At 64.1% G+C, this 225,635-nt stretch carries 204 protein-coding genes, 2 tRNA genes and 1 riboswitch (2 of these 207 cut by a window edge); of the genes, 99 read left to right on the top strand and 107 right to left on the bottom strand.

The features are described 5' to 3' along the window. From PATSB16_RS02590 to PATSB16_RS02600, 3 genes are all read left to right on the top strand, one after another. Positions 1-462, top strand: partial view of an OmpP1/FadL family transporter gene (locus PATSB16_RS02590; RefSeq protein WP_237170283.1) — the 3' portion only. It extends 681 nt beyond the left edge of the window; only the last 462 of its 1,143 coding nucleotides appear in the window; its start codon lies off the left edge, out of view; the stop codon is at positions 460-462. 162 nt (positions 463-624) lie between these two features. Continuing rightward, a complete protein-coding gene (locus PATSB16_RS02595; protein WP_237170284.1) occupies positions 625-2,073 on the top strand; it encodes an aldehyde dehydrogenase in 1,449 nt (482 codons plus the stop codon). A 4-nt stretch (positions 2,074-2,077) separates the two neighbouring features. Next, positions 2,078-3,694 carry a GMC family oxidoreductase gene (locus PATSB16_RS02600; RefSeq protein ID WP_047212495.1) on the top strand — a complete coding sequence of 539 codons (1,617 nt, stop codon included), beginning with the start codon at positions 2,078-2,080 and terminating at the stop codon, positions 3,692-3,694. Between the two features lie 544 nt (positions 3,695-4,238). Here the strand turns inward: PATSB16_RS02600 and PATSB16_RS02605 are convergent. From PATSB16_RS02605 to PATSB16_RS02615, 3 genes are read right to left on the bottom strand one after another with little or no spacing between them, the layout of a single operon-like run. Next, on the bottom strand, positions 4,239-5,684 hold the full coding sequence (locus PATSB16_RS02605; RefSeq protein WP_047212496.1) for a LutB/LldF family L-lactate oxidation iron-sulfur protein: 1,446 nt from the start codon (positions 5,682-5,684) through the stop codon (positions 4,239-4,241). Next, the gene (locus PATSB16_RS02610) at positions 5,681-6,379 is read right to left on the bottom strand and encodes a LutC/YkgG family protein (protein ID WP_047212497.1); all 699 of its coding nucleotides are present in this window, start codon (positions 6,377-6,379) and stop codon (positions 5,681-5,683) included. Before PATSB16_RS02610 ends, PATSB16_RS02605 begins: the two co-directional genes overlap by 4 nt. Further along, complete coding sequence (locus tag PATSB16_RS02615; protein WP_047216205.1) at positions 6,376-7,179, bottom strand: (Fe-S)-binding protein; 804 nt, start codon at positions 7,177-7,179, stop codon at positions 6,376-6,378. The genes PATSB16_RS02610 and PATSB16_RS02615 overlap by 4 nt, the downstream gene beginning before the upstream one ends. A 320-nt stretch (positions 7,180-7,499) precedes the next feature. Here PATSB16_RS02615 and PATSB16_RS02620 point away from each other — a divergent pair, with 320 nt between their 5' ends. Continuing rightward, on the top strand, positions 7,500-8,177 hold the full coding sequence (locus PATSB16_RS02620) for a FadR/GntR family transcriptional regulator (RefSeq protein ID WP_047212498.1): 678 nt from the start codon (positions 7,500-7,502) through the stop codon (positions 8,175-8,177). Positions 8,178-8,222: 45 nt separating this feature from the next. Here the strand turns inward: PATSB16_RS02620 and PATSB16_RS02625 are convergent, their stop codons facing one another. Further along, on the bottom strand, positions 8,223-9,257 hold the full coding sequence (locus tag PATSB16_RS02625; protein ID WP_047212499.1) for an NAD(P)/FAD-dependent oxidoreductase: 1,035 nt from the start codon (positions 9,255-9,257) through the stop codon (positions 8,223-8,225). A gap of 327 nt (positions 9,258-9,584) precedes the next feature. Here PATSB16_RS02625 and PATSB16_RS02630 point away from each other — a divergent pair, with 327 nt between their 5' ends. Together PATSB16_RS02630 and folE are read left to right on the top strand one after the other, a co-directional pair. Further along, positions 9,585-10,580, top strand: a complete 996-nt coding sequence (locus tag PATSB16_RS02630; RefSeq protein WP_047212500.1) for a MerR family transcriptional regulator — start codon at positions 9,585-9,587, stop codon at positions 10,578-10,580. A gap of 56 nt (positions 10,581-10,636) precedes the next feature. Further along, on the top strand, positions 10,637-11,365 hold the full coding sequence (folE, locus tag PATSB16_RS02635; protein WP_047212501.1) for a GTP cyclohydrolase I: 729 nt from the start codon (positions 10,637-10,639) through the stop codon (positions 11,363-11,365). A gap of 147 nt (positions 11,366-11,512) precedes the next feature. Here the strand turns inward: folE and PATSB16_RS02640 are convergent, their stop codons facing one another. The 4 genes from PATSB16_RS02640 to PATSB16_RS02655 form a co-directional block, all read right to left on the bottom strand. After that, positions 11,513-11,716, bottom strand: coding sequence for a hypothetical protein (locus PATSB16_RS02640; RefSeq protein ID WP_047212502.1), 204 nt, complete (start codon positions 11,714-11,716; stop codon positions 11,513-11,515). A 78-nt stretch (positions 11,717-11,794) separates the two neighbouring features. Continuing rightward, complete coding sequence (locus PATSB16_RS02645) at positions 11,795-12,448, bottom strand: HugZ family pyridoxamine 5'-phosphate oxidase (protein ID WP_047216206.1); 654 nt, start codon at positions 12,446-12,448, stop codon at positions 11,795-11,797. 231 nt (positions 12,449-12,679) lie between these two features. Beyond that, positions 12,680-13,087, bottom strand: coding sequence for a DUF4148 domain-containing protein (locus tag PATSB16_RS02650; protein ID WP_052892545.1), 408 nt, complete (start codon positions 13,085-13,087; stop codon positions 12,680-12,682). 141 nt (positions 13,088-13,228) lie between these two features. Next, complete coding sequence (locus tag PATSB16_RS02655; protein ID WP_052892546.1) at positions 13,229-14,572, bottom strand: EAL and HDOD domain-containing protein; 1,344 nt, start codon at positions 14,570-14,572, stop codon at positions 13,229-13,231. Positions 14,573-15,127: 555 nt separating this feature from the next. Between PATSB16_RS02655 and pdeR the strand changes: the two genes are divergently transcribed. Beyond that, positions 15,128-17,128 carry a cyclic di-GMP phosphodiesterase gene (gene pdeR, locus PATSB16_RS02660; RefSeq protein ID WP_047212503.1) on the top strand — a complete coding sequence of 667 codons (2,001 nt, stop codon included), beginning with the start codon at positions 15,128-15,130 and terminating at the stop codon, positions 17,126-17,128. A gap of 47 nt (positions 17,129-17,175) precedes the next feature. On the opposite strand, the gene PATSB16_RS02665 is transcribed toward pdeR, so the two are convergent. From PATSB16_RS02665 to PATSB16_RS02675, 3 genes are all read right to left on the bottom strand, one after another. Continuing rightward, positions 17,176-18,045 (bottom strand): crotonase/enoyl-CoA hydratase family protein, encoded by an 870-nt coding sequence (locus PATSB16_RS02665; protein ID WP_047212504.1) that lies wholly within the window; start codon positions 18,043-18,045, stop codon positions 17,176-17,178. A gap of 301 nt (positions 18,046-18,346) precedes the next feature. Next, a complete protein-coding gene (locus tag PATSB16_RS02670; RefSeq protein ID WP_047212505.1) occupies positions 18,347-19,849 on the bottom strand; it encodes a sensor domain-containing diguanylate cyclase in 1,503 nt (500 codons plus the stop codon). Positions 19,850-20,023: 174 nt separating this feature from the next. Continuing rightward, positions 20,024-20,236: a hypothetical protein gene (locus tag PATSB16_RS02675; RefSeq protein ID WP_047212506.1), complete on the bottom strand. Its 213-nt coding sequence runs from the start codon at positions 20,234-20,236 to the stop codon at positions 20,024-20,026. Positions 20,237-21,197: 961 nt separating this feature from the next. Between PATSB16_RS02675 and cyoA the strand changes: the two genes are divergently transcribed. Genes cyoA through PATSB16_RS02695 form a run of 4 tightly spaced genes read left to right on the top strand, consistent with a single transcriptional unit; the run spans position 21,198 to position 25,155 of the window. Further along, entirely contained in the window at positions 21,198-22,163 is a 966-nt protein-coding gene (gene cyoA, locus PATSB16_RS02680; protein WP_047212507.1) for a ubiquinol oxidase subunit II, read from the top strand. 3 nt (positions 22,164-22,166) lie between these two features. Beyond that, entirely contained in the window at positions 22,167-24,149 is a 1,983-nt protein-coding gene (gene cyoB, locus PATSB16_RS02685) for a cytochrome o ubiquinol oxidase subunit I (protein ID WP_047212508.1), read from the top strand. A 4-nt stretch (positions 24,150-24,153) separates the two neighbouring features. Further along, positions 24,154-24,786 (top strand): cytochrome o ubiquinol oxidase subunit III, encoded by a 633-nt coding sequence (gene cyoC, locus PATSB16_RS02690; protein WP_047212509.1) that lies wholly within the window; start codon positions 24,154-24,156, stop codon positions 24,784-24,786. Continuing rightward, the gene (locus PATSB16_RS02695) at positions 24,787-25,155 is read left to right on the top strand and encodes a cytochrome o ubiquinol oxidase subunit IV (protein ID WP_047212510.1); all 369 of its coding nucleotides are present in this window, start codon (positions 24,787-24,789) and stop codon (positions 25,153-25,155) included. Between the two features lie 104 nt (positions 25,156-25,259). On the opposite strand, the gene PATSB16_RS02700 is transcribed toward PATSB16_RS02695, so the two are convergent. Next, positions 25,260-26,168 carry a LysR family transcriptional regulator gene (locus PATSB16_RS02700; RefSeq protein WP_047212511.1) on the bottom strand — a complete coding sequence of 303 codons (909 nt, stop codon included), beginning with the start codon at positions 26,166-26,168 and terminating at the stop codon, positions 25,260-25,262. 87 nt (positions 26,169-26,255) lie between these two features. Between PATSB16_RS02700 and PATSB16_RS02705 the strand changes: the two genes are divergently transcribed. From PATSB16_RS02705 to PATSB16_RS02750, 10 genes are all read left to right on the top strand, one after another. Next, positions 26,256-27,875, top strand: coding sequence for an ATP-dependent acyl-CoA ligase (locus tag PATSB16_RS02705; protein ID WP_047212512.1), 1,620 nt, complete (start codon positions 26,256-26,258; stop codon positions 27,873-27,875). A gap of 213 nt (positions 27,876-28,088) precedes the next feature. Continuing rightward, positions 28,089-29,345 (top strand): MFS transporter, encoded by a 1,257-nt coding sequence (locus PATSB16_RS02710; protein WP_237170343.1) that lies wholly within the window; start codon positions 28,089-28,091, stop codon positions 29,343-29,345. 21 nt (positions 29,346-29,366) lie between these two features. Continuing rightward, complete coding sequence (locus PATSB16_RS02715) at positions 29,367-30,524, top strand: thiolase family protein (protein ID WP_047212514.1); 1,158 nt, start codon at positions 29,367-29,369, stop codon at positions 30,522-30,524. 3 nt (positions 30,525-30,527) lie between these two features. After that, positions 30,528-30,839, top strand: coding sequence for a Zn-ribbon domain-containing OB-fold protein (locus PATSB16_RS02720; RefSeq protein ID WP_047212515.1), 312 nt, complete (start codon positions 30,528-30,530; stop codon positions 30,837-30,839). Between the two features lie 25 nt (positions 30,840-30,864). Then, positions 30,865-33,096 (top strand): thiamine pyrophosphate-dependent enzyme, encoded by a 2,232-nt coding sequence (locus PATSB16_RS02725; RefSeq protein ID WP_047212516.1) that lies wholly within the window; start codon positions 30,865-30,867, stop codon positions 33,094-33,096. Beyond that, positions 33,086-34,597, top strand: coding sequence for an indolepyruvate oxidoreductase subunit beta family protein (locus PATSB16_RS02730; RefSeq protein WP_047212517.1), 1,512 nt, complete (start codon positions 33,086-33,088; stop codon positions 34,595-34,597). Before PATSB16_RS02725 ends, PATSB16_RS02730 begins: the two co-directional genes overlap by 11 nt. A gap of 67 nt (positions 34,598-34,664) precedes the next feature. After that, entirely contained in the window at positions 34,665-35,444 is a 780-nt protein-coding gene (locus PATSB16_RS02735; protein ID WP_047212518.1) for a cyclase family protein, read from the top strand. Positions 35,445-35,721: 277 nt separating this feature from the next. Next, complete coding sequence (locus PATSB16_RS02740; protein WP_072628595.1) at positions 35,722-36,468, top strand: GntR family transcriptional regulator; 747 nt, start codon at positions 35,722-35,724, stop codon at positions 36,466-36,468. Further along, positions 36,461-37,849, top strand: coding sequence for an MFS transporter (locus tag PATSB16_RS02745; protein WP_047212519.1), 1,389 nt, complete (start codon positions 36,461-36,463; stop codon positions 37,847-37,849). The genes PATSB16_RS02740 and PATSB16_RS02745 overlap by 8 nt, the downstream gene beginning before the upstream one ends. After that, entirely contained in the window at positions 37,836-38,705 is an 870-nt protein-coding gene (locus PATSB16_RS02750) for an isocitrate lyase/PEP mutase family protein (RefSeq protein ID WP_047212520.1), read from the top strand. Before PATSB16_RS02745 ends, PATSB16_RS02750 begins: the two co-directional genes overlap by 14 nt. 49 nt (positions 38,706-38,754) lie before the next feature. On the opposite strand, the gene PATSB16_RS02755 is transcribed toward PATSB16_RS02750, so the two are convergent. From PATSB16_RS02755 to PATSB16_RS02775, 5 genes are all read right to left on the bottom strand, one after another. After that, positions 38,755-39,447 (bottom strand): GntR family transcriptional regulator, encoded by a 693-nt coding sequence (locus tag PATSB16_RS02755; protein ID WP_047212521.1) that lies wholly within the window; start codon positions 39,445-39,447, stop codon positions 38,755-38,757. Positions 39,448-39,557: 110 nt separating this feature from the next. Next, on the bottom strand, positions 39,558-40,955 hold the full coding sequence (locus PATSB16_RS02760; protein WP_047212522.1) for an amino acid permease: 1,398 nt from the start codon (positions 40,953-40,955) through the stop codon (positions 39,558-39,560). Positions 40,956-40,992: 37 nt separating this feature from the next. Beyond that, on the bottom strand, positions 40,993-42,132 hold the full coding sequence (locus tag PATSB16_RS02765) for an aminotransferase class V-fold PLP-dependent enzyme (RefSeq protein ID WP_047212523.1): 1,140 nt from the start codon (positions 42,130-42,132) through the stop codon (positions 40,993-40,995). A 35-nt stretch (positions 42,133-42,167) separates the two neighbouring features. Continuing rightward, positions 42,168-43,238 (bottom strand): porin, encoded by a 1,071-nt coding sequence (locus PATSB16_RS02770; protein ID WP_047212524.1) that lies wholly within the window; start codon positions 43,236-43,238, stop codon positions 42,168-42,170. Between the two features lie 104 nt (positions 43,239-43,342). Further along, complete coding sequence (locus PATSB16_RS02775; protein ID WP_047212525.1) at positions 43,343-44,515, bottom strand: pyridoxal phosphate-dependent aminotransferase; 1,173 nt, start codon at positions 44,513-44,515, stop codon at positions 43,343-43,345. Between the two features lie 330 nt (positions 44,516-44,845). On the opposite strand from PATSB16_RS02775, the gene PATSB16_RS02780 reads away from it, so the two are divergent. Next, positions 44,846-45,553: an HpcH/HpaI aldolase family protein gene (locus tag PATSB16_RS02780; RefSeq protein ID WP_047216210.1), complete on the top strand. Its 708-nt coding sequence runs from the start codon at positions 44,846-44,848 to the stop codon at positions 45,551-45,553. Positions 45,554-45,579: 26 nt separating this feature from the next. Here PATSB16_RS02780 and PATSB16_RS02785 read toward each other — a convergent pair whose 3' ends face one another. Both PATSB16_RS02785 and PATSB16_RS02790 read right to left on the bottom strand, forming a co-directional pair. Continuing rightward, complete coding sequence (locus PATSB16_RS02785; RefSeq protein WP_047212526.1) at positions 45,580-47,385, bottom strand: peptidoglycan D,D-transpeptidase FtsI family protein; 1,806 nt, start codon at positions 47,383-47,385, stop codon at positions 45,580-45,582. A gap of 212 nt (positions 47,386-47,597) precedes the next feature. Further along, positions 47,598-48,794, bottom strand: a complete 1,197-nt coding sequence (locus tag PATSB16_RS02790) for an amino acid aminotransferase (protein WP_047212527.1) — start codon at positions 48,792-48,794, stop codon at positions 47,598-47,600. 110 nt (positions 48,795-48,904) lie between these two features. On the opposite strand from PATSB16_RS02790, the gene PATSB16_RS02795 reads away from it, so the two are divergent. The 3 genes from PATSB16_RS02795 to PATSB16_RS02805 all read left to right on the top strand — a co-directional run bounded on the left by PATSB16_RS02795 (position 48,905) and on the right by PATSB16_RS02805 (position 50,725). Next, positions 48,905-49,459, top strand: coding sequence for a GNAT family N-acetyltransferase (locus tag PATSB16_RS02795; RefSeq protein ID WP_418303882.1), 555 nt, complete (start codon positions 48,905-48,907; stop codon positions 49,457-49,459). Next, positions 49,456-50,109, top strand: a complete 654-nt coding sequence (locus PATSB16_RS02800; protein ID WP_047212529.1) for an FMN-dependent NADH-azoreductase — start codon at positions 49,456-49,458, stop codon at positions 50,107-50,109. Before PATSB16_RS02795 ends, PATSB16_RS02800 begins: the two co-directional genes overlap by 4 nt. Before the next feature lie 325 nt (positions 50,110-50,434). Further along, complete coding sequence (locus tag PATSB16_RS02805) at positions 50,435-50,725, top strand: H-NS histone family protein (RefSeq protein WP_047212530.1); 291 nt, start codon at positions 50,435-50,437, stop codon at positions 50,723-50,725. Between the two features lie 120 nt (positions 50,726-50,845). On the opposite strand, the gene PATSB16_RS02810 is transcribed toward PATSB16_RS02805, so the two are convergent. Next, on the bottom strand, positions 50,846-52,120 hold the full coding sequence (locus PATSB16_RS02810; protein ID WP_047212531.1) for an ATP-binding protein: 1,275 nt from the start codon (positions 52,118-52,120) through the stop codon (positions 50,846-50,848). Next, on the bottom strand, positions 52,104-52,817 hold the full coding sequence (locus PATSB16_RS02815; RefSeq protein ID WP_156884822.1) for a response regulator: 714 nt from the start codon (positions 52,815-52,817) through the stop codon (positions 52,104-52,106). Before PATSB16_RS02815 ends, PATSB16_RS02810 begins: the two co-directional genes overlap by 17 nt. Positions 52,818-53,235: 418 nt before the next feature. Here PATSB16_RS02815 and PATSB16_RS02820 point away from each other — a divergent pair, with 418 nt between their 5' ends. After that, positions 53,236-53,877: a response regulator gene (locus PATSB16_RS02820; protein WP_047212532.1), complete on the top strand. Its 642-nt coding sequence runs from the start codon at positions 53,236-53,238 to the stop codon at positions 53,875-53,877. 6 nt (positions 53,878-53,883) lie between these two features. On the opposite strand, the gene PATSB16_RS02825 is transcribed toward PATSB16_RS02820, so the two are convergent. Continuing rightward, positions 53,884-56,106 carry an FUSC family protein gene (locus PATSB16_RS02825; RefSeq protein WP_047212533.1) on the bottom strand — a complete coding sequence of 741 codons (2,223 nt, stop codon included), beginning with the start codon at positions 56,104-56,106 and terminating at the stop codon, positions 53,884-53,886. A gap of 182 nt (positions 56,107-56,288) precedes the next feature. Here PATSB16_RS02825 and recC point away from each other — a divergent pair, with 182 nt between their 5' ends. From recC to PATSB16_RS02845, 4 genes are read left to right on the top strand one after another with little or no spacing between them, the layout of a single operon-like run. Continuing rightward, positions 56,289-59,636: an exodeoxyribonuclease V subunit gamma gene (gene recC, locus PATSB16_RS02830; protein WP_047212534.1), complete on the top strand. Its 3,348-nt coding sequence runs from the start codon at positions 56,289-56,291 to the stop codon at positions 59,634-59,636. Further along, positions 59,633-63,340, top strand: coding sequence for an exodeoxyribonuclease V subunit beta (gene recB, locus PATSB16_RS02835; RefSeq protein WP_047212535.1), 3,708 nt, complete (start codon positions 59,633-59,635; stop codon positions 63,338-63,340). The genes recC and recB overlap by 4 nt, the downstream gene beginning before the upstream one ends. Further along, positions 63,337-65,301, top strand: coding sequence for an exodeoxyribonuclease V subunit alpha (gene recD, locus PATSB16_RS02840; protein ID WP_047212536.1), 1,965 nt, complete (start codon positions 63,337-63,339; stop codon positions 65,299-65,301). The genes recB and recD overlap by 4 nt, the downstream gene beginning before the upstream one ends. Before the next feature lie 38 nt (positions 65,302-65,339). Continuing rightward, positions 65,340-65,642, top strand: coding sequence for a YciI-like protein (locus PATSB16_RS02845; protein WP_047212538.1), 303 nt, complete (start codon positions 65,340-65,342; stop codon positions 65,640-65,642). Between the two features lie 66 nt (positions 65,643-65,708). Here PATSB16_RS02845 and infA read toward each other — a convergent pair whose 3' ends face one another. The 3 genes from infA to PATSB16_RS02855 all read right to left on the bottom strand — a co-directional run bounded on the left by infA (position 65,709) and on the right by PATSB16_RS02855 (position 66,639). Beyond that, positions 65,709-65,966: a translation initiation factor IF-1 gene (gene infA, locus PATSB16_RS02850; protein ID WP_047212539.1), complete on the bottom strand. Its 258-nt coding sequence runs from the start codon at positions 65,964-65,966 to the stop codon at positions 65,709-65,711. 154 nt (positions 65,967-66,120) lie between these two features. Continuing rightward, positions 66,121-66,264 carry a hypothetical protein gene (locus tag PATSB16_RS20985; protein WP_169834607.1) on the bottom strand — a complete coding sequence of 48 codons (144 nt, stop codon included), beginning with the start codon at positions 66,262-66,264 and terminating at the stop codon, positions 66,121-66,123. 171 nt (positions 66,265-66,435) lie between these two features. Next, complete coding sequence (locus PATSB16_RS02855; protein WP_047212540.1) at positions 66,436-66,639, bottom strand: cold-shock protein; 204 nt, start codon at positions 66,637-66,639, stop codon at positions 66,436-66,438. Positions 66,640-66,925: 286 nt separating this feature from the next. On the opposite strand from PATSB16_RS02855, the gene PATSB16_RS02860 reads away from it, so the two are divergent. Beyond that, positions 66,926-67,747 carry an NYN domain-containing protein gene (locus tag PATSB16_RS02860; RefSeq protein ID WP_047212541.1) on the top strand — a complete coding sequence of 274 codons (822 nt, stop codon included), beginning with the start codon at positions 66,926-66,928 and terminating at the stop codon, positions 67,745-67,747. Positions 67,748-67,896: 149 nt separating this feature from the next. On the opposite strand, the gene paeA is transcribed toward PATSB16_RS02860, so the two are convergent. The 3 genes from paeA to pdxR form a co-directional block, all read right to left on the bottom strand. Then, positions 67,897-69,192, bottom strand: coding sequence for a polyamine export protein PaeA (paeA, locus tag PATSB16_RS02865; protein WP_047212542.1), 1,296 nt, complete (start codon positions 69,190-69,192; stop codon positions 67,897-67,899). 288 nt (positions 69,193-69,480) lie between these two features. After that, positions 69,481-71,397, bottom strand: coding sequence for a phosphomethylpyrimidine synthase ThiC (thiC, locus tag PATSB16_RS02870; RefSeq protein ID WP_047212543.1), 1,917 nt, complete (start codon positions 71,395-71,397; stop codon positions 69,481-69,483). Positions 71,398-71,582: 185 nt separating this feature from the next. Then, positions 71,583-71,680: riboswitch (TPP riboswitch) on the bottom strand. Between the two features lie 86 nt (positions 71,681-71,766). Next, a complete protein-coding gene (gene pdxR / locus PATSB16_RS02875) occupies positions 71,767-73,233 on the bottom strand; it encodes a MocR-like pyridoxine biosynthesis transcription factor PdxR (RefSeq protein ID WP_083566648.1) in 1,467 nt (488 codons plus the stop codon). Positions 73,234-73,342: 109 nt separating this feature from the next. On the opposite strand from pdxR, the gene PATSB16_RS02880 reads away from it, so the two are divergent. Next, entirely contained in the window at positions 73,343-73,780 is a 438-nt protein-coding gene (locus tag PATSB16_RS02880; RefSeq protein ID WP_047212544.1) for a carboxymuconolactone decarboxylase family protein, read from the top strand. Between the two features lie 6 nt (positions 73,781-73,786). Here PATSB16_RS02880 and PATSB16_RS02885 read toward each other — a convergent pair whose 3' ends face one another. After that, a complete protein-coding gene (locus tag PATSB16_RS02885) occupies positions 73,787-75,406 on the bottom strand; it encodes a methyl-accepting chemotaxis protein (RefSeq protein ID WP_335645852.1) in 1,620 nt (539 codons plus the stop codon). 202 nt (positions 75,407-75,608) lie between these two features. Between PATSB16_RS02885 and PATSB16_RS02890 the strand changes: the two genes are divergently transcribed. From PATSB16_RS02890 to PATSB16_RS02900, 3 genes are all read left to right on the top strand, one after another. Next, complete coding sequence (locus PATSB16_RS02890; RefSeq protein WP_047212545.1) at positions 75,609-76,607, top strand: MBL fold metallo-hydrolase; 999 nt, start codon at positions 75,609-75,611, stop codon at positions 76,605-76,607. Positions 76,608-76,803: 196 nt separating this feature from the next. Then, positions 76,804-77,826 (top strand): bile acid:sodium symporter family protein, encoded by a 1,023-nt coding sequence (locus tag PATSB16_RS02895; RefSeq protein ID WP_047212546.1) that lies wholly within the window; start codon positions 76,804-76,806, stop codon positions 77,824-77,826. A 263-nt stretch (positions 77,827-78,089) separates the two neighbouring features. After that, positions 78,090-79,517 (top strand): DEAD/DEAH box helicase, encoded by a 1,428-nt coding sequence (locus tag PATSB16_RS02900; RefSeq protein ID WP_047212547.1) that lies wholly within the window; start codon positions 78,090-78,092, stop codon positions 79,515-79,517. A 33-nt stretch (positions 79,518-79,550) separates the two neighbouring features. Here PATSB16_RS02900 and gluQRS read toward each other — a convergent pair whose 3' ends face one another. Both gluQRS and PATSB16_RS02910 read right to left on the bottom strand, forming a co-directional pair. Next, positions 79,551-80,465: a tRNA glutamyl-Q(34) synthetase GluQRS gene (gene gluQRS / locus PATSB16_RS02905; protein ID WP_156884572.1), complete on the bottom strand. Its 915-nt coding sequence runs from the start codon at positions 80,463-80,465 to the stop codon at positions 79,551-79,553. Positions 80,466-80,474: 9 nt separating this feature from the next. Continuing rightward, positions 80,475-81,365: a sulfurtransferase gene (locus PATSB16_RS02910; protein WP_047216215.1), complete on the bottom strand. Its 891-nt coding sequence runs from the start codon at positions 81,363-81,365 to the stop codon at positions 80,475-80,477. A 92-nt stretch (positions 81,366-81,457) separates the two neighbouring features. Here PATSB16_RS02910 and dnaE point away from each other — a divergent pair, with 92 nt between their 5' ends. After that, a complete protein-coding gene (gene dnaE / locus PATSB16_RS02915) occupies positions 81,458-84,922 on the top strand; it encodes a DNA polymerase III subunit alpha (RefSeq protein ID WP_047212548.1) in 3,465 nt (1,154 codons plus the stop codon). 51 nt (positions 84,923-84,973) lie between these two features. On the opposite strand, the gene PATSB16_RS02920 is transcribed toward dnaE, so the two are convergent. The 3 genes from PATSB16_RS02920 to recQ all read right to left on the bottom strand — a co-directional run bounded on the left by PATSB16_RS02920 (position 84,974) and on the right by recQ (position 88,648). Further along, entirely contained in the window at positions 84,974-85,777 is an 804-nt protein-coding gene (locus PATSB16_RS02920; RefSeq protein WP_418303883.1) for a glycosyltransferase family 2 protein, read from the bottom strand. Then, positions 85,774-86,619, bottom strand: a complete 846-nt coding sequence (locus PATSB16_RS02925; protein WP_047212549.1) for a glycosyltransferase family 2 protein — start codon at positions 86,617-86,619, stop codon at positions 85,774-85,776. Before PATSB16_RS02925 ends, PATSB16_RS02920 begins: the two co-directional genes overlap by 4 nt. A gap of 166 nt (positions 86,620-86,785) precedes the next feature. Beyond that, positions 86,786-88,648: a DNA helicase RecQ gene (recQ, locus tag PATSB16_RS02930; RefSeq protein ID WP_169834634.1), complete on the bottom strand. Its 1,863-nt coding sequence runs from the start codon at positions 88,646-88,648 to the stop codon at positions 86,786-86,788. Positions 88,649-88,919: 271 nt separating this feature from the next. On the opposite strand from recQ, the gene msbA reads away from it, so the two are divergent. Continuing rightward, positions 88,920-90,662, top strand: a complete 1,743-nt coding sequence (gene msbA / locus PATSB16_RS02935; protein ID WP_047212550.1) for a lipid A export permease/ATP-binding protein MsbA — start codon at positions 88,920-88,922, stop codon at positions 90,660-90,662. A gap of 21 nt (positions 90,663-90,683) precedes the next feature. Further along, positions 90,684-91,271, top strand: a complete 588-nt coding sequence (locus tag PATSB16_RS02940) for a peroxidase-related enzyme (protein ID WP_047212551.1) — start codon at positions 90,684-90,686, stop codon at positions 91,269-91,271. A 22-nt stretch (positions 91,272-91,293) separates the two neighbouring features. On the opposite strand, the gene PATSB16_RS02945 is transcribed toward PATSB16_RS02940, so the two are convergent. The 12 genes from PATSB16_RS02945 to hemF form a co-directional block, all read right to left on the bottom strand. After that, positions 91,294-92,448: a cation diffusion facilitator family transporter gene (locus tag PATSB16_RS02945; protein ID WP_047212552.1), complete on the bottom strand. Its 1,155-nt coding sequence runs from the start codon at positions 92,446-92,448 to the stop codon at positions 91,294-91,296. A gap of 28 nt (positions 92,449-92,476) precedes the next feature. Beyond that, positions 92,477-93,946 (bottom strand): ribonuclease G, encoded by a 1,470-nt coding sequence (rng, locus tag PATSB16_RS02950; RefSeq protein WP_047212553.1) that lies wholly within the window; start codon positions 93,944-93,946, stop codon positions 92,477-92,479. Positions 93,947-94,019: 73 nt separating this feature from the next. Then, complete coding sequence (locus PATSB16_RS02955; RefSeq protein WP_047212554.1) at positions 94,020-94,625, bottom strand: Maf family protein; 606 nt, start codon at positions 94,623-94,625, stop codon at positions 94,020-94,022. Continuing rightward, the gene (gene ugpQ, locus PATSB16_RS02960) at positions 94,622-95,380 is read right to left on the bottom strand and encodes a glycerophosphodiester phosphodiesterase (protein ID WP_047212555.1); all 759 of its coding nucleotides are present in this window, start codon (positions 95,378-95,380) and stop codon (positions 94,622-94,624) included. Before ugpQ ends, PATSB16_RS02955 begins: the two co-directional genes overlap by 4 nt. Continuing rightward, positions 95,377-96,474, bottom strand: a complete 1,098-nt coding sequence (locus PATSB16_RS02965; protein WP_047212557.1) for a sn-glycerol-3-phosphate import ATP-binding protein UgpC — start codon at positions 96,472-96,474, stop codon at positions 95,377-95,379. Before PATSB16_RS02965 ends, ugpQ begins: the two co-directional genes overlap by 4 nt. A gap of 63 nt (positions 96,475-96,537) precedes the next feature. Beyond that, positions 96,538-97,383: a sn-glycerol-3-phosphate ABC transporter permease UgpE gene (ugpE, locus tag PATSB16_RS02970; RefSeq protein WP_047212558.1), complete on the bottom strand. Its 846-nt coding sequence runs from the start codon at positions 97,381-97,383 to the stop codon at positions 96,538-96,540. Continuing rightward, on the bottom strand, positions 97,380-98,276 hold the full coding sequence (gene ugpA, locus PATSB16_RS02975; protein ID WP_047212560.1) for a sn-glycerol-3-phosphate ABC transporter permease UgpA: 897 nt from the start codon (positions 98,274-98,276) through the stop codon (positions 97,380-97,382). Before ugpA ends, ugpE begins: the two co-directional genes overlap by 4 nt. Before the next feature lie 88 nt (positions 98,277-98,364). After that, positions 98,365-99,684, bottom strand: a complete 1,320-nt coding sequence (gene ugpB, locus PATSB16_RS02980; RefSeq protein WP_047212562.1) for a sn-glycerol-3-phosphate ABC transporter substrate-binding protein UgpB — start codon at positions 99,682-99,684, stop codon at positions 98,365-98,367. A gap of 130 nt (positions 99,685-99,814) precedes the next feature. Next, positions 99,815-100,285 (bottom strand): 23S rRNA (pseudouridine(1915)-N(3))-methyltransferase RlmH, encoded by a 471-nt coding sequence (gene rlmH / locus PATSB16_RS02985; RefSeq protein ID WP_047212564.1) that lies wholly within the window; start codon positions 100,283-100,285, stop codon positions 99,815-99,817. Between the two features lie 10 nt (positions 100,286-100,295). Further along, positions 100,296-100,748, bottom strand: coding sequence for a ribosome silencing factor (gene rsfS / locus PATSB16_RS02990; protein WP_047212566.1), 453 nt, complete (start codon positions 100,746-100,748; stop codon positions 100,296-100,298). Positions 100,749-100,760: 12 nt separating this feature from the next. Then, positions 100,761-101,474, bottom strand: a complete 714-nt coding sequence (locus PATSB16_RS02995; protein ID WP_047212567.1) for a nicotinate-nucleotide adenylyltransferase — start codon at positions 101,472-101,474, stop codon at positions 100,761-100,763. A gap of 28 nt (positions 101,475-101,502) precedes the next feature. Continuing rightward, the gene (hemF, locus tag PATSB16_RS03000) at positions 101,503-102,411 is read right to left on the bottom strand and encodes an oxygen-dependent coproporphyrinogen oxidase (RefSeq protein ID WP_047212569.1); all 909 of its coding nucleotides are present in this window, start codon (positions 102,409-102,411) and stop codon (positions 101,503-101,505) included. A gap of 261 nt (positions 102,412-102,672) precedes the next feature. Here hemF and PATSB16_RS03005 point away from each other — a divergent pair, with 261 nt between their 5' ends. The 3 genes from PATSB16_RS03005 to fghA all read left to right on the top strand — a co-directional run bounded on the left by PATSB16_RS03005 (position 102,673) and on the right by fghA (position 107,031). Continuing rightward, positions 102,673-104,880: a M60 family metallopeptidase gene (locus PATSB16_RS03005; RefSeq protein WP_047212571.1), complete on the top strand. Its 2,208-nt coding sequence runs from the start codon at positions 102,673-102,675 to the stop codon at positions 104,878-104,880. 175 nt (positions 104,881-105,055) lie between these two features. Continuing rightward, entirely contained in the window at positions 105,056-106,162 is a 1,107-nt protein-coding gene (locus tag PATSB16_RS03010; protein WP_047212573.1) for an S-(hydroxymethyl)glutathione dehydrogenase/class III alcohol dehydrogenase, read from the top strand. A 14-nt stretch (positions 106,163-106,176) separates the two neighbouring features. Continuing rightward, positions 106,177-107,031, top strand: a complete 855-nt coding sequence (gene fghA, locus PATSB16_RS03015) for an S-formylglutathione hydrolase (protein WP_047216218.1) — start codon at positions 106,177-106,179, stop codon at positions 107,029-107,031. Between the two features lie 102 nt (positions 107,032-107,133). Here the strand turns inward: fghA and purD are convergent, their stop codons facing one another. Next, positions 107,134-108,417 (bottom strand): phosphoribosylamine--glycine ligase, encoded by a 1,284-nt coding sequence (purD, locus tag PATSB16_RS03020; protein ID WP_047212574.1) that lies wholly within the window; start codon positions 108,415-108,417, stop codon positions 107,134-107,136. Between the two features lie 96 nt (positions 108,418-108,513). Then, positions 108,514-109,242, bottom strand: coding sequence for a YebC/PmpR family DNA-binding transcriptional regulator (locus PATSB16_RS03025; RefSeq protein ID WP_047212576.1), 729 nt, complete (start codon positions 109,240-109,242; stop codon positions 108,514-108,516). Between the two features lie 442 nt (positions 109,243-109,684). Here PATSB16_RS03025 and PATSB16_RS03030 point away from each other — a divergent pair, with 442 nt between their 5' ends. Next, the gene (locus PATSB16_RS03030; protein ID WP_047212578.1) at positions 109,685-111,286 is read left to right on the top strand and encodes an L-lactate permease; all 1,602 of its coding nucleotides are present in this window, start codon (positions 109,685-109,687) and stop codon (positions 111,284-111,286) included. Positions 111,287-111,490: 204 nt separating this feature from the next. Then, positions 111,491-112,405, top strand: coding sequence for a DMT family transporter (locus tag PATSB16_RS03035; protein ID WP_156884573.1), 915 nt, complete (start codon positions 111,491-111,493; stop codon positions 112,403-112,405). On the opposite strand, the gene upp is transcribed toward PATSB16_RS03035, so the two are convergent. Next, positions 112,402-113,052, bottom strand: a complete 651-nt coding sequence (upp, locus tag PATSB16_RS03040) for a uracil phosphoribosyltransferase (RefSeq protein ID WP_047212579.1) — start codon at positions 113,050-113,052, stop codon at positions 112,402-112,404. The two genes, PATSB16_RS03035 and upp, sit on opposite strands and share 4 nt — an antisense overlap. A gap of 252 nt (positions 113,053-113,304) precedes the next feature. On the opposite strand from upp, the gene PATSB16_RS03045 reads away from it, so the two are divergent. Both PATSB16_RS03045 and PATSB16_RS03050 read left to right on the top strand, forming a co-directional pair. Further along, positions 113,305-114,084, top strand: coding sequence for an SDR family oxidoreductase (locus tag PATSB16_RS03045; protein ID WP_047212580.1), 780 nt, complete (start codon positions 113,305-113,307; stop codon positions 114,082-114,084). A gap of 60 nt (positions 114,085-114,144) precedes the next feature. Next, positions 114,145-115,119 carry a quinone oxidoreductase family protein gene (locus PATSB16_RS03050; RefSeq protein ID WP_047212582.1) on the top strand — a complete coding sequence of 325 codons (975 nt, stop codon included), beginning with the start codon at positions 114,145-114,147 and terminating at the stop codon, positions 115,117-115,119. A gap of 33 nt (positions 115,120-115,152) precedes the next feature. Here PATSB16_RS03050 and PATSB16_RS03055 read toward each other — a convergent pair whose 3' ends face one another. Next, positions 115,153-115,458 carry a DUF1232 domain-containing protein gene (locus PATSB16_RS03055; RefSeq protein ID WP_237170286.1) on the bottom strand — a complete coding sequence of 102 codons (306 nt, stop codon included), beginning with the start codon at positions 115,456-115,458 and terminating at the stop codon, positions 115,153-115,155. Positions 115,459-115,660: 202 nt separating this feature from the next. Here PATSB16_RS03055 and PATSB16_RS03060 point away from each other — a divergent pair, with 202 nt between their 5' ends. Then, a complete protein-coding gene (locus PATSB16_RS03060) occupies positions 115,661-116,803 on the top strand; it encodes a gamma-glutamyl-gamma-aminobutyrate hydrolase family protein (RefSeq protein ID WP_047212584.1) in 1,143 nt (380 codons plus the stop codon). A 78-nt stretch (positions 116,804-116,881) separates the two neighbouring features. Here PATSB16_RS03060 and PATSB16_RS03065 read toward each other — a convergent pair whose 3' ends face one another. From PATSB16_RS03065 to PATSB16_RS03070, 3 genes are all read right to left on the bottom strand, one after another. Then, the gene (locus tag PATSB16_RS03065; RefSeq protein WP_047212585.1) at positions 116,882-118,030 is read right to left on the bottom strand and encodes a porin; all 1,149 of its coding nucleotides are present in this window, start codon (positions 118,028-118,030) and stop codon (positions 116,882-116,884) included. A gap of 30 nt (positions 118,031-118,060) precedes the next feature. Continuing rightward, positions 118,061-118,402 (bottom strand): hypothetical protein, encoded by a 342-nt coding sequence (locus PATSB16_RS20770; RefSeq protein ID WP_156884575.1) that lies wholly within the window; start codon positions 118,400-118,402, stop codon positions 118,061-118,063. Positions 118,403-118,522: 120 nt separating this feature from the next. Further along, positions 118,523-119,482, bottom strand: coding sequence for a DMT family transporter (locus PATSB16_RS03070; RefSeq protein ID WP_052892548.1), 960 nt, complete (start codon positions 119,480-119,482; stop codon positions 118,523-118,525). A gap of 98 nt (positions 119,483-119,580) precedes the next feature. Between PATSB16_RS03070 and PATSB16_RS03075 the strand changes: the two genes are divergently transcribed. Next, the gene (locus PATSB16_RS03075) at positions 119,581-120,456 is read left to right on the top strand and encodes a LysR substrate-binding domain-containing protein (protein ID WP_052892549.1); all 876 of its coding nucleotides are present in this window, start codon (positions 119,581-119,583) and stop codon (positions 120,454-120,456) included. Positions 120,457-120,485: 29 nt separating this feature from the next. Here PATSB16_RS03075 and PATSB16_RS03080 read toward each other — a convergent pair whose 3' ends face one another. Continuing rightward, positions 120,486-121,619, bottom strand: coding sequence for a sigma-54-dependent Fis family transcriptional regulator (locus tag PATSB16_RS03080; RefSeq protein WP_047212586.1), 1,134 nt, complete (start codon positions 121,617-121,619; stop codon positions 120,486-120,488). 152 nt (positions 121,620-121,771) lie between these two features. Between PATSB16_RS03080 and PATSB16_RS03085 the strand changes: the two genes are divergently transcribed. Next, positions 121,772-122,698, top strand: a complete 927-nt coding sequence (locus tag PATSB16_RS03085) for a LysR family transcriptional regulator (RefSeq protein ID WP_047212587.1) — start codon at positions 121,772-121,774, stop codon at positions 122,696-122,698. Positions 122,699-122,751: 53 nt separating this feature from the next. On the opposite strand, the gene PATSB16_RS03090 is transcribed toward PATSB16_RS03085, so the two are convergent. The 4 genes from PATSB16_RS03090 to PATSB16_RS03105 form a co-directional block, all read right to left on the bottom strand. Then, on the bottom strand, positions 122,752-124,002 hold the full coding sequence (locus PATSB16_RS03090; protein ID WP_047212588.1) for an IS256-like element IS1090 family transposase: 1,251 nt from the start codon (positions 124,000-124,002) through the stop codon (positions 122,752-122,754). Positions 124,003-124,407: 405 nt separating this feature from the next. Continuing rightward, entirely contained in the window at positions 124,408-125,163 is a 756-nt protein-coding gene (locus PATSB16_RS03095; protein WP_047212589.1) for an SDR family NAD(P)-dependent oxidoreductase, read from the bottom strand. Between the two features lie 70 nt (positions 125,164-125,233). After that, the gene (locus tag PATSB16_RS03100; protein ID WP_047216223.1) at positions 125,234-127,096 is read right to left on the bottom strand and encodes a TRAP transporter large permease; all 1,863 of its coding nucleotides are present in this window, start codon (positions 127,094-127,096) and stop codon (positions 125,234-125,236) included. Positions 127,097-127,126: 30 nt separating this feature from the next. After that, a complete protein-coding gene (locus PATSB16_RS03105) occupies positions 127,127-128,146 on the bottom strand; it encodes a TRAP transporter substrate-binding protein (RefSeq protein ID WP_047212590.1) in 1,020 nt (339 codons plus the stop codon). 408 nt (positions 128,147-128,554) lie between these two features. On the opposite strand from PATSB16_RS03105, the gene PATSB16_RS03110 reads away from it, so the two are divergent. The 4 genes from PATSB16_RS03110 to PATSB16_RS03125 are packed head-to-tail and all read left to right on the top strand — an operon-like array spanning position 128,555 to position 132,280. Beyond that, positions 128,555-129,721, top strand: a complete 1,167-nt coding sequence (locus tag PATSB16_RS03110; RefSeq protein ID WP_047212591.1) for an acetyl-CoA acetyltransferase — start codon at positions 128,555-128,557, stop codon at positions 129,719-129,721. Further along, complete coding sequence (locus PATSB16_RS03115; RefSeq protein WP_047212592.1) at positions 129,718-131,337, top strand: acyl-CoA synthetase; 1,620 nt, start codon at positions 129,718-129,720, stop codon at positions 131,335-131,337. Before PATSB16_RS03110 ends, PATSB16_RS03115 begins: the two co-directional genes overlap by 4 nt. Next, positions 131,334-131,870 (top strand): PPC domain-containing DNA-binding protein, encoded by a 537-nt coding sequence (locus tag PATSB16_RS03120; RefSeq protein WP_047212593.1) that lies wholly within the window; start codon positions 131,334-131,336, stop codon positions 131,868-131,870. Before PATSB16_RS03115 ends, PATSB16_RS03120 begins: the two co-directional genes overlap by 4 nt. Continuing rightward, positions 131,867-132,280 (top strand): PCC domain-containing protein, encoded by a 414-nt coding sequence (locus tag PATSB16_RS03125; RefSeq protein WP_047212594.1) that lies wholly within the window; start codon positions 131,867-131,869, stop codon positions 132,278-132,280. Before PATSB16_RS03120 ends, PATSB16_RS03125 begins: the two co-directional genes overlap by 4 nt. 19 nt (positions 132,281-132,299) lie before the next feature. Here PATSB16_RS03125 and alaC read toward each other — a convergent pair whose 3' ends face one another. The 3 genes from alaC to PATSB16_RS03140 form a co-directional block, all read right to left on the bottom strand. Beyond that, positions 132,300-133,514 (bottom strand): alanine transaminase, encoded by a 1,215-nt coding sequence (gene alaC, locus PATSB16_RS03130; protein ID WP_047212596.1) that lies wholly within the window; start codon positions 133,512-133,514, stop codon positions 132,300-132,302. 270 nt (positions 133,515-133,784) lie between these two features. After that, positions 133,785-134,291, bottom strand: a complete 507-nt coding sequence (locus PATSB16_RS03135) for a type II toxin-antitoxin system YhaV family toxin (protein WP_047212598.1) — start codon at positions 134,289-134,291, stop codon at positions 133,785-133,787. Continuing rightward, positions 134,288-134,617, bottom strand: coding sequence for a type II toxin-antitoxin system PrlF family antitoxin (locus PATSB16_RS03140; protein ID WP_047216224.1), 330 nt, complete (start codon positions 134,615-134,617; stop codon positions 134,288-134,290). Before PATSB16_RS03140 ends, PATSB16_RS03135 begins: the two co-directional genes overlap by 4 nt. A gap of 165 nt (positions 134,618-134,782) precedes the next feature. On the opposite strand from PATSB16_RS03140, the gene PATSB16_RS03145 reads away from it, so the two are divergent. Continuing rightward, on the top strand, positions 134,783-135,112 hold the full coding sequence (locus tag PATSB16_RS03145) for a DMT family transporter (RefSeq protein ID WP_047212599.1): 330 nt from the start codon (positions 134,783-134,785) through the stop codon (positions 135,110-135,112). 91 nt (positions 135,113-135,203) lie between these two features. After that, positions 135,204-135,280: transfer RNA gene (locus tag PATSB16_RS03150), tRNA-Arg, on the top strand. 51 nt (positions 135,281-135,331) lie between these two features. On the opposite strand, the gene PATSB16_RS03155 is transcribed toward PATSB16_RS03150, so the two are convergent. Beyond that, positions 135,332-136,852, bottom strand: coding sequence for a UxaA family hydrolase (locus PATSB16_RS03155; RefSeq protein ID WP_047212600.1), 1,521 nt, complete (start codon positions 136,850-136,852; stop codon positions 135,332-135,334). Between the two features lie 138 nt (positions 136,853-136,990). On the opposite strand from PATSB16_RS03155, the gene PATSB16_RS03160 reads away from it, so the two are divergent. After that, entirely contained in the window at positions 136,991-137,710 is a 720-nt protein-coding gene (locus tag PATSB16_RS03160; protein WP_047212601.1) for a FadR/GntR family transcriptional regulator, read from the top strand. Between the two features lie 42 nt (positions 137,711-137,752). On the opposite strand, the gene PATSB16_RS03165 is transcribed toward PATSB16_RS03160, so the two are convergent. Beyond that, on the bottom strand, positions 137,753-138,733 hold the full coding sequence (locus tag PATSB16_RS03165; protein ID WP_047212602.1) for an aldo/keto reductase: 981 nt from the start codon (positions 138,731-138,733) through the stop codon (positions 137,753-137,755). A gap of 152 nt (positions 138,734-138,885) precedes the next feature. On the opposite strand from PATSB16_RS03165, the gene PATSB16_RS03170 reads away from it, so the two are divergent. Beyond that, entirely contained in the window at positions 138,886-139,578 is a 693-nt protein-coding gene (locus tag PATSB16_RS03170) for an aspartate/glutamate racemase family protein (protein ID WP_047216225.1), read from the top strand. Between the two features lie 10 nt (positions 139,579-139,588). On the opposite strand, the gene PATSB16_RS03175 is transcribed toward PATSB16_RS03170, so the two are convergent. The 8 genes from PATSB16_RS03175 to PATSB16_RS20775 all read right to left on the bottom strand — a co-directional run bounded on the left by PATSB16_RS03175 (position 139,589) and on the right by PATSB16_RS20775 (position 148,044). Continuing rightward, on the bottom strand, positions 139,589-140,620 hold the full coding sequence (locus tag PATSB16_RS03175) for a LysR family transcriptional regulator (protein WP_083566651.1): 1,032 nt from the start codon (positions 140,618-140,620) through the stop codon (positions 139,589-139,591). Between the two features lie 57 nt (positions 140,621-140,677). Next, positions 140,678-141,670, bottom strand: coding sequence for an ABC transporter ATP-binding protein (locus PATSB16_RS03180; protein ID WP_156884823.1), 993 nt, complete (start codon positions 141,668-141,670; stop codon positions 140,678-140,680). 28 nt (positions 141,671-141,698) lie between these two features. Continuing rightward, positions 141,699-142,700, bottom strand: coding sequence for an ABC transporter ATP-binding protein (locus PATSB16_RS03185; protein ID WP_047212604.1), 1,002 nt, complete (start codon positions 142,698-142,700; stop codon positions 141,699-141,701). A 7-nt stretch (positions 142,701-142,707) separates the two neighbouring features. Next, positions 142,708-143,658, bottom strand: a complete 951-nt coding sequence (locus PATSB16_RS03190; protein WP_047212605.1) for an ABC transporter permease — start codon at positions 143,656-143,658, stop codon at positions 142,708-142,710. After that, the gene (locus PATSB16_RS03195; protein WP_047212607.1) at positions 143,640-145,238 is read right to left on the bottom strand and encodes an ABC transporter substrate-binding protein; all 1,599 of its coding nucleotides are present in this window, start codon (positions 145,236-145,238) and stop codon (positions 143,640-143,642) included. The genes PATSB16_RS03190 and PATSB16_RS03195 overlap by 19 nt, the downstream gene beginning before the upstream one ends. Positions 145,239-145,288: 50 nt before the next feature. Continuing rightward, positions 145,289-146,497, bottom strand: coding sequence for a M20 aminoacylase family protein (locus tag PATSB16_RS03200; protein ID WP_047212608.1), 1,209 nt, complete (start codon positions 146,495-146,497; stop codon positions 145,289-145,291). Between the two features lie 46 nt (positions 146,498-146,543). After that, the gene (locus PATSB16_RS03205; RefSeq protein WP_047212610.1) at positions 146,544-147,518 is read right to left on the bottom strand and encodes an ABC transporter permease; all 975 of its coding nucleotides are present in this window, start codon (positions 147,516-147,518) and stop codon (positions 146,544-146,546) included. A 136-nt stretch (positions 147,519-147,654) separates the two neighbouring features. After that, complete coding sequence (locus PATSB16_RS20775) at positions 147,655-148,044, bottom strand: hypothetical protein (RefSeq protein WP_156884577.1); 390 nt, start codon at positions 148,042-148,044, stop codon at positions 147,655-147,657. On the opposite strand from PATSB16_RS20775, the gene PATSB16_RS03210 reads away from it, so the two are divergent. The 4 genes from PATSB16_RS03210 to PATSB16_RS03225 all read left to right on the top strand — a co-directional run bounded on the left by PATSB16_RS03210 (position 148,025) and on the right by PATSB16_RS03225 (position 150,834). Further along, complete coding sequence (locus tag PATSB16_RS03210) at positions 148,025-148,975, top strand: helix-turn-helix transcriptional regulator (protein WP_052892550.1); 951 nt, start codon at positions 148,025-148,027, stop codon at positions 148,973-148,975. The genes PATSB16_RS20775 and PATSB16_RS03210 overlap by 20 nt on opposite strands. Before the next feature lie 356 nt (positions 148,976-149,331). Next, the gene (locus tag PATSB16_RS03215; protein WP_047212612.1) at positions 149,332-149,832 is read left to right on the top strand and encodes a BCAM0308 family protein; all 501 of its coding nucleotides are present in this window, start codon (positions 149,332-149,334) and stop codon (positions 149,830-149,832) included. Between the two features lie 23 nt (positions 149,833-149,855). Next, positions 149,856-150,515 (top strand): phosphoribosyltransferase, encoded by a 660-nt coding sequence (locus PATSB16_RS03220; RefSeq protein WP_047212613.1) that lies wholly within the window; start codon positions 149,856-149,858, stop codon positions 150,513-150,515. A gap of 115 nt (positions 150,516-150,630) precedes the next feature. Continuing rightward, entirely contained in the window at positions 150,631-150,834 is a 204-nt protein-coding gene (locus PATSB16_RS03225; RefSeq protein WP_047212614.1) for a dodecin family protein, read from the top strand. Between the two features lie 81 nt (positions 150,835-150,915). On the opposite strand, the gene PATSB16_RS03230 is transcribed toward PATSB16_RS03225, so the two are convergent. Continuing rightward, a complete protein-coding gene (locus PATSB16_RS03230) occupies positions 150,916-151,404 on the bottom strand; it encodes a pyridoxamine 5'-phosphate oxidase family protein (RefSeq protein WP_047212615.1) in 489 nt (162 codons plus the stop codon). 57 nt (positions 151,405-151,461) lie between these two features. Continuing rightward, a complete protein-coding gene (gene ftsH, locus PATSB16_RS03235; protein ID WP_072628597.1) occupies positions 151,462-153,393 on the bottom strand; it encodes an ATP-dependent zinc metalloprotease FtsH in 1,932 nt (643 codons plus the stop codon). 223 nt (positions 153,394-153,616) lie between these two features. Between ftsH and PATSB16_RS03240 the strand changes: the two genes are divergently transcribed. After that, positions 153,617-155,371 (top strand): adenosylcobalamin-dependent ribonucleoside-diphosphate reductase, encoded by a 1,755-nt coding sequence (locus tag PATSB16_RS03240; protein WP_047212616.1) that lies wholly within the window; start codon positions 153,617-153,619, stop codon positions 155,369-155,371. A gap of 48 nt (positions 155,372-155,419) precedes the next feature. Here PATSB16_RS03240 and PATSB16_RS03245 read toward each other — a convergent pair whose 3' ends face one another. Then, on the bottom strand, positions 155,420-155,893 hold the full coding sequence (locus tag PATSB16_RS03245) for a DUF4019 domain-containing protein (protein WP_052892551.1): 474 nt from the start codon (positions 155,891-155,893) through the stop codon (positions 155,420-155,422). Positions 155,894-156,008: 115 nt separating this feature from the next. After that, the gene (locus PATSB16_RS03250) at positions 156,009-157,268 is read right to left on the bottom strand and encodes an MFS transporter (protein WP_047216230.1); all 1,260 of its coding nucleotides are present in this window, start codon (positions 157,266-157,268) and stop codon (positions 156,009-156,011) included. A 211-nt stretch (positions 157,269-157,479) separates the two neighbouring features. Between PATSB16_RS03250 and ada the strand changes: the two genes are divergently transcribed. The 3 genes from ada to kefC all read left to right on the top strand — a co-directional run bounded on the left by ada (position 157,480) and on the right by kefC (position 161,053). Next, entirely contained in the window at positions 157,480-158,598 is a 1,119-nt protein-coding gene (gene ada / locus PATSB16_RS03255) for a bifunctional DNA-binding transcriptional regulator/O6-methylguanine-DNA methyltransferase Ada (RefSeq protein ID WP_156884579.1), read from the top strand. Positions 158,599-158,680: 82 nt separating this feature from the next. Next, on the top strand, positions 158,681-159,247 hold the full coding sequence (kefF, locus tag PATSB16_RS03260) for a glutathione-regulated potassium-efflux system oxidoreductase KefF (RefSeq protein WP_047212617.1): 567 nt from the start codon (positions 158,681-158,683) through the stop codon (positions 159,245-159,247). A 3-nt stretch (positions 159,248-159,250) separates the two neighbouring features. Beyond that, the gene (gene kefC, locus PATSB16_RS03265) at positions 159,251-161,053 is read left to right on the top strand and encodes a glutathione-regulated potassium-efflux system protein KefC (protein WP_047212618.1); all 1,803 of its coding nucleotides are present in this window, start codon (positions 159,251-159,253) and stop codon (positions 161,051-161,053) included. Positions 161,054-161,075: 22 nt separating this feature from the next. On the opposite strand, the gene PATSB16_RS03270 is transcribed toward kefC, so the two are convergent. Then, positions 161,076-162,443 carry an MFS transporter gene (locus PATSB16_RS03270; RefSeq protein ID WP_047212619.1) on the bottom strand — a complete coding sequence of 456 codons (1,368 nt, stop codon included), beginning with the start codon at positions 162,441-162,443 and terminating at the stop codon, positions 161,076-161,078. A 127-nt stretch (positions 162,444-162,570) separates the two neighbouring features. Between PATSB16_RS03270 and PATSB16_RS03275 the strand changes: the two genes are divergently transcribed. Continuing rightward, entirely contained in the window at positions 162,571-163,185 is a 615-nt protein-coding gene (locus PATSB16_RS03275) for a trimeric intracellular cation channel family protein (protein WP_047212620.1), read from the top strand. On the opposite strand, the gene PATSB16_RS03280 is transcribed toward PATSB16_RS03275, so the two are convergent. Both PATSB16_RS03280 and PATSB16_RS03285 read right to left on the bottom strand, forming a co-directional pair. Then, a complete protein-coding gene (locus PATSB16_RS03280; RefSeq protein ID WP_047212621.1) occupies positions 163,167-164,375 on the bottom strand; it encodes an MFS transporter in 1,209 nt (402 codons plus the stop codon). The two genes, PATSB16_RS03275 and PATSB16_RS03280, sit on opposite strands and share 19 nt — an antisense overlap. Further along, positions 164,372-164,941 (bottom strand): GNAT family N-acetyltransferase, encoded by a 570-nt coding sequence (locus PATSB16_RS03285; protein ID WP_047212622.1) that lies wholly within the window; start codon positions 164,939-164,941, stop codon positions 164,372-164,374. The genes PATSB16_RS03280 and PATSB16_RS03285 overlap by 4 nt, the downstream gene beginning before the upstream one ends. A 191-nt stretch (positions 164,942-165,132) precedes the next feature. Here PATSB16_RS03285 and PATSB16_RS03290 point away from each other — a divergent pair, with 191 nt between their 5' ends. From PATSB16_RS03290 to PATSB16_RS03310, 5 genes are all read left to right on the top strand, one after another. Beyond that, positions 165,133-165,894, top strand: a complete 762-nt coding sequence (locus PATSB16_RS03290) for a 2OG-Fe(II) oxygenase (RefSeq protein ID WP_047212623.1) — start codon at positions 165,133-165,135, stop codon at positions 165,892-165,894. A 368-nt stretch (positions 165,895-166,262) separates the two neighbouring features. Next, positions 166,263-167,972 (top strand): 2-isopropylmalate synthase, encoded by a 1,710-nt coding sequence (leuA, locus tag PATSB16_RS03295; protein WP_047212624.1) that lies wholly within the window; start codon positions 166,263-166,265, stop codon positions 167,970-167,972. 111 nt (positions 167,973-168,083) lie between these two features. Beyond that, positions 168,084-168,860, top strand: coding sequence for a GNAT family N-acetyltransferase (locus tag PATSB16_RS03300; protein ID WP_047212625.1), 777 nt, complete (start codon positions 168,084-168,086; stop codon positions 168,858-168,860). A gap of 63 nt (positions 168,861-168,923) precedes the next feature. Beyond that, a complete protein-coding gene (locus PATSB16_RS03305) occupies positions 168,924-169,853 on the top strand; it encodes a bifunctional helix-turn-helix transcriptional regulator/GNAT family N-acetyltransferase (protein WP_047212626.1) in 930 nt (309 codons plus the stop codon). Then, positions 169,850-170,776 carry a DMT family transporter gene (locus PATSB16_RS03310; RefSeq protein WP_237170287.1) on the top strand — a complete coding sequence of 309 codons (927 nt, stop codon included), beginning with the start codon at positions 169,850-169,852 and terminating at the stop codon, positions 170,774-170,776. Before PATSB16_RS03305 ends, PATSB16_RS03310 begins: the two co-directional genes overlap by 4 nt. Positions 170,777-170,827: 51 nt before the next feature. Here the strand turns inward: PATSB16_RS03310 and PATSB16_RS03315 are convergent, their stop codons facing one another. Then, positions 170,828-171,793 carry an NAD-dependent epimerase/dehydratase family protein gene (locus PATSB16_RS03315; RefSeq protein WP_047212627.1) on the bottom strand — a complete coding sequence of 322 codons (966 nt, stop codon included), beginning with the start codon at positions 171,791-171,793 and terminating at the stop codon, positions 170,828-170,830. A 92-nt stretch (positions 171,794-171,885) separates the two neighbouring features. Between PATSB16_RS03315 and PATSB16_RS03320 the strand changes: the two genes are divergently transcribed. Both PATSB16_RS03320 and PATSB16_RS03325 read left to right on the top strand, forming a co-directional pair. Continuing rightward, positions 171,886-172,794, top strand: coding sequence for a LysR family transcriptional regulator (locus PATSB16_RS03320; RefSeq protein WP_047212628.1), 909 nt, complete (start codon positions 171,886-171,888; stop codon positions 172,792-172,794). Positions 172,795-172,890: 96 nt separating this feature from the next. After that, positions 172,891-173,886 (top strand): aldo/keto reductase, encoded by a 996-nt coding sequence (locus PATSB16_RS03325; RefSeq protein ID WP_047212629.1) that lies wholly within the window; start codon positions 172,891-172,893, stop codon positions 173,884-173,886. Here PATSB16_RS03325 and arfB read toward each other — a convergent pair. Both arfB and PATSB16_RS03335 read right to left on the bottom strand, forming a co-directional pair. Then, positions 173,883-174,287 carry an alternative ribosome rescue aminoacyl-tRNA hydrolase ArfB gene (arfB, locus tag PATSB16_RS03330; RefSeq protein ID WP_047212630.1) on the bottom strand — a complete coding sequence of 135 codons (405 nt, stop codon included), beginning with the start codon at positions 174,285-174,287 and terminating at the stop codon, positions 173,883-173,885. The two genes, PATSB16_RS03325 and arfB, sit on opposite strands and share 4 nt — an antisense overlap. A gap of 101 nt (positions 174,288-174,388) precedes the next feature. Further along, on the bottom strand, positions 174,389-175,312 hold the full coding sequence (locus PATSB16_RS03335) for a recombination-associated protein RdgC (protein ID WP_047212631.1): 924 nt from the start codon (positions 175,310-175,312) through the stop codon (positions 174,389-174,391). Positions 175,313-175,606: 294 nt separating this feature from the next. Between PATSB16_RS03335 and PATSB16_RS03340 the strand changes: the two genes are divergently transcribed. Beyond that, the gene (locus tag PATSB16_RS03340) at positions 175,607-176,581 is read left to right on the top strand and encodes a patatin-like phospholipase family protein (RefSeq protein ID WP_047212632.1); all 975 of its coding nucleotides are present in this window, start codon (positions 175,607-175,609) and stop codon (positions 176,579-176,581) included. Between the two features lie 38 nt (positions 176,582-176,619). Next, positions 176,620-178,095, top strand: coding sequence for a CoA transferase (locus PATSB16_RS03345; RefSeq protein WP_237170344.1), 1,476 nt, complete (start codon positions 176,620-176,622; stop codon positions 178,093-178,095). 11 nt (positions 178,096-178,106) lie between these two features. On the opposite strand, the gene PATSB16_RS03350 is transcribed toward PATSB16_RS03345, so the two are convergent. Further along, positions 178,107-178,739 (bottom strand): LysE family translocator, encoded by a 633-nt coding sequence (locus PATSB16_RS03350; protein ID WP_047212634.1) that lies wholly within the window; start codon positions 178,737-178,739, stop codon positions 178,107-178,109. 200 nt (positions 178,740-178,939) lie between these two features. Continuing rightward, positions 178,940-179,908 carry an alcohol dehydrogenase catalytic domain-containing protein gene (locus PATSB16_RS03355; RefSeq protein WP_052892552.1) on the bottom strand — a complete coding sequence of 323 codons (969 nt, stop codon included), beginning with the start codon at positions 179,906-179,908 and terminating at the stop codon, positions 178,940-178,942. Positions 179,909-180,007: 99 nt separating this feature from the next. Between PATSB16_RS03355 and PATSB16_RS03360 the strand changes: the two genes are divergently transcribed. From PATSB16_RS03360 to PATSB16_RS03375, 4 genes are all read left to right on the top strand, one after another. Then, the gene (locus PATSB16_RS03360) at positions 180,008-180,898 is read left to right on the top strand and encodes a LysR family transcriptional regulator (protein WP_047212635.1); all 891 of its coding nucleotides are present in this window, start codon (positions 180,008-180,010) and stop codon (positions 180,896-180,898) included. Between the two features lie 109 nt (positions 180,899-181,007). Further along, a complete protein-coding gene (locus PATSB16_RS03365; protein ID WP_047212636.1) occupies positions 181,008-181,826 on the top strand; it encodes an AraC family transcriptional regulator in 819 nt (272 codons plus the stop codon). A gap of 93 nt (positions 181,827-181,919) precedes the next feature. Then, positions 181,920-182,813 (top strand): DMT family transporter, encoded by an 894-nt coding sequence (locus PATSB16_RS03370; RefSeq protein WP_047212637.1) that lies wholly within the window; start codon positions 181,920-181,922, stop codon positions 182,811-182,813. A 17-nt stretch (positions 182,814-182,830) separates the two neighbouring features. Next, entirely contained in the window at positions 182,831-183,523 is a 693-nt protein-coding gene (locus tag PATSB16_RS03375; protein WP_047212638.1) for a B3/B4 domain-containing protein, read from the top strand. Between the two features lie 37 nt (positions 183,524-183,560). Here the strand turns inward: PATSB16_RS03375 and PATSB16_RS03380 are convergent, their stop codons facing one another. After that, positions 183,561-183,821 (bottom strand): hypothetical protein, encoded by a 261-nt coding sequence (locus PATSB16_RS03380; RefSeq protein ID WP_206093665.1) that lies wholly within the window; start codon positions 183,819-183,821, stop codon positions 183,561-183,563. A gap of 232 nt (positions 183,822-184,053) precedes the next feature. After that, complete coding sequence (locus PATSB16_RS03385; RefSeq protein WP_047212640.1) at positions 184,054-184,254, bottom strand: hypothetical protein; 201 nt, start codon at positions 184,252-184,254, stop codon at positions 184,054-184,056. Positions 184,255-184,463: 209 nt separating this feature from the next. On the opposite strand from PATSB16_RS03385, the gene PATSB16_RS03390 reads away from it, so the two are divergent. After that, entirely contained in the window at positions 184,464-185,780 is a 1,317-nt protein-coding gene (locus tag PATSB16_RS03390; RefSeq protein WP_237170288.1) for an alpha/beta hydrolase family protein, read from the top strand. 73 nt (positions 185,781-185,853) lie between these two features. On the opposite strand, the gene PATSB16_RS03395 is transcribed toward PATSB16_RS03390, so the two are convergent. From PATSB16_RS03395 to PATSB16_RS03405, 3 genes are all read right to left on the bottom strand, one after another. Next, a complete protein-coding gene (locus tag PATSB16_RS03395) occupies positions 185,854-186,387 on the bottom strand; it encodes a MerR family transcriptional regulator (RefSeq protein WP_047212642.1) in 534 nt (177 codons plus the stop codon). Further along, positions 186,384-186,800, bottom strand: a complete 417-nt coding sequence (locus PATSB16_RS03400; protein WP_156884581.1) for a hypothetical protein — start codon at positions 186,798-186,800, stop codon at positions 186,384-186,386. Before PATSB16_RS03400 ends, PATSB16_RS03395 begins: the two co-directional genes overlap by 4 nt. A 177-nt stretch (positions 186,801-186,977) precedes the next feature. After that, entirely contained in the window at positions 186,978-187,589 is a 612-nt protein-coding gene (locus PATSB16_RS03405; protein ID WP_047212643.1) for a ProQ/FINO family protein, read from the bottom strand. Positions 187,590-188,314: 725 nt separating this feature from the next. Between PATSB16_RS03405 and PATSB16_RS03420 the strand changes: the two genes are divergently transcribed. From PATSB16_RS03420 to PATSB16_RS03440, 5 genes are read left to right on the top strand one after another with little or no spacing between them, the layout of a single operon-like run. Then, entirely contained in the window at positions 188,315-189,658 is a 1,344-nt protein-coding gene (locus tag PATSB16_RS03420; protein ID WP_047212645.1) for an MFS transporter, read from the top strand. Positions 189,659-189,686: 28 nt separating this feature from the next. Then, on the top strand, positions 189,687-190,532 hold the full coding sequence (locus tag PATSB16_RS03425) for an HTD2 family dehydratase (protein WP_206093666.1): 846 nt from the start codon (positions 189,687-189,689) through the stop codon (positions 190,530-190,532). 25 nt (positions 190,533-190,557) lie between these two features. Then, on the top strand, positions 190,558-191,742 hold the full coding sequence (locus PATSB16_RS03430) for a CaiB/BaiF CoA transferase family protein (RefSeq protein ID WP_047212647.1): 1,185 nt from the start codon (positions 190,558-190,560) through the stop codon (positions 191,740-191,742). Continuing rightward, the gene (locus tag PATSB16_RS03435; RefSeq protein ID WP_047212648.1) at positions 191,739-192,560 is read left to right on the top strand and encodes an HpcH/HpaI aldolase/citrate lyase family protein; all 822 of its coding nucleotides are present in this window, start codon (positions 191,739-191,741) and stop codon (positions 192,558-192,560) included. The genes PATSB16_RS03430 and PATSB16_RS03435 overlap by 4 nt, the downstream gene beginning before the upstream one ends. 28 nt (positions 192,561-192,588) lie before the next feature. Then, a complete protein-coding gene (locus PATSB16_RS03440) occupies positions 192,589-193,935 on the top strand; it encodes a class-II fumarase/aspartase family protein (RefSeq protein WP_047212649.1) in 1,347 nt (448 codons plus the stop codon). A gap of 51 nt (positions 193,936-193,986) precedes the next feature. Here the strand turns inward: PATSB16_RS03440 and PATSB16_RS03445 are convergent, their stop codons facing one another. Then, the gene (locus PATSB16_RS03445; RefSeq protein ID WP_047216235.1) at positions 193,987-194,907 is read right to left on the bottom strand and encodes a LysR family transcriptional regulator; all 921 of its coding nucleotides are present in this window, start codon (positions 194,905-194,907) and stop codon (positions 193,987-193,989) included. Positions 194,908-195,501: 594 nt separating this feature from the next. Then, positions 195,502-196,548 carry a threonine dehydratase gene (locus PATSB16_RS03450; RefSeq protein WP_237170289.1) on the bottom strand — a complete coding sequence of 349 codons (1,047 nt, stop codon included), beginning with the start codon at positions 196,546-196,548 and terminating at the stop codon, positions 195,502-195,504. A gap of 19 nt (positions 196,549-196,567) precedes the next feature. On the opposite strand from PATSB16_RS03450, the gene PATSB16_RS03455 reads away from it, so the two are divergent. The 5 genes from PATSB16_RS03455 (at position 196,568) to PATSB16_RS03480 (ending at position 199,965) form a co-directional block, all read left to right on the top strand. Continuing rightward, positions 196,568-197,353: a helix-turn-helix transcriptional regulator gene (locus PATSB16_RS03455; RefSeq protein ID WP_047212651.1), complete on the top strand. Its 786-nt coding sequence runs from the start codon at positions 196,568-196,570 to the stop codon at positions 197,351-197,353. 335 nt (positions 197,354-197,688) lie between these two features. Then, on the top strand, positions 197,689-198,003 hold the full coding sequence (locus PATSB16_RS03465; RefSeq protein WP_156884583.1) for a hypothetical protein: 315 nt from the start codon (positions 197,689-197,691) through the stop codon (positions 198,001-198,003). A 70-nt stretch (positions 198,004-198,073) separates the two neighbouring features. After that, the gene (locus PATSB16_RS03470) at positions 198,074-198,955 is read left to right on the top strand and encodes an FmdE family protein (RefSeq protein ID WP_156884585.1); all 882 of its coding nucleotides are present in this window, start codon (positions 198,074-198,076) and stop codon (positions 198,953-198,955) included. Positions 198,956-199,127: 172 nt separating this feature from the next. After that, on the top strand, positions 199,128-199,472 hold the full coding sequence (locus tag PATSB16_RS03475) for an ArsR/SmtB family transcription factor (RefSeq protein ID WP_047212654.1): 345 nt from the start codon (positions 199,128-199,130) through the stop codon (positions 199,470-199,472). Beyond that, entirely contained in the window at positions 199,462-199,965 is a 504-nt protein-coding gene (locus PATSB16_RS03480; protein WP_047212655.1) for an SRPBCC family protein, read from the top strand. The genes PATSB16_RS03475 and PATSB16_RS03480 overlap by 11 nt, the downstream gene beginning before the upstream one ends. Before the next feature lie 190 nt (positions 199,966-200,155). Here the strand turns inward: PATSB16_RS03480 and PATSB16_RS03485 are convergent, their stop codons facing one another. After that, complete coding sequence (locus PATSB16_RS03485; RefSeq protein ID WP_083566652.1) at positions 200,156-202,495, bottom strand: nitric-oxide reductase large subunit; 2,340 nt, start codon at positions 202,493-202,495, stop codon at positions 200,156-200,158. A 13-nt stretch (positions 202,496-202,508) separates the two neighbouring features. Further along, a complete protein-coding gene (locus tag PATSB16_RS20780; RefSeq protein WP_156884587.1) occupies positions 202,509-202,664 on the bottom strand; it encodes a hypothetical protein in 156 nt (51 codons plus the stop codon). Between the two features lie 435 nt (positions 202,665-203,099). On the opposite strand from PATSB16_RS20780, the gene PATSB16_RS03490 reads away from it, so the two are divergent. Further along, positions 203,100-203,594 (top strand): RrF2 family transcriptional regulator, encoded by a 495-nt coding sequence (locus tag PATSB16_RS03490; protein ID WP_047212656.1) that lies wholly within the window; start codon positions 203,100-203,102, stop codon positions 203,592-203,594. 43 nt (positions 203,595-203,637) lie between these two features. On the opposite strand, the gene PATSB16_RS03495 is transcribed toward PATSB16_RS03490, so the two are convergent. From PATSB16_RS03495 to PATSB16_RS03515, 5 genes are all read right to left on the bottom strand, one after another. Next, entirely contained in the window at positions 203,638-203,868 is a 231-nt protein-coding gene (locus PATSB16_RS03495; RefSeq protein ID WP_047212657.1) for a hypothetical protein, read from the bottom strand. Beyond that, positions 203,865-204,203 (bottom strand): metal-sulfur cluster assembly factor, encoded by a 339-nt coding sequence (locus PATSB16_RS03500; RefSeq protein ID WP_047212658.1) that lies wholly within the window; start codon positions 204,201-204,203, stop codon positions 203,865-203,867. Before PATSB16_RS03500 ends, PATSB16_RS03495 begins: the two co-directional genes overlap by 4 nt. Further along, positions 204,200-204,751: a DUF2249 domain-containing protein gene (locus tag PATSB16_RS03505; protein ID WP_047212659.1), complete on the bottom strand. Its 552-nt coding sequence runs from the start codon at positions 204,749-204,751 to the stop codon at positions 204,200-204,202. The genes PATSB16_RS03500 and PATSB16_RS03505 overlap by 4 nt, the downstream gene beginning before the upstream one ends. Positions 204,752-204,764: 13 nt before the next feature. Continuing rightward, complete coding sequence (locus PATSB16_RS03510; protein WP_047212660.1) at positions 204,765-206,120, bottom strand: hypothetical protein; 1,356 nt, start codon at positions 206,118-206,120, stop codon at positions 204,765-204,767. Positions 206,121-206,194: 74 nt separating this feature from the next. After that, entirely contained in the window at positions 206,195-206,476 is a 282-nt protein-coding gene (locus tag PATSB16_RS03515) for a DUF2249 domain-containing protein (RefSeq protein WP_047212661.1), read from the bottom strand. Positions 206,477-206,879: 403 nt separating this feature from the next. Here PATSB16_RS03515 and PATSB16_RS03520 point away from each other — a divergent pair, with 403 nt between their 5' ends. Continuing rightward, the gene (locus PATSB16_RS03520) at positions 206,880-208,124 is read left to right on the top strand and encodes a D-alanyl-D-alanine carboxypeptidase family protein (RefSeq protein WP_052892557.1); all 1,245 of its coding nucleotides are present in this window, start codon (positions 206,880-206,882) and stop codon (positions 208,122-208,124) included. Positions 208,125-208,344: 220 nt separating this feature from the next. On the opposite strand, the gene PATSB16_RS03525 is transcribed toward PATSB16_RS03520, so the two are convergent. The 6 genes from PATSB16_RS03525 to PATSB16_RS03550 all read right to left on the bottom strand — a co-directional run bounded on the left by PATSB16_RS03525 (position 208,345) and on the right by PATSB16_RS03550 (position 213,762). After that, positions 208,345-208,429 (bottom strand) — tRNA-Leu (locus tag PATSB16_RS03525). 132 nt (positions 208,430-208,561) lie between these two features. Beyond that, on the bottom strand, positions 208,562-209,440 hold the full coding sequence (locus PATSB16_RS03530) for an NAD(P)-dependent oxidoreductase (RefSeq protein ID WP_047212662.1): 879 nt from the start codon (positions 209,438-209,440) through the stop codon (positions 208,562-208,564). A 21-nt stretch (positions 209,441-209,461) separates the two neighbouring features. Continuing rightward, positions 209,462-210,622: an ABC transporter substrate-binding protein gene (locus tag PATSB16_RS03535; protein WP_047212663.1), complete on the bottom strand. Its 1,161-nt coding sequence runs from the start codon at positions 210,620-210,622 to the stop codon at positions 209,462-209,464. Positions 210,623-210,711: 89 nt separating this feature from the next. Continuing rightward, a complete protein-coding gene (locus PATSB16_RS03540; protein WP_047212664.1) occupies positions 210,712-210,921 on the bottom strand; it encodes a DUF2783 domain-containing protein in 210 nt (69 codons plus the stop codon). 3 nt (positions 210,922-210,924) lie between these two features. Continuing rightward, on the bottom strand, positions 210,925-212,622 hold the full coding sequence (locus tag PATSB16_RS03545) for an FAD-dependent oxidoreductase (protein ID WP_047212665.1): 1,698 nt from the start codon (positions 212,620-212,622) through the stop codon (positions 210,925-210,927). A gap of 198 nt (positions 212,623-212,820) precedes the next feature. Next, positions 212,821-213,762, bottom strand: a complete 942-nt coding sequence (locus PATSB16_RS03550; RefSeq protein WP_047212666.1) for a CysB family HTH-type transcriptional regulator — start codon at positions 213,760-213,762, stop codon at positions 212,821-212,823. 137 nt (positions 213,763-213,899) lie between these two features. Here PATSB16_RS03550 and PATSB16_RS03555 point away from each other — a divergent pair, with 137 nt between their 5' ends. The 5 genes from PATSB16_RS03555 to cobA are packed head-to-tail and all read left to right on the top strand — an operon-like array spanning position 213,900 to position 218,619. Continuing rightward, positions 213,900-214,676 carry a sulfite exporter TauE/SafE family protein gene (locus PATSB16_RS03555; protein ID WP_047212667.1) on the top strand — a complete coding sequence of 259 codons (777 nt, stop codon included), beginning with the start codon at positions 213,900-213,902 and terminating at the stop codon, positions 214,674-214,676. 25 nt (positions 214,677-214,701) lie between these two features. Further along, positions 214,702-215,451: a phosphoadenylyl-sulfate reductase gene (locus tag PATSB16_RS03560; RefSeq protein WP_072628601.1), complete on the top strand. Its 750-nt coding sequence runs from the start codon at positions 214,702-214,704 to the stop codon at positions 215,449-215,451. A 50-nt stretch (positions 215,452-215,501) separates the two neighbouring features. Further along, a complete protein-coding gene (cysD, locus tag PATSB16_RS03565) occupies positions 215,502-216,461 on the top strand; it encodes a sulfate adenylyltransferase subunit CysD (protein ID WP_047212668.1) in 960 nt (319 codons plus the stop codon). Positions 216,462-216,504: 43 nt separating this feature from the next. Further along, positions 216,505-217,815, top strand: a complete 1,311-nt coding sequence (locus PATSB16_RS03570; RefSeq protein WP_047212669.1) for a sulfate adenylyltransferase subunit 1 — start codon at positions 216,505-216,507, stop codon at positions 217,813-217,815. Between the two features lie 36 nt (positions 217,816-217,851). Beyond that, positions 217,852-218,619: a uroporphyrinogen-III C-methyltransferase gene (cobA, locus tag PATSB16_RS03575; RefSeq protein ID WP_083566653.1), complete on the top strand. Its 768-nt coding sequence runs from the start codon at positions 217,852-217,854 to the stop codon at positions 218,617-218,619. 7 nt (positions 218,620-218,626) lie between these two features. Here cobA and PATSB16_RS03580 read toward each other — a convergent pair whose 3' ends face one another. The 3 genes from PATSB16_RS03580 to lptF are packed head-to-tail and all read right to left on the bottom strand — an operon-like array spanning position 218,627 to position 221,291. Then, a complete protein-coding gene (locus PATSB16_RS03580; RefSeq protein ID WP_047212670.1) occupies positions 218,627-219,025 on the bottom strand; it encodes a sirohydrochlorin chelatase in 399 nt (132 codons plus the stop codon). Further along, positions 219,007-220,167, bottom strand: coding sequence for an LPS export ABC transporter permease LptG (gene lptG / locus PATSB16_RS03585; RefSeq protein ID WP_047212671.1), 1,161 nt, complete (start codon positions 220,165-220,167; stop codon positions 219,007-219,009). The genes PATSB16_RS03580 and lptG overlap by 19 nt, the downstream gene beginning before the upstream one ends. Next, entirely contained in the window at positions 220,164-221,291 is a 1,128-nt protein-coding gene (gene lptF / locus PATSB16_RS03590; protein ID WP_047212672.1) for an LPS export ABC transporter permease LptF, read from the bottom strand. The genes lptG and lptF overlap by 4 nt, the downstream gene beginning before the upstream one ends. Positions 221,292-221,406: 115 nt before the next feature. Between lptF and PATSB16_RS03595 the strand changes: the two genes are divergently transcribed. Genes PATSB16_RS03595 through PATSB16_RS03605 form a run of 3 tightly spaced genes read left to right on the top strand, consistent with a single transcriptional unit; the run spans position 221,407 to position 223,704 of the window. Continuing rightward, positions 221,407-222,921: a leucyl aminopeptidase gene (locus PATSB16_RS03595; RefSeq protein ID WP_047212673.1), complete on the top strand. Its 1,515-nt coding sequence runs from the start codon at positions 221,407-221,409 to the stop codon at positions 222,919-222,921. A gap of 4 nt (positions 222,922-222,925) precedes the next feature. Then, a complete protein-coding gene (locus PATSB16_RS03600) occupies positions 222,926-223,351 on the top strand; it encodes a DNA polymerase III subunit chi (protein WP_047212674.1) in 426 nt (141 codons plus the stop codon). Further along, the gene (locus PATSB16_RS03605; protein WP_052892558.1) at positions 223,348-223,704 is read left to right on the top strand and encodes a DUF2486 family protein; all 357 of its coding nucleotides are present in this window, start codon (positions 223,348-223,350) and stop codon (positions 223,702-223,704) included. Before PATSB16_RS03600 ends, PATSB16_RS03605 begins: the two co-directional genes overlap by 4 nt. Positions 223,705-224,072: 368 nt before the next feature. On the opposite strand, the gene ilvD is transcribed toward PATSB16_RS03605, so the two are convergent. Then, positions 224,073-225,635, bottom strand: the 3' portion of a protein-coding gene (ilvD, locus tag PATSB16_RS03610; RefSeq protein ID WP_047212675.1) for a dihydroxy-acid dehydratase. Its footprint extends 111 nt past the window's final position; the window shows 1,563 of its 1,674 coding nt (coding positions 112-1,674); the start codon falls outside the window, past its right edge; it ends in the stop codon at positions 224,073-224,075.

The raw sequence follows: 225,635 nt of genomic DNA on the forward strand, positions 1-225,635 counted from the left end.
CTCCTGGCGGCGGGCGGCGGCCGGATTGACATCGGCGCACAGTACGGCGTCGGCATCGCGTATCGAATCGTGCCCAGTCTGACGCTGGCGGCAGACTGGTTGCACCTCGAGTTTTCCAACACCGTTGTCGGTTCGGCACAGGGTTTCGGCTGGCAGAATCAGGACATTTTCCGAGTGGGTGCCGCGTGGAACGTCAATTCGCGATGGACGTTGCGCGCCGGATTTTCTCGCGGCAATCATCCGATCGGGCCGTCGGTCGTCGCCCAGAATCTGCTCGCCGCGATGCCGTGCTCGACGTCTGTGTCGGCCGGCGCCACCTGGCGTCTCAATAAGGCCGATGACATCAGCGGTGTCGTTGAATATGACTTTGCGACGAACGTGAAGGGCACCGGCGCAAGCGCCGGATTCGACATGCGGACGAGAGCGGAAATCATCGGCGTGAGCTACGGCCATCGTTTCTAGTGCAGGCAATGTCATCCATCCTGGCCGCAATTCGCAATTCGCAATTCGCGGTTCGCGGTTCGCGGTTCGCGGTTCGGGCAGGTACTTTGAGGAGAACCCATGTCTACCCTTGCTTCCGTTTCGTCGTTTCCATTCGATACGGTATCTGAACTGAGCGCCGACGTGCGCTCCCGTTTTTATATCGACGGCCGCTGGATGGCGCCGGATGCTGCCGGCTCGGTCGATGTTGTCGCGCCGTCGAGTGGACAGTTGTTTGCCACGGCGGCGCTCGCAAGCGCCTCGGACATCGACCGTGCGGTCGACGCGGCAAGGCGCGCGTTCGATACCGGCCCATGGCCAAACATGTCCGGCGCCGAGCGCGCCGCCTGCATGAAGCGAATGTCGGCCGCTCTGGCATCCCGTATGGGCCTACTATCGCGGCTATGGACTGCCGAAGTCGGCGCGCCCGTCTGGTTTTCGAATCAGTTCGCGCCGACTGCGGTGGCAATGCTCGACTACTACGCCGAACTCGCGTCCACGTTCGCGTTTGAGGAGCGTCGGAAGACGCGAGCGGGTCATGCGCGGATCGTCCGTCATCCGGTCGGCGTCGCCGCGCTAATCGCGCCGTGGAACGCGCAGCTTCCGATTCTTTCATACAAACTCGGTGCCGCGCTCGCCGCGGGCTGCACGGTCGTCGTGAAAGCGCCTCCCGAGACACCATTCGATGCGCTCGTCGTTGCCGAATGCGCACATGAGGCCGGTCTGCCTCCGGGCGTACTAAACGTGATCACGGCCGATGCGCAAGGCGGCGCGCACTTGGTTGGGAAGCGCGAAGTCGACAAAGTGAGCTTCACCGGCAGCACGGCAACGGGCAAGCTTATCGCGAAGACCTGTGCGGACCGTCTCACGCGTGTGACGCTCGAACTTGGCGGAAAGTCGGCAGCGGTCGTGCTCGACGATGCCGTGCTGGAACCGACGCTCGCTGCGCTGGCGCCATTCACCATGCCGTTCTCGGGACAGATCTGCTTCGCGCAGACGCGAATCCTGGTACCACGGCAACGCGAGCGGGCCTTCGTCGACGCTTACAGCGCTATAGCTAACGGATTGACGGTGGGCGACCCGTGGGACGTAACCACACAGATCGGGCCGGTGGCGAGCCGGCGGCAGCTCGAACGCGTCCTCGAATACATCGAAACGGGACGCCGCGAGGGCGCGCGCGTGACCGCGGGCGGCGGTCGCCACGACCAACGGGGCGAAGGCTTCTTCGTACAACCCACGGTCTTCGCCGGCGTCACGCCAGACATGACGATCGCCCGTGAGGAGATTTTCGGACCGGTGGTGTCGATCATCGCGTACGACGACGTCGAACAAGCAATAGCGATCGCCAACGATACCGACTTCGGTCTGAGTGGCACTGTGTTCACGGCCGATGCCGAGGTCGGTTACGCCGTGGCACGCCGGATCAAATCCGGGAACGTCTCGGTCAACGGCCTTGAGATGGCGCCGAACGTGCCGTTCGGCGGCTTCAAACAGTCAGGTGTCGGAAGAGAGGGCGGCCCCGAAGGGCTTTGCGCATTCCTCGAGGAGCAGGCGATCTATCTAGCCGTCGATGCCGGCTTGCAGGCGGGGTGACGTGATGGAATACGACTATATTGTGATCGGTGCGGGTAGCGCGGGATGCGTGACTGCGAACCGGCTCGTGCACGACTGCAAGGCGAAGGTGCTGTTACTCGAGGCAGGGCCGCCGGCGCAGGGCTCGTTGATCCGGATGCCGGCCGGTACGTTCAAAATGCTGTTCGGTGGCAGTCCATACGTGAAGCGCTACACGTCCGAGCGCCAACCGTCGTTGGGCGATCGCACCGTGTCGATCCCGCAGGGGAACGTCGTCGGTGGAGGCAGTTCGGTGAATGCGATGGCGTACACCCGTGGCTCGTGCGCCGACTATGCGCGCTGGGTGGCCGCCACCGGCGACACCGGCTGGTCATGGGACGAACTGCTGCCATACTTCCGCCGGCAAGAGGGCAACCAGCGGTTCGACAACGAAGCCCATGGTGCCGAAGGTCCGCTGAAGGTCTCCGACTCTCTCTACACGGTCGACGTTGCCGATCGCTTCGTCCGAGCGATGCAACGGCGCGGCCTGTCATTCGCCACTGACTTCAATGCGGGGGCGCTGAGCGGTGTCGGCTACATGCAAACTACCACCTGGCGCGGGCAGCGGTGCAGCGCCGCGGACGCCTTTCTCGCCCCAATCATGGCAGACCCGAACCTGACGCTGGTGACGAGGGCGACGGTGCTTCGCGTGGTTCTCGAGGGAACGCGTGCCGTCGGCGTCGAGTATATGGTGAGTGGCAACGCGCCGGTTCAGGCACGGGCGTCAGCGCAGGTGATCGTCTGTGCCGGTGCGTTTGCGACGCCGAAGCTGCTAATGCTGTCCGGAATCGGGCCCGCCGCGCATCTGCGCGAGCACGGCGTCGATGTGCGCGTCGACTTGCCCGGCGTCGGCCAGAACCTGCAGGATCACAACGTCGCCGTTGTCTCGATGGCCACGCATGGGCAGCACGGCTACTTTGGCGAGGACCGCGGGCTGCGCGCACTGCGCAACGGCTTGCAATATCTCGCGTTCCGTAGCGGGCCGATCACGTCGAACGGGGCCGAGACGATGGCATTCGTAAATCTGCGCGATCCTGAAGGCGAACCAGATCTGCAACTCTACTGCGTCGGCGTGATGTGGCCCGATCCACAGGCGCCCAAACCGACCTATGGCATGACCCTGATGGCGAACCTCGTGCGCCCCCGCTCGCGCGGCACGGTGCGCTTGCGCTCGGCGAACCCGCTGGACGACGCCTGCGTCAGTCCAAACTGGCTAGCCGATGCCGACGACACGGCACGTCTGGTCGAAGCGATCCGGTATCTCAGGGACGTGGCCGCCAGTGAACCGTTTGCGTCGATTGTTCGTGAAGAGATCGGGCCAGGATCGGCCTTCCAGACAAGCGAGGCGCTCGCCGAATACATCAGGCGCACCACCGAATCGAACTATCACCCGGTGGGGACATGCCGGATGGGGCGTGACGACGATCCGATGGCAGTCTTGACGCCGCACCTCGAGGTCAAGGGTATCGACGGATTGCGCGTGTTCGACGCGTCCATGATGCCGGACATCATCAGCTCGAATACAAACGCCACGGTGATGGCAGTCGCGGATCGCGCAGTCGATATCATGATGGGGCGCAAGCCAGGAGGGCTGGCGCGATAACCAGAAGGGCCTTTTATCGGCGCTATCGCGAGCAGGGGCGGCCACTGTGGCATGAGCGGCCCCGGCTAAACAAGGTCCCTCGACCGCTGCAGCCCAAACAGGTTGTCACCGCGATCAACGAGATCTCCCGCATGGACTTTGCCGCTGCACATTGTTTGACAGCCGGCGCTCATACGCACTGACAAATGGGGATAATCACGTGCGCGAGTGCTTAGCTACAGATGTCGGTGCGACACTACGGGGAAGACGTTGTGACTGCGCTCGAGCGCATCGCTGCAGGCTACTCGTCGCCGCGTTTCATCAAGGCGGATAATGGCTGCGAGCAGAGGCGCGCCATGCCGCGAAAACACTGGCGATCGAGTTTTCGAACAAAAGAGACTATTGACGAACCTTCCATTAGTCTCATTTTCCTTCCACTTTTGACGAGTTGCGGTCCGACGGCTTGGGCCTGCCTTCGCGGAACGGCGGCGCGCGTGCAACCGCATAACTGTGCTGCCGCTCCCGCCTGCGCAAGCGTTTGCCTCGTGCTGTCTGCCAGGCCTCGTTACTCAGCCTGTCCGCGCTCGCGCAACAGATCCGCCAGGCTGCGCTCGGCCGGCTTGAGCGGTGTGCGATTGGCGGTCCAACCCATTTGCCGGGCAGGCGTGAGCGCGCGCATGCGCGTGGCCAACCAGCGGAATGCGCGGTAGGCGCGCGGATGGGCGAACGCGCCGCTCCAGAAGCGCCACGCCAGATCTTGCGTGACCCGGTAATTCGCGCCCTGGCCGCGCAGCGGATGCGCGACGCGCTCATCGGGGCTGCGATTGGCTTCGGTACGCAGCCGGATCAATAGTTGCGGGATCGGAATGCGCACCGGGCAGACTTCGCCGCAGGCGCCGCACAGCGTCGATGCGCTCGGCAGGTCGGCGGTCGCGTCGAGTCCGAGCAGATGCGGCGAGATGATCTTGCCGATCGGCCCCGGATAGGTCGTGCCGTAGGCGTGGCCGCCGATGCGCGTGTAGACCGGGCAGTGGTTCATGCATGCGCCGCAGCGAATGCACTGCAGGGTCGCGCGCAACTGTTCGTCGGCGTAGGCCTGCGTGCGGCCGTTGTCGAGCAGCACGAGGTGCACGTTGCGCGGGCCATCGCGCTCCCCGGCGCGCCGCGGGCCGCTGATCAGATTGAAGTAGGTGGTGATGGCTTGCCCGGTGGCCGAGCGTGTCAGCAGGCTCGATAGCGGTACGATGTGTTCGAGCTTCGCGACCACTTTCTCGATGCCCATGATGGCGATGTGAGTGTCGGGCACGGTGGTCGAAAGGCGTCCGTTGCCTTCGTTCTCGACCAGCCACAGCGTGCCGGTATCGGCTGCCGCGAAATTCACGCCCGACAGGCCGATGTCCGCCTCGACGAACGCGCTGCGCAGCGCGCGCCGGCCGGTCTGGATCAGCTCGTCGACGTCCTCCGTGTAGTGCGTGTCGGGAATGCGCTGCTCGAACAGTTGAGCGATGTCGCCACGCGTCTTGTGGATTGCCGGCATCACGATATGCGAGGGCTTCTCGCCGGCCAACTGGACGATATATTCGCCCATGTCGGACTCGATGCACGCGATATTGTGTTCGGCGAGGTAATGATTGAGTTCGATTTCCTCGCTGGCCATCGACTTGCCTTTGATTATGCGTTGCGCGCTCGCCGCCCGCGCGATACCCAGCACGACCTCGTTGGCTTCGTCGGCGGTTGCGGCCCAGTGCACGTGCACGCCTGCGGCGGTGAGCTTGGCTTCGAGTTGCTCGAGCAGTTCGGGCAGCCGCGCCAGCGCGTGCTGGCGAACCGCCTCGCCCAGATCGCGCAGCCGTTCGAGTTCCTCGCCGTCGGGAAACTGGCTGGCCCGCTTGCCTTGCAGGAAGTCCATGGCGCCGCGAAAGCTGGCGCGCAGCTTCGGGTCGTCGAGCGCGACGCGCGCGCGCTGTTTGAAGTCGCCGGGCGCGACGAAATGTATCGGCTGGGCGCTCATGAGGTGGTTCCTTGCGCGTCGGTGACGATCACGACCCAAAGGCGGCGCGGACCGTGCGCGCCATAGGCGGTGGTTTGCTGAATATCGGACGTTTTCGATGGGCCGGAGACCAGCACCAGATTGCTCGGCATGCCCGCCGGCCATTGCTCGGCGCGCGCAGCCTCGTGCAGATCGGCGTGCAGCGTGTGCGCGTGCACCACGGCGACGTGCAGCGGCGGCACCAGCGATACGGTGCGCGGGGTGCTGGCGTCGGGCGCGATCACGAGCGTGCCGGTGGCCGCAATGCCGGAGCGGGCGACCGTGAAGCCGGCGTCGATGGTGTCGAACAGCTCGCGCTTCCATGCCTCGATCGGCTGCGCGAACGCAACCGCCTCAATGGCGGGCGGCAGCGCTTCGATGAGCGCCGCTGCCTCCGGACGGACGGGATCGAGCAGTAACCGACGCACGCCGGCTGCCGCCAGGCGTTGCGCCAATTGCGCCGGCCATGACGCGGCATCGGCGCACCAGGCCTCGGCGTGCAGCGCGGTCAGTGCGGCCAGCATGGTCTGTGCGGCGGCGAGTGGGTCGGCGTCTGGTGCCGCCCGTCGTCCGTCGTAATGGTGGTCGATTGCCTGGCTGAGTGCCTGCGCGTCGGTCGGGACAGTGCGCGGCGCGGCAGCGCGCAGCCGCGCGAGGATGGCGTCGCGCGCGCTCATTGCGCTGCTCCGAGAGGCGACGTCGCGTCGGCCGTGCGGCGCCAGAGGAATGTCGCGAGATGCTCGACCGGCAGCGGCGCACCCTGTTTGGCTGCCGCATGCCCGATGTTCAGCAGGCATCCGCAATCGGCCGACACGAGCCGGTCGCAGCCGGTGGCGCAGGCCGACGCGACCTTGTCGCGCACCATGGCGCCGGAAATATCGGGGTGCTTCAACGAGAACGTGCCGCCGAAGCCGCAGCATTCCGATTCTCGCTCGTGTTCGATGCGGGTTACGCCAGGCAACCCATCGAGCAGCGCCACTCCGTGCCCGCGCGTACCCATTTCCCGGCGTGCCGCGCACGAGGTGTGCAGCACCACGCGTTCTTCGGGCGAGCCGACATCGTGTGGCAGGGTATCGAACCGGATATGCAGCACGTTGACGAGAAACTCAGCGAGCTCATACACGCGTGAGGCTATCTCGCGCGCCTTCGGGCCATTGACGGGATCGTCGGCGAACAGCGCAGGCCAGTGATGCCGCATCATGCCGGCGCACGAACCCGACGGCACGATCACCGGCCAGGGTTCGGCAAACAGGTCCAGCTGGGCGGCGGCCACGCGCCGCGCCTCGTCCGGATTGCCGCTGCTGTAGGCGGGCTGCCCGCAGCAGCTTTGGCCGCGCGGATAGTGCACCGTCAACTGCTCGCGCTCGAGCAATCGCACAGTGTCCAGGCCTGCCGCAGGGACGAACAGGTCGACCAGGCAAGTCGCGAACAAATAGACGTGTGATGGCACAGCCTTTGGGTAGGCTCTCTCCGACATGTCTGACTCCTCCATAAATTGCGCACGCCCGGCGTGCGAGCCGGCATGTCGGCCCATGATTGCCGGGATCGTTTGCAATTGCAATTTGGTTGGACCAAATTCACGAAGCCCGACCTGCTGCCAGGGCGGTCGTCGCCGGATGGTTGTGCCGTGGGCAGGCGGCACCAAATAAAAGTGCAGAGCCATCGCTGTGCGGGGTGGGTGGTATGCTGCAAGATGTGGCTAAACAGCAAGATTGGTTGGACCAATTGACGCAAAATGCATTTGAGAGGAGGGCGACAGTGACTGGTGTGAGGCGTGTTAACCGGACCGAGTCCGTGATGCGCCGGATCGAGACGGCGCTGCTCGACGGCTCATGGCCGGCCGGCGCGCGCCTGCCGGCGGAGCGCGAACTGGCTCAGCAGTATGGGGTCGCGCGCAACACGATTCGCGAGGCGATTCAGCGGCTCGCCGCTCGAGGCCTGCTGCAGAGCCGGCGGGGCGCGGGGGTGTTCGTGTCGGACGGCCTGCGCACCGGCATTGCCTCGCCGTGGGGGCAGTTGGTGGCCGATCATCCGGTACTGTGCGGCGATATTCTCGAATTCCGCCGCGTGCTAGAGGGGGCGACCGCTTATTTCGCGGCGTTGCGAGCCGATGCCGGTGACCGCGAGCGAATTCTGGCGCAAATGCATGCGCTCGAGTCGGCGCGCACCGCAGGCGACGTGACGGCCGAGGCGGTGGCTGATGCCAGATTTCACGATGCCATCGCGCTTGCCTCCCACAACGCGATGTTTCTGCATCTGCATACCAGCGTCATCGGCCTGCTGCGCGAGCACATCACAACCAACGGCATGGGCGTGCGAGAGGAAGATGTCGGCGCGCCGGATCTGTTGCTGCAACAGCATCGCACCATTTGCGACGAGATCTGCGAGCGGCGCCCGGAAGAGGCCCGGACCGCGATGCAGGCGCATATCGACTTCGTGCGAGGGCATGTGCGGCAGCAGGGCGATCGAGACTGAACCCGGTCACGCGCGGAGCTTGAGCGGGCCTGCTCCCCCGTGTGCTCAAAGCCCACTTGAGGCGCTTGCGGCAGCGGCGCCACGCCTTGCCCGGGGCGAAGCCGCGATGGCGCGCCCAAGCGCGCGGCCGCTCAGCCAGGCTCCTTCCACCTTGCCGCCGTGCAACCAGTCGCCACAAATGCCCAGGCCGAGGTCGGCCTGCCACAACATGCCCGGAGCGGGAGCGGTTTCGATGGCGGGCAGGTTCGCATAACGCCAGCGGTGAACGCGCGCGACAATCGGCGGGGGCGCGCCCAATTCGGTGAAGGCCTGCAGTAATGCGCGCAGCACAGTGTCGGGCGGGTCTTCCTCATGGGCAGCGCTCCATTCGGCAGAGGCGTGCAATACCCAGCAGTGATTGGCGTCGCGGCCGGCCTTGCTGGCATTGCGCGCGACCCAGCGCAACGGGCCGTGATTGACGAAAGCGGCATCGAATGGCAAGGGCGGAGCGCTTTCGTACTGCAGCATGGCGGCCCAGCAGGGCGTCATGGCGAATGCGCCGGCCTCGGCGGCAAGCCCGGGTGCCGCGGCCCGCAGCAGCGCGGCGGCTTGCGGGGCTGGCATGGCAAGCGCCACACCGGCAAATCTCTCCTCGTGCCAGCCACGTTCGGTGCTGTGAATCTGCCACCCTTGGCCGTCGCGCCGTATCGCATCGATGGTTCGCAGGCACTCGAGCGGCAAACGTGTCGCCAGATGACGGGCCGGCGCTGTCATGGCGGGCACGCCGACATAGCGTCGCGGGTGTGACGACGATGCGGCGGGGCGCGGCGGGATGATTGCCAATTGCGGCTGCCATTGCGCCAGTACGCCGGCGGCGAGCCAGCTTTCGATCTGCTGCGTGAATTCGGGGGTGCTGGCCGTGAAATATTGCGCGCCATGATCCCATTGGCCGGAGCCCTCGCGCCGTGTGCTCATGCGCCCGCCGGCGCCGCGGCTTTTGTCGAAAATCCGCACGCCCAGACCCGCAGCATGCAGTTCCGAGGCGCAACTCAGGCCGGCCATGCCGGCGCCGATCACGGCGAAAATAGGTGTCGAAGTCATAAAACCGGAGAGTGTACCGGGTCAAAGGGAAGCGCGAGTCGGGTGACTGCTCTCAATGCGATGCAAGTGTATCGCAAAATGATGAAATCGGATTCATGAATCCGAAAAATGCGAGTCATCCAGTGAAATTCCTTTGGGCTGACTGGCGAGGGATCGCCGGTGATTTGAAATAAATTATATTTATCTTGGGGATAGCTTCTTTTAATCGACTTGAAGTGTGAGTCAAATAATTCGCGTGTACACATTTTGTATCGAATTATCGTTGACATGATGAAACGAAATTGATAGTCTGCGGCCACTCGAGGATTCACAGAATCGGCAATTGCGATGGAACGAACGAAAACGTCGGTGACAGGAAAGACGCACGGTTATCGAAGCGGCAAGGCGGCGCGTCTGGCTGGCATGCCGGTGACGACCCTGCGCATCTGGGAGCGGCGCTATGGCATTGTTGCGCCGCCGACCACAGCGTCGGGCCAGCGCCTGTACTCGGAAGACGATGTCCGGCGTTTGGTGCGGATCAAGGCGCTGGTCGATCGAGGCTATGCGATTGGATCGATCGCCAGGCTCGACGAGCAACAGTTGGCGGAGCTCGAGGCGTCCAACGGCCAGCGCGCCATGCGAGCCCGTGCGGACGACGAGCCGGTGGTGCTCGGCCTGGCGGTGGTGGGTGACGTGTTGCCCGAGCGCCTGGCGGAGTATGCCGGTGAGCTCGGTTTGCAAGGCTTGCAGGTGCGGGCCAGCTATCCATCCATTGGAGATTTCGAGGCGGCTCGTGCCCGAGGTGTGAAGGTCGACGCCCAGATACTGCTGGTCGAGGTGCCCGGCCTGTGGGACGAGACGGTCGAGCAGGTATTGCGGATGACGCACGGCGGCGGATTTCGCGCGGCGGCGGTGATTTACCCGTTCGGCTCGAACGGCGCGGCCGCCTCGCTGCATCTTGCCGGCGTGCGCGTCTATCGTCGCCCTGGTAATCGGACCGAACTGCGGCAATTGCTGAGTGACATGCGCCGCGAGTGCGAACGCGAACGGGCGGTGTCGCTGGGCGGCGAGCGCGTGCGCCGCCGTTTCGACGATCGCCACCTGGTGTCGCTGTCTGGTAGCGCTGCGCCGATTGCGTGCGAGTGCCCGCGCCATATCGTCGATTTGATCCTGCAACTGGATGCTTTCGAGACGTACAGCGACAGCTGTGCGAACGACTCGCCCGCCGATCGGGTTTTGCATCGATTGCTGGGCGACATAGCGAATCACGCGCGGCACGCGTTCGAGAGTGCCTTGGAACAAATCGCCGCCGGACACGGCAAGCCCGTGCCCGGCGGCGCATGAATCAGCGCGGTGCGCGATTTTCGCGCGCCGTGCTCAACCCACCCAGGAGCCCGGTCATGGATCTGATGGTGCAACCCCCTTCCGTCACGGGCGAAGCCTGCGACGGCATACCCTTGTCGCAGCGCATACGTCAGCGGCTGATGAGCGCGGGAACGCGTTTTCATGCCAACGACAACATCGCGGCCTATCTGCGCGAAGGCGAGCTCGACGCGCTGCAACAGGAGGTCGCGGACAAGCTGCAAGGCGTATTGCGCTCGCTGGTCATCGATGTCGAGAACGATCACAACTCGCGAGACACGGCGCGCCGGGTCGCCAAGATGTTCGTGCGGGAAGTGTTCGCCGGCCGCTATGAAGCTGCGCCCGCCGTCACGGAGTTTCCCAATGTCGAGCGTTTGAACGAGCTGATGATCATCGGCCCGATCAGCGTGCGTAGCGCCTGCTCGCATCATCTGTGCCCGATCATGGGGCGCGTATGGATCGGCGTGTTGCCGGATGAAAACTCGAACCTGATCGGCCTGTCGAAATACGCGCGCCTGGTCAATTGGGTCATGGCACGGCCGCAGATCCAGGAAGAGGCGATTGCGCAGCTGGCCGACCTGCTCGAGACGCGGCTGGCGCCCGACGGGCTGGCAATCGTGCTCGAAGCAGACCATTTCTGCATGCACTGGCGCGGTGTCAAGGACGACAACGCGAAGATGGTCAATAGTGTGATGCGCGGCGCGTTCCAGCGCGATCCGGCGCTGCGCCGGGAATTTCTTTCTCTGCTGCCAAGGCGCGATCAGTAAGGGCAAGCGGGCCACGCATCCGAGCGTGGCCGCCGCGCGACGGCGCAAGTGTCGGTGCCATTGTGCGGGCACATGTCGCAATGCGGGGAAACGGCGGGGACACCTCTCGGCCTGCGGGATGGACGCGCCGCTGCACGTCATCCGCTATCAATGGTGCCAGTCGCCCCGATGGTGCCAGCCGCCGCCGAAACCGACGCCGAAAGTTACGGTCGGCGGGCCGTAATAGTAGTTATCGTAATAGTTGTAACCATACCCATAGGCGGGCCCCGGTGCGTAGTAACCGTAAGGCGGTGCAACCACGCAACCGGCAAGCAGCGCCGTCAAAGCCAAAGCCGTCAGCAATTTGATCATGATTACGCTCCAATTCGACGGTTGGACACGCCGTTCAGGTCTTGGTTGCGCACTCTGTGTGGACCCCGCGCCGGCGCATCAGATGCCGAACGTGGGGGCGACCCGGTCGACCGCTTCGGCGAGCGCGTCGGCGTGCAGCGGTCCGTCGGCAAACCGGTGGCGGGTGCGTTGGCCATGAACCATCAAGTCCATCCCGTAGCAGTCGATGCCAAGCAGCCGCACGTCGGGTCGCATATGCTGGACCGCGAGATTGACCAGGGCGGTTTCTTCACTGTGCGGCACCACCGGCAATGCTGCCCAGTCCTCACGTGATAACCAGCCCATGCGGCCGATGCCTTCGATCACTCGGGTCTGGAGCGGGTTGAGCCGCAGGAAAATGAAGTCCAGCACAAGCAGTTCCCGCGCACCCGGCTGATAGCGCAGATAGCGCTCCAGAAAATCGAGCGGCGGCTCGAAAGGCTCCACCTCGCCGGTGAGCGTCAGCCGCGGGGCCGCCTGAATGTCGGCTGTGCCCGGATGCGCAACGAACAGACTGGCACGTGGGTCGGCCAGCAAGTTCTTGGTGTGTTCGGCCAGCCTGCTGATGCACAGCACCGGACGATGATGCGCATCTGTCACGTAGGGCACGCCGGTGGCATACGGATAACCGGACAATGTGGCCGAATAGGTGGCCAGGGTGCCGTGGGGTGCTTCGTGCAATAAGGCAACGGCGTCTTCGATAGCGATGTTCACGGGAGTAGGGGCCGCTTGCTGCGGCGATTCTGCCGGAAATGACATATCACCACGGAATAACTCGCCGTGCAATCGTGCAATAGTGCATTTATGAGAGGGTGCGTCGGGTGCGGACGCGCACAACAAAAAGCCCCCACCGCTGGGGGTGGGGGCATCTCGTGCCGCGCTGGTGTCGCGTCAGGACCGGTCCAGGCCTGACGGGTTGTCGCGAATTCGCGGCAGGGGGGGGCATCAAGGTTGCGGGGAGATGCTGCCGGGTTCGATGCTGGCAACCGTCAGCGCGCCGTTTTGAGCAAGCGCGGCGGGTTGCGCTACTGCCATGGCGCGCGGATACACGATGTCGTTCTGCTCGAGCACGCCGGCCGCGCGGGCTTGCGCGAGTTCGGTCTTGACGGCTGCACGGGATTTGCCCGGGCCTTGTTCGATCGAGTGCGGGTACGCTGCGTCGCTCGACACCAGCAGGCCCTGGGTCCGCGCCTGTGCCAGTTCAGCCTTGACCTGGGCGCGGCTGAGCACCGAGGCCGCGGGGATGCCGGCCAGTTGCGAACCATCGGGGTAAGCGTCGCTGGCCATCGCCGAGCCGGCGGCACCGGCGAGCACAGTGGACAGCAAGGCGGCGGCCAAAAGATTGCGTTTCATGATCATTCTCCTGTCTATTCAAAAGGGGGCGATGTGTTTTCATCGTCGACAGGATCAGTCTATTGCGCCGCTCAGTGAGGAAAAACAGCCTCCGGCTCAATGGATCATTTCGTTTTTGGCAATAATGAGGCGGGGAGAGACTCAGGTGCTGGTATTTCCCGCGTCCTTGCGGGGTGGAGAGACCGAGTAGTTGTACCAGGCTCCGGCCGCCAGGCCGATCGCGGCCAGGTCGTCGGCCTCGAGTGCGGGCAGCGGCTCGCAGGCGGCGGCCATGCTGTCGTAATCGCCGGACTCAGTGGCCTCGGCGGCGTCGAGCAGCAGGCCCAGCTCGCCTTCGCGGTTGAGCACGGCGCGCCGTATGTTGGCGTCGATCGGCAGGCGCTGCACGACGTCGCTGGTGGCTTCGCCGTACAGCACATAGATCAGCGAGAGCACACCGGTGATGAAGGCGGTGTCGCTGAAGCGGCCATCGTTCGGCCGGATGCGGTTGGCGGCCAGTTCCATGAACCGCGCCCGCGTGCCGCACAGCTCGGCCAACGGATCGGCGCGCAGATTGAGTTGATTGCCTTCGACAAACAGCAGCATTTGCGCCCAGCGCGCGACCTGACGGGTGCCAATAACCAGAATCGCGGTGTGCAGCGATGAAATCGTTCGCGTCAGGCCAACGGCGCTCGAGTTGAGCAGGCGCAGCAGCTTGACGACCAGGTCCGGATGCGCCTTGAGTTCGGTTTCGATTTCGGCGATGCTCGGTTCGCCGCTGAGCAGCACCAGCAGCCGCAACAGGGCCGTGCGCGAGGCGTTGGTCTTGCGCGAGGACAGTACTTGGGGTTTGGCGAAGTAATAGCCCTGGAACATCTCGAAACCCATGCGCATGGCGATTTCATGGTCTTCCAGGGTTTCGATCTTTTCTGCCAGCAGCACCTTGCCGTGTTGCTTGACTACCTTGACGAGCGCCTCGATCTCGTCGCGAGGGCATTGCAGGAAGTCGATTTTGACGATGTCGATATACGGCAGAATTTCCTCGAAGCGTGGCGACAGGCGTGAAACATCGTCGAGGGCGCAACGAAAACCGAGCTTGCGCAACGCCTGGCAACGCTCGAGCAGCACCTGATCGAGTTCCACCGTTTCGAGGATTTCCAGCACGAAGCGCTCGGGCGGCAGCAGTTCGATGATGTCGGACATCAGCATCGTCCGGTCGACATTCACGTAGCCGGTGTGTCCGCCCAGCGCCGCATGGATGCCGACGTCGCCGAAGATGCGAGAAATCACATGCGCAGTCGCCTCGGCGTCATTCGTGACGACAGCAAAATTGGCCAGGCTGGAACGAAACAGCAACTCGAACGCGGTCAGTGCGCCACGGCAGTCCAGAATAGGCTGGCGCCCGAGGTAGACCTGCTCCTCGGGCACTCCGGTGTCATCGTCGGATATGGACGCGGCGGTGGCAGTGTTCGCCTTGGCGCGGCCCGATGAGCTAAAACGTTGCATCTGTCTATTAGGAAAAACCTTGCTATTGATAACTATGGCATGCCTGCAACGGCGCCAATGCGTCGGTCGGCCGTTCAAGCGCCGAGCCTCGCATCATAAGCCTATCGACCGCACGAGCATAATCCATTTTCATGGTAACGGGCGAAAAGCCGCATATGGTAAGCCTTTCGGACCGGCCAAGGGCGGCAAATCGTGCCGCTCGGAACGCACCGGCACTGGTTTTACGCCCGTTGGCCCTTGGCTTGACGCATAAAAACCCGAACATAACAGCGATATACCGGCCATGCAAATTTGCTAACATGCGTGGCAAAAAGCGCGGTTGTCACCGATTTTTACAATTCCCTGCTAAGCTTAGGAAATATGGGCATTTGCCCGTGCCGCAGGGTATGAAAAGCGAGTCTTTGATTGCCGCCGAAAAAGAGGGTGCCGCCACAGGCTGCATCGGCGCCTTGCGGTCAATATTTGAATTGCTGCGCTCAACGAGAATAGTAGTTGTCCACGAACTTACAAACTAGCGTAACCGGCGAGGCAGGAAATCCTGCGCGGGGCTCATCCATGGATAACGATCTAGATTACTCAATACTGTACGAATATTTCGGTACCAGTAGCCCGTATTGGCGCCTGGCCGGCGACAGTAACGCGCTGTCGCTCGAAGCACAGCGCGGCTCGACCAATCTGAGCATCGCGCTGAGCGCGGCGCAAGCGGGCGAGGTTCGGGGCATGACGGGCGTGACGTCTCACCGGGTGCTGGATGTCAGTATCGTCGGCGAGCCGTTGCGACTTCACCTGGTCGGCAGGAAGGTCAATCCCACCCAATGGGCGGGCACTGCCTCAGCTTACGACGACACGGTTTCGGTCGCGCGCGATTTGGTCCACGGGCTGTCTTTCGCCGAGCAGGTGGTCTCGGAGGTCAACTCGCTGGTGGTGATTCTGGATCGGCACGGTCGGGTGCAGCGCTTTAACCGGTTGTGCGAGGAAGTCACCGGCATGCGCGAGGAAGACGTGATCGGCAAGAGTGCCTTCGAACTGTTCATGTCGGCGGAGCAGGGACAGGCCTCGAGTCGCAATATCTCCAGCTTTTACAATTCTGGCGAGCCATACGAAGTCGAGCGGTATATCAATACCGTCAATGGCCCCAGGCTCTTTTTATTCCGCAACAAATTCGTCCAGAGCGGCAGCGGCGTCGACGAGCAGTTCCTGATTTGCTCGGGTACCGATATTACCGAGGAGCGCAACGCGCAGAGGCGCCTGTCGGAACTGGCCAATACCGATGGCCTGACGGGCCTGCCGAACCGCAACGCCATCCATGAAAAGATCAAGACGGCAATCGCCGCCCAGGCCGGCGAGAGCAACCGCGTTGGCATCCTGTTCCTCGACCTGGACAATTTCAAGAAGGTCAACGATCACTACGGCCATGTCGTCGGCGACCGTTTGATTCGCGACGTCGCAAGCCTGATCCAGAGCTGCCTCGGGGAAGGCGATACGCTGGCGCGCCTGGGCGGTGACGAGTTCGTGGTGGTGATCGAAAAATCCACGATCGAACTGCTCGAGGCGACAGCCCAACGCATTCTGGATCGTCTGCGCACGCCGTTCCACCTCGGGTTGATGGAAATCTACACCGGCTGCTCGATCGGCATCGCGCTCTACCCGGATCATGGCGACGGTCTCGAAAGCCTGATTCGCAGCGCCGACACGGCGATGTATGTCGCCAAGGATGCCGGCAAGCGCACCTATCGGGTGTTCTCGCCCGATATGAACAAAAAGGTGGCCGAGTACATGTGGCTCGACACCAACCTGCGCAAGGCGCTCGACGAGCAGCAGTTGGTGCTGTATTACCAGCCCGCGGTATCGCTTGCCACTGGCGTGGTGCATGGCGTCGAGGCCCTGATTCGCTGGAAGTCCCCCGAGCGCGGCCTGATTCCGCCGACCGAATTCATCCGCTACGCGGAAGAATCGGGCTTGATCGGACCGCTCGGGCGCTGGGTGATGCAAGCGGCGGCGAACCAGGCCATGCGCTGGAAGGCCAAGGGGCTCAATATCCGGATTTCGATCAACGTCTCGGCCCGCCAGTTGTGCGACACGGATATCGTGAATCACTTCAGCCATGCCCTCGATGTCGCCGGCCTGCAGCCTTGTCTGCTCGACCTCGAATTGACCGAGAGCTGCTTCATCGAAGACGAAGCCACGGCGATCGGGCTGATCAAGCGATTCCGCCAACTCGGCGCCAAGGTGCATCTGGACGACTTCGGCACCGGTTACTCGTCGCTGTCGCAACTGGCGCGCATTCCGCTGGACGTGATCAAGCTGGATCGCAGTTTCGTCTCCGGAATCGACACCAACACCAAATCTCAGGCGCTGGTGCGCTCGATGGCGGCGATTGCCCAGGAGTTGCGTTTCGCGGTGATTGCAGAGGGAGTCGAGACTCGCGCTGAAGCCGATTTTCTCAAGCAGGTCGGGGTCGATTATGCGCAGGGGTTCCTATACGGAAAACCGATGACAGCAGAGGAGTTCGAAGTTTGGCTGTCGGAGCAACGACGGCTCCGCTTGATCGCCTGAAGGGTCGCGCCTGTGCGCAGGGGCGCCGCCGCGACGGTCTGGGGCGCCTAGCGGCGCTGTTGGCTGAGTTTTGACACGCGCCGGTTCTGCAGCATGACCAGGCGCTCCATGAAGGCCAGGTCCTTTTCCTCGATCGTGAAGGCGGCCCTGACCCAGTCCTCGGTAATATCCATCAACTCGGCCCGCGAGAGCGGCAGCACGCGCTGCCGCGCGCGGATCATCGCCCGAATGCCGTTGAGCTTGGGGCGCATCACATCGATAAAGGTGCGCGTGGCCAGGAATGCTTCACCGGGCTCGAAGGTCTGATCGACCAGTCCCTTCTCCGCGTACCACTCCGCGGTATGGGATTCGCCGGTACTGATCAACTCCTCGGCCAACCGCATGTGGGACTTGCGTGCCACCAGCGAATACCCGCCCATGCCGGGAAACAGGTTGAATGCAATCTCCGGAAAGCCCAGCTTCACGTCTTTTTGTGCCAGCACATAGTGATGCGCCAGCGCCGCCTCGAAGCCCCCGCCCAGCGCGCTGCCCTCGACCATTGCTATCGAAACGGCCCCGGTCCCGAAGCCGGTGAAGATTTCGTACACGCCGTCGATGCACGAGCGGGCGTAAGCCATCAGCGGGTCGCGCTGCCCGGCGCGGATGGTTTCGACGAAAAAATCGAGATCACCCCCGACATTGAAAATTTCCGGCACCACCGAGCCGGTGACCCAGAAATCGAACTGCAATCCCGATTCTCGTGCGACCCGCGCCAAATGAATGATGTCGCTGACCAGCGCCTGATTGAAGCACGGGCGTGGTTGCGAGCGCAGCATCATCCACATGATGTTGCGCCCTTCCTCGTAATACGCCGAAAGTTGGGAAAGTTCGCCCGCCTCGACAAACGGACGACACGCGGGGTGATTGATGAGGTTCATTGACCTTTCCAGTGCTTGTTTGTGGATTGGATTGGGTAGAGCCTAACAGGCTGAAGCAGGAAATAGTGTGATGACCATCCGGCTCGAGCACCTCGCGCGACGCCCGACTCATGCGTCGATAACGCCCGCTGAGGCGGCGCGCCGGCAGCCAGGCGGCGCTCATTATGCCGCGTTTATGGCGGATCGGATGTTGCATGGATAGCGACACAAATATCTTTGCGCACAGCGCGGCGCAATTCGCCACGAAGGTGGAGTCGTTCGAGAGTGTCAATGTCAAGCCGCTCAGGGTCGACCGGCTGGTTCAGGCGACATCCGCACGCGGGCGCCGATCGGCCTCGGGTGACGCGTAGTAGGCGCGCTTTTCTTCGTACATCAGCTGATCCGCTCGTTGCACGGCTGCTTCGAGCCGCTCGCCGGCGCGGCACGTGGCCGCGCCCAGCGACAGGCTTAGCGGGGCGCCCGGGTAGAACTGGTTATTGATGTCGATCAACTGGCGTATGCTTTCGATGACGGCGACGCCCCCGCGCTCGTCGGTCGAGGGCAGCAACAGCGCAAATTCATCGCCGCCGATGCGTGCCGCGTGAAACGACGCATCGGCGGCCTTGGCGAGAACCTCGCCGGCGCGCCGCAGCAGCGCATCGCCCGCCGCGTGGCCGAGTTGATCGTTGGTGCTCTTGAGCCCGTTCAGGTCGGCCATGATGACGGTCACCGGGAATGGCCCCTTGCGCTCGAGCCGGTTGAGCTCGTCGACATAGAACGAACGATTGTGCAGCTTGGTCAGCTCGTCGTGCTTGCCCAGGAATTCCAGATAGGCTTCCGCCTTTTTTCTGGCGGTAATGTCGGTGAGCGCGACCAGCACCAGGTCCCAATTTTTCTCGTGACCGGGAAATATCGAGAACTGCAGGTGAATATTGATCTCCTGCTCGTCGAGCGAGTAATTGAGTACCTCGCGCTGCTGGTGATACTTGTGATCCCACAGGTCGATCAACTGTTCGCGAAAATGAACGCGCATATCGTCGCGGAACACTTCCGGCAAACGGCGCAGAAGCGTCTTTTTGTCGGGCGCGCCGAACATTTCGAGGGTCTTCTGATTGACATCGAGTACATGGATTTCGCGCATGCAGCGCTCGACGAACTCGGGATGGACGTCGGTGAACACGCGAAAGTCGACGATGCCGCGGGCACGCAGATCGTCCAGCAGCCGTTTGATTGCGCTGAAGTCCTCGACCCACAGCGAAACCGGCGAGTGCTCGAAAATGCCGCGCGCGTAGGCCTCGCTCAGCGCCAGGCGCCGCCGCGCGCCTTCCAGTTCGGTGATGTCTTCGACTGACACCAGCACGCGATCCCAGGTCTGTTCGTGACCTGGCAGCACGGCGCCCTTGAGCAGTACGTCGAGGCGCCGACTGCCCAGCGTGTAATTGACGGTTCGGCTGAGAAACTCGGTCTGGCCCGCCCAGAGTTGGGACAGTTCTTCGATGTGGGTCGCGAGCATATCGTCGCGAAACACGCTACCCAGATTTGCTGTCAGTTCTTCGAGCGTTGCCGCCTCGAACATCGACAGGGTCTTGTGATTGACCGCCAGCACGCGAATGCGCGACGAGCACGCCGCGACACGCGTGGGGTCGTCCAGGAAGTGCGCGCGCACATCGGTGACGCCTTCGGCCCGCCATTGCTCGAAGAGCGCGCGAACCTCGCTGAAATCCTCCAGCCACAGCGAAACCGGCGCCAGCGCGAACATCTCCGCTTCGTCGCTCAGCACTGCTTTCTCTTGTTGCGTACTCCCCGTGTAGACGCTTTTCTGCATGGCGCACCCAAATTCGACCAATTATTGTTTTGCCTGCGGCAGCGTGTATCAGCTGCCGGAAATTTCTTATGCGGTCATCATATAGCAGAAGCGGCCCCGGCCAATAGCGCTGTGGCATCGGCGGAACAATTCAGTGCATTGCGCGTTGGGGCGACGCGCCATGGCGCGGATCGATCAGGCTGGGTTCAGTTTCTTCAGGATTGCCTCGCCTTGCGCGGTCAGGCGCGGCAAAAGCACGTCGGGTGCGTCGGGCGCGACCGACGTGATCTCCACCAGGCTGTCTTGCTGCAGCGCGTTGAGGTCGGGATCCGTGAGAGAAATTTGGGTGGGCGCCAACAAGACCAGAAGCAAGGTGGCTAATTCATGAGGTGTCAAAAATTTCTTCATCTTGAATCTCGTGTTAACCAGTTGCATTTGCTGGCGGGTAGGTGCCGGGGGCATTTCGTGCATCAGCCGAGCGGCCATGAGCCGGTCGGGTGTTATGAAACGAAAGTGAGTGCTCGCATCGTTTTTTGCCGGAGAACGCAAAACTCCCCGACAGCGTAAGGCGCGAAGCTTAAAGGCGGCTTAAGCGCCGGACGCGTGTGCCGGGGCCCCGTCGTTTGCTTGAGCGGGCGGGAGCAGCCTTTGGCGCCGACGGCAACCCGTCATGCGAAATGGGTGCGATGCCGACAATCGCCGAAAAGAATGATCGATTACGCCGCAGTGCGACACAAAAGTGTGCGGCCAATTGTCGCACCCGCGGCGACGCGGCTGTGAGTTTAAAACACCTTTATCGTGCGTTAATTTTCAATATATTCAGATAATTCCGCCGGGAATTGCGGCGCTTTCGGGTTGCGCACCTTCTGCGCGAGGCTCTTGCCGACCACTCTTACATAAGAGTTTTCGGCATAATTGCGCAGTGAATCAATTTTCCGATACGGCGTAGTCCGGAAAATGAGGCTCGAATAGGTGGTAAGTCGTAGTTTGCCAGACCTCAATCTGGCGCGGCTTGATCTCGAACATGTAAACCAAGGACGGTTTTCTCAGCGGTCCCGCGTCGCAGGCGCCGACACTCGGTGCGTAGTGGCGATTCGGTGCAACCGACTCAATCCGACACCGGCTGGTTCGTGACACCCGACGGGTTGCACCCCAAAAGTGCGCCCCCAAGGAGACCGCTCGCCCCTGGCCGAGCCCAGTTGGATCGCACCCGAAAGGGCGATCGCCATGCGCCAGTGTTGTATTCGGCCAATCGGCGCTTTGCCTTTTTGCAGAAGTTGTTCAGGCGGGTCTGCCCCGGGCGGGTTGGTTGCGGTTGCCCGGAGTTCTGTACAGATTTTGCAATTGCCCACACTTTAGAAGTCGTGAGATGAAAAACGATATAACCAGGAAGCTTTTGACGGCACTGTCCGCATGCGCCGCGTTGTTGCTCGGCGGGTGCGACAACTTGACCCTGCTCAACCCGAAAGGACAGATCGGCGTCGATGAGAAATCGATCATCATCACGGCTACCGTGCTGATGCTGCTCGTGGTGGTGCCAGTGATCATCATGACGTTCGCGTTTGCATGGAAATATCGTGCCTCGAACAAGCAGGCCAAATTCGACCCCAAATGGTCGCATTCCACCAAGATCGAAATGGTCGTGTGGCTGGTGCCGTGCGCGATCATTGCCGTCCTGGCCGTTATCACGTGGAACACGTCTCACTCGCTGGACCCGTATCGCCCGCTGGATTCCGACGTCAAGCCGGTGCGCATCGAAGCCGTCGCGATGGACTGGAAATGGCTGTTCATCTACCCGGACCTGCACATTGCCACCGTCAATCAGATCGCGGTTCCGGTCGATACGCCGATCAATTTCCAGATCACCTCGGATTCGGTGATGAACTCCTTCTTCATTCCGCAACTAGGTAGCCAGGTCTACGCCATGGCCGGGATGGAAACCAAGCTGCACCTGATTGCGAACCACGTCGGCACGTACGATGGGATCTCCGCGAACTTCAGTGGCGACGGCTTCTCCGACATGAAGTTCACTACGCTGGCGAAGTCCGGCAGCGATTTCGAAGCGTGGGTCAAGCAGGTCAAGGCCGCACCGGCGCAGCTGGACACCGCCGCCTATAAAGCGTTGGCCAAGCCCAGCCACAGCAATCCGGTGACGTTCTATTCGTCGGTCGATCCGCAGCTCTATCACGACATCCTCACTCAGTATCGCGATGGCGGCGCGGGTGCCGACACGGCGATGAAGATGAAGGCCCCGGATACAGAAAAGCAAGCGCAGTCGGGCGCGCACATGGCCATGAACATGAACGTGGCCATGCGTTCCAGTACCAAGGAGTAAACCATGTTAGGTAAATTGAGTCTTGCGGCTATCCCGTACAATGTGCCGATCGTCATGGGGGCGGTGGGCTTCATGGTATTGGCCGGCCTGACGTTGCTCGGCACCGTCACCTATTTCGGCAAATGGAAGATGCTGTGGACCGAGTGGCTGACCACCGTCGACCACAAAAGAATCGGCGTCATGTACATTCTGGTGGCGCTGGTCATGCTGTTGCGCGGTTTTTCCGACGCGATCATGATGCGCACCCAACTGGCCGTGGCCACGGGCGGATCGCTCGGCTACCTGCCGCCTGAGCATTACGACCAGATCTTCACCGCGCACGGCGTCATCATGATCTTCTTCATGGCCATGCCGTTCATGGTGGGTCTGATGAACGTCGTCGTGCCGTTGCAGATCGGCGCGCGCGACGTGGCGTTCCCGTTCCTGAATTCGCTGAGCTTCTGGCTGTTCGTGGCCGGCGCGGTACTGGTCAACCTGTCCCTGGCGGTCGGCAATTTCGCGCGCACCGGCTGGCTGGCTTATCCGCCGCTGTCGGAGCTTCACTACAGTCCCGGGGTCGGCGTCGATTACTACATCTGGGCGCTGCAGATATCGGGGCTGGGGACATTGCTCTCCGGGGTCAATTTCGTGGCCACGATCCTGAAGATGCGCGCTCCGGGCATGAAGCTGATGCGCATGCCGGTGTTTACCTGGACCGCGCTGTGCGCCAACATCCTGATCGTCGCCGCGTTCCCGGTGCTGACCGTCTCGTTGGCCCTGTTGTCGCTCGACCGCTACCTCGGGATGCATTTCTTCACCAATTCGTTTGGTGGCAACCCGATGATGTACATCAACCTGATCTGGACCTGGGGTCACCCCGAGGTGTACATCCTGATTCTGCCGGCGTTCGGGATTTTCTCCGAAGTCATCTCGACTTTCTCGAAGAAGCCGCTGTTCGGCTACACCTCGATGGTGTACGCGACCTGCTGCATTACCATCCTGTCGTTCGTCGTGTGGCTGCACCACTTCTTCACGATGGGTTCGGGCGCCGACGTCAACGCGTTCTTCGGCATCGCCACCATGATCATCTCGATCCCGACCGGGGTGAAGATTTTCAACTGGCTGTTCACGATGTATCGCGGCCGGGTGGAAATGACCACGCCGGTGATGTGGACGCTCGGTTTCATGGTGACGTTCGTGATCGGCGGCATGACCGGCGTGCTGATGGCCGTGCCGGCGGCCGACTTCGTGCTGCATAACAGCCTGTTCCTGATTGCCCACTTCCACAACGTCATCATCGGCGGCGTGTTGTTCGGGTATCTGGCGGGCATGACCTACTGGTTCCCGAAAGCGTTCGGCTTCAAGCTCAACGAAAAGCTCGGCAAGCGCGCCTTCTGGTGCTGGATCATCGGGTTCTACCTGGCCTTCATGCCGCTGTACGTGCTGGGCCTGATGGGCATGACGCGCCGTCTGAACCATACCGACAACCCGCTGTGGACGCCGTACCTGCACATTGCCGTGGTCGGCGCCGCGGTCATCATGCTGGGTATCTTCTTCCAGCTCGCGCAGTTGTACGTCAGCTTCCGCGATCGCAAGCAGAACGTCGACGTGACGGGCGACCCGTGGGGCGGCCGCACGCTGGAATGGACCACCGCTTCGCCGCCGCCGTTCTACAACTTTGCTCATACGCCGGTGATCCACGCGCGTGACGAGCTGGCTTATCGCAGGGAGCATGGCTTGCCCGTGCGCGACGAAGCGCCCGGCGGCTACCAGCAGATTCACATGCCCAGGAACACCTCGGCCGGCGTCATCATCGGCGGCCTGAGCGTGGCGTTCGGCTTCGCGTTGATCTGGCACATCTGGTGGCTGGCGATCGTCGGATTCGTCGGCATGATCGCAGCGGTCATTTTCCGCAGCAATGACGACGAGATCGATTACTACGTACCGGCCAAGCAAGTCGAACAGACCGAAGCTCAATCTTTTCAACGCATAGCGCCGCAGGCTTAAAACCATGTCGACCAATGTTCTAGAGCAATACCCCGTTCATGCGCATGCCGACGCGCATGCGCATGAACACGCGCACCACGATACCGCCGACAAGACCGTCTTCGGTTTCTGGGTTTACCTGATGAGCGACTGCATTCTGTTCGCGTGCGTTTTCGCGACCTATGCAGTGCTGAGCAACGCCACGGCGGGCGGCCCCACCGGCAAGGAACTGTTCGACCTGCACTATGTGCTGATCGAAACCTTCTGCCTGCTGATCAGCAGCTTGACCTACGGCATGGCCATGCTGGCGCTCAACCGCGCCGACAAGGCCCAGGTGCAACTGTGGCTGGGCATCACCTTCCTGCTGGGGTTGAGCTTCGTCGGCATGGAAGTGCATGAATTCCGCCACATGATTCTCGAAGGCGCCGGCCCGGGGCGCAGCGCGTTCCTGTCGTCGTTCTTCACGCTGGTCGGCACCCACGGCTTGCACGTGAGCAGCGGTCTGCTGTGGATGCTGGTGCTGATGCTGCAGATCGGCAAGAAGGGCTTGACGGCAACCAACAGCCGACGCCTGATGTGCCTGAGCCTTTTCTGGCACTTTCTGGATATCGTCTGGATCGGCGTGTTCACCGTCGTCTATCTGATGGGAGTCATGTAAATGGAAAACGTCAATACGAGTCATGGCCACGGGCATCACGACGACACCGCCGCCGCTCACGCCGGGGCGAGCCACGGCAGCGTCAAATCGTACCTGATCGGCTTCGTGCTGGCCGTCGTGCTGACGGTCGTCCCGTTCGTCATGGTGATGAATGGCTCCGCCGCGGCGCCCACGCTGCTGGCGACGATGCTCGGCTGCGCAGTGGTGCAGATCGTCGTGCACCTGGTGTACTTCCTCCACCTCGACGGATCCTCGGCACAACGCTGGAATCTGATGGCTTTCCTCTTTACCTTGGTGATTCTGTTCATCGTGGTGGGCGGATCGCTCTGGATCATGTACTACCTGAACCACAACATGATGGTGATGTAAGCGCAGGCGCCGCTGGCGCCGTGCCATGGCCCGCCCGCGGGCCGGACGCTGGCTCGACGAGCAGCGCTCCGGTCACCGGGCGGGTTTTCTTTTGCCTGATTGAGTCAGGTATCTCGCAGCGTGTCGATGATCTGCTCGCGCAACCAGCGATTGCCGTCGTCGTTGTCAAAACTTTCGTGCCAGTGCACCGTGACCTCGACCTCGGGAATCGCCACCGGCAGCGGATAGACCGCGAATTGCCGGTGCTCATTGAAATGGCGTGCCACGCGCCGCGGTAGGGTCACCATCCAGTCGGTGCGTTGCAGAATCTGCGGAATCACCGTGAAATGCGGCACACGCAGCGCAATCCGGCGATGCAGGCCGGCCGCGCGCAGTGAGTCGTCGATCGTGCGATGACTGCTTTCGCTCGAGCTGACGGCGATATGCGAGAGCTCGAGAAAGCGCTGGGCCGACAGACTTCGTTGCGGCAACCCGGCGCGCTTGCGAGTCATGCACACATAGGCCTCGTGAAACAGCAATGCATAGCGCGTGACGGATTTGAGCGCGGGCAGATTGCCTACGGCGAAATCGAGTTGTCCCAGCCTGAGCGCCTCTTCGACCTTCGTCACCGGAATCTGTTCGGCCTCGAGCTGCAAAAATGGCGCGACCTGCTGCAGCTTCTCGCACAGCGGCGGCAAAAAGACCTGCTCACCGATATCGGACATCGACAGGCGAAAAGTGCGCGTGCTGCTTCCCGCATCGAAATGCTCGGCGTGACGCAGGGCTTCGCGCACCGCGGCCAATGCACGTCCCACCGGTTGCGCGAGCTGTTCGGCGGTCGGGGTCGGCGCCATGCCGTTCGGTATCCTGACAAATAGTGGATCGTCGAACAGTGTCCGCAGGCGTCCGAGCGCATAACTGATGGCCGGCTGAGATAGCCCCAGACGATAGCCCGCGTGCGTCAGGCTGCGCTCCTCGAGGATCGCCTGAAAAACGCGCAGCAGATTCAAATCGATTTTATTGAAATCAGCCATATTTATGACGATGATAAAGTGTATGAATTTGACATATATAATACGCTAACCTAGACTCGGCCCCATCACTAGGAGGAGATGGGGCGCATGGAGACAGTTGTCGAATCTCGGGCTCAGCCTGAGCATCGTCGCGCGACGAAATTAACGATGCCTGCGCTGCTGGCGCAGCGGGCGGCCCGCAGCGGCACGGCGCCGCTATTCTCCGACCGCACGATCCGCTGGAGCAGCCAGACGGCGCTCGACATCGCCCGGCGCCGTGCCGGTGCGCTGGCGGCGCATGGGGTCGGGCAAGGCGACCGGGTTGCGCTGCTGTGCTCAAACCGCGCCGAATTCATGGAAGTCGTACTTGGCTGCGGCTGGCTTGGCGCGGTCGTGGTGCCGATCAATACGGCCTCGCGCGGCATGCAGTTGTCGCATATCCTGCGCAACTCGGGCGCGCGGCTGCTGGTTGCCGAAGCGCATCTGCTCGAGGCGGTGGCCGCTCTCGATGGCACAGATCTGTCGCTCGAGAATACCTGGGTGATCGGCGAGCTGCCCGACGGCGGGCCAACGGCCATGCCGGCGGGAGGCATGGTGCCGATGCCGCCGCTGGGCGAAGCGTTGGCGGCCGCCGAACTCGCCGACGGCGATCCGTTTGCGATTCTATACACGTCCGGCACCTCGGGCCTGTCGAAAGGGGTGATCTGTCCGCACGCGCAGTTCTATTGGTGGGGGCATTACACGGGCGGCAATCTCGGCGTGGTTGCCGGCGACGTCCTCTACACGTGCCTGCCGCTGTTTCACACCAATGCGCTCAATAGCTTTTTCCAGGCGCTGATTTTCGATGCCGAACTGGTGGTCGATCGCCGCTTTTCCGCCAGCGGGTTCTTCAATGCCCTGGTCGAGACAGAGGCCACCGTCACGTATGTGCTCGGTGCAATGGTGCCGATCCTGCTCGGCCGTCCCATCGAGCAGGCCGAGCGTGCCCACCGCGTGCGCATCGCACTGGCGCCTGGCGTGCCGGGGCAGTTCCAGCATGAATTCACCGAGCGTTGCGGCATTCATCTACTCGACGGCTACGGCTCGACCGAGACCAACTTCGCGATTGGGGGCGGTATCGAAGCGCAGCGCCCCGGCTACATGGGGCAATTGGCCGCCGGCTTCGACGCGCGTGTAGTCGACCAGGATGACCGGGAAGTGCCCGACGGCGAAGCCGGCGAACTGATCCTGCGCGCAGACCAGCCGTTCGCGTTTGCCAGCGGCTATTTCGGCATGCCCGAAAAGACCGTCGAGGCATGGCGCAATCTCTGGTTCCACACCGGTGATCGGGTGGTGCGCGATGCCGACGGTTATTACCGCTTCATCGACCGGCTCAAGGACGCGATCCGCAGACGTGGCGAAAACATTTCGTCGTATGAAGTCGAGCAGGCGATTCTGAGTCATCCGGCGGTCGAGACCGTGGCGGTATTCGCGGTAAGTTCATCGCTTGCCGAAGACGAGGTGATGGCGGCCGTGGTGCCGTGCGCGGGCGCGACGATCGATCCGCTTGAGCTGATTCTGTACTGCGAACCTCGCCTGCCGTATTTCGCGGTTCCGCGCTACCTCGACATCGTCGACGATTTGCCGAAGACGGAAAACGGAAAGATTCAGAAATACAAGCTGCGCGAGCGCGGCGTCAGTGACCTGACCTGGGACCTGGAGGCTTCGGGTTACCGGCTCAAGCGCTAGGCGCGCGCCGCCACGATAACAATCGCGACAACGATCGCGATAAACCATAGCGACACTGCCGCGCTAACGCGGCGCAAGATGGGAGGGCCGGGCCGCATCATGCGCGGCGTCGGCGAAATGACCAAGGAGACTCGTATGGCAGACATCCCCGCAGCGCATCATGCCGTGTCAAACGGTACGGCCGATTCGGCGACGGCGTTCGACGACAAGGCGATGCGGCGCATCGTCATCGCCTCGGTCGCCGGCAACGCGCTGGAATGGTACGACTTCTTTTTATACGGTACGGCGGCCGCACTGGTGTTCGGCGAACTTTTCTTCCCGAAAGGCACCGATCCCCTGATCGGCACCATGGTCGCCTTCGCCGGGTTTGCGATCGGCTTTGCCGCCCGTCCGTTCGGCGGCATTCTGTTCGGACACATCGGCGATCGCTACGGTCGCCGCGGGGCGCTGGTCTGGACCCTGTCGATCATGGGGGCGGCCACCTTCCTGATCGGCCTGCTGCCGACCTACGCGCAAATCGGCCTGTGGGCGCCGGCGCTGATGGTGGTCCTGCGCCTGCTGCAAGGCATCGCCTCGGGCGGCGAATGGGGCGGCGGGGTGCTGATGATCAGCGAGAGCGCACCGCCGCACAAGCGCGGCTTCTATGCGTCGTGGAGCCAGATCGGCGTGGGCGCCGGTTTCGTGCTGTCGGCGGCGGTGTTCTTTGCGGTGCAAGCGCTGCCCAGGGCGCAATTCATGTCGTGGGGCTGGCGTATTCCGTTTCTTGCCAGCGTGCTGATTTTCGGTGTCGGCGTCTACATCCGGTCGACGCTGCCCGAGAGCAAGGAGTTTGCCAAGGCCGCCGCGGCCGGGCGCCGCGCGCACATGCCCGTGCTGGAAGTAATCCGCCGTCATCCGAAGGAAATCCTCATGGCCATGGGGCTGCGCGTCGCGGAGAACGGCGGCTCGTATATCTTCCTGGCATTCTCGCTGGTCTACGGGAAATTCATCGGCATTCCCAGCCAGGTCATGCTCGCCGGCGTCATGGTGTCGATGTGTGTCGAACTGTGCGCGATGCTGCTGTGGGGGCGGTTGTCCGACCGCATCGGCCGCAAGCCGGTCTATATGATCGGTGCGCTCGGTCTGGTGGTCATTGCGTTTCCCTTCTTTTGGCTGCTCGACACCAAGGCGCCGGTGCTGATCTGGCTGGCGTTGCTGTTGGCCAACCCGATTTGCCACGGCGCGATGATCGGCACCCAGCCGAGCCTGATGGGCGAGCTGTTCAGCACTGAAGTGCGCTATTCGGGCATGGCGCTGGGCCACGAAATTGCCTCGGTATTCGCCGGCGGCCTGTCGCCGCTGATCGCCACCGCTTTGCTCGAACACTATCGCGCGGCCTGGCCGGTGGCGCTGCTGCTCATGGCGCTGGGGATGATCACCGTGATCTCCCTGCTGTTTACGCATGAAACGGCGCGCCGCCGCGCGCTGTAACACGAACGAGGTAAGACCGTGATGTCGAATGATCTCGCAGGGGCGGTGCTGGCCGCGGGCGTCGAGGTGCCGTACCGGCGCCAGGCGCCGCAGCACAGTACCGGCGATTTGCTGGCGCAGGCATTCCAGCGCGCGCTCGCGCAGGCGGGTTTCGCGCCGCGCGAGGTCGACGGACTTGGCGTGGCGTCGTTTACGCTGGCGCCCGACCACGCGATCGATCTCGCCTGGCGGCTCGGCATCAGCCCGCGCTGGTGCATGGACGATTGCCATGGCGGGGCCAGCGCGATCAATATGCTGCAGCATGCGATCCGTGCCGTGCAGCACGGTGACGCGTCGGTCATCGTGCTGGTCAGCGGCGATCGCTTCGAGCCCGCCGATTTCAAGCGACTCGTCGAGCATTACAACCTCACCACGCGCACTTATTTGCGGCCGCTGGAAAACGGCGGGCCGAACAGCCTGTTCGCGATGCTCACGCAGCGGCATGCGCTCAAGCACGGTCTGACGCGGCGCGACTACGGCGCCCTGTGTGTCGCGCAACGCGCCTGGGCCGCCCACAACCCTGGTGCCGTATATCGCACGCCGATGACGCTGGACGACTACCTGGGCGCGCCGATGGTGGCCGACCCGTTGGGCCGCTTCGATTGCGTGCCGGTCGTATGCGGCGCGAATGCGGTGGTCGTGGCGCGTGCCGATCTGGCGCGCGAGCGCTCGCCGACGGTGCGGGTGCGCGCATTGCAATGCTGCTACAACCCCGATCATCAGGCTGGCGATGGACTGCAGACCGGCCTGGCGGCAGTGGCCGATACGCTGTGGCGGCAGGCCGGTGCCGGCCCGCAAGCCATGGACGTGGTATCCGTCTATGACGATTATCCGGTCATGGCGCTGGTGCAACTGGCCGACCTGGGCTTTGCCCCCGACGGCGACCTGCGCGGCCTGCTCGGGCGCATCGCCGCGCGCGCGCTGCCGGTCAACACCTCGGGCGGGCAGCTCTCGGCGGGGCAGGCGGGCGCTGCCGGCGGCATGCACGGACTGGTCGAGGCGATCACGCAATTGCGTGGCGAGGCGGGTGCGCGCCAGGTCGCCGGCGCCCGCATGGCCGTGGTCAGCGGGTACGGAATGGTCGAATACCGCCACGGTATGTGCGCGAACGCGGTGGTACTCGGAACCGAGGCGGAGTGAGTCATGGAACTGACGGTTTTTCGGTGCACGCAATGCGGCACGACACTATTTCCGGCGCGCTATCTATGCCCGCATTGCGGCGCTGACCAATGGGCGGCGACGCCGGCTGGGCCCGGCACCGTCGAGGAAACCACGGTGGTGCGTCATCGCGTGGGTGCCCAGGGCGCGGGCGATGCGCATCTGGCAAGCGTCAGGACTGCGGCGGGGCCGGTCGTGGTGGCCCGTCTCGATCAGGCGCTGCAGCCGGGCGACATCGTCACGCTCGCGCTCGACGATGCGATGCGCGTGCTCGCGCACCCGCACGCGGGTGCGTAATGCATTCAAGTCAAGGAGGTTGAGGGTGGCGGAAAAATCATTCAAGAAGGAAGTGCAGAAGTTGCGCATGGGATCCGGCGAGGAATTTCGCGGCGAGGGGATTCTGGCGGTGACCAAGGCGCTGCTGCAGTCGGGGGTGTCTTATGTGGCAGGCTACCAGGGCGCGCCGATTTCGCATCTGATGGATGTGCTGTCGGACGCCAATGACATCCTCGAGGAACTCGGCGTGCATTTCGAGAGCAGCGCCAGCGAAGCGACGGCGGCGGCCACCTTGGCCGCCTCGGTGAATTATCCGTTGCGCGGCGCGGTGACCTTCAAGGCCACGGTGGGCACCAACGTGGCCTCCGACGCGTTGGCCAACCTGGCTTCGGGCGGCGTCACCGGGGGTGCGCTGGTCATCGTGGGCGAAGACTACGGCGAAGGCTCGAGCATCATGCAGGAGCGCTCGCACGCGTTCGCGATGAAATCGCAAATGTGGCTGCTCGATCCACGCCCGAATCTGCCCTCGATCGTGAACGCCGTCGAGAAAGGGTTCGAACTGTCCGAGGCAAGCAATACGCCGGTCATGCTGCAATTGCGGATTCGCGCCTGCCACGTGCATGGCCGCTTCATGACGCGCGACAACGTGCGGCCGGGCTTCACGCTCAAGGACGCGATAGAGCATCCCGTGCGCGATGTCGGCCGCATCGTGTTGCCGCCGGCCAGCTTTGTGCATGAGCAGGAGAAAATCGAAAAGCGCTGGCCCGCGGCGATCGATTTCATTCGCCGCGAAAAGCTCAACGAGTTCCTGGGCGATGAAGCGCGCGATATCGGCCTAATCGTGCAAGGCGGCATGTACAACACGCTGATGCGCGCGCTGACGCTGCTCGATCTGGCCGACGTGCACGGCCATACCGATTTGCCGATCTATGTGATGAACGTGGCCTACCCGGTGATCGACGACGAGGTGCGGCAGTTTTGCGCCGGCAAGCGCGCCGTGCTGATGATCGAGGAAGGCCAGCCCGAATTCATCGAGCAGGCGATCAACACCATTTTGCGGCAGGGCGATCTGCAGGCCCGAGTGCATGGCAAGGACATGCTGCCCAAGGCGGGTGAATACACCCCGACGGTGATGCTCAAGGGGCTGCTGAAATTCCTGCAACGCTATGAGCCTGGCCTGGCCGACGAAGCGCGCCTGCCTGCCGGCGTGCGCGCCACGATCGCCACGCAACGCGCGGTCGGCGTGCCGGTGGTAGCCGGCACGCAGGCCTCGGTCGCGCAAGCCGCATCGGCCGACTCGCCCGCACTGCCCAAGACGCCCGAACCCGAAGTGCATCCGCGGCCGCCCTCGTTCTGCACCGGCTGCCCCGAGCGGCCGATCTTCACCGCGATGAAACTGGTCGAGCGCGAACTCGGGCCGCATCATGTCAGTTGCGATATCGGCTGTCATTTGTTCTCGATTTTGCCGCCGTTCAATATCGGCGCGACGACCATGGGCTACGGATTGGGCTGGGCGGGCTCGGCTGCCTTCAACACCAAGGAGACCGAGCGCCGCACGATCAGCATGATGGGCGACGGCGGCTTCTGGCATAACGGCCTGACCAGCGGCGTGGGCAATGCCGTGTTCAATCGCAACGATAACGTGCTGGTGATTGTCGATAACGGTTATTCGGCCGCTACCGGCGGGCAGGATATTTTGTCGTCCAAGGCTGACAATGCGATTCGCTCCACCAAGAACCCGATCGAGACGGCGGTGCGCGGCGTGGGCGTGAAGTGGGTCAAGACCATTACCCGCACCTACAGCGTGGCGCAGATGCGCGACACGCTGCGCGAGGCGCTGACGACCCGGGAGCGTGGACCGAAAGTCATCGTGGCGCAGTCCGAATGCATGCTCAACAAGCAGCGTCGCATCAAGCCGTTGATGAAACGCCTGCTCAAGGAGGGCAAGCGCGTGGTGCGCGAGCGCTTCGGCGTCGATTCCGATACCTGCACGGGCGACCATTCATGCATTCGCCTGTCGGGGTGCCCATCGCTGTCGATCAAGGAGAACCCCGATCCGCTGCGCCAGGACCCGGTAGCCAGCGTGCTCGACAGTTGCGTCGGCTGCGGCCTGTGCGGAGAAGTCTCGCACGCGGCGGTCCTGTGCCCCTCGTTTTACCGCGCCGAGCTGGTGAGCAACCCGGGTTGGTGGGAGCGGCTATCGAAGCGCTTGGCGGACAGGGTGATCGACGCGCTGCAGCGGCGCATCAAAGCCCGGGAGGTGCGCTATGTCGCATGAGAAAACGGTCAAGCCGATCGGCATTGCGATTCTGGCCATGGGCGGCGAGGGCGGCGGCGTGCTGGCCGACTGGATCGTCGATATGGCCGAACACGCCGGCTTCATGGCGCAGTCGACCTCGGTGCCGGGCGTGGCGCAGCGTACCGGCGCGACGATCTATTACGTCGAATTCCATCCGGTCGTGACCGGGCCGAACGATCCCGAACCCGTGCTGGCGCTGGTGCCGGTGGCGGGCGATGTGGAGGTGGTGCTGGCCTCGGAGCTGATGGAAGCGGGCCGCGCCGTGCAGCGTGGCCTGGTGAGCGCCGATCGCACCACGCTCATCGCGTCCACGCATCGGGTCTATTCGATGACCGAGAAGACCGCGATGGGCGATGGGCGAGTCGATTCGCAGCGTTTTATCGAAGCAGGCAGGCAAGCCGCGCGGCGTTTCATCGCCAGCGATTTCGCGGTGCTTGCCGAGCGCAGCGGCAGCGTGATCAGCGCCGTATTGTTCGGGGCGCTGGCCGGTGCCGGCGCGCTGCCATTCAAGCGGGCCGATTTCGAAGCGGCGATCGAGCGCGGCGGGGTCGGGGTGCAAAGCAGTCTTAAGGCGTTCGACGCCGGCTATGCCGCGGCGGCGCTCGAGGCCACGCCGGCGGGACCCGCCGAGGTGTCCGCGGCGCTGCCGCCGGACGCCCGACTGGCGGCGCTCGAGGCGCGCATTCGTGCCGAGTTTCCTGTCGAAGTTCACGAAACGCTGCGCTTGGCGGTGCGCCGTCTGGTCGATTACCAGGACGTCGCCTATGGCGGCGAATATCTCGATCGCCTGACGGCGATTCGCGATGGCGATAGTGCGCCGGCCAAGCTGCTGCTCACCGAGACGGCGCGTCACCTGGCCTTGTGGATGTCATATGAAGACACCGTGCGTGTGGCCGATCTGAAAATTCGCAGCGGCCGGTTTCAGCGCGTGCGCGAGGAGGTCAAGGCGAGTCGCGACCAACTGCTGCATATCAATGAGTTTCTTCACCCGCGCGTGGACGAAATCGCCGATACGCTGCCTGCCGGCCTGGGCCGCTGGCTGATGAAGCCCGGCTGGGCCAGGCGGCTGGTGGAGCGCATGACGCGCGAGGGACGCGTGGTGCGCACTTCATCCCTGCGAGGCTTTCTGCAGCTGTACCTGGTGGCATCGATGCGTAGTCTGCGCCGCCGTTCGTTGCGGCATGCGCGTGAAATGGCGGCGTGCGAAAGATGGCTGGCGTCGATCGCCGAACTGGCGCCGCAGGATTACGCGCTGGCCGTCGAGGTGGCGCAATGCCAGCGGCTTGTCAAAGGTTATGGCGATACCCATGCCCGCGGCATGCGCAGCTTCACCGCGATCGAGGCGGCCTTGCCGGTCCTGCGCGGCCATGGCGAGGCGGCGCAACGCGTGCGCGCGCTGCGGGAGGCGGCGCTGGCCGACGACAGCGGCAAACGCCTGGTCGATCTATTGGGGCAATGGCAATTGCCGGCCATCGGGTAACACATGGACAGGCTCCGGTGGCGAGCGCCGCCGGCCTGGAAACTTTGGGAAGAGGAGATAGCGAGAAATGAGCAAGATACTGCAAGAGTTGGCGCAAGCGCTGCAAAGCCAGGCGATCCGCATCGTCGATTTGAGTCAGACGCTGCATCAGCGGACCCCGATCATTCCATTGCCGCCGCAATACGGCCAGAGCGCGCCATTTCGGCTGGAGGAGATATCGAATTTCGACGAGCGCGGCCCGGCCTGGTACTGGAACAACATCTCGTGCGGTGAGCACACCGGCACGCACTTCGATGCGCCGATCCATTGGATCACCGGCAAGGACTATCCGAACAACGCAACCGATACGATCGACGTGCAGAAATTCATCGCGCCGGCCTGTGTCATCGACGTGTCGGCGGAAACCCGCGAGAACCCCGACTACCTGCTCACCGTCGAGCGTGTCGAACAGTGGGAGTCGCAACACGGCCGCATTCCCGCCGGCGCCTGGGTGCTGATGCGCACCGACTGGTCTCTGCGCACCGACCCCGAGGCGTTTCTGAATATCAAGGAAGACGGTGGCCATACGCCGGGCGGCCACCCCGACCTGCCGAATTTCCTGGCCAGGGAACGCAACGTGATCGGTTGGGGCACCGAAGGGGTGGGTACCGATGCGGGGCAAGCCTATGCGTTCGCGCAGCCGTTTCCCTGCCATTCCAACATGCACGGCAACAATAAATTCGGCTTGGCCAGCCTGGTCAATCTGGACAAGTTGCCGCCGACCGGTGCGCTGCTCGTCACACCGCCGTTGAAAATCAAGCGCGGTTCGGGCAGCCCGTGCCGCGTGCTGGCATTGGTCGAAGGGTAAGGCCGCCTCAACGCCTTGCGCCATCAGACCATGGCCCTCGCGCCCGATAGCGGCGTGAGGTCGCCATGGCCGACACTCAGTTCTCCTTTTTGCGCTGACCGGCCCGGTGCCGGCTCGGCGCAACTTTTCATCGAATCCGCTCAGCGAACCATCGTTCCCGTCAGGCAGGCCTTGCATGCCAGGGGAAACCCCAGGTCACACCAAAAATCATCTTGCATACAATGTTTAAGAATTTTTTAAAAATTGCTGTGAAAAATCGGAAATTTTATATTATTGTATGCAACAAGCTATCGCAGATATCCCCCCCGGCGCCACGTTGAAGTCCGTCGATCACGCTTATGCCGAGATCAAGCGGGCGATCGTCGATATGCGCTACCTGCCTGGCGAAAGCATGCGGGAAGAGGAACTGGCGCGCAGTCTGGGCGTGAGCCGAACGCCGGTCCGCGAGGCATTCCGCCGGCTGGGCGCGGAGGGGTGGCTTGAAATTCGCCCCAACCACGGCGCGCGGGTCAGGGTCTGGTCGGTGCGCGACGTCGAAGAGATTTTCGAGGCGCGCGCGCTGATCGAGCCCTACCTGGTAGGGTGCGCGGTGGCCCGCATCAGCCCGGAAGACGTCGAGATCCTGCATGGTCTGGCTACTGAAATGCGTGTTATTTCTCACGCGATTGACGAGGATGGTGCTTTGGAAAAATGGTTTGTCGCGAATCGAGCCTTTCACGAGATCCTGACATCGGCTTCGGGCAACGCCCGGCTCAACCAGACCTTGAATCTGATGAAAGAGATCCCGCTCATCAAATGGACGTTCCGCAATTACACGGAAGAGGATCGCGAGCGCAGCGTGCAGCAGCACTGCGAAATCGTCGAGGCGATCAAAAGCGGCGATCGCGAGTGGGCCGAGTCCACCATGAAATCCCACATTCTTGCGGCACGCCAATCGGTGCTGCAGAAATTGAAGGCCAATCAAGGCGCAGTGCCAGTCGAACAGAAAACAAGGACCGACAAGAGGAGACAACCCCATGCTTAATTCCGTGAACGCGGGTGCCCGGCTGGACCGGCTGCCGACGTCCGCATTCCATCGCCGGATTCTGTGGCTGATCGGCGGCGGCATGTTTCTCGATTCGTTCGATATCTATCTGGCCGGCGGCGTGCTCGGCGCTTTGGCGCGCAGCGGCTGGTCGAGTATGCAGCTGAACGCGGCGTTCCTGTCGTCGACCTTTATCGGCATGCTGATCGGCGCACTGGTCGCCGGCGTGCTGGGCGACATGAAGGGCCGCAAGTTCACCTATCAATTCAACCTGGCGATTTTCGGCCTTGCCTCGCTCGCTGGCGCGGCCGCGCCGAGCATGACCTGGTTGATCGTCTGCCGCTTTTTCATGGGGCTGGGGCTGGGCGCCGAGATCGTCGTCGGATACGGTTCGATCGGTGAATTCATTCCCCCGAAGGTGCGCGGCCGCTGGTCGGCCTATTTATCGCTGATCACCAATTCGGCGTTGTTCTTCTCGACGCTGCTCGGTTACCTGATCATTCCGAGCATTGGCTGGCGCGCCATGTTCGCGATCGTCGGCGTCGGTGCGCTGGTGATTTGGGTGGTGCGCAAAAAAATGCCGGAATCGCCGCGCTGGCTCGAATCCAAAGGGCGTTTCGACGAAGCGGAGCAGATTCTGGCAGGTATCGAAGCGGAAACGCCCGCCGGGCGCGCTTTGCCGCCGCTTGCGCCGCAAGCGGCCGTCGACCAGCATCGGACCACGATGCTTTCTCTGTTCAAGCCGCCGTTGCTGCGCAAGACCTTGATAGCGATTTGCGTGCAGGTCGTGATCAACGTCGTGATTTACGGTTTCATCGTCTGGGTGCCGACGTTCCTCGTCAAACAGGGGCTGAGCGTGTCGTCGTCGCTGGGCTACGCCACGCTCATGTCGTTCGGCGGTCCGGCCGGCGCGTTTCTCGGCGTGCTGCTGGCCGACCGCATGGGGCGCAAGAATGGCCTGATCGCCGTGGCGCTGACCGCTGCCGTGGTGGGCTGGCTGTACGGCCACTCATCATCGGTGGGCGTAGCGACGCTGCTGGGCTTCCTGCTGTTTACGTTGACGTACCTGATGGTCGCGCTGGGCATCGCCACCTATTTGCCGGAGCTTTTCCCGACCGAGAACCGGATGCGCGGCAACGGCATCGCGGGGGCCGCCGGGCGCGTCGCCGGTATTCTGGCGCCGCAAATCGTGGTGATCATGTACGCGATGGGCGGCGTTGGCGACGTGCTCGGAGTAATTACTGGCGCGTTGCTGGTGATGGTGGTGGTCTTGACCCTGTTCGGCGTCGAAACCAATCAGCTATCGCTCGAAGAGATCGCCGTCCAGGACAATCAACTCAGCAACTCCAACAAGAACCTTCAATACCATGACTCAAACTAATGCGTTGACGCTCAAGCAGAAACTCGCCGGCGGCGAGATCCTGGTCGCTCCCGGTGTGTTCGATATGATCTCCGTGCGCCTGGCCGACCAGATGGGCTTCGACTGCCTGTACATGACCGGCTTTGGCACGGTCGCCTCCTACCTGGGCGAACCGGATGCCGGACTGGCGACCTATACCGACATGCTCAATCGCGTCAGTGCGTTTTGCGGCGGGAGCCGCACGCCGATGATTTGCGACGGTGACACCGGCTACGGCGGCCTGCTCAACGTTGCTCATACCGTGCGCGGCTACGAGCGCGCGGGCGCCGCCGGGATTCAGCTCGAAGACCAGGAGTTTCCCAAGAAGTGCGGCCACACGCCGGGGCGCCGCGTGATCGCCGCGCAAGACATGGTGAACAAGATCAAGGTCGCGAGGGAGGCACGCGCGAGCGACGAGTTCCTGATCGTGGCCCGCACCGATGCGCGCACGAGCCTGGGCCTGGACGAGGCATTGCGCCGTGCCGAGCAATATGCCAACGCGGGTGCGGATGTCTTGTTCATCGAATCGCCGGAGAGCGAAAAAGAACTGGAGATTATTGGCAAGACCTTCGATATGCCGTTGCTGGTCAATATCGTGGAGGGCGGGCGCACGCCGCAACTGACGCCGGCCGAATTGCAACGGCTTGGGTTCTCCATTGCGATCTATCCCGCCTCGGGTTTCCTGGCCGTGGCCCAGGCGCTGGAAAAAGTGTATGGCGACATCAAGGCGCTCAGGGGGACTCGCGACACGGAAAAGTCGCTCTACTCATTTGCGAAGATGTGCCAGTTGCTGGGGTTCGAAGCGGTGTGGGAGTTCGACCGGCAACACGCCGAATAGCGGTGCCGGCCGGGCATCGGGCTGCGCCTGTCCGCGCGGCGGCGTCGCGCTAGTCTTGCCCGTTGAGCAGCGCGAAATATCGCTGCTCCGCGCTCAGGATGAATTCGAGCATGGCGCTCTTGATCTGCTTTGCGTCGCGCTCGGTGAAACCTTCGAGCAAGGCGCGCAGGCCGTCGACGGCGATTTTCTGCGTGGCGGGGTTGCTGAGTGTGCCGAGCCGGACCTGCTGGGCGTGGTCGGCAAAGCGCTGGATGGTTGCCTTCAGCCGCGCATTCTGCACCGCGCCGAGCCAGACGTCGCGAAATTCGATATTCGCCTCGATCATCAGTGCGCTGTCGCTCTTGTCATACGCCTTGCGCGCCTTTTGATAAGCGCGCTTGAGGGCGGCCTCCTGTTTGTCGGTCAGGGCCGCGGCGGCACCTGCTGCCGCACTTGGTTCGAGCAGACGCCGCACCTCGAAGATTTCATGCACATCGTCGGTGGTCAGTGTGGGCATGACGAAGCCGCGCGTGGTGCCGACCAGATAACCTTCATTGACCAGGCGCAGCAGCGCCTGGCGCACCGGCATGCGCGTGCAATCGAATTCGTCGGCGATCTCGTAGTCGAGCAACCGGTCTTTCGGCCCGACCTCGCCGCGCTGCAGGCGCGCGCGAATTTCAACGAAGATCGTCTCGGTCAGCGTGGTCTGTTTAAGCGCGGTGCGGCGCGGTAGCTTGACGACTTTGGTTTCGGCGTTAGCCATGGCGTGTGGTCCGTGATAATTTGCATTCTGAATTCATGCTAAAAGGCGCGACTGGCTTCGTCAAGCATGCAAGACGGGAACGGACGGCTGTGGCGGCCGCCCGTGGCGCCTCATGCCGAGGCGCTGCCGATCGCTGCCTGGGACAGGCGTTTGCGGTAAAGAAAATAGACCGCCGAGACTGCCAGCAGCCAGGGTACGCCGACGATCCATGAGATGTCCCAGAACTCGGTGTCCAGGCCCATGGTGATCAGGATCGCCGCCAGCAAGGCAATACCGGTGATCTGCGCGACGGGAAAGAACGGCATGCGCACCGGCAGCTTGCGGTCTTGCCACGCCTGGCGAAAACGCAGGTGCGTCACGAGAATCATGATCCACACGAAGATGCCGCCGAACAGCGCGATGCCGAACAGATAGTTGTAGGCCAACGGGCTGAAGAACGAGATCGACGCGGCGATCAGAATCCCGACGCCGGAAATCAGCGTGGCCACCAGCGGCGTGCCATTGCTCGACAGGCGTCCTAGCCAGCTCGGTGCATAGCCGCCGCGTGCCAGCGAGAACAGCGTGCGCGATGAAAGATACAGGTTGGTGTTCATGCTCGACAGGGCCGCGGTGATCACCACGAAGTTCATGATGCCGGCGGCATGAGCGATCCCGGCGTGCGCGAACAGCTTCACGAACGGGCTCTGCTGGACGACCTTGGCACCGGCCTCGGTCCAGGGCAGGTAAGCCACCATGATGCCCAGCGCCAGCAGGTAGAACAGTGTCAGGCGCAACACCATCGAGCGCAGCGCGTGAGGAATGGCGCGCGACGGATCCTTTGCCTCGCCCGAGGTGACCGCCACGATCTCCACGCCATAGAACGAAAAGATCGCCATCAGCACGCCCATCCAGACGCCGTGGAAGCCGTGCGGCATGAAGCCGCCGGGCAGGCCCGTCAGGTTGTGCAGCCCGACCGGCGCGCCTGTGCCCAGACCGAACACGTGGATCAGGCCCACCAGGATAAACGCGACGATGGCCACCACCTTGATCAGCGCGAACCAATATTCGAATGAACCGAAGTTGGTCACCGAGCGGCAGTTGACGTACACGAGCACCACGCCGAAGGCGAGCGACCACAGCCAGACGGGCACGCCGGGATACCAGAAGCCCATGTATAGGCCCACCGCGATCGCTTCGCCGCCGACCGCGACGACTTCGATGATCCAGTACGTGTATCGCACCACGAACCCGGCCCACCGGTTCAGATACATTTCCGCGTAAGTGCCGAACGAGCCGGCGGTGGGGTGGGCCACGGCCATCTCCGCCAGGCTGAAGACCATGATCACGGCGACCACCGCGGCGATCAGATAACTTATCAATACGGCCGGCCCGGCATAGCCGATGGCGATGCCGCTGCCCATGAACAGGCCGGTGCCAATCGCGCCGCCAATGCCGATCATCGCGATTTGCCGCTGCGTCAGTGCTTTTTCCAACCCCCCTTCACGCGAGGTTATGTTGGGCGACTCCATGCTGTTCTCCTGAGGATTTAGAAAATCACTACGGTGGTTATGCATCGGGCAGCAGCGCCGCCAGGCGGTCGAGCGCGGCTGAAGTGGTGAGCACGCCGGGCGAGAAGCGAATGGTCGCGCCGCGCGTGTCCGCCAGAATGCCCTCGAGCGCGAGCGAGACTTCCAGTGCACGCGGGTCGACGTGAGCCGGCAGCTCGGCCATCACGCTGCCGCCGCGCCGCGCATCCTCGCGCGGCGAGCGCAGCCGGTAGCCCTTGGCGTCGCACATGGCCATCAGGCGATGCGCGAGCTGCAGGTTGTGGGCGCGCAGCGCGCTGGCGTCGGCCGCCAGGCGCCAGGCAAGTCCGGGGCCGGAGGCGACATAGGGCAGGAATGACGGCGTGCCATTGTCGAAGCGACGCGCGTCGGGCGCCAGCGAAAACCGCGCGAGATCCCAGTTGAATGGATCGGGTTGGCTGAACCAGCCCTGCACGAGCGGCGCCAGCGCAGCGTCGAGCAGCGCCGGGTTGACGTAACCCAGGCCGGTGCCAGGCGCGCCGCACAGCCACTTGAGCGTGGTGGTGGCGACGAAATCGACGGCCGGGCAGGCGACGTCGAACTCGAGAATGCCGGCGCCCTGTGTGATGTCGACCGCAATCAGGCTGCCTTGCGCGCGACCGTGCGCCGCCAGGCGTGTGAGATCCGCGCGCTTGGAAGCGGTGGACGTAACCCAGGTTACGATTGCCAAGGCCACGCCGTCGTCCCACCGGGCGATGAACTCGTCGTCGCTGACAAAGGCGGCATGCTCGGCCAGCGGCACCGTGTCGAGCGTGAATCCGAGCACCGGCGCCATGCCCATGAGCATGAAGTGCAGGCTTGGAAAGCAGTCGGCGGCGATCAGCACGCGGCGCCCGGCCAACCGCTCCCGGCCCAGTGCACCAACGAACTTGGCGAAGGCTTCGGTAACGTTCTCCGCGGCAAACACCGAGCCGGCCGGCGCGCCGACCAGGCGAGCCCAGTCATCCAGGGCGCGCTGTCTGATCTGCAGCCCGTAATCCCAGCGGCCGAGATCGGGGCGGCACCACTGCGAGGCGAACGTATCGAGCGCAGCACGCACGGCGTCTTCCTGCCCGGGGAACATACCGACCGAGTGGTACAACAGCCAGCCGTCGCGATGCGATCCGGCACGGTGAGTCATGAGTTGGTTTGCTTGCATCGATTTACCGTCGTGTTCTAGAAAATGTGGCGAATGCCCACGGCTACACCGGTCTGGTTACTCTTGCCCGGCAGTTCCGTGTACGCGCCGCCATCGACTTTGTTGTAGTCGAGCGTGGCGTAGAGCTGGGTGCGTCGCGACAGCGCATAGTCGGCCCACAGCGCGCCGGTGTAGCGCTTGCCGCTGTTGCCGGAAATGCCATTGACGTTCTTGATGTCGTCGTAATAGGCGGCACCGGTGAGCGACAGGGCGGGCGTGGCCTGGTAGGTGATGCCGGTGAAGAACGTCGAGTCCTTGCGCGGATTGGCAACGAACGAGCCGGTACTCACCGTGCGGCTCGGATCGTTGAGCGAGGCGTCCACGATGCCGGTGGCGTCATGCCCGCCCATATAGCCGAAGAACAGCTTGGCGGGTCCGGTGGTGTAGCGCGCGGCCAGGCCCCACATGCGTTGCGCGTTATTGGCGAGGTCGTGCAATTCCTGATAGACGGCGCCGAAGCTCAACGGGCCAAGGTCATACGAGGCGCGCGCTCCCCAGTAAGCGTTCTTGCTGAGGCTGCCTGGTTGTTGCCCGAAGCCGTAGGTCGCGCCCAGATGAAGGTGCTCGAAGGTGGCGTCATAGCTGAGCGCGTTGTCGATGCGCGCGTCGGTCATGTAAAACGCCCATGAGTTTGCCGTGTAGTTACCCACGGTCAGCGGATCGTAATCGCCGTAAAGGTTGAATGCCTCGGTGCCCTGTCGGCCCAGCTTGATGGTGCCCAGGGGGCCGGACAACCCGACGTACGCGTCGCGGCCGAACATCCGGCCGCCCTGATTCAGGTAGCCGGTTTGCGGATCGAAGCCGCTTTCGAGATCGAAGATCGCCTTGAGCCCGTTGCCCAGCGCTTCCTCGCCTTTGAAGCCGAAACGGCTGTTGGTGATCGCGCCGTTGGTCAATTGCACACTGCTGTTGTTCGCGGCGTCCGCGTTGGTCGTGTAGCGTACGCTCTGGTCGACGATGCCATACAGCGTGACCGAACTTTGCGCCAACGCAGTACCGGCGAAGGTGGCGCCCAGGGCCAGTACGACGGCGTGACTTTTATGTTTCATACATCTCCTCTTTCTCTTGTGTATTGCCCCCGGGACGGAGGCGTTGGTCGCTACCGCTGCCGGCCGTCGGAGACGGCCGAATGCTTGGAGAGAAACGCTTGCCGTCAGGCAGCGTCGGGCCCGAGCCTTGAGATAAAGGGCTCCAGCCGGTCCATGGCCTCGCTCAAACTGGCGTCGCTGCGCGCATAGCACAGGCGGATCTGATGCGCCGATTCGTCACCGAACGCCACGCCTGGCGCCAGACCCACGCCGGCTTCTTGCACCGCGCGCTTGCAGAAGGCGAGCGTGTCGCGCACACCGTCGATTTCGAACATCAGGTAGAACGACGCGGTATTGGGGACGACGCGCACGCGCGGCATGGCGCGCAAGCGATCGAGCACGAGACGCTGGCCGTTGCGGCACCGCTCGACGAACGAGCGTACGAACGGCTCGCCATCGTTGAGCGCGGCCGCCGCCCCAGCCTGCAGGAAAGCCGGCGCGCCGCTGGTGTTGAATTGAATCAATTTCTCGAAAGTCGCAAGCATCGGGCGCGGGTAGATCATCCAGCCCATGCGCCAGCCGGTCATGGCCCACGCCTTCGAGAAGCTGTTGACCACGAACACTGGATCGTCCGGCGCGGCCAGTTCCGCCATCGACGGCGCATAGGACCGGTCATAGACGATGCGCTGATAGACCTCGTCGGCGATGACGGCGATGCCGCGCCGCCGGGCGAAATCCAGCAGGCGGCGCTGCTGTTCGGCAGACATCATCCAGCCGGTCGGGTTGCCCGGCGAGGCGTAGTAGATCGCGCGCGTGCGCTCGTCGCATGCATCGAACAGGCGTTGCAGATCGAGGCTCCATCCGTGCTCCCCATAGCCGAGCGGTACTGCGCGCGTGTGGCCGCCGGCGATATGAATCGCCCGCAGGATGTTCGGCCACGACGGCGTGATGCAGACCACGTTGTCGCCGGGTTCGACGATGGCTTGCGAAACAAGCATCACGGCGTTCATGCCCGAACTGGTGGCCGCGACGCGCTCATCCTCGATCGAGATGCCGCACAACCGTGTGTAATAGGCGCGAATCGCCTCGCGCAGCGCGAGGATGCCGCGGTTGGGCGAATAGAAGGTATGTCCCGCGGCCAGCGCGCGATTGGCCGCTTCGCAGAACGGTTGGGGCGTCGGTAGATCGCTCTCGCCGGCCCATAGGCCGATGACCTCAGGACGGCCGATGCCCAGACGCCACACGTCGATGATTGGCGAATCGGGCATGGACAAGATCGATTCCCTGGTAAGTCTCATGATTTCCCTCGCGTTATGCAGGCAGGCGCCGCAATTCAATTTTGATGAATTCTGAATTCAGATTATTCTAAGATAATTTAAGCATCAAGCAAGTGGATTTGCGTAATTTACGTGTAAACCATGACGTTTATGGCTTCGTGGTGTTGCGAACGGTGATTGGTCTTGCTGCGTTTGACACGTCATTCGTTTTTCAATATTCTGAATTCAGTTTATCGGTGCGACGCAAAATGCCGTCGTACGACCCCAGAGGGCGGTCGCGCAGACGCTCTTCCTCGAAACACCCCATGTATCCGGAGCTTTTTAATAATGTTTAAGCCGCTCAAATCCAAGATGTCCCTTGAGCAATCGATCGATTTGATCTGGCTGTCCCTGGGCAGCGTCGCGCTGGTTGAATTTGCCGCACACGCCGCTCCGGGGGCGATCGTGCTGGATCTGCAGCACGGTCTGTGGGAGCGCGGCACTCTCGAGGCGGCGATCGCCGCTGCCGGATCGGACGTGCCGGTGATTGCGCGCTGCGCCGAGAATTCGCCGCATGCGATTGCGCAACCGCTGGACGCGGGCGCCGCGTCGGTGCTGGTGCCGCTGGTGGAGACTGAGGCCGATGCCAGGCAAGCCGTGGCGGCGGGACGCTATCCGCCTCTGGGCAGGCGCTCGGCGGGCGGTGTGCGCCCTCTTCTGGCGGGAGTCGAAGCGATGCTGGAGGCCGACCGCCAGGTCGCCGTGGGCGTTCTGATCGAAACCGTCCGGGGGGTGGAGAATGCCGCGGCGATTGCCGCTGTGCCCGGCGTCGACTATCTGTTTGTCGGCACCGGCGATCTCGCGCTCTCACGCGGCACTGGCGACCCCGAGGTGATCGCCCGCGATTGCGCCCATGTGTTGCGCGCGGCGCGGGAAGCCGGGTTGCCATGCGGCGTGTTCACCCAGGATGCAGCCGCCGCGCGCACGGCGCTGGCCAACGGATACCGCCTGGCGGTGGCCGCTAACGACATCGACGTGGCGAAGCAGGGGTTTTTGGCGGCGCGCCGCGCGCTGGCCTGACTGCACACGGCGCCAGGCGCGGGCTCTCAACCGTGGCGTCCTGGTGCGCTCTGGGGAGGCGCCTTTGATGGCGCGGCCGCCTGCACCGCCGATGCGCCGCCTGGCATCACGGTCGGCTTGACGGCGTTGTCGGGTCGGATGTTGAGCATCGGCAGCGCCTGGCTGGCGATCTGCACGAATGCGGGCGCCGCAGCCTGCCCGCCGAAGTGCTCGGCCGCGCGCGGCTGGTCGATCGACACGGCGATCACCAGGCGCGGGTTGGACAGCGGTGCGATGCCGACGAACGAGGCGCGGTAAAGGCTGTGGTCATAGGTGTGGCCACGCAGCTTGTAGGCCGTGCCGGTTTTGCCGCCGACCCGGTACCCCGGCACTTGCGCCGTCGGCGCGGTGCCGCCCGGCTGCACCACGGTCTCCAGCATGTCGAGAATTTCCTGGGCAGTGTGTGCGCTGATGATTCGCACGCCGGCCGGCGGGGTCGGTTCAGTGTTTTTGAAGATACTGAACGGCACCATCACGCCGTGGTTGGCGAATACGGAATAGGCGCGCGCCAATTGGAACAGCGACGTCGAAATGCCGTAACCGTATGCCATGGTCGCCTGCTCGATCGGACGCCACGAGCGATACGGCCGTACCCGTCCAGCCGAGGCACCGGGGAAGCCGAGCTTGGGCGCCTGGCCCAGCCCCATGTCGGTAAACATGTCCCACATTTCCTCGGGCTTGAGCAGCGTCGAGATCTTGGTCATGCCGATGTTGCTCGATTTGGTGATGATCTGCGTGGTGGTAATCACATGGTTGGCGCTGTCGTCACTGATGACCGCGCCATGAAATTCGAGGCGGCCATTGCCGGTATCGAAGGTCGTGGTCGGCGTCACCCGATGCAGCTGCAGCGCCAACGCCATGGTCACCGGCTTGAGGATCGAGCCCGGTTCGAACGAATCCGTCAGAACGCGGTTGCGCAACTGGTCTCCGGTCAGATCCTCGCGATTGTTCGGGTTGTACGAAGGATAATTGGCCAGGGCCAGGACCTGCCCATACTTCGCATCCAGCACCACGGCCGCGCCTGCCTTGGCGCCGGTGCGCTTGACGGCGTCCTTGACCGCCAGATAAGTGGCCAGCTGAATGCGGGTGTCGAGCGAGAGCTCGACATTTTTCCCGTCGCGCGGCTCAACGTCGTCGCCGAGATCCTGGATGATTCGCCCCAGCCGATCTTCGATCACCAGGTGGCTGCCACCGGTACCCTTGAGCAGGCTCTGCTCACCCAGTTCGACGCCTTCCTGGCCCTGATCCTCGACGTTGGTAAAGCCAACCACGTGTGCGGCAATTTCGCCCTCCGGATAGAACCGTTTGTAAGCACGCGTCTCGTGCACGCCCGGCATTTTCAGCGCCAGGACTTCCTTGCCCACGGTCGGCGTGACCAGTCGTTTCAGGTAGATGAACTTGCGGCCATCGGTCAGTTTGGTGCGCAGTGTGGCCGGGTTTTCACCGAGCAATTTGGCGAGCTCGGGCAGCTCGGTCAGCGGTTTGTCTTTCGGCACTTCCACCGGATTGGCCCAGACGTCGTCGGCCGGCAGGCTGACCGCCAGGATTCGCCCATCGCGATCGAGAATGCGGCCGCGCACCGCCGGCAATGGAATCTGGTGCTCGTAGCGCATCTCGCCTTGCTTGATATAAAAGGCGTTGCCCGGCCCCTGAATCCAGAATGCGCGCACGGCCAGGGCGATGAAAGCCAGGGTAATGAATGCGACGACCAGTCTTGAGCGCCAGGCGAAGGTGCCGCGATTGAGAATTGGCGTGGAGTTGAGGGGAATATTGCGTTGGGGGGCGCTCTTCATGTCCGGTGTCGTGCCTGCCGCGTGATTTCTGCGATGATAGTGCATTCCCGGTGGCCCGGGGAGGCATTTCAATGCAGCGGCTCCGGCGGTTTCTCGCCCGCGATGTGGTGCTGGCATTTTCGCGGCAATGAATTTTTTACACGTGCGCGCGTACGCTCGCAGGCTGCCGACCGAGACTGGCTACCTTGGAGCCAGTCTCGGTCGGCCTCGACTCACTGCTGCATGACTGCGGCAAACGCCTGTGCCGTGTAAGCCACGTTTTTCGCATTCAGGCCGGCCACGCACATGCGCCCGGACCCGACCAGGTACACAGCGAATTCGTCCCGCAGGCGCTCGACCTGCTCGCGGGACAACCCGGTATAGCTGAACATGCCGCGCTGCTTGACGATGTAGCTGAAGTCGACCCCAGGGCACTGCTTGACGAGCGCGTCATGCAGCTGTGTGCGCATGGCCTTGATGCGCACGCGCATCTGGGCGACTTCGTCTTCCCACTCCTTGCGCAATGCCGGATCGGTCAGCACCGTGACGGCGATCTGCTCGCCGTAAGTCGGCGGATTGGAGTAGTTGCGGCGCACGGTTGCCTTCAGTTGGCCCAGCACGCGAGCGGCCTCCTCGGCATCGCGGCAAACGACCGACAGGCCGCCGCAGCGCTCGCCATAGAACGACAGGTTCTTCGAGAACGAATTGCTGACAAAGAAGCTGACGCCGGCATCGGTCATCGCGCGGATCGCATAAGCATCTTCATCGAGTCCGTCGCCGAAGCCCTGGTAGGCGATATCCATGAACGGGATCAGCTGGCGCTCCTTGGCCACCCGGACGACTTCCTGCCATTGGGTGCGGTCCAGATCGACGCCGGTCGGATTGTGGCAGCAGGGGTGCAGCAGCACGATCGACTGAGCCGGCAGTTGCGCAAGGCTCGCGAGCATCGCCTCGAATTGCACGCCGCCAGTGCTCTTGTCGTAGTAGGGATAGTCGTTGACGGTGAAGCCCGCGCCCTCGAATATCGCGCGATGGTTTTCCCAGGTGGGCGAGCTGACCCAGACCTGGCTGGCGGGGAAGTAGCGCTTGAGCAGATCGGCGCCGACCTTGAGCGCGCCCGAGCCGCCGATACTCTGGATCGTGGCGATGCGGCCGGCCTTGACGGCTTCATGGCCGGCGCCGAACAGCAGTTGCTGTACTGCCGCGCGGTAAGCCGCGTCGCCTTCCATCGGCAGATAGGGGCGCGGCGAGAGCTTGGCGGCGTGGCGGGCCTCGGCTTGCTGCACCGACTTCAGCAATGGCAGCCGACCCTCTTCGTCGTAATACAGGCCGACGCTCAGGTTGACCTTGTTGGCGCGGGGATCTTTCTGAAAGGCCTCGCCCAGGCTGAGAATAGGATCGCCGGCGTAGGCTTCGACATGCTCGAACATATGACAGACTCTTGTGAAAAAAGGGGGGGATGGTCATGTTGCGCCGCCGGTCGGGCGGCGTAGCGCTCCCATATTTACCAGAAGTCGGCCGTTATCGCTATCGATGGCCCATGCAAATCGAAGAAACTTGGCTCTTAATCATGAGCCATCGCCGCGCTACATTGGGGGCTCGATCCGACCTGGAGAAATTCATCATGTCCTCAGACTCGACCGCCGTGGCGACGGTATTGCGACATCCCGTCAACAATGAAGAAATTGCCGCCTGCTACCCCGCAATGCGCGAATTACGGCCTCACCTGAGCTCGCAGCAGGAATTCATGACGAGAGTGTCTCGTCAGTTCGAGCAGGGTTACCGCCTGTTGGCGGCCTGGCGCGGCAGCCACGCCGTGGCTTTGGCGGGCTACCGGTTGCAGGAAAACCTGGTGTACGGGCGCTTCCTCTATGTCGATGATCTCGTCGCCCTCGAGACCGAGCGCCGGGGCCGGCTCGGCCAGCGGCTGCTCGAAGCATTGGCTGACGAGGCGCGCGCGCAGGGCTGCGCGAAACTGGTGCTGGACACTGCGCTCTCGAACGCCTTGGCGCAGCGGTTTTATTATCGGCAGGGGATGTTGGCCACTGCCATGCGATTTAATCTGGCACTGAATAAAGAGGTCCGCCCCGCATGAAAAACATTCTGTACGTTGAATGCAGCCCGCGCGGTGAGGCGTCGCAAAGCGCGCGAGTCGCGCGCGCCTTGCTCGAGCAATTGCAGCGGGCGGCACCGCACGCTCGCTTGGTCGAGCGCAATCTGAGCGTCGATCCGCCGCCATTTGTCGGCCATGCCTATGCCGAGGCAGTTCTGGCACGTTCTGCGATGAGCAATCCCGAAGAAGTTGCGGCGTTTGACTATTCGGAAATGTTGATCTCCGAATTGGAGCAGACCGATTGCCTGGTGATTGGCACACCAATGCACAACTACACAGTACCGGCGGCACTCAAGGCGTGGATTGATCAAGTGGTGCGCATAGGCCGCACATTTCGCGGCACGCCGGCCGGCAAAGTCGGCTTATTGCCGGATCGGCCCGCATACGTCGTGGTGGCTGCCGGCGGCGATTACACTGGCGAGGCGGCTCGCCAACCGGATTTTCTGACTCCGTATTTACGTAGTATTCTGGCGACCATCGGCATAAGCCGGGTCGAGTTCATCGCGCTTGAGGGGCTGGCACGCCGGCCGCTGACGGAGGCCGAAGTGGAGCATCGGGCATGGTCGCTCCTGAATGGAGCGAGTGGCGATGGCGCCGAAACTCGATTGTCGGCAATGAACGCTGTCAGGTGAGCATGGGCCGGCGCAATTTTTTAAAGTACCCGATTTAATCGATTTGTCTTCAATTGGAAATGGATTCCAACTTGATTCATCCATTTTTCAAATGGAAATAGAAAAATTCTTACATACTGATGAGTCGAATTTAACGTTTTGAAACGAAATATCCAATTCGTTGCGACGCAAATGATGTCGGAAATATGAGAAAGGCAAGAATGATCTTATTGAATTCGACATTAAATTGAATAGTTACTCAAGAGCTGTGCAGTTTGCCCCAATTTTTTTCTGATTAAAATTCTGCTATTTTATAAGCTCGTATAAATAATCAAGGAAATAAGGCATGCCCAGCTATAAGGAACTTATTGCTCAACGTGAGAAAATAGAAAAGCAGATCGAGGAAGCGCGCGCCAAAGAAGTGGCTGCGGTCATCGCCGATATCAAGCAAAAAATCGAAGAATACGAGTTGACTGCCAAAGATCTGGGCTTATCGGTCGAGCGCAAGCAACGCAGGGCCAGCAAGGGACCGGTGGTCGCCAAGTATATGAATCCGGCAACCGGTGAAACCTGGTCGGGGCGAGGCAGAGCGCCCAAATGGATCGGACGGAATCGAGAAAAATTTCTGATCGAATAGCGCATCGCTCGCGCTTGGTCGACGTGCTTCAATCGGCGAGCGCCAGGGGCGACAGGAATCGGCCGCTAATGCGAGCTCCCCTGTTGTGTGAAACGATAGTTGTAACGCCACTTGCAGCGTTCAGGCTGCGCCATCCCGCAAAGGGAAAATCACCGCGGCTCTCAATCCCCCCGCCGCACGATTGCTGAGGACAAGCTTGGCGCCCAGTTGCTGGGCCAGCTTATCGACGATCGCCAGGCCCAGGCCGCAATGCGCATTGCCGCTGCGTGCCGGATCGAGGCGCACGAACGGGCGTACGATACGCGCCAGATCTTCATCGGGGATGCCAGGGCCGTTGTCTTCGATCGCCAGTTCCCAGCCATCGGCCGTGCGTGCCGTGCAAATCGTCAGCGGCGCCCGGCCGTAGCTGACGGCATTGTCGAGCAGGTTATTGACGATGCGCTCGAGATGGGTCGTCTTGAGTTGAAAGTGGGGGCCTGCGTGCAGCGCCGTATCGATCGCATACCCCTGGTCGGCGAAAACCTGCAGCAGATAGGGCAGCCGGCTGTCGACCGGCACCGGTGGTCCGAGCGGCTCGGCACCGCGCGCGAACAGCAGGAACTGGTCGACGATGCGCGCCATCGATTCGACGTCGCGCACAATGCCGCGTGTTACCGCGGGATCGTCGACGATTTCTGCGCGCAGGCGCAGGCGCGACAGCGGCGTCTTGAGGTCGTGAGCGATGCCGGCAAGCATCGTATTGCGCTCGCGCTCCGCTTGTGCGATGTCGGTGATCATTCGATTGAAGCGTTCCGTCAACTGCCGCAGCTCCCGCGGGCCGCGTTCCTTGAGTGGCTCGACCTCCCCGCCGGTAGCCAGCTTTTCGGCGGCCTCGGCCATGTCTCGCACCGGCCGCTGCAGCAGCCAGGCAGTCAGCACCGAGAAAATCACCGTGATCAGCAACACCGTCAACACGCCAGGCAGGATCGCATTGAGCGCACTCGGCGGTGTATGGACCATCACGATCGGGGTTGAAATCCATTGCTTTGCGCCGGGTAATTTCGCCCACATCCGCGGCGGCACGCTTTGCTCGATGCGCAGGTCGGTGCCCGGCGGCAGGCGCTGCGCAAGCTGCTGAGTGAGATGTTCGGATTGGCCGGTCGGTGTAAATGTGTTCCGGCCGTCGAACAGCGTCTTTTCGAAATGGACCGAATCCGGCAGCGGAATTCGGGAATCGCCGTCCATGACAGCTTGCGCGCTGCGGAAAATAAACGCCATCTGATCAGCGGAATATTCGAATAGCCGTTCGCGGCGGTCGTTGCGCAAAATGGTCAGCCAGGAGAAATGGCTGATGATCAGCACTGCGATGAGCAGCAGCGTGAGGCGGCCGAACAGCGTGTCAAAGCGGCGCTTCATGTTGATCGTCCGGTACGAAGATGTAGCCGCGCCCTCGCACGGTCTGGATGAAACGCGGGTTTTGGGGATCTTCGTTCAGGAGCTTGCGCAGGCGCCAGATTTGCACGTCGATGCCGCGATCGCTGACTTCGCTGTGCGCGCCGTAGAGCAGGTCGATGATGCGCTCCCTGCTCAGAACCTGCATCGCGTGGTTGACCAGCAGCTTGAGCAGACCGTACTCACCGTCGCTCATCGGAATTATCTGGTTATCGCGGGCGAGAGTGCGGGCGTGGAAGTTCAGCCGAAACGCCCCGAATGCATAGTCCTCGCGCTGCTCGGGTGCTGCCGCGTTGGTGACCCGATGGCGTCGCATCACCGCATTGATGCGGGCCAGCAGCTCGCGTGGATTGAACGGTTTGCCGAGGTAGTCGTCGGCGCCGATCTCCAGCCCGACGATGCGATCGATCTCGTCGCTTCGAGCGGTCAGCAAAATGACCGGCACGTCGTCGTTGCGCGAGCGCAGGTCGCGCAGCGCGCTCAGGCCGTCGACCTTGGGCATCATCAGATCGAGCACGATCAGGGCGGGCCGCTCGCGCTCGAGACGCGCGGCCAAGCCCTCGCCGTCGTGCATGACGGCTACGGCAAAGCCATGCCGCGTCAAATATTCGCGCAGCAGGTCGCGCAAGTCAGGATCGTCGTCGACAACAAGGATTTTCATGGGAGCAGCGTGCGTTCGATTCATCATCATAGTGGCCTTGGCGGCCATTTGAATTTCGATATGTTTCGATTCATTACGATAGCCGTCGTTTGTAACGCATCGTAATAATTGCCATGTTACCGGTGTCATACGCAGGCATGCTCGTCACCGCCCGCCGCATGCGTTCTTGCTTTCCGATCCTGTCTCATCCGTTATTTGCCTGCGCTCCAGGCCGCAGCTCGAGTCAGGCCCGTGTGGCCGCCCGACCATTTAGGATGAATCCCATTAAAGTGGCTCGGAAGGTTTGACAGAATACCCCGGGCTCCAACAAACCTCGGATGAATCCGATTGCTTGTGCGCCCAACCAGGTGCGGCGACCCGTGCGCCGGCCGTCGCTACCCTCAGGGTTTCCAATCGATTCAACAATGTGAGAAGCAACATGACCATCAAAGTCATCATCGCGGATGATCATCCGATCGTGCGGCTCGGTATTCGCCTGATGCTGAAAGACCGGCTCAACGTGGAGATCGTGGGGGAGGCCTCCGACTCGTCGGAGTTGATCGCGCAACTCGGAAAAATGCCATGCGACGTCATCATTACCGACTATTCCATGCCGGGCGGATCCTACAAGGATGGGCTGTATCTCATCAGCTATATTCGTCGCTACTATCCGGACGTCAAAGTGGTGGTTTTGACCATGCTGGAGAATCTCGCGATCCTGCGCAGCATGCTCAAACTGGGTGTGCACTCGATTCTGTCCAAATCCGACGACCAGGAGCGGATCGCCGAGGCGGTTACCGTGGTGGCCGACGGCAGCCACTATGTGCCGGCGACGTTGGCGGCCCGCCTCAATCAGGCCTCATCCGACGAGAGCTGGGGCGGCGAGGCGCCGCTGCTCAGCGCTCGTGAAGTCGAAGTGGTCCGGCTGTTCGTCTCAGGCATGACCATCACCGAAATTGCGGCGCGCCTGAATCGCAGCATCAAGACCGTCAGCTCGCAAAAGAACAACGCGATGCGCAAGCTCGGTATCGGCCGCGATGTCGATCTCTACAAATATGCCACGCGCAGCGGCATCGGTTGACCGGAGTCAGCCGGCGGGCAGGCGCATCGTGCGCATGTCCTTGTAAATCAAGTCTCCCACACGCAGCATCTGTTTGATCTGGTGCGCGATCAGCTTCAATTCCTGAATGTCGTCGGCACTCGCGCCGGGTTGCTGTTCCTGGCGCACCACCAGCGCGTCCAACCGCCGGGTGAAATCCCTGAGGGTCTCCGTCAGATCGACGTCGTTGCTGCGAGGCCCAGCGGTGGGCGCGTCAGCGGCCCGCTGAAGGATATCGAGAATCGCCTGTGCGGCGGCGTCGAGTTCGCCGCTCGAGTCGCGCAGCAAGTGTCGCGCGAGTATTTCCGAGATGCTGGTGATGTGCGAGGCGAGCACGTGAGTCTGCACCAGAAGCCCATTGAGTTCCGCCACCGAGACCTGCTTGGATTTCGGCTCGAGCATCATTCGCTTGAACGCCGCACCGAAGTTGGCGAAGGCAATATGCATATTCTTGCGCGCCATCCGGTAGGCAAATTCATCGACGACGCCGTCGCGGCCGAGGCATGACTGCAGGTAATCCCGGGTCGAGAGCACGGAGTTGCGCACCAGCGGACTCATCAGGCGGTATTCCCAATAAGGGAAGAAGTAGCTGCAGACGAGCGCGACCAGCGAACCGATGGCCGTATCCAGAGCCCGCTCGCCGACCACCACGATCGAGCCGGGCACCAGCAAATGAAACAACAGCAGCACGTAAGCGGACGTAAATACCACAGCTAGCCCATAGTTGAAGAGCACCAGGCTGTTGCCCATCACCATGAAGAAGAACATCAGTCCCAGCAGGGCCCATGGCTTGTGCACGACGAACAGGATCGCCAGCACCAGCAGGCAGCCGATGAGCGTGCCCGACAGGCGCTGAAAATTCTTTTGCTTGGTCAGGCTGAAGCCAGGCTTCAGAATCACGATCGTGGTCAGCAGGATCCAGTAGCTGTGCGACTGGCCCTTGAGCAGCGGCAGGAAGTGGGCGAGCGCCAGGCCGCCCAGGATCGCGATGCTCACGCGCAGCGCGTGGCGAAAGCTCGGCGAGGAGAATGTCAGGTTGTGCCAGAGCAGCTTCGGGCTGAAGCTCTGGCGTGAAACGAAGCGGTTCAACGCCTGATCCAGGCGGGTTTCCATATTGGGCATGTCGCCGTCGCGCCGGATGTTCCGATACAGCTTCTCGATCTGCCGAGAGGTGCTCCACACGCGCCGGAAAGTTGCTACCAGGGCATCGTATGCGTCCGGCATCGACTGCTGAAAGCGCTTTGCCTTGAGCAGTTCGATTTCGTATTCGATGGCACGGAATTCCGCTTTCCAGCTGCTGCGCGAGCGCGCCGGCTGGTCGCTGGCGATTGCAAAGCCGACGCTGTCGACGTCGGCGGCCGCCTTGCGGATCAGGTCGCGGAAAAAAATCAGGATGTCGTCGTGCTCGAAGGTCTTGCGCAGCAGCGGGTAATCGGTATGCACCGAGACGACCACCTCATGCAGATCGACCACGTTGATGAACAGATTGAGCAGCATCGCGCGGCGCTTGTCGAGTTGGCCGCGGCGCAGGCGGGGCAGGTCGCGCAGAATCATTTCGCGGGCGGCCTGCTGCTTCTCCACCACGTTGACCTGCGTGGCGATCAGACGCCGATAGCATTCGCCCAGGTCCTGCTCGACGTCGTAGAACGCTCCTTTTGCCTCCAGGTACTGCGCGGTGGCGAAAAAGCATTCGGCCAGCGTTTGCTGCTCCAGGCGAAACCACAGCGCGCGGCATACCGCCAGACTGAAGTAGGTGTACCACAAGCCGCCGGCGAGCACGGCGCCGGCGTTCAGAAGAGCTTCGCTGGGCGAGACCACGGTCTCGACGTTGAGCACCATGATCAGCAGGCAGGCGAAGCTTATCAGCGAGGCCCGGTAACCGTAGACCACCAGCAGCGAAAGAAAAAAGCTCAGGCCGCCCACGCACAGCCACAACGTGACCGGGTGACCCGACGACAGGCCGGTCAGCGCGACGGTCACGGCGCCCAGTACCGAGCAGGCCAGCAACTCGATGTGCTTGTGGCGCAGCGGGCCGTTGACGTCGGCCACGCTCGCGCATAACGCTCCGGAGGCGACGGCCAGTCCCAGCAGATGTTGGCCCAGGCCCCAGAAAATCACCAGGGCCGGCAGGGTGACGCCGACCGCCTGGCGTGCGCCGCTAAAAAAATAGTGGCTGTAGAGGAATTTCTTGATTTGTCTTGGGTAATCCATCGTCGGCAAGCGGGCCTCGTCACAGCGAAGTCTAGCGTATCTCGCCGCGCCATCGCCCAATTTTGCGGACATACGCTCATTTCGCGCGGCGCTTTGTTATGCTACCTGTCACGCACGAGGTCGCCCCTCGCCTCACGCTGTCGCGCTCCACTTCGTGCGCCCCCTCGAACCCGGCTCCTGGCATGCTTTCACTGTTTTTTTCGAATCGCTATGAAAACCTCGCGGCAGCCTTGCTGCGCGACATAGCCGCGCCGCCGGCCGACCCGCTGGCCCGCGAAGTCATCGTGGTGCCCAGCGCGGCCGTGCGTCGGCGTCTCGAACTCGATTACGCACAGTGCTTCGGCGTGTGTGCCAATGTGCAATTCGCTTATCTGGCGCAATGGCTGTGGGAGCAACTCGGGCGTGCATTGCCGGTGCCGCAGGCCTCGCCTTTTGCCCCGGATCGGTTGGTGTGGCCGATATACCGGTGCCTTATCGATGACGGCTGGACTGGCGATTTCCCTCGCCTGAACGCCTACCTGAGACAAGCCGATCCGGTCATGCGCTATGAGTTGGCCGATCGCCTGGCGAGCCTGTTCGATCAATACCTGACCTACCGGCTGCCCTGGCTCTCACAATGGCAGCGCGGCGCCTCGATCGCCCCGGCGTCGCCCGCGTCGTCGGAGCATTGGGGGCCTTCGCAGTTCGAGGACGAACGTTGGCAGGCCGAGCTATGGCGGCAACTGCTCACGCGGCTGGAGATCGCGGGCGAACATCCGGCGCAGCGCTTTATCGAGATCCTGCGCACGCTGCCGGCGGGTCGGGTGCCGCCCGGCTGGCCGGCGCGTGTCGCCGTGTTCGCGTTGCCCGCGATGCCGCCGCTGTCGATGCAACTGCTCAAGGAGTTGTCACGCCTTATCGATGTACGCATCTATGCCCTCAATCCATGCCAGGAATACTGGTTCGAGATCGTCCCGGCTGCGCGCCTGAGCTATCTTCAGGCGCGCGGGGCATCCGGTTATCATGAAACCGGCCATCCGCTGCTGGCCGAGTGGGGCCGGCAGACCCAGTCGCACATCGACCTCCTGTATGCCGAAATGGCCGAGGGCGCGCTGCGCGACGACGCGGTATTCACGCCGAATCCAGCCTCGACCTTGCTGGCGGCGCTGCAAAACGGCATCCTTGCGCTCGCGCCGCAGCCGGAGGCCGACAGGCCAAACGCGGGCGACGGCAGTCTCGCCGTACACGCCTGTCACAGTCTGGCGCGCCAGCTCGAAGTCACGCACGATCAGTTGCTCGACTGGTTCGAGGCCGACTCCAGCCTGCGACCGGATGACATACTGATCGCCGTGCCCGATCTGAGTCAGGCCGCCCCGCTGATCGACGCGGTATTCGGCACTGCGTCGCCCCGCATCCCCTATCTGATTACCGGCCTGCCGGTCAGCCGCACCAACACGGTCGCGCGCGCCATTCGTCAGTTGTTGGGGCTGCCGCAGCGCCGTATCGGTGCCGCCGACATCATCGAGTTTATTCGCACGGAAGCGGTGGCCCACCAGTTCCAGTTCGACGAGGCCGCGCTCGAGCAGATACAGCAGTGGCTGCGGGCAGCCGGCGCGCGCCGCGGCTGGGCCAGCGAACCGCTGATGCGGCTGGCGCGCGCGGGTGCATCTTCTGGCGCTGCCCGGACGGAGCAACACCACACGCTGGGCGATGCCTTAATGCGTCTGCTGCTGGGGTACGCTCAGCCCGACGACGCCATGCCGAGTGCCGACTGGCTGCCGATCGGCGGCATCGAGGGCGGGCGCGCACAGGCGCTGGGCAGTCTGGCCGGCGTGGTCGATGCGCTGGAGGCGAGCGCCCGGGTGCTCGACCAGGTCCGTACCCCGCTGGCCTGGCGGGACGTTCTGCTCAGACTGCTTGAAACGTTTTTCTCCGCTGACGCGGCCTTTGCCGACGACGTTGCCGAGGTGCGTCACGCGATCGATCAGCTGTGCGCGACGATGCATGACGGTGCGCCCGATACCGACTTGCCGGTCGGTGTCATCGATGCCGCGCTCGCCAGCTGGCTCGACGATCCGGCGCGCGGCGGGGTGCCGTCGGGCCGCGTGACCTTCGCGGCACTGCCCAGCCTGCGGGCGCTGCCCTATCGTGTCGTTTGCCTGCTGGGTATGGACGACGGCGTGCTGCCTGGCTTGCGGCGCGGTGACGAATTCGATCTGATGCATGCATTGCCGCAGCGGGGCGACCGGCAGCGGCGCGACGACGAACGCAACCTGTTCCTGGATTTGCTGCTCGCCGCGCGCGAGCGTGTACTGATCGCCTACAACGGACGCAGCATCCGAGACAACGCCATGCTGCCGCCGTCGGCGGTGGTCGCTGAACTGCTCGATCACCTGGCCGAAGTGCTGGCCGGGCCAGGCGCCGACGAGCACGGTTTGGCGCACCGCCGGGCGAGCCTGGTCACCGAGCATCCGCTGCAGCCGTTCGCGCCGGCTTATTTCGACGGGGCCTCGCCGCGGCTGTTCAGCTACGACGCAATGCAGGCCGAAACCGCCCGCGTGATAATCGGCGCCGGTGCCGCGCCGCGTGACGAAGCGGCCTTCTATCAAACGCCGTTGCCGCCCCCGCAGGCGCACCCCGACACGCTGGAACTCGATGATCTGCTGCGTTTCTGGCGCCACCCGACCCGTGTCTGGATGCGCGAGCGCCTGGGCGTGGCGCTGCGCGAGGCCGAGGCCGAGCTGGACGACGACGAGCCCTTCGAAGTCGATGCCGAGGGCCGCCGTGCGTTTGCCGAGCGTGTGCTGCCTCGCCTACTGGCCGGCGAGCCGGCGCCGCGTGTGGCGCGCATCGCCGCGGCCAGCCACGAACTGCCCGCCGGCGCGACCGGCGCTTTGTGGCGCGCGCGGGAGATGAGCGGGCTGCAACTGCTGGCCGTCGCGGTGCGTGACGCGCTGGGCGCCGGCAGTAGCGCGCATGCGTTCAGCCTGCCGCTCACGCTGCGGGTCGCCGCCGAGTGGCCGCATGAGTGGCAATGGCCGCATGGCCTGGCATGTCGCCTGCAAGGCCGGTTGGCCCCCCTGACGCCGCACGGTCTGGTGCTGTACCGGTACGGTCGGGCACGCGCGAGCGACTATCTCGACGCCTGGCTTCGGCATCTCGTCTTGGGGGTGCTCGTCGCAGGCGGTGAATTGCCTGGCGTGGCGCCGCGCACGCACTGGTTCGGTAACGGCGAGCGCTTTACCCTGCGACCAGTAGAGAATCCGGCCAGCCAGCTCTCGCAACTGGTCGCGCTGCAACACATCGGTATGACCCGGCCGCTGCCATTTTTCCCGCGCAGCGCGTGGGAACTGGTGAGCACCGGGCAACTGGCCAACGCCGAAAAGACCTGGCTGGGCTCGCAGTTCTCCTTTGGCGAGGGGGACCAAGCGTATTACCGGCTGGCGTGGCGCGGCATCGACACGCCGCTGGCCGATCCGTTCGAGAGCATCGCACGCGCCGTGTGCGAGCCGTTGGCCGAGCATCTCGTTGCGGGGGAGGACCCGGTATGAAGCGCTTTCCCGAACTCGATGTGTTCGGTTGCCCGCTGGAGGGCGTGCAGCTGATCGAAGCATCGGCAGGCACCGGCAAGACGTGGAATATCTGCGCGCTGGTGGTGCGCCTGCTGTTGGAACGGAACTGCACGATAGAGCAGATCCTGGTGGTGACCTTCACCAACGCTGCCACTGCCGAGCTGCGCGAGCGGATCCGCGCGCGGCTGGCCGGACTGGCGCGAGCGCTGGCGTTGCTGACCGATGAGGCGCCCGCGGAAGATGATGCGCACGACGCCGGCCCGCTGGAGGACCCGATGGTGTCGGCCCTGGTCGAGCGGCTGATCCTGAGCGGGCAGGTCAGTGCCGAGCAGGCCCTGTTGCGCCTGCGCCTGGCGCTCAATTCATTCGATCAGGCGGCAGTCCACACGATTCATGGCTTTTGTCAGCGCGCGCTGGCCGAGACCCCTTTTGCCGCAGGGCTGCCGCTGGCGTTTGAGCTGATGCCCGATGACGAAGCCATCCGTCACGATCTGGCAGTCGAGTTCTGGCGGCGCGAGGTCGATCCGGCCGCGGCGACCCACGAAGGTTTCGCCGCCTGGCTGGTCGACAACGAGGTGACCCCGGATGCGCTCGTCGACGAATTGGCGCGACGCTTGAAAAAGCCGCAGGCCGAACTGCGCTGGCCGGCGATGCCCGCCGGCGACGACGAGCCCGCCTTATCCTCGCTGTACGCGGCGGCGCGCCAGGCGTGGCAGTCGAGTGCGATGTCGCCGGCACGGCTGGTGCAGGATGCGCTGCCGAATCTCAAGGCAAATATTTACTCCGCCGACGGCGTCGAGCGCGCGCGACAGGCATGGCAGCGTTACTTCGACGCGGGCGATGCCGAGGCGCCGCTCGATGCCAAGGCGCTCCTGCTGGGCGCGGCCAAGTTGGGGCAGGGTGCGAAGAAGAATACCGCGCCTCCGGACGCCCCGTTTTTCGCGCTCGCCGATGCGCTGCTGTCGGCCCGCAATGCCCAGACCGATCGTCACGTGCTGCGTTGGCTGGAATTGCTGCGCAACTGGCTGATGTGGGCACCGGATGCGCTACGCGAAAATAAGCGCGAAGCGCGCACCGTTTCATTCGACGATCTGCTGAGCAATTTGCACCATGCGCTGCTGGCTCACTCCTGGCTGGGCGGCGTGTTGCGCGAGCGCTACCCGTGCGCGCTGATCGACGAATTCCAGGACACCGATCCGCTGCAGTTCGAGATCTTCAGTCGCATCTACGGTGCCGGCTCCGGGCCGGGTTCAGGGGGGCCGCTGTTCATGGTGGGTGACCCCAAGCAGGCAATCTACAGTTTTCGCGCCGCCGATCTGCATACGTATCTCGCTGCGCGCGACACCGCCGACGCCGCTTATACGCTGGCCGTCAATCAGCGCTCGACGGCCGAGGTGATCGACGCCGGCAACGCGCTGTTCGGCCGCAATGCGCGTGCTTTCGTGCTCGAGGGGCTGGATTATCCGCCGGTGCGTGCCGGCACGCGCGAGCGCGCGCCGCTGCACGATGCGGAGCCGGCCGCCGGGCTGAATGTATGGCTGCTGCCGGGGGGCGACGCCGCGCTTGCCAAGGCCGACGCGCAGGCGCGAGCGGCGGCCGCCACCGCCGCCGAGATCGCGCGGTTGCTGACCGGCGCCGCTGCCGGCACGGTGCGCCTCGGCGACGCGCCGCTCACACCCGGCGACATCGCCGTCATCGTGCAGACCCACGTGCAGGGCAGCCGGATCAAACAGGCTCTGGCGCAATACGGCATCGGCAGCGTCGAGCTGACGCAGGACTCGGTGTTCGCCAGCGAGGAGGCTGAGATGATCGAGCGCGTGCTGCTGGCCGTCGAGTCGCCTGGCGATTTGCGCGTGCTGCGCGCCGCACTGGCCACACCGTTGTTCGGACTCGACGCAATGGCGATTTTCCGCCTGCAGGAGACCGAGGCGACCGATATGCCGGAGACCGGCGCGATCGCCTGGATCGAGCGCCTGCAGCGCTATCGCCAGCTTTGGCTCGAACGCGGTTTCATCGCCATGTGGCGCACCTTGATGCGCGAACTCGAAGTGGCGCCGCGGCTGGTCGCGGGCACAGGCGGCGAGCGCCGCCTGACCAATCTGTCGCATCTGGCCGAGCTGTTGCAGGCGCGCTGGGTCGAGCAGCCGGGCATGACGGCTCTGCTGCGCTGGCTCGCGGCGCGGCGGCGGCACGGCGGCGGTGGCGACGAGGCGCAACTGCGGCTGGAGTCGGACCGTCATCTGGTGCAGATCGTCACCGTGCACAAGTCCAAGGGGTTGGAATATGCGATCGCGTTCTGCCCGTTCCTGTGGGACGGCCACGTGCGCGAGGCCGGCAAGCGGTTCGCTATCGAATATCACGATGGCGGCGCGGCGGTGATCGATTATGGGCGCGATGAGCATATCCGCGCGCAGGCGAGCGCCGCACTGCGTCGCGAACAGGCCGCCGAGCAGGCGCGCCTGCTCTACGTGGCACTCACGCGGGCGGTGTACCGTTGTTATCTGGTAGCCGGTATTTACACAGCCAAGCGTAATACCAAGGAAGCCTGCGCGAGCATGCTCAACTGGCTGGTCGCGGGGCAGGACGTGAGTTTCGAGGCGTGGTCAGATAGCGCGCTCGCCGCGGAGCGGATCATTGCCGCATGGCACGGCCTGGACGGTCCGGCCTTACGCGTGAGTGCGCTGCCCGAGCCGGGCGCAGCCAAGCTGTTGACGGCGCGCGAGGCGCCGGCGCCGCTCGAGTCTCGCCGGGCACGCCGCGCGCTGCGCGAGAGCTGGCGCATCGCCAGCTTCAGCGCGTTGCTCAGCCAGGCCGGGCATGCGCGCGGCGAGCGGACGCGCCCGGACCACGATGCACTCGCATCGCTGCGCGAACTCGCACCGCCACCCGCCGCGAATGTTCCCGCCGGGCTGGCGGCCGACGATATCCTGCATTTCCCGCGCGGCCCGGCCGCCGGCGAGTGCCTGCACCGGTTGCTGGAATTGGCCGATTTCACGCGCCCCGACAGTTGGCCCGACGCTGCTGCGCAAGCCCTGCGCGAGCGGCCGCCCGCACCGGCCGGCGCGGCCTCGGCCGCACACTGGTCCGCGATGATGCAACGCCTGATGTGCGAACTGGTGGCGTGCGAACTGCAGCCGGGGCTGCGGCTTGCCGAGATCGCTCCGGCCCAGCGCCTGACCGAACTTGAATTTACCTATCCGCTGGGAGCGGTCCCGCTCGAGGCGCTGCGGACATTGCTGCGCACCCATGGCTATGCGGAGCTCGCGCTCGATGCCGCGACCTTGCGCGGCTACATGAAAGGGTTCATCGACCTGGTTTTCGTGCATGGGGGGCGCTGGTGGATTGCCGACTGGAAATCCAATCATCTCGGCTACGATGCGGCTGCTTATGCGCGTCCGGCGCTCGCGCTGGCGATGGCCGAGCACGGTTACCACTTGCAATATCTGCTTTACACGGTGGCGTTGCACCGCTATTTGCGAAATCGCTTGCCGGACTATGACTACGAGCGCGATGTCGGCGGCTGCCTGTGGTTATTCATTCGGGGCGCGAGAGATGCATGGCGCAGCGCGCACGGAGCATCGGGCGAGGTGCCTGGCGTGTTCGTCGAACGCGTGCCGCTGGCCCTGGTCGAGGCGCTCGATCGCCTGATGCGGGCAGCCGATCCGCAGGAGGCCGCAGCATGACGCCGATGCTCCAGGCAGGATCGCCCGCGCAAGCCCTGGCGCAAGCCTTTGCGCGGCGCATGGAGATGCTCGCCCGTCACCATGGCAGCCCGGAGGCGGTATGCCAGCGCGTCCGGCGCGCGGCGTTTGCGGTCAGTATGGCCACCGCCGACGGTCATGTCTGCGTGCCGTTGAGCGATCTGCAGGACGAACCCGGCACGCACGAGTTGTTTCCCGACGATGCGCCGGCCCTGGCCGTGTGGCGCGATGCGCTGCTCGGCAGCGGCGTTTGCGCGCCGCAGGCGGGCGCTGACGGTGACATGCCGCTGGTGCTCGACGCCAAAGACCGGCTATATCTGGCGCGCTATTTCGACTACGAGCGCCGTCTGGCGAGTGCGCTGGCCGCGCATCGTGCGCCCGACGCTGGCGGCACGGCCGGGGTCGCGCCACCCGAACATGAAAACAGCGTGCTTCTGGCGCGCTATTTCGGGGCCGGCGAGATCCACGCCGACACACCCGGCGCAGCGCCAGAGGCAAACTGGCAGATGGCGGCGGCCGCGCTGGCGATGCGCCAGCGCATCGTGATTCTCAGCGGCGGGCCCGGCACGGGCAAGACGACCACGGTAGTCGGCTTACTGGCCTGCCTGCTCGAACGTCAGCCGGAATTGCGCGTTGCGCTTGCCGCGCCCACCGGCAAGGCGGCGCAGCGTATGCAGGAAGCTCTCGCCGCACGCGCCGGGCACTTGCCGCCCGCAGTGCGCAATGCCTTGCCGGCGGCGGCGTTGACGCTGCACCGCCTGCTCGGTGTGGTGCCCGAGAGCGCGCGGCAATCCGGCCGGCGTTTTCGTCATCATGCCGACAATCCGCTGCCCTACGACCTGGTGGTGATCGACGAAGCATCGATGATCGACCTGTCGCTCGCCACGCATTTGCTCGAGGCCGTGCCGGTCGGTGCTCGCCTGATCATGCTGGGCGACAAGGATCAGCTCGCCGCGGTCGAGGCGGGCGCGGTATTTGGCGAATTGAGTGCCGGCGCGGCGCTCTCGCCGGCGTGTCGGGAGGCGCTGGCGCGCGACATGACGATTCCCGCGGCGTTGCTGCAACCGCCGCCGGCGCCCGCGACGCCGGCCCCCCTGCGCGATAGCGTGATCTGGCTCGAACGCAACTACCGGTTCGGTGGCGCCTCGGCGATCGGTCGCGTGGCCGAGGGCATCAAGTACGGGCGCGTCGGCGAGGTACGGCAGGCATTGACTGGCGGCGATCCGCCGCAGGCCGGGCAGAGCGTGGTGCTGTACGAGACCACGCGTGCGCCGCTCGACGGCGAGCACCTTGCGCAGCTGGCCGACGGCTATGCCGAGTATGGCGACAGGGTGGCGGCGTTGCGCGCAGCGCCAGCCGAGGGTGTCGCGGCCGAGCTCTTTGCGGCATTCAACCGGTTTCGCGTGCTGTGCGCCACGCGTGGCGGGCGGCGTGGCGTCCAGACGCTCAACGGACAACTGGCGAGTGCCTTCGTGCAGCGCACCGGGGTGGGCACCACGACGTTGCTGTCGGCCGACGCGTGGTATGCCGGGCGGCCGGTCATCGTCACCCGCAACGACTACGCGCTGGGGCTATTCAACGGCGATATCGGGATCGCTCTGCCGACGGGCGGCGATGGGGCGTTGCGCGTGGCCTTTCCCGGCGAGCATGGTGCTTTCCGATTGTTTTCGCCGGCCAGCCTGCCGCTGCACGAAACCGCGTTTGCCATGACGGTGCACAAATCGCAGGGTTCGGAGTTCGAGCGGGTTGCCGTGGTGCTGCCGGAGCAGGGCAGCCGCGTGCTGACCCGGGAGCTGATTTACACTGCGGTGACGCGCGCGCGCACGAGTGTCGCGGTCTATGCGCCGTGGCCGGTGGTTGCCGCGGCGGTGGCGACACCCAGCCGCCGTGCGTCCGGCCTGACGGATCGACTGCTCGAAGCGCTGGACGAGCCGATGCCGTGAGATAACCCGCTGGCCGTGGCGGCCAAGGAGCGAACAACATGCACTACGTCCTGTTCTACGATCTTTGCGACGATTATCTGGAGCGTCGCGCACAGTTTCGCGACGCGCATCTGGCGCTGGCTTGGCAGGCGGCGCGCCGCGGCGAGTTGCTGCTGGGCGGCGCGCTCGCCGAACCGGCGGACGCCGCCATGCTGCTTTTCCAGGGCGATTCGCCGGCCGTCGCCGAAGCGTTCGTCGGCGCCGATCCCTACGTGCGCGAGGGGTTGGTCAAGGCGTGGCGCGTGCGCGCCTGGAACACGGTCGTCGGCGACGCCGCGGCCAATCCGGTGCGCGTCGACTGAGCGGCGCGCAGCCGGGCGGCGGAGGGCGGCACTGCCGCCACCTGCGCCGACTCGGCAGACCGCCGTTCAGTAGCGGCGGCGTGCCGGGGTGAAGGGGCCGCGTCCTTCGATGTGACGGAAAGTCACGCGGCCATTGTTCAGGTCGTAAGGCGACAGCTCGAGCGACACCTTGTCGCCGGCGAGCACGCGGATGTGGCTTTTGCGCATCTTGCCCGAGGTGTAGGCAATCAGGCTGTGGCCGTTCTCGAGCGTGACGCGCAGGCGTGAGTCCGGCAGCACTTCGTCGACCATGCCGTTCATTGCGATAAGTTCTTCTTTTGCCATTGCAGTTTCCTTGTCGGTTGAATGCCAAGCGGGCGGCCGGTAGGACGACCGCGGGGATGGCAAGAGCGCATCGGCCTCGTTCGGGGCCATACGCATGGGCGGCCGCCCGGCCCGAAGGCCGGCGGCATTGCACCAGCAGCGCGGTAGCGGCTGGTTATTTTTTCTTGTGGCGATCCGGCACGACAGTGACGGTGGAGGTTGTGCGAAGCACTGCATCGGGCGAAATGGGCTTGCCCGGCAGCTTGTTTTGCTTCGGCTTCTTCGCTTCCTTGTTGCCGCGTAGTTGTCCTTTGGCCATGGTAGCGTTCTCCTTGAATCTCGCCAGCCTCTGAAGATTCGACCGAGGCGGGTGGCTGCGCCGGATCTCGTGCGATGGGGCGCCAAGGTGCGTGCGCCGGCAACATTCCGATCAAAACAAAACGGCGCACCCTCTCGGATGCGCCGGCATTGCGATTAGTGCGCTGCAGACTTAGGCCGGGCGAATGCGCGAGGCCTGCAATCCTTTCGGACCCTTGGTAATCTCAAAAGAGACTTTCTGGTTTTCCTGCAGCGACTTGAAGCCGTCGCCTTCGATCGCGGAAAAATGCGCGAAAAGATCGTCGCCACCGTCATCCGGCGTAATAAAGCCGAAACCCTTGGCATCGTTGAACCACTTGACTGTACCTGAACTCATGATATTCCTGACAAAACTGGATAATGGCGAATGCGAAATGCGACGCCACGGGAAAGACAAACAAGGAAAATTGAGAACGGAAGCGCTGAGTGCGAACAACTGCAGAGAGAACCGGCGATCAACTGACTTTCATCTTGACTTGCCTAGCTCTCGTTTATACGCTGTTTTTTCCGAATAAGCAAACAATCATTAAAAAATCTTGCGCAGCGCCGGCAAACGCCTGCCCGTGTTAGGCTGGCGTTCAACCGCCCGGCGCTACGGCGAGACTCTTACCAGGAAGAACCCGATGGCTGGTCAAATCGAAATCACCAACATGGCCCTGTTTTGCGACTTCGAGAACGTCGCATTGGGCGTTCGCGACGCGAAGTATGCCCAGTTCGACATCAAGAAGGTGCTTGAGCGCCTGTTGCTCAAGGGCAGCATTGTCGTCAAGAAAGCCTATTGCGACTGGGAGCGCTACAAGGAGTTCAAGGGGCCGATGCATGAGGCGGCGTTCGAGCTGATCGAAATTCCGCATGTACGGCAATCCGGCAAGAACTCCGCCGACATCCGCATGGTCGTCGACGCGCTCGATTTGTGCTACACGAAGGCCCATGTCGACACGTTCGTGATTCTCAGCGGCGACTCCGATTTCTCGCCGCTGGTGTCGAAGCTGCGGGAGAACAACAAGCACGTGATCGGCGTCGGCGTCAAAAACTCGACTTCCGATCTATTGACGGCCAATTGCGACGAATTCATTTTCTACGACGATCTGGTGCGGGCCCAGGAAGCCAAGAAAAAGCGCGCGCCCCGCAAGACCGGCGCGCGCGGTGGCGCGGCCAAGTCGGCCGCCGGCGCCTCGGCCGAGAACGAGCGCCAGCAGGAAGCCTTCGACCTGCTGGTGGAAACCGTCGAAGCACTGATCGCCGAGCGCGATTCGGACGAAAAAATCTGGGGCTCGATGGTCAAGCAGACCCTCAAGCGTCGCGCGCCGGGATTCAACGAAACCTATTACGGCTATCGCTCGTTCAAGGAACTCGTCGAGGACGCCGAAAGGCACGACCTGGTGCGGGTGCTGCACGACGAAAAATCGGGGCAGTACACCGTGCGCCTGCCGGCCGGACGCTAGCAAAGCGTCGAGAAACGACTGCGCGTGCCTGGCTGGCGGCGGGCGGTGCCCGGCATCCCCACCGACACCGCATAGGCTGCGGTTGGTGCGCGCTGGCCTGAGCGGATTCAATCCGCTCGCTGCGTTTTGCAGCAGCCTGCGAGGGCTGCTCAGGACAGGCGGGAGATCAGCAACTGGTCGATTTTGTAGTTATCGATATCCACGACTTCGAAGCGAAAGCCGGCGGCCTCGACCGCTTCGGATTTCTTGGGAATGCGCTTGAGCGCGTTGATCATGAAGCCGGCGATGGTTTCATAGTCGCCCTCGCCGGGCAATTCCTCGATCTGCAGCGCCTTTTTCACGTCGTCGATCGGCGTGACGCCGTCGACCAGCCACGAGTGGTCGTCGCGCTTGACGATCTGCTCGTCGTCGCTCGGGTAGATCACGCTGCCCATCAGCGCGGTGACGATGTCGTTGAGCGTGGCCACGCCGACCACCAGCCCGTACTCGTTGATGATCACGGCGAAGTTCTCGCGCGCTTCCTTGAATCGGGCCAGCGCCTCGGACAGATTCAGCGTATCGGGAATGACCAGCAGCTTCTTGTTGTAGAACTTTTCGATATTGCGTATCACGCTGCTGAAGTCATCGTTGGCCACGCGTTGCAGCAAGTCCTTGGAGTCGATGAAACCGAGCACGTTGTCGATATCGTCGCGGCACACCAGATATTTGGCATGCGGCCGCGCGGTGATCTTCTCGCGTATGCCCTTTTCGTCGCCGGCAATCGTGAAGTAGACCACGTCGTCGCGATAGGTCATGACGGAGGTAATGTTCTTCGATTCCAGCTCGAAAATGTTTTCGATCAGATGCAGTTCCTGCTTGCGCAGTACGCCCGCTTCTGCGCCCGCGTCCATGATCGCGCTGATGTCCTCCGAGGTGACGTGCTCGATCGATCGGGTGGGCAATTTGCACAGACGCAGCAGCAGATTGGCCAGACCGTTGAAGACCATCACCAGCGGCTTGAGCAGGCGGATGCACATCAGCATCGGTTCGATGATGCGCAATGCCACCTGCTCCGGATTGATCATCGCCAGCCGCTTGGGAATCAGGTCGGCGAATTGGATGAACAGCACGGTGATGATCAGAAACGAACCGATGCTGCCCACACGCTCGGCCGCCGCCGGGGCGACGAACGGCAGGACCGCGTCGCGCAGATATCCGTTCAGGGCGCCTTCACTGAGCACGCCGCCGAGGATCGCCACCGCGTTGACGCCGATCTGCACCACGGTAAAGAAATTGCCGGGCTGCTCCTTGAGCAGCATGATTTTCAGCGCGCGTTGCTCGCCCTTTTCGGACAGCACTTGCAGCTTGGTTCGCTTGGAGGCGGTGAGGGCGATCTCGGAGATCGAAAAGAAGGCGCTGATCAGTATCAGCAGGACGAGCGTTAGGAAGAAGGCATACGCACTCATGACGGCACCCGGGGATTGACGGTTGTTACCAAAGGGTTTCTGGTTGTGTGAATGTGAAAACTTCGGTTTGCGAATCGGTAAACAAGGGTCTGGGGCAGGGCAAGCTTCGACAGCATGCCACAAAACCGGACGTTGGCGAGATGCGCCGCACACCAGCCGGCAGGACCGCTTCGGAAGATTGTCCCGTCGCATCGCGCGGTTAACGAAAAATCCCCGGCGCACGAAGCGTGCGCCGGGGATTGCACAGGGCAGCAGCGCCGCTCGGCGTGCTGCGGTTCGAGGACTGCCTCAGGTGCGCTGGTAGATTTGCGCGCCGCTCTTGACGAACTCGACCGCCTTGACTTCCATGCCCTGCTTGAGTGCGTCCTGCTCCGACAGACCCTGCTTGGCGGCGTATTCGCGCACGTCCTGCGTGATCTTCATCGAGCAGAAGTGCGGGCCGCACATCGAGCAGAAGTGCGCTACCTTGGCCGAGTCCTTGGGCAGCGTCTCGTCGTGGAATTCACGCGCCTTGTCCGGGTCCAGGCCCAGGTTGAACTGGTCTTCCCAGCGGAACTCGAAGCGCGCCTTGGACAGCGCATTGTCGCGAATCTGCGCGCCCGGATGGCCCTTGGCCAGATCGGCGGCGTGCGCGGCGAGCTTGTAGGTGATGATGCCTTCCTTCACGTCGTCCTTGTTGGGCAGGCCCAGATGCTCCTTGGGCGTGACGTAGCACAGCATTGCGGTACCGTACCAGCCGATGGTCGCCGCGCCGATGCCCGAGGTGATGTGATCGTAGCCAGGTGCGATGTCGGTGGTCAGCGGCCCGAGCGTGTAGAACGGCGCTTCGTCGCAGTACTCGAGCTGCAGATCCATGTTCTCCTTGATCAGGTGCATCGGCACGTGGCCAGGGCCTTCGATCATCACTTGCACGTCGTGCTTCCAGGCGATTTGCGTCAATTCGCCCAGGGTCTTGAGCTCGGCCAGTTGGGCCTCGTCGTTGGCATCGTAGATCGAGCCGGGGCGCAAGCCGTCACCCAGCGAGAACGCCACGTCATAGGCCTTCATGATCTCGCAAATGTCTTCGAAGTGCGTGTACAGGAAGCTTTCCTCGTGATGCGCCAAGCACCATTTGGCCATGATCGAGCCGCCGCGGCTGACGATGCCGGTCATGCGGCTGGCCGTCATCGGCACGAACGGCAGACGCACGCCGGCGTGAATCGTGAAATAGTCGACGCCTTGCTCGGCTTGCTCGATCAGCGTGTCGCGGAAGATTTCCCAGGTCAGGTCCTCGGCTTTGCCATTGACCTTTTCCAGCGCCTGATAAATCGGCACCGTGCCGATCGGTACGGGGCTGTTGCGAATGATCCACTCGCGCGTTTCATGAATGTGCTTGCCGGTCGACAGATCCATCACCGTGTCGCCGCCCCAGCGGATCGCCCAGGTCATCTTGTCGACTTCCTCGCCGATTGAAGAAGTGACCGCCGAGTTACCGATGTTCGCGTTGATCTTCACCAGGAAGTTGCGGCCGATGATCATCGGCTCGCTTTCCGGGTGGTTGATGTTGTTGGGGATGATGGCGCGCCCGCGAGCGACTTCGTCGCGCACGAATTCCGGCGTGATCTGGGCCGGAATCGCGGCGCCGAAATGCTGGCCGGGATGCTGGCGGGTCATCAGGTTCGCCAGCTTTTCGCCCTGCGGCCCGGACTGCCGAAGGCTTTGCACGTATTCCTCGCGGCGCAGGTTTTCGCGAATGGCAATGTATTCCATTTCCGGCGTGATGATGCCTTGCCGCGCGTAATGCATCTGCGTGACGTTCTTGCCCGCCTTGGCACGGCGCGGCGTGCGGTGCAGGCCGGGAAAGCGCAATTCGTCGAGTTGCGGGTCGGCCGCGCGCTCGCGGCCGTAGGCGCTGGTCAGCCCCGGCAGCACCTCGGTGTCGCCGCGGTCCTCGATCCAGGCCGCGCGCAACGCGGGCAGGCCGGAGCGGATGTCGATTTTCGCATCCGGGTCGCTGTAGGGGCCGGACGTGTCGTACACGAACACCGGCGGGTTGGTCTCGCCGCCGAAGCTGGTCGGGGTGTCGGCCTGCGAAATCTCGCGCATCGGCACGCGAATATCCGGGCGCGAGCCTGTCACATAGATTTTGCGCGAATTGGGCAGCGGTTGAATCGCCGCGTCATCGACGTGGGCGGTGGCTGAGAGAAACTTGGGGTTGGCGTTCATGCAATTGTCTCCTGGCTGGCACGGGGGACTGGATCAAAAGAATTCTGCCGCAGTGCCGTCGTGCCGCGCATGCTGCCTGCGTCGGCATCGAGACTGCGAAACTGCTCTGCTTCCTTTGGATTCAGCCCCAACATACAAAAGTGACCGGTTGATGCCCGGTCGGCGGCACAGGGGACAATTCACACGAGGGGAGGTGTCACGCTCCCTGCGCTGGCATTATCCAGATCAGGTTCTAAGGGTATGTCTCACCCGCAACGTGGTTGCAGGACCCCTGCGCTAAGCTGAGGGCAACGATACACCGAGTCGGCAGGGAATACAAGTTGCGCCGCGTCCCGAAAAGCGCACCGCTTCGTGCCTCGGAGCCGTGTCTCAGAGGCCTGCAACGCGCGCCAGGCGGCGTACCGTTTGCGCGGCGTGCTCGACGGGCAGGTTGGTGAAATTGAGCAACAGCGCCGGGCGCATGCGCACCTCGGTGCACCATGGCGTGAGCGCGGCGGGCGCCAGGCGATGATTGCGGGCGTCCCGCGCGCACGCCTCGTCGCTGGCGTCGGGCCGCAGCCAGCCGAGCAAATGCATGCCGCCGGCTGGCGGCACGGCATCGATATACCCGCCCAGATGGTGCTGCAGCGCCTCGACCAGGGCCATGCGTCGCGCCGCATAAAGCTGCCGCATTTGCCGAACGTGCCGGCTGAAATGTCCCTGCTCCATGAAATCCGCGACGGTGGCCTGTTCCAGCCAGCCATGCGCCGACCACCATAGCGTGCTGGCCGTGGTGAAACGCTCGATCAGCGCGTCCGGCAGCACCAGATAACCGAGCCGAAGGCCAGGGAACAGAACCTTGCTGAACGAGCCGGCGTAGAGCACTCGGCCCTGCTGATCGAGGCTCTTGAGCGCGGGCAGCGGCGCGCCGCTGTAGCGCAGCTCGCTGTCGTAGTCGTCTTCGACGATCCAGGCGCCGTGCTCGGCCGCCCACTGCAGCAGCGCCAGCCGGCGAGGCAGCGACAGCGCCACGCCGAGCGGCGCCTGATGCGAGGGCGTGACGACCGCCATACGCGCCGCGGGCGCGCGGCGCAGGCCGGCGGCAACGTCCATGCCCTGCGCGTCGACGGGCACCGGGACGATGGTGGTCCGTGCCAAAAGCAATGCATCGCGCGTGAAGAAGTAACCAGGGTCTTCGTGCCAGACTTCGTCGCCCGGTTGCAGCAGCAGCTTGGCGGCGAGCGCCAGCGCGCCCTGATAGCCGGCGGTGATCATGATCTGTTCGGGGGCGCACTGGACCCCGCGCGCGATCGCCAGATAGTTGGCCAGGGCGGCGCGCAAAGGCCACCAACCCGCGGGGTCCTGATAGGGCAGCGCGGCGCTGGGGAAATTTCGCGCCTGGCGCGCCGACAGGCGGGCCCATAGCTTGCGGGGAAAAGCATCGAGCGCTGGCGTGCCGTTTTGCAGCGGCAATGGCCCGCCGGCCTGGCGTCCGGCCGACGGCGCGACGCTGGCGGCGGTGTCGCGCCGCACGGGACGGGTGCCGGCCAATTGCGGGTTGACCACACTGCCAGCGGCACCGCGTCCAACCACGAAACCCTCGGCGACCAGCAACTCATAGGCGGCCTCGACCGTGCCGCGGGCTACCGACAGCGTGCTGGCCAACGCGCGCGTCGACGGTAGTCGGCTGCCGGCGCTCAATTGGCCGGCCAGAATGGCCTCGCGAATCCGTTGGTAGAGCACCCGATACGCCGGGGCCGGCGCCGCGTCAGCGGCGGCGGCCAGATCCAGGCGGGCAAAATCGAAGCCGCGGGTTGGGGAGGGTGCGTCGCAGGCGCGTGTGGAGTGGGGTGGCATGGCCCACTGATTTTAGCGTTTTTTGGATCTGTCTACTGTGGCATGCCACAGGTAAGCTTTCTGCCGTGATATGCAGTTATCTTCTCTCGACTTTTATCAGGAGCCCGTCATGGAACCCCGCTTGAATTACACGAAGCTGTCGACCCCGCCCTATCAGAGCATGCTCAGCATTGGCGCGTATCTGAGGGAATGCGGTCTTGAGGTCGGTTTGCTGCATCTGGTGTGGCTGCGCGCCTCGCAAATGAACGGCTGCGCTTTCTGCTGCGACATGCACGCGCGCGAGGCGCTGCGCGACGGCGAGGACCAGCGCCGCCTGCATGTGCTGGCAGCCTGGCGCGAAGCGGCCTTTTTCAGCGAGCGCGAGCGTGCCGCGCTGGCCTGGACCGAGGCGGTGACGCGCATTGCCGAGACTCGCGCGCCGGACGATGCGTTCGCCGCCCTCAAAGATCACTTCTCCGACAAGGAGATCGCCGACCTGACATTCGCAATCGCCAATATCAATGCCTGGAATCGCCTGGCGATCAGCTTTCGCACCGTGGTCAAATAACCGGTCTCAAGCGCGTCGTGCGGTGGCCAGCCGCAACGGCCTGATCTCCTGCGCCGGCGGCGCCGCCAACGGGGCGTCGCTCGGCACGCTGGCGGATGCTTGGTCGGGCGCCTGCGCCGTGTCGATGGCAAGGGGGGACGCCGCGCCCTGATCGATACGAAACAGCGCGACCGCCGCGTGCAATTGTCCGGCTTGTGCCTCGAGCGCTTGCGCCGCAGCGCGAGTATCCTCGACCAGATTGGCGTTCTGGCGGGTCGTCATGTCGATTTGCATGACCGCCTGATTGACTTGCTCGATCCCATGACTCTGCTCGACGGTGGCCGCGGCAATCTCGTCCATCAGGCTGCTCACGCGCTGCACCGCCGTGACGATCTCCTGCATCGTGCCGCCGGCTTGCGCCGCCAGCCGGGTGCCGGCGTCGACCTTGCCGGAGGCTTGCGCGATCAGTTCCTTGATGTCCTTGGCCGCTGCCGCCGAGCGTTGTGCCAGCGCGCGCACTTCTGCGGCGACCACCGCAAAGCCTCGCCCATGTTCGCCGGCGCGGGCGGCTTCGACCGCGGCGTTGAGCGCCAGAATATTGGTCTGAAACGCGATGCTTTCGATCAATCCGGTAATTTCGCCGATTTTCTTTGAACTGCTGGCAATTTCGTTGATCGTCTCGACTACATCGCCGACCGCCTTGCCGCCGCGCGAGGCCGTGGCCGACGCACCGGCCGAGAACTGGCTGGCCTGCGTGGCGTGCTCGGCGTTCTGCCGCACGCTGGCGGTCAGTTGTTCGAGGCTCGCGGCCGTCTCTTCGAGCGACGCGGCCTGTTCTTCGGTGCGCGTGGCCAGAGCGGCATTGCCCTGGCTGATATCGCCGGCAGCATGCGTAATCGCTGCGCTGGCGGTCTGGATACGGGCCACGATGCCCACCAGATTTTGCTGCATGCGGCGCATCGCATAGAGCATGCTGCGCCGGTCGTCGCTCCTCGTCTCGACGGGTTGGCGCAAGTCCCCGTCTGCGATGCGCTCGGCCGCGCCCGCCGCGTAGGTCGGCTCTCCGCCGAGGCTGCGCTTGACGTTGCGGATGATAACCAGCATCACCGCCGTGACTGCCAGCCCGACAGCCAGGGCGAGTCCGGCGGCGCGCAGCAGGGCCAAACGCGAGGCCGCGGCGACGTCATCCAGATAGACACCGGTGCTCAGGTACCAGCCCCACGGTTTGAAGTACCGAACGTAAGTAAGCTTTTCGATCGGCTTGCCGCCACTTGGCTTGGGCCAGAAGTACTCGACGAAGCCGCCGCCCTTTTGGTCGCCTGCCTTGGCGATTGCGCTGAACACGGCGGTACCGCGCTTGTCTTTGACTTTGGCGGCCGGCTTGCCCTCCAGGCTTGCGTCGACGGAATCCATCAGCACCACGGGCCGCGCGTCGCTCACGGTGATATAGCCGTCCTTGCCATAGCGGATCGAGCGCAACTGGGCCAGCGCCTCGCGTTTGGCGTCGTCGGGCGTCATCGCATAGCTGGTGGAAAACTCCTCGTAGGTGGCGACAATGCTATTGGCCGCCTGAATCATGCTTTTGAGCGTATTGCGCTGCTCGTCGAGCATGGTGCTGCGGGCCGTCATGACACCCCAAGCGATCATCACGATCAAACCGCACCAAACGACTGCCAAGGCGAGCCATAGTTTTTTGTTTAGACTCAGGTGTTGCATATTTTCCCCGTAAAAATGCCCCGCTTCGCACTATGGGATGTCTTTGTGACAACGGCTTTAATGGCGCCGTGTTTTTTGTCGGCCACTGTTGTCTGAGTACACTGATACGACTTTTTCGCCTGAGGCATAAATCATGAATTCCGCAGAGTTACCACCGCGCACCGGCGCGCCGCGCGATGCCCGGGACGGGCGTTTCCGCAACCGGCAGCGGATTGCGCGCTCGGGAAGTTTCTGGCGCTGGCAATGGGACCGCTGGCGTGCGCGGCAAGGCAGCGCCGGCGGGCGCGCCATCCCGGACTTGCCGGTGGCCGAGGCGTTGCCGCAGGTGTGGCGCCCGGGCCCCGAGCCGCTGGTGACCTGGGTCGGGCATGCCACGGTGCTGGTGCAAGCCGGCGGGTTGAACCTACTGACCGATCCGATTTTCAGCGAGCGCGCCTCGCCATTGCCGTTTCTGGGCCCGCGTCGGCTGGTGCCCGCTACGCCGGGGCTCGACCGGCTGCCGCGCATCGATGCGGTGTTGCTTTCGCACAACCATTACGATCATCTCGATTTGCCGACGTTGCGCGCGCTGGCCCGCCAGGCCGGCGGCGCGCCGACCTTTTTCGCCCCTCTGGGATTGCACGACTGGCTCTTGCGGCGAGGCATCGGCCCGGTCATCGGGCTCGACTGGTGGCAGCATGCGACGCTGGGCACCGCGCGCATGCACCTGGTGCCGGCCCAGCACTGGAGCCGCCGCAGTCTGCGCGACATCAACCGCACGCTATGGGGCGGCTGGGTCGCGGAATGGACGGATTTTCGCTTCCTGTTCACCGGCGACACCGCCTATTGCGACGAATTCAAGGCGATCGGCGCGCACTTCGGCGGCATCGACCTGGCGGCCATCCCGATCGGCGCCTACGAGCCGCGCTGGTTCATGCGCGCACAGCACGTCAATCCGGACGAAGCGGTCAGGATTTTGCAAGATACACGCACCCGTCAGGGTCTGGCGATTCACTGGGGCACCTTCCACCTGACCGACGAGCCGCTCGACGAGCCGCCGCGCAAGCTGCTCGAAGCGCTGCATGCGCAGCAACTGCCGCCGTCGCGTTTCTGGATTCTGCAGCACGGCGAAACAAGGGAGGTTCGCCCCTAGGCTGCTGGCTTGCCCAAGGGGCGGTGCGTCGCACGTTTAATGCAAAAAACGTATAAATCGACGTTTTAAATGCATTTGCATTTCAAACGCCTTTGCGCTGTAATGCGGCCCGTACCCCCATTCGCGCTGCTCGAAGGGGACATTTTGCTTGCATGACGCCGCGCATCGCGGCGTGAGTCCGTAATTCGAGATTGTGATGGCCCGCCCCCGTTTTCTCCCAGATAACTTCACCCTGATGCTGGTCGCCACCGTGGCGATCGCAAGCGTCTTGCCCTGCCGGGGCGAGCTCGGCAAGGTGTTCGAAGTCTTGACCAGCTTCGCCATCGCGGCGCTGTTTTTCCTGCATGGCGCGAAATTGTCGCGCGAGGCCGTGCTGGCCGGGGCTACGCACTGGCGACTGCACTTGCTGGTGTTTCTCAGCACTTTCGCGGTCTTTCCGCTGGTGGGGCTGCTGCTCAAGCCGCTGTTTCTGCTGCTGATAACGCCGACCCTATACATCGGACTGCTGTTCCTGTGCACCTTGCCGGCTACCGTGCAATCGGCCATTGCGTTCACGTCGATCGCGCGCGGCAATGTGCCGGCGGCGATCTGCAGCGCGTCCGGGTCGAGCCTGTTCGGAATCTTCATCACCCCGCTGCTGGTCAGCCTGGTGGTGCTGCACCATGGCGGCCCGGGCAGCGAGCTTCATTCGATCGGCAAGATCGTGCTGCAGCTGCTGCTGCCTTTCGTGGCGGGGCAGGTGCTGCGCCGCTGGATCGGCGGGTGGGTCGATCGGCACAAGATCGTCCTCAAGGTGGTTGACCAAGGCTCGATTCTGCTGGTGGTTTATACGGCTTTCAGCGCCGCGGTGATCGGCGGGCTATGGCATCAAATACCGCTGCTGGCGCTTGGCGGCCTGCTGCTCGCATGCGCGATTCTGCTCGGGCTGATGCTGACGTTCACGACCTTTTCGAGCCGCTATCTCGGTTTCAATCGCGAAGATGAGATCACCATCATCTTCTGCGGCTCGAAAAAGAGTCTGGCCAGCGGTATCCCGATGGCCAACGTGCTGTTTGCCGGCAGCACGGTCGGCGTCATCGTGTTGCCGCTGATGCTGTTTCACCAGTTGCAATTGATGGTGTGCGCAGTGCTGGCGCGCCGTTTCGCAGTCGATCAGGCCAGGCGGCAGGCGACGGTCGGACCGAAGCCGCACCGCGGGGAACAGACGTCCGCTCGATAGCGTGGCGGGGCCGGCGGGAAAGCGATATTGGCCGGCTACCATACGATGTTTCTCCCAAAGTGCTAGAATCTGCCTGATTTTTATCTTTCCGAGGGCTGCCGCCACCGCAATGGCGAGGTCCTCGCTGCATGAATGTGCTGCTTGCATCGCGCTCGTTCCAGTGATCCTGGGCGCCTTCTGCGCCAGCCAGACTATCTTCGTGACAATGCTTTGCGCGGCGTGACCGTGCTACCACTTCGTTCTTTTGCCAGAGAAATTCGCCCATGTCTGATGTGAATGCTGTTCCCACCGCCGGCTTCGACAGCTTCGGGCTGCATTCCGATATCCTGCGTGCGGTGGCCGACCAGGGCTACACGCAACCCACCCCGATCCAGGCGCAGGCCATTCCTATCGTGCTGGCCGGGCGCGACGTGATGGGCGCGGCACAGACCGGCACCGGCAAGACCGCCAGTTTTTCGCTGCCGATCATTCAGCGCCTGCTGGCGCACGCCAGCACCAGCACCTCGCCGGCGCGGCACCCGGTGCGAGCGTTGATTCTGACGCCGACCCGGGAGCTGGCCGATCAGGTGGCCGACAACGTGCGCGGTTATGCGCAGCACACGGCATTGCGCAGCACGGTTGTGTTCGGCGGCGTCGACATGCGCGCCCAGGAGGCAGAATTGCGACGCGGCGTGGAGATCCTGATCGCCACGCCGGGGCGGCTGCTGGATCATGTACAGCAACGCACTGTCGATCTTGGCCAGGTGCAGATCCTGGTGCTCGACGAGGCCGACCGGATGCTCGACATGGGCTTTCTGCCCGACTTGCAGCGCATCCTCAACCTGCTGCCCAAATCGCGCCAGACCCTGCTGTTTTCCGCGACCTTCTCCGGCGAAATCAAAAAACTGGCCGCCAGTTATTTGCGCGACCCCGTCACGATCGAGGTGGCGCGGCGCAACGCGACGGCCGAGAACGTGCAGCAAGTGGTGTACGAAGTGGCCGAAGACGACAAGCGCGCGGCCGTTGTACAACTCCTGCGGGAGCGCGATCTCAAACAGGTGATCGTATTCGTCAACAGCAAGATCGGCGCGAGCCGCCTGGCGCGCCAACTGGAGCGCGATGGCGTGGTCACGGCGGCGATTCACGGCGATAAATCGCAAGCCGAACGAATGCAGGCGCTCGAGGCTTTCAAGCAGGGCGGTATCGCCGCGCTGGTGGCCACCGACGTGGCCGCGCGTGGCCTGGACATCGCCGAGTTGCCCGGCGTGATCAATTACGACTTGCCCTACAACCCGGAAGACTACGTGCACCGGATCGGCCGCACTGGCCGCGCCGGCGCCTCGGGCGAAGCGATCTCGCTGTGCGCGCCGGACGAGCGCAAGCATCTGGTCGAAATCGAGAAGCTGATCAAACGGGACATCCCGCGCGGGCAGCTGCAACTCACGCGTACTTCGGCTTATCACGAGCGCGATGGGGAGGAGCGGCGCAATGGGCGCTCGGGCAGCTTCGAGCGCCGCCCGCCGCGCTCGACGCGGCCGCGGCATGTCGCCCCCGAGGACGAGATTTTTTACAAGCCGTATGAGCCCGCGCCGGCCAAAGAGGATGAGGCCGCTGACGTCAAGGCAACCTCCGAACCGGCATCGCCCAAGCCGCCCAAGCGCCAGCTGGCCGCGCTGCTGGGCGGCGTACCGCTCAAGACGCCGCGCGACTGAAGCATCGCGCAGCCATCGGCGCCGCGATGCGAATCACGCCGGCGAGCATGTCACCCAGCGCTGACCCCACGCGGCGATCGCGCATTCATAAAAGCGTTCCAGGGTAGCAGCGCTATCACTTGTCATCGGCAGCCCGAGAAAACGAGCTGCCCACGCCAACTCCGACAGCAGTGCGCTGCGATCGAGCGGCTGGGCGCCGTTTTGCTTGCTGAGTTTTTCGCCATCCTGCGCCAATACCAGCGGCACGTGCATATAGCCTGGTACGGGCATCTTCAGACATTGCTGCAAATAGATCTGACGCGCGGTCGAATCGAGTAGATCGGCGCCTCGCACGACGTCGGTAATGCCGGCCTCGGCGTCGTCGACCACCACCGCCAATTGATATGCCCAGGGCCCGTCGGCGCGCTTGAGCACGAAATCTCCAACCTCGGTAGCAAGGTTTTGCCGCTGCTGGCCGAGCCAGCGATCGGTAAATGAAATAATCGCGGCGTCGCCGTCCGGCACGCGCAACCGCCACGCCCGAGGGGCTTTGCCTTGCAGGCCGTTGCGGCAGGTGCCGGGATAGGCCAGCGTCGTGTGACGCGCGCGGGTGTTGGCCAGCGAGTCGGCGATTTCGCGGCGCGTGCAACCGCAGGGGTAAATCAGTCCCTGGGCATCGAGTGCATCGAACGCTGCCTGATAATGGGCGACGCGCCGGTGCTGCCAGCTCACAGGCTCATCCGGGCGCATGCCCACCGCAGCCAGCGTGTCGAGAATATCTTCGGCCATGCCCGGCAGGCAGCGCGGCTCGTCCAGGTCTTCGATGCGGATCAGCCATTTGCCGCCGTGTGCGCGGGCATCCAGATAACTGGCCAGCGCGGTGACGAGCGAGCCGCGATGCAGCGGCCCGGTGGGCGACGGAGCGAAGCGCCCCCGGTAACGGGACGTCAGGGGCCGTGCGCTGGCCATGTGTGCCGCTCAGGCCGGATCGGCCTGTGTCTGCCGCGCCGCCCGGCCAGTGCGCTGCTCGCCGCTGGCGGGTTGGCCGGCGCAATGCGGGCAGCGCTCGCCCGGCACGTAATCCGGCGATTGCTGCTGCTCGGCGGTGACCACCGCGCGACAGGCGAAGCACTGCACGGCCGGCGCGGGCGCGAGACTCGGCGTGAGCGCCGTGCGATAGTCGAACACGAAGCAGTCCCCCCGGTAATGCGCGCCGCCGACCTCCTCGAAATATTTCAGGATGCCGCCCTCGAGCTGGTAGGTGTGGTCCATGCCGATGTTCTCCATGTGCAGCACGGCCTTCTCGCAGCGGATGCCGCCGGTGCAGAACGACACGACGGTCTTGCCGGCGAAATCGGCGCGGCGCGCGGCGATTACCTCGGGGAACTCGGAGAATTTGTGCAGGCGGTAGTCGATCGCACCCTCGAAGGTGCCCACGTCGACCTCGAAGGCGTTGCGCGTGTCGAGCAGCATGACCTCGCGTCCGGCGTCGTCGTGCCCCTGGTCGAGCCAGCGTTTGAGCGTGGCGGCATCGACCACCGGCGCGCGCCGCTCGGCCGGCCGAATCACCGGCATGCGCATGGTGATGATTTCTTTTTTCAGCTTGACCAGCATGCGCCGGAACGGCTGCTCGGGCGACAGGCTCTCCTTGACCGGCATGTCGGCGAAGCGCTCGTCGGCACGCAGATGCGCGAGGAACGCACCGATGCTCTGGCCGGCGCCGGCCAAAAAGAGGTTGATGCCCTCCGGCGAGAGCAGGATCGTGCCCCTGAGTTCGAGCGATTCGCATAGCGTGAGCAGCGGCTCGCGCATGGCGGCGGGGTTCTCGAGCGCGATGAATTTATACGCCGCGATATTGACGATGGACATGGTGAATGAAGCGTTCGCGAATGATTCGCTATTATCGCTCAAAGCGCGTTCCGGCTGACCTCGGCGCAAGGGGGGCAGAGTACAATAGCCGGATGTCCGAACCACGCTATCTCCACCTTCGCCTCCACTCCGAATACTCGATCGCCGACGGTATCGCGCGCGTCGACGCCGCCGTCGAGGCGGCGGCCGCCGACGGGCAGGGCGCGCTCGCGCTGACCGATCTGGCCAATCTGTTCGGGGCCATTCGTTTTTACAAGGAGGCCCGCGGCCGGGGTGTCAAGCCGATCATCGGCTGCGATGCCTGGATCACCAACCACGCCGAGCGCGACAAACCGTCGCGCCTGCTGTTGCTGGTGAAAAATCGCGCCGGCTATCTCAACCTGTGCCAATTGCTCACCAGGGCGTGGCTGACCAACCAGTCGCGCGGCAAAGCCGAGATCGACCCGGCATGGTTCGAGCAGGGCGGCATGGCCGACGGTTTGCTGGCCTTGTCCGGCGCTCAGTTGGGCGATATCGGGCAAGCCATCGCGGCCGGCAACGCCGATGCCGCGAGGCGCCATGCCGAGCATTGGGCGCGCGTTTTTCCCGGTGCGTTCTATATCGAACTGCAGCGAGCCGGCCTGCCCGGCACCGAGCAATATATCCAGCAGGCGGTGATGCTGGCATCGACGCTGCGGTTGCCGGTGGTTGCCACGCACCCGATCCAGTTCATGACGCCGGACGACTTCACCGCGCACGAGGCGCGCGTGTGTATCTCCGAGGGCGAGATGCTGGCGAACCCGCGCCGCGTCAAGCGGTTTACCGCCGAGCAATACTTCCGCACGCAGGATGACATGTGCGCGTTGTTCGCCGATATTCCGTCGGCGCTGGCCAACACCGTCGAAATTGCCAAGCGCTGCAATCTGACGCTCGAATTGGGCAAGCCCAAGCTGCCGCTGTTTCCGACACCCGACGGCATGTCGCTCGACGACTATCTGGTGCAGCAGGCCAAGGATGGGCTGGAAGTACGTCTCGCGCAACTCTATCCCGACCCGGCTGAGCGCGAGGCGCAGCGAGCTGCGTATGAGCAGCGACTGACGTTCGAGACCGGCACGATCATCAAGATGGGATTCCCGGGCTACTTCCTGATCGTCGCCGACTTCATCAACTGGGCCAAGAACAACGGCGTGCCGGTCGGGCCGGGGCGGGGCTCCGGGGCCGGTTCGCTGGTGGCCTACGCGCTGGGCATTACCGACCTCGATCCGCTGCGCTACAACCTGCTGTTCGAACGCTTCCTGAATCCGGAGCGGGTCTCGATGCCCGACTTCGATATCGACTTCTGCCAGGACGGGCGCGACCGCGTCATTCAATACGTCAAGGAAAAGTACGGCGCCGATGCGGTCTCGCAGATCGCCACGTTCGGCTCGATGGCGGCCAAGGCCGCGGTGCGCGACGTCGGCCGCGTGCTCGACCTCGGCTACAACTTTGTCGACGGTGTGGCCAAGCTCATTCCGTTCAAGCCGGGCAAGCACGTCACGCTCGACGATGCGATGAAGGAGGAGCCGCTGCTGGCCGAGCGCTTCGCCGCCGAAGACGAAGTACGCCAGTTGATGGAATTGGCGCAGCGCGTCGAGGGCCTCACCCGCAACGTCGGCATGCACGCCGGGGGCGTGCTGATCGCCCCGGGCAAGCTGACGGACTTCTGCCCGCTGTACACGCAGGGCGAGGACGGCGGGGTTGTCAGCCAATACGACAAGGACGACGTGGAGGCCGTCGGCCTGGTGAAGTTCGACTTTTTGGGCTTGACCACGCTGACCATCCTGAACTGGGCCGAACGCTATATCAAGCGGCTGCACCCCGAGATGGCCGACTGGTCGCTCGCCCAGGTGCCGCTGGATGATCCGCAAGCATTCGGCATGCTCAAAAAGGCCAACACGGTGGCCGTGTTCCAGCTGGAAAGCCGAGGCATGCAGGGCATGCTCAAGGACGCCCAGCCCGATCGCTTCGAGGACATCATCGCGCTGGTAGCGCTGTATCGTCCCGGCCCGATGGATCTGATTCCGAGCTTCTGTGCCCGCAAGCATGGCCGCGAGCGCACCGAGTATCCCGATCCGCGCGTCGAGCCGGTGCTCAAGGAGACCTACGGCATCATGGTCTACCAGGAGCAGGTGATGCAGATGGCGCAGATCATCGGCGGCTACTCGCTGGGCGGCGCCGACTTGCTGCGCCGCGCGATGGGCAAGAAAAAGGCCGAGGAAATGGCCAAGCATCGCGAATTGTTTCGCGATGGGGCCGCCAAGAATGGCCTCTCCGCCGAAAAGGCCGACGAAATTTTCGACTTGATGGAAAAATTCGCCGGCTACGGTTTCAACAAGTCGCACGCGGCCGCCTATGCGTTGCTGGCGTACTACACAGCCTGGCTCAAGGCGCACCATCCGGCCGAATTCATGGCGGCCAATATGAGCCTGGCGATGGACGACACCGACAAGGTCAAGATTCTCTACGAGGATTGCCTGGCCAACGGTCTCGCGGTGCTGCCGCCCGACGTCAACGTGTCGGCCTACCGGTTCGAGCCGGCCGATGCGAAAACCGTGCGCTACGGCCTGGGCGCCATCAAGGGCAGCGGCCAGAGCGCGATCGAAGACATTCTGCGCGCGCGCGCGGACAAACCCTTTACCGATCTGTTCGACTTCTGCGCACGTATCGACCGCCGTGTGGTCAACCGGCGCACCGTCGAGGCGTTGATTCGCGCCGGGGCCTTCGACCTGCTCAATCCGAATCGCGCGCAATTGATGGCCTCGGTCGGCCTGGCGATGGAAGCGGCCGAGCAGGCCAGCGCCTCGGCCAATCAGGTCAGCCTGTTCGATCTGGCCGACGGCGAAAACCTGCATGCGCCGATCGAACTGGTCGACGAGCCGGCCTGGCCCGACAAGAAAAAGCTGCAGGAAGAGAAGACCGCGCTGGGTTTTTATCTCTCCGGCCATTTGTTCGATGCCTATCGCGACGAGGTGCGCCGCTTTGTACGCATCAAGTTGGGCGATCTGAGCGAGGGCCGCGACAAGCTGATCGCCGGCGTCATCACCAGCATGCGCACGCAGATGACGCAACGGGGCAAGATGCTGATCGCCCTGCTCGACGACGGCACGGGCCAGATCGAAGTCACCGTGTTCAACGAGCAATACGAGGCGCATCGCCATTGTTTCAAGGAAGACGAACTGCTGATCGTGCAGGGCAACGCCCGGCACGACAGCTTCACCGGCGGTCTGCGCTTTACCACCGAATCGGTCATGGATCTCGGCGCGGCGCGGGCGCGTTATGCCCGCGCACTGCGCCTGTCTTTCAATGGCAATGCCGACCCGCTGCGCCTGCGCGCGGTATTGCAGCCGCATTGCGCGATCTACCGCATGGGTGCCAATGGCGCCGGCGCCAGCGGCTTACCGGTGCACATTCGCTATGCGCGGGCCGACGCGGAGTGCGAATCGAGGCTGGGCGACGACTGGAAGGTCCAGCCTGGTGACGAACTGCTTGCGGAATTGACTTCGTGGCTGAGTCCGGCGGCCGTGGAACTGGTGTATTGACGCCTGGCGCGCCGCCGCCCGCACGGTTACTCGAGCGGGAGGCGGCAACGATCAGGGCTGCCGGCGCAGCGCCCGGAGCTGCTGGTATTTCGAATACGTGGTATGCGCGTGAGAGCGGCTGATCGCGAACCCCGCCCAGCCGTCCATGAAGCCGCGCTGCAGCACGAAAGCGCGCACGAATGCCCAGCCGCTCTTGTACCAGGGCGTCAGCGGTGAAACCTTGACGCCTCGCCGGAACAGCTCCTCCGCACCCGCCTTCGCGTAACGCGCGCTCTTCTCCTGGACTTGGGCCATGGTGGTGTAGCTGTAGTGAAGCAATTGCTCGTGCAAGCGGCCGAGAGTTCCATCGACCAGCACCCGCTCGTGAACCAGGTGATCACTGAAGCGGCCGGCGCCGCGCTTGAACAGGCGCAGCACGTAGTCCGGATACCAGCCGGAATGCCTAACCCAGTGGCCGCAAAACTGCGACAGGCGGGGTATTTCATAGCCGGCATGACGCGCCTGGCTCACCGCGTCGGCGATTTCGCCGGCCAGCGCCGGGCTCAGGCGTTCGTCGGCGTCGATCGACAGGATCCACGGTTGCGTGGCCAGAGCAAGTGCCCGATTTTTCTGCGGGCCGAAGCCCGGCCAGTCGGGCGTGACGTGCACCGTGGCGCCTGCCTCGCGGGCGAGCTCCACGGTGCCATCGGTGCTGCCGCAATCGACCACGATCATCTCGGCGGCGATCGGCTCGACCGATGCCAGGCATGCCGTGATGTTGGTGCGTTCGTTGAGCGTCGTGACGATCACGCTCAATGGCAGCTTCGTCGCAGGTGCGCGGCTCGGCGCGCTGGCGTTCTGGGGGCCGTTGTTCATGATCGATGGGTATCCTGAAGATCCGCGCCGGGCCGCATGCCATGCTCGACGAGATACTGTCCGCTGCGCAGCCGCGCCTGCACGGTTTCATAGTTGCCGCGCTCGCGTTCGCGCGGTGCTTCGCGGTGCCACAAATGAAAGACCTCCGTGGCGAAATATCCGCGGGTGCGGCGCACTCCGTAGTTGTAGAGCCGGGCAACCAGGTCGGCGTCCTCGTGTCCCCAGCCTACGAAGGTTTCGTCGAAGCCGTTGATGGCCTCGAGATCGTCGCGCCACACACCCAGGTTGCAGGTCTTGATGCCGCGCAGGCTGGTCGGTTTCCAGCGTCGCAGCGGCATGGCCTCAAAACCCAGCAGCGGGAGCGCCTTATTGATGTGCCGCTCGCGCCGCTGAGCGAACCAAAAAGACAGTGGCAAACGCTGGATCGCGGCGCCTTCGTCGAGCAGCCGCCGCGTGAGCGGCTCATCGAGCAGAATCCGGCTGCCGGTCACGATACGCCCCGCTTCTGCCAAGCGGCGATGCGTGGCGACGAAGGTGCGCTGTGGCACGCAGTCGCCGTCGAGAAACACCACGTAGTCGCCCTGGGCCGCCAGAATGCCTTTGTTGCGAATGGCCGCCGCGCGAAACCCCTCGTCCGGCTGCCAGACGTGAGCCACGCGCACTGGCGCCGCGGCGCGAATGGCTTCGACGAGCGCGGCGGTGTCCTCGGTGGATCCGTCGTCGGCCACGATCAACTCGCAGTTTTGATCGGTCTGGTCCAGGCAGGCGCGCAACACCGCCGCCAGCGCATCCGGGCGGTTGTACGTCGTGATGACCAGTGAGATGCGTCCTGGGCGGGTCATTGGGTTCGAAAACTTGGGTTGCCGCGGTGCGCGCCGGCTGGCGAAATGGTGGTGTATGGCATCGTCTCGAAATCGGCTCGGGTCGAACAAGCGCAGGGCGTGCGGGGCAAATCACGCAGGCGAGCCGAGTATACTGCAACCGCCTCGCAACCCGCCGCGCCCCGGGCTAGGTCTCGGCGAGCACCTTGAGCAACGCCTCGCCATAACGCTCGATCTTCGCCACGCCCAGGCCCGATATCTCGGACAGAGCGTCCTGGCCGGCCGGGCGACGCTGGGCCAGCTCGCGCAGGGTGCGGTCGTGCAGGATCACATAGGCCGGCACCTGCTGGGTGCGGGCGGTTTCCTGCCGCCATTGCCGCAAGCGCTCGAAGACTTGCTGATCGGCGATGTCGAGTTCTTCATGCGCGCTACTCTCGCCATAGCCGGCCAGCCGGCCGCGTCTGGCTGCCGCTTTGCCGGCCGGCGTGCGCTGGCGGCGAAAATCCAGCCGCCGCTCGCCCTTGAGCACCGGCCGCGCGGCCGGGTTCAGAATCAATGCGCCATAGCGCGTGGCATCGGCTTCGATAATGGTATGCGCCAGCAATTGACGAAACACCGCGCGCCAGCCGGTGTCGTCCAGCTCCGCGCCGACGCCGAAGGTGGGCAGGGCTTCATGGCCGAACTGGCGGATTTTGTCGGTGGCACGGCCGCGCAGCAGATCGATCAGGTGGCCGGCACCGAAGCGCTGGCCGGTGCGCAAAATCGCCGACAGCGCTTTTTGCGCGGCCACCGTGCCGTCCCATACCTCTGGCGGATTCAGGCAGACGTCGCAATTGCCGCACGGCGCGCTGGTCTCGCCGAAGTAGTCGAGCAGCACGGCGCGGCGACAGCGGGCCGCCTCGCAATAGGCCAGCATGGCATCGAGTTTTTGCCGCTCGATCCGTTTTTGCGTCTCCGGTGCGGCCGACTCGTCGATGCGGCCGCGATGCACCACCACGTCGTTCAGGCCGTAGGTCATCCAGGCCTCGGCCGGTTCGCCGTCGCGCCCGGCTCGGCCGGTCTCCTGATAATAGGCCTCGAGGCTCTTGGGTAAATCCAGATGCGCCACGAAGCGCACGTCGGGCTTGTCGATGCCCATGCCGAAGGCGACCGTGGCCACCATTACCAGCCCCTCGTCGCGCAGAAAGCGCTGCTGATGGGTGCGCCGGAGTTCGGCGTCCAAGCCCGCGTGATAGGGCAATGCCGCGATCCCCTGGGCTTGCAGCCAGTCGGCGGTTTCCTCGACCTTCTTGCGCGACAGGCAGTAGACGATGCCGGCTTCGCCGCGATGGCGAGCGAGAAACGTCAGCAATTGACGGCGGGGATTGTCGCGGTCGACGACTTCGTAACGGATATTGGGCCGATCGAAGCTGGCGACGAAAACGCGCGCGTTTTCCAGCCCCAGCCGCACGCGGATTTCGTCGCGCGTGGCCGTGTCGGCGGTTGCCGTCAGGGCGATGCGGGGTACTGCCGGATAACGCTCGTGCAGCGCCGAGAGTTGAATGTATTCGGGGCGGAAGTCATGCCCCCATTGCGACACGCAGTGCGCCTCGTCGATCGCGAACAGGGCAATGCGATTCTGTTGGTCGAGGCGGTCGAGCTGGCCGAGGAAGCGGTCGGTCAACAGGCGCTCAGGCGCCACATAAAGCAGATCGAGCTCGCCGCGCATCAGACGCCTCTCGACGTCGGCGGCTGCATCGCCCGCCAGGCTCGAGTTCAGATAGGCGGCGCGCACGCCGGCTTGCAGCAGCGCGTCCACCTGGTCCTGCATCAGCGCGATCAGCGGCGACACCACGATGCCGGTGCCCGCGCGCAGCAGCGCTGGAATCTGGTAGCACAGCGACTTGCCGCCGCCGGTGGGCATCAGCACCAGCGCATCGCCGCCTTGCGCGAGGTGCTCGACGATATCGGCCTGATCGCCGCGAAATGCGTTGTAGCCAAAAACGGTGCGGAGAAGATCGAGTGCGGTTGCCATGGCCCGCAGTATACCGGCCGGCGCCTTGGCGAACATGGTCGGCATACACTGAATTTATGTTTGGCGAGACTTCAAATGCCGCATTGCCGACGTCGCGACCGTACCGGATGCGACAGCCATGCGCCTGCGCCGGGCGCGTCGGCCTGGCGAGCCCGCCAGTTGTCGGTGCGCCGGAAGTTATGCACAGGGCTGTCCACAAAATCTGTGGACAACGGCCGGCGACGCCGTGCTTTGCCGATCGCGTGGGGATATACGGTGCTCGCGAGTGGCTGGTTTAGAATACCGGTTTGCCATTGTCCGGATATACATGAACGCTCCCCCGCCCGCAAGCAAGGTACTGAGGCGCTTATATGGTTACTTGCGTCCCTACTGGGGAATGGGCCTGCTTGCGATTTTTGCGATGGCGCTGGTGGCGGCATCCGAGGCTGCGATTCCCGCGGTGCTCAAGCCGGTGCTCGACAAGGGGTTCGGCACCAAGCATCCCAGCGCATTGTGGTTCGTGCCAACCGCGATCGTCGGCCTGGCGGTGTTGCGCGGGCTGGCTCAGTACAGTTCCAATTATCTGCTTTCGTGGGTCTCTAACCACGTGTTGCTGGATCTGCGCGTGCGCATGTTCGAGCGCATGCTGCATGCGCCGGCCGCGTTCTTCCAGCGCCAGACGACCAGCACACTGATCAACTCGATCGTCTTCGAAGTCAATCAGGTGCTGTCGGTACTCACCGGCGTGCTGATCACGATGGTGCGCGATTTCCTCACCGTGGTCGGGTTGCTCGGCTATCTCTTTTACCTGAATTGGCGCCTGACGCTGGTGGTCGCCGCGATCATGCCGATCATCGGTTTCCTGGTCAGCAAGATCAATCGTCGCCTGCGCCGCCTGAACCGCGAAAACCAGAATCTGACGAATGCGTTGTCCTACGTGGTCGAAGAGGCTGCGGGCGGCTACAAGGTGGTCAAGATTCACAACGGCGAGGCGTATGAGACGCGCCGGTTCGATGCGATGACCGCGACGCTGCGCGGCTACGCGATGCGCATGACCATCGCGGGCGGGCTGGCGCAGCCGCTCACGCAGATGCTTGCCTCGATCGCCCTGGCGATCGTCATCACCTTCGCGATGATCCAGTCGGCCAGCAATCAGACCACGGTGGGCGGGTTCGTTGCGTTTGTCACGGCAATGCTGCTGGTGGTCTCGCCGCTCAAGCGGCTGATCGACGTCAACCAGCCGCTGCAACGCGGCGTGATAGCCGCCGAGATGATCTTCCGGCTGATGGACGAGCCGATCGAATCAGCCGGTGGCCCGCACCCGCTGGAACACGCGCGCGGGCAACTGGCGTTCGAACACGTGGACTTCCGGTACGGGCTCGATACGGTCGCGCTGCGCGACGTCAGCTTCGAAGTGTCGCCTGGCGAGATGATCGCCCTGGTGGGGCCTTCGGGCAGCGGCAAGACCACGCTGGTCAATCTGCTGCCGCGCTTTTTCGATCCGACGGCCGGCGAGATTCGCCTGGACGATGTGCCGATCCAGGAATTCCGTCTGGCCGACCTGCGCCGCCAGATCGCCTTCGTCAGCCAGGACGTCGTGCTGTTCAACGACACTATCGCCGCCAATGTCGCTTATGGGCAGGAGATCGATGCGGCCCGCGTCGATGCCGCGCTGGCGGCGGCGAACCTGCGCGACGTCGTGCAGGCGATGCCCGACGGGGTAAGGACGATGATCGGCGACAACGGCATGCGCCTGTCGGGCGGCCAGCGCCAGCGTCTGGCGATTGCCCGCGCGATCTACAAGGATGCGCCAATCCTGATTCTCGACGAAGCCACCTCCGCGCTCGACTCCGAATCCGAGCGCCATGTGCAGGCGGCGCTCGAAGTGCTGATGCGGGGCCGCACCACGCTGGTGATCGCGCATCGCCTGTCCACCGTCGAGCGCGCCGACCGCATTCTCGTGCTCGAGCATGGCAAAATCGTCGAGCAGGGAACGCACCAGCAACTGCTGGCCCGTAACGGAATCTACGCGCATTTGCACGGCATTCAGTTTGCGCGCCGCGATGCGTAGGCCACCCCAGGAGACAACTCGATGACCCGTGCCGCACCGATCAGCCGCTACCCCGTACCCGACGTCAATACCCTGCCGGAAGACATCCGCGCTCGCATTCTGGAGGTTCAGGAGAAGGCGGGCTTCGTGCCCAATGTGTTCCTGACGCTGGCGCACCGGCCCGACGAGTTCCGCGCATTCTTTGCCTATCACGATGCGCTGATGCTCAAGGACGGCGGGCTGAGCAAGGGCGAGCGCGAGATGATCGTGGTCGCGACCAGCGGTGCCAACGATTGCCTGTATTGCGTGGTCGCCCATGGCGCGATCCTGCGCATCTACGAAAAGGCGCCGCTATTGGCGGACCAGCTTGCGGTAAATTATCTGAAGGCGGACATCACGCCGCGCCAGCGCGCCATGCTGGCTTTCGCGATGAAGGTCTGCCAGCAGTCGGGCGCCGTCGACGAAGCTGATTTCGACGCGCTGCGCGCTCATGGCTTTAGCGACGAAGACATCTGGGACATCGCGGCAATCACCGCGTTCTTCGGCATGTCGAACCGCATCGCCAACGTGATTTCGATGCGCCCGAACGACGAATTCTTCCTGATGGGGCGCGTTCCCAAACAGAAATGACGCAGCGCGGGCGGCCTGCAGTTCAGCCCGGCGAGACCTGCGTCGGTGCTTGGCCCTCGACCCGCGCGAACACGCGCACGCCGCGCAATCCGAAGCGTTCCTGCAGCGCCTCGCTGATAGCGCTGCATACTGCCGGAGATGGGAACCGGGCACTCGCGCCGAGATAGATGTCGAGTTCGGCCGCACCCTCCAGGTAGTGTGGATTGATTCCTGAAACCGACAGGCGATGCGCGGCGCACAACGACTGCACGGCGGCGAGCAGCTCGGCGTGAGAGGGCAGCGCGACCTCCCCGGTGCCCTGTGCATCGCTCTCGGGGTCGACGTGCACCAACACGTCGAGCACCAGCGGGTCCTGCATCACGTTGGCGCGCGCCTGCTCGGCGATGTAGTGCCCCTCGGATACCGAAATTCGCGAGTCGACCAGGATATGCACGTCGACGACTGCCGAGTCGCCCATCTTGCGAGTGCGCAGCGCGTCGATGCCATGCACCCCCGCGGTGCCCAGCAGACGGTTGCGGATACCCTCGATCGCTTCCTCGCTCAAACCGCGGTCGATCAGGTCCTGCAGCGAGTCCCACGTGAAGCGCCAGCCCATGTGACCGACGATGATGCCGACCACGCCGGCGGCGATCGGATCCAGCATGCGCCAGCCCGCCAAATTGCCGGCGATGCCGATGGCCACCACCAGCGATGACGCCGCATCCGAGCGCGCATGCCAGGCGTTGGCCACCAGCATTGCCGAGCGAACCCGCTGCGCTTCGCGCAGCATGTAGCGAAACAGGGTCTCCTTGGCGACCAGCACCGCCATCGCAACGATCAGCGCGGACACGTGCACCGCGGGGATCTGCGAGGTGTCGAGCAGGCGCTCGCCGCCACGCCACAGCATGCCTGCGCCGACCACCAGCAGAATCACGCCGAGAAACAGCGAGGCGACGTTTTCATAGCGGTTATGCCCGTACGGGTGCTCATCGTCGGGCCCGCGACCGCTACCGTGGTTGGCGGCCAGCACTACCCCGTCCGACACCAGGTCCGACAGCGAATGCACGCCGTCGGCGATCAAGGCCTGGGAGCGCGCCAGCGTGCCGACCACCAGTTGCAGCAGTGTGAGCCCGATGTTGACCCAGATGCTGACCCAGGTGATGCGGCTGGCAACGGCTTGTTTGTCGCTGTAAGTCATGTCGAAAGGTTGGGGGGCTGCGGCAAGACTACATCAGAATGATGTCGTATTGCTCCTGGCTGAAGGTCGTTTCGACCAGCAGTGACACGGGCTTGCCGATGAAGTCGCACAGCATCGCCAGATGCTGCGATTCCTCTTCCAGAAAGAGGTCGACCACGCTTTGCGCGGCCACCAGGCGAAACTCGCGCGGATTGAACTGGCGCGATTCGCGCAGGATTTCGCGCAGGATGTCATAGCACACCGTGCGCGGGGTTTTCAGCTGGCCCTTGCCGGCGCACACCGGGCAAGGCTCGCACAGCACGTGTGCGAGCGACTCGCGGGTGCGCTTGCGGGTCATCTCGACCAGTCCCAACTGTGAGAAACCATTGACGGTGATGCGCGTGCGATCGCGCGCCAGGGCTTTTTTTAGCTCGGCCAATACGGATTCGCGATGCTCGACATTGACCATGTCGATGAAGTCGAGAATGATGATGCCGCCCAGGTTGCGCAGTCGCAATTGGCGCGCGATCATCTGCGCCGCCTCGAGATTGGTCTTGAAGATCGTGTCGTCGAAATTGCGCGCGCCGACATAGCCGCCGGTGTTGACGTCGATGGTCGTCATCGCTTCGGTCTGGTCGATCATCAGGTAGCCGCCCGATTTCAGATCGACACGGCGCGACAGCGCGCGCTCGATTTCGGTCTCGACGCTATAGAGATCGAACAGCGGCCGCTCGCCGGTATAGTGACAGAGCTTGCTCAGCACCGCCGGCGTGTAGACCGCGGCGAACTCGGTCAATTTTTGGAAAGTCTCGCGCGAGTCGACCAGGATCTTGCCGGTCTCTTCATGCACGAAATCGCGCAGCACGCGCTGGGCCAGGTTCAGGTCCTGATGCAGCAGGGCCGGCGCCGGCACGCGCGTGGCTTGCCATTGAATCGTTTCCCAGGTCTTGCGCAGATAATCGATGTCGTTCGACAACTCGCTGTCGGCCGCGTCCTCGGCGATGGTGCGCACGATGAAGCCGCCTTTCTCGTCGGGCGGCACCAGGCTCTGCACCTTGCTGCGCAGCGCTTCGCGCTCGGCCTCGCTCTCGATGCGCTGAGAGATGCCGATATGCGGTTCCTGCGGCAGATACACCAGCGTTCGGCCGGCGATGCTGATTTGCGTGGCAAGGCGCGCACCCTTGGTGCCGATGGGGTCCTTGATGACCTGCACCATCAGAGTCTGGCCCTCGAAGACCATTTTCTCGATCGGCGGCTGGGGTGGGCTGCCCGCGCCGTCATGGTCGTTGCGCGGATGCCAGATATCGGCCACGTGCAGAAAGGCCGCGCGCTCCAGGCCAATGTCGATGAAGGCCGATTGCATGCCTGGCAGCACGCGCGCGACCTTGCCCAGATAAATGTTGCCCACCAGGCCGCGCGACAGCGTGCGCTCGATGTGCAGTTCCTGGACCGCGCCCAACTGCATGAGGGCCACCCGCGTCTCCTGCGGGGTAATGTTGACCAGAATATCTTCGTTCATAAGGGGGTGGGCGCTGAATGGGCTTTATTTTTTCCGCGGCCTGTCGGTGCGTCCAGGGGCTGCCTGGGGTCGTTCAGAAGTCGACGCCGACCTGGCGCAGCAACGCGGCGGTTTCATATAACGGTAAGCCCATGATACCGGAATAGCTTCCGTCGATGCGCATGATGAACTCGGCCGCCTTGCCCTGAATGCCATACGCGCCGGCTTTGCCCATCGGCTCGCCGCTGGCCACGTAGCGCTCGATTTCGTCCTGGCGCAGCGGACGAAACCAGACATGCGAGATGCTCAACGCGTGGAACGTGCGTGCGTCGGTGGTGATGGCCACGGCGGTCAGCACGCGGTGCCGCGTGCCGGACAGGCGCGCCAGCACCGCGCGGGCGTCGGCGTCGTCGAAGGGCTTGCCCAGAATCGTGCCGTCCAGGCATACCGTAGTGTCGGCTGTCAGAATCGGCGCCGGCGGTAGTTGCCGCCGGCTGGCCCGTGCGATCGCGGCCTGCGCCTTGAGCAGGCATACCCGCTGCACGTAATTGTCCGGCGGCTCGCCGGGCAGGACCGTTTCCAGGCTCTCGGCGTTTTCGTCATTGGCGGGCAGCAGCAATTCGTAGCTGACGCCAAACTGCCGCAGCAATTCCTGGCGGCGTGGGCTTTGCGAGGCAACGTAAATCGATGGCACGGTCATGAGACGAGAAAATCGGCGCCGATCAGGTCGATGCGATCAGTGCAGATCGCATCGACGCCCCAGCGGGCAAGTTCCCGGGCGCGGTCGGGTTCGTTGACAGTATAGGCCAGCAGATACAAACCGGCAGCCTTGATCTGCCCGACCAGCTCGGCGCTGAGGTGGCGATGACTGGCATGCAGCGAGACGCAGGCCAGACTCCGGCATTGCTCGCGCCAGTCGGGCGGTACCGCTTCGAACAGCAATCCGCGTGGCAGGTCGGGCGCGGCGCTGGCTGCCGCGGCCAGTGCCGCGTAGGAAAACGACGACAGCAGCGGCGCCGTTTGATCCCGCCAAAGCACGGCGGCCTGGGTTGCGACGATGCGGCCGGTCTCGGTGTCGCGGCCAGGACAGGGCTTGATCTCGATATTGATGGCCATGCGCAGTTCGGCACAGCGCCGGGCCACCGCCTCGAGCGTGGGCATCGTCGCGCCGGCAAAGGCTGCCGAAAACCAGGCGCCGGCATCGAGTGCGGCAATTGCCCGATAGGGCATTGCGGCGGCCGCGCCATGGCCATTGCTGGTGCGGTCCACCGTGTCGTCATGCAACAGGAAGACCACATCGTCGGACGACAGCTTGGCGTCGCATTCGGCCATGCGCAGGCCCAGGCGTGCACCGGTATCGAACCCCGCCAGGGTATTTTCCGGCGCCAGCGTGCCGCCGCCGCGATGCGCGACGATGCGCGGATAAGGCCAAGCGGTGGGCGCGGGGCGGTTCATGCTTCGATCCTTTTGCCGCTGTCGGCATCGAAAATATGCAGGTTGCCAGCCGGCAGGGCCAGCGGCAGCACTTCACCGGCACCCGGCCGCAGTTCGTGGGGCAAGCGCACGATCACGTCCTGGTCGCCCCATCGGCCGTGCGCGAGATTGTCCGCTCCCAGCAGCTCGCAGGTGTCCACCGGCAGCTCGATCGGCGCGACGCCGCTCTGGCCGGCCTGGGTTGTTCTGGCGGGCAGCAGGTGCTCGGGCCGCACGCCCAGCACCAGTTCGTGCCCGGCCAGCGCCGGCATCGATTGCGGCAGCGGCAAGGCCGGGCCGCCGCCAGCCACGGCGAAGCATTTGCCCTGGTCGTCGATGCGCCCGCGCAGCAGATTCATCGCCGGCGAGCCGATGAAGCTGGCGACGAACAGCGTGGCGGGGCGCTCATAGACCTCCACGGGCGTGCCGATCTGTTCGGCGTGCCCCTGGTTCATCACGATCACCCGACTGGCCAGCGTCATGGCCTCGACCTGATCGTGCGTGACGTACAGGCTGGTGGTCGCGAGCCGTGCGTGCAACCGCTTGATTTCCAGGCGCATCTGCACACGCAGTTTGGCGTCGAGGTTCGAGAGCGGCTCGTCGAACAGGAAAACCGCCGGTTCGCGCACGATGGCGCGCCCCATCGCCACCCGCTGGCGCTGGCCCCCCGAGAGCTCGCGAGGCTTGCGCCCGAGCAGCGGTTCGAGCTCCAGGATGCGCGCGGCACTCTCGACCCGCTGCCGAATGGTGGCCTGATCCATGCGCCGGATCTTCAGGCCATAAGCCATGTTGGCGAACACGTCCATGTGCGGATACAGCGCGTAGTTCTGAAATACCATGGCGATGTCCCGATCCTTGGGCTCGAGCGTGTTGACACGCTTCTCGCCAATGTGAATGTCGCCGGCGGTGACGCTCTCGAGACCGGCCACCATGCGCAGCAGCGTCGATTTGCCGCAACCGGACGGGCCGACGATTACGACGAATTCGCCGTCGTCGATGGCGATGTCAATGCCGTGCAGAACGAAATGCTTGCCATCGTAGGATTTCTTGACATCGCTGAGCGTGAGTTTTGCCATGGCGCTGAAATTACCGGGAGTCGGGCGAGAAAGAGTGGTGCGGGAGCAGGGCAGGGGCGGCGGTCATTTTTCGGTATCCACCAGGCCTTTGACGAACCACCGTTGCATCACGATGACCACCAGCAGCGGCGGCAGCATCGCCAGCAGCGTGGCGCTCATCACCAATTGCCACTGGGTTGCCGTATCGCCGCCGCCGATCATGCTCTTGATGCCGATCACGGCGGTCGTCATATTGGGTGCGTTGGTTACCAGAATCGGCCACAGGTACTGATTCCAGCCGTAGATGAAGGTGATCACGAACAGCGCCGCGATGTTCGTCTTGGACAGCGGCAGCACGACGTCGAAGAAGAAGCGCATCGGACCGGCCCCGTCGATGCGGGCGGCTTCGATCAGTTCGTCCGGCAACGTCATGAAAAATTGCCGGAACAGAAAGGTGGCGGTGGCCGAGGCGATCAGGGGTACGGTCAGGCCGGCGTACGTGTTGATCATGTGCAGATCGGAAATGACCTGCACGGTCGGGAAGATGCGCACCTCGACCGGCAGCATCAGCGTGATGAAAATCAGCCAGAAAAACAGGTTGCGCAGCGGGAATCGAAAATAGACGATCGCATAGGCCGACAGGATCGATACTGATATCTTGCCGAAGGTGATCGCCAGCGCCATGATCAGGCTGTTGCCCAGCATCATGCCGAACGGGGTTGCCGCATCGCCCGCGCCCTGCCGCCAGACCGTCGCGATGTTGTGCAGCAGGTGGGTGCTTGGAATCAACGACAGCGGCACGTTGAAGATCTGCGTCTCGTTCATGGTGGCCGCGACGAACGCGACATACAGTGGAAACACCACCATCAGCACGCCGGCGATGAGCATGGCGTGACAGAACAGATCGAGTCCCTTGCGATTTTCGATCATGCGTATTGCACCTTGCGTTCGACGAAACGGAACTGGATCACCGTCAGGACGATGACGATACTCATCAGGATCACCGACTGGGCGGCCGAACTGCCGAGGTCGAGCCCCTGAAAACCTTCGGAATAGATCTTGTAGATCAGCGTATCGGTCGACTGCCCGGGCCCGCCGCCGGTGGCCGCATCGATCACCGGAAAGGTGTCGAAGAACGAGTAGACCAGATTCACAACCAGCAGAAAGAACGTGGTCGGCGAGAGCAGCGGCAGCGCGATGGCGAAGAAGCGGCGCACCGGGCCTGCGCCGTCGATCGCGGCGGCTTCGATCAGCGAGCGCGGGATCGCCTGCAGGCCGGCGTAGAAAAACAGGAAGTTATAGCTGATCTGCTTCCACACCGAGGCCAGCACCACCAGGAACATCGCTTGTCCGCCGTTGAGCGCGTGATTCCAGACGATGCCCAGCTTGCCCAGCGCGTAGGCCACGATGCCGATGCTGGGGTTGAACAGAAATGCCCACATGACCGCGGCAATCGCCGGGGCCACCGCATAGGGCCAGATCAGCAGCGTCTGGTACAGGCGCGCGCCGCGGGTGACGCGGTCGGCCATCGCCGCGAGCAGCAGCGAGATGGTCAGGCCGAAAAAGGTCACCATGCCGCTGAACAGCATGGTGGTCTTGAATGAGGCGAGATAAAGCGGATCGTGGATCAGCGCGGTGAAATTGCTCAGACCGACAAACCGCGTGGAGAGGCCGAACGCGTCCTGCGATGAGGTCGATTGCCACAGCGCCTCGCCGGCCGGCCACAGGAAAAAGATCACGGTAATCAGCATCTGTGGCGCCACCAGGGCGTAGGGCAGCCAGCCGGTGCCAAAGCGCGGGCGCTCGCGGGAGGTTTGCGTCATGGTCTTCGATCTTGGTGGGCGCGACGGCGGGGCCGCCGGCCCCGCCGCTGGGTCGATCGCGATTCGTCGAATCGCGATCTGGCAGTGCTTAGCCGCCGGACTGCTGGAATCGCCGCAGCAGCACGTTGCCGCGGCTGACCGCGGAGTCGAGCGCCTGCTTGGCGGTCTTCTTGCCGCTCCAGACGGCTTCGAGTTCTTCGTCGACCACCGTGCGGATCTGCGGCATGTTACCCAGGCGCAGGCCACGCGTATATGGCAGCGGCGGTTTGAAGAGCATCTGCTTGATGGCCACGTCGGCGCCCGGGTGCTTGGCGTAAAAACCCTGTTTCTCGGTCAGCTCGTAGGCGGCCTTGGTCACCGGCAGGTAGCCGGTATCCTGGTGCCATTTGGCCGCGACCGCGGGCGAAGTCAGGAACTGCAGGAACTCGGCCACGCCCTTGTAGACGTTGGCCGACTTGCCGCCCATCACCCACAGGCTGGCGCCGCCGATGATGGCATTTTGCGGCGCGCCCTTCACGTCGGCGTCATACGGCATCATGCCGACGCCATATTTGAATTTGGCGTATTTCTCGATGTTGGCCAACGCGCCGGAGCTGGTGGTCATGATGCCGCAATCGCCGCTATAGAATTTCGACGTGGCCTCGTCCTTGCGGCCCACATAGGTGAAGGTGCCCTGCTTGACCATATTCGCCAGGAACGCGATGTGCTTGACCTGCTGCGGGCCGTTGAATTCGAGCACGGCGTCGGCGCCGTCGAAGCCGTTGTTTTTGGTGGCGATCGGCAGGCCGTGCCAGGCGCTGTAATTCTCGATCTGCACCCAACCCTGCCAGCCGGTGGTAAAGCCGCACGACATGCCCGAGGCCTTGAGCTTGGCGGCATCGGCGGCCACGTCGGCCCAGGTGCGCGGCGGCTTGTTGGGGTCCAGGCCTGCCTTCTTGAATGCGTCCTTGTTGTAGTACAGCACCGGCGTGGAGCTGTTGAACGGCATCGAAATCAAATGATTGTGGCTGTCGCTGTAATAGCTGGCCACGGTCGGCACGAAGGCGCTTTCGTTGAACGGCACGCCGGCATCCTTCATGACCTGCCAGACCGGCTTGATCGCCTTGCCGGCGCGCATCATGGTTGCGGTGCCGACTTCATAGACCTGCAGGATGGCCGGCGGATCGCCAGCGCGATAGGCGGCAATGCCCGCGGCCATGCTCTGCTCGTAGTTGCCCTTGTAGACCGGGATGATCTTGTATTGGGTCTGCGAAGCGTTGAACTCCTTGGCGATATCGTTGACTCGCTCGCCCAGCGCCGACTCCATCGAATGCCAGAACTGAATGTCGGTGACGGCGCTTGCCGTGCGGCAAAGTCCCAAAGCCAGAACGGCGCCCAGGCATGCCAGGCGCAGTGAATTTTTCTTCATCCCAATCTCCTCAGATTGAACGGAAAACCTTGTCCGCCCCAGCGGACGTTGGCGCGCGTAGCCTACCATGTTTATATGGCATTTCAATAGCGCGGCGGGCGTACCGGCAGGGTCGGCCCGACATGTCGGTTCAGGCGCGGTGATAGGGATGGTTGGCCGTGATGCTCCAGGCGCGATACAACTGCTCGGCGAGCAATACCCGCACCATGCCGTGCGGCAGCGTCAGGCTCGACAGCCGCAGCAGCGTATCGGCGCCGGCCTTGAGCGCCGGGTCCAGGCCGTCGGCGCCGCCGATCACGAAGGCGACGTCGCGGCCGTCCTGCTGCCATTGCCCGAGCCGCTGCGAGAGCGCCACGGTGGTCAGGTCGCGCCCGTGTTCGTCGAGCGCTATCAGCCGGCAGGCACGCGGCAAGGCCGCTTCGATGCGCTGCCGCTCGAGCGCCATCACGGTCTGCGCGGTTTTGGCCGACGAGCGCTGCTCCGGGCGAATTTCCTTGAGTTCGATGCGCAGCTCCGGCGGCATGCGCTTGGCGTATTCGCCGAAACCCGCTTCGATCCAGTCGGGCATCTTGTGCCCGACCGCCACGATCATCAGCCGCATCGACGCCGGCTCAGGCCTTGCGGGCGGCGGAGCGATCCACACGCGCCTTGACCGGGGCCGCGGCGGCGGCCTCGTCCTGTTCATCGTCATCGGCGCCGGCCATCGCCGGCCCGCCCTTGGCGGCCATGCGCAGCCGTACCGGCTTGCCGCCCCAGATTTCCTCGAGGTTGTAATACTGGCGCAGGGTCGGCTGCATGATGTGGACGACTGCGTCGCCGCAGTCGACCAGCACCCATTCTCCGACGTCCTCACCCTCGATGGCGATGATTTCGCCGCCGGCTTCCTTGACCTTGTCGCGCACGCTCGCGGCCAGCGCCTTGGTTTGGCGATTGGACGTGCCGCTGGCAATGATCACGCGATCGAACAGGGAGGTCAGGTGTTCGGTGTTGAATACGACGATGTCCTGGGCTTTGACGTCTTCGAGCGCGTCCACGATGGTGCGCTGCAGTTTGCGGATATCCATGGCAATGATTGGTCAGGTGCGATAAAGGTGATGCGCCTGGATGTAATCCAGGATGGGCGCCAACAGATCGGCGGCGGCGCCTGCTGGCTGGCGCGAATTGTTCATTCTGGCGAGTTCGGCGCGCAGATCGGTGGCCGATATGTCGATGGCCAGCGAGTCGTCCAGCAAAATGTGGCCGCAAGGGCTCGATTGTACAGTGTCGGCGTCGGCGCCGCGTGCGGCGATGGCCGCGTGTACCGCCGGCGGCGCGCTGCGCCAGTCGAAACCCGGGCGCGCGGCAACGCCGATATGAGCGGCCTCGAACAGCCGTTGCCATTCGTGCCAGGTGTCCAGCCGCAGCAGCTGGTCGGATCCGATCAGCAAGGTCAGCGATGCGTCCGGGCCGAGTTGCCGGCGCAACTCGCGCAAGGTATCGACGGTGTAGCTCGGGCCACCGCGCTCGATTTCCATGGTGCTCACACGCAGGCTCGTGGCCAGACCGGCATGCCGCAGGCGCTCGGCCAGCTCCGCCGCGGCCAATCGGGTCATCGCCAGGCGATGCTGCGCAGGCGTGCTGTCGTGTTTTTGCGGTTGCTGCCCGGCCGGCATCAGGATCAGCTCGTCGAGCGCCAGCGTCGCGGCGAACAATTCACCCAGCGCCAGGTGGCCGGCATGGATCGGATCGAACGTACCGCCGAGCAGGCCGACGCGGCGAATCGGCGAGGAAGGGGGATGCTGCAATGGCATGGCCGTGATGAAATGCTGGGAGCGGCGTTTATACCCACTCGCGGTGGATCAGGTAATCGGTGTACAGCTTGGCTTCGAGCGAACCGGGAAGCGGCTGCCAGTCATAACGCCATTTTACGACGGGCGGCATCGACACCAGGATCGATTCGGTGCGCCCGCCCGACTGCAGGCCGAACAGCGTGCCGCGATCGTAGACCAGATTGAATTCGACGTAGCGGCCGCGCCGGAATGCCTGGAAGTCACGCTCGCGCTCGCCATATGCCATCGCCTTGCGGCGCTCGATGATCGGCAGATACGCTTGCAAAAAGGCATTGCCGACGCTTTGCACCATGGCAAAGCTCTGCGCGAAATCGGGCGTGCAGTAGTCGTCGAAGAAAATGCCGCCAATGCCACGCGGCTCATTGCGGTGCTTGAGAAAGAAGTATTCGTCGCACCACTGCTTGAAGCGCGGATAGAGCTCCGTGCCGAACGGGTCGAGCGCCACCTTGCAGGTCAAGTGAAAATGGTGGCAATCCTCTTCGAACGGATAGTACGGCGTCAGGTCCATGCCGCCGCCGAACCAGAAAACCGGTGCCTGGCCGGCCTGCGTGGCGATCAGCATGCGCACATTCATGTGCACGGTCGGGCAATACGGGTTGTGCGGGTGCAGCACGAGCGATACGCCCAGCGCCTCGAAGCCGCGTCCGGCCAGCTCGGGCCGAGCTGCGGTGGCCGAGGGCGGCAGGCGATCGCCCTGCACATGGGAGAAATTCACGCCGGCCCGCTCGAACAGCTTGCCGTTCTCCAGCACTCGGGTCTTGCCATCACCGCGCAACGCGCCGTCGGCTGGGCGCTGCCAGTCATCCTGTACGAACGGCGTGCCGTCCAGGCGGGAAAGGGTGGAGACGATCTGCTCCTGCAAACCCAATAAATAGTTGCGCACTTCGAGGGCATTCATCGTCGGATCCTCACAGGGCTTGGATTCCCCGATTGTACCGGCCCGGCGCCCCCAACGCACCCCACGTCGACCACTCGAGTCCGTCGCCGGGCTAGAAAATTCCGCGGTCGCGGCGAGGTTTCCCGTGCGCCGCCCGATGCTTTCGGTCGCGCACCTGCCGGTTGTCGTCTGGGGATTTTGTGTTGGAGAGCGAAAAATTCCGGGTGAGTTGCGGCCGATAGGGCGGCCGTAATTTATCTCTCACAAGGAAACCTGACGGTTATGAAAGAAAATCAAGTTTGTCGCGCACATTGGGCGCGTCTCGGTGTCGCCGCATTAGCGGCGGCGACCTTGCTCGGAGCGGCGCCAGCCTCGGCGGCCGGACAACCCGCCACCGGACAGACCGGCGCATTCGGCAGCTTGCCTGTGCAGGCCGGCAGCATCGCGCCCGCCCGTCAAATCGAAATCCAGCAATACGAGGCCGACGGCGCCATGCGCCAGGCGGACCTGACTCGCCACGCGCGCAACCCGTTTCAAACCACCGGTTACTGGGTCAAGGCGGGCGACAACCTGGTGATCGACTTTGACGACGCCGGCGTGGCACCGGGTGTACCTGTCGAGGTGTGGATCCTGCATCCGACCGACAACACCCAGCGCTATCACTACGCGCAAAAAGCCAAGCTGGTCAAGGGCGAAAATCGCATCGCCGTGGAAAAGGACGGCATCGTCAATATCGCTTACGAACACACGCCGACCGGGCATCCGCTGACGGTGACCCTGCGCGAGGGCGGCCGCGCGCTGCCGCATTTCGTACTGGGCAAGCATACCAACGCGCAGTGGCAGGAAATGCTGGCAACCTATGCGGATTCGGCCTACGTGGAACTGGTGAGCCAGCACGCGGAAATTACCGTGCGCGCATCGCACGCCAAGCATCTGAAGGATCCGAGCGAGCTGCTGCGCACTTGGGATCGAATGGTGCCCGCAGTCCAGGCACTGTATGGCGTGGGGGTGGACAAGAACGCGCCTCACCGGCTCGATCCGCGGCCGGTGCGTATCGTCGACGCGTACAACGGCACCAGGCAAAGCAGCGACGTCATCGTGATGGAAGGGATCCGCTTCTACACCGACGCCGCGGCAGCGCGCATGATCGCCGCCGACGCGCTCACCCGCAATGCATGGACCATCTGGGGCGCGTTGGGGCAACAATACCTGCCGGCACCGATGATGTGGCGCGGCTCGACCTATGGCAGCGACGATCTGGGCGCGCTCTATCTGCAGCAATGGCTCGGCCAGCAGTCCCGCTATGAAACGCAAGGAACCTGGGACAGCCTGAAGCGCTACTTCGGCGGTGAGAAGCGCGACTTCAACCGTCTGGCGCATCACACGCAAACAGCCATGGCATGGCAATTGCACTTGACGTTCGGCAAGCAACTGTTGGCCGACATCGGCACGGCCTATCGCCAAATGGCCGCCGGCGGCACGCACTTGCCGCAAGACCCCTTCAACAAAGTGGGCGAAATGCAGCAGCTGTTCATGCAGCAAGCCAGCCTGCAATCCGGTTATAACCTGCTGCCGTTCTTCGAGAAATGGGGCGTGTCGATCGATCCGCAAACGCGTCACGCGATCGAGTCGCTGCAGCTGACGCCGCTGGTCGAGCCGATCTGGGAAAACCGCGATAGCGATATTCGTTACGATCTGTCCAAGAAGTGCGATATCGCCGGCATCAAGGCGCAAATGGAGCCGCTGCCGGCCATGGACGGCGGTTATCGTCGTGACGTGCAGATCCCGTTGCAGGCCAAGCCGGTTCAATGCGGCACCGCGAAGTATCTTTGGGAGCAAATCGACGGCCCGAAAACGCTGACGATCGCTGACGCGCGCAGCGCACGCACCACCGTTACGGTGCCCGGCGGTCTGCAGGACGGCGCTTTCAAGTTCAAGCTGACCGTGTCCGACCAGCGCACCGGGGCGACCGAATCCGCAGTCGATACTTTCCGTGTCGTCAAACGATTGGCAGCCGTGCGCGGACCGGCCAAGGTCAAGGCGGGCGACACTGTCACGCTCGATGGACGCGTGCGGGACGTCATGGGATTTGCGCTGACGTTCAAATGGCGCGTGCTCGATGCGGCGGGCAACGAGGCGCACAGCGGGACTGGTTCGCGCGGCAAACCCTGGCAGTTCGTGGCCAAAGCACCGGGTCAATACAAGGTGTTCATGACTGCGGTAGCGACCAAGGAAGGCTGGGATAACAGCATCGAGGTGCACGCCGAGCATCAACTGAGCGTCGAGCCGGGCGCGAACCCCGAGCGGCAATATCCCGACTATCGGGAAGGGACTTCCTACCAGGCTGGCGACGTGGTGCGCGGCCGCGACAACCGCTTCTACCAGTGCCGGTCATGGCCGCGCACTGCCTGGTGCGGCAGCGCGGCACGTGCTTATGAACCCGGTAAGGGGTGGGCGTGGCGCGAGGCGTGGAATCTGTTCAAACGCTGATTGACCGCTGAATGATCCGAGGGGCCGTGCCGGTGGCGCGGCCCCTCGGCTTTTTTGTTTTTCCATCCGACGAAAATCGTTCTGTGCGCGCCATGCCTGGCACGGCGCGCGCCGTTTGCCGACTATCTGGTGTATGGTTGGATTTTTTTACCATGGATGTCGAGGACGCAGACCGATGAAAACACGCGCCGCCATAGCCTGGGAAGCGGGCAAGCCGTTGACGATCGAGGAAGTCGATCTGGAGGGCCCGCGCGCGGGCGAAGTGCTGATCGAAGTGAAAGCCACCGGGATTTGCCACACCGACTACTACACGCTGTCGGGGGCGGACCCGGAAGGGTTGTTCCCGGCCATTCTGGGCCATGAGGGCGCGGGCGTGGTGGTGGACCTGGGCGCGGGGGTGACCAGCCTCAAAAAGGGCGATCACGTGATCCCGCTGTACACGCCCGAATGCCGCCAGTGCAAATTCTGCCTGTCGCGCAAGACCAACCTGTGCCAGGCGATCCGCGCCACCCAGGGGCGCGGCCTGATGCCCGACGCCACCTCGCGCTTCTCGCTGGGGGGCAAGCCGATCCTGCACTACATGGGCACCTCCACCTTCTCCAACTACATCGTCGTGCCGGAGATCGCGGTAGCCAAAATCCGCGAAGACGCGCCGTTCGACAAAGTGTGCTACATCGGCTGCGGGGTCACCACTGGGGTGGGCGCGGTGGTCTACTCGGCCAAGGTCGAGGCGGGCGCCAACGTGGTGGTGTTCGGCCTGGGCGGGATCGGGCTCAACGTGATCCAGGGCGCGAAGATGGTGGGCGCCGACAAGATCATCGGCGTCGACATCAACCCGCGGCGGGTCGAGCTCGCGCGCAAATTCGGCATGACCGACTTCATCAACCCCACGGAAGTCGAGAACGTGGTCGATCGCATCGTGCAGCTCACCGACGGCGGGGCCGACTACAGCTTCGAGTGCATCGGCAACGTCACCACCATGCGCCAGGCGCTGGAGTGCTGCCACAAGGGCTGGGGCCAATCGTTCATCATCGGGGTGGCGGCGGCCGGGCAGGAAATCAGCACGCGGCCGTTCCAGCTGGTGACCGGGCGCGAGTGGAAGGGCTCGGCCTTCGGCGGGGCGCGCGGGCGCACCGACGTGCCGAAGATCGTCGACTGGTACATGGAAGGCAAGCTCAACATCGACGACCTCATCACCCATACGCTCAGGCTCGAGCAGATCAACGACGGCTTCGACCTGATGAAGCGCGGCGAGTCGATCCGCTCGGTCGTACTGTATTGAGCGGGGCCGGCGCGATGCTCGAACTGCTCAGCGAACACGCCTGCTTCGGCGGCGTGCAGCGCTTCTACCGGCACGCCTCGGCAACCATCGGGCTGCCGATGCGCTTCTCGGTCTACCTGCCGCCGGGGCAGGGGCGTGGCGCGGGACCCATCCCGGCGCTGGTGTATCTGGCGGGGCTGACCTGCACCGAAGAGACCTTCATGATCAAGGCCGGCGCGCAGCGGCTGGCGGCCGAACACGGCATCGCGCTGCTCGCGCCGGACACCAGCCCGCGCGGGGCGAACCTGCCGGGCGAGGCCGACAGTTGGGACTTCGGTGTCGGGGCGGGCTTCTATCTGGATGCCACCGAGGCGCCGTGGTCCAGGCACTACCGGATGGAGAGCTACGTGACGGGCGAGCTGGTGCCGCTGGCGCAGGCCGAGTTCGGGCTCGATGCGGCGCGCACCGGCATCTTCGGCCACTCGATGGGCGGGCACGGCGCGCTGGTGCTGGCGCTGCGCCACCCGGGGCTGTTCGCTTCGGTATCGGCGTTCGCGCCGATCGCCGCGCCCACGCAGTGCCCGTGGGGCGTCAAGGCATTCACCGGGTACCTCGGGGCGAATCGGCAGCGCTGGCAAAGCCACGACGCCAGCGCGCTGATGGCGGGCATGAAGAAGCCGTATGCCGACGGCATTCTGATCGATCAGGGGCTGGCCGACCGATTCCTGGCCGAGCAACTGCACCCCGAGCAGTTCGAGGCGGCCTGCGCCCGGGCCGGCCAGCCGCTCACGCTGCGGCGCCACCCCGGCTACGACCACGGCTATTACTTCATCTCGACCTTTATGGCCGATCATATGGCGCATCACGCCGGCATTTTGCGTCGGTCCTGAGCGAAGCAGCCACCGCCGTGACAAAGACAAAGGGCGATTGCACCGGTTGGTGCAATCGCCCTGTTTGTTCGCGTCGGCGTGAGTTGCGGCGTGAGTGGCGGCTCAGTGCCCCGGCTTGCGGCTCAACGCCTTGTTGCCGATATCGCGACGGTACTGCATACCGTCGAAATGGATCTGATTGACCGCTTCATAAGCGGCGCTTTGCGCGCCCCGCACCGAATCGGCCAGGCCGACCACGCACAGCACGCGCCCGCCGCTGCTGCGCAGTTGTCCGTCGTCGCTCTTCTGGGTGCCCGCGTGGAACGTCACGCATTCGTCCGTCTCGGCCGGAATGCCCGTGATCAGGTCACCCTTGCGTGGATCGTCGGGGTAGCCGTGCGCGGCCAGCACCACGCCCAGCGCCGTGCGGCGATCCCAGTCGAGGGTGACGGCATCGAGCGTGCCGGCAATCGCGTGTTCGACCACCTTGGAGAAGTCGCCCTTCAGGCGCGCCATGATCGGCTGCGTCTCCGGGTCGCCCATGCGGCAGTTGAATTCGAGCGTCTTGGGGTTGCCCTGCGCGTCGATCATCAGGCCCGCGTACAGGAAGCCGGTATAGCGAATGCCGTCGCTTTCCATGCCGCGCACGGTCGGCAGAATGATCTCGCGCATGACGCGCGCATGAATTTGCGGCGTGACGATCGGCGCTGGCGAGTAGGCTCCCATGCCGCCGGTGTTGGGGCCGGCATCGCCGTCGAGCAGGCGCTTGTGATCCTGGCTGGAGGCCAGCGGCAGCACGTTCTTGCCGTCCACCATGACGATGAAACTGGCTTCCTCGCCGTGCAGGAATTCCTCGATCACCACCCGCGCGCCGGCGTCGCCCAATTTGTTGTCGGCCAGCATCATGTCGATCGCGTCGTGCGCCTGCTCGACGGTCATCGCCACCACCACGCCCTTGCCGGCGGCCAGGCCGTCGGCCTTGACGACGATCGGCGCGCCCTTTGCATCGATATAGGCGTGAGCGGCCGCGGCGTCGGCGAAGGTTTGATATTCGGCGGTCGGAATGCCGTGACGCTGCATGAAAGCCTTGGCGAAATCCTTGGAACTCTCGAGCTGCGCGGCCTCTTTGGTCGGGCCGAAGATTTTCAGGCCGCGCGAGCGGAACAGATTGACGATGCCGGCGGCCAGCGGTGCCTCAGGGCCCACCACCGTCAGGTGGATGTTCTCGCGCACGGCGAATTCGACCAGAACCTTGGGGTCGGTGATGGGTACGTTGAGCAGGCGATCGTCGCTGGCCGTGCCGCCGTTGCCCGGCGCCACATAGATGCGTTGAATGCGCGGCGACTGCGCGAGTTTCCAGGCCAGCGCGTGCTCGCGCCCACCGGAGCCGACAACAAGAATCTTCATGAATTTCCCGCGAATCAATGCGACGCCCGAAGACGGGGCGCCGCGGCTTATCGATCGTTGTTTGCGCGCGTGAGCGACGCGTGGCCGGTTCTTCGGTCAGGCCTCGTCGATCACTGCGTTGGTGTATACGTCCTGCACGTCGTCGAGATTTTCCAGCGCATCGAGCAGCTTTTGCATCTTGACCGCGTCGTCGCCGGTGAACGCGACTTCGCTCTGTGGCTTCATCGTGACTTCAGCGATCTCGGCCTTGAAGCCGGCGCCCTCGAGCGCGGCCTTGACGGCCGAAAAGTCGTGCGGTGCGCAAATGACTTCGAAACTGCCGTCCTCATTGCTGGTGACATCTTCGGCCCCGGCTTCGAGCGCGGCTTCCATCAGCGCGTCCTCGGGTGTGCCCGGGGCGAACAGGAACTGGCCGCAGTGCTTGAACATGAAGGCCACCGAGCCTTCCTGGCCGAGGTTGCCGCCGTGCTTGGAGAAGGCGTGCCGCACCTCGGCAACGGTACGAATGCGATTGTCGGTCATGCAGTCGACAATGACCGCCGCGCCGTTCAGGCCGTAGCCCTCGTAGCGGATTTCCTCGTAATTGACGCCGTCCAGGCCGCCGACGCCGCGCTGGATGGCGCGCTGGATGTTGTCCTTGGGCATATTGGCGTCGGTCGCCTTGTCCATCGCCAGGCGCAGGCGCGGGTTGGCGTCCGGGTCGCCGCCGCCGAGCCTGGCCGCGACGGTGATTTCCTTGATCAGACGGGTCCAGATCTTGCCTCTTTTGGCGTCTGTCGCTGCCTTTTTATGCTTGATATTGGCCCATTTCGAATGCCCAGCCATGTCGTATTCCCCAAAAATCAGTCGAGCCGGACGGCGCCGAAGGGCGGGGCCGCCCTGTCGCTCATCCGCAAAAGCCGTATTTTACCGGGGATAGCCGTGCCCGGCGCCTTTTTTGCTCGCCGATGCCAGAATCGCCCGGCTTGCAGCCGGTTGCCGGGGCGGCGCGCCCCCGGTGTTGTATCCGGCAGGCCGGACGTTGCCGGCCCAGCCGAGACGTCTAAGACAAGCGTCACGGTTTTGCTATTTAATGATGCGATTAACTTATAAATAAGGGTTTTTGCCCATGTCTTTACATGGCCGACATCCTTACGATCTAGCTCCTGTGGTAGACCGGTCAACCGGAAGTCCAAAAAAGGCAAAACAGGACCCCAAAAGCGCTTGTGCCGGCGAACCGACTACTACACTGAGACCGTTGGGCGCGAAAATTTTGGAGACGAAATAGATGTTTCACCAAATAGTTACTCCAGTGGCCAATGCACTGCTGCCGTCGTTTTTGGTAGCGGTCATTCCCATTGCAATCGTACTTGTCATGCTGGGGGTGTTGCGTCGCCCGGCCTGGCAAGCGTCCATGGTGGGCTTGATCGCTGGCTTGATCATTGCCGTCGCCGTGTGGAAGATGCCGGTTGGTCTGGCATTCAATGCCGTGGCTTTCGGCGTGGTTTTCGCGCTCCTGCCCGTTATGTGGATCGTGTATGGCGCGCTGGTGCTGTACAACGTGTCCGTAAAGTCGGGACGCTTCGATGCGTTCCGGCAGTGGATGCTCGATCACATGCCGAATGACCGTCGGCTGGTGCTGCTGGTCGTCGCCTTCTCCTTCGGCTGTCTGCTCGAGGGGATCGCTGGTTTCGGCACGCCGGTGGCGATTACCAGCGCATTGCTGATCGCCCTCGGGTTCCCGGCGCTGGAAGCCTTGACCTACACCCTGATCTTCAACACCGCGCCGGTCGCGTTCGGTGCCTTGGGTGTGCCCATCACGGTGCTCGGCGCGGTCACCAGCATGCCGCCCGGTCCGCTGGGCGCGATGGTCGGTCGGCAATTGCCGCTGTTCGCCTTCCTGCTGCCGTTTTACGTGATCGGTCTGTATGGCGGGTTCCGCTCGATTCGCAAACTGTGGCCGGCCCTGACGGTGGCGGGCGGCAGCTTCGCGCTGGCGCAGTTCGTTTCGTCCAACTTCATCAGCTACCAATTGACCGACGTGCTGGCCTCGATGACCTCGCTGATCATCACCATCGCGTTCCTCAAGGTATGGTCGCCGGAGCCTGATCCCCAATACCATATCGATCGTCCCGCGCGCGCCGCTGGCACGCCGAAGATCGGTTATGGCGGCTGGCTGCCCTGGGTGGTCATTACGGTCGTCGTGATTTTCTGGGTCTACGCCAAGATTTCCGGGATCGGTGAAGCCAAACTGCCGTGGCCGGGGCTCAACCAGCAAGTATTCATTACGCTGTACAACAAGCCTTATGGCGCCGTCTGGGGCTTCCAGCCGCTTGGCACGGGAACCGCGATTCTGCTGGCTGCGGTGATCACTTCCTTCCTGGTGAAGCTCTCCGTCAAGGACTTCCTGGCGTCGCTGTGGGATGCCTGGGTGCAGATCCGCATCGCCGTGCTGACGGTGTGCATGATCGTCGGCCTGGCATTCCTGCTCAACTACTCGGGCATCAGCTATACGCTGGGTATGGGGGTCGCATCGGTCGGAGCGCTCTTCCCGCTGGTTTCGGCGTTCCTCGGCTGGGTGGCGGTTTTCCTGTCGGGCAGCGACACCTCGGGCAACGCACTGTTCGGCAACCTGCAGGTCGTGGCTGCCAAGCAACTGGGCTTCGATCCGGTCTTGATGGCGGCGACCAACTCGTCGGGCGGTGTGATGGGCAAGATGATTTCCCCGCAGAACATCGCAACGGGCGTGTCCACCACCGGCTTGCGCGGTCACGAAGGTGTGGTGTTCGCCCGTACCTTCAAGCACAGCGTTTTCCTGACCTTGTTGCTCGGGGTTGTGGTCTACTTGCAGCAACACGTGCTGAGTTGGATGATTCCGCATCTGCATTGATGCGAGCGCCGGGATAGGAATAGACGCTTAACCCGGGTGTTGCAGATTGGCGGATGGCTGCCTGGCGGCCATCCGCCAAAGCTGTTTTTAGCGACGCAAAAAGGCATCGCCGCTTGTCCCGATGCGCGTGGCATACTTGGCCAACCCACTTGAAATGACCGCGACACGCCGCCGTACGCAGGGCGTCGCGGTTTCCTCTGGACGATGAGCAAAACCGGTCAGTCTTCTTCCATCTCTTCGCCCGGCGCCCTGCATGGCGTCAAACCGCTCTGGCTGAAGTCGGCGCCGTTCATATTCCTGCTGCTGTGGTCCGCCGGCTTCACCATCGCCAAGATCGGTCTGGCCTATGTGAACCCGCTGACCTTTTTGGTGCTGCGCTATGCGCTGGTGCTGCTGGTGCTGCTGCCGTTGCTGGTGGTGTTGCGCCCGCCCTGGCCGAAGACCGCGGCAGCGTGGCGACATCTGGCGGTAGTGGGCCTGCTGATTCAGGCGGGCTATTTCAGTCTGTTCAATCTGGCGCTGCGCTTTGGCGCATCGGTCGGTGGCGTCGCCCTGATCGTTTCGCTGCAGCCGATTCTGGTGGCGTTACTGGTGCCCTACATGAGCAACGAACGAATCAGCAAGACGCGCTGGTTCGGTCTCGGATTGGGCCTCGTAGGCGCCGCGCTGGTGATCCTCGCGCGCTCGGCCATCGAGGCGACATCAGTGGCCGGCATTCTGTGCGCGTTGCTGGCGCTGGCCTGCATCACGGCCGGCACGCTCTATGAAAAGCGCTTTGGCTCACCGCATCATCCGGTGGTCGCCAACGCCGTGCAATATGCGGTCGGCCTGCTGGTGGTGTTGCCGCTGGCCTGGGCCTTCGAGCCGATGCAGGTGCGCTGGAGCGGCCCGTTGATTCTGTCGCTGGCTTACCTGGTGCTCGCCAATTCGTTGATCGCCATCAGCCTGCTGCTGGTCATGATCCGGCATGGCGAGGCGTCGCGCGTGTCGGCATTGTTCTTCCTGGTGCCGCCCGCGGCCGCGTTGATCGCGTGGCTGATGATCGGCGAGCACATGCCGCCGCTGGCGTGGATCGGCATGGGCGTGGCCGGGCTTGGCGTGGCACTGACGCGGCGCTAGTTCTTGGTGCCGAACAGGCGATCCCCCGCATCTCCCAGTCCGGGCACGATGTAGGCATGCTCATCGAGCCGTTCGTCGAGCGACGCCACGTAGAGTTTGACGCGCGGATGCGCGGCGTGAAACACCGTGACGCCTTCCGGTGCGGCCACCAGGGCCAGGAACAGAATGGCTTCGTCGCTGACGCCGCGCTTCTTGAGCACATCCACCGCATGCACGGCGGAATTGCCGGTGGCCACCATCGGATCGCACAGGATGAAAACGCGCTCGGCCAGATCGGGCAGCCGCACCAGATACTCGACCGGCCGGTGGTTGTCGTCGCGATATACGCCGATATGACCGACCCGCGCCGACGGCACCAGATCGAGCAGGCCGTCGCTCATGCCGATGCCGGCGCGCAGCACCGGCACGATCGCCAGCTTCTTGCCGGCAATGACCGGCGCATCCATCGGCACCAGCGGTGTCTCGATGCGCTCCGTGGTCAGCGGCAGATCGCGCGTGATTTCATAGCCCATGAGCAGCGTGATTTCGCGCAGCAGGTCGCGGAAGGTGCGTGTCGAGGTTTCCTTGTCCCGCATATGCGACAGCTTGTGCTGGATCAGCGGATGGTCGCAGATAAAGAGGTTCGGAAAGCGGGAGTCTTGTTTCATGGCGAGGGGCACGCAAAAAAGGGCACAGGGGCAAGGTGGCGAACCGGTTCGTCGCCGTGGGCCGATTTTAGCCCAACCCCGGCGGGCCGCCCAGCGTGCGCTCGGCGCGTTTGCCGGGATTCCCTTAGAATTTGCCGGGCAGGCACGCGAGTCCACGGGTTGTCGGCAGTCGCCGGGTCGCTGGTCGATCCGACGGGGCGCCCGAAGAGCGCGCTTACGAGACATTTTCGCAAAGGGCAAAGGGTTAGACCGATGAAACTCGATATCGAAGGCAAGCGCGCATTGGTGTGCGGCGCCAGCAAAGGCCTGGGGCGCGGCTGCGCAGAGGCGCTCGCAGCCGAAGGCGTGCAGGTCACGATCGTCGCGCGCACTGCCGCCACGCTAGAGGCGGCGGCCGCCGAGATACGGGCGCGCCATGGCGTGCCGGTCACCGCCGTGGCGTGCGATATCACCACGCCCGAGGGGCGCGCTGCGGCGCTGGCGGCGTGTGGCGAGCCGGACATCGTGGTGACCAACGCGGGCGGGCCGCCCCCGGGCGACTTTCGCGACTGGACGCGCGACGATTGGATTCGTGCGCTGGACGCCAATATGCTGAGCCCGATCGAATTGATCAAGGCGACCGTCGACGGCATGATCTCGCGCCGCTTCGGGCGCATCGTCAATATCACCAGTTCCTCGGTCAAGGCGCCGATCGAGATTCTCGGGCTGTCCAATGGCGCCCGCTCGGGGCTGACCGGCTTCGTCGCCGGGCTCGCCCGCAAGACCGTGGCGCACAACGTGACGATCAACAACCTGCTGCCCGGACAATTCGACACCGATCGCCTGGCGGCCACGCTCGCCGCGCGGGCCCGGCGCGAGGGCATTGCCCCGGACGAAATTCGTGCGCACAGCGCGAGCCGCATTCCCGCACAGCGCTTCGGCACGCCCGAGGAATTCGGCGCAATGTGCGCGTTTCTGTGCAGCGCGCATGCCGGGTATTTCACCGGGCAGAACGTGCTGCTCGACGGCGGCGCTTATCCCGGTACGTTCTAGCGGCCGGCGCCATGAATTTTCGATTCCCACATTTACCCATGCAAACAGCGAGGAGCGAATATGAGCAAAGCCATTCGAATCCATGAGACCGGCGGGCCCGAAGTCATGCAATATGTCGACGTCGAGGTCGGCGAGCCGGGGCCGGGCGAGGCCCGCGTGCGGCATCATGCGGTCGGACTGAACTACATCGACGTTTATTTCCGGACCGGCCTGTATCCGCAACCGCTGCCCGCCGGCCTGGGCATGGAAGGCGCGGGCGTGGTCGAGGCGGTCGGCGAGGGCGTGAGCCACGTCAAGGTGGGCGATCGCGTCGCCTACGCCGGCCGGCCGCCGGGCGCCTATGCGCAAGTGCGGGTGATGCCCGCCGCGTTCCTGGTGGTACTGCCCGACGCCCTGTCGTTCGAGCAGGGCGCGGCCATGATGCTGCAGGGCATGACGGCGCAGTACCTGTTGCGCCGTACCTATCCGGTCAAGGCGGGCGACACGATCCTGATTCACGCGGCCGCGGGCGGCGTGGGCCTGATCGCTTGCCAATGGGCCAAGGCGCTGGGTGCGACCGTGATCGGCACGGTTGGCTCGGACGCCAAGGCCGAACTGGCGAAGGCCAATGGCTGCGATCATCCCATCGTGTACACGCGCGAGAACTTCGTCGAGCGCGTCAAGGAAATCACCCGTGGCGAGGGCGTGCCGGTGGTCTATGACTCGATTGGCAAGGATACTTATATCGGTTCGCTGGATTGCCTGCGCCCGCTCGGCATGATGGTGAGTTTCGGCAGCGCCTCCGGCCCGCTCGATCCCATCAACGTGCCGGATCTGGTGTCGAGGGGATCGTTGTTTTTCACGCGACCGACGCTGTTTTCGTACATCGCCAAGCGCGCCGATCTGGAGAGGACCGCGCAGGATCTGTTCGACGTGGTGGTCGACGGCAAAGTGAAAATCGAAATCAACCAGCGCTATGCGTTGGCCGACGCTGCGCAGGCGCACCGGGATCTGGAGGGCCGCAAGACCACTGGGTCGACGATCCTGCTGCCTTGAGTCCGCCGCGAACCCTGCGGCGCCGCGCTTGCTTCAGGCGCGCGGCGCGATGCCTGCCTGTTGCTGCGCGGCGCGCAGCACATGGCGTGGCAGCAGTTTGAGCAGCCAGTGCACGGCCAAGGCGATGACGATGACGTCGTCCACCACGCCGATCACTGGCATCAGCACCGAGATGGGATCGAACGGCCACACCGCATACAGTGCCAGTGCAGCCATCGCGGGCCACAGCCAGCGTGGCCGGTCAGGGTGCCGCAAGGCATGCCAAAGCACGCGAAAATCCGTTCTGGCCAGACGCCAGAGCCGCGAAATCCGCGAGAGCCGCAACATCGGAATACGCATCGTTGTTCCTCGCTCGCGTGGTTGGGCGCACGTTGGTGCGCCGTACGTGATACTTCCGCTAGATATACCAGACCTGCCCGCGCTCGTGTGTGTTGGCGCCACACCGGGCCGCAGCCCTGCGAATTGCCCTGCCGCCCCGCTCGGAGGATAATTCCCGCAGCCCCGCGGTCTATCCCGATGCCCTGGACTCCCGATATTCGCCATGACAGACTCCCAAGACCCCAAGCAGCCCCAAACGCCTTCCCAACCCGCGCCGCCGTCGGCCACGCCATCCGAGGTCGATCCGGCAAGCGCGCATATCGCCAGCGATCATCCGGTGCCTCCGCCGATCCAGGGGGCCGAGTCCAATGAGCCGCCATCGCGCGTGGCGCACCCCGCCGGCGCAGAGCCGCCTTCAGAGCCGCCCCCTGCGCAGCCGTCTAACCCCGCCGAGGCCCCGGGCGGCAGCGGCGGCAATACCGGCATGCCGTCGTATCTGTCTTCGGCCGACACGCCGCTGGGGGTGCTGCGCCGCATCGTGACGGCGCGCTTTCGCGCCTGGTATGACCGGGCTGGACAGCGCATCACACAGCGCACGCTCAAGATCGGCATCTCGGCGCGCATCTTCCACCCCGAGCCAGGTTCAAAGGGGTTGCGCAGCAAGACGCTGCAATATCTCGAAGAGTCGATCGCGCACTGGGTCATGTCGCGCGACGTGCTCGTGTTCATGATCCCGACGGTCGACACGCAAGGGTTGCTGCATCCGAGCCATATAAGGCTGCGCGATTATGCCAAGCATCTCGATGGGTTGGTCTTGCAGGGCGGCGCCGATGTCTCGCCGCAGAGTTACTCGGAAGTGGCCACGCGCCACGAGTGGCAAGGCGATCGCATGCGCGATATGTACGAACTGGAACTGCTGCACGAATTCATCGATGCGGGCAAGCCGGTCCTCGGCGTGTGCCGCGGCTGTCAATTGATCAACGTCGCGTTCGGCGGCACGCTCTATCAGGACATTCAAACCGAATTGCCCGACGCGATCCCGCACGTCAACGAGCAGTACGACGCCAATCGTCACACGCTGTCGTTCCCGGAGGGTTCGTCGCTCAAGGCGATGCTCGCGGCGCAGGGCACACCGATCGTCAACTCGATCCACCATCAGTCGGTCAGGACGCTGGGGCGCGATCTGTCGGTCGAGGCGATCAGCGCCGAAGACGGTGTGATCGAGGCGATTCGTCACCGCAAGTCGCCGTTCGTGGTGGGATTGCAATGGCATCCGGAGTTTCACCGGGCCGGCGGGCCCGAACTGCTCGATTGCACTCCGGTACTCGATACGTTTTTGCGCGCGGCCCGCGAGACGCGATTCTAGTTCTCCGCCGGTTTTTTCGCAGGCCAAAGAAAAAGGCACCGTTTTGCGGTGCCTTTTTCACATCAGCCTGCCGAGCGCTTAGAAGCGGTGGCGAATGCCGGTGCCGACCATCACCTGCGAGTCTGTCGAGGAGACGCCGCCTGCGCCGTTGATCGCGGCGTTCAGGCCAGTGCCATCGTTATCGGCGACCTTCTGGTAGGTGCCTTCCAGGTACACATCGGTACGTTTGGACAAGTGGTAGTCGGCCTGCAGCGTTACGGTATGCCATTTCGGCTTCTTGCCGGTGGCATCGAGCTTGCCGTCGGTGAACGTGTAGGCGCCGGCCAGCGATACTGCCGGAGTCAGCGCATACTTGGCGTTGATTTCATAGTTGTCGAACCGCACGCCCTGACCGTTGAAGCCGCTGATCGCGGTGCTGTTGAAGTTCGCCGACGCGACGTTATCCAACTGCGTGTGAGTCCACACCAGACCGACGGTGGCCGGGCCGAAGGCATAGCTGCCGCCGACGCCGAACACGCGCTGACGCGAGGCGAGGAAAATCGCGTCGCCCGAGCTGGTCGACGAATCGAGTGCGCCGCCGGCGAGATTGCCGTTGCCGCGATTGATCTGCAAATACGCCGCAGCCAGGCTCAACGGGCCGTTGTTGTAGGAAGTGCCAAAGCTGTAGGCGCGATTGTCGGAGAAGCCGCCGGCTTTGTTGGAGAAGCCGTACAGGGCGCCGAAGCTCAGGCCGTTGTAATTGACGCTCGAGTACTTGACCGAGTTGTTGATGCGGAACGAATTGTTGGTGTTGTCGTTGTCATACGGGTGCGAAGCCATGACACCGCCGTACCCGCTGCCGTTGAGCGTCAGGGGTGCGAGATAGTCGACCACGGAGTCGTACTGACGACCGATCGTGAGCGTGCCGAACTGTGCGCTGCTCAGGCCGACATAAGCCTGACGGCCGAACTCGCGGCCGCCCTGGCCCAGTTTGCCATTCGCGATATTGAAGCCGTTTTCCAATTTGAAGACGGCTTTCAGGCCATTGCCCAGATCTTCGGAGCCTTCCAGGCCCCAACGGCTGCCATTGACCATGCCGCTGGCGGCGGCCCAGTTGCTGTTGCCGCCCGAGTTGTTCACATAGGCCACGCCGGCATCGATCAAGCCATACAACGCCACGCTGCTTTGCGCTTGTGCAGCAGCGGAGAACGCACCGAGGGCCGCGAGCGCGAAGAGGGTTTTTTTCATGTGTTTGCTCCAGTGAAGTATTGCAGATGTTCAAACTTTTACGAATACATAATCACGCGGAACAGGACGCGTGGCCGGGGCTGTTGTCGATTGCACCGGCACGGCGGCCTGCGACAGCACCGCCCTGTTCAGTTGACAGCCACGAGTGTAGGGGCGGGGGTCTTTTGCATATATCGCGGTTCTCGCAATAATTTGTTGCTGAAAATGAAAGAATTTTTTCTTGCCGTCTAACCTGTTGTGGCAAAAGAAATTTTTTGAGATGAAAAATATGAGTAGGATGGCGAAGCAAATATTTGTTGCGAACCAGCCACACGGAAACCCGCGCCGCAGAAAGGGGCGGCATGCTTTATTGCGCCAACCGGAATAATGCATTGCAGCGAATGCTGATAATGAAATCGGGCAGCCGCCCTATACTACGTTCCGCGAGAGGTTGACTTTTGCATTGAGTGAAAAGTCTCCAAACCTTGGCGCGGCCCTTGGGCCGCGCCTTTTTTATTTGCGTGTTCTTATGTGGCTCGCCTCGCGCGCGAAGGTCATCAGAAGTATGCCGGCCGCGATCGGCAGCCCGCCGAGCAGGTCGCTCGCGTTGACCGGTTCGCCCAACACGGCGAACGCGATCAGCGTGCCGAACAGCGGATTAAGAAAATGAAACGCACTGGCGTTGCTCGCCACCCCGTTGCCGAGCAGCCAGAGCCACATCAGCGCCGCGCCGATCGATACGCCGCCGGCCAAATACAGCAGGGCGCCGACGAGCGATGCCTGCCAGTGGATCGCGTGAAACTCACCGGTTGCCCCGGCCAGCACCGTCAGCGACACAGCGCCTGCAATGGTTTGCAGCGCCGTGACCAGCAGGAAATCCTGGTGCGCGGCCGTGCGTTTGAGCAGGATCGTCCCGCACGCCAACGCCAGGACTCCCAGCAGTAACAATCCGATGCCCAACGGTGCCAAGCCCGCGGTGCTCACATGGTGATGCACGACCATCGTCACGCCCGCGGCGCCCAACGCCAAACCGGTGAACTTGGGCCAGGTCGCGCGTTCACGCAGCAGCGGGATCGCCAACGCGCTGGTGAGCAACGGATAGACGCTCGTGAGCAGAGCAGCGAACCCCGCAGGCACCGTTTGCAGGGCGATCCAGCCCAACCCGAGATAGACCGTGTTGTTGAGTATGCCGGCCAGCACCAGGATGCCCGCATGCTCCAGCCGCAGCGGTACGCGCCGCCGCCGGTGTCTGGCGGCCAGCAGCGCGATCAGGCACAGCGAGGCCAGGCCAAAGCGCATCGCCAGCAAGGCGAACGGCGGGGCCGATTGCAAGCCTATCTTGCCGGCGACGAAGGCTGAACTCCACAGCAGGCTGAACAGGGTGCCGACCGCGGCAACCTTGCCGAGGCGGGCCGATACGGGCTTTGCCGGCATCGCGGCGGGTTCGGTGAGTGCGAGCAACTTTTGCGACATGATGGACCTCCGCTGTTTCAGTTCGACTGGAAATCAGCTTACGCGCGCTTCCATAATTTGATAAATTGATAATTGAGCTATCAAAATGAGATTCTCAAATGAGAAACTTCGATACCGACGTCTTGCGTGCTTTGGTGGCGATTGCCGATACGACGAGCTTTTCGTTAGCCGCCGCTCGGCTTGGGCGGTCCCAGTCGGCCATCAGCCTGCAGATCAAGCGGCTCGAGGAGCAGGTCGGCAAGGCGTTGCTCACGCGCACCCAGGGACGCGTGAGCGGCCCGACCGCCGAAGGCAGGCTGCTGATCGACTACGCGCGGCAAATTCTGCGGCTAAACGATGAGGTTGCCGAAGTGCTGTTCGAGCCTTCGCTGGGAGGGCGGCTGCGTGTAGGGGTGCCGGAGGAGCTGATGGAAAGCGCGTTCACCGGCGTGCTCGATGAATTCAGCCGTGCTTACCCGCGCGTGACGCTGAGCTTGAACTGCGACTTGTCGGTGCAATTGGCGAGTTTGCTCGAGGCCGGCGAACTCGATGTTGCCCTGCTCAAGTCGGTGGATGCCGATCCGCGCGCCAAGGATACGCTATGGCACGAACCGCTGGTCTGGATGCGAGGTATCGCGCACCCGGTACCGCAAGCGCGGCCATTGCCCATCGCGGTGTTCCAGGAGGGATGCGTGTTTCGCGTTGCCGCGCTCGAACGACTGGCGCGCCATGATATCGCCTGGCGCATTGCCTTCACGGGTCACAGCTATGCCGGTCTGCGGCATGCGGTGGCCAGCGGCCTGGCGGTCTCGCCGCTGCCGCTGAGTCTGTTGAGCGACGGTCTGGAAATTGTCGGCGAAGGATTGCCGCGCCTGCCTCAGGCGCGGCTGTTGGCGCGTTTCGCGTCCGGCCAGCAGATGCCCGCCGCGCGGCGCCTGGTAGCGATGTTCCGCGAGCACCTATGGAGCGGCCGCCGCCGTGAGCGCTTGGCCTGAAGTGCGGCAAGCGCGCGGCGCGCGGCGCGCTACGCGTTCGCGCCGTGCAGCACGACCAATTCGCTCGCGCAATCGCGCATGTGCGGAATGCGCAACTGCTTGAGCTTGCGGTAGAGCGAGGCCCGGCACACGCCGAGCGTTCTGGCCGCAGCGGAAATATTCCAGCGACTGGCTGTCAATGCATGCAGCACACGCTCGCGCTCCGAGAGGGGGGGGCCGTCCTGGGCGCAATCCGAGCGCGCCGCATGCAGCGGCATCGCCCTCGGCGATTGGCTCGGCAGCTGAGCCGGGCTGCATTCGACGATACCTCCCGCCAGCAATTCGGCCGGCAAATCGCGCAGTTCGACGCGTGGGCCGCTCATCACCGCGCATGCGTAGCGGACCGCGGTCTTCAACTGGCGCAGATTGCCGGGCCAGCGATGCCGCGCCAGTACCTCGAGCGCATCCGGGGCAATCAGCCGTGCCGTGTCGACGGCGTCGCCAAGCTCGTCCGATTCGCCTGGCTCCTGCAGTTCGTCGGCCAACATGCGCGCCAGCACCGTCGTGAAATCGGTTCGCTCGCGCAGTGGCGGCAAGCGCAGCACGCCCACTGCGATTCGATAGTAGAGATCCTCGCGAAAGCGGCCCTGGGCAACCAGCTCGGGTAAATCCTGGTGGGTCGCGCAGATCAATTGCACGTCGACAGGCACTGGGGCACTGCTGCCCAGCGGCGTGACTTCGCGCTCCGACAGTACGCGCAGCAGGCGCGTTTGCAGCGCCAGCGGCATATCGCCGATTTCGTCGAGAAACAGTGTGCCGCCGTCGGCTTGCTGAATGCGTCCTTTCATGCCGCCGGGCAGGGCGCCGGAGAAGGCGCCGCGCGCATAGCCGAACAATTCGCTTTCGATCAGATGCTCGGGAATCGAGGCGCAATTGATCGCTACCATCGCGCGCGCCCGGCGCTGGCTATAGCTGTGCAGCGCGCGGGCCAGATATTCCTTGCCTGTGCCGGTTTCCCCGAGGATGAGCACCGGCAGGCCGCGATCGATGAAGCGCTTGCCGCGAGCAATCAGATGTTGCATCGCGGCATCGACGCCGCACAACAAATCGATCGGCAAATAAGGGGAAGCGGATGGGGTGGCGCTAGGCGAGCGTGAGGCAGCTACGGCGAGATGAGCTGGCATGTTTGTCTCCTTGTCTGCAGCTTGCCTGAGAAGGCTTTTGGCCGGGCAAGCCTGACGCGATGCATGCGTGGCATCGCCAGACAAGATTACTGCGCCAAATTAATAACATCCAATACAATATGAATGCCTGATTAATACCTTGAAGGTATCAAATGATCGAATTGCGCCATTTGCATTATTTCGTGGTGCTGGCCGAGACGCTTCACTATGGCCGGGCCGCGCAGCAACTGCACATTTCCCAGCCGCCGCTGAGCCGGCAGATCGCCTTGATGGAAGCAGCGCTCGGCGTCGAATTATTCGAGCGGACCCGCCGCAGCGTCCGACTCACCCGCGCCGGCGAACGGTTCTATCGCGACGCGTGCGAGATCCTCACGGCAGTCGAACAGGCCAAGCGCAACGCGGTCAGTGCCAGCCGGGGCGAGGACGGCATGATTTCGGTCGGCTTCATGATGTCTTCAGCGTACAACGTGTTGCCGGCGCTGACGCGCACCTACGCGGCAACGTACCCGCAGGTCGACATGAAACTGACCGAATGGCTGCCGAATTTGCTGGTGGAGTCAGTGCGTGCGGGGCGCACCGATGTTGGGGTCATGTACCGGCCCGAGGACTGCAGCGGTCTCGAAAGCTGCACGGTATACCGCGAGGAACTGGTGGCGGTACTGCCGCAGCACCATCGGCTTGCCGGCGCCAGCATGATTGCCGCCGGCGAACTGGCAGATGAATCATTCGTAACGTTCCCGCGCGAAGTCGCGCCGCTGGTGTACGACCTGATCGGCAACTATTTTCGTCAAGCCGGTTTTGCACCGCGTATCCGTCTGGAAACCAATTTGCAGCAGACGATTGTCACGCTGATCGCCGAAGGGCTTGGGGTGGCATTGGTGCCGAGTTCGATGCGCGCCATACAATTGGCTAACGTGGTCTTCAAGCCGCTGCGGAACCCGCCGGTAGTGGAGGTGGCCCTATTATGGAGTGAAAACAATCATAATCCCTGCGTGCAGACTTTCGTGAGCAACGCGGGCAGTGTGTGGCGCGATTTGCAGAGTAAGGGCGGAGCCCAGGTGGTGCGTGACGAGACTTGAATGCCCCGTCACGCGGGGGTGTCAGAATTTCCGTGTTCAAGGCGGGTTGAGAATCACACGGATGGTCGAACGAATCGATCCTGGTAGAGGATAGCAAATTGGTTCATTGCGTCCTTCCAATCTTTTGCGGCACGACCCCAGTCAGAGGTGATATTGCGTAGCGCCAGCCAGATAAGCTTAGTCGCTGCCTCGTCGCTCGGGAAGTGGCCTCGGGTCTTGATGATCTTGCGTAGCTGCGAATTGATATTTTCTATGGCATTTGTCGTGTAGATCACCCTGCGCACCGCCGGCGGAAATGCGAAGAACGGGATCACGCGGTCCCAGGCGTTACGCCATGAAGCGCTGACCGTCGGGAATTTCTGCCCCCATGGGCCCGCGGCAAACGTATTGAGCTCAGCTTCGGCGGCTTCCGCACTCGGCGCGGTGTAGATCGGCCGGATCGCGGCGGCTAGCGCTTTGCGATCTTTCCAGCTAGCGTAATTCAGGCTGTTGCGGATCAGATGGACGATGCAGGTTTGCAGCGTGGTCGCCGGGAATACTGCGCTCAGCGCCTCCGGCATGCCCTTGAGGCCGTCGGTCACTGCGATCAGAATGTCGTTGACGCCGCGCGTCTTGAGATCGTTGAAAACCTTCATCCAGAACTTGGCGCCTTCGGTGTTCTCGATCCACAGCCCCAGAATCTCGCGCGTGCCGTCGGGCAGAACGCCCAGCGCCAGATAGACCGCCTTGTTGCGTACGACGGCATCCTCACGGATCTTCACTCGCAGTGCGTCGAAGAACACGACCGGATACATCTGCTCAAGCGGCCTGGCTTGCCAGGCGGTGACTTCGGCCATGACCTCGTCGGTAACCGAACTGATGAAATCGGGCGAGACCTCGGTGCCGTATTGCTCGTGCAGGAAGCCCTGAATCTCGCGCACGGTCATGCCCCGAGCGTACATGGCGACGATCTTGTCATCGAAGCCCGTGAAGCGCCGTTCGTGCTTTGGAATCAGCAACGGCTCGAAGCTGCCGTCACGGTCGCGAGGCACCTCGATTCGGATTGGGCCATCTTCGGTCAGAACCGTCTTCGCACCTTTACCGTTGCGCTGGTTGGTGACGGCGGCTGGTTTGGCTGCGCCCGGTGAATAGCCGAGATGATGATTCATCTCGCCGCCCAGGGCTCGCTCGATCAGCGCTTTCTTGAGTGCCAGGGTCGCGGCATGGATGGCTTCGGCCGTCATCGGGCTATTGCCGAACTGCTCAAGCAGCTCGGCGGGGATCGCCGGCAGCTCTGCCAGCGGGGCTTTCGGTTTGCGAGGCATACATTCTCCTTGGGAGCATGTTATGCCTTAAACACGAAATCTCCGACAGTCCCCGTCACGCCGCCCAATCACGATCCGGGAGCGCTAACACAGGCCGAAATGCACACAAGATCGCCCGGTGCACAAAGATTGAGGCACTCCTGACTCTGAGCCAGCGCACTTAACGACGTCATCGATAGCCACGCCAAAGCGGTTGCTATAGCAAATTTCTCCATGGCACGTTCTCCTCAACATATCCAATACATTCAGCGGCGCGCCAAGCCGCCGGATGTATTTAAAAAATAGGACATATTGTTAGTACGTCAATATTATTTTTTAAAAATGAGGGAGTCGTGCCGTCCTTATTTTTTGCTGAGCATTACTAAGATCCGTAGGAAATCGATATTCGTCGTCGCTCTTTGGTGGCTATATTTCCAGAATGCCAGCCGCCATGAATCCCCCATCGACCGGCAGGATATGGCCGGTGACGTAAGAGGCATCGTCGGAGGCGAGAAAGCTGATCGCACCGGCGATTTCCTCCGGTACACCGTAGCGCCCGGCAGGCGTCGCCCGCAGATAGTTTTGTCGTGAGACATCCGAGTGCAGTTCGCGCGTGAGCGGCGTGTCGATCGGGCCCGGGGCGATGCCGTTGACGGTAATGCCGTGCGGGGCGAGTTCGATCGCCATTTGCCGGGTCAGTCCCACGACGGCCGCTTTCGACGTGCCGTAGGCGGTGCGGCCCGCACTGGCGCGCAATCCGGCAACCGACGAAAGATTGATGATGCGCCCCCAGCCGTGCGGCAGCATCATGCGCGCCGCATGCTGGCCGCATAGCATCGAGCCGGTGACGTTGACGGCCATCACCTGATGCCAGTGATCGAGCGGATAGTCGACGAATTCAAAGGTTTTGGCGATGCCCGCATTGTTGACCAGAATGTCGCAGCGGCCGTACCGTTGGGCCACCGCTTCGAAACCCGCCGCGATCGAGCCGGCATCGCCCACGTTCATGGTCAGCGCCAGCGCTTCCCGTCCCTCGCCCTGCAGCTTCTGCGCTGTGTCCTGCGCCGCTTGCGTGTTCAGGTCGGCAATCACCACTGCACAGCCGTCGCGCGCCAGGCGCGCGGCGATGGCCGCGCCGATACCCATGCCCGCGCCAGTCACTAAAGCAACCTTGCTGCTCATTATTTGTACTCCTAAATAGTAGAATAGGAAAACCGGTCTGAACGGCCCGCTTCAGGCGGGCCGCGCAACGTTACTTAATGAAACCGAGCGATATCCACGGCACCAGCGCCACGATCAGCAGCGCCACGGTCAGTGCGGCCAGATAAAGCCACATGCGGCTCATGACCTTGTCGGGTGAAATCTTGCCGATCGCGCACGCGGCATAGAACCCCACCCCCACCGGCGGTGCGAACAGGCCGATGCCCATCGACAGGATCACCACCATCGCATAATGCACGTCGGGGATGCCCATCGAGCGAGCCACCGGGAACAACAGCGGCCCGAACAGCACGATCGCCGGGATGCCTTCGAGCACGCTGCCCAGCACGATAAACACCACCATCGAGATCAGCAGGAAGCCGGTGGCGCCGCCCGGCATGCCGTGCATCAGCCCGACCAGGCTGGCCGAGAAGCCGGACTGCGTGAGGGCCCAGGCCATTGCGGTGGCCATGCCGATGATCAGCAGAATGGCGCCTGAGAGCGCGGCGGTCTCGATCAGCATCGGATACAGCCGCTTGAAATCCAGATGCCGCAGCACCGCATGCATCGCCAGTCCGACCACGATGGTGTAGGCGATGCCCACAGTCGCCACTTCGGTGGCGGTGGCGGCGCCTTCGATGACTGCCGTGCGAATCAGAATCGGCAAGGCCAGCGCCGGCAGCGCAATCACGAAATTGCGGCCGATCACGCGCCATGGGGCGCGCTGCGCGCGTGCCGGCGTCTCCTTGCGGGTGTTGACATAGCAGACGATGACGATCGCCAGGGTGGCGATCACCGCCGGCAGCAGTCCGCCGATAAACAGCGCCGAAATCGATACGCTGCACACCGCGCCGATGGTGATCAGCACCAGGCTCGGCGGAATCGTCTCGGTCATCGCGCCGGTGGCCGAGAGCAACGCCACCAGATCTTCCGGCTTGGAGCCGCGTCGCTTCATCTCCGGAAACAGGGCGGGCGCGACCGCCGCCATGTCGGCGGCTTTCGACCCGGAGATCCCCGAGACCAGGAACATCGCGCCCAGCAGCACGTATTGCAGGCCGCCGCGCACATGGCCCAGCAGCGCGGCCATGAAATCGATCAGGCTGCGCGCCATGCCGCTCATCTCGATCAGCGCGCCGAGCAGTACGAACAGCGGCACGGCCAGCAGGATCAAGCTAGACATGCCTTCGTCCATGCGGCTGACCACGATCTGCAACGGCGCCTGCGTGGCCAGCGCGAGATAGGCCAGCGTAGCCGTGCCGAAGGCAAAGGCGATCGGGATGCCGCCGGCCACGCACAATCCGACCAGCACCACGAAGAAGATGATCAGGTTGTAATTGCCCATGGCCAGCAGCAGCGGCCGTCCGAACCACAGACCGGCCCCGATGGCCGCGATCACCGCCAGGCCCAGCCAGAATTGCTTGAGCGTCGCATGCCGTGCCATGCGGGCCACGGCTGCCAGCAACATCAGCGCGGTGCCCACCGGCAGCGCGGCGGCACGCCAGCCATCGGGCAGGCCAAGCGCCGGCGTGGTGATCGGCATTTGCTCCTTCGCGTGCTGATAGGCCGGCACGATAATCATGGCGACGAACACGCAAACCACCAGCGCCGCCATCGTCTCGAACCAGCCGCGCCACTTGTCCGGCATGCGGTTGACGATTGCCGACAGGCGCATGTGCTCGCCCCGATCCAGCGCCACCACCGCCCCCAGCATCGAGAGCCAGATGAACAGGATCGATGCGAGTTCGTCGGACCAGATCAAGGGGTTGTCGAGCACGTAACGAAAGATCACGCCGGTAAACAAAATGACCGTCTCGGCGATCACCAGCAAAACCGCCACCGCTTCCGTGACTCGCATCACGGCGCGGTTGGCGGTATCGAACCAGCGAGCAATCGCACGCGTGGGTTCTGCCTGCATCGGCTCGGCTCGCATGGACGTCGCCTTCATTTACGCAAGTTTCCCGGTGTATTTTTCCAGCAGCGTCCAGGCCTGGTCGCCGAACTTCTTGTGCCAGTCGGCATAGAACCCGGCGCTGCGCAGCGTGTCGCGGAAGCTGTCGGCGTCGACATTGTTGAATTGCAGGCCCTTGGCCTTGAGGTTTGCCTCCAGCGTGTCGTTGAGCTTTTTGACGTCGACGCGCTGTTTCAAGCCGGCCGCGTTGACGTTGGTGCGCACGATTTCCTGCAGATCCTTCGGCAGCTTGGCGAACGAAGCTTTATTGCCCAGGAACCAGAAGCCATCCCACATGTGGTTGGTCATCGAGCAATATTTCTGAACTTCGTAAAGCTTGGCCGTGGAGATGATCGCCAGCGGATTTTCCTGACCCTCGACGATATGCGTTTGCAGCGCCGAATACACTTCCGCGAAGTTGATGCTCGCCGGCGCCGAGCCGAATGCGCGGAACATCGAAGTCCACAGCGGGCTCGGCGGGACGCGAATCTTCATTCCTTTGAAATCGGCCGGCGTTTTGATCGGATGGGTGCTGCTGGTGGTTTGCCGGTAGCCGTTGTCCCAGATCTTATCGAAGGCGAACACCGAGGTCTTGGCGATTTCGCCGCGCACGTGAGCGCCGAGATCGCCGTCCATGGCGGCCCAGACCTGGCTGTAATCCTTGAACGCGAAGCCAATGCCGCTGATCTGCGCGGCCGGCACCAGCGTGCCAAGAATCAACGGCGACAGCGTGAAGTAATCGATCGCGCCGGAGCGGATTTGCGACAGCATGTCGCTGTCCGAACCGAGTTGATTGTTCGGGAATATCTGCAGATCGATACGGCCCTTCGACTGCTCGGCGATATTTTTGGCCATTTCCCGCGCGCGGATATTCATCGGGTGCGTGACGGGCAGGTTGTTAGCGTATTTGAGCGTGAATTCCGCTGCGTAGGAGTTGCTCTGATACAGGCCCGTGGCGGCGGCGGCCGACGTGGCGGCCATGATCTTCATGAAATTGCGACGATCCATCTGGCTCATGCTGGGTGTCTCCTGATTTTTTGCGTTGTTGGTGACGCGATCGGTGCCGCGCCGGGTCGAGCGACTGTTACCGCACGGTCATCTTACGCAAATTGGGTGCCAGTCAGGAATAGCTGGAGGGAAAACCCTTACATTGTTAAGTAATATTGGATGACAACCAGGGTATATCGTGACGTTTGCGCCGACGCGGGCGCGGCACACGGTGCCTGTCGCATCCCGCCGATCCGCGCCGGGATGCGACAGGTGTCGCAAACCAGGCGACAGGTGTGTCGGACATGAGACACATGTCCGCCGGCGCGTGACATGTACGGGCCGGCCGCGGCGCCGGATGTCGGCCCGTCGTTCCCGCTCGAGCGGCCTGGCATCGAACTTGCATCGAGTAGCGCCACATCCCATAAGGAGACTCGCATGACCACTGCCTGCCTAACCGGCTGGAGCCACTCCCAGTTCGGCAAACTCGACAACCTGCCGGCCGAAACGCTATTGGGCGATGTTGCCGCGGCGGCGTTGCAGGACGCCGGACTCGACCCCGAACAGATCGACGCGATTTTCGTCGGCACCTTCAACGGCGGCTTCCTTTACCAGGACTTTCCTTCTTCGCTGGTATTCAACCGGTTGCCCGCGCTGCGCTTCAAGCCCGCCGTGCGCTGCGAGAATGCCTGCGCGACCGGGTCGGCGGCGCTTTATGCCGCGCTCGACGCGATCGACAGCGGGCGCGCGCGCCACGCGCTGGTCATCGGCTTCGAAAAAATGACCGAGCTGCCCACGCGCGAAGTCGGCGACATTTTGCTCAAATGCTCCTATGCAAGCGAGGAAGCCGGCACGCCGGGCGGCTTTGCCGGGGTTTTCGGGCAGATCGCTCAAACCTATTTCGACCGCTACGGCGATCAGTCCGACGCGCTGGCGCGCATTGCCGCCAAAAATCATCGCAACGGCACGCACAACCCCTATGCGCATTTGCGCAAGGACTTCGGCTACGACTTCTGCCGCAACGTCTCCGAGAGGAACCCGGTGGTGGCCGGCCCGCTCAAGCGCACCGACTGCTCGCTGGTGTCGGATGGCGCTGCCGCGGTGGTGGTCAGCGCCGGCGAGGCTGCGCGCGGCATGCGTCACGCGGTGCGCTTTCGCGCCGCCCAGCAGGTCAACGACTATCTCCCGCTGAGCCGGCGCGACCCGCTGGCCTTCGAGGGCGGCGAGCGAGCCTGGCGCGGTGCGTTGGCGCAAGCCGGCGTATCCCTGAAGGACCTGTCGCTGGTCGAAACGCATGACTGTTTCACGATTGCCGAGTTGATCGAATACGAGGCGATGGGACTGGCGCCACGCGGTCAGGGCGCGCGCGTCGTCGCCGAGGGGCTGACTGAAAAGGATGGACTGCTGCCGGTCAACGCCTCGGGCGGGCTCAAAGCCAAGGGGCATCCGATCGGCGCGACCGGGGTATCGATGCACGTCATGGCGGCCATGCAGCTTACCCACAGCGCTGGCGAGATGCAGATCCCCGGGGCGCGCCTGGCGGGCGTGTTCAATATGGGCGGCGCAGCGGTGGCCAACTACGTCAGTATTCTCGAGGCGGTTTGACCGTATCCAGGACCAGGAAAGAAAAGAAAGCGAATCAAATGCTCAAGAAAGTCATGAATCTGGGGCGGTTGCTGTCCGACGTGGCGCGCCGTTATCCCGACGAACCCGGCCTGATCATCGGCGAGCGTCAATGGAACTGGGGTGAAATCGATGCGCGCGTCAACGCCGCGGTGGCGGCGCTGCGCGAGCTCGGCGTGCGCCAGGGCGACAAAATCCTGGTGCACTCGCGCAACAACCTGCCGATTTTCGAGAGCGCCTGGACCGCGTTCAAGCTCGGCGCCGTCTGGGTGCCGACGAACTTCCGCATCACACCGGCCGAGGCTGCCTATCTCGGGCAATCGAGCGGCGCCAGCGTCATGCTCTACGACCAGGGTTTCGAGGCGCACGTCGACGCAGTGCGCGCCGCCGCGCCGGGGCTCGAGCACGTCATCGCGATCGGCGCGCCGCGTCCCGGCGAGCACCATTACGAAGACCTGCTGGCGCGCCATGCGGGCGCCGCTGCCGCCGAGGCGGAAGTCGAGCATGAAGATCCGCTCTGGTTTTTCTACACGTCCGGCACCACCGGCCACCCCAAGGCCGGCATGCTCTCGCATGGGCAGATGGCGTTCGTGGTGACCAATCACCTGGCCGACCTGATGCCGGGGTTGACCCATCGCTGCCGCTCCATCGTGGTGGCCCCGCTCTCGCACGGCGCGGGCATTCACGCCATCGTCAATACCGCGCGCGGCGCGGCCAGCATTCTGATGCCTTCGGAAAAACTCGAACCCGAAGCGCTCTGGCAGGCCGTCGAGCGGTACCGGGTCGACAATATGTTCACGGTACCGACCATCGTCAAAATGCTGGTCGAGCACGAGTCGGTCGACCGCTACGATCACAGCTCGCTGCGTCACGTCATCTATGCCGGCGCACCGATGTACCGGGCCGACCAGAAGATCGCGCTGCGCAAGCTCGGCAAGGTGCTGGTGCAGTACTACGGACTGGGCGAAGTCACGGGCAACATCACCGTGCTGCCGCCGTGGCTGCATACCGACGACGATCAATCGCCCGATGCCCGCCTGGGCACCTGCGGGCAGCCGCGCACCGGCATGGAAATCGCCATTCTCGACGAGCAGGGCAAGCGCCTTGCCCCGTTCGAGACCGGCGAGATCTGCGTGCGCGGGCCGGCCGTGTTCATGGGCTATCACAACAACCCGGAAGCCAACGCCAAGGCCTTCAAGCATGACTGGTTCCATACCGGCGACATTGGTCACGTCGATGCGCAGGGCTTCCTGTACATCACCGGGCGTGCCTCCGATATGTACATCTCGGGCGGATCGAACGTCTATCCGCGGGAGATCGAAGAAGCCCTGCTGACCCATCCGGCGGTATCGGAAGTGGCCGTGCTGGGCGTGCCCGATCCCAAGTGGGGTGAATCGGGGCTGGCGGTGGTCGTGCCCAAGGCCGGCATGAATGCGCAAGCCACCGACCTGCTGGGCCATCTCGAGGCGCGCATCGCCAAGTACAAATGGCCGCGCCGCTTCGTTTTCTGGGACACCATGCCGAAGTCGGGCTACGGCAAGATCGTCAAAAAGCAGATCAAGGCGTTGCTGGAAGAGCGCGGAGACTTTCGCCTATGACGCCCCGGCAGCCTTCTCCATTTGCACATAACGGTCCGCCGTTGCTGCCGCGCATCGTCGATTGCGTGCTCGAAGGGCGGCACGAACTGCGTGTATCGGTGCCCAGCGGCGCCAACCTCGGGCAGGCCTTGCGCCAGGCCCTGGCGCGGTATGCGCACGGCGGCGGAGTCGGGCGCCTGTGCGCGGGCACCGCGCGCGGCCTGCGCTATCACATGATGGTGCATACCGGCGAGCCGACACGGCCGTTCGCTTACGGCGCGCCGGTCGACGTTGCCGAAGAGGTTGACCTGGTCAGCGGCGCGCTGACCATCGGCCGCGCGCCCGACGGCACACCCCTGTTGCATTGTCACGCCGGCTTCAGCGACTCCGCCGGGGAATTGCACGGCGGTCACCTGATCCTCGATCACACCTGGGCCGGCAGCGAACCGGTGGTGGCGCGCCTGTGCCTGTTTACCGAGGGCGGCTACGTCACGCGGGAAGACCTGGAGACCCATTTCAATCTGCTTTACCCCATTCGCGGAGTGGCTTCATGAACGAGTTGGCCCCGGCCGATGTGGCCATCGAACCCGGCGCGCTCGGGCGTCTGGTCGTCGCCCGGCTCAAGCCCGACCAGGACTTGACCGAGAGCCTTGAGGCGTTGTGCGCCGAGCACGGCATCAGTCGCGCGGTCGTGCGCGGCGCGGTCGGCAGCCTGGTCGACGCGCGTCTGGCTTACCGCGTTGGCGATGGCTGGCAGGAGCGGGTGGTCACCGGCCCTGGCGTCGAAATCCTCAACGTGTTCGGCGAGGCGGGCGCCGCATCCGGCGGGCGTGCCCCGGTGCTGCACGGCGTGGTGGCCGACACCGACGGCCGCATGTATGCGGGCCGCTTCGTGCGCGGCGCCAACCGGTGTTTCATTACCATCGAGGTGACCTTGCAGGAGTGGCTGCCGGGCGGCGCCTGAGCGCGCCGCCCATGCTCGCTCAGGCGCCGGCGGCGACCAGTCCGTCTTCGCGAAACATCGCCTTGATGCCGCGCACCGCCTGGCGGATGCGGGCTTCGTTTTCGATCAGGGCGAAGCGCACGTATTCATCGCCATATTCGCCGAAGCCGATACCGGGCGAGACGCACACCTTGGCCTGCGCCAGCAGGCGCTTGGCGAATTCGAGCGAGCCCAGCGCCCGGTAGGGTTCCGGGATGCGCGCCCAGATATACATCGAGGCCTTCGGCAGATCGACCGGCCAGCCCGCTTCGTGCAGCCCCTTGTAGAGCACGTCGCGGCGCCGCTGATACTGCGCGCGAATCTCGGCCACGCATTGCTGGTCGCCTTCGAGCGCAGCAATCGCCGCGACCTGCAGCGGCGTGAAAGTGCCATAGTCGTGATAGCTCTTGATGCGTGCCAGCGCGGCGACCAGATCGCGGTTGCCCACCATGAAGCCGATCCGCCAGCCCGCCATGTTGTAGCTCTTGGACAGCGTGAAAAATTCGACGGCGATGTCTTTCGCCCCCGGCACCTGCATGATCGACGGCGCGCGCCAGCCGTCGAAGACGATATCGGCATAGGCTAGGTCGTGCACCACCAGGATGTCGTGCTGCTTGGCCAGTGCCACCACGCGCTCGAAAAAGTCCAGCTCGACGCACTGTGCGGTCGGGTTCGACGGAAAACCCAGAATGATCATGCGCGGCTTCGGATAGCTCTCGCGAATCGCACGCTCCAACTCGGCGAAGAAGTCCACCCCGGGCAGAATCGGCACCGAACGCACGTCGGCCCCGGCAATCACCGCGCCGTAAATGTGAATCGGGTAGCTCGGGTTGGGCACCAGCACCGTATCGCCGCGATCGAGCGTGGCCAGCATCAGATGCGCCAGGCCTTCCTTCGAGCCGATCGTGGCGATCGCTTCGGTATCGGGGTCGATCGCCACGCCGTAGCGGTCGCGGTACCAGTGCGAAATCGCGCGGCGCAGGCGCGGAATGCCCTTGGAGGCGGAGTAACCATGCGTATCGGGCCGTTGTGCGACCTCCACCAGCTTGGCGACGATATGCGGCGGCGTCGGGCCGTCGGGGTTGCCCATGCTCAGATCGATGATGTCCTCGCCGCGCCGGCGGGCCGCCATCTTGAGCTCGGCGGTGATATTGAAAACGTAAGGGGGAAGACGATTGATACGCGCAAAGCTGCGCGAGCCTTGAGAGCCTGACATGATTTTCCTGAACGTAAGCGCCCGGACCGTCCGAGCGACGTACGGCACGAACGCGCCGTGCAGGCAGTGTAGCAGCAGGCGGCGTGTTTGGACACTGCTGGTGGGCGGATGTCGGATCAAAGCCGCAACGTCACCTTCGGCTCGCTGAGGGACATGGCCGAGGCTCGGACGCCGGTTCCGCCTGAGCCGTGCTCTTTATGCGGGTGGGGTCAACGGTTCGATCCGCCCGGATGCCACGTTGGCACCGCTATTCGCCGCCGCAGCCACACCCTATGACCCGATGCCCGAGGCGAGCTGCTGCAGGCGTCGCCCCTCGGCGCACGCCTCGGCCAGCAATTGGTCCCAATCATCCGGCGGATGCCCGCTTGCCAGCATTCTGCGAAACACCCGGTATGCGTCGTCGGCGCTCTCGTATGCACGCTTGCTGCCTTCGTCATTGACCCATGCGAATACGATCACTCTGCTTGACGCGTGATAGCGGAAAAACAGCCGGTATTGCTGAAAGAACTTGGCCCTGAACCAGTGCCTGTGTTCGTCGCCGAGCGTGTTGCCTTGCCGGTACTCCGGTCGCGTCGGGTCCTGTGCAATGATGTCGAACGCCAGTTTGTTTATCGCCGCAAGCCGTTTGGTGACGTTTTTTTTCATGTATCCGGCCCGATCCCGGCGCTTGAGTGCTTCGACCTGTTGAGCCAGCGCTTCGAGCTGAGCCAGGAACAGCGGGTGAGCGAAAATGGTCCAGCCGTGAATGACCAGGGGTATGGGGTTGCCGGCGCTCATTCATCGTCCGCCGACAACGGAGCATCAAGATCGACCTCGATATCGCCGGTCAGCGACTGCAAACGTTTCACGAAGCGAGCGTCGATGGCCCGCAGGCGTTCCGGATGGCTGGCGATGTCACGAGCCAGGAAGTCCAGGAAGGGCGCGAGCGCAGGATCGTCGTCCTCGGGGGACTCGGCGCGAGTCAGCACGACCTCGCCGTTGGGGCGGATCGTGTAATGGATCTTGTCGCGCTTGCCCAGGCGAAGGGCGCGCCGCACGGTTTCCGGCACCGTGGTCTGGTATCGGTCGGTCAGCGTGGATTCGACTTCAAGGGTGGCGGACATGACATTCTCCAGGCCGGTGGGGATGCCATGGTAATGCGATTGCATTTAAAAGTCAATGCAACTGCATTGTCAAGCGGATCGAGCATTGGCATGTCTTTGGGATGGGGCGTGTCCGCACGCATGGTAAAGTCGGCGGCGTTTCCCATCGCTCCACACGAAATTGCCATGGCTTATGCCTACCTGCTGATCGCTATCGTCGCCGAGGTGATCGCCACTTCCTCGCTCAAGGCGGCCGACGGCTTCACACGCATCGGGCCGTCGCTGCTGGTTGTCGCCGGCTATGGCGTGGCGTTCTATTGCCTGTCGCTGACGCTGCGGACAATCCCGATCGGCATCACTTATGCAATCTGGTCGGGGCTGGGTATCGTGCTGGTGTCGCTGGTCGGCTGGCTCGTTTATCACCAACGGCTCGACGCGCCGGCCATCGTCGGCATGGCGCTGATCGTCAGCGGCGTACTGGTGCTCAACCTGTTTTCAAAGGCCGGCGCGCACTGAGCGCGGCGCGCGCCGCGCATTTCCGGATGGCGCATGCCGGCGAGTAAGTTATAATTTCGCCCCGGCACGCGCTTGCTCGCGCGCCGCACGGCTGCCCATAGCTCAGCTGGATAGAGCATCAGCCTTCTAAGCTGAGGGTCGGGGGTTCGAGTCCCTCTGGGCAGGCCAATCGGCGTACCGGCCCGCCGTCGGCAAGCCGGCACGTCATCGCCGCGGCGCCTACATCTGCGCGCCGATCATCCACGGCACGAATTCCTCGTCGCCGACACCCAACGCCTCGCTCTTGCTTTGCTCGCCCGAGGCCACGCGCAGGATGGCGTGAAAAATCTCCTCGCCTTTTTGCATGACGGTCGCGCCGCCGTCCATGATGTCGCCGCAATTGACGTCCATGTCGTCGCGCATCCGATTGAACATCGGCGTGTTGGTCGCCACCTTGATCGAGGGCGCGGGCTTGGCGCCGAAGCACGAGCCGCGGCCGGTGGTAAACACCACCAGGTTTGCGCCGCTGGCGATCTGGCCGGTTGCGCCCATCGGATCGTAGCCCGGGGCATCCATGAACACCAGCCCGTGCGTGTCGATCGGTTCGGCATAACGGTACACGCCGGTGAGCGGCGTCGAGCCGCTCTTGGCCACCGCGCCGAGCGATTTCTCAAGAATCGTGGTCAGGCCGCCGGCCTTGTTGCCCGGCGTGGGGTTGTTGTCGATACTGCCTTTTTCGCGCTGCGCGTAATCTTCCCACCAGTGAATTCGTTCGACGATTTTTTCACCCACCTCGCGCGAGATCGCGCGGCGCGTCAAAAGGTGCTCCGCGCCGTAGATCTCCGGGGTCTCCGAGAGAATCGCCGTGCCGCCGTGCTGCACCAGCAGGTCGACTGCCGCGCCCAGCGCCGGATTCGCGGTAATGCCCGAATAGCCGTCGGACCCCCCGCATTGCAGCGCGATGTTCAGGTGCGAGACCGGCAGCGGCTCGCGCTTGACCTGGTTGGCCGCCGGCAGCATGGCGTCGATTGCCGCAATAGCGGCATCGACCGTTTTCTGCGTCCCGCCCAATTCCTGCATGACCAGCGGCACTACTGTCGGCCCGGCGTTGACGCCCTCGGCCAGGAACAGCGCGCCCATCTGATTGGCTTCGCAGCCGAGGCCGATCACCAGCACGGCAGCGAAGTTCGGATGCTTCACGAAGCCGCCCAGCGTGCGGCGCAACTGCTGGATGCCTTCGCCGTTGTGGTCGATGCAGCAGCCAAAGCTGTGGGTGATGGGCACGACGCCATCCACGTTCGGGTAAGCGTCGAGTTTGCCGGGTGCGGCAAAATGCCGGGCCACCAGCTTGCTGACCGTCGCCGAGCAGTTGACCGTGCTGACTACGCCGATGTAGTTGCGCGTCGCAACCCGCCCGTCGGCCCGGCGAATACCCAGGAACGTCGCCGGCTCAGGGGCCGGGACCACCGCCTTGACGTCGCTGCCGAAGGCATAGTCGCGGTCGAACGTGCCCATCGACAGATTGTGCACGTGAACGTGCTCGCCCGGCTCGATGGCACGCGTGGCGAAGCCGATGATCTGCCCGTAGCGGCGCACCGGCGCGCCCTCGGCAATCGCGCGCACCGCAATTTTGTGCGCCGCGGGAATGGCGTCGCGCGCGACGATGCCGTCCAGCTCGGCCAGGGCCGTGCCGGCGGCCAGTGCGTTGCGCGCAATCGCCACATCGTCCTGCGGCTTGATCAGCAAAACCAGCGTCTCCATGTTTTCTCCTCTGCGGTGGTTGGGTTGCCGCGACGCGATCGGAAAAGTTGGGGCAGCGCGCCGGGCCTGAGGGCAATTGTGGAATAATGCGAACCGGTCGGGCAAATTGGTCTGACCACATTTGATCGACATTTCGCCATGACCACCCCCACCGTTGCTCGAGGCCTGCTCGGGCGCGTCGTCAAGGACCTGGAAAACCGGATTCTCGAAGGCAGTTGGCGCGAGCGCACGCGCCTGCCGTCCGAACGCGCGCTGGCCGAGTCACATGGCGTCTCGCGCGCCACCGTGCGCGAGGCGATCCAACGGCTCGTCGCGCGCGGCCTGCTCGAGACCCGGCGCGGCAGTGGCGTGTTCGTGGTCGGCGCGCAGCCGGCGCGGGCGAGCGCGCCCTGGCTGCAACTGATCGCGCAGAGCGCGCCGATGCGCTCCGATACGCTCGAATTTCGCCTCATCTTCGAATGCGCGTCGGCGCGTTTTGCCGCCGAGCGGGCGAGCGCCGATGAGTTGGCGGAGATGGCCGATATTCTGGAACGCATGAAAAAAGCCGTCCACGCACGCAAGGTGGACGAGGAGGCGGCGACCGACGCGGCGTTCCATGCGGCACTGGCGCGCGCGTCGCACAACATCATGCTCGATCACTTCCACGCGAGCGTGATCACATTGCTGCGCGAGCACATCATCAGCAATACCTATGACGCCGCGCGCGACAGTGCCAATGCGCGCCAGCGGGCGCTGGCCCGGCTGGCGCAGCATCAGCGCGTGTTCGATGCGGTGCGCGCGCGCCAGCCGCAAGCCGCCTTCGAAGCGATGCGCGAACACCTGGATTTCGTCGGCCGTCAGTTTCCCGGCGACGGCTGACGCGGCGCGCGCGGAGTCCGGCGTTTCCTGTTTCCTGGCCGCTTACGCGAAGCCGACCACGCGGTGCGGCACGTAAGGCGCTTCGAGCAGCGCGATTTCTTCGTCGGTAAGCGTGAGCGACAAGGCCGCGACGGCGTCGTCGATGTGCTGCGGCTTCGATGCGCCGATAATCGGCGCGGACACGACCGATTTGCTCAAGACCCACGCCAGTGCCACTTGCGCACGCGGCACGCCGCGCCGCTCGGCGACTTGCGCCACCGCCTCGATAACGGCCCGGTCGGCGTCGGCGCTCGCCCCGTAAAGCGACTTGCCGTAGGCATCGGACGCGATGCGCTCGGTGCTCGCGTCCCACGCGCGCGTGAGACGACCGCGCGCGAGCGGACTCCAGGGCACTACGCCGACTTTCTCGTCCGCGCACAGCGGATGCATCTCCCGCTCTTCTTCGCGGTACAGCAGGTTGTAGTGATCCTGCATGGTGACGAAGCGCGTCCAGCCGTGCCGGTCGGACACATGCAGCGCCTTGGCGAATTGCCACGCATACATCGACGAGGCGCCGATGTAGCGCGCCTTGCCGGCTTTGACAACGTCATGCAGCGCCTCGAGCGTTTCCTCGATCGGCGTGTGATAGTCCCAGCGATGAATCTGGTAGAGGTCGACGTAGTCCATGCCGAGCCGTTTCAGGCTGGCATCGATGGACTGCATGATGGCCTTGCGCGAGAGCCCGCCGCCATTGGGCGCCTTCGACATCGGAAAGTACACCTTGGTGGCCACCACCAGTTCGTCGCGCGCGGCATAGTCGCGCAACGCCCGGCCGACGATCTCCTCGCTGGTGCCATCCGAATAACTGTTGGCGGTATCGAAAAAATTGATGCCGGCGTCCAGCGCGTGCTTGATGAGCGCGCGACTGGGCGCTTCCGGCAAGGTCCATGGGTGATTGCCGCGTTCGGGCACGCCGTAGGTCATGCAGCCGAGGCAGATGCGCGAAATGTCGACGCCGGTCGAGCCGAGTTTGACGGTTTTCATGAGCAGTCCGATCGAGATGAGGTGAGGAAGAGGAGAAGCGAGTTTCCGATTGTAGGGCGATTCGCCCAAGGCTGCAGGCGCTCGCGCAGTTGCCGCTGGGCGCGGGCGGTGCGATGATGTGCCTGTTCGCCGGACTCTCATCGCACATCGTCATGTCTGAACACATCGGTATCGTCGCTTGCTCGGCCGAGGGCGCCGCGCTGTGCTATCGCACCATCTGCAGCGAAGGCGCCCAATGGTTCGGGCCGCACGGCCATCCTGAAATTTCGATGCATACGCCGTCGCTCGCCGAGTATGTCGAATGTCTCGAGCGCAACGACTGGCAGGGCGTGTGCGAGTTGATGCTGGCTTCGGCCAACAAGCTCGCGAGCATCGGCGCCGATTTCCTGATCTGCCCCGACAACACCATTCACCAGGCGCTGCCGCTGATCGCCTCGAGGTCGCCGCTGCCCTGGCTGCATATTGCCGAAGTGGTGGCCGGCGAAGCCGCCGCGCGCGGCTGCCGGCGCGTTGGCCTGACCGGAACGCGCTGGCTGGTCGACAGCGACACCTATCCGGAAAAACTCGCCGAGCGGGGCATCGACTACGTGCGTCCGAGCGATGCCGAGCGCGACGAAATCAATCGCATCATCATGGACGAATTGGTCAACGGCGTTTTCACGCCCGAGGCGGTCGCTGCCTTCCAGCGCGTGATCGGCCGCATGAAGCAAGCCGGCTGTGATGCCGTGATACTCGGCTGCACCGAAATTCCGCTGATCATCAGCGATGCCAATTCACCGCTGCCGACCTTCGACTCGACACGCCTGCTGGCCAAGGCGGCGCTGCGCCGCGCGGCATACGCATGACGCCGCCCGCTCAGCCGCCGGGCTTGCGCCCCAGCAGATGGTCGATGAACAGACGCGCCGGCACCGCCAGCGTTTTGTAGTCGCGCACGCACATGTCCAGCGAAAGTTCGGCCCAGGGTTCGTCCAGCCGGATCATTTTGACGCCCAGGCTCTTGCTGTAGCCGGCCGCGATTTCACCAGGCACGATCGAGATGCCGAGCTTGGCGCGCACCATGTGGCACGCGGCGTCATAGCTGCCGACCCGCACGCGGGTGCGAACGATCTGGTTGTAGGCGTTGGCGGCCTGCGTGACGAGCCGGTCCCAGCCGCCGCCGTTGGTCAGGCTGACGAACTCGTGTTCGAGCGCCTCGAAGAACTTGATCGATTTGCGCTTGGCCAGCGGGTGCACGGCCGGCGTCACCAGTACCAGGCGAGTGGCGCGGTAATGCCAGAACTGCAGCGCATCCGGGTACTCGACCACCGGCGAGACGATACCGATATCGGCCAGCCCGCTGGTGACCGACTCCAGCGTGTCGGAGGTCGACTGCTCCTGCAGATCGACCCGAACATCCGGGTGCGACTCGCGGAATTTGGCGAGATCGTCCGGCAGAAACTGAATGACCGCGGCCAGGCTGGCGAACACGCGGATCTGCCCGCGCACGCCCTGCGCGTATTCGGAGAGCTCGGCATTCAATTGCCGCAACCCCCCCAGCGTGCTCTGCGCGTGCCGATACAGCACGTAGCCGGCGGGCGTCGGCTCCACGCCGCGCGCCAGGCGATACAGCAACTGCGTGCTGAACATCTCCTCCAGATCGGAAATGCGCTTGCTGGCCGCCGAGGCAGCGAGGTAATTGCGCTCGGCGGCCTTGGTCATATTGCGCAGCTCGACCACGTCGGCGAACAGCTTGAGCGAAAAGAAGTCGAGCCGCGTGATCGGCGGCACCGCCGCGCGCGAGGCCGATGCGGGCGCCGTTGGCAAGCCGTCGAGCAATGCGTCGTAGTCGCCAGTGTCTTCCGGCGGAAGTGTCTTTTGCATGATCGCACCTCTCTTGGTGGCAGCCATGTCAGTCTCCTGGCGCGGCGGCAGTGCCGCGGTATAGGGGGCGTGCGCTGTGCGCCGTCATAGTCGCGCCTCCTGTACCGCGTGGCATGCGACAGTGGTCGCGCCATGCAGCAGCGGCGCCGGCGCCTCGCGGCGGCAGCGCTCGTTGGCGTGCGGGCAGCGCGGATGAAAGGTGCAGCCCGGCGGCGGGTTCAGCGGATTGGGAACTTCCCCGGCCACGGGGGTCCTGGCCTTGCCGGTCATGTTCAGGTCCGGGATCGCGTCGAGCAGCATGCGCGTGTACGGATGGCGCGGATGCGCGAACAACTCTCGCTTGGGCGCGATTTCGACCATGCGGCCCAGATACATCACGCCGACGCGATCGGCGATATGGTGCACCACGGCCAGATTGTGCGAGATGAACAGATAGGTCAGCCCCATGCGCTGCTGCAGATCCTTCATCAAATTAAGCACCTGCGCCTGCACCGACACGTCCAGCGCCGAGGTCGGTTCGTCGCACACCAGGAACTCGGGCTGGGTGGCCAGCGCGCGGGCAATCGAGATGCGCTGGCGCTGGCCGCCGGAGAATTGGTGCGGATACTTCACTTTGTCGGCGGCATTCAGCCCCACCAGACCCAGCAATTCGTCGACCCGCTGCTCCATCTCGGCGCGGCTCATGTCCGGGCAATGCGCCTGCAGCGGTTCGGCGATGATGCGTCCGACCCGCCAGCGCGGATCCAGGCTGGCGTATGGGTCCTGAAAGATCATCTGCAGGCGCTGGCGCAGATGGCGGCCCTCGCGCGTGGCCAACGCCGCGATCGGCTGGCCCTCGAAATGAATCGCACCGCGCGTGAGTCCATACAGGCCCACCAGCAGTCGCGCGATGGTCGACTTGCCGCAGCCGGATTCGCCGACCAGGGCCAGGGTCTCGCCTCGCGCGATGTCGAACGACACGCCGTCGACCGCCCGCAGCGTGCTGCGCTGCTTGCCCTGCAGCAGCCGGTCGAGCCACGAAGCGGAAACGTCGAAATAGCGCGCCGCGTCGTCGACCTTGACCAGCGGTTCATGCACGGATGCCGTTTGCATGCCTGGGTTCCTTTCAGCAAGAGGGGGCCGGCTCGACCGCCCGCGGCTCGTGCAGCCAGCATGCTGCCTGGCTGTCGCCCGCCGGGAACAGCTCGGGACGCCGCACGGCGCACGGCGCGAAGCGCTCGCGGCAACGTGGGTTGAAGGCACAGCCCGGCGGTATGGCGTTCAGGAGCGGCATGGCGCCGTCGATCTGCGGCAGCCGCTCGACTTCACGCGCGATCGACGGGATCGACGCCATCAGCCCGGCCGTGTAGGGGTGGCGCGGCCGATGGATGACCTCGGCCACGCGGCCGATTTCGGCGACGCGCCCGGCATACATCACCGCCACGCGGTCGGCTGTCTCGGCGATCACGCCCATGTCGTGCGTAATCAGCATCACGGCGGTGCCATGTTCGCGGCACAGCGTCTTGAGCAGCGTGATGATTTGCGCCTGTACCGACACGTCGAGCGCGGTGGTCGGCTCGTCGGCAATGATCAGCTTGGGTTCGGCGGCCAGCGCCAGCGCAATCACCACGCGCTGCCGCATGCCGCCGGAGAACTGGTGAGGATAATGCTCGATGCGTTCCTTGGCCGCCGAAATGCCGGTCGACTCGAGCAATTCGATGGCGCGTTTTTTCGCTGCGCCGCGGCTCAGGTCGAGATGGGTCTGGATCGTCTCGATCAATTGGCGCCCGACCGTGTACAGCGGGTTGAGCGACGTCAGCGGATCCTGAAAGATCGCGCCGATCTCGCGTCCGCGGATGCGCCGCATCTGCTCGTACGGCAAATTGTCGATGCGCCGCCCGTTCAGGCGGATCTCGCCGCCGGCGATGCGGCCCGGCGCCTCGAGCAGGCCGATGATGGCCGCGCCGGTAAGCGACTTGCCCGCGCCCGACTCGCCGACCACACCGAGCACTTCGCCCGGTGCGATCGATAGCGAGACCTGGTCGATGGCTGTGAGCACGCCGTGGCGAGTCGGGAATTCGACACGCAGCTCGCGCACTTCGAGAAGCGGTGTTGCTTGGGTTGACACGTCTACCTCACTGCAGTTTGGGGTTGAGCGCGTCGCGCAGCCAGTCCCCGAGCAGGTTGACCGACAGCACCAGCAGGACCAGCGCGAGCCCGGGGAAAATCGTGATCCACCATTCGCCGGAGAACAGATAGTCGTTGCCGGTGCGGATCAGCGTGCCCAGCGAAGGCGACGTCGGCGATACGCCGACCCCGAGGAACGACAGTGTCGCCTCGGTGATGATGGCGGTGGCCACATGCACGGTCGCCAGCACCAGCACCGGCCCCAGAACATTGGGCAGCACGTGGCGAAACATGATGCGCGGCGACGAAATGCCCATCACGCGGGCGGCCTGCACGTACTCCTTGTGCTTCTCGACCAGGGTCGAGCCGCGCACCGTGCGCGCGTATTGCGGCCAGCCCGCCAGCGAGATCGACAGGATCAGCACCGGAAACGCGATCAGGTCGTGCAATTCGTGCGGAAAGATCGCCCGCGCGATGCCGTCGACGAGCAGCGCGATAAGGATCGACGGGAACGACAACTGCACGTCGGCCACGCGCATGATGACGGCATCGAGCGCGCCGCCGGAAAAACCCGAGAGCAATCCCAGGCCGACGCCGAACACCAGCGAGAGCAGCACCGCCACCACGCCGATGAACAGCGAAATGCGCGAGCCGTAAATGATGGCCGAGAGCACGTCGCGCCCCTGATCGTCGGTGCCCAGGAAAAACGTCCATTGACCATGCGAGACCCAGGCCGGGGGCAGCAGGGCGTTATTCAGGTTCAGCGTGCTCAGGTCGAACGGATGGTGCGGTGCGACCCAGGGCGCGAAAACCGCGGCGACGATCATCACGCATGCGATCAGCGCCGCGACCATCGCCAGCGGCGAACGCACGAAGCTATGGAAGAGATCGCTGTCCCGGCAGCGGGACAGGAGGCTCTTGCCGGCGGCAACGCTCACGCTCACTTGACCGAGACCCATTTGAGGAAGAAGTTGTCATCGGGCACTTGCACCACGTGGACATCCTTCTTCACGCCCCACGCCAGCGCCTGCTGGTGCAGCGGCAGGTAGGCGATGTCGTCGGAGGTGAGCTTGAGTGCTTCGGCGATCAACTGATTGCGCTTGGCCGGGTCGCTTTCCGAGGCGATCTCATGCGTGAGTTGATCGACCTTCGGGTTGCTGTAGCCGCCGATGTTGAACTGGCCCTGGCCGACTTTCGGATCGGGCGTGGCCACCAGCGCGTTGAGCACGTTCTGCGCGTCATAGCTGCTCGGCGACCAGCCCAGCATGTAGAACGACGTGTTGTGCGACAGGATGCGCGGGAAGTAGGTCGCCTTGGGCTCGACCGTCAGATCGACCTTGACGCCAACGTGCGCGAGCATTTGCGCGACCGCCTGGCAGATCTGCGCGTCGTTGACATAACGGTTGTTCGGGCAGTTCATGCCGACTTCGAAGCCATTCGGATACCCCGCTTCGGCCAGCAGCTTCTTCGAGGCGGCCGGGTCGTACGGCAGGCGCTTGTTGAGTGCCGGCGAGAAGCCATTGATGCCCGGGCCGAGCAGCAAATTGGTCGGCGTCGCCGCGCCGCGCATGACCACGCGCTTGATCAGGTCGATGTTGATCGCCTGGTAGAACGCCTGACGCACACGCTTGTCCTTGAAGGGGTTCTTGCCTTTGACGTTCGAGTAGAGCAGTTCGTCACGCTTCTGGTCCATGCCCAGGAAAATCGTGCGCAACTCCGGGCCATGAAGCATTTTCAGATCCGGATTGGCCTTGATGCGCGGCACGTCCTGCAACGGCACCGGCTCGATCAGGTCGACCTGGCCCGAGAGCAGCGCGGCGACGCGGGTCGCGCCATTGGAGATCGGCGTGAAGACGGCCTTGTCGACGTTGCCCTCGATCTTGCCCCAGTAATGCGGGTTGCGCTCGAATACGGTGCGCACGCCCGGCTCGCGCGAGGCAATCTCGTAAGGGCCCGTGCCGTCGGCCTTGAAAGACGCGGCGTTCTCGACCTTTTTCGCCTTGTCGGCCGGATGCACGGCGTTGTTCGCCTCGCACCACTTCTGGCTCATGATGTACCACTGCGTGATCATTTGCGGCAGGATCGGGAACGGCTGCTTGGTGATCACGTCGATCGTGTGGTCATCGATCTTTTTGATCTCGGCGATCTGCTGCACGAAGGTCTTGACGTCGGAGCCGGTATCCTGCGCGCGCTTGAGCGAGAAGATCACGTCGTCGGCGGTAAATGGCGTGCCGTCCTGGAATGTCACGTTCTTGCGCAGATCGAAGCGCCACACGGTCGGAGCCGTCTGCTTCCAGTCGGTGGCCAGCACGGGCACCAGTTCGAGCTTCTTGCCCCGTCCGACCAGCGGCTCGAACACGTTGCCCAACAGCGAGAGTTGCTGCGTCTCGTCGAGCGAATAGGGGTCGAGCGACAGCGCATCGCCCTGATTGGCGAATTTGAGCGTGGCGGCGTGTGCCGCGGTACCCAGCGCCAGGCCCAGGCTGGCTGCCAGCGCCAGAGCGCGGCAGTGATACCGAAAATGATGGCTGAACTTCATGGATATCTCCTTTTGTCTTGTCTTCGTTGTGTTACGTGCTGTGTTCCAACTCAGGGTGCCGTGAGGGGCATCGAGCGTTCGGCCAACGCGGCGAACAGTGCGCTGCCCAGCGGCAGAATGTCGTCGTTGAAGTCATAGCGGGTATTGTGCAGGACGCACCCGCCCTCGAGGCCGCCCTGGCCGATGCGTACATAGGCGCCCGGTTTGCGCTGCAACATGAAAGCAAAATCTTCGGAACCCATCGACGGCGGCAGATCGCGAATCACATTGTCCGCGCCAACCAGTGTTTGCGCCACATCGGCGACGAACTGCGCGAGGTGGGGGGTATTGATGGTGGCCGGATTCATGCGGACATACTCGACCGTGGCCGTGGCGCCGAACGCCATCGCGACTTGCGTGCACAACGTTCGCAGGCGCGCCTCGACCATGTCCTGCGTGAGCGGATTGAAAGTGCGCACGGTGCCGATCAGGGTGGCAGTGTGCGGTATCACGTTGAAGGCCTTGGCGTTGCCGGCTTCGACCGCGCACAGGCTGACCACGGCCGAGTCGAAGGGATTGACGTTGCGCGCGACGATGGTCTGGGAGGCCGCGATGATGTGCCCGGCCGCCACGATCGGGTCGACCGCCATATAGGGATGCGCGCCATGCCCGCCACGCCCTTCGATGCGAATCTCGACCCGGTCGCAGGCCGACATCATCGGCCCGGGATTGATGCCGATCTTGCCCGGCGGCAGGCTTGGCCAATTGTGCATGCCGTACACTTCGTCGCAGGGAAATCGTTCGAACAGGCCGTCCTCGAGCATCGCCGAGGCGCCGCCGCAGCCTTCCTCGCCCGGCTGGAAGATGAGCGCGACGGTGCCGTCGAAGTTGCGCGTCTGCGCCAGATAGCGCGCCGCACCCAGCAGCATCGTGGTGTGGCCGTCGTGGCCGCAGCCGTGCATCAGGCCGTGCCTGGTCGAGCGATGGCCGAATTCGTTCTCCTCGACGATCGGCAGCGCGTCCATGTCGGCGCGCAGCCCGATCATGCGGCCGCTGCCGGTCGCGCGTCCGGGGATCACGCCGACCACGCCGGTCCTGCCGATGCCGCGATGCACTTCGATGCCGAACCGCTCCAGGGTCTCGGCCACGATGCGGGCGGTGCGCAGTTCTTCAAAGCCCAACTCGGGATGGGCGTGCAAGTCATGCCGAATGGCGATCAGGTCGCCGTGAAACTGGTTGATGGCCGTCATCGGCGACGGCTGGGAAAGACGCTTGTCCATTGATCTGAAGTTCTGGTCTGAATGTAATGGGAACGACGAATGCCTGTCAGTGAGCGCGTCCCACGCGCAAGCGCGGATCCACGGCGAAATACAGCAGATCGACGACCAGGTTGATCACCACGAAGATCAACGCGATCAAATACAAATAAGCGGCCATCACCGGAATGTCGGCCGACTCCACGGACTGGATGAACAGCAGGCCCATGCCGGGCCACTGGAACACCGTCTCGGTCACCACCGCGAAGGCGATGATGCCGCCCAACTGCAGGCCGGTGATGGTGATGACCGGCACCAGCGTGTTCTTGAGCGTGTGGCCGAAGTGAATTGCGCGTTGGGTCAGGCCCCGCGCTCGGGCGAACTTGATGTAGTCGGTGCGCAACACTTCGAGCATCTCGGCACGCACCAGGCGGATCAGCAGGGCCAACTGAAACAGCGATAGCGTGATCGACGGCAGAATCAAATGCCGCCAGCCATCGACGGTGGCGAAGCCGGTGGTCCACGGGCCCAGCGCGACGACATGGCCCCGTCCATAGGATGGCAGCCAGTGCAGCACTACGGAAAAAACGAAGATCAGCAGAATGCCGATCAGAAAGGTCGGCAGCGAAATGCCCAGCAGCGATACCGTCAGCAAGGTCTGCGCGCCGAGCGAGCCGCGCCGCAGCGCCGTGTAGACGCCCAGCGGCAAGCCGATGGCGATCGCCAGTACCGATGCGCACAGCGACAGTTCGAGCGTGGCCGGCATGCGCTCCTCGATCAGTGAAGATACTTTACGTCCTTCCTGATAAGAGACCCCGAATTCACCGCGCGCGCTGTTGGCGACAAAGGCACCGAACTGCACCAACAGCGGCTTGTTCAGACCCAGTTCGGTGCGCAACTGGGCACGCTCCTGGGGCGTTGCATCCTGCCCGACCATGAAGGTCACCGGGTCGCCGACGTAGCGAAACATCAGAAACGCGATGAGCGCGACCGTCAACATGACGAGTAGGGCCTGAATCAGGCGGCGGACAACGAATGCGAGCATGGCGTCGGTGTGCGGTTCGAAGCGCTAATGAACATTTCTGCTGCAGCCGCATGGCAAAACCGCTGCGCGTTGTCCTGGTAGCGTTTCCTGGTCTGCCTCGAGTCGAGGGGTACCGGATGTTAGCGACAATTTTGTGTCATGCACAACTACGAATACCTGTAACCGTCGACGTAGCATAACACTGCCGCAGATGCTCGAAAACCTTTGCCCAGTCTGGCGATCCGAGCGTTCGAAAACGACGAAGGCTGCTGTTCCAAATGGATGCTTGTTGACCGCTGGCTGGCGGCCGAAACTGAGAATCGGATGCTTGGCTATGAGTCACGCCGGCGCGCAGACGACGGAACGCGGCGGCGCTTTTCCCCAGCGCCAGATTGGAGCGGGCCCGGAAGGTGTCGAGATCCAGTCGCCCGGCACAGGCATTCTCGCGTAAGGCAGTTTTCAGAAACTGGCCGCGCCGCATCCCCCGCAGGGAATGCCGCGGCATATGTACGTGGGAAATAATAACGATGAATTTGACGAGTTCCATCAAGGAGAACGGGCCCTCGGGCGCGATAGTGGCGCCCCCGCCACTGGCTGTGGCGAAGCGATCGCTGGGCGAGGAATTCATTTGCTTCGACGAAACCCAACTCAAGGTGACCGACACCGGCCGTGAGCGCCCCGGCGGGGTGCCGAGCCTGGTCAGGGATTTGCGCGCGGCGGCAAGCGCCGCCGACCGTCAGCGCCTGGTGCGCGGCACGCTCTACACGATCGGCTTCGAATGGCTCGGTTACTGCACCATGCTGCCGTCGCCCGAGGGTTTTGCGCCGCGCACCATTTTCACCAGTTACGCCAACCCTGAATGGATCGATCGCTATTTCGCCGAGCGGCACTATTTGATCGATCCGCGTCTGAAGGAGAGCGCGCACACCTGCTTGCCGCTGGCGTGGGATGTGGAGGACCTCGAGCGCAACCTGAGCAGGGCCGGCTGGACCGACGACGGCCGGCGTTTCATCGAGGACATGATGGCGTGCGGCATCCGCAGCGGCATCTGCCTGGCGCTGGGCTCGCCTGCCAATGCCAGTGAGCTGACCTTCATCAGCCTGCTCTCGCGTGCGCAGAGCAGGCAATGGATCGTCGACGGCATTTTCGGGCAGGCCGTCACCCTCGGCCTGTGCGTGCATGAGTTCATCACGCAGTACGCCCGCATTACCACGCCGGCACAGCCGTCCGAGCGGCGTGCCCTGTCGCCGCTGCAGCAGGAGATTCTGCAGTGCCTGAGCCGGGGGCTGTCGGACAAGCAAATTGCCTACTGTCTCAATTTGTCTTCATATAACGTCGACTACCACCTGCGCCAGATGCGGCGCCGCTTTGCCGTGCGCAATCGCGTGCAACTGGTCAATGCGGCGATGACGGCGCTGCCGCAGGGGGCGAGCCCGTCACGCTCGCCGAACACTCCTCTGGAGGGCCTGTTGGTGTGACAAGCCGACGATCGCGCGGGCCGCTACCTCGCGCGATCGCTTCGCTCACACCTTGTGGTCCCGTCATTGCCGCGCGCGACCCGACCGCGCACGAACGCTGTTGCGCTGAATGATCCACGACTCCTGCGACGCCGTTTGACCTTTTACGCCATCGGGCCGTTTTGTCGTCGCCCTTGACGCATATCAATCCTGCCGGCCGCATCGCTGTCATCATCAATAAAAACCGATGCGAATCGCCGGCCTTCGCATACCGCTTCGGACGTGGTGCGGATGCCTTGTGGCGTTCGTCGAGTCCGGCGGCCTCGCGCCGGCCCATGTAAAAAGCCGGCGGCGTGCCGCCGGCGCAAGGAGCAGCCATGAAGTCACGCCAACGTTCGGAAACGGTGCGTCCCGCCCGCTGGGACAAGCTCGATGACAATCCGATCCACGATAGCTACCGGCCAACCGTCAAGTTTCATGAGCCCACCGCGTGCGAGGTTTGCGGCGCGGTGTACATGAATGGCCGCTGGCGCTGGGCGGCGGCGCCGGACAATGCCGATTTGGTGACGTGCCCTGCCTGTCGCAGAATCCACGATCAGGTGCCGGCCGGGCAGGTCGAGTTGAGCGGCACGTTCTTGCGCGAGCACCAGGACGAAATCATGGCGCTGATCCGCCATCACGAAGAAAAAATGAAAAGCGAACACCCGTTGGAGCGCATCATGGCCGTGACCACGCATGAGGACGGCGTGACGGTCACCACCACCGGGTCGCACCTGGCGCGCGATATCGGCGAGGCGCTCAAGCGAGCGTTCCAGGGCCATATGGAAATGGGCAGCGCGACAGCCGAAAGCATGTTGCGCGTGATCTGGTCGCGATAACCTGGGGCGGGAAGGAGGGCGTCATGGCACTGTTCAAGGACCGGGAAGACGCTGCGCTGAAGCTGGCTCAGGCGCTGCGCGCGTGGCGCGGCAGGCGGGCGCTGGTACTCGGGGTGCCGCGCGGCGGCATGGTGCTGGCGGCGGTCATTGCGCGCGAGCTCGAAGGCGAACTCGATGCCGTACTGGTACGCAAGCTGCGCGCGCCGCGCAACCCCGAGCTGGCCGTGGGCGCAGTCGACGAGGAAGGCATCGTGTCGATCGAGCCGTTCGCCGAAGCCGCCGGCGCGAACCAGGAGTACCTGCATCGCGAGATCCAGCGGCAACTCCAGGTGCTGCACGAGCGCGGGCTGCGTTATCGCGCGCGCGCGGGCGCGGTGGATCCGGTGGGGCGGGTCGTGATCGTGGTCGACGACGGCATGGCGACCGGCGCCTCGATGGCCGCGGCGCTCGAGGCCGTGCGTCGGCGCCAGCCCGCCGAGTTGATCTGCGCGGTACCGGTGGCGGCCAGCAGCGCACTGGCGCGGGCCCGCACTTTTGCCGACCAGATCTGCTGCCTGCACGAGATTATCGATTTCGGCGGCGTGGGGCAGTACTACGAGAACTTCGACCAGGTGGAGGATGCGCGTGTCGAAGCGCTCCTGCAGGCCGCGCCCGGTGCCGAGCGCGACTCGCAGGATCGATGAAACGCGCGGTACGGGCAGCCTTGATTTAGGTCATCACGCCAGGCACGCGCACGCTCATGCTTGGGGCGACATGCCGCCGATCGCGTGCATGCACACTCACTCCCTGGAGGTTGCTATGTCGCAAATCGTCAAGGTCGTGGAAATCATGACCGAATCGCCCAAGAGCTGGGAAGACGCCGCACAGAAAGCTGTCGACAAGGCGTCGAAGTCGCTGCGGGGAATCAGCTCGCTCTACATTCAGGACATGTCGGCCGAAGTCGAGAAGGGCAAGATCGTCAACTATCGAATCAATGCCAAAGTGACGTTCAAGCTTGAATGAGGCACGGCGCCGCCGGAGCCCATGCCGCCGGACGGGCTCAGGCGGCGCCAGGCCGCAGCGGTCTGGCGGCGATCCGCGCGCTCACGCATTGCTGTCCGGTGCTTCGTCGGAATCAAGGCGAATCAGCATCTGATGGCCGAAGCCCTGGCTGTAATCGAGCACTTTGACCAGCCATGGCGTTACCTTGATATAAACCGTTTGCCCGGTGGGATCTTGCGGCATGACATCCCAGGGCGTCGAGAATTTTTGCTTAAGCAGCGCCTGCGCTCGCATGCTCTCGGCGGCATCGTCGGCCAGCACCTGCGCGGTGGCCGCGACCGATAGCGCCTTGAGGTCGCTCCAGGTGTTGTAGGGCAGGTTGATCGTCAGAGACACTTTGGCGCACTGCTGGATATTGACGACCTTGCCGCTATTGCGTGCGGTTGCGAAATACAGCCGCAAGCCGTCGTTGGCGTAGCTGATCAGATTGGCCTGAGGGTAGCCGTCGCGTCTGAGCGTGGCGAGCGACATATCCCTGCCCGACTCGATGATGTTCAAAATGGTGCGCTTTGCTGCGGGATCGATTGACATCGTGAACCTCGATGACTGCCTTCATGAATGTGCGCCGGGGTTGTTTCGCTTCCGGTTTCAGGCGCCCGTCTGCGTGCGTGGCAGGCCGGCGGCGGGCGGCTCGATCAGCGGACCCGACGGTGCAGCGGCCGGCAGGGCCGTGTCCTGCAGGAACGGCTTCAATGCCTCCTGGTCGAGCATCTCGCGCTGCAGCAGCGCCTGTGCCAGCCGTTCGAGCTGAGTGCGCCGGCTGGTGAGCGTTTTGATCGCCCGCTCGTGAGCCTCGGCCAGCATGCGCTCGATTTCTTCTTCGATGCGTGCCGCGGTGCGCTCGCTGATCGCGCTGCGCCCGAGCATCGCTGCGGCGTCGCCGCCGGGCTGCTCGCCGTCGCCGCCAAACCATGCCAGGCCCAGGGCCGTGCTCATGCCGCAGCGCGCCACCATCTGCCGCGCCAGTTCGGTGGCCTGGCGCAGGTCGCTCTCCGCGCCGCTCGATATATCGCCGAACACGATTTCCTCGGCCGCGCGGCCGCCCAACAGCACGTCGAGGCGATCGGCCACTTCGCTGGCGCGCAGCAAGTAGCGGTCGGCGGTGGGCATTTGCTGGGTGTAACCCAACGCCATCACGCCGCGCGGGATGATCGAGATCTTGGTGACCGGATCGGCGTGGGGGCGGCCGGCCGCGACCAGCGCATGGCCGGCTTCGTGAAAGGCGATGATGGAGCGCTCCTCGAGGGTCATCACCCGGCTCTTGCGCTGGATGCCGCCGATGGCGCGGTCGATGGCTTCGTCGAAATCGCGCATGTCGATCTGCGGCTTGTCCTGGAGCGCGGCATGCAGCGCCGCCTCATTGACGATATTGGCCAGGTCGGCACCGGCGAAGCCCGGCGTGCGCGCGGCGATGGTGGCCAGATCGACGTCGGGCGCCAGCTGCACGTGACGCGCATGCACGCGCAGGATCTGCTCGCGGCCGTTGACGTCGGGTCGATCGATTGTAATGTGGCGGTCGAAGCGGCCTGGCCGCAGCAGGGCGGCGTCGAGCATTTCCGGGCGGTTGGTCGCCGCCACCAGGATGACGCCCGAATTGGTGTCGAAACCGTCAAGCTCGACCAGCAGCTGGTTGAGCGTTTGCTCGCGTTCCTCGTTGCCGCCCAGATAGGTGCCGCTGCGGCGCTTGCCCAGCGCGTCGAGTTCATCGATAAAGACGATGCACGGGGCCTGCTGCTTGGCTTCCTCGAACAGATCGCGCACGCGCGCCGCGCCGACGCCGACGAACATCTCGACGAACGCCGAGCCGCTGATCGAAAAGAACGGCACGCCCGCCTCGCCGGCCACAGCCTTGGCCAGCAGCGTCTTGCCGGTGCCGGGCGCGCCGGTGATCAGCACCCCTTTGGGTATCTTGCCGCCGAGCCGGCGATAGCGCTCGGGCCGCTTGAGGAAATCGACGATCTGCATCAGCTCGCCCTTGGCCTCGTCGATGCCGGCGATGTCGTCGAAAGTGACCTGCGTGGTGCGCTGATGGTAAAGCTTGGCGGTGTTCTTGCCGATGCCGAACATCGAACGGGAGCGCCCGGCAGAGCCTTGCATCATGTTCCACAACACCAGAAACAGCACCAGCGGCATCGCCCACGACAGCGCGACGCTCCACCAACTGCTGGCCGGCGCGCCGGTAAAGCGGATCTGGGCCTTGTTGAGCGCGTCGAGCAGCTGCGGGTCGGCGACGCGCTCGGTGGAAAACGCATAGGGCGGCTTGCCGAGCGTTTTGAGCGCGGTGATCTTGTCGGCGGGCAGCTCGCCCTGCAGATCGGTGCTGGTGATCGTGCCGGTGATCTGCTCGGCGCCGATCGTCAGGTCGTTGACCTTGTGCGCGGCCAGCAGCGTCTGGAACTCGCTGTACAACAATGGCGTGCTGCGCGGCGCGGTCGCGTAGATCAGATACAGCATCAGCCCGGCCGCGATCAGCAGCCAGATCGAAAAAACGGGCTTGTCGCCCAGGATGGGTTTTGGCATCGGTGGCGCTCTTGGTTGGAGACCGCGTGGCGGCGCCTTCGGGGCCGCGGCGCGCGAAGTCGCCCTGTTTATGTTGCTTATAGACCCGGCCGCCGCCGGGCTTCATGACATATGTCAAGCGACGCGGCAACGCGCGCCTGGCGCTTGACCCTCGTCAAGGCGTCCAGCGCCGGCACGCGCAGTATCAAAGCAATTCCGGCGCGCAAGGAGCCCGCGAAATCCCATGATGCACAGGCAGATCGAAGCACGCGCGGCGCGCTACCAGCTGTCCCCCGTGTCGCGGCACGTGTGGGCCACGAAATATCGTTGGCAGCCGCCTGGCGGGGCGCCCGAGTGCGATATCGCGCAAACCTGGTGGCGGGTGGCGCGCGCGCTGGCGGGGGCGGAGCCTGCCGCACGCGGTCTGTGGGCGCGCCGTTTCTACCGTGCGCTGGCAGGTTTTCGCTTCGTACCGGGCGGACGCATTCTGGCAGGCGCCGGCACCCGTGGCGATGCCTGTCTGCTCAACTGTTTCGTCATGCCCGACGTGGCCGATGCGGCCGACGCGCGCTTCAGGGCGCTGCGCGAAAGCGCCTTGACGTTGCAGGCCGGCGGGGGTATTGGACTGGATTTTTCCGCGTTGCACCCGCGTGGCGAGTCGGCCAGCGGCAGCGGTGCCTTCGCTGCGGGGCCGATCGCCTGGATGCACGTGTGGGATAAACTCTGCGCGACAGTGGAAACGCGAGGGCAGCGGCGCGGCGCGATGATGGCGGTGCTGGCGTGTGACCATCCCGACATCGAGGCGTTCGTGCGGGCCAAGCGAGAGCCCGGCGCGCTGAGTCATTTCAATCTGTCGGTGCTCGTCGGCGACGCGTTTTTGGCGGCGGTCGCCGCGCGCGCGCCCTGGCCGCTGCGCTTTCCGGCGCGCGGGGAAGCGGGTGGCCAAGTGGTGCGCACGATACCGGCGGTGACATTATGGGATGCGATCCTGCGCAACGCCTATGAAACGGCCGAGCCCGGCGTGCTGTTCATCGATCGGATCAACCGCTGCAATAACCTGGCCTACTGCGAGCGGCTGCATGCGACCAACCCATGCGGCGAAATTCCGTTGCCGCCTTACGGCGCCTGCGATCTGGGCTCGTTCAATCTGACGGCGTTCGTTTGCGCGCCGTTCACCGCGCAGGCGTCTTTCGACTGGCCGGCCTTGCGCCGGCTGGTGCCGCTGGCCGTGCGCATGCTCGACAACGTCTACGAGATATCGGCGTTTCCGTTGCCGGCGCAGCAGGCCGTCGGGCAGGGGGCGCGCAGGCTCGGCCTGGGGCTGATGGGGTTGGGCGACGCGCTGGTGATGCTTGGCCTGCGCTACGACAGCGCGGCGGGACGGCATTTCGCGGCGCGCGTCATGGGTGAGATATGTCACGGCGCTTATCGCGCGTCGGTGGCGCTGGCCACCGAAAAGGGTCCCTGCGCGGCATTTTCGGCCAAACCGTACCTGCAGGCGCCTTTCATTGCGGCGCTGCCGCAGGACATCCGCGACGGTATCGCCGCGTTCGGGATTCGCAACAGCCACCTGACGGCGATTGCGCCGACCGGCTCGATCAGCCTGCTGGCCAACAATGTGTCGAGCGGTCTCGAGCCGATTTTCGCGCCATCCTACGATCGCCGCCTGCGGGGCGGCGAGACCGACCGCGTGATGACGCTGCACAGCCACTCGGTGCTGGCGTATCGCCGGTTGAGCGGCGACGTGACGGGAGTGCCGCCGGCATTCCGGGCGAGCTCGGAGGTGTCGGCCATCGCGCAATTGCAGATGCAGGCAGCGTTGCAGAGGTATGTCGACAACGCTATCGCCAAAACCGTGAATCTGCCGGCCGCGATCGATTTCGAGGCGTTTCGCGCAACCTATGAACGGGCCGCCCGGCTCGGCCTCAAGGGCTGTACGACCTACCGGCCGACAGCCTTGCGCCAGGGCATTCTGTGCGTCAGACCGCCCCATGCCTGAAATCGCGTCAAAGCCGCGAGCTGCCTTGCCTTGAGCGATCCCGCCGCGTTATTGCGCGGGCACCACGCTATATGACTTCGTCAGCCAGGTTTTGCCGTTGTCGCTGGCCATGCAGACCGTCTCGTCGGCCGTGCCATGGACGAAGGCGGTGTGATAGCGCAAGCACAGCGTATCGAACGGCTCGCCTTCGCGATGGCGGCGGGTGAGCACGCCGTCGCCGCGTGCGGTTTTCGCGCCGTAGGGCGCGCGTACGGTCTGCATTTGCGCGACCCAATCGGTCTGGCTGATGCCGGCCTGCAGCGCCGGCGACGCTGCTTTCCAACCGGCTTCATAGTTGCCGCTGTCGAGAATCGCCAGCCAGCGCTGCGCGGCCGCCGCCGCCAGCTCGGGCGAGGCATCGGCCTGCGTCGCCGCCGGCGATTTGCCGCCCCACAATTTGTGCCAGTCCTGGCTCATCGACGAGCAGCCGCCAAGAAGCGTTGCGAGCATCGCCAACATACCGATTCGTTTCAACACGTGCATCGAAGATGTCCTTTGTGCGCGGGATTCCGTTAAGCGGGCAAGGTAGCACCGATAACGCGAGTTGAACAGACCGCCTGGCGGCCTGGTCGTTCCCGGCCGTCGAACAAGGCGCGAGTCAGGTGGTCGGGGCCGGCAGGCGCTCGAGCCTGGCGACGGTCGAGCCCAGGATGATAGCGGCTTGCACGAGAAAGCCGCCGGCGGCCAGAAAAATCGCGCAGCGCGGCCCGTAGGTGGCGCCGATCACCCCGCCCAATGCGGCGCCGAGCGGCCGTGCGCCGGTGTTGGCGGTCAGGAAGAAGGCGGACACGCGCCCCAGCAGGGCGTCGGGCGTCACGCTCTGGCGCAGCGTGGTCTGGTTGATGCTCCAGATGATCGGGCCCGCGCCGAACAGGAAAAACGCCCCGGCGGCGACCGCCATCGAGTGCACCCAGCCGGTGGCGGCCATCAGCGCGGCGGCGGCCACCGACAGCACAGGGCCGATCAGAATTGCCGCACCGAAGCTCAAATGGCGCGCCACGCGCGGCGCCAGCAGCGCACCAAGCACCATGCCGGCCCCTGACATCGCCAGGGTCGTGCCGATGCCCACCGCGTTCAAGCCCAGCACATGAACCGCATAGGGCACGTAGGCCGCCTGCAGCACGAACCATGACAGATTCCAGAACACCGCAGTGAGCAGGATCGGGCGCAGCAGCGGATGAAACCAGGCGAAGCCGGCACCTTCCTTGAGATCGGCCCAAAAGTGGCGTCGCGGCTGGGCCGGCCGGACCGGCTCGGCAATGCCGCGCAGCAACAGCACCGCGCCGCTCGAGAGCACGGCTGCCAGCACGAACGCCTGGGATACACCGGCCCAGCCGATCAGGGCGCCGGCCAGCGCGGGCCCGAGCGCAAATGCGGTGCTGCGCGCCAGTTCGAGCCGGCCGTTGGCGGCCGACCAGGCCTCGCGCGGCACCAGCGCGGGCACCAGAGCCGGCGCCGCAACGCTGAACGCGACGGTGCCGGTGGCGCCCGCAAAGCCGAGCAGGCCGAGCAGGGCGATATTGAGCGAACCCAGCAGCATCAAGGCAGGCAGCGCCAGCAGGGCGATCACTCGGCACATCTCCGCCAGCGTCATGAGCCGGCGGCGCGAAAACCGGTCGACCAGCACGCCGGCGGGGAATGACAGCAACAGGAAGGGCAGACTCTGCAGCGCCGTGAGAAAGCCGGTTGCGCCGGGCCCGGCGCCGAGCGAGAGCACGGCCACCATCGGCGCGGCGGCCAGGCCGATTTGCTCGGCTGACTGCGCCAGCAGATTCGACCATGCCAGGCGATGGAATGGCGTGCCCAGGCCGGGCGTCGATGGCGGGGTGGCGCAAGCGCCGGAGAAGTCTTGTGGCATGATGAACCGCAGGGGAGTGAAGGAGTGCGCAGCATGCGGCATGCGGCCGTCGCGCGCGCTCCGCTTCTTGCGCCCACACTCGGGCCCGGGCGCGGAATTCGACCGCAAGCGGCGGAGTGCTTGCGCCCGGACGCGTACCTATACTCGGGGTACAGTCGTGTCGTGGAGCAGCAGTCGCCACCGGCAAGCGACGTTTCCGGAGTTTGATTTCATGAACGCAATGACCGATGCCGCAGTAAAAGCCGTCTCCGATGTCAAGGCGCCATACGCCAGCGATGAGGCCAAGTGGGAGGCCGTGCTGCAACGCGATCCGGCGGCCGACGGCGTGTTCTATTACTCGGTGCGTACCACCGGCGTGTATTGCCGTCCGTCGTGTGCGTCGCGCCGGGCGCGCCGCGAGAACATCCAGTTCCACGCCAGCGCGCAAGCCGCCGAGCAGGCGGGATTTCGGCCCTGCAAGCGTTGCCGGCCCGACCAGCAAGGCCCCGCCGCGCGGCAGGCGGCGCTGATCGCCGCTGCCTGCCGCACCATCGAGCAGGCACCCGAGATGCCCAGCCTGGAAGACCTGGCGCGTGCCGCGCAGATGAGCCGGTTCCATTTCCATCGCTTGTTCCGGGCCCAGACCGGCGTGACGCCCAAGGCCTACGGCGATGCGCACCGCGCTCGCCGCGTGCGCGATGCGCTGGGCCGCAGCGCGACCGTGACCGAGGCGATTTACGACGCAGGCTTCAATTCCAATGGCCGCTTCTACGAGACTTCGCCCGATGTGCTGGGCATGACGCCGACGGCTTTTCGCGCGGGCGGCCGCGGCGTCTCGATCCGCTTTGCGGTGGGTGAATGCTGGCTCGGCCCGATCCTGGTGGCCGCTACCGGCAAGGGCGTGTGCGCGATTTTGCTGGGCGACGATCCCGATGCGCTGGTGCGTGACCTGCAGGACCGTTTCCCGAATGCGCAACTGGTCGGCGCCGACGCCGAGTTCGAACAATGGATTGCGTGCGTGGTGGGCTTTATCGATCGTCCCGCGCGCGGCCTGGATTTGCCGCTGGACGTGCTCGGCACTGCGTTTCAACAGCGCGTGTGGCAGGCGTTGCGCGAGATTCCGCCGGGCTCTACCGCGAGCTATGCCGAGATTGCCCGGCGTATCGGTCAGCCCCGGGCGGTGCGGGCGGTGGCTCAGGCGTGCGCGTCGAACTGGCTGGCCGTGGCCATCCCGTGCCACCGCGTAGTGCGCACCGACGGCGCGCTGTCCGGTTACCGTTGGGGGGTCGAGCGCAAGCGCGCGTTGCTCGACAAGGAGGCGGTGCAAGCCGGCGGCGGCACGCCTGCCTGACGCAGCGAGCCCGATGGCGCGTGCAAGGCGCGCCGGTTTGGGCATAATCACGGCTCCATCATGAACAGTGCGAGGAGCCGAGATGCCCGAATCCCGGGTGGTGGTGATTTATGCGCATGCGGCGCCCCGCCTGTCGCGCGTCAACGAACCGTTGCGCCATGCGCTCGAGCAGCTCGATGGCGTACGGGTGCGCAACCTGTACGTGCGCTATCCCGATTTCGACATCGACGTCGCCGCCGAGCAGGCTGCACTCGCCTCGGCCGAGCTGGTGGTCTGGCAATACCCGGTGCACTGGTATGCGATGCCCTCGCTGATGAAGGAATGGCTCGACACGGTGTTCACGCACGGCTGGGCTTTCGGCGAGGGCGGCACGGCCCTGCGCGGCAAGGCGCTGCTGGTGCTGCTCACCGCCGGCAGCGCGCAGCAGGCCTATCGGCCCGGGGCGTTGCACGGCTTTCATTTCGACGCTTTTCTGCCCCCCCTGCAGCAGACCGCGGCGCTATGCCGGATGCGCTGGCTGCCGCCGCAGGTGTTCCACGACGCGCGCGGCGCTTCGCCCGAGGCCGTGAGCGCGCATATCGATGCGGTGTGCGCCGCCTTGCGGCAGTTCGTTGCCACCGGCCGCCTGCCGTTTGTCGAGGGAGCCTGAGCGATGGAACAACACACTGTTCTGACCAACGTCCTGATCTATTTTGGCGCGGCCGTCGCGGCGGTGGCGGTGGCGCGCGCGGTGGGCCTGGGCTCGGTGCTCGGCTATCTGATCGCCGGCGTCGCGATCGGACCGTGGGCATTGGGTTTGGTGCGCAACGTGCAGACCATCCTGCATTTTTCCGAGTTCGGCGTGGTGATGATGATGTTCCTGATCGGGCTCGAGCTCGAGCCGCGCCGCTTGTGGTCGTTGCGGCGCGGCATTTTCGGCTATGGCGGACTGCAGATGGCGGCCTGCGCGCTGGCGATCTACCTGCTCGGCATGATGCTGGGCGCCTCCTGGCGGGTTGCGCTGGTCGCCGCGCTGGGCCTGTCGCTGTCGTCCACCGCGATCGCACTGGCGATCCTGGGCGAGCGCAATCTGCGCAATTCGCCGGCCGGCACGGTCAGCTTTGGCATCCTGCTGTTTCAGGACATCGCGGCCATTCCATTGATTGCGCTACTGCCGCTGCTGGGCGGCATCGGCACGCCGGGCGGCGGGCACTGGCCGGCGATCGCCAGGGCGGTGGCGGTGATCGCGGCGGTGGTGCTGGGCGGGCGCTTTCTGCTGCGTCCGGCCCTGCGCAAGATCGCCGCGCTGGACGCCCGCGAAATCTTCACGGCCTTCGCGCTGTTTCTGGTCGCGGGGCTGGCTTATTTGATGCAGAGCGTGGGCGTGTCGATGGCGCTGGGCACCTTCCTCGGCGGCGTGCTATTGGCCGATTCCGAATACAAGCACGCGCTCGAAGCCGATATCGAGCCGTTCAAGGGCCTGCTGCTCGGGCTGTTTTTCATGGCCGTGGGCATGTCGATCGATTTCGGCATTTTCGTTGCGCATCCATGGCAGGTGATCGGGCTGGTGCTGCTGCTGTGCGCGGTCAAGACGGTGGTGTTGACGCTCGTCAGCCGCGCGATGGCGGTCGCCCGGCCGCAGCGCCTGCTGTTTGCCTTCGTGCTGTCGCAGGGCGGCGAGTTCGCTTTCGTGGTGTTTGCCGCCGCGGCTGCCGGACGCATTATCCCGGCCGCGACCGCCTCGCTGCTGACGCTGGTGGTGGCGTTGTCGATGGTCATGACGCCGTTGCTGATGGTGCTGCACGACCGCCTGATCGCGCCGCGTGCGAACCGGCGCGATGCGCGCCCCGACGATACCATCGCCTCGCAGCATAACCCGGTGCTGATCGCCGGCTTTGGCCGCTTCGGGCAGATTGTCGGCCGCCTGCTCTACAGCCAGGGGATCGGCGTGACAGTGCTCGATCACGACCCGGACCAGATCGATATGCTGCGCGAGTTCGGGCTCAAGGTGTTTTATGGCGATGCCGGGCGCATGGACCTGTTGGACTCGGCCGGGGCGGCCGAGGCGAAGATCCTGGTGGTAGCCATCGATGGCGTCGACGAGAGCCTGGCGTTGATCGATCGTGTGCGCGAGCGCTTTCCACACCTGCGGATCTATTGCCGCGCGCGCAACGTGTCGCATATCTACCAATTGATGGATCGGCAGGTTCACGTGATCGAGCGGGAGACCTTTGAATCGTCGCTGCGCCTGGGCCGCGCAGTGCTAGAGGGGCTGGGACACGACCCGTTCGAGGCGCGCTCGATCGCACTGAAATTCCGGCGCCACAACATCGACTCGATCGGACGGGTTTATCCCTTTTATAAAAATCGCAAGGCGCTGGTGTCGAGCGCCCGGGAGGGGCGGGAGGAACTGGAGGAAATGTTCCGGCGCGACCGCGAACGACGCCAGGCCGCTCACGGCGAGGCCTGGTTTTAGTCCGGCCACGCCACGCGCGTGCTCACCCGGCCGGGCGCGGCAAGCGCATGCGCAGGGCGCTCGTGCTGGCGGCGAGCAGCGCGAAGCCGGCGGCCACGACCAGCGTGACGGTGGTGCCGCGCACCGGGGCCAAATTGAACACCAGCGCCACCAGTGCGGCGCCGGTGGTCTGTCCGACCAGCCGCGCGGTGCCCAGCATGCCGCTCGCGCCGCCGCTGCGGTGCCTGGGGGCCGAGGTAATGATCGCGTAGTTGTTCGGCGACTGAAACAGCCCGAAGCCGACGCCGCACAGCGCCATGCGCCAGACGATGTCGAGCGACGACGGATGCACCGACAGCATCGCCAGCAGACTCAGGCCGCTGCAGAAAACCAGCAGCCCGATGGCACCCAGCAAGCCGGGGTGGTAGCGCTCCACCAGCCGTCCAGCGACCGGCGCGACCACCACGATGGCCAACGGCCACGGCGTCATCAGCAAACCGGTGGCGACGTAACTGCGCCCGAGCGTGTCCTGCAGGAAGAACGGCAATGATACGAAGGCCAGCATCTGTGCGGCGAACGAACAGACCGACGTACTCATCGAGAGGGCGAACATCGGGATGCGCAGTAAATCGATCGGCAACAACGGCGACGGCAGGATCAATTGACGACGCACCAGCAGCACGCCGATGGCCAGCGACGAAAATAGCTCCAGTGCGACCATGCTGAGTCGCTGGCCATGACCGAAGCTGTCGATGGCGGAAATCAGCAGTCCGAATGTCAGGGCGTTGTAGAGCGCGCTTTGCCAGTCGAATGCGTGAGGCGAGCGCTGGCTCTCGGGCAGGGCACGCATGGCGACCACGAAGGCGGCTATGCCGATCGGCACGTTCACGGCGAACAGCCATTGCCAGTGCGCGATGGCCAGAATGCCGGCGGCGACCGTCGGGCCGGCCGCGGCGGCGCCGGCCACTACCAGCGCGTTGATGCCGATGCCCCGCCCGAGCAGGCGTTGCGGATAAATCACACGTACCAGCGCGGTGTTGACGCTCATGATGCCGGCCGCGCCAAAACCCTGCAGCACCCGCGCCAGGGTCAATGTCAGCAGCGAATCGGATAGCGCGCAAGCCAGCGAGGCGACCGTGAAAATTGCCAGGCCGATGCGATAAATGCGCCGGTAACCGACGATGTCACCCAGCGAAGCCAGCGGCAGCAGCGAAATCGTGATCGCCAACTGATAGGCGTTGACGATCCATATCGAGGCGGCCGGCCGCGCATGCAGATCGCTGGCGATGGTCGGCAGCGCGACATTGGCGATCGCGCCGTCGAGCACAGCCAGCGTGAGGCCCAGGATGATCGTCAGGATTGCCCAGTAGCGTTGCGGCAGCGGCAGACCGTCGGTCGGTTTATCGGACATGGTCGGATGCGAGGGGACGGCGCGCGCTTCGCGCAGCGCGCAGGGTTGAGATTTTGCCAAACAATCCGGGTTGGCCCAAGCGCCATGCCGCAGCGTAAAATACCGCGACGCGATTCGAGGGCCGCTTATGCTGCTTTATGCCATTTTTCTGGTGGCGATCGTCGCCGAGGCGATGACCGGCGCGATGGCCGCCGGCCGGCGCGACATGGATCTGTTCGGCGTGTGTTTCGTCGCCTGCGTGACCGCGCTGGGCGGCGGCTCGGTGCGCGACGTGCTGCTCGGGCATTACCCGCTGAGCTGGGTAGGACACCCGGAATACATCTGGTTCACGGCGGGTGCGGCATTGGCCGCGGCGCTGCTCGCCGGGGTGCTGCGCTATTTGCGCGTGGTGTTCCTGCTGATCGATGCGCTGGGGTTGGTGGCGTTCACGCTGATCGGCTGCAATGTCGCGCTGGAGGCAGGGCATGCCGCCACCGTGGTGATCATCAGCGGCCTGATCACCGGGTGCTTCGGCGGTATCATGCGCGACCTTTTCTGCGGCGACGTGCCGCTCGTATTTCGTCATGAAATGTATGCCAGCATCTCGCTGCTGGTGGGTTTGGCCTATGTCGTGCTGCGGCACTTCGCGGTACCCGAGGGCGCGGCCGTGGTCGGCTGCCTGATTGGCGGGTTCTGTCTGCGCGCGCTGGCGATTCGTTATGACTGGCATATTCCGAAGTTCGTCTACCGTGACAAGCCCTGAGACGGCGGCGTTGCCGTCGCCGCCGGGTCAAAGCGCCATTTCAGGATGGCCGCGGCCAGCACGATGACGCTGGCCAGCACGATCGACAGGTCCAGCGCAGCCCGCTCGCCGAAATGCGCGATCACGAATGCATAGGCCAGCGGCGAGACCGCCGAGAGCAGGAAGCTGGGCACCAGCAACTGCCCGACGAAGCTGCCATAGGTGCGATGGTCGAACAGCACCAGCGGCAAAGTGCCGCGCGTGATCGTCACCAGTCCATTGCTGGCCCCGTACAGAAATGCGAACACGATGGCTGCGGCGAGGAAGTGACCGCTGAACACACCGGCGAGAAAACACAGCGGCAGGCCCGCGGTGGCGAGCAAATTGAGCTGCAGCGGGTGCAGGCGCTTGCCGAATGCCACTTCGCACAGGCGTGACGACGATTGGCCGATGCCGCGCAGCGTCGAGATCCAGACCGCGAGGCCGGCACCCAGGCCGAGACCCGACAGGATGTCGATCATGTGCGCCGACATGCCCGAGTTGAGGAAATTCGCCAGCGTGACGATGACCACATACAGCCCGCCGGCGAGCAGCCGCTGCGACCCGGTCGCCGCCAGTGCCGGCGGCGCGGCGTGCCTGGCGCCCGGCGATGCGCGGTATCTGCCGGCCGGAATGGCCAAATGCAGCGGCAGCGTCAGCAGCGCGAAGCCGGCGTAGGCCAGCAGCGCCCCGCGCCAACCGAAGGCGAGCGCGAGCCGGTGGCCGAGCGGCCAGAATACCGTCGAGGACAAGCCCCCGAGCAGCGTGATCTGGGCCATTGGCTGGCGTGCTTCAGGGCCGCCAAGACGCGCCAGCGCGGCGAACGCGGCGTCATAAAGCGTCAGCCGCATGGCCAGACCCAGGCATAGCCAGGCCGCGTAATAAATCAGCACGTTATGCGACAGCGCGAGGCCGGCGCAGCCGATTGCGCTGCACAGCGAACCGGCGGCCATCACCGGGCGCCCGCCGAAGCGGTCGATCAGGCGTCCGGTCACGGGCGAGACCAGGCCCATCACCAGCAGCGCGGCCGAGAACCCGCCGTAGACGAGCGTCGGCGGCCAACCCAGGTCGGCAACGATCGATGCCCCGAAGCCGCCGATCAGATAGTAGGTGATGCCCCAGCAGATCAACTGCGACAGGCCCAGCAGCACCACGGTGCGGCGCGCGATCATCGGGCGCCTTGCCCGGCGGTGAAGCCCGTGGGCGGCGAATCCATGCCGTCGCCCAGGGCGCGTTGCATCAGCACCGTGTTGACCCACTGGCCATGCTTGAAGCCAACGCCTTCGAAGGTGCCGACCAGCCGAAAGCCCAGCGCCCGGTGCAGGCCGACCGACCCGGCGTTGCCGCTATTGCCGATGACGGCGATCATCTGGCGCCAGGGACCGCTCTCGCAGCGTGCAATCAACGCGCTCAGCAAGGCCCGGCCGATGCCTCGGCCGGCCAGTTCCGGGGCGATGTAGATCGAATCCTCGATGGTATGGCGATAGGCCGGGCGGGTTCGGTAGGGCGTCGCGTAGCAATAGCCGACCACGGTGCCGTCCTGCTCCGCGCTCAGATAGGGCAGGCCGTGACCCAGCACGGCAGCGCGTCGCGCGCGCAACTCGGCCAGATCAGGCGGCACTTCCTCGAAGCTGGCCAGGCTATGCCGCACGTGATGGGCGTAGATCTGCTGGATCGCAGGCAGGTCGGCTTCGGTAGCGTTCCGAACGATCAGGCCGGGCGGAGTGAGGCTGGGCATGCGACATCCTGTGGCGGGTCGCCGGCGGGGCGCCGGACGCGAAAGCCATGATTTTACTTGCGATGTGAAGGAAATGCTTGGCGAGCCGATCGACCCGGGCTGCGGGTCGCACCGCAAGATTCGGAGTGCGGCACAACCAGCCTCGACGCTAGGATGGGAGATCGAATTCACCATGTGAGGAAAATTGCCCGATGCACGCTTCCGTATTTGATCGCGTTCAGGTCGCCCAGGCCGCTCCGTCCACGCTCGACTGGGCCGCCCGCGTCGACGCGCAGCCCTGGGCAGACTTGGGCGTCGCGCTCGACGAGCGCGGCTGGGCGGTCGTACCTGGCCTGCTCGGCGCGGATGAGTGCGCTCGGTTGGCTGTCGGCTACGCCGACGATGAGCGCTTTCGCAGCCGCGTGGTGATGAGCCGGCACGGTTTCGGGCGCGGTGAATACCGCTACTACGCATACCCGTTGCCGCAGCCGGTTCATGCCCTGCGCACTGCGTTGTACCCGCATCTTTGCGAGATCGCCAATCGCTGGCAACGGGCGCTCGGTCTCGCGGACCGATTCGAGCGCAATCATGCAGCGTTCCTGCGGCGCTGCCAAGACGCCGGCCAGCGCCGTCCGACCCCGCTGCTGCTCCAATACGGCCCCGGCGACTATAACTGCCTGCATCAGGATTTGTACGGTGAGCACGTATTTCCGCTGCAAGTGGCAATTCTGCTGTCGGCACCGGCGCGCGACTTCACCGGCGGCGAATTCGTGCTGACCGAACAGCGCCCGCGCATGCAGTCGCGCCCGCACGTGGTACCGCTGAAGCAGGGCGACGCGGTGATCTTCGCCGTGCACCACCGGCCAGTACAGGGCGCGCGCGGCATCTACCGGGTCAATCTGCGCCACGGCGTGAGCGAGGTCCGCTCGGGGCGGCGACACACGCTGGGCCTCATTTTTCACGATGCCCAGTAGGCGGGGCTGACGGTTCCGCGAGGCAACGCCAGACGTCCGTGCCGCAAAAAATGCTGGACGGCACGCTCGAGGGCCGCTATTCTAAAAAACATCCGATTTTTGACCTGCGCGATTTTTCGCGCAAAATCAGCAGTCCGCCACCGGATTGCCTCCCGCAAACGCGCCATGACGAATTTTCGTTTTGCCAACTCGAGTCAGGACACAGCCGCCGCGCTGTTGCTGCCTGCTCGCGTGCGCGTGTCGGGCCGTATCCTCTCGCTATCCCTCCTACTAGACCTACCGATCGGCTGCCGGGCCTAGTGTCGCGTGGCAGTCCGCCAGCCGGTCGCCACACACACATTTCCTGAGTCTAGTTGTCGGAGGTTTCCATGTTGCAAGACCCCTCAAGCAAGTATCGCCCTTTCATTCCGTTCGCCCGCGATTTCACCGAGCGCACCTGGCCGAGCCGCCGCATCGAGGCGCCGCCGATCTGGATGAGCACCGATTTGCGCGACGGTAATCAGTCGCTGATCGAACCGATGAACGCCGAGCGCAAGCTGCGGTTTTTCGAGCAACTGGTGGCGGTCGGCCTCAAGGAAATCGAGGTTGCGTTTCCGTCGGCCTCGCAAACCGACTTCGATTTCGTACGCAAACTGATCACGGAAAACCGGATTCCCGAGGACGTTACGATCGAGGTGCTCACGCAGTCGCGCGAGGAACTGATTCGCCGCACCGTCGACTCGCTGGCCGGTGCACGGCGCGCCATCGTCCATCTGTACAACGCGATTTCGCCGGCCTGGCGCGAGGTCGTGTTCGGCATGACGCGCGCCGAGGTGATCGAGATTGCGGTAGCGGGCACGCGACTGATCAAGCAGTTGACCGAGGCGCGGCCGGAGACCGAATGGGTGTTTCAGTACTCGCCGGAGACATTCAGCACGGCCGAGCTCGATTTCGCGCTGGAGATCTGCAATGCCGTCTCGGAAGTGTGGGGCCCCACGCCCGAGCGCAAAATGATCTTCAACCTGCCGAGCACCGTCGAGTGCAGCACGCCCAATGTCTATGCCGACCAGATCGAATGGATGCATCGTCACTTGGCGCGCCGCGATGCGGTGATTCTCAGCGTTCACCCGCATAACGATCGCGGCACCGGCGTGGCCGCGGCCGAGCTGGCCGTGATGGCCGGCGCCGATCGCGTCGAAGGCTGTTTGTTCGGTAACGGCGAGCGCACCGGCAACGTGGATCTGGTGACGCTGGCGCTCAACCTCTACACGCAGGGTATCTCGCCCGGACTCGATTTCTCCGATATCGACGAGGTGCGTCGCTGCGTCGAGTATTGCAATCAATTGCCGGTCCATCCACGCCATCCGTACGGCGGCGACCTGGTCTTCACGGCCTTCTCCGGCTCGCATCAGGATGCCATCAAGAAGGGTTTCGCCGCGCAGCGTCCCGACGCCGTGTGGGCCGTGCCGTATTTGCCGATCGACCCGGCCGATCTGGGGCGCAGCTACGACGCGGTGATTCGCGTCAACAGCCAGTCGGGCAAGGGCGGCGTGGCCTACCTGCTCGAACAGGAGCACGGCCTGGCGCTGCCGCGCCGCCTGCAGATCGAATTCAGCCGTACCGTGCAGCGTGTCACCGACGAGACCGGCGAGGAAGTCACGGCTGCGGACGTCTATCGCCTGTTCTCCGACGAGTATCTGGAACAGCAGTCGCCATGGCACTTGCGGCGGCATCGCACCGGCCACGCGCCCGGCTCCGAGCGCACGCTGGTCGAGGCGGAACTGTCGTATCAAGGCCAGCCGCGCCAGTGCGACGGACATGCCGACGGCACGCTGGCCGCGTTTGTCGCCGCGCTGCAGTTGCCGATTCGCGTGATGGACTACCACGAGCATGCGATCGGCAGCGGCGCGGATTCGGCTGCGGCCTGCTACGTCGAACTGCGCCTGGGTGACTCGGCCACCGGCTTCGGCGTCGGGGTCGATCGCGACATTGTCACGGCATCGTTCAAAGCCGTGCTCAGCGCGGTCAACCGCCACATTCGGGCCGGTCAGCCCGGCGCGCCGACGTCGGCCGCCGAAGTGGAAAAAGCGGCGAGCTGAGGCCGGGCAAAGTGCTGTAGCGTTGTCATGCCAGTGTCGTCGGAGTTGACACTGGCCGACTCGAGCGGAGAAGATCGGCGACCCGGTTCACGATAGGAATGAACAGGCTCCATGAGCGATTTGTACGATGCCAAGCAAAGCACGCGGGGCGATCCAGCTCTCATCCGCTTGCTGGAGGAGTGCGCCTTCAATGCCTGGCCGGCCCGGCAGACGGTATTTTTCGACGGCTGGCTACTGCGGCTTGGCGCCGGCTACACCAAGCGCGCCAATTCGGCCAATGCCTGGTGTACGACCGGCTCCATGGCTGACGTCATCGGTGCGGCCGAGACGTTCTACGAGCGGCATGCGTTGCCGCCGGTTTTTCGTCTGTCGCCGCTGGCCGGCGAGGAGGCCGACGCCGCGCTGGCCGCCGCCGGCTATCGCCAGATCGACCCGACGCTGGTGATGACGGCACCGCTGGCGCACGACACCCGATCCGACCCCACCGTGACGCTACAGCCCGAAGCGGATGCCGCCTGGTGCGCCGGTTTTGCGCGGGCCAATGCGATAGCGCCCGCGATGCGGGCTACCCATGACGAGATGCTGGCGGCGATTGCCATGCCGAAAGTGTTCGCCGCGCTGTGGCAGGATGGCGCTCCGATTGCCTACGGGCTGGCCGTGGCCGAGCGTGGCTGGGTGGGGCTGTTCGACATCCTGGTCGTGCCCGAAGCGCGCGGCCGCGGCGTCGGGCGCCGGATCGCCGCCGCCTTGCTGGATTGGGGGCGGCGCCAGGGCGCCAGGCAGGCCTATCTGCAGGTGGTCGCCGCCAACACGCCGGCATTCAAGCTCTATCAGCGGCTCGGGTTTCATCACGCATACGATTATCACTATCGCGTAAGGGCAACATAAGGGGCTTGATTTAGTTGCTTTTGGCAAATAAACTTTTGCTTAAGGCAACTTAAGGAGGCGCCCATGTCTGTGTCATCCGACGATCGACTCAAGGAGCGGGCCGAAACCGTCCGCCATTTCAATCGTTTCTACACGCGCCAGATCGGTGTTCTCCACGAGCATTTGCTCGAGAGTGAGTTCTCGCTCACCGAGGTGCGTATCTTGTACGAGCTGGCCCATCGGCCGGGGCTGACCAGCGCCGACCTGTGCCGTGAGCTCGGTCTGAACGCCGGCTATCTGAGCCGGGTCATCAGCGGCTTCGAGAAGCGCGGTCTGCTCGAGAAGACACGTTCGGAGGCCGACGCTCGCGTTGCGCAATTGCAACTCACCGATGCCGGGCGGTCCACCTTCGAGCCGCTGAATCTGGCCTCGCGCCATGAGGTGATGACCATGCTCGGGCGCCTGTCGCTGCCGGAGCAACAGCAACTGATCGACGCGATGCGGCAAATCGAGACCTTGCTCGGCGAACGCGAGCCGAGCTACATATTGCGCGATCCGCGCCCCGGCGACATGGGCTGGATCGTTCACCGGCACGGTGCTCTGTACGCGCAGGAATATGGCTGGAATGCGGAGTTCGAGGCGCTGGTGGCGGAGATCGTCGCGCAATTCGTGCGCGAGTTCGACGCGCGCGCCGAGCACTGCTGGGTCGCCGAGAAGGATGGCCAGGTGGTCGGCTCGGTGTTCGTGGTCCGGCAGGACGAGCACACCGCCAAGTTGCGCCTGCTCTACGTTGAACCGAGCGCTCGCGGGCTGGGCATCGGCAAGCGGCTGGTGGAACAATGCCTGGATTTTGCCAGGCTTGCCGGTTATCGCAAGATGGTGCTGTGGACCAACAGCGTGCTCAGCGAAGCGCGCCATATCTACGAAAAGGCCGGTTTCGCCATGGTCGAAGCGCAGCCGCATCATAGTTTCGGCAAGGATCTGGTTGGCGAAATCTGGGCGCGCGAGCTGTGAACGACACCTCTTCGGCCACCGCAGCGGCCGCTCTCACGGGGATGCTGGTGGGGGCGGCGATGGTCGCCACGCGCACCGTGGCGCACGATGTCGCGCCGGTCACACTGGCGTTTCTGCGGTATCTGATCGGGCTGGGCATACTGGCGTTGCCGGTGCTTCATGCGAGCCGATCGCGGCGCAGAGTTCAGTTTGCTGCGAAAGATATCGGGGCGATTGCCGGACTCGGCGTGCTGCAGTTCGCCCTGCTGATCGTACTGCTCAACTATGCGCTGCAGACCTTGCCCGCCGCCACGTGCGCGTTGATCTTCTCGACCATGCCGCTGGTGACGATGTGCTTGGCGATCGCGCTGGGCCACGAGATTTTCAGCCTGGGGCGGGCGATCGGCTTGCTGTTGGCGATGTCGGGGGTGGCACTGCTGCTCGGTTTCCCCGCGCCGCATTTCGGTGCTGACAGCCCTGGCAGCGCGAGCCATTGGGTCGCGCTTGCCGCCCTGGTGGGAGCCACCGTGACGGGCGCGGCCTGCAGCCTGCTTTACCGGCCGTACCTGCAACGCTACGCGGCCTTGCCGACCAGTGCATTGGCGATGCTCGCCGCCGTGCTGTTCCTGCTGGCTTTATGTGTGGCCACAGGACAATCGCTATTGCCGCCGCTCACGGCTTTTCAATGGGGCAACGTCGGTTTCATCGGCCTGTCGAGCGGTATTGGCTACTTTTGCTGGCTGTGGGCGCTGGGCAAGCTCGATGCCAGCCGCGTGGTCGCATTTCAGGCGCTGGGGCCCGTTACTGCCGCGGCTATCCAGCTCGTGCTGGCCCGCCAGTGGCCATCATGGTCGTTGTGCCTGTCGATCGCGCTGGTGGCGACCGGCCTGAACATTGCCCTGCGCGAGCGGCGCGCGCGCCGCGCGGCGCCGGGCCTGGGGTAGGCATCGCACGTTGGCGATGCGCTCAAAACGAAGCCGGGCCAGCTATCTCGATCAGGCCTGCTGCAGGCAATGCAGGGATTTCAGTGTGCTGGACACGGCGTCGTCCCAATCGGTATGCGGCTCTTCGCCCAGCATTTGCACGAGCGCCGCATTGTCCATGCGCAGTGGCTGTTGCCACAGGTAGCGCATCTCGCGTACTTCGCGCAGCAGCGTCGAGAATGGCGCCAGCAGCGGTAACAGCCACCATGCAAAGGCGCGCACCCTTAGATCGGCCCGGCCGGATGCGCGGCGCACCGCGTCGATCATGGTCTTGCCGTCGGCGTCCCAGTGGCCGCGCATGTGATAGACCGCGAAAGCGGGCAGGCGCGCGTCCTGCTCGATCAGCCGGAGCATGGTTTCGGCCACGTCCGGCACATAGGCCCATTGGTGACCGATGCCCGCCTGGCCGGGGTAGGTCACGGCGCGCAGCGGCTTGCCGGGCTTGACGAGGCCGCCGGCAAACCAGTTGCTGGCCGCGCCCGGACCGAAAAAATCGCCGGCGCGTACCACCAGGGCCCGCACGCCGTCGGCCGCGGCGACGCGCAGGCGCTGCTCGAGTTCGGCGCGGATCGCCCCCTTGCGGGTGCGCGGTCGCTGCGGCGAGGTCTCCGACAGAATGGGAAAAGCGTCCGGGCCGAAGTTGTAGACGGTGCCCGGCAGCACGATGCGCGCTCCGCTGGCGCGGGCCGCGGCGATGCTGTTGTCGATCATCGGCAGGACCAGCTTGTCCCAATCGCGGTAGCCGGGCGGATTGACCGCATGCACGATCAGCGCCGCGCCCTCGGCGGCGGCCAAGACGTCGGCGCGCCGCATGGCGTCGCCTTGCCGCCACTCGAAGCGCGCATCACGCCGCGCCAGCGCATCGGGCCGGCGGTGCAGGGCCCGCACCTGCCAGCCCCGCGCCGCCAGCGCGCGAGCCACCTCGCCGCCGATGCCGCCGGTGGCGCCCAGTACCAATGCGATTCGTTGCTGCGTCATGAGGATCTCCTGAAGTTCCATGCCGAGCATTCTTGCGCGAATTCTGATTAAATGAAATTATCTATACCGATAGATAAGCTATACATATTTGTATGACAGAAAATGAACCGAACTGGACCTTTTACCGCACGCTGCTCGGGGTTTTCCGCGCCGGATCGCTTTCCGGCGCGGCCCGCTCGCTGGGCTTGACGCAGCCCACCGTCGGGCGCCATCTGGATGCGCTCGAGCAGGCGCTGGGCTTTGCGCTATTCGTGCGTACCCAGCAGGGCTTAAGTCCGACCGAGGCGGCGCTCGCGCTGCGGCCCTATGCCGAGGCGCTCGAATCGACCAGTGCCGCGTTGTTGCGCGCCGCCTCCGGCCAGGGCGAGGGCGGCGGCGTGCGCGGCACGGTGCGCATTACGGCCAGCGAGGTGATCAGTGCCGAGGTGCTGCCGTCGATCCTGACGGCGTTGCACGACCGGCATTCCGATCTGTCGATCGAGCTGGCGCCGTCGAACCGTCTCGAGGACCTGCTGCGACGCGAGGCCGATATCGCAGTGCGGATGCAGCGGCCAAGCCAGGAAGCATTGGTGGCCCGGCACATCGGGCCGATCGAGCTGGGTTTGTATGGGCATCGACGCTATCTGGCGCGGCACGGCACGCCCACCGGTGTCGCGGCGCTGGGCGCGCATGCATTGATTGGCTACGATAAAGAGACGCCGTTCCTGCGCGGGATGAGGGCACGCTTGCCGGCCCTCAAGGATGTCCGTTTCGCGCTGCGCACCGACAGTGACCTGAGCGCGCTGGCGGCGTTGCGCGCCGGTTTTGGTCTCGGCTTTTGCCAGGTCGGGCTGGCACGCGGCAATGCCGACCTGATCCGCCTGTTCCCGAAACAGATCGCGCCGCGGCTCGACGTCTGGCTGGCGATGCACGAGGATCTGCGCGACAGTCCGGGCTGCCGCGCCACGTTCGCGGCGCTCGCCGAGGGCCTCACGAGCTACGTGACGAGCGGCCGGGGCTGAACCGGGCGGGGCCTGCACGCTCGGGCATCCGACGGTATCATGGCGACGGGCCATGAATCCTCTCTTGCTGTTACCCCCTCGCTCAAGGAACCGATCATGCAATATCGTAAATTCGGCGGCACCGGTCTGACCGTGTCGCGCCTGTGCCTCGGCACGATGACATTTGGTCTGCAGACCGAAGAAGCCGCTTCGCACGCGATTCTCGACAAGGCCGCCGATGCCGGCGTCAATTTCATCGACACCGCCGACGTCTATCCGCTCGGCGGCACCGAGCAGCTCGCCGGGCGCACCGAGGAAATCGTCGGCAAATGGCTCAAGGGCAAGCGCGAGCGCTTCATTCTCGCGACCAAGGCGGTCGGCAAGGTCGGCCCCTCGCTGTGGGACCAAGGGGCCTCGCGCAAGCACCTGCTCGATGCGATCGATGTTTCGCTGCGCCGGCTCGGCACCGACTATGTCGATCTGTATCAACTGCATGCCGACGATGCGCAGACGCCGCTCGACGAGACGCTCGAAGCGCTCGACACGATCGTGCGGCAAGGCAAGGCGCGCTATATCGGCGTATCGAATTTTCTCGCCTATCGGCTGGCGCGCGCGCTGGGCCGCGCCGACGTATTGCGCGTGGCGCGCTTCGTATCCGTGCAGCCGCGCTACAACCTGCTGTTTCGCCAGATCGAGCGCGAACTGCTGCCGCTCGCGCAGGAGGAGCAGCTTGCCGTGATTCCGTACAACCCGCTCGCTGGCGGTCTTCTCACCGGCAAGCACCGGCACGACGTGACGCCGACCGAAGGGCGCTTCACGGCGACCGTCGGCAAGGCCGGCGAAATGTACACGCAGCGCTACTGGCACGAACGCGAGTTCCACACTATCGAAAAGCTCAAGGAGATTGCCGCGCAAACGGGCAAGCCGCTGACTCAGACCGCGCTGGCCTGGGTGCTGGCCAACCCGACGGTTACCTCGGCGATCATCGGCGCGAGCCGCGCCGAACAATTGACCGACACGCTGGGCGCGGCGGACCTGACGCTCGACGCCGATCTGAAGGCGAAGCTCGATGAAGTATCGATGGAATATCGCTGGGGCGACGCGGCGCGCTAGTCGGCTATTTTCCCGCGCAGCGCTTTGACCTGGCCGCGCTGGCGCTTGCCCTCGAGCCGGCGGATTTTCGAGCCGAGCGTGGGGCGTGTAGGTCGGCGCCGGCGCGGCGGCGTCGCCACTTCCTGCACCAGCTCGTGCAGGCGCCGCACCGCGTCCTGGCGGTTCAACTCCTGGCTGCGATGCTGTTGCGCCTTGATGATCACCACGCCGTCGCGGGTAATGCGCTGGTCCGAGAGCCGCAGGAGCCGATCCTTGATCGGCTCGGGCAGCGACGAGGCGCGAATATCGAAGCGCAGGTGCACGGCGCTCGAGACCTTGTTCACATTTTGGCCCCCCGCGCCTTGCGCGCGGATTGCGGTGATCTCGATTTCGTGGGCGGGAATCGTAATGGGTGTCAACATGGCCCTAGCATAGCAATTTTGCCGGGCGCCGTTGCGCTTGGCGCGCCTTCGCGCGGCGTCGCGCCGGGGAAAACCCATGATCCCCGGTTGCGGCCGCCGCCTCAGGCGGCCAGCGCCTGGGGCGCCGCGCCCTGCTGCTCGCCGCCGAGCACGTCGAGCAGCTCTGCCAACAGGCGATCGAGTTCGCCCGTCATGAGCGCGACGTCGGCATCGAAACGCTCGTCGTCGTTTTGCGCGGTCGGGTCCTCGGCTTCCTTGATCACGTCGAGCGGCGCGACGCGTTTGATGGTCAGCGACGGCGTCAGCACGAACGAGATGCGGTCGGCCCAGGTCAGTGCCAGCCGCACGCACTGCTTGCCCGCCTCGATATGCCGCCGCACTTCGGCATCGTCGAGCGTTTGACCCACATAGCGCACTGTCGCGTTGCCGTCGCCGCTGGCGCGCAGCTCGGCATCCTGGTCGATGGTGAAATTGCCCGGTACCTCGCCGCCCAGCAGCCAGTTGGTCATGGCCGCGACCGGCGACTGCGCCACGCTCACGTTGGCCAGCGGCAGTTGATCGACTGACTTGATCAGCAGGCTGCGCACGTCATCGGCCACCGCTTGCGAGGCGGCATCGATGACCAGCCAGCCGTTGGCCGTGTCGATCCAGACGCGCGTGTCGCGCCGGATGCTGAAGGCGCGCGGCAGCAGTTCATCCGTGACCTGCTCCTTGAGTTCGCGCATTTGCTTGCGCCCGGGCTTGAAGCCCTGCTGCTCTTCGAGCTCCTGCGCGCGCGCCTTGGTCACCTGGTTGATGACGGAGGCCGGCAAAAGCTTCTTTTCCGCACGAAAGGTCAGCAGCATCTGCCGGTTGCGGGCGTACACGAGTTCGCCGTTATCGCGCGGCGAGGCCCAGCCCTGGCTTTGCATCGCGACACTGCCGCCGGGCTCGAAGGCATGCGGTGCCAGCCACTGTTCCAACTGCTCGGACGTGACGCTCCACGGGGCTGGCAAACGATGAATCTGGAGATTTTTGAACCACATAGGAAAGAGATAAGGGCGAGGGCAAAGCGATGCATTCTATACGATGGCGTGTCGCGCGGGTCGGTCATGGGTCGCGGGCATTTTCCCCGTCGTGCGATATTTGGGCGAACCGACGACTGACGAGCGTGTCTGCTCAGAGGTAAGATTGGCCACATAACGCAGTCGAGAAATCCGACAGCGCGTTTGCCACAGCGCGACGCGATCATCCCCCCGGAGAGTGACAATGCATACAGACGCTGCACGACCTTGGCTCGAACCAGACGAGGTGCGCCGCCCCGTTGCGAGGACGCGGCGATGATCCGGCCCCCGCGTCATACCCGCATCGGCCTGGCGCTGGGCGGCGGCGCCGCTCGCGGCTGGGCCCATATCGGTGCGATCCGCGCCCTGCACGATGCGGGCGTGAAACCCGACGTAGTGTGCGGCACGTCGATCGGCGCGCTGATCGGTGCGGTGTATGCCAATGGCGATCTGGACTGGCTCGAGCAATGGGCCTCGCGCCTGACATGGCAGACGGTGGTGCGGCTGCTCGATTTGCGTATTTCGGGCGGGTTTCTCGGCGGCAAGAAAGTCATTCGGCTGTTCGAAGACCAATTCGAGGGCCGCACCATCGACCAATTGAACATGCCCTATGCAGCCGTGGCTACCGAACTCGATTCGGGCCGCGAGATCTGGCTGCAGGAGGGCAGCATCGTCGACGCGGTGCGCGCGTCGATCGCGATTCCAGGCATTTTCACGCCGGTCTGGCACGACGGCATTTGGCTGGTCGACGGCAGCCTGTCGAACCCGGTACCGGTTTCGACTGTTCGTGCGATGCACGCCGACTGCATCATCGCGGTCGATCTCAACAATGACATCCTCAACGGCCGGGACTTCGGCGGCGCGGTGCCCGACAGCCTCAATCCCGATGGCGAGCCCCACGCTGGCGCGCGCGTGCTGGCGCTGCCGACGGCGATGCGGCGCAATGGCAAGCCCTGGCCGAGCTGGCTCGCGCCGGATCGCAGCCGCGTGAGCGACGACGTGCATACCCCGCCGGCGCCGAGCGCGCGCATGCCATCGATGTTCAGTTCGATCGCGCAAAGCATCGACATCATGCAGGTACGCATCACGCGCAGCCGCCTGGCGGGCGAGCCGGCCGACATCCTGATCCAGCCTCGCCTGGGCGGCCTGGGGATCTTCGATTTTCACCGCGCCGAGCCGACCATCGCCGAGGGTTACGCTGCGGTCGAGCGCATGATGCCGGCGATCCGTGCCCGTCTGGGATTGACCTGAGCACGCCGGACGTCGGGCAAGGCAGCAGGAAATTTCACATCGCCGCCACGAGCGGATATGACTGCCGCGGCTCTGTCTTTCGTCACGTCGGGAGTGAGAGACTCATGGATGCAAACGCTGCACTGACGTCGCTTTGGTCAATGGCAGGCGGCGCGCCCGATGCGCTCGATATGCTCCATATGACCGATCTCGCCCGGCCGTTGCCGTCGGTGTTCCCGGTGGATGTGATCGCCGCGGCCAGCATCGCGGCGCAGGCGCTGGCTGCCGCGCAACTCTGGCGCGAGCGCACCGGCCGGCGCCAGCGGGTCGAAGTCAGTGGCCGGCGCGCGCTGGCGATGTTTCGCAGCGAGCGCTACCTGCGCGTCGACGGAAGATCGCCGGCCGAGTTGCGCTCGCCGATCACCGGCTACTTTCGGGCAGGCGATGAACGTTGGATTCAGCTGCACGCCAATTTCCCGCACCATCTTGCCGGGATTCTGCGCGTACTGCAGTGCGACGGCGAGCGCGCCTCGGTCGCTCGCGCGATCGCGCGCTGGCAGGCCGGCGAGCTCGACCGGCGCCTGGCCGATGCAGGACTGTGCGCGGCGCTGGTTCGCACGCCCGACGAGTGGCGGGCGCACCCGCAGGCGGCAGCGATTGCTTCATTGCCGCTGTTTGAAATCATCCGCATCGGCGACGCCCCACCCGAGCCGATCGGGCGAGGCGTGGCCGCACGACGGCCCCTGAGCGGCGTGCGCATGCTCGACCTGTCGCGCGTCATTGCCGCGCCGGTAGCCGGGCGCACCTTCGCCCAGCACGGCGCGCAGGTGCTGGCGGTCGGCGCTGCACACCTGCCGAATCTGCTGCCGCTGGTGATCGACAACGGGCGGGGCAAGCGCAGCGCACAGCTCGATTTGCGGGCGCCGCGCGAACGCGACCTCTTGCTGGATTTGGTTAGGGATGCCGATGTTTTTCTGCAGGCCTACCGGCCAGGTGCGCTGGCCGCGTTTGGCCTGTCGCCGGAGGCGCTGTGTGCGCTTCGCCCCGGACTGGTGCAGGTGACGCTGTCGGCCTATGGTCATCTCGGGCCGTGGGCGCGACGGCGCGGCTTCGACAGCCTGGTGCAGTCGGCCACGGGGATCGCATGGCAGGAGGGGCAGGCGGCTGGCCTGGCCCAGCCCGGCAGATTGCCCTGTCAGGCGCTCGATCATGCGACGGGCTTCCTGGCGGCGTTCGGCGCGATGATGGCCTTGCGGCGGCGCGAGCGGGAGGGCGGCAGTTGGCTGGTGCGCGTGTCGCTAGCGCAGACGGGGCGCTGGCTGCAATCGCTCGGCCTGGTGCAGAACGGGCTTGCCGCTCCGGAGCTTGGCGACGACGAGGTGGCGCCATGGCTGCAGACGGTCGACTCGCCGTTTGGGTTGGTGCGCGCAGTGGCGCCGGTCGAGCGGATGTCGCTGACGCCGCCCCGCTTCGACACGCCGCCGGTGCCGCTGGGCACGCACGCGCCGGCGTGGCTCGACGCGAGCGAGCGTTGAGCGCTTGAGCGCTAGCGACGCGCTTCGGTCATGATGCGGATGGCCAGGCCCGCCAATACCGTGCCCATCAGCCAGCGCTGCGCGACCAGCCAGAGCGGGCGACCAGCCAGAAATACGGCGATCGAGCCGGCCATCACCGACGCGATGGCATTGACCGTGACGCTGCACAGGATTTGCGTGAAGCCCAGTGCCAGCGACTGCACCAGCACGCTGCCGTGGCTGGGGTCGATGAATTGCGGCAGCAACGACAGATACAGGATCGCGATTTTCGGGTTGAACAGGCTGGTGACGAAACCCATCATGAACAGTTTGCGCGGGCGATCCTGCGGCAGGTCGCGCACCTGGAAAGGCGATTTGCCGCCGGGCTTGAGCGCCTGCCAGGCAAGATAGAGCAGATAGAGCGCACCGCCGTAGCGCAGCACGTCGTAAGCAAAGGGCACTGCCATGAGCAGCGCGGTGATGCCGAACGCCGCGCACAGCAAATAGATCACGAAGCCGAGCGCGACGCCGGCGAGCGACACCAGGCCGGCCTTCGGCCCCTGGCAGATCGAGCGCGAGATGAGATAAATCATGTTTGGCCCTGGCGTCAGGGCCATGCCCAGGGCCACGAGCCCGAAAGCGATCAGGTGGGACAATGTCGGCATCGTGCATCTCCAGGGCGTGTCGGTCTCGGGGAGCTTTCAAGCGCATGATTCAATGGGCGTCGCATTCTCGGCGAGGAATGAGCCTCGCCGAACCGCGCCAATCAAGTGAAGTGCCGATTATTTCACGGTGTGCCTGAAGGCTCCCGGAACAGTTGCGAACAAAGTCCCGGGCCAGTTGCAGTGCAAATGCCGGGCCAGCTTCACACCAGCAGCACCTTGCCTTCTCCCTGGCTGGCACGTGCCTGCCGCAGCGCGGCCTTGTACTCCGCGAGCGGATACTGGCCGGTCACCGGCAGCAAGTCGGGGCGCCGGGCCAACATCTCCCAGCAGTCGCGGCGGGCCTGTGCGAGCGCGGCGGCATCCGTCTGATCGAGCCACCCGGCGATGCCGAAGCCTTGCCACGTCAAGTTGCGATACAGCACCGTTGCGGCGCGAATTTCGAACGGGCGATCATCGAGCACACCGTAGGACACCAGCTTGCCGCCCGGCGCCATTGCATCGATCAGCGCCACGGTACCGGGGCCGCCCACTGCATCGAGCACGGCCTGATAGGGGGCGGCCCCGGCGAGTGTTTGCGACGGATCGTCGCCCAGCGCCAGCGTGCGCTGACCCGAAGCGTCCAGCAGGCGATACGCGCCGTTGTCGCGCACCAGTCGCTCGACCTCGATGCCGCGTGCGTCGCCCAGGTAGCCAAGCAGGCCGGCGATGGCCGAGCGGCCCGCGGTGGCCAGCAGGCGGGACCCGCGCGGCAGATCGACCATTTGCAACAGGCCCCAGGCCGTCAGCGGATTCAGCGCGAACTGGCTGACCATCGTGTCGTCCAGCCGCGATGCCAGGTCGTCCGGCACCGGATAGACACGCGCTGCCGGGACCACGGCGAATTCGGCCCATGCGCCGGGGTGGCGAAAGGCGACCCGTTGGCCGGCGGCGAGCCCGCTCACACCGGCACCGACCGCACTGACCACTCCCGCGCCATCGAAGCCGGCGATCTGCGGAAACACCGGTTTGACCCGATATCGCCCGCCGATGAACAAGCTGTCGGCCGGCTGGATCGAGCGGGCGGTGACTTGAATCAACACCTCGCCGGGGCCGGCTTGCGGCACCGGCACGTCGGCCAGGGCGAGTACTTCCAGAGGCTCGCCAGTTTGTTCGAAGATCAGCGCCTGCATGTCGTTTTACCTCTTGATAGGGATGTCGATGCCCCTATACTGGGCTTCGATTATGATGCTGTCCAAGACTTATTTTTAAAAACTTGATACCTGGGACGCATGACTATGGAGCTGCGGCATTTGCATTATTTCGTGGCTGTGGCGGAGTGCGAGCACGTCACTCGCGCAGCCGAGCGCCTGCATGTATCGCAACCGCCGGTGAGCCGGGCGATTCGCGAGCTGGAAGCAATGCTTGGACTGGCTTTGTTTACCCGCACCAAGCAGCGATTGAAGCTCACGCCCGCCGGGCGCTGGCTGCTCGACGACGCCCGCGCGGCGCTGGCCGGCGCGCAGGAGTTCACGCAGCGTGCCAGGGCGTTGGCGCTGGGTGAGGCCGGGCAATTGCAGATCGGCTATGTGGACGGAGCGATGCACAGTGGCGTGCTCGGCCAGCATTTGCGCAAGTTCCGCGCCGAGCGGCCCGAGGTCAGCGTGGAGTTGCGGGCGCTGCGCTCCGGCGAGCAGATCGACGCATTGCGCAGCGGTGCGATCGACGTGGGTATGCTCTACACGCCGAATCTGGAAGACGCCGGTATCGCCACACGCAAGTTGCTCTCGGATAAGCTGGTCCTGGTGATGTCGCTCGACGACCCCCTGGCGATGCGGCGCCGGATTGCGCCGGGCGACCTCGATGGCCGGCCATGGGTGGCTTTGCCGCGCAGTTTCAACCCTCAGTGGCGCGAGCGGTTGCTGCGCTGGTGCGCCGAGGCCGGTTTCCAGCCCGATGTGCGCTATGAAACGGCGCAACTCGCGACAGTGCTCGGGCTGGTGGAGGCAGGTGTCGGGCTGGCCTTCGTGCAGGCCAGCGCCGCCCGCGTGGCCCATCCCGGCCTGTGTTTCCGTCCACTGCCGTGGTGGCACCATACGGTCGACATTTGGTTGGCGTGGCGCACACCGAATCCGTCGCCGCTGCTCGCGCGCTTTCTGGCGGTCAATGGTTTGAAGGCATGAGCCGGCGATTCACTCAACGAACCGCCTTGGCCGCCGATGCTTGGCTTTGCCTGGCGTCCGATCTACACTGCCGCTATTACGCCCATGACGGGCATGCTCGCGCATATCGATGAGCCAAGTTCAGTTCCAACTCCACCGCTGTCGTCTGGCCGGCGTGCAAGCCGTCGAAGCGCGCACGCGTCACACGTTCGCGCGGCACACGCACGACCAGTTCGGCATTGGCCTGATTTGCCACGGCGCGCAGAGATCCCTGAGCGGGCGCGGCGTGGTGGAGGCCGGCCCCGGTCATGCGATCACCGTCAACCCCGGCGAGGTCCACGATGGCGCGCCGGTCGGCGATGCGGGGCGGGCCTGGCGCATGCTCTACTTCGACCCCGGTGTGATCGCCGAGGCCGTCGGCGACATCAGCGAAGGTAAAACGACGGCGTATGAATTTACCCAACCGGTCATTCGGGACGCCGCGATCGCCCTGCGCGTGCGGCAGTTGTATGCGGCAGCGACAGCGATGCCGGCAGGTGCGTCCGGAGCGGCGCCCGCGGCCGATGAGGTGCTGCTGATGCTGTTGAGCGAGGTCATGCACACGCCGCACGCGAGCGGCCATATCACAGGGGCAGTGCCGGCCATCGCGCATGCGCAGGCCTTGATCGACGCCGACCCGGCTGCTCCGGTCACTCTGGCGGAGCTCGCCGGCGCCTGTGGCTTGAGCCGCTTCCAGCTGGTGCGCGCGTTCGCACGGGACACTGGCCTGACACCCCATGCCTATCTGGTTCAGCGCCGCGCCCAACTCGCCAGACGCCTGATCGCCCGGCGCATGCCGCTGGCCGAAGCCGCCAGCGCCAGCGGCTTCGCCGATCAAAGCCACATGACGCGCGTGTTCGTGCGTCACTACGGATTCGCACCTGGCGCTTATGCCGCCGCGCTGAGCTGAGCCTGCGCTTTCCCATCCGCTGCAATTTCGTTCAAGATGCCGGGCGCCGCGCCGGCTAAGCTGACTTCTTCGTCATGATCGAGGAGGGACGCGATGCCGGAACGCATGCAAGGCTATGTTTATTTGGCGCTCGCGATGGCGCTGGTAGGCAGCACGGTTGTCGCCAGCAAGCTGATCGCGGCGGGGCTGCCGCCGTTCGCTGCTACTGCGCTGCGGTTCACGCTGGCATTTCCGATTTTCATGGCGCTGATGCGCGTCACCGGCACCGCATGGCCGAGATTGTCGCGGCGCGACTGGGGCCTCGTGCTGGCGCAGGCGATCGCCGGCAGTGTCGGCTACACGACGTTGTTGATCTGCGGATTAAGGCTGACCTCGGCTGCCGACGCTGGCGTGATCGTCGGTACGCTGCCGGTGGTGTCGGCCGCTTTTGCGCTCTTCGTGCTGGGCGAGCGGCCGCACCGGTTCCTGTTGCTGGCCGTCGCGCTGGCGGCCGCGGGCGTTCTCTCGATTGCCTTGCGCCCGCAAGCCGGCGACGGACATTCGCTGGCCGGCAATGGACTGATTGCCGGCGCCGTGATCTGTGAGAGTCTTTTCATTTTGCTCAACAAGCGGCTCGATGCGCGCGTGCCGCCGCTCGCGCTCTCGGCGCTGATGAGCGGCATCGGCGGGGTGGCGGCGCTGCCGCTGGCGCTACTCGAGGCGCCGTGGGCGATGCCGTTCGATGCGACTGCGCTGTGGGCCGTTGCCTATTACGCGCTGGTGCCCACCGTGGTCGGTTTTGTCCTGTGGTACGCCGGTGCGGAGAAGGTCAGCGGCACCGAGGCGGCGTTGTTCAACGCGCTCGCGCCAGTCTCGGCCGTGCTGCTGGCCGCCGGATGGCTGGGCGAGCCGGTCGGCGTAAATCAGATGGTCGGCGTCGGCTGCGTGCTGGCGGCCGTGGCCAGCCTCGGTATGGTGGGCCGGTCGCGCCGCCTGCAAAATATGTGAAAACAGGAGATCCACCCATGCAGTTCTCTCATGCGAATGCGATCTGGTACGACTATCCGGCGCTGACCCCAGGCGTGTTGTTTGCCGAGGGCGTCCCGGGTGACGGCCGCGCGGTGTCCGGGCTCGCGCATTTTTATGCGCTGGCCGGAGCACGTCTGGCAGCCGGCACCGAAGCCGACTTGCCGGAAATCCAGGCATGGCGTCGTGCATTTTCGTCGATGGGCCTGAAGCCGACCCAATACCGCTGTGCGTCCGAATCGTTGCTGCGGCGGTTCAGGAAAGAGGGGGCGCTTGCGACGATTCATCCGCTGATCGACCTGTGCAACGCTGTCTCGATTGCTTTTGCCACGCCGATCGCCGTGTTCGACACGGGTCGAATCGCCGGCGGCCTGACGGTGCGCTACGCCGAGGGCAACGAACCTTATTTGGCATTCTCGGGAGAGCAGGAATACCCCGAGCCGGGTGAAGTGATCTTCGCCGATGGCGAGGGTCTCGCGCACGCCCGTCGCTGGACTCATCGGCAAAGTGTCCGATCGGCCGTGCGTGCCGACACCACGGCGGTTTTGATCGTCGCCGAAGGTCTGCACGCCAGCGCAGGCATCGACGTGCTGCAAATAATCACCGCCGTGCGCGAAGGTTTGGATGGGCTCGGTTGGCAAACGCGCAAAAGCGCGGTCCTGAGCCAAGTGCGGCCGACGTTCGAATTTTGAGAAAAGGGCAGGGGGCCGCCAAGCCCCCTGGAAAGCGTTACTGTGCGATGCCGAGTTTGAGGCGGGCCATCGTATTGACCGGATCGCTGTCGGCGAGCACGAAACCCTTGTCGACCAGCATGCGCGTCATGTATTGCTTGTTGTAGAGAAACGCCATGACCACTTGCCAGATCAGGAACGTGAAAATCGTAAAGAAAAAGTGAATGGCAGCAATGCCCACTTCGCCGCGAAACAACGGCACCCACCAGCCAAAGAACAGGTAAGTCCAGCTGAAACCAAAATATCCTTTTTTAACCATCCCCGATTGCGGATGCTTGATCATCACCGCGGTTGCCATCTGATCCCCTGAGCGTAAAAGAATTGTCGGTAAAACTGCCCGATGCACTATAAGCATGCGTGAGGCATGCGTCAATCGGAGCCGCCCGCAACTCAGCCGGTGCGGCCCGGCGAATTGCCGTTGCACAATTGCGGTGGAAGAGGCACGGAGGCCGTTGTGGCAGTCATGGCGCGCCGGTCCGTGCGATGCAAAGTCAGTTGATCTTGGCAGGTTGGGGCGCGTGATGTTGCGTCAGCCGATCGACCGCCAGCACGACTCCGGCGGCCACACCGCACAGCACGAGCACAATGAACAGCCGCTTGAGCCAGGATTTGCGCCGCCTGCGCCGGGCCCGGTCATGCGCATCGTGAAACTCGCCCAAGCCGCCGGCGCGCAATTTGTCCCAATCCATCATTCTCTTGATTCCTGGAAATACGCCATGATCAAGATATTAGCCGCATCGCTTGTCGGAATAAAGCTTACGTAACAAATCCGTTTCGGCTGACATGTTTTGGCCGACAAGATATTCGATAAATGTCGCGTATCATCACCCCGGCATCGTTTGTGAAAAGCGATTGATTTTGCTTTGACGACGCTTGTCTTTCCGGGGAATTCCAATAAATCATGACCGACACATACACGCCTGAACACGACGGGGTGGGACACGGGTGCTCGACACCCATCCTTGCCAACGCCCGCCTTGCCAAAAACATAATGACGCTTTTGACGTCAGCCATGGCCGCGATAGCCATTTACTGGGGGTTGGCATGTGGTGCGTTATCCGCGCAGGCAGCCGGCCCGGCACCCATTTCAATCGCGTCGGGCGTGCAATACCAGTTCCTGGCGCATTGGGATGCGGCCAGGCTAAATGAGATCCTGCAAGTCGAAGCGCCCAAATTCTCCGGCATCGCCGTTAAACACACGGCGGCGGTCAATGGAGTCAATCTGTACCGCGTGACTTACGCCTCGGTGATCCCGGAGCTGAATAACAAACCGACCATGGCCAGCGGCCTGATTGCCATCCCGGACACTGGCGCGAAGGTATTCCCGATGGTGTCTTATCAGCATGGCACCGTTTACGGAAAACAGGAGGTACCGTCCTATCCCGAGCAGTCGCCGGAGACCGCGCTGATGATCGCGCAATTTGCCGGGCAGGGCTACGTGGTGATCGGCGCCGACTATTTCGGCCTGGGCGACTCAACCGAGCCGGAAGGCTATATGGTCAAGGCAAGTCACCAGCAGGCCTGCTATGACATGCTGATGGCCAGCCGGGCCGTGCTGAGCAGCATGCGCCTCGACACTGGCAAGCTGTTCCTTGCCGGCTGGTCGCAAGGGGGCTTCGTGACGATGGCCTTCCTGGAGAAGCTCGAAGCCGCGCATATTAAAGTCGCTGCCGCGGCGACTGCCAGCGCGCCCGTCGATGTATTCGTGGCGCTGAACGGTTTTCTCAGCTTCCCTCGCAAGAACGACGCATCGTGGGTGAACAGTCTTTTCATCCTCTCCGCGTTTTCCTTTGAAAACTATTACCGCGTGCCTGGGCTCGCGCGCTCGATAATCGCCGACAAATACTACGACGTCGCACTCAAGGCATACGAGCGCAAGCCGTTCGATCCAGCGCAAATCCCGACGAACCTGCATCTGCTCATCAAGCCCGCATACTTCGATCCGCAATTTTTCGCCGAATCCGCCTACGGCCGTCTGGTGGCCCGAACCGAAGCGTACCGCTGGGTGTTCAAGTCGCCGGTGCGCAACTACTACGGTGAAGCGGATGAAGCGATCAGCACCGGCCTGGGCAAGTTGGCGATGCGGTATCAACGTGCGATGGGCCAAGGCAACCCGAAAGTCGAAGCGATTTCCACCGGCGCCACCACGCATCGGGGGACCTTCGCCGAGGCGGTGCCGCGGTGGAAAACCTGGTTTGATTCCTTGTCGACGGAATGAACCCCGTGGGGCGGCGGTGTCTTGCCGTACCCGAAGAGCGTGCCCGTGGATGCGGCCACGCTCTCTCGTACGATTACGCGGCGCCGCTTGCGCGCCGTCGGATCGCCTGTATCTCGCTTTGCGTCAATCCAAGCGAATGCAGAAACGCCGCATGCGCATCCGGATTTTCGGCCTCGAACTCGGCGTGCCACCGGTCCATTGCCGCTTCGTCGAAACCGGCACGGCGCAGTAAATCAACCCATGCGTGCTTGCCGCGCGGGCGCTGATGCCGCAGAAACGCCGGTTGCGCGAGCAGCGTGGCGATCGCTTTCTGGTGGTGTCTGAGGCGCGCGATTTCGTCGTTGAGTGTCATCAGATGCGCCTCGAGAATCCGGGCGGCGGTGTCTGCCTGATTGGCGAGCAGCTCTCGTATCAACTCCAGCGAGAGCCCCGCGGCCCGATACGCGCGGATCGAACGCAAGCGCTCCCTCTGCGCTTCGTCGTATAGGCGATAGCCGCCCACGCTACGGCCGATCGGGGTCAGCAAGCCGAGCGATTCATAGTGAAGCAGCGAGGCGCGCGAGAGCCCCGCTTCACGCGCCAATCGTCCAAGAGTCAGGTGTGTCATGACGGCAAGGGTAGTCGGTCCGGCGAGAGAAAGTCGTAGCGCGCATCGGGTCGCGCCAGCAGCTCCGGTGAGTAATGTTCGGCGATCATGATCCGGCAGTCACCGAGAAAGGCGGGCGCTTGCGCGAGAAAGCCTTCGAACGCCAGCGATCGGTCCGCGCCGCCCGCATGCGCCATCAGGCGCACGAGCGCTTCGGTCAACGTGCGATGGTAGCGATGCGATGCGTCGAGATGCGCAGCGTAGCGCGCTATGCCGGCGCAGGTTCGCTCGATGGCTTCATCGATGGGAAAGCGCTGCAAATGAATCCATGCCACGCGCAAGTGATTGCGATGATTGAACGCATGCGCCGGCAACCGGCAGGCTAGAAAGGCTTCGAGGAATGCGTCGTCGGTGAAATCTCGAATGGCGTCCATGCGAATCGACAGGTCCTGGTTGAACGTGATGTCGATCTTGAAGGTGTCTACCGTAGTCGAGTCAAGCGAAATTTTTCGCCAGGCGCACGCTCGTTGCCTGGCAGGGGCGATCGGCGAATTACCGCCGCCCGAATCAAGTTGGCGCGCCTTCCGCAAGGCGCGCCATATCGCCGGGAATTACTCTGCTTGGTCGCCCGTTGCCGCAGACGGCTGTGACGTTTCGGCCGCGTCCGGGGCGGGTGTCTGCGGAGCGGAGCCCGCTGGCGCGGCTGACGCCGGGCGCCGGCCCTGCCGTCGTGCGCCGGAGGCACCTCTTGCCTGACGGCGAGCGAACGCTGCGTCGCGCTCGCTGACCTGGCCTGCCGGTGCGCCGGCCAGATCCACGCGGGCTGCCCCGTCGGTCAGGCAGGCCCAGTAACGGCTGCCGCGGCACCACGTGCCGAGTGCCTCGCGCAGTTCGGCTTCGTTCAGCGCGAGCTCTTCGGCATGGGCCAGAAGGTCGGTCAGGATGCCGATCTTCAGCGCCACCTTGGGCGCGGGATTTTTCGGGAACGCTACTGGGAAGCGCTTCTGCAGTTTGCCGATCACACGCACGACCGGATCGACCGGCTCGCTCTTGGCCGCCGCCTGGCCGTTTGCCTTCGATTGGGCAGGACGGGCTGGGCGGGCCGGGTGGGCGGGGCGAGCGGGCTTGGCCGCCGGGTTGGCGGCCTGTCGCGTTTTTTCTTTCGCTTCCCGTGCTTCCTTAGCCAGCTGTTTCTTCAGTTCTGCCAGTTGCTCGAATCCCATGACGCTTCCTGTGAGGGTCCATCCAAAAGCCGAATAGTAGCAGCCCAATGCTCAGTGCGTGGGCGGTTGGCACGGCGTGGTGCGCTGCCGGGAGGGCGGACGAGCCATCGTCGTGTGCGTTCGTGCAGCTTGCTCGTCAGGCACTCACATAGCCGCACGTGACGAAGTTGATTCAGTGTTTCCCGCGTGCGACGCCGTTGTGCATGGTAAATCGGTTGCCCTGGCCCGCGAGCCCGTTATCGCCGTCTTCGAATGGACCGCATTGGTGCCCTGGCCAGAACGGAGCAACACTGTGCCGTTGCGCGCGGCGATATGGAGCGCCGCCAACGGGGGCATTACGTCGGAAATCAGGCAGACATCGCCGTTGCCGGATGTCGATGGAATGCATTCTAGCGTCACCGGCTCGGCCGCGCTTACTGTCGACCTTGTCGCGAACAGTAGCGGGCGTCTGGGTATCGGCGATCGGTTGGCGGTCATTGACAGTACATGGGGATGACCGGTTGTCCGATGGGCGACGGCGCGGCCATTGAGTGCCGGAGCTATGTGGTTACCAGGAGCGAGCCGACAGGCCGTCATTTCATGCATGAATTGATGCAAAGCGTGCAATTCTCCTGCGCGCTATCTGCCGACATAATGGGGCCGCTCAAGCACCATTCCCAGGGTGGGTGAGGCCGCAGGGCCCATTCGCCGCCCGAGAGAGTCAATCAAAAACGACGAGGAGACACATGTCTAGTTCCAGCATCAGCGAGCGGATGGATCGGCTGCCGATCACGCGACCCCACAGGATTGCCGTGTTTGCGCTGGCATTCGCGTACTTCTTCGAGTTCGCAGACCTCAATACATTCGCCTTCGCGGCCCCAGGGGTCATGAAAGCGTGGCACATCGCCGTGAGCTCGGTGGCGTTCATCACTTCCGCGAGTTTCGGCGGCATGTTCATCGGCGCGGTCTGTGCCGGCTGGCTGGCCGACGCGATCGGCCGAAAACGCGCGCTCGTCCTGACCATTTTGTGTTACGCGACGTTCTCGTTGCTCAACGCGGCCTCCTGGAGTGTACTTTCGCTCGCAGCGTTCCGGTTTCTCACAGGGGTCGGCCTGTCGGGCATGACGGTGACGGCGAACACCTATGTCAGCGAATTCTTTCCCGCGAAGGTGCGCGGGAAATATATGGGGCGCATCATGACGGTCGGCCTCGTGGGTATTCCCGCCACGGCCTGGTTTGCCAGGACATTCGTACCGATGGCCTCCTGGGGGTGGCGAGCCGTGTTCGTCTGGGGAAGCCTGGGCCTGATCGCACTGGCGTTCGTCGCGCGTATGAAGGAGTCGCCGCGCTGGTTGCTGCGCCGCAACCGTGAAGCACAAGCGCTCAGAATCGTGGAGGAGCTCGAGGCACTGGCAGCCGCCAGGCCGGCTCCCGCGAGCGACGTCGCCCCCCATGTTCATCGCGAGCCGATCGATTATGGCCGCCGGGTACCGTTGGGGCGGCTTTTCGAGCCCACCGAGCGCAAGCGCACGTTCGTCCTGCTGCTGGTCTGGATTTTCCAAACCCTCGGTTTCTATGGCTTTGTCGCCTGGGTGCCCACGTTGCTGGTCAAGCATGGATTCTCGGTCGTTCACTCGCTGACTTATGCGAGCCTGATCGCCGTGTGCAACCCGCTTGGCGCGATCCTGGCTTCTTACCTGGTGGAGCGTTTCGAGCGGCGCTGGTTCATCACTGTCGACGGGATTCTGATCGCAATCTTCGGGCTGGCGTTCGGGCTGTCCTTCCAGCCACAGGCGATCCTGGTGTTCGGCGCGCTGGTGATGCTCAGCATCCAGGCCATGGCAGTGGCTCTGTACACCTACACGCCAGAGATGTTCCCGACCGATGTTCGGTCCACCGGGATGGGCCTGACCTACGGCGTGGGACGCCTGGCCAACGTGGTGGGTCCGTTCGTCGTCAGCGCGCTGTTCGACACCTACGGATACGGCAGCGTGTTCGTCTATATCGCCGTGTGCTGGCTGGCGGTATCCGCGGTGGTCAGCGTGTTCGGCACCTCGACCACGGGGCGATCGCTCGAGGCGCTTCACTGAACTGGCTTCGGACGACAGGGAGATTTTTATGACGGATTGGACACAGTGGATCGGGCGCGTCGAAACGCGTGATGACCTCGTCACGGCAGCTCCCGTGCGCGGCCTGACGGCGACGCTCGATCGGGAGGCAGCCGAGGTCATCCCGGGCATGGCGTTGCCGCCCCTGTGGCACTGGCTTTATTTTCTGCCCAGCGAGCGCCAGAGCGGTATCGGTGCCGATGGCCATGCCAAGCGCGGCGACTTCCTGCCGCCGGTGCCGCTGCCGCGCCGCATGTGGGCGGCAAGCGAGTTCGAATTTCGCGCGCCGGTGCGCGTGGGCGATGCGGTGCGCCGCACGAGCACGATCGTCGACGTGACCCACAAGCAGGGCCGCACGGGGCCTCTGGCTTTCGTCAAGGTGCGGCACGAGATTCGCCGCAATGACGATGCCGATCCTGCCATCGTCGAGTTCCACGACATCGTCTACCGCCAGGCGCGCCAACCCGGCGACGTGGATCCTCCTCCGGTGGTGGCGCCGCCAGCCACGTGGCAGCGAGAGATCGTTCCTGACGACGTATTGCTGTTCCGGTATTCGGCGCTGACCTTCAACGGCCATCGCATCCACTACGACCGCAGGTACGTAACCGAAGTCGAGGGCTACCCGGGGCTGATCGTGCACGGCCCGCTGATCGCCACATTGCTCCTGGATCTCCTGCGCAGGCATCGACCGGAGGCGGACGTTGCCGCGTTCAGCTTCCGCGCGCGTCGCCCGACCTTCGACCTGCATCCGTTTTCCGTGTGCGCCGCGCCGGACACGGACCCTCGCAAGGTCCGGCTGTGGGGGGCGGACCACGAGGGCTGGCTGACGATGGATGCCGTCGCAACGCTGCGATGAACCTGCAACAAGGATCAGACTTCTCATGCAACCACTTCAGGGACTCACAGTCGTCACACTCGAGCATGCGATCGCCGCGCCGCTGGCGACGCGCCACCTCGCCGATCTCGGCGCGCGGGTCATCAAGATCGAGCGTCCGGGCGTAGGCGACTTCGCGCGGGGCTATGACGATCGCGTGCGCGGCATGGCTTCGCACTTCGTCTGGGCCAATCGCAGCAAGGAGAGCTTGACGCTGGACGTCAAACATCCAGAGGCGCGGCAGATTCTGCAGCGTCTGGTGCTGGAGAAGGCCGACATCGTGGTACAGAATCTCGCTCCCGGGGCCAGTGGGCGGCTGGGTCTCGATCACGCGTCACTGGCCAGGCACAAGCCATCGATCATCGTATGCGATATCTCCGGATACGGCGCGGACGGCCCCTATCGGGACAGAAAGGCCTACGACCTGCTGATTCAGAGCGAAGCGGGGTTCGTCTCGGTGACGGGCACGCCCGAGGAGCCCTGCAAGGCGGGGCCATCGATCGCGGACATCTCCGCGGGGATGTATGCCTATTCAAGCATCCTGGCGGCGCTGCTCGAGCGCTCCCGCAGCGGCATTGGCCGGCGCCTCGATATTTCGATGCTCGAGTCGCTGACCGAGTGGACCTCATATCCGTTGTACTACGCCTTCGATGGCGCGGCCCCGCCGCCGCGCACCGGGGCCGCACACGCGACCATTTATCCGTACGGGCCGTTTCCTACCGGGGCGGACGGAGCGAGTGTGATGCTCGGCTTGCAGAACGAACGGGAATGGGCGAGCTTTTGCGAAAAGGTACTGCTGCAACCCGCACTCGCATCGGATCCGCGCTTTGCCGGAAACGCACGGCGGGTGGCTGCGCGCGAAGCGTTGCGTCAGATCATTGTCGATGCGTTTCGCGAACTGAGTGCGCCGCAAGTCGTGGCCCGCCTGCAGGACGCGCAGATCGCCAACGCACGCGTGAACACCATGCATGAAGTCTGGGAGCATCCGCAGCTTCATGCACGCGGGCGCTGGCGCGAGATCGGCTCGCCCGTGGGGCCATTGCCGGCGCTGCTGCCGCCCGGCAATTGGGACGACGGCGATCCCCGCATGGATCCGGTCCCGGCCCTGGGCGAGCACACCGAGACCATTCTTGCCGAGCTGGGCCTGGATACCGAAGCGATTGCGGCGCTGCGCGCCGCGGGTGCGATATGAAAGCCCATGCACGTACCTACCTGTTCGTGCCGGGCAACCGCCCCGAGCGTTTCGACAAGGCGGTGGCCAGCGCGGCGGACGTCGTCGTCATCGACCTGGAGGATGCGGTCGCCGCATCGGCCAAGAGCGAGGCTCGAGATCGGGTGATGCACTGGTCGGCGCAGCTCGACACACCAATGCTCGACCGTATTGCGCTGCGCATCAACGACCCGCAGTCGGAGCCTTTCCCCGAGGATCTGCGATTGGTGCGCGAATCGCGAATTCGTCTGGTCATGCTCCCCAAGGCAGAGCACGCCGAACACGTCGACGCCCTGGTCAGCGCGGTTCCGGACGTGAGCGTGCTGCCGCTGCTGGAGACGGCGCGAGGGCTCGCTCATTGCCGAGCCATCGCCGGCGCGAGCGGGGTCGTTCGGCTGGTCTTCGGCACTCTCGACTTCGCTCTCGACCTGGAGCTGGACATCACCGACGATCCGCAGCCGCTGGCCGAAGCAGCCGCGTCGATCACTCTGGCTTCACGCCTTGCCCAACTGAGTGCGCCGGTCGCCGGCGTGACGCCGCAAATCGACGACGAGGCGCGCCTGCTGGCGGATTGGTCATGGTTTTGGCGCCGGGGTTTCGGGGCCAAGTTGTGCATACATCCGCGCCAGATCGCGCCGCTGCATGCGGCAATGGCGCCGGATGCGGCCTCGCTGGCGTGGGCTCGCCGCGTCGTGGCGGCCGATGCCGCCGGCACGGGGGCGGCCAGCGTCGACGGGCAAATGGTCGACCGACCCGTGGTGCTGCGGGCCTGGCGCATGTTGCGCCGGGCCGGGCTTTGATTTCTCTCTTGCTTGCTAACTTGACACTATGACAGCTTCCATCATTGATTCCATCATCTTCCAGGGCATTTTCAGCACCGACGAGATGCGCCAGGTGTGGTCGGACGAAAATCGCACGCAGAAGTACCTCGATATCGAGCGCGCGCTTGCCATCGTGCAGGCTCGCCTTGGGCTGATTCCCCAGGAGGCCGCCGACGAGATCGTGCGTCACTGCGCGATCGGGCAGATCGACATGGGCAAGCTGCGCGAGCAGACCGAGCGCATCGGGTATCCGGTGCTGGGCGTGGTCTCGCAGCTCAACGCGCTATGCCGCGACAAGCTCGGCGAATATTGCCACTGGGGCGCCACCACACAGGACATCACCGATACCGCGACCGTGCTGCAGATTCGCGAGGCCCTGGCGATCGTCGAGCGCGAGCTCGGCGGCATCTCCGCGGCGATGGCCCGGCTGGCCCAGCAATACCGGGATACGCCGATGATCGGACGCAGCAATCTGCAGCAAGCCATCCCGGTCACCTTCGGCTACAAGATGGCGGGGTTGCTGTCGGCAATCGAGCGCCATCGCGAACGGCTGGCTCAGCTCAAGGAACGTGTGTTGGTGGGCGAATTCGCCGGCGCTGCCGGAACGCTTGCATCGCTCGAGCGCGGCGCCATGGAAACCCAGGCGGGCTTGTGCGCGGAGCTCGGACTCAAGCAACCGCTGATCGCCTGGCACACGATTCGCGACAACATCGCCGAAGTCGGCGCGTTCCTCGGCCTGGTGGGCGGCACGCTCGGCAAGCTCAGTATGGACGTCAAGCTGATGATGCAAACGGAGGTCGGCGAGGTCTACGAGCCCTATCATCATGGACGCGGATCCTCGTCGACCATGCCGCAAAAGCGCAACCCGATCGCGAGCTGCTACATCCATGCCGCGATCAGCGTGGTGCGGCAGCACGCAGCCTCCTTGATGGACGCGATGGTAGCGGATCACGAGCGCTCGACCGGACCCTGGGAAATCGAGTGGATCGTGCTGCCGGAGGCTTTCTGCCTGATGGCCGGCGCCTTGCGACAAAGCAGGCAGGTGCTGGAAGGCCTGCAGGTGGATCCGGTGGCGATGCGGCGCAACCTCGATTTGACCGATGGCCTGGTCATGAGCGAGGCCGTGATGATGGGTCTTGGCAAGTACATCGGGCGGGAATACGCACATGACCTGGTCTACGATTTGTGCCGGCAGTCGATCGCCGAGCGCAAGCCGCTCATCGAGCTGCTTTGCGCGCACCCCGAGATTGCCGCTCATGTCGATCGCGCCGGCCTGGAAGGCATGCTCGACCCGGCGAACTACCTGGGCCAGTCCGCGCTGATGGTGGATCGGGTGCTTGCGACGCTTCGCTGAGCGCGCGAGCCGGCAACGGGCGCGGACGCCTGGCGGCTTTTCGACAGGCTGTCAGGCGGCGGTTGTCTTTGCCCGCCGGGCAGGTCGCCTGGCGGCGACGAATTCATAGAGTTGCTGGGCCTCGGGAGACAGCTGGCGCCCCTTGCGCTTGATCAGGCCGATTCTTCGCGTGACCTCGGGTTCGCCCAGCGGAATGCTCATGAGCAGCGGGTGTTCATAAGGCGGCATGGCCAGCGACGGCACCGCGGCAACCCCGAGGCCCGCCTCGACGAGGCCGAGCAGCGTTGTGACATGCTGCGCCTCGTAGACCGGGGATAGCCGAGTGTGGGTGCGTGCCAGCGCCTGATCGAGCAGGAGACGGTTACCGGACGATTTGGCGGTGAGGATGAAGTCGTGGCCTTCCAGATCGCGCCAGGTGGCCTTGCGTAACTTGGCCAACGGATGATCGCGACGGCACGCGATGACGAAATGCTCGGTCAGCAGCGGGCGATAGTCGATTTCCGGTTCGGAGCCGCCGAGAAAATTGATACCGAAATCGGCTTCGCCACTGGAGACGGCCGCCAGCACTTCGTTGGCGCTGGCATCGAACACCTTGACCCTAAGCTTGGGGTACTGGGCCCGGTAGCGCTGGATGACGTTGGACAGGAAATAATAGACCGTCGAGGGTACGCAGGCGATGCACACTTCGCCCATGCGTGCCGTGCCGACTCCGCGCACGCTCAGCAACGTTTCGTCGAGGCCATCGAGGAGCATGTTGATGCTTCTTGCGAATTCTCGCCCGACGGCGGTCAGCTTGACCTCGTGCGTGGTTCTTTCCAGCAGGCGGATGCCCAAGGCCTGTTCGAGCTTATCGATGCGCCGGCTGAACGCGGACTGGGATATGTGAACCGCCTCGGCTGCCTTGCGGAAATTGCCCAGCTCGGCAACTGCGCGAAATGCGATCAAATCGTGGAGTTCGAAGTTGACGGCCATGACGTGTTTTGTGAAAAAGAGCATGTCCCGTGGGGCGCAAGCCCGGAGATGTCTCCAATGAAAGACTGTTCGAACGGTGGCCTCGGACTGCAAGTGTGACGGATCGGCCCCGGTCACGAACCACCGTTCAGCTATGCGGGCCTCCGAGGGCCCTGTCGTGACGGGGCCCAGACCGGATGACCAGCAGCGGCCTGTCCCGCCAAATTCGCGGCTGCCCAGCGTAGCAGCCGAGGCGCAGGAAATCAAGCTGATGATTGGTACCGAAGCTTGGCCCGTCAAACGGGTTCCTTGCATCGAAAATCTACCTGCGACAGACGCTGATCTGCATCGCAGATGCCCTGCCGGACAAGCCCGCTTGCAGCGCGGCGAATACGGTGCCCCGAGCACCGTCGACAGGAACTGTTTCATCAGGAATCGGCCGGGAATCGCTGCCGCCGGATACCGATGGGGCTCCATCCCCTACCACCTTGGGGAGAGCTTGCTGCCCGCCCGATCGCCAACGGCACCGGCATCTGCAGCGTCGGTGACGTCGCGTTTCACACCGGCTGCCGTCGATATGTGAGCAACGAGCTCGCTCATTGGATCTCGGCGCATCTAATGGCGGGGTATCCCGCCATCAAGCACCTTGGCAAACGCCTGCGCATCGATATTCGCGCCCGTGAGAATTACCCCGACTGTCTTGCCGATGTTGCGGGTTTTCTCCTGTATGGCGGCCGCCAGCGAGGCCGCGCCGGCCCCTTCCACGACGTTGTGTGTGCCTTGGTACAAAAGGCGTATCGCCGCGGCGATCTCGCTATCGCTGACTGCAACCATGCGGGCGGCGCCCTGTGCGTAGATATCGAACGCCTCGGCGACCGGCACCCGCACGGCAAGGCCGTCGGCAAAGGTTCGGGCCGTTTGGGTCTCGATCAGTCGCCCGGCCTCGAAGGAGAGTTTTGCCGCCGGCGCTTCGGTCGAGACCACCCCCACGATTTCCGTGCCAAGGCCCAACGCTTCGCGCGCCGCGATCATCCCGCATATGCCGGAGCCGCACCCGATCGGCACATAGACCGTGTCGAGCGTTGGCGCTGCCTGGAACAACTCCAGGCCATAACTCGCGACTCCCAGCATCACCTGCCGGTGGAATGGCGGAACCAGGAACGCGCCCTGGTCCTGCGCAATCCGCACCGCTTCAGCGCGGGCTGCATCAAAATCTTCGCCGTGTTCCACCAGGTCGGCGCCGAACGCGCGCATGGCGGTGTTCTTTTCGTGGGAGTTGCCATAAGGAACCACGATGGTGCTGCGCAGGCCGGCACACGCCGCGGCGCGTGCCTGACTCTGCCCGTGGTTGCCGCGCGTTGCCGTGACGATGGCGCGATACTGTGGCTGGTTGCGCATCAGCCAGTCGATGAATGTGATGCCGCCGCGGACCTTGAACGCGCCGGTGGGCGTATGGTTCTCGTGTTTCAACCATACGGTCGCATCGAGAAGTTGCGAAATCTGGGGCCAGACATATTGGGGAGTCGGCTGCATTTGCTGATAAACCAGGGATGCCGCGGCGTCCAGTTCAGCGAGATCGGGTAGCTTCATCGGTGTCCTCCATCGTTTTGGAGATACTGGCACAATCGTGATTGCGATCCTTTCAGGATTCTGACCTTTCATCTCGGGACAGCGAGCGAAAATGACCCTGCAAAAAGCGGAACCCGTCAGGCTGCGAAGTGTCGGTCGATGGACATTGACGTTACTGCCGCGGCAGCCCTACTGTGCCCGCTACACGTCCGATGGGCCCGTGGTCGGATTCGCTTTCGACAGTCAGTCGGGCTTGCATGCCTTCGCCAGTGACAGGGTCGTGCCGTTCCGCGCGTATCCCAACGGACTTGCGTTCGTCCCGACCGGTTGCGATGTGTATTCGAGCTCCGAGCGTGGCGGAGAATATTTGACGGTGCGTGGCGCGCTCGACGACCTACAGACGGCGCCTTTCAGCGATCACGTCGATTGCCAGGCCGCTGCCTTGGCTGTGCGCATCCGTGGGCATATGCTCAAACCGAGTCCGGGCGACGCCCTGATGCTGGAGGAATGGTCTGCCGCTTTGGTCGATCACGCTCGCGCGGCCTTCGCGAAGCCCAGGGATCGCCAGACGAAAAGACTGACCGGCTACCGGCTCAAGCGCCTCGATGATTTCATCGAGGCCCATCTCGACGAGAACGTCACCATCGGCATGATGGCGGCTCAGCTCGGGATGTCCGAAGGCGCATTTTCGCGCTGCTTCCGGGCATCCACGGGCAAGTCACCCTATGCGCACGTTCTTGACCGGAGAATTGCCCGCGCGCGCGATCTGCTCATTGGCACCTCTTTCGACCTGGCGCAGATCGCGTTGGCAGCGGGGTTTTCATCCCATGCGCACATGACCAGCGTGTTCCGGCAGCGTCTCGGTTGCGTCCCGTCGCACTTTAGAGCCCATCCCTAATCCGATTGAATGAGTTGCTCTTGCGCCAGGGGACGGCGCAGTTGAAGCCACTCTTGCCGGTGTTTTTCATGCTGTCCAACGCTTGCCTGGGGTGCTATGCACACTCGGTGTCCGCATCCATCTCGTCCATATTCCGCGAATCTGTGCAAAAGGAAAACCCGATCCGTGGCGATGGCCGCGCTCTGCACCATGCTGAAGCCTGCACCTGGCACGGCTGGGCATAGCGGCGATTCTTTGATCTCACTCAAGATAGCTCCAAGCGATATGACGTTAGATGCTCGAACGAGGAACGAGCAGATGTGCCGTTCCCGTGGATCATTTTTCAGGAGTTCGTGATGAAAACATCGATGGTGCTCAGATCAATCCTGGCGACGGCGTTCGCCGTGGCCGTGGCGTCTGCCTTTGCCGCTGGCGGCGGTGGCGGTGGCGGTGGTGGTGGTGGCGCAGGTGGCGGTGGGATGGGAGCGGGTAGTGCCGGCGCGATGGGGCGGGGCGACCAGACGCAATTGCACGATCAGACCAGGGATCAACTCAAGGATCAAGACTTGCTCAAGGATCAGGACAAGCTCAAGGATCAGGACAAGCTCAAGGATCAAGACCAGACCAAAGATCAGGATCAGACCAAGGATCAGGATCAATTGCACAAGTAGGTTCCTGCCTCGAGCGTGGGGTGCCAGGGGATTGCCGCTAGTGCCGCGCGATATCGGTCCGGAGGGATTGATGAAACCAACGTTCATTCGGATTGCCTTGGCCTGTGTGCTGGCCGCGATCGCAACGGGGCCCGCGCAATCGGCAGGGCCGACCTATGTCCAGGGGCGCAACATTTTTATTGAAACAGGAGTCGAGGCTCCCGATCGGTCGCCCACCTGGTACGCGCCGATGGTCGCCAGGCCGTACGCGCCCACTTTCGAAATGCTTGCGACCCGGGGGACACAGGGCCGCTATTTGGCCTATACCTACCCGGTGACACTCAAGGACATGATTCGCTTCCATGGGCACGACTGCGAGGGCACGACGCACGTGGCCAATGCAGCCTGGGTCGCGTTCAAAATCCTGTTTCCCGACGGCATCATCGACCGTAGCGTGCTGGCGGGCATTACCGGCGATTCGCCTTGCTGGTCCGATGGCGTGGCCTTCCTGACCGGTGCGCGCGTTCAGTACGGCAACCTTGGGTTCTTTCGCGACAAGCGATACAGTCACGCCATCATCCTGTACCGCGAGGATACGCAGGTTGCAGTGCTCGCCACCTGGAAGGAGGGCATCAACAATATTCCGGGCGAGCCGGTGATGCTGCCCGGAAAGATCACATGGCATCCGAAAATCACCATGAAGGAGGTCGAAGCGCTCAAGGCCGTGGTCAAAAGCGCCGGCGGCAAGCCCACCCCTTACCAGGTCGATCTGATGCGTTACCAGCAATGGGTGCACATCAACGATATTCTCGAGCACCCGCTCACGGATAGCTATAGCGCCCAAATCATTCCGAACTTCAAATGGGCCGATTGGGCAGATCCGAACAAGTCGGTCGGCCATCCGATCGAGCGCAGCGACACCCGCCTCAAGAATTACCCCTATCGCCAGCGGCCCATCGATTCGGGGCCCTAGCGCGACGACCGTTCGACGCTTTCCATCCCGTGTCTTGGCCCGCGCTTGCCGCGGGCCGCGTCATTGCATTGCGTCTCGATGGGAGTGAACGCACGTCGATGCCGTCCCGTCGTCACTGACGCGCGGCAAAAACTTGTTGCAATAGGAAATTGCTGCGCTTATAGTTAGCCATATGGCTAACTATGAAATTGCGTTGGACGTCGTTTTCCATGCGCTTGCCGACCCAACGCGCCGCGCCGTTATCCAACGGCTCGGCAAGGGGCCGGCAACCGTGAGTGAACTGGCGGAGCCGTTCGATATGGCGCTGCCGTCGTTCATGAAACACGTGCGTGTGCTCGAAAGCACCGGGCTTATCCAATCCAGGAAAATTGGCCGGATCCGGACATGCACACTCGAGCGCAGGAAATTGGCGGCCGCCGAGCGCTGGTTTGAAGAACAACGCGCGATCTGGGCCATGCGGTACGACAACTTGGACAACCTTTTAGAAAAACTTCAGGGAGAAGGGTATGAAAGCTGAGCTTCAGTTCAACTTTATCGTCGACAAAGAGAAGAGCCACATCACCGTCAAAAGAGAGTTCGCGGCAAAACGCCAACTGGTGTGGGATTGCCACACCAAGCGCGAATTGCTCGATCAATGGTTCGCGCCAAAGCCCCTGACTACCAAGACCAAGCATATGGAATTCAAGGAGGGCGGCTATTGGCACTACGCAATGATCATGCCCGACGGGCAGGCTTTCTGGAGCCGGCTGGACTATCAGGCGATCCGTCCGATCGATGACTATGCGGCGCTTGACGGATTTTGCGACGAGTCCGGCATTGTGAACCCAGAGATGCCCAGGGCGCGCTGGGAAGTGACGTTTACCGACGCAAACGCGCATACGCTGGTCACGACGGTGGTGAAGTACCGGTCGCCCGATGACGTGCAAAAGGTGATCGAAATGGGTATGGAGGAAGGGATGGCCTCCACGCTCGAGCGTCTCGACGAACTGCTGCTTACGCTGGACAAATGAATCGTGCGTGCGTGGCGCCGGCCCAGCCCTCGCGGGCCGCTCGCAATTTTCTGATTGTTCTGCCCCGCGATGGTCGGCTGAAAAATTCAATGCTCGAATGACCGATGGCGCCTGGCGATGTGATTCGCCAGGCGCCATCCACTTGGGGCCGTATCCGACCGATTCCGGCTACCCTCGAGTTTCCTTGGAATCAAGTGCCATCGGCAACCGACTTGACCGTCTTGACCGTGGCAACCGGCACGGCAGCGGCCGCCTTCTGGCCGCGACCAAGCAGCTTGGAGATGAAGTCCCACGCCATCAGCAGTGCCCCGAGCGCAAACACGATATCGCCGGGCATGCGCATCCATTGCCAGAAGATCGTCGTGTTGTAGAACTGCAGGCTGCGCGCATAAGCATAGCCGTGGGTATAGACAGCCTCGAGCTGGGGCCAGCCGATCGGGTAGAAATTCATGACGATCCACATCACCAGGCCGATGTTGTAGAGCCAGAATGCCCAGATGCCGCAGCGATCGCTCCACGGGCGATTGCCATTGAGATAGCGCAGCACCATATACAGCAGGCCGATCGCCAGCAGGCCGAAGGCGCCGAACATCGACGTATGCGCGTGGTTCAGGGTCAGGAAGGTGCCGTGCTCGTAGTAGTTGACCAGCGGCGCGTTGAGGGTGCCGCCGCCGAACACGCCGGCGCCAACGAAGTTCCAGAACGCCGAGCCGAGAATGTAGAGATACGCGAGCCGGTACGGAAAGTCGCCTTGCGCCTTGATATGCCGTTGCTGTTCGATGGCTTCCAGCACCAGCAGGAACAGCGGCAACACCTCGATGAACGAGAACATGCTGCCGACGCCGACCCACAGTCCGGGCTCGCCCGCCCAATACATGTGATGGCCGGTGCCGAGCACGCCGCCAACCATGATCAGGATCCACTCGAACAGCACGGCGCGCTCGACCATTTGCCGCGAGAGCAACCCCAGGGCCATCAGGAAGTAGCCGGTGACCGATGCGGTGAACAATTCGAAGGCCAGTTCCACCCACAGGTGGACGACCCACCAGCGCCAGAAGTCGGTGATCGAAAACGACGGATTCGGCGAGGCCAGCGGAATCATGCCGAATACGTAGAGCACGGTCACGCTCAGTGTGCTGAACCAAAGCAGGTGCTCGATCCGGAACAGCGCATAAAGGGACCCGCCGCTTTGCCGGAACAGCGAGGCGAGCGTTGGCCAGAAGGCACGCAGCAAGACCAGGCACCAGACCGCCAACCCTATGAAGAACAGAATCTGCCAAAAGCGCCCGATCTCCAGGTAGGACAGCCCCTGGTTACCGAACCAGAACCAGTTCTTGTCGATAACCCCGACGATGCCGAGATAATCGCCGATCAGTGCGCCGGCCACGATCACCACCAGGACCCAGAAAATCAGGTTGACCAGCGTGCGCTGTCCGGCCGGTTCGCGTTTGCCGATCAGCGGCGCGAGGAACAGTCCGGCGCCGATCCAGCTGACGCCGATCCAGACGATGGGCGCTTGCAGGTGTACGCTGCGCAGGAAAGCGAACGGCAGCCATTTGCCCACGTCGATACCGTAGAAGCTGGTGCGATCGGTGTAATAGTGCGCCATGATCGAGCCCGCGAGAATCTGCACCAGCAGGACACCCGCGACGACCAGGAAATACTTCCACAAGGCCTTTTGGCTGGGGGTGACCTGGCCAAAGCCCTGCAGCGTCGGCTCGAAGGTTTCGTCGGCCGCCTTCGGCTCGATCCACATCCGGAAAATCACCAAGGCGGCGCCGATGGCAAAGAACACCATCGTGAAGGACGCCCAGGTCCATTCAAAGGTGGCGGCGGTCGGAGCATTGCCAACCAGCGGTTCGGCCGGCCAGTTGGTGGTCCACGAATAGTTCTTGCCTGGCCGGCGCGCGACCGTGGTCAGCGACGAATAAAGCAGGAAGCCCGCGGTCTGACTGGCGCTGGCGGCGTCGAGCGAGCGCGCTCCCGTATAGCCCTTGACGAAGTCGTCGCGCAGCAGCGAGGTGCCGATGCGCCCACGCAGCGTGACGATCGCCTTGGCGAGCGCATCCGGCAGCACGACCTGCGATTGGCTCAGGTCGACGCTTTGCAATTGCGTGCGCATGGTTTGCGTGATGCCGGATTGCTGATCGGCGCCAAGCGCTGCGAACGGCTTGCCATATTGCGCCAGCGCCAGATTGTTTTGGACTTCCTTGGCCAATTGAACCAGGTACTCGGCGGTGAAGTCTTCGCCGAAGTAGGAGCCCATGCCGTACAGGCTGCCGTAGTCCATCAGATCGGCCTTCTGGAATCCCGCCTTGCCGTCGACGATATCCTCGCGAGTCAGCACGACTGCGCCATCCTGGGTCGTCATTTGTTGCGGAAGCGGTGCCGCCTGCTGGTAAGTGGTGCGTGTTGCGAAAATCATACCCAGCCAGCAGAGCGCCGTAACAATCAAGAGAATCCAGATAAGCACGCGGCTGACGCGATCTTGCGCGCCAGTGCGGCGGTTGGAGAGCGTGACCGTTTCCATCGATGCTCTCCTGTCAAAAAAGTGGTTGCAGGTCGTGCTCGTTCAACAGAACGGCACGCGTGCCCGAATTTGCATCCAGGTCACGTTGGAAGACATTGAAATGACGCCAGGCGAGAAGCGGTGCGCGCATCTCGCTGACGTCGATGAATGGTTTTGACGTACTGGACATGTCGGATTCCTTGCATAGTGCTTAGGCATGGCTGCGTTCTGGCGGTAGGGCCGGATTTTCGGATGCCTGAAAATGGGGGGGGCGGCACACAATGCATGTCGGAGGCAGCGCTCCGGCGGTGTCGGCGATTGAAATTTATGCCACTAAATATGCATTGTCAATGCATATTAAAATGTGCGGCAATTTGCCGCAGCATGGTCGCTTGAATATTTCAATATGGCTGAGTGAATGCGCCTTTAAATGGGGGAGCCGAGGCGACGGGCATCGTAATGGAAATAATCGTGAACGAATTATTTGTGTATATATAATGCATAAATAACCGGCGCATTCGGCAAGCGGGCAGTGCGCCGTCTTGCGCCGCATGGCGACGAAATGTCGAAGGCGAGAAGCGCCATGCATCGGCATGGCTTTGCCTGACTCGAACTGGCGGATTTTATGAAGCTGACTGACTTTACCGACTATGGCTTGCGCGTGTTGATTTACGCCGCGTTACGCCCAAACGAACTGGTGACCGTGCAGGAGATCGCGCAGGGCTTCGAGATTCAACGCAATCACCTCGTCAAGGTGGTCGTTGCGTTGAGCCGGGCTGGTTTTCTCACCACCGTCAGGGGGCGTTCGGGAGGCATGCAGCTGGCCCGGGCGCCCGAGAAAATCCGCATTGGCGACGTTATCCGCGCGATGGAGCCGGATTTCCGGGTTGTCGAATGTTTCGACATCGAAAGCAATCAATGCGCGATCACGGCCTCGTGCGGATTGCGCGGCATCCTCAGTGGTGCGCTCAAGGCCTATTTTGAATATCTCGACCGCTTCTCGCTGGCCGATCTGGTCGTCAAGCGCGAGTCGTTGATCAAGGTGCTCGATACCGGCGTGCCGGTGCGCATCGTGCGCCCGCAAAAGCCGTCACGGCCCGCGCGTGCCGGGGACAATTGACGCCGGCTCGGCGCCAGACGAGGCAATGACACATCCGGCCGGGCTACCAGTCCAGGCGTGGCGTCAAGCGGTGCAACAGGCTGTTGAAGCGTTGTGCCTGACGCCCATCGTCGCGTCTGAGCACGGCATGGGCCTGCCCGGCGATTCGGCACGCCGTGTCAACCTGGTCGGCCGCGGCAAGTGCCGCGAGACTCTGCAGCAGCAGCGTGCACAGGGCCTCGGCGCACTCGCCGGGCGAAGCCTGGACGGGCGCTCGCGCGTCTTGCCCGCTCATTGATCGGCTCCCGCGGCGATACCCAGATGCCTTTTGGCGGCCAGGCTCGCCATGGCCGGCTGCCACGGCGGATCGTAAGTGAGATCGACCTCGACATCGGCCACGCCCGGCACCGTGCCGGCGCTGCGATAGGCGCCTTCCACCAGATATTGCGTTGCAGGGCAGCCGCGCGTCGTGGTGGTCATGGCGATGCGAGCCTGATTGCCGTCTTCGATGCGCACGTCATAGATCAATCCCAGATCGACGATGTTGTAACCCAGCTCGGGATCGATGACGGTGCGCAGCGCCTGTCTGACCTGATCGATCAGCCTGTCGATATTCTCGGGCAGGTTCATGCTGATGCTCCCGAGGCCGCGCCCACGCGCACGACCAGCCGATACGCGGTGTTGTCGGCCTCGAACGCGCCATGCCACTCATGCCCCCGTTTGGATAATTCCGGCAACAGAAAGAGCGGCTCTCGATTGAGCAGGGCGGCCAGCACTTCGCCCTCGTTCATCAGTTCGAGCACTGCCAGAATGTTGATCATGGGCTCGGGCGGCTCCCAATCGCGAGCGTCCATTTCCTGAAGGGGTTCCGGCCACAGTGCGCTGTCGGTTGTCGGCGCCCCGGTCACTGTCGACGCGGGCTCCGGCGCGACTTGCGGTGACGATGCGCCGGGGCTGAACTCGACCTCCCAATCGCCGTTGCCGAGCTCTTTTTCGGCGTGGGAATAACCCCGGGAGCCGAGCACATGAAAAAGCGGAATCGGCTTGAATGTCGCCCATAGCCGCAGCCCCTGTCCGGGAGCGAGAGCCGTCACGGCCTCCATGATTTTTTCGAAGGGCTCGCCGCCGGCCCGCAAAATGGGCCGCACGTCGAGTTCCATAAAGTTGATCGTATGCATCGTCGATCTCCACTCAATGATCGTGAGAAAAGGAATGCAGCATGCCCGGCTTGCGTGCACCATCTGGCAGCCGTCGCGCGGGCGCCACGTCGAGAAGATTTCGGGCGCGCAGCAGGTGCATCGAGATGCCCGCTGTCGCGACCAGCATCAACAGCGCCGAGAGGCGAAACATGGGGGTGAGCCCGATGATCAGCGCCGCCGCGCCAAGCCAGACTGCCGCGAAGTAGAGTGCGAACCACTTGATGGCCTTGCGTTCGACCACCAGGTCCTGAACCCGCGGTGTGGGAGTTTTGCCCAGGACCGGGCCGTAGCACTCGAGCCAGGTCATGAACGGCACGATTTTGTAGAGCTTGGCCAGCGCCAATCCCGATAGCCAGCCGAACGCAGTCAGGTAGGCGATGCCAGGCGCCTGGCGCGGCAGTTGGCCTGTCGTCAGCGCCAGACCCAGCCAGACGATGGCCGCCAGCAGCGACAGCAGGGCGAGGGCGGCCATTTTGCTGTTCAGTTCGATCACCCGGCGCTTTCTGGTGCGGTACAGGTGGTGCATATCCCGGCCGTAATAGACCAGCGCGGCCAGCGTGAGCGCGGCGGCGAGCAACAGGACAACGCCGATGCCCGCGCCAAGCGCGATCGCCGCGACACCGCCCAGAATCGCTACCGCCAAGGCGCCGGAGCCCAGCGCCAGCACCCTGCGCGTGCTGGCGCGGTCTTGCTCGGGCGCCAGCATGAACATGCCGAGCAAGCGGTAACTCACGCCCATGGCGGTGAACGTGAGCCAGCCGCCCAATCCCGCGACGACATGGATGGCCAGGCCCGAGGACAGCAGTCGAAGCGAAAACGCAGACGAGAAGATGCCGGCAAGGGTCAGGGCAAACGTGATGCCCAAGGCTGCCACCGCCAGCAGGCATGCCAATCCCGCAACGATGAATTTGGCGGGCAACGGCAACGGGCGGGCCGCCCACAGCGTGCGTCCGAGGTTCCACAGCACCAGGCCGAACCCGGTGCCGAGCAGCGCAGCGGCGGTGGCGAAGCCTGGCAGACTTTGCGGCACGGCGTTCATCATCTGCAGAAAGCCAAACACCAGCGACATGATGCCGGCGACCAGGCAGATCAGGGTGGGCAGCGGCAACGAATTGCTGTGCAGGCGATGCGCGGTGATGACCGGGACGAACTGGAACAAGGCGCCGCACATGACCAGGCTGAGCCAGCCCAGCGCGATGATGTGCACCAGGGCCAGCGTGGCCGGCGCGGCCAAGGGCGCACCGGGAAAGCCCCAGCCCAGCGCCATCAGTAATTGCGCCAACATGAAGGCGCTCAGCGCCACGACGAAGTAAGCGACCGTCCAACGCGAGAGGGTAACGCTAGGCATTTTGACTTTCCTTGCGCAAGGCTTTGTTCAAGCCAACCGGGTTGGTGTCCCGGCTGAGCTGCCGTGGGCGCCGGTCAGCAGGATTTTGCGGCGCCGTCCTGCCGAGCCTGCGCCGGCTTGCCGATCTCCACGCGCCAGACGGCGGGGCCGCGCTCCAGGTACGTCCAGGAGAACTGCTTGGGATGTTCCGCCTCGAGCTGGTAATACAGCGGCTTCGGATCGTGGTCGTTCACGAGAACGAAGGATGCGCCGGCCTTTAATTCGTCGACGAGCTGGAAGATTTTGGCGTGACGCTGCGCCGGAACCAGCGTGCGTACGTCGATGGTGTTGGCGGGATTCTCGGTAGTGCTGGACATGTCGGATTCCTTGCTAGTGGCATAGGCATGACTGCGCAGCGATCGAATGGGTTTCGATGGCCGGATGCCTGGGTTGTGAGACGGCACGTGTTGCATGCCGGGGCAGCACCCGGCAGTGTCGGCGATTGAAATTTATGCCATTAAATATGCATTGTCAATGCATATTTAATGGTGGCCGGCCGATCGCCCGCTCGGCCGGTCTGGCGCGCGAGCGGGTATCGGATGGGGGAGAGGATTGTCGCGGCCGGTTGCCGGCGATACTGGATGTTAAATTTTTGCGATGAGGCCGAACCAAGCGGCGGACGCGTGTTCTAATCGGCAAATTTTGGACTCCCTGCGCCGCGGCCGAGATGCTACGATTGCGGGGTTTGCGCTTTTATCCCCCATGTCTTCGAGTTGCCGAATGTCCTTCCCCAGAATTGCCGCGGCTTGCTCCGCTGGTTTGCTAATCTTCGCCACGCCGGCATTTGCCGCTACCGCGGCGCCCATTACCCCGAAGTCCACGCCTGCGGCGTCCGCGGTCGCGGCCGTGCCAACCACGCCGTTGCAGGCCGCCCTGCTGCAGGCCGTGCCGCCGCCGCAGCTCGACGCACGCTCCTGGCTGGTGACGGATTTGACCAGCGGCCAGACGCTGGCCGAGTCCAACGCGCACGAGCAGATCGCGCCCGCTTCGCTGACCAAGCTGATGACCGCCTACATCACTTTCAAGGCGCTCAAGGACGGCACGATCAAGCGCGACCAGATGGTCAGCGAGCCGCTGGAGGCCTACCATACCGGCGGCTCCCGCATGTTCGTCGACCCGAAGGTCCCGGTGTCCATCGACGATCTGCTGATGGGCATGATCGTGCAATCGGGCAACGACGCCGCGATGACGCTGGCCTATGCGGTGGGTGGTTCGATCAGCACCTTCGTCGGCATGATGAACCAGCAGGCGCAGCAATGGCACCTCAAGGGGACCAACTTCGTGGACCCGACCGGTCTGCCCGACCCGAATCACCACACTACCGCGTATGACCTGTCGATCATCGCCTCGCACATCATCGACGACTTCCCCGGCGACTACGCGCGCTACTTCAAGGTGAAAAAATTCACCTACAACAAGATCACCCAGCCTAACCGCGTGAGCCTGCTGTTCACCGATCCCACCGTCGACGGCATGAAAACCGGCTATACGCAGGAGGCCGGGTATTGCATGATTACCTCGGCGCAGCGCAATACGCCCAGCGGGCCGCGGCGCATCCTGTCGGTCGTGATCGGCACGCCCAGCGAGCATGCCCGCGTGGCGGACAGCCAGGCGCTGCTGACCTGGGCCTACCAGAATTCAGAAGACGTCGTGCTTGCCCAGGCCAACAAGCCAATGGCCAATGTGCGGGTGTGGAAGGGCACCGCATCGACGGTCGGCCTCGGCGAGAGCCGCCCCATCGTGATTACGGTGCCGCGCGGCAGCGCCAAGAATCTGCAAACCAAGGTGGTGCCGCCCAAGGCGCTGGTGGCGCCGATTCAGGCGGGCCAGACCATCGGCACCTTGCAGGTGGACGTGAGCGGCAAGCAGATCGGCAGCTATCCGCTGCACGCGCTGGCGGCCGTGCCGCAGGCCGGTTTCGTCGGCCGCACGTGGGACAGCCTGCGCATGATGTTCGCCAAGTAAGCCCTGGCACTCTGTCAGATCGCGCCGCCGTGACGTCTGTCGTCACGGCGGCGTTTTTTTTGCAGCCCCCTTGTCGCGGCATGCGATGGCGCTATCGGAGCAAGTGCGCCGGTCGTGGGCGGCAGCGGTGCGGCCGTGCGCGCCTATGCGATATCGAGCCTTCGGCTGGGGCCGATGACGAACGCGTATCAGGTCAAGCGGGAAGAGAAGCAGAAGATTTTGGTGCCCAGGGCCGGAATCGAACCGGCACGCCTTGCGGCGGGGGATTTTGAGTCCCCTGCGTCTACCAATTTCACCACCTGGGCAGGTCGTCGAAGCGTTCGGGAGAGACGGCAACCCCGTTGCTGACAATGGGCGCGCCAGAAAAAGCGCGCCGGGCGAAGGCGAGATTATGACGTAAAACAGCCGGCCCTTCAAGCGCTTCGGCGCGCCGGATTTTAATTATTTTGCTGCCGTTCGACCACCCGCAATAGCGACGACGTGTCGTCGTGGCCCCAGCCCTGTTCGACCAGGTCGGTCAGCTGGCGCTTGACCAGTTCGGTGGCAGGCAGCTTCAGGCCCTGCGCCCGCGCGGCCTCGACGATCATCTCGAAGTCTTTGTCGTGCAGCCGGGCTTCGATGCCGGCGGCAAACTCGCGGTGAGCCATTTTGGGGCCCATCGTCTCCAGCATGCGGCTGCCGGCCAGGCCGGTGGAGAGCGCGGCGAGCACCTTGTCGGGGTCGGCGCCGTTGCTCTGAGCGTATAGCATGGCCTCGGCAATGCCCTCGATATTGACCACCTGCACGATCTGGTTGCACGCCTTGGCGACCTGACCGGCGCCGGCGCCGCCAATGTGGGTGATGCTGGTGCCGAGTTTTTCCAGCAGCGGCTTGGCCCGCGCGAGGATCTCGGCCTTGCCGCCGACCATGATCGACAGGCTGGCATCGGCGGCCCGATTGGAGCCGCCCGAGACCGGCGCGTCCAGCATCTCGATACCGTGCTCGGCCAGGCGCGCGGCGATGCGGCGTGTGGCGTCGGCGGCGATGGTGCTGTGGTCGATGCAGATGGTGCCCGGCTGGGCACCATGGATGACGCCTTGCTCGCCGAGCAGGACCGCCTCGACGTCACTCGTGCGGGTGACATTGGTGAAGACGAACTGCGCGCTGCGCGCGGCCTCCGCGGGCGAATGGAAAAGCTGGGCCCCGGCCTCGACGAACGGCGCGGCGGCCTCGGGACGGCGGGCATACAAATGCAGGGTATGCCCGGCGGCCATCAAGTGGCGGACCATCGCGCCACCCATGGCGCCCAGCCCGATAAATGCAATCGTGTAAGTCATGAGTGGAGCCGCGCCTCGACGCTAGTTGCTGATGTAGACGAACCGCCCGTGCTTGATCTCACCCATCACGCCAGCCCGCTGATCCAGGCCGACGTGGTCGCTGACGCTGGTGTTGACGATGCCGTTCGGGATCGGCAGGTTATGGATGTTCTCCAGCGCGTCGCGCAAGCCGCTGCGGAACGCCTCGGTGCCGGGTTGGCCGTGCTTGAGCGCGCGGGGGACCGCGTTGTTGAGCAGATCCCATACGCCGTAGGCGTCGGCTGCGAACTGGGTGACCGTGTTCGGGCCGTATTTCGCCTCATACAGCTTGGTGAAAGCCAGCGCCGCAGGCCGCGCCGGATGGTCGTGCGGCAGGGTTTTGGCGACGACCGCCGGCTGGGTCGGGAACAGCGTACCCTCGACGTCCTTGCCGCCGACACGGATGAACGCATAGGTGGCGATGCCGTGGGTCTGGTAAATCGCGCCGCGATAGCCGCGCTCGATCAGGGTGCGCTGCGGCAGCACGGCCGGCGTGCCGGAGGCCGCCACCAGTACCGCGTCGGGCTTGTCGGCGATCAGCTTGAGCACCTGGCCAAGCACGGTGGTGTCGGTACGGTTGTAGCTCTCACGGCCGACGATACGAATTTTGCGCAGCTCGGCAAAGCGGGAAAACGACTGCCACCAGCTTTGGCCATAGGCGTCGGCAAAACCGATGAAGCCGACCGTTTTGATGCCATGGTTCGACATATAGCGCGTCATCACGTCGGCCATTGCCGAATCGTTGGCGGCCATCTTGAAGACCCAGCGCTTCTTCGCGTTCTGCGGATCGACCACCACGGAGGAGCCCACCAGCGTGATCATCGGTGTTTGGGCCCGGGCCACGTCGTCGGTCACCGCCAGCGCGCTGGGGGTGATGTTGGGTCCGACCACCACGTCCACCTTGTCCTCGCTGAGCAGCTTGCGGATATTCTTGACCGCCGTGCCCGGGTCGGTGCCGTCATCGAGAATGATGTAGTGCGCCTTTTGCCCGCCGATCTCCTTGGGCCACAGCGCGATGGCGTTCTTGCTGGCAATGCCGATGGCCGCAGCCGGGCCGGTGCTGGAAAGATCGATGCCGACGGTGATGTCGGCGCGCGCGGCGCCGGCCGCGCCGAACAGTGCGCAGGCCAATACGGGCAGGAGGGTGCGGCAGGTCTTTTTCATCGGGGGGTTTCCTTGTTTTTGTGAGCCGGAACTCCGCAAGGATACCTCACCTCTCCCGCTAATTCAGCGTCTGCCGGGTTTATCCCGCCTCATTGGGCATCGAGGTTGAGCGCGTTGGCTCGTGCCAGCGCGAGGGCCTGCTCGATGACTGCCATGTCGCCGATATGGTTGGCGAGCAGGAGCACCAGTTGAGCGTTCATCGACTGGCTCTGCGCGTCGGACAGGTCGCGGTGCGCATCGATCAGCGTTTGGTAGAAGTCGTCGGGCTGTTCGAAATTTTTTTCCAGATTGAGCGGCATCGCTTAAGCCTCCAGGCAGAGCGCGCGGCGCAGCGCCTGGCGCACCTGCGTCGCATCGAATTGGCGCCAGCGGGCGCAAACGTGCTGATCGGGGCGTACCAGATAGAAGGTGCCGGGGCGCGCGTCGTAGCGCTGCGCGAAGACACCCTGCACGTCGCTCAGGGTGGCCAGCGGCGGCTTGCCGGCCGGTGCTTGCTGGCCGATGACCAGCACCTCGACCGGCACCGGATCGGCCCCGGGCCCGGCCAATGCGGCCAGCGCCTGCGTCACGGCCGCATCCAGCGGCGCATCGCCGGCGTAGTAGAGGCCGACGAAGCGATTGCCCGTGTGGTCGATCAGCCAGCCCGGGTGGCCGTCGGCGTCGGTCACCGGCGCATCGTCGAGCGGCGCGCCAGGCGCCATGCGAGGAGGGAATGGCGGGCGCGGCGACGCGCCGGCGTCGGGTGTGTTGAGCGGGGAGTCGTGCAGCAGCGTGGCCACCGAGAGCCGGCCGCTATTGACCAGGCTGCGCGCAAACGGCGCGCTCCTGGCCAGCAGCAGCGTGGCGTCGCGAAACAGCCGGCTGACCGCGCTCTTTGGTGTAATGAAGTCGGTCGAGCGGGTCGAGTGCCGCAGGTTTTCATCGGCGGCCGCACCGCGCTCATGGCAATACGAGTCGAGCAATTGCTCGGGGGCACGGCCGTCGAGCACCAGCTTGAGCTTCCAGGCCAGATTGTCGGCATCCTGGATGCCGGAGTTGGCGCCGCGGGCACCGAACGGCGAGACCTGGTGGGCCGAGTCGCCGGCGAACAGCACGCGGCGATGACGGAAATTCGGCATGCGGCGGCACTGGAACGTGTAAACACTGACCCATTCCAGCTCGAACGGCACGTCGGGACCAAGCATTGCGCGAATGCGCGGGACGACGTTTTCGGGCTTTTTCTCTTCCTCGGGATCGGCGTCCCAGCCGAGCTGGAAGTCGATCCGCCAGACATTGTCGGCTTCGCGGTGCAGCAGCACCGACTGGCCGCTGTGGAACGGCGGGGTGAACCAGAACCAGCGCTCGGCCGGAAAATCGGCGTTCATCACCACGTCGGCGATCAGGAAGCGATCCTTGAAGACCTTGCCTTCGATATCCAGGCCCAGCATCCGGCGCACCGGGCTGCGCGCCCCGTCGCAGGCAATCACCCAATCGGCCTCCAGCGCATAGCTGCCTTCGGCGGTTTCGATCTGCAGTGTCGCCCGGTCATCCCGGCTTTCGATACCGGTGACCTTGCTCTTCCAGCGCAAATCGAGGTTGGGCAGTTGCTGCGCGTGCTCGACCAGATATTGCTCCAGATAGTATTGCTGGAGATTCACCATGGCCGGGCGCTTATAGTGCGGCTCGGGCAGCAGCTCGAAGTTATAGACCTCGCTGCTGCCGAAAAACACGCGGCCGACGTGCCAGCTGACGCCTTTTTGCACCACCGGCTCGCCGCACCCCAGGCGGTCGAGAATTTCCAGCGTGCGCTTGGCGTAGCACAGGCCGCGCGAACCGACGCTGACGGTCTCGTCGTCATCGACCACGACCACGGGCACACCTTGCTGGGCAAGGTCGATGGCGGCGGCCAGACCGATCGGTCCGGCGCCGATCACCACCACCGGATACCGATGCGCAGGCGCGTTCTGCAGCTCGGGCGGGGTGCGATAAGCAAAGCGGGGGTACGTGTAGGTGCTCAACACGGTATGGCGTCTCCTGCATTGGCGCGGCACCACGAATCGGAAGATCGAACGGGCGCCTTTAATTACGGATTGTGATATCGATTAACTATATCGTAATTATTTGCGGTTGACTAGCCTGGTGACGCGGCGGCGCGCCCACCCGGGTCACCCGCGCCGCCTCATATCTCGCCGGCCGGGGCCGTGATGCCGCTTGCTTATTTATAGCTCGTACATTTCGTGCTCGCCGCGCAACGCCTGTTCGATCAGCTTGCGGGTGAGGATCGGCGAGAGCAGTTCCACCATGGTGTAGACATAACTGCGCAAGTACGCGCCCTGCTTGAGCGCGACCCGGGTGACGTTGTTGCCGAACAAATGGCCGACCGGCACCGCGCGCAGATTGCGGTCGCGCTCGGCATCGAATGCCACGCTGGCCAGCAGGCCCACGCCCAGGCCGAGTTCGACATACGTCTTGATCACGTCGGCATCGATCGCCTCGAGCACGACGTCGGGCTGGATGTGACGCAGGGCAAAGGCCTGGTCGATCTTGGCGCGCCCGGCAAAGGCGGCGTCGTAGGTGATCAGCGGATACTGCGCCAGATCGTCGAGAGACACGCTGGATGACTGCAGCAGTGGGTGATCGGGCGGCACCACGGCAATGTGCTGCCATTGGTAGCAAGGCAGCGAGACCAGGTCCTTGTATTCGGCGATGGCCTCGGTGGCGATCGCCAGGTCGGCCTGCTCGTGACGCACCATCTCGGCGACCTGGGTCGGATTGCCCTGCAGGATCGACAGGCGCACCTTCGGAAACCGCTTCTTGAATTCAGCGACCGCCAATGGCAGCGAGTAGCGCGCCTGCGTGTGCGTGGTGGCGATGGTCAGATTGCCCTGGTCCTGGGCCGCGTAATCTTTGCCGATCCGCTTCAGGCTGTCGACTTCGAGCAGGATGCGCTCGATCGATTCGAAGATGATGCGGCCCGGTTCGGTCAGGTTGCGCACCCGCTTGCCATGGCGGGCGAATATGTCCACCCCAAGTTCTTCCTCGAGCTCGATGATGGCTTTCGAGACCCCTGGCTGGGACGTGAAAAGCGCCTTGGCGGCCTCGGTCAGGTTGAATTTCTGCCGCACGGCTTCGCGCACGAAACGGAATTGATGGAGGTTCATTTGTATAACTTCCGAGAATATGCAAACAATTTTTTAATCGTTTTCAATATAAAGCGAGTTTATTACGATTTGTCCCATTCTTTCAAATTACGTTGATCCGAGCGCAAAATAGGCCGCTCGAGGCGCCCCGACCGACCATGACGTTTTGGTTTGAATCCCTCTCCGGCTTGGCAGTAGGTGTCCTGGTAGGCCTGACCGGCGTCGGTGGCGGCTCACTGATGACGCCGCTGCTGACCCTGGGACTCGGGTATGCGGCGCCAGTGGCGGTCGGCACCGATCTGGCGTTCGCCGCGCTCACCAAGGGGTTTGGCACGCTGGCGCATCGCCGCCACGGTCACGTGCGCTGGGACATCGTGCGCTGGCTGACGATCGGTAGCCTGCCGGCGGCGCTGGTGGCGATTGCGGGGCTCAAGTGGCACGGCGGGCTTGGCGCCGGCGGCTTGCATTTCATCAAGCTGACGATCGCCGGATCGGTGTTGCTGACGGTGCTGTCGCTGCTGTTTCGCGCCAAATTGCTGGCCGCGCTGCGCGCCCGCCCGGGATGGCAGCTAAGCGGTGGTGCGCTGGCGGGCAGCACGGTGGCCGTGGGCGCGCTGCTCGGCGCGCTGGTGACGGTGTCCTCGATCGGCGCGGGCGCGGTTGGCGCGACGCTGATCCTGCTGCTTTACCCCGAGCTCAAGCCGACCGAGGTGGCCGGTACCGATATCGCTTATGCCGTGCCGCTGACCGCGGCCGCCGCGCTCGGGCATGTTTGGCTGGGCACCGTGCACTGGCCGTTGCTGGGTGCGCTGCTGGTGGGCTCGTTGCCGGGCATCTGGCTCGGCGCGCGCCTGTCGCGTCATTTGCCGGAGCGCATGGTGCGTGGCGCGTTGGCGGCGACGCTGACGCTGGTGGCCGCGAGGCTGGTGTCATAACTAAATCAGGACAGGAGTTCGCGCGATGCGAGACAGACATCACAAGGAATCAGACAGCGGCGCGGCCGAGCTCGACGCGCTCGAGGCGGTGCTCATCGAGCGTCTGCGGCAGATCGCCGGACGGCACCGGCAATTGAAGTTCGCCAGCAGTCTGGCGGCCGAGGACATGTTGCTGACCCACGCGATTCTGTCGAATCAATTGCCGATCGAGATCTTCACGCTCAATACCGGTCGCCTGCACGCCGAGACGGTGGGCATGATTCATCAGGTCAAGGTGCATTACGGGTACGACATCGCGCAGTACCAGCCGCAGCCCGAGGCGGTCGACGGCTACGTCCGACAACACGGGCTGAATGCGTTCTATGAGAGCGTCGAATTGCGCAAGGCGTGCTGCCGCATCCGCAAGGTCGAGCCGCTGAACCGCGCGCTGTCCGGCGCCGACGCCTGGCTAACCGGCCAGCGCCGCGAGCAGTCGGTCACGCGAGGCGAGCTGGCGCTGGCCGAGCAGGACGACGCGCGCGGCATCGCCAAGTACAACCCGCTGTTCGACTGGAGCGAGGCCCAGGTGTGGGCCTATCTGAGCGCGCGCGACGTGCCGGTCAATCCGCTGCATGCGCACGGCTATCCGAGCATTGGCTGCGAGCCGTGCACACGCGCCGTGAAAGCGGGGGAAGACAGCCGCGCCGGACGCTGGTGGTGGGAACACCAGGACAGCAAGGAGTGCGGCCTGCACGCGGGCAACCTGCGCGGCGTTCCGGTCGTCTCGGCGCTATAGCTGGCCGGCAGGTTTCGAATTCCACATTTCATCAGTCAGGAATAATCATCATGGGTGTAATGCACGAAGTGGCGCAAGCGCAACGGCAGCCGAATCCGGTCCGCATGGACCATCTCGATTGGCTCGAAGCCGAGTCGATTTACATCCTGCGCGAGGTGGTGGCCGAGTGCCGCAAGCCCGCGCTGCTGTTCTCGGGCGGCAAGGATTCGGTGGTCGTGCTGCATCTGGCGCTCAAGGCGTTCGGCCTGGGCTCGCAGCGCAAGACGCATCTGCCGTTCCCGCTGGTGCATATCGATACCGGCCACAATTATCCGGAAGTGATCGAATTCCGCGACCGCCATGTGGCGTCGCTCGGTGCGGAGCTGGTGGTGGGGCATGTGGAAGACTCGATCAGGCGTGGCACCGTGCGGCTGCGCAAGGACACCGACTCGCGCAATGCGGCGCAAGCCGTCACGCTGCTCGAGACGATCGCCGAGCACGGTTTCGACGCCTTGATCGGCGGCGCCCGCCGCGACGAGGAAAAGGCCCGCGCGAAGGAGCGCATCTTTTCGTTTCGCGACGAGTTCGGCCAGTGGGACCCGAAAGCGCAGCGTCCCGAACTGTGGCATCTGTTCAATGCGCGTATGCACGCCGGCGAGCAAATGCGCGTGTTCCCCATTTCGAACTGGACCGAACTCGACGTATGGCAATACATCGCGCGCGAAGAATTGGCGCTGCCGCCGATCTATTACGCCCACGAGCGTGAAATCGTGCGCCGGCGCGGACTGCTGGTGCCGGTTACGCCGCTCACGCCCAAGCTCGACGGCGAGACCAGCGAACGCGTGTCGGTGCGTTTTCGCACGGTGGGCGACATCAGCTGCACGTGCCCGGTGGCGAGCACCGCCGACACGGCCGAGCGCATCATCGCCGAGACCATGGTGACCGAGATCACCGAACGAGGCGCCACGCGCATGGACGACCAGACCTCCGAGGCCGCCATGGAGCTGCGCAAGAAACAGGGTTACTTCTGAGCGGCGCGGCACCGATACGTCACGATTATTTGCGAGTTTCACTATGACCTTGATTCATCCCGCCGAAGATCTCGGCGTCCTGCGTTTCATCACCGCCGGCAGCGTCGACGACGGCAAGAGCACGCTGATCGGGCGCCTGTTGTATGACAGCAAGGCCGTGTTGTCCGACCAGCTCAGCGCGCTGGCGCGCGCCAAGCACAAGCGCACCGCGGGCGAGGACATCGATCTGGCGCTGCTGACCGACGGCCTGGAAGCCGAGCGTGAGCAAGGCATCACGATCGACGTCGCCTACCGCTATTTCGCCACCGCCAAGCGCAAGTTCATCATTGCCGACACGCCCGGCCACGAGCAGTACACGCGCAACATGGTGACCGGCGCCTCGACCGCGCACGCGGCGATCATCCTGATCGACGCGACCCGCGTGAGCGAGGTGGACGGGCGTACCGAGTTGCTGGCGCAAACCAAGCGGCATAGCGCGATCGTCAAGCTGCTGGCCTTGCCGCACGTGATCGTGGCCATCAACAAGATGGATCTGGTCGACTACAGCGAGGCGCGCTTCGACGCGATCCGCGCCGCCTATCTCGCACTGGCGCAGCGGCTGGGCCTGCAAAGCGTGCGGTTCGTGCCGGTCTCGGCGCTCAAGGGCGACAACATCGTGACGGCCAGCGAGCGCATGCCGTGGTATCAGGACGAGCCGCTGCTCGACGTGCTCGAGTCGCTGCCGGTCGGTGAGGTGAGCGGCAGCGCCGCCGAACTGCGCTTCCCGGTGCAATTGGTGGCGCGCCAGGACGGCAGCCATGCCGACGACTTCCGCGGCTACATGGGGCGCGTCGAAGCCGGTGCGATCTCGGTCGGGCAGGCGCTGCGCGTGCTGCCGGCCGGCCATCGCGCCACCGTGGCCGAGATCATCGGTCCGCGCGGCGAGCTCGCCCACGCCCATGCCGGGCAGTGCGTGACGGTGCGTCTGGCCGAGGACGTCGATATCTCGCGCGGCGACATCCTGGTGGCCGCCGAGGCGACGGTCGAGCCGGCCCGCAAATTGAGCGCCGACCTGTGCTGGTTCGATCACGAGCCGCTGTCGTCGCAGCGCAAATATATTCTCAAGCAGACCACCGCCAATGTATTCGCGCGGGTCGGCAGCGTCGACTCGGTGCTCGACGTCGGCACGCTCTCGCACGGCCAGCACAAGGGCACGCTGGAGATGAACGATATCGGCGCGGTGCAGATCAGCCTGCAAAAGGCGCTCGTGTGCGACACCTACGAGCAGCATCCGGCGACTGGCGCTTTCGTGCTGATCGACGAGGCGACCCATCACACGGTGGCCGCGGGCATGATTCGTGCGTTCACTGCATGACGTCAACCTCCAGTCACGTGTGGCGAGCAAAGAATCATGGGTAAAGTCTATTTGGTGGGTGCAGGACCGGGCGCGGCAGACCTCATTACGGTGCGCGGCGCACGGATTTTGGGCATGGCGGATGTCGTGCTGCACGACGCGCTGATCGAGCCGGAGCTGTTGGCCCTGTGCGGGCAAGCTCGTCTGGTGGCGGTGGGCAAGCGGTGCGGCCGGCATGCGACCGCCCAGCACTTCATCAACAAGCAGTTGGTCGATTGTGCCCGCCGGCATGCGGTCGTGGTGCGGCTCAAAGGCGGGGATCCGATGCTGTTCGGCCGCGCCGACGAGGAAATGCGCGCGCTGGAGGCCGCCGGCATCGAATTCGACGTGGTGCCGGGAATTACTGCGGCAATCGCCAGCGCAGCACTGCTGCGCCGCTCGCTGACCTTGCGCGGGGTGGCGCGCAGCGTGGCCTTCGCAACGCGCAGTCGCGCCCCCGAGAGCGACGAGATTCGCGCCCAGGTCGAGGCCGATTCGCTGGTGTATTACATGGGCCGGGATTCAGCCGATGCGATTGCCGCCGAGCTGATCGCGCATGGCAAGCCGGCGCATACGCCGGTGGCGATCGTCGAGGCCTGCAGCACGCCGCGCGAACGCCATACGAGCATGACACTGGATCAGATGGCCGCCGGCGCCGCGCGCGCCTGGTTCGATCCAGCTCAACCCAGTTTGCTGTTGATTGGCGAGGCGTTTCGCGCGCTGCTCGAGGCCGGTCTGAGCCCGGAAGTTCGGCAGGCGCTGCAGGCCGGCCGGCTGGCCGCCTGAGCCAACGTTACCCGGCCACCACCTGCTGCAGGCAATACGCGGCCAGTGCCGCGAGCACGCCGGAGTCTTCGCCCACGGCCGTGACGCAGCGCAGCGCGAGCTCGGGATGGGCCGCGCGGCAGGTGTCGATCAAAGCCGGCAAGTCCCGCCGCACATGCCCCCCTTGGCCGAGAAACATCGGCACCACGGTGACTTCCCGGCAACCGGCCGCTGCCGCCGCCGCGACGGCATCGGGCAGCGACGGACTCATCAGTTCCAGGTACGCCAGTGCGACGTGCAGCTCGGGTCGCGCTGTTGCAAGCATCTGCCGCAGGCGCTCGAACGGCTCGGCCCAGCGCGCGTCGCGCGCGCCGTGACCAAACAAGATCAAGGCTTGCGAGTCGTTGGTCAGTGTCGATCCACCCATTTGAGCGCTCCAATCGCCAGGATGGCGTAGACGGTGGCGGGCAGGGCCGCCGTGACCGCCGGCGGCCACGTGTTGAGCAGCCCCAGGTGGGAAAACAGGCTATTGAGCAGTTGGAAGCTCATGCCCAGCATGATGCCGCCGAACACTTTCAGGCCGATGGCGCCCGCGCGCGCATGCAGGTAGGCAAACGGCAGCGCCAGCGCCATCATTACCAGAATCGCGAATGGATAGAGGATCTTCTGCCACAGGGCAATCTGGTAGCGCTGTGCATCCTGCTGATTTTCCTCCAGGTGCTTGATATACGAAAACAGGTTGTAGATCGCCATGTTGTCGGGCGATACCAGCAGTACCGAGAGAATCTGCGGCGTCAATTCGGAACGCATCTCGGTACTCGGGATGTACACCTGCGTGGTCCGGTAGACCGGCTGCAGCGCGTCGGCGGCCGACGACGCCTTGCCGGGCGCCGGCGTACTGGCGAGGTCGAAGCGCGTTTCCGACACGCCGCTCAAATCCCAGTAATCGGGCGCCTTGAACACACCGCGGGTGGCAAAGCGCACGCTCACGAGATGGAAATCCGTGTCGAATTCGTAGACCCGCACATTGGTGATCGTATTGTCGGGCAGCAGCGTGCCGACATTGATGAAACGCAGCACGCGCTTGCCGGTGGCCTGACTGGTCACGGTGTCCTTGACCCACACGCCCGAGCGGAAATCCGACGACACTGCGCTGCCCATGGCCTCCAGGCGGATGCGTTGCGCCAATTGCTCGGCCTTCGGAATCACACCCTCGCCGAGTGCGAACGTGAAAATCACCAGCGGCAGGCCGATCTTGAGCAGCGAGCCGAGTGCCTGCATCGTGCCCAGCCCGGAGACGCGAAAGATCGTGAACTCCGAATTGCCGGCGAGCTGCGAGCAGACATAAATTGCCGCGATCAGGGCCGCCACCGGCGTGATTTCATAGCAGTGCGCCGGGGCGAACAGCAGCACGTACATCAGGGCCTGATGAAACTTGTAGCCGCCTTGTCCGACATGGCCGAGTTCGTTGATCAGATCGAAGAATACGAACAGACCGACAAAGGCCAGCAAAATGAAACCGAAGGCCAGGTAGATCTGGCGCGCGAGGTAGCGTTCGTAGATCTTCATTCGCGCTCCTTGCGGGCAAACGGCCGGAAAAACGCCATGCGCAGCGCGGGCGAGATCAGCGGCTTGAAGCGCAGACGGCGCCAGTACATCAAGAGGATCGCGCCCATCGCCACCGCATGCAGCAGCCACACGCCGAGCACCAGCGGCAGCGTGCGTTGCGCCACCCAGGCCTGCGACAGACTCAGCAGGTTGGTGTACGACAGATACACCAGCACCGCGATGATGAGATTGATGGCGCGCCCGTGCCGCGGATTCTGGTAGGCCAGCGGAATCGCCAGCAGCACCAGGTTCAGCGCCAGCAGCGGCAGCCCGATGCGCCAGACCAGTTCGCCCTGATACTGCGGCGTGAAAATGCGCAGCAGGGTCAGGGTCGATACGCCCTTGGCCGGTGCGTTGTCGGTTTGCATCGGAGCCGCGTTGTTTTCGATCTTGACCGCGTAGCGCTCGAATTCCATGATGCGGTATCCGGGCTTGCCCGGCACGCCGTCGTAGCGCCGGCCTTTCTCCAGCACGATGAAGCGGTCGCCGTTGGGCTTGGTCTCGATCTGGCCGTCCTTGGACACCACCACGCTGACCTTGCCATTCTCGGTGCTGCTGACGAATACGTTATGGACCTTGGTGGCGTTGGCGTTGACGCTTTCGACGAAAAATACGCGCTGATTGGCGGTCGATTCGCGGAACTGGCCGGCGGCGATCATCGAGACGTCGCTGCGCTGCTCGAAACGCTGCTGCAGCAGGTTGCTCTGCTCATTGGCCCACGGCCAGCCGAACAGCGCGCACAGGGCGATCACGCCGATGAAGGGCAGCGCGAAGCGCAGCACGGGCTTGACGAAATCGGTGATGCTCAGGCCGGCGGCAAACCATACCACCATCTCCGAGTCCTTATACCAGCGGGTCAGCACGAACAGGATGGAGACAAACAACGTGACGATCAGAATGACCGCGAGATACCCGATCACGGCCAGGCCGATCAGCACCAGGACGTCGCGCGGGTCGGTGCGGCCGGATGCCGCGAAACCGAGAATACGGATCATCATGGTCGTCAGCATGACCGTCATCAGCACCAGAAAGATGGCGCCGGCGGTGTAATTCAGCTCGCGTTGCAGGGAGCGCTGAAAAATCATTTAGCGGTATTACGGAAAAAAGGGGGGGAACGGCTCGTTTGCGGGCGCGGTTGAGGCGTCCGCGGAAAAAAGCGGATAATTGCGGCTCAAGTGAATTTTATCCGAGGAAAGCGCGATGGACTTTAGCATAAAAGCCTGTGACTGGAGCAAGGCGGCGGACAAGGCGTTGATCGGTGGTAAAACCGACTGCATCGTCGTTGGCGTATTCGACGGGCAGGCCCTGTCGGGTGCCGCATTGCAGATCGATCGTGCCAGCAAGGGCGTGCTGAGCCGTCTCGTGAAAACCGGTGAGCTCGAAGGCAAGGCGGGCACCACCGTGACGCTGCGCGAAGTACCGGGTATTGGCGCGGCGCGCGTGCTGGTGGTGGGGCTGGGGCGCCACGACGAATTCAGTCCCAAGGCCTACACCGAGGCCACTCGCGCGGCGCTGCGCGCACTGCAGGGCACCCATGCGGGCGACGCACTCTGGACGCTGGCGCAGGTCGCGCCGGTTCCGGGGCGAGATGGCGCCTGGGCGGTACGCACGGCGGTGCAGCTGGCATGCGACGCGGCCTACCGTTTCACTCAGATGAAAAGCAAGCCTGAGCCGGTGCGCGGCGCGCTGCGCAAGCTCGTGTTGAGCGTGGCCGCCGATGATCTGCAGGCAGCCCGCGTCGCGCTCAAGCGCGGGCTGGCAATCGGCCGCGGCATGGACCTCGCGCGCGACCTGGCCAATCTGCCCGGCAACGTGTGCACGCCGACCCACCTGGCCAATACCGCGCGCAAGCTGGCGCGCGAGCTCAAGCTCAAGGCCGAGATCCTGGGCCAGAAGCAGATCGCCGCGCTGAAGATGGGGTCGTTTCTGTCGGTGGCCAAGGGCTCGACCGAACCGCCCCAGTTCATCGTATTGAAGTATGAGGGCGGGCCGGCCAAGGCCGCACCGATCGTGCTGGTGGGCAAGGGCATTACGTTCGACTCCGGGGGCATTTCCCTGAAGCCGGGCGAGGCGATGGATGAAATGAAGTACGACATGTGCGGCGCCGCCTCGGTGCTCGGCACGATGCGCGCGGTCGCCGAGATGGGCCTCAAGCTGAATGTGATCGGCGTGGTGCCGACTTGCGAAAACATGCCGTCGGGCAATGCCAACAAGCCCGGCGATATCGTCACCAGCATGTCGGGCCAGACCATCGAAATCCTCAATACCGATGCCGAGGGCCGGCTGATCCTGTGCGACGCACTGACCTATGTCGAGCGCTTCAGGCCGGCGGCCGTGGTGGACGTGGCCACGCTCACCGGCGCTTGCATCATCGCGCTTGGGCATGTCAACAGCGGGCTGTTCAGCAAGAGCGACGCGCTGGCCGATCAACTGCTCGAAGCCGGCCGCAACGCGGGCGACACCGCCTGGCGCCTGCCGGTCGAGGACGAATACCAGGAGCAGCTGAAGTCCAACTTTGCCGACGTGGCAAATATTGGCGGGCGTCCGGCCGGCAGCGTCACGGCGGCCTGTTTCCTGGCGCGCTTTGCCGGCAAGTACGAGTGGGCCCACCTCGACATCGCCGGCACGGCCTGGAAGAGCGGTGCGGCCAAGGGGGCGACCGGTCGGCCGGTGCCGTTGCTCACGCAGTTCCTGATGGACCGCGAAGGCCGTTGATGCCGTGACGCGCATCGACTTTCACATTCATGTGGCGGACCGGCTGGGCTATGCCTGCCGGCTCACGCGCAAGGTGGTGACGGCCGGGCAGCGCCTGGTGGTGGTGGGCGAGGCGGCCAGTCTGCGCGAATTCGATCAGCAGCTGTGGACGTTCTCGGCGCTCGAGTTCGTGCCGCATTGCGCGCTGGACGACGCGCTGGCGCCACACACGCCCGTGTTGCTGGCCAGCACTCTGGATGATGCCGGCACGGCGCCGCATTACCAGGTGCTGCTCAATCTCGGCGGTGCGGTACCGCCGCAGTTCGCCCGCTTCGAACGTGTGCTCGAGGTGGTCGGCCGTGACCCCCAGGAGCTTGCCGACGCGCGCGAGCGCTATCGCTTCTATCGCGATCGCGGTTATACCCTCAACAACTACGATCAACGCTCATGAATCCACCCGAATCGAGACCACCCGCCGATCCGAGCATTCCTGTACTGACCGAAGTGCTCAAGCCCGGCGAAGTACCTGCCGCCTCGTCGCCTGCGCCTGCGCCAGCGACGGCCGAGCCGCTGGCGCTGCCGCACGATATTGCCGTGTTGGCCGAGCGCTTGAGCGTGCGGCTCTCTACGCAATTGAGCAAGGACGTGACCGCGCTGGTGGAGAAACGCTGCCACGACGCGCTGATCGACCACACCGCATGGCTCGTGCAGACCATCGCGCGACATGTATCCGACGATCTGCAGCGCCAGTTGCGCGATCAGGTGCGTCAGGCAGTGCTCGAGGAATTGGCCAGGCGCGGCTGATAACCGGACGCCGGCCGACCGTCAGGGTGTTTTATCCGCGAGCGGCGCCCATGCCCACGCGCCGCCCTTGTTGAAGCAGACGTTAACGTTCTTGCCGGCGTCGACCGCCAGATTCTCCCTGGACGGATTTGGCCACTGGCCCTCGCTGCCTGTGCGCCTTTTGCCGCCGATATTGGCAACCAGACTGCCCTAAGTGCGCTTATCAGAATTGCACATGCGGTGTCTCCATTGCCGTCGACTTTATCGTTGTTCCGCTCGGCATGCCGGAACGAGGATAAGCGCTTACCTGTTCTGCCGGGGGAAGGGCCCGCGCGTGACGCTGCCGTGCTGATTAGCGGACCCAGAAGCGCACGCCCGAGCGTCGACGGCTAGCCGGTGACCGCGCCTCGGTCGGCGGGCAGGGCCAGGGCGGCGAACTTGGCCAGCACGCCGCGCGTGTAGCGCGGTGCCGGCTGCCGCCAGGCGGCTTTGCGGCGCGCGAACTCGTCGTCGGAAATGTTCAATTGCAGCAGCAGCCTGTGTGCGTCGATGGTGATCGAGTCGCCCTCCTGCACCAGTGCGATGCCGCCTCCGACGAACGCCTCGGGTGCGACGTGCCCGACCACCATCCCCCAGGTCCCACCGGAGAAGCGGCCGTCGGTGATCAGGCCGACCGATTCGCCGAGCCCCTTGCCGATGATCGCCGAGGTCGGCGCGAGCATCTCCGGCATGCCAGGGCCGCCCTTGGGACCCAGGTAGCGCAGCACCATCACGTCCCCCGGTTTGATTTTGTCGGCGAGAATCGCCGCGAGCGCGCTTTGTTCGTCGTCGAATACGCGCGCCGGGCCGGTGATCACCGGATTCTTCAGGCCGGTGATTTTCGCCACGGCGCCGTCGGGGGCCAGATTACCCTTGAGGATCGCCAGATGGCCCTGGTCGTACAGCGCCTTTTCAATCGGGAAAATGACTTGCTGGTCGGCGCGCGGTGCGTGGGGCACGTCCGTCAGTTCCTCGGCGAGCGTGCGTCCGGTAATCGTCAGGCAATCGCCGTGCAGCAGGCCCGCATCGAGCAGAATCTTCAATACTTGCGGAATGCCGCCAGCCGCGTGCAGGTCGGTGGCGACGTACTGGCCCGACGGCTTGAGATTGCAGATGACCGGCACGCGCTGGCGCACACGCTCGAAGTCGTCGATGCTCCATTCGATTTCGGCGGCATGAGCGATGGCCAGGTAATGCAGTACCGCGTTGGTCGAACCGCCCGTGGCCATGATCAACGCCACGGCGTTTTCGATCGATTTGCGCGTGATGATGTCGCGCGGCTTGATGTCTTTCTTGACGGCCTCGATCAGCACACGCGCCGACTCGGCGGCCGAGTCGACTTTTTCCTGATCGGGGTTGGCCATGGTCGACGAGTACATCAGCGACATGCCCAGCGCCTCGAACGATGAACTCATGGTGTTGGCGGTGTACATGCCGCCGCACGAGCCGGTACTCGGGCAGGCATTGCGCTCGATGCCGTCGAAATCTTCCTGGCTCATGCGCCCGGCAGTGAACTCGCCGACCGCCTCGAACGCCGACACGATAGTCAGGTCCTTGCCCTTCCATTTGCCCGGCTTGATGGTGCCGCCATAAACGAAAATGCCCGGCACATTCATGCGCGCGAGCGAGATCATCGCACCCGGCATGTTCTTGTCGCACCCGCCGATGACCACCACCCCGTCCATCCATTGGCCCTGCACGGCGGTTTCGATACAGTCGGCGATCACCTCGCGCGAGACCAGCGAATACTTCATGCCCTCGGTGCCCATCGCCATGCCGTCGGAAATGGTCGGCGTGCCGAAAGTCTGCGGGTTGGCGCGGTTGGCCTTGATCGCCTCCACGGCCGCGTCGGCCAGACGCTGCAGTCCGGCGTTGCAGGGCGTGATGGTCGAATGACCGTTGGCCACGCCGAT

The organism is Pandoraea thiooxydans (genome assembly GCF_001931675.1).
GTDB lineage: Bacteria > Pseudomonadota > Gammaproteobacteria > Burkholderiales > Burkholderiaceae > Pandoraea > Pandoraea thiooxydans.

Excerpts from the sequence above, each read along its gene's own strand:
- PATSB16_RS02800 (WP_047212529.1), top strand. The coding sequence starts at position 49,456 with ATGAAAAACATTCTGTACGTTGAATGCAGCCCGCGCGGTGAGGCGTCG.
- thiC (WP_047212543.1), bottom strand. The coding sequence starts at position 71,397 with ATGAACGCCAACCCCAAGTTTCTCTCAGCCACCGCCCACGTCGATGAC.
- PATSB16_RS03155 (WP_047212600.1), bottom strand. The coding sequence starts at position 136,852 with ATGGAGACGCTGGTTTTGCTGATCAAGCCGCAGGACGATGTGGCGATT.
- hemF (WP_047212569.1), bottom strand. The coding sequence starts at position 102,411 with ATGAATGCCCTCGAAGTGCGCAACTATTTATTGGGTTTGCAGGAGCAG.
- gluQRS (WP_156884572.1), bottom strand. The coding sequence starts at position 80,465 with ATGGCCAGCGCACGGCCCCTGACGTCCCGTTACCGGGGGCGCTTCGCT.
- PATSB16_RS02760 (WP_047212522.1), bottom strand. The coding sequence starts at position 40,955 with ATGGAGTCGCCCAACATAACCTCGCGTGAAGGGGGGTTGGAAAAAGCA.
- PATSB16_RS02855 (WP_047212540.1), bottom strand. The coding sequence starts at position 66,639 with ATGAGTTCAGGTACAGTCAAGTGGTTCAACGATGCCAAGGGTTTCGGC.
- PATSB16_RS20780 (WP_156884587.1), bottom strand. The coding sequence starts at position 202,664 with ATGTCCAGTACGTCAAAACCATTCATCGACGTCAGCGAGATGCGCGCA.
- PATSB16_RS03440 (WP_047212649.1), top strand. The coding sequence starts at position 192,589 with ATGACAGCTTCCATCATTGATTCCATCATCTTCCAGGGCATTTTCAGC.
- PATSB16_RS02620 (WP_047212498.1), top strand. The coding sequence starts at position 7,500 with ATGCGCCGGATCGAGACGGCGCTGCTCGACGGCTCATGGCCGGCCGGC.
- cyoC (WP_047212509.1), top strand. The coding sequence starts at position 24,154 with ATGTCGACCAATGTTCTAGAGCAATACCCCGTTCATGCGCATGCCGAC.
- PATSB16_RS03500 (WP_047212658.1), bottom strand. The coding sequence starts at position 204,203 with ATGAACCTGCCCGAGAATATCGACAGGCTGATCGATCAGGTCAGACAG.
- PATSB16_RS02695 (WP_047212510.1), top strand. The coding sequence starts at position 24,787 with ATGGAAAACGTCAATACGAGTCATGGCCACGGGCATCACGACGACACC.
- cyoB (WP_047212508.1), top strand. The coding sequence starts at position 22,167 with ATGTTAGGTAAATTGAGTCTTGCGGCTATCCCGTACAATGTGCCGATC.
- PATSB16_RS02845 (WP_047212538.1), top strand. The coding sequence starts at position 65,340 with ATGCACTACGTCCTGTTCTACGATCTTTGCGACGATTATCTGGAGCGT.
- PATSB16_RS03540 (WP_047212664.1), bottom strand. The coding sequence starts at position 210,921 with ATGCCGCTCAATCTGGAAAAAAATTTCGAACAGCCCGACGACTTCTAC.
- cobA (WP_083566653.1), top strand. The coding sequence starts at position 217,852 with ATGGGTAAAGTCTATTTGGTGGGTGCAGGACCGGGCGCGGCAGACCTC.
- PATSB16_RS03390 (WP_237170288.1), top strand. The coding sequence starts at position 184,464 with ATGACCGACACATACACGCCTGAACACGACGGGGTGGGACACGGGTGC.
- folE (WP_047212501.1), top strand. The coding sequence starts at position 10,637 with ATGGATCTGATGGTGCAACCCCCTTCCGTCACGGGCGAAGCCTGCGAC.
- PATSB16_RS03010 (WP_047212573.1), top strand. The coding sequence starts at position 105,056 with ATGAAAACACGCGCCGCCATAGCCTGGGAAGCGGGCAAGCCGTTGACG.
- PATSB16_RS02700 (WP_047212511.1), bottom strand. The coding sequence starts at position 26,168 with ATGGCTGATTTCAATAAAATCGATTTGAATCTGCTGCGCGTTTTTCAG.
- ada (WP_156884579.1), top strand. The coding sequence starts at position 157,480 with ATGAACGCAATGACCGATGCCGCAGTAAAAGCCGTCTCCGATGTCAAG.
- PATSB16_RS02640 (WP_047212502.1), bottom strand. The coding sequence starts at position 11,716 with ATGATCAAATTGCTGACGGCTTTGGCTTTGACGGCGCTGCTTGCCGGT.
- PATSB16_RS02995 (WP_047212567.1), bottom strand. The coding sequence starts at position 101,474 with ATGCCATTGCAGCATCCCCCTTCCTCGCCGATTCGCCGCGTCGGCCTG.
- PATSB16_RS03515 (WP_047212661.1), bottom strand. The coding sequence starts at position 206,476 with ATGTCCAGCACTACCGAGAATCCCGCCAACACCATCGACGTACGCACG.
- PATSB16_RS02815 (WP_156884822.1), bottom strand. The coding sequence starts at position 52,817 with ATGAAAATCCTTGTTGTCGACGACGATCCTGACTTGCGCGACCTGCTG.
- PATSB16_RS03220 (WP_047212613.1), top strand. The coding sequence starts at position 149,856 with ATGGCACTGTTCAAGGACCGGGAAGACGCTGCGCTGAAGCTGGCTCAG.
- PATSB16_RS03365 (WP_047212636.1), top strand. The coding sequence starts at position 181,008 with ATGAGCCAAGTTCAGTTCCAACTCCACCGCTGTCGTCTGGCCGGCGTG.
- PATSB16_RS03190 (WP_047212605.1), bottom strand. The coding sequence starts at position 143,658 with ATGGGTCTCGGTCAAGTGAGCGTGAGCGTTGCCGCCGGCAAGAGCCTC.
- PATSB16_RS03340 (WP_047212632.1), top strand. The coding sequence starts at position 175,607 with ATGATCCGGCCCCCGCGTCATACCCGCATCGGCCTGGCGCTGGGCGGC.
- PATSB16_RS03320 (WP_047212628.1), top strand. The coding sequence starts at position 171,886 with ATGACAGAAAATGAACCGAACTGGACCTTTTACCGCACGCTGCTCGGG.
- PATSB16_RS03140 (WP_047216224.1), bottom strand. The coding sequence starts at position 134,617 with ATGTCCGCCACCCTTGAAGTCGAATCCACGCTGACCGACCGATACCAG.
- fghA (WP_047216218.1), top strand. The coding sequence starts at position 106,177 with ATGCTCGAACTGCTCAGCGAACACGCCTGCTTCGGCGGCGTGCAGCGC.
- PATSB16_RS03360 (WP_047212635.1), top strand. The coding sequence starts at position 180,008 with ATGACTATGGAGCTGCGGCATTTGCATTATTTCGTGGCTGTGGCGGAG.
- PATSB16_RS02610 (WP_047212497.1), bottom strand. The coding sequence starts at position 6,379 with ATGAGCGCGCGCGACGCCATCCTCGCGCGGCTGCGCGCTGCCGCGCCG.
- PATSB16_RS02825 (WP_047212533.1), bottom strand. The coding sequence starts at position 56,106 with ATGGATTACCCAAGACAAATCAAGAAATTCCTCTACAGCCACTATTTT.
- PATSB16_RS02750 (WP_047212520.1), top strand. The coding sequence starts at position 37,836 with ATGACTCAAACTAATGCGTTGACGCTCAAGCAGAAACTCGCCGGCGGC.
- PATSB16_RS03400 (WP_156884581.1), bottom strand. The coding sequence starts at position 186,800 with ATGGACGCCATTCGAGATTTCACCGACGACGCATTCCTCGAAGCCTTT.
- PATSB16_RS02730 (WP_047212517.1), top strand. The coding sequence starts at position 33,086 with ATGTCGCATGAGAAAACGGTCAAGCCGATCGGCATTGCGATTCTGGCC.
- PATSB16_RS02625 (WP_047212499.1), bottom strand. The coding sequence starts at position 9,257 with ATGACTTCGACACCTATTTTCGCCGTGATCGGCGCCGGCATGGCCGGC.
- PATSB16_RS03335 (WP_047212631.1), bottom strand. The coding sequence starts at position 175,312 with ATGTGGTTCAAAAATCTCCAGATTCATCGTTTGCCAGCCCCGTGGAGC.
- PATSB16_RS02670 (WP_047212505.1), bottom strand. The coding sequence starts at position 19,849 with ATGCAGAAAAGCGTCTACACGGGGAGTACGCAACAAGAGAAAGCAGTG.
- lptF (WP_047212672.1), bottom strand. The coding sequence starts at position 221,291 with ATGATTTTTCAGCGCTCCCTGCAACGCGAGCTGAATTACACCGCCGGC.
- PATSB16_RS02945 (WP_047212552.1), bottom strand. The coding sequence starts at position 92,448 with ATGACTTACAGCGACAAACAAGCCGTTGCCAGCCGCATCACCTGGGTC.
- PATSB16_RS03560 (WP_072628601.1), top strand. The coding sequence starts at position 214,702 with ATGCGAGACAGACATCACAAGGAATCAGACAGCGGCGCGGCCGAGCTC.
- PATSB16_RS03165 (WP_047212602.1), bottom strand. The coding sequence starts at position 138,733 with ATGAAAACCGTCAAACTCGGCTCGACCGGCGTCGACATTTCGCGCATC.
- PATSB16_RS03570 (WP_047212669.1), top strand. The coding sequence starts at position 216,505 with ATGACCTTGATTCATCCCGCCGAAGATCTCGGCGTCCTGCGTTTCATC.
- purD (WP_047212574.1), bottom strand. The coding sequence starts at position 108,417 with ATGAAGATTCTTGTTGTCGGCTCCGGTGGGCGCGAGCACGCGCTGGCC.
- recQ (WP_169834634.1), bottom strand. The coding sequence starts at position 88,648 with ATGTTCGCCAAGGCGCCGGCCGGTATACTGCGGGCCATGGCAACCGCA.
- PATSB16_RS03105 (WP_047212590.1), bottom strand. The coding sequence starts at position 128,146 with ATGAGCCAGATGGATCGTCGCAATTTCATGAAGATCATGGCCGCCACG.
- PATSB16_RS02615 (WP_047216205.1), bottom strand. The coding sequence starts at position 7,179 with ATGTCGGAGAGAGCCTACCCAAAGGCTGTGCCATCACACGTCTATTTG.
- PATSB16_RS03275 (WP_047212620.1), top strand. The coding sequence starts at position 162,571 with ATGCTGCTTTATGCCATTTTTCTGGTGGCGATCGTCGCCGAGGCGATG.
- PATSB16_RS03405 (WP_047212643.1), bottom strand. The coding sequence starts at position 187,589 with ATGGGATTCGAGCAACTGGCAGAACTGAAGAAACAGCTGGCTAAGGAA.
- PATSB16_RS02735 (WP_047212518.1), top strand. The coding sequence starts at position 34,665 with ATGAGCAAGATACTGCAAGAGTTGGCGCAAGCGCTGCAAAGCCAGGCG.
- PATSB16_RS03100 (WP_047216223.1), bottom strand. The coding sequence starts at position 127,096 with ATGCAGGCAGAACCCACGCGTGCGATTGCTCGCTGGTTCGATACCGCC.
- PATSB16_RS02605 (WP_047212496.1), bottom strand. The coding sequence starts at position 5,684 with ATGAGCGCCCAGCCGATACATTTCGTCGCGCCCGGCGACTTCAAACAG.
- PATSB16_RS02810 (WP_047212531.1), bottom strand. The coding sequence starts at position 52,120 with ATGAAGCGCCGCTTTGACACGCTGTTCGGCCGCCTCACGCTGCTGCTC.
- PATSB16_RS02860 (WP_047212541.1), top strand. The coding sequence starts at position 66,926 with ATGGCTGGTCAAATCGAAATCACCAACATGGCCCTGTTTTGCGACTTC.
- PATSB16_RS02770 (WP_047212524.1), bottom strand. The coding sequence starts at position 43,238 with ATGAAACATAAAAGTCACGCCGTCGTACTGGCCCTGGGCGCCACCTTC.
- PATSB16_RS03125 (WP_047212594.1), top strand. The coding sequence starts at position 131,867 with ATGAACGAGTTGGCCCCGGCCGATGTGGCCATCGAACCCGGCGCGCTC.
- PATSB16_RS03520 (WP_052892557.1), top strand. The coding sequence starts at position 206,880 with ATGTCCTTCCCCAGAATTGCCGCGGCTTGCTCCGCTGGTTTGCTAATC.
- PATSB16_RS02880 (WP_047212544.1), top strand. The coding sequence starts at position 73,343 with ATGGAACCCCGCTTGAATTACACGAAGCTGTCGACCCCGCCCTATCAG.
- PATSB16_RS03060 (WP_047212584.1), top strand. The coding sequence starts at position 115,661 with ATGACAGACTCCCAAGACCCCAAGCAGCCCCAAACGCCTTCCCAACCC.
- PATSB16_RS02715 (WP_047212514.1), top strand. The coding sequence starts at position 29,367 with ATGTCGAATGATCTCGCAGGGGCGGTGCTGGCCGCGGGCGTCGAGGTG.
- PATSB16_RS03280 (WP_047212621.1), bottom strand. The coding sequence starts at position 164,375 with ATGATCGCGCGCCGCACCGTGGTGCTGCTGGGCCTGTCGCAGTTGATC.
- alaC (WP_047212596.1), bottom strand. The coding sequence starts at position 133,514 with ATGTCAGGCTCTCAAGGCTCGCGCAGCTTTGCGCGTATCAATCGTCTT.
- PATSB16_RS02900 (WP_047212547.1), top strand. The coding sequence starts at position 78,090 with ATGTCTGATGTGAATGCTGTTCCCACCGCCGGCTTCGACAGCTTCGGG.
- PATSB16_RS03435 (WP_047212648.1), top strand. The coding sequence starts at position 191,739 with ATGAAAGCCCATGCACGTACCTACCTGTTCGTGCCGGGCAACCGCCCC.
- PATSB16_RS02805 (WP_047212530.1), top strand. The coding sequence starts at position 50,435 with ATGCCCAGCTATAAGGAACTTATTGCTCAACGTGAGAAAATAGAAAAG.
- recC (WP_047212534.1), top strand. The coding sequence starts at position 56,289 with ATGCTTTCACTGTTTTTTTCGAATCGCTATGAAAACCTCGCGGCAGCC.
- PATSB16_RS02710 (WP_237170343.1), top strand. The coding sequence starts at position 28,089 with ATGCGGCGCATCGTCATCGCCTCGGTCGCCGGCAACGCGCTGGAATGG.
- paeA (WP_047212542.1), bottom strand. The coding sequence starts at position 69,192 with ATGAGTGCGTATGCCTTCTTCCTAACGCTCGTCCTGCTGATACTGATC.
- PATSB16_RS03285 (WP_047212622.1), bottom strand. The coding sequence starts at position 164,941 with ATGCCCAGCCTCACTCCGCCCGGCCTGATCGTTCGGAACGCTACCGAA.
- PATSB16_RS03055 (WP_237170286.1), bottom strand. The coding sequence starts at position 115,458 with ATGCGTATTCCGATGTTGCGGCTCTCGCGGATTTCGCGGCTCTGGCGT.
- PATSB16_RS03380 (WP_206093665.1), bottom strand. The coding sequence starts at position 183,821 with ATGGTTAAAAAAGGATATTTTGGTTTCAGCTGGACTTACCTGTTCTTT.
- PATSB16_RS03385 (WP_047212640.1), bottom strand. The coding sequence starts at position 184,254 with ATGATGGATTGGGACAAATTGCGCGCCGGCGGCTTGGGCGAGTTTCAC.
- PATSB16_RS03420 (WP_047212645.1), top strand. The coding sequence starts at position 188,315 with ATGTCTAGTTCCAGCATCAGCGAGCGGATGGATCGGCTGCCGATCACG.
- PATSB16_RS03110 (WP_047212591.1), top strand. The coding sequence starts at position 128,555 with ATGACCACTGCCTGCCTAACCGGCTGGAGCCACTCCCAGTTCGGCAAA.
- PATSB16_RS03605 (WP_052892558.1), top strand. The coding sequence starts at position 223,348 with ATGAATCCACCCGAATCGAGACCACCCGCCGATCCGAGCATTCCTGTA.
- recB (WP_047212535.1), top strand. The coding sequence starts at position 59,633 with ATGAAGCGCTTTCCCGAACTCGATGTGTTCGGTTGCCCGCTGGAGGGC.
- PATSB16_RS03230 (WP_047212615.1), bottom strand. The coding sequence starts at position 151,404 with ATGTCAATCGATCCCGCAGCAAAGCGCACCATTTTGAACATCATCGAG.
- rsfS (WP_047212566.1), bottom strand. The coding sequence starts at position 100,748 with ATGGATATCCGCAAACTGCAGCGCACCATCGTGGACGCGCTCGAAGAC.
- PATSB16_RS02745 (WP_047212519.1), top strand. The coding sequence starts at position 36,461 with ATGCTTAATTCCGTGAACGCGGGTGCCCGGCTGGACCGGCTGCCGACG.
- PATSB16_RS02955 (WP_047212554.1), bottom strand. The coding sequence starts at position 94,625 with ATGACCGTGCCATCGATTTACGTTGCCTCGCAAAGCCCACGCCGCCAG.
- PATSB16_RS02910 (WP_047216215.1), bottom strand. The coding sequence starts at position 81,365 with ATGTCCATCGTCAATATCGCGGCGTATAAATTCATCGCGCTCGAGAAC.
- PATSB16_RS03290 (WP_047212623.1), top strand. The coding sequence starts at position 165,133 with ATGCACGCTTCCGTATTTGATCGCGTTCAGGTCGCCCAGGCCGCTCCG.
- PATSB16_RS03485 (WP_083566652.1), bottom strand. The coding sequence starts at position 202,495 with ATGGAAACGGTCACGCTCTCCAACCGCCGCACTGGCGCGCAAGATCGC.
- PATSB16_RS03455 (WP_047212651.1), top strand. The coding sequence starts at position 196,568 with ATGACCCTGCAAAAAGCGGAACCCGTCAGGCTGCGAAGTGTCGGTCGA.
- PATSB16_RS03530 (WP_047212662.1), bottom strand. The coding sequence starts at position 209,440 with ATGACTTACACGATTGCATTTATCGGGCTGGGCGCCATGGGTGGCGCG.
- PATSB16_RS03005 (WP_047212571.1), top strand. The coding sequence starts at position 102,673 with ATGAAAGAAAATCAAGTTTGTCGCGCACATTGGGCGCGTCTCGGTGTC.
- PATSB16_RS03195 (WP_047212607.1), bottom strand. The coding sequence starts at position 145,238 with ATGAAGTTCAGCCATCATTTTCGGTATCACTGCCGCGCTCTGGCGCTG.
- PATSB16_RS03430 (WP_047212647.1), top strand. The coding sequence starts at position 190,558 with ATGCAACCACTTCAGGGACTCACAGTCGTCACACTCGAGCATGCGATC.
- PATSB16_RS02780 (WP_047216210.1), top strand. The coding sequence starts at position 44,846 with ATGTCCCTTGAGCAATCGATCGATTTGATCTGGCTGTCCCTGGGCAGC.
- PATSB16_RS03465 (WP_156884583.1), top strand. The coding sequence starts at position 197,689 with ATGAAAACATCGATGGTGCTCAGATCAATCCTGGCGACGGCGTTCGCC.
- PATSB16_RS02740 (WP_072628595.1), top strand. The coding sequence starts at position 35,722 with ATGCAACAAGCTATCGCAGATATCCCCCCCGGCGCCACGTTGAAGTCC.
- PATSB16_RS03580 (WP_047212670.1), bottom strand. The coding sequence starts at position 219,025 with ATGGGTGGATCGACACTGACCAACGACTCGCAAGCCTTGATCTTGTTT.
- PATSB16_RS02600 (WP_047212495.1), top strand. The coding sequence starts at position 2,078 with ATGGAATACGACTATATTGTGATCGGTGCGGGTAGCGCGGGATGCGTG.
- rlmH (WP_047212564.1), bottom strand. The coding sequence starts at position 100,285 with ATGCGGCTGATGATCGTGGCGGTCGGGCACAAGATGCCCGACTGGATC.
- upp (WP_047212579.1), bottom strand. The coding sequence starts at position 113,052 with ATGAAACAAGACTCCCGCTTTCCGAACCTCTTTATCTGCGACCATCCG.
- PATSB16_RS02675 (WP_047212506.1), bottom strand. The coding sequence starts at position 20,236 with ATGAAGAAATTTTTGACACCTCATGAATTAGCCACCTTGCTTCTGGTC.
- PATSB16_RS03355 (WP_052892552.1), bottom strand. The coding sequence starts at position 179,908 with ATGCAGGCGCTGATCTTCGAACAAACTGGCGAGCCTCTGGAAGTACTC.
- PATSB16_RS02655 (WP_052892546.1), bottom strand. The coding sequence starts at position 14,572 with ATGCAACGTTTTAGCTCATCGGGCCGCGCCAAGGCGAACACTGCCACC.
- dnaE (WP_047212548.1), top strand. The coding sequence starts at position 81,458 with ATGTCCGAACCACGCTATCTCCACCTTCGCCTCCACTCCGAATACTCG.
- PATSB16_RS03535 (WP_047212663.1), bottom strand. The coding sequence starts at position 210,622 with ATGAAAAAGACCTGCCGCACCCTCCTGCCCGTATTGGCCTGCGCACTG.
- PATSB16_RS02630 (WP_047212500.1), top strand. The coding sequence starts at position 9,585 with ATGGAACGAACGAAAACGTCGGTGACAGGAAAGACGCACGGTTATCGA.
- PATSB16_RS02925 (WP_047212549.1), bottom strand. The coding sequence starts at position 86,619 with ATGACCCGCCCAGGACGCATCTCACTGGTCATCACGACGTACAACCGC.
- PATSB16_RS03075 (WP_052892549.1), top strand. The coding sequence starts at position 119,581 with ATGAGAAACTTCGATACCGACGTCTTGCGTGCTTTGGTGGCGATTGCC.
- PATSB16_RS02885 (WP_335645852.1), bottom strand. The coding sequence starts at position 75,406 with ATGATCGCTTGGGGTGTCATGACGGCCCGCAGCACCATGCTCGACGAG.
- PATSB16_RS03210 (WP_052892550.1), top strand. The coding sequence starts at position 148,025 with ATGAATTTGACGAGTTCCATCAAGGAGAACGGGCCCTCGGGCGCGATA.
- PATSB16_RS03550 (WP_047212666.1), bottom strand. The coding sequence starts at position 213,762 with ATGAACCTCCATCAATTCCGTTTCGTGCGCGAAGCCGTGCGGCAGAAA.
- PATSB16_RS03450 (WP_237170289.1), bottom strand. The coding sequence starts at position 196,548 with ATGAAAGGTCAGAATCCTGAAAGGATCGCAATCACGATTGTGCCAGTA.
- PATSB16_RS02765 (WP_047212523.1), bottom strand. The coding sequence starts at position 42,132 with ATGACTCACCGTGCCGGATCGCATCGCGACGGCTGGCTGTTGTACCAC.
- PATSB16_RS02890 (WP_047212545.1), top strand. The coding sequence starts at position 75,609 with ATGAATTCCGCAGAGTTACCACCGCGCACCGGCGCGCCGCGCGATGCC.
- PATSB16_RS02965 (WP_047212557.1), bottom strand. The coding sequence starts at position 96,474 with ATGGCAAAACTCACGCTCAGCGATGTCAAGAAATCCTACGATGGCAAG.
- PATSB16_RS03160 (WP_047212601.1), top strand. The coding sequence starts at position 136,991 with ATGACCACCCCCACCGTTGCTCGAGGCCTGCTCGGGCGCGTCGTCAAG.
- leuA (WP_047212624.1), top strand. The coding sequence starts at position 166,263 with ATGTTGCAAGACCCCTCAAGCAAGTATCGCCCTTTCATTCCGTTCGCC.
- ugpB (WP_047212562.1), bottom strand. The coding sequence starts at position 99,684 with ATGAAGAAAAATTCACTGCGCCTGGCATGCCTGGGCGCCGTTCTGGCT.
- PATSB16_RS03205 (WP_047212610.1), bottom strand. The coding sequence starts at position 147,518 with ATGCTCGCATTCGTTGTCCGCCGCCTGATTCAGGCCCTACTCGTCATG.
- PATSB16_RS03025 (WP_047212576.1), bottom strand. The coding sequence starts at position 109,242 with ATGGCTGGGCATTCGAAATGGGCCAATATCAAGCATAAAAAGGCAGCG.
- PATSB16_RS02665 (WP_047212504.1), bottom strand. The coding sequence starts at position 18,045 with ATGAACCTCATCAATCACCCCGCGTGTCGTCCGTTTGTCGAGGCGGGC.
- PATSB16_RS02795 (WP_418303882.1), top strand. The coding sequence starts at position 48,905 with ATGCAAATCGAAGAAACTTGGCTCTTAATCATGAGCCATCGCCGCGCT.
- PATSB16_RS03470 (WP_156884585.1), top strand. The coding sequence starts at position 198,074 with ATGAAACCAACGTTCATTCGGATTGCCTTGGCCTGTGTGCTGGCCGCG.
- PATSB16_RS02790 (WP_047212527.1), bottom strand. The coding sequence starts at position 48,794 with ATGTTCGAGCATGTCGAAGCCTACGCCGGCGATCCTATTCTCAGCCTG.
- PATSB16_RS02785 (WP_047212526.1), bottom strand. The coding sequence starts at position 47,385 with ATGAAGAGCGCCCCCCAACGCAATATTCCCCTCAACTCCACGCCAATT.
- PATSB16_RS03175 (WP_083566651.1), bottom strand. The coding sequence starts at position 140,620 with ATGGCTGCCACCAAGAGAGGTGCGATCATGCAAAAGACACTTCCGCCG.
- PATSB16_RS20770 (WP_156884575.1), bottom strand. The coding sequence starts at position 118,402 with ATGCATTATTCCGGTTGGCGCAATAAAGCATGCCGCCCCTTTCTGCGG.
- msbA (WP_047212550.1), top strand. The coding sequence starts at position 88,920 with ATGAACGCTCCCCCGCCCGCAAGCAAGGTACTGAGGCGCTTATATGGT.
- PATSB16_RS03375 (WP_047212638.1), top strand. The coding sequence starts at position 182,831 with ATGCAGTTCTCTCATGCGAATGCGATCTGGTACGACTATCCGGCGCTG.
- PATSB16_RS03425 (WP_206093666.1), top strand. The coding sequence starts at position 189,687 with ATGACGGATTGGACACAGTGGATCGGGCGCGTCGAAACGCGTGATGAC.
- PATSB16_RS02820 (WP_047212532.1), top strand. The coding sequence starts at position 53,236 with ATGACCATCAAAGTCATCATCGCGGATGATCATCCGATCGTGCGGCTC.
- PATSB16_RS20775 (WP_156884577.1), bottom strand. The coding sequence starts at position 148,044 with ATGGAACTCGTCAAATTCATCGTTATTATTTCCCACGTACATATGCCG.
- PATSB16_RS03050 (WP_047212582.1), top strand. The coding sequence starts at position 114,145 with ATGAGCAAAGCCATTCGAATCCATGAGACCGGCGGGCCCGAAGTCATG.
- PATSB16_RS03145 (WP_047212599.1), top strand. The coding sequence starts at position 134,783 with ATGGCTTATGCCTACCTGCTGATCGCTATCGTCGCCGAGGTGATCGCC.
- ugpA (WP_047212560.1), bottom strand. The coding sequence starts at position 98,276 with ATGACGCAAACCTCCCGCGAGCGCCCGCGCTTTGGCACCGGCTGGCTG.
- PATSB16_RS03090 (WP_047212588.1), bottom strand. The coding sequence starts at position 124,002 with ATGCCTCGCAAACCGAAAGCCCCGCTGGCAGAGCTGCCGGCGATCCCC.
- PATSB16_RS03495 (WP_047212657.1), bottom strand. The coding sequence starts at position 203,868 with ATGAGCGGGCAAGACGCGCGAGCGCCCGTCCAGGCTTCGCCCGGCGAG.
- PATSB16_RS03240 (WP_047212616.1), top strand. The coding sequence starts at position 153,617 with ATGATGCACAGGCAGATCGAAGCACGCGCGGCGCGCTACCAGCTGTCC.
- PATSB16_RS03315 (WP_047212627.1), bottom strand. The coding sequence starts at position 171,793 with ATGACGCAGCAACGAATCGCATTGGTACTGGGCGCCACCGGCGGCATC.
- PATSB16_RS03250 (WP_047216230.1), bottom strand. The coding sequence starts at position 157,268 with ATGCCACAAGACTTCTCCGGCGCTTGCGCCACCCCGCCATCGACGCCC.
- PATSB16_RS03505 (WP_047212659.1), bottom strand. The coding sequence starts at position 204,751 with ATGCATACGATCAACTTTATGGAACTCGACGTGCGGCCCATTTTGCGG.
- PATSB16_RS02720 (WP_047212515.1), top strand. The coding sequence starts at position 30,528 with ATGGAACTGACGGTTTTTCGGTGCACGCAATGCGGCACGACACTATTT.
- PATSB16_RS03065 (WP_047212585.1), bottom strand. The coding sequence starts at position 118,030 with ATGAAAAAAACCCTCTTCGCGCTCGCGGCCCTCGGTGCGTTCTCCGCT.
- ugpQ (WP_047212555.1), bottom strand. The coding sequence starts at position 95,380 with ATGAACCGCCCCGCGCCCACCGCTTGGCCTTATCCGCGCATCGTCGCG.
- PATSB16_RS03095 (WP_047212589.1), bottom strand. The coding sequence starts at position 125,163 with ATGAGCAGCAAGGTTGCTTTAGTGACTGGCGCGGGCATGGGTATCGGC.
- PATSB16_RS03350 (WP_047212634.1), bottom strand. The coding sequence starts at position 178,739 with ATGCCGACATTGTCCCACCTGATCGCTTTCGGGCTCGTGGCCCTGGGC.
- PATSB16_RS03225 (WP_047212614.1), top strand. The coding sequence starts at position 150,631 with ATGTCGCAAATCGTCAAGGTCGTGGAAATCATGACCGAATCGCCCAAG.
- PATSB16_RS03135 (WP_047212598.1), bottom strand. The coding sequence starts at position 134,291 with ATGAGCGCCGGCAACCCCATACCCCTGGTCATTCACGGCTGGACCATT.
- PATSB16_RS03475 (WP_047212654.1), top strand. The coding sequence starts at position 199,128 with ATGGCTAACTATGAAATTGCGTTGGACGTCGTTTTCCATGCGCTTGCC.
- PATSB16_RS03120 (WP_047212593.1), top strand. The coding sequence starts at position 131,334 with ATGACGCCCCGGCAGCCTTCTCCATTTGCACATAACGGTCCGCCGTTG.
- PATSB16_RS03170 (WP_047216225.1), top strand. The coding sequence starts at position 138,886 with ATGTCTGAACACATCGGTATCGTCGCTTGCTCGGCCGAGGGCGCCGCG.
- PATSB16_RS03035 (WP_156884573.1), top strand. The coding sequence starts at position 111,491 with ATGAGCAAAACCGGTCAGTCTTCTTCCATCTCTTCGCCCGGCGCCCTG.
- lptG (WP_047212671.1), bottom strand. The coding sequence starts at position 220,167 with ATGAAGATCTACGAACGCTACCTCGCGCGCCAGATCTACCTGGCCTTC.
- cyoA (WP_047212507.1), top strand. The coding sequence starts at position 21,198 with ATGAAAAACGATATAACCAGGAAGCTTTTGACGGCACTGTCCGCATGC.
- ftsH (WP_072628597.1), bottom strand. The coding sequence starts at position 153,393 with ATGCCAAAACCCATCCTGGGCGACAAGCCCGTTTTTTCGATCTGGCTG.
- cysD (WP_047212668.1), top strand. The coding sequence starts at position 215,502 with ATGGGTGTAATGCACGAAGTGGCGCAAGCGCAACGGCAGCCGAATCCG.
- PATSB16_RS03305 (WP_047212626.1), top strand. The coding sequence starts at position 168,924 with ATGTCTGTGTCATCCGACGATCGACTCAAGGAGCGGGCCGAAACCGTC.
- PATSB16_RS03325 (WP_047212629.1), top strand. The coding sequence starts at position 172,891 with ATGCAATATCGTAAATTCGGCGGCACCGGTCTGACCGTGTCGCGCCTG.
- pdeR (WP_047212503.1), top strand. The coding sequence starts at position 15,128 with ATGGATAACGATCTAGATTACTCAATACTGTACGAATATTTCGGTACC.
- arfB (WP_047212630.1), bottom strand. The coding sequence starts at position 174,287 with ATGTTGACACCCATTACGATTCCCGCCCACGAAATCGAGATCACCGCA.
- PATSB16_RS03510 (WP_047212660.1), bottom strand. The coding sequence starts at position 206,120 with ATGCCTAGCGTTACCCTCTCGCGTTGGACGGTCGCTTACTTCGTCGTG.
- PATSB16_RS03215 (WP_047212612.1), top strand. The coding sequence starts at position 149,332 with ATGAAGTCACGCCAACGTTCGGAAACGGTGCGTCCCGCCCGCTGGGAC.
- PATSB16_RS02775 (WP_047212525.1), bottom strand. The coding sequence starts at position 44,515 with ATGAGACTTACCAGGGAATCGATCTTGTCCATGCCCGATTCGCCAATC.
- PATSB16_RS02755 (WP_047212521.1), bottom strand. The coding sequence starts at position 39,447 with ATGGCTAACGCCGAAACCAAAGTCGTCAAGCTACCGCGCCGCACCGCG.
- PATSB16_RS03445 (WP_047216235.1), bottom strand. The coding sequence starts at position 194,907 with ATGGCCGTCAACTTCGAACTCCACGATTTGATCGCATTTCGCGCAGTT.
- PATSB16_RS03045 (WP_047212580.1), top strand. The coding sequence starts at position 113,305 with ATGAAACTCGATATCGAAGGCAAGCGCGCATTGGTGTGCGGCGCCAGC.
- recD (WP_047212536.1), top strand. The coding sequence starts at position 63,337 with ATGACGCCGATGCTCCAGGCAGGATCGCCCGCGCAAGCCCTGGCGCAA.
- PATSB16_RS03270 (WP_047212619.1), bottom strand. The coding sequence starts at position 162,443 with ATGTCCGATAAACCGACCGACGGTCTGCCGCTGCCGCAACGCTACTGG.
- PATSB16_RS03595 (WP_047212673.1), top strand. The coding sequence starts at position 221,407 with ATGGACTTTAGCATAAAAGCCTGTGACTGGAGCAAGGCGGCGGACAAG.
- ugpE (WP_047212558.1), bottom strand. The coding sequence starts at position 97,383 with ATGATCGAAAATCGCAAGGGACTCGATCTGTTCTGTCACGCCATGCTC.
- pdxR (WP_083566648.1), bottom strand. The coding sequence starts at position 73,233 with ATGCCACCCCACTCCACACGCGCCTGCGACGCACCCTCCCCAACCCGC.
- PATSB16_RS03085 (WP_047212587.1), top strand. The coding sequence starts at position 121,772 with ATGATCGAATTGCGCCATTTGCATTATTTCGTGGTGCTGGCCGAGACG.
- infA (WP_047212539.1), bottom strand. The coding sequence starts at position 65,966 with ATGGCAAAAGAAGAACTTATCGCAATGAACGGCATGGTCGACGAAGTG.
- PATSB16_RS03370 (WP_047212637.1), top strand. The coding sequence starts at position 181,920 with ATGCCGGAACGCATGCAAGGCTATGTTTATTTGGCGCTCGCGATGGCG.
- PATSB16_RS03395 (WP_047212642.1), bottom strand. The coding sequence starts at position 186,387 with ATGACACACCTGACTCTTGGACGATTGGCGCGTGAAGCGGGGCTCTCG.
- PATSB16_RS02940 (WP_047212551.1), top strand. The coding sequence starts at position 90,684 with ATGACCCGTGCCGCACCGATCAGCCGCTACCCCGTACCCGACGTCAAT.
- PATSB16_RS02920 (WP_418303883.1), bottom strand. The coding sequence starts at position 85,777 with ATGAACAACGGCCCCCAGAACGCCAGCGCGCCGAGCCGCGCACCTGCG.
- rng (WP_047212553.1), bottom strand. The coding sequence starts at position 93,946 with ATGAACGAAGATATTCTGGTCAACATTACCCCGCAGGAGACGCGGGTG.
- PATSB16_RS03080 (WP_047212586.1), bottom strand. The coding sequence starts at position 121,619 with ATGCCAGCTCATCTCGCCGTAGCTGCCTCACGCTCGCCTAGCGCCACC.
- kefF (WP_047212617.1), top strand. The coding sequence starts at position 158,681 with ATGCCCGAATCCCGGGTGGTGGTGATTTATGCGCATGCGGCGCCCCGC.
- PATSB16_RS03490 (WP_047212656.1), top strand. The coding sequence starts at position 203,100 with ATGAAGCTGACTGACTTTACCGACTATGGCTTGCGCGTGTTGATTTAC.
- PATSB16_RS03480 (WP_047212655.1), top strand. The coding sequence starts at position 199,462 with ATGAAAGCTGAGCTTCAGTTCAACTTTATCGTCGACAAAGAGAAGAGC.
- PATSB16_RS02895 (WP_047212546.1), top strand. The coding sequence starts at position 76,804 with ATGGCCCGCCCCCGTTTTCTCCCAGATAACTTCACCCTGATGCTGGTC.
- PATSB16_RS02705 (WP_047212512.1), top strand. The coding sequence starts at position 26,256 with ATGGAGACAGTTGTCGAATCTCGGGCTCAGCCTGAGCATCGTCGCGCG.
- PATSB16_RS03030 (WP_047212578.1), top strand. The coding sequence starts at position 109,685 with ATGTTTCACCAAATAGTTACTCCAGTGGCCAATGCACTGCTGCCGTCG.
- PATSB16_RS03300 (WP_047212625.1), top strand. The coding sequence starts at position 168,084 with ATGAGCGATTTGTACGATGCCAAGCAAAGCACGCGGGGCGATCCAGCT.
- kefC (WP_047212618.1), top strand. The coding sequence starts at position 159,251 with ATGGAACAACACACTGTTCTGACCAACGTCCTGATCTATTTTGGCGCG.
- PATSB16_RS03070 (WP_052892548.1), bottom strand. The coding sequence starts at position 119,482 with ATGTCGCAAAAGTTGCTCGCACTCACCGAACCCGCCGCGATGCCGGCA.
- PATSB16_RS03245 (WP_052892551.1), bottom strand. The coding sequence starts at position 155,893 with ATGCACGTGTTGAAACGAATCGGTATGTTGGCGATGCTCGCAACGCTT.
- PATSB16_RS03200 (WP_047212608.1), bottom strand. The coding sequence starts at position 146,497 with ATGGACAAGCGTCTTTCCCAGCCGTCGCCGATGACGGCCATCAACCAG.
- PATSB16_RS20985 (WP_169834607.1), bottom strand. The coding sequence starts at position 66,264 with ATGGCCAAAGGACAACTACGCGGCAACAAGGAAGCGAAGAAGCCGAAG.
- PATSB16_RS02650 (WP_052892545.1), bottom strand. The coding sequence starts at position 13,087 with ATGAAACGCAATCTTTTGGCCGCCGCCTTGCTGTCCACTGTGCTCGCC.
- PATSB16_RS03555 (WP_047212667.1), top strand. The coding sequence starts at position 213,900 with ATGACGTTTTGGTTTGAATCCCTCTCCGGCTTGGCAGTAGGTGTCCTG.